174 protein-coding genes, 3 pseudogenes and 1 riboswitch are annotated in these 191,567 nt (G+C 39.9%); of the genes and pseudogenes, 160 read left to right on the top strand and 17 right to left on the bottom strand.

Features of this window, described 5'->3' with window-relative positions; all coding sequences use genetic code 11:
- The 17 genes and pseudogenes from M3234_RS14970 to M3234_RS14895 form a co-directional block, all read left to right on the top strand.
- The coding region (locus M3234_RS14970; protein WP_262305499.1) for an IS3 family transposase at positions 1 to 96 on the top strand (96 nt) is incomplete at its 5' end.
- A gap of 741 nt (positions 97 to 837) precedes the next feature.
- The gene (locus M3234_RS14965; protein ID WP_262305492.1) at positions 838 to 1,659 is read left to right on the top strand and encodes a transporter substrate-binding domain-containing protein; all 822 of its coding nucleotides are present in this window, start codon (positions 838 to 840) and stop codon (positions 1,657 to 1,659) included.
- 44 nt (positions 1,660 to 1,703) lie between these two features.
- Positions 1,704 to 2,360 carry an amino acid ABC transporter permease gene (locus M3234_RS14960; RefSeq protein ID WP_262305491.1) on the top strand — a complete coding sequence of 219 codons (657 nt, stop codon included), beginning with the start codon at positions 1,704 to 1,706 and terminating at the stop codon, positions 2,358 to 2,360.
- A gap of 36 nt (positions 2,361 to 2,396) precedes the next feature.
- Positions 2,397 to 3,125 carry an amino acid ABC transporter ATP-binding protein gene (locus M3234_RS14955; RefSeq protein WP_262305490.1) on the top strand — a complete coding sequence of 243 codons (729 nt, stop codon included), beginning with the start codon at positions 2,397 to 2,399 and terminating at the stop codon, positions 3,123 to 3,125.
- A gap of 111 nt (positions 3,126 to 3,236) precedes the next feature.
- Positions 3,237 to 4,664: an amidohydrolase family protein gene (locus tag M3234_RS14950; protein WP_262305489.1), complete on the top strand. Its 1,428-nt coding sequence runs from the start codon at positions 3,237 to 3,239 to the stop codon at positions 4,662 to 4,664.
- Positions 4,661 to 6,277, top strand: coding sequence for an amidohydrolase (locus M3234_RS14945; protein WP_262305488.1), 1,617 nt, complete (start codon positions 4,661 to 4,663; stop codon positions 6,275 to 6,277). Before M3234_RS14950 ends, M3234_RS14945 begins: the two co-directional genes overlap by 4 nt.
- Positions 6,278 to 6,376: 99 nt before the next feature.
- On the top strand, positions 6,377 to 6,544 hold the full coding sequence (locus M3234_RS14940) for a hypothetical protein (protein WP_262305487.1): 168 nt from the start codon (positions 6,377 to 6,379) through the stop codon (positions 6,542 to 6,544).
- A gap of 610 nt (positions 6,545 to 7,154) precedes the next feature.
- Positions 7,155 to 8,480, top strand: coding sequence for a glycoside hydrolase family 18 protein (locus tag M3234_RS14935; RefSeq protein ID WP_262305486.1), 1,326 nt, complete (start codon positions 7,155 to 7,157; stop codon positions 8,478 to 8,480).
- 245 nt (positions 8,481 to 8,725) lie between these two features.
- Positions 8,726 to 9,280 (top strand): PadR family transcriptional regulator, encoded by a 555-nt coding sequence (locus tag M3234_RS14930; RefSeq protein WP_262305485.1) that lies wholly within the window; start codon positions 8,726 to 8,728, stop codon positions 9,278 to 9,280.
- A 54-nt stretch (positions 9,281 to 9,334) separates the two neighbouring features.
- The gene (locus M3234_RS14925; RefSeq protein ID WP_262305484.1) at positions 9,335 to 9,814 is read left to right on the top strand and encodes a hypothetical protein; all 480 of its coding nucleotides are present in this window, start codon (positions 9,335 to 9,337) and stop codon (positions 9,812 to 9,814) included.
- A 102-nt stretch (positions 9,815 to 9,916) separates the two neighbouring features.
- Complete coding sequence (locus M3234_RS14920) at positions 9,917 to 10,585, top strand: 4Fe-4S binding protein (RefSeq protein ID WP_262305483.1); 669 nt, start codon at positions 9,917 to 9,919, stop codon at positions 10,583 to 10,585.
- Positions 10,586 to 10,642, top strand: a pseudogene (locus M3234_RS29680) (4Fe-4S binding protein); the annotation flags it as partial.
- A 324-nt stretch (positions 10,643 to 10,966) separates the two neighbouring features.
- Positions 10,967 to 12,223: a M20/M25/M40 family metallo-hydrolase gene (locus M3234_RS14915; RefSeq protein ID WP_262305482.1), complete on the top strand. Its 1,257-nt coding sequence runs from the start codon at positions 10,967 to 10,969 to the stop codon at positions 12,221 to 12,223.
- Between the two features lie 13 nt (positions 12,224 to 12,236).
- Positions 12,237 to 13,043, top strand: a complete 807-nt coding sequence (locus M3234_RS14910) for a DUF3100 domain-containing protein (RefSeq protein ID WP_262305481.1) — start codon at positions 12,237 to 12,239, stop codon at positions 13,041 to 13,043.
- Entirely contained in the window at positions 13,025 to 13,513 is a 489-nt protein-coding gene (locus tag M3234_RS14905; protein ID WP_262305480.1) for a hypothetical protein, read from the top strand. The genes M3234_RS14910 and M3234_RS14905 overlap by 19 nt, the downstream gene beginning before the upstream one ends.
- Before the next feature lie 429 nt (positions 13,514 to 13,942).
- The gene (locus M3234_RS14900; RefSeq protein WP_262305479.1) at positions 13,943 to 14,434 is read left to right on the top strand and encodes a GNAT family N-acetyltransferase; all 492 of its coding nucleotides are present in this window, start codon (positions 13,943 to 13,945) and stop codon (positions 14,432 to 14,434) included.
- Positions 14,435 to 14,505: 71 nt separating this feature from the next.
- Positions 14,506 to 15,291 carry a CBS domain-containing protein gene (locus M3234_RS14895; protein WP_262305478.1) on the top strand — a complete coding sequence of 262 codons (786 nt, stop codon included), beginning with the start codon at positions 14,506 to 14,508 and terminating at the stop codon, positions 15,289 to 15,291.
- 817 nt (positions 15,292 to 16,108) lie between these two features.
- Here the strand turns inward: M3234_RS14895 and M3234_RS14890 are convergent.
- A complete protein-coding gene (locus tag M3234_RS14890) occupies positions 16,109 to 17,746 on the bottom strand; it encodes a flavin-containing monooxygenase (RefSeq protein WP_262305477.1) in 1,638 nt (545 codons plus the stop codon).
- Positions 17,747 to 18,284: 538 nt separating this feature from the next.
- On the opposite strand from M3234_RS14890, the gene M3234_RS14885 reads away from it, so the two are divergent.
- From M3234_RS14885 to M3234_RS14855, 7 genes are all read left to right on the top strand, one after another.
- Positions 18,285 to 20,225 (top strand): hydantoinase/oxoprolinase family protein, encoded by a 1,941-nt coding sequence (locus M3234_RS14885; RefSeq protein WP_262305476.1) that lies wholly within the window; start codon positions 18,285 to 18,287, stop codon positions 20,223 to 20,225.
- Positions 20,225 to 20,578: an acetone carboxylase subunit gamma gene (locus M3234_RS14880; protein WP_262305475.1), complete on the top strand. Its 354-nt coding sequence runs from the start codon at positions 20,225 to 20,227 to the stop codon at positions 20,576 to 20,578. Before M3234_RS14885 ends, M3234_RS14880 begins: the two co-directional genes overlap by 1 nt.
- Entirely contained in the window at positions 20,575 to 22,767 is a 2,193-nt protein-coding gene (locus M3234_RS14875; RefSeq protein WP_262305474.1) for a hydantoinase/oxoprolinase family protein, read from the top strand. Before M3234_RS14880 ends, M3234_RS14875 begins: the two co-directional genes overlap by 4 nt.
- On the top strand, positions 22,764 to 24,980 hold the full coding sequence (locus M3234_RS14870; RefSeq protein WP_262305473.1) for a hydantoinase B/oxoprolinase family protein: 2,217 nt from the start codon (positions 22,764 to 22,766) through the stop codon (positions 24,978 to 24,980). The genes M3234_RS14875 and M3234_RS14870 overlap by 4 nt, the downstream gene beginning before the upstream one ends.
- 34 nt (positions 24,981 to 25,014) lie before the next feature.
- Positions 25,015 to 25,917 carry a hypothetical protein gene (locus tag M3234_RS14865; protein ID WP_262305472.1) on the top strand — a complete coding sequence of 301 codons (903 nt, stop codon included), beginning with the start codon at positions 25,015 to 25,017 and terminating at the stop codon, positions 25,915 to 25,917.
- Between the two features lie 126 nt (positions 25,918 to 26,043).
- Positions 26,044 to 26,979, top strand: a complete 936-nt coding sequence (locus tag M3234_RS14860; protein WP_262305471.1) for an alpha/beta hydrolase — start codon at positions 26,044 to 26,046, stop codon at positions 26,977 to 26,979.
- A gap of 42 nt (positions 26,980 to 27,021) precedes the next feature.
- A complete protein-coding gene (locus tag M3234_RS14855; RefSeq protein ID WP_262305470.1) occupies positions 27,022 to 27,771 on the top strand; it encodes an SDR family NAD(P)-dependent oxidoreductase in 750 nt (249 codons plus the stop codon).
- Between the two features lie 86 nt (positions 27,772 to 27,857).
- On the opposite strand, the gene M3234_RS14850 is transcribed toward M3234_RS14855, so the two are convergent.
- The gene (locus tag M3234_RS14850) at positions 27,858 to 28,775 is read right to left on the bottom strand and encodes a LysR family transcriptional regulator (RefSeq protein ID WP_262305469.1); all 918 of its coding nucleotides are present in this window, start codon (positions 28,773 to 28,775) and stop codon (positions 27,858 to 27,860) included.
- A gap of 230 nt (positions 28,776 to 29,005) precedes the next feature.
- Here M3234_RS14850 and M3234_RS14845 point away from each other — a divergent pair, with 230 nt between their 5' ends.
- From M3234_RS14845 to M3234_RS29320, 25 genes are all read left to right on the top strand, one after another.
- Positions 29,006 to 29,773, top strand: a complete 768-nt coding sequence (locus M3234_RS14845) for an SDR family NAD(P)-dependent oxidoreductase (RefSeq protein ID WP_262305468.1) — start codon at positions 29,006 to 29,008, stop codon at positions 29,771 to 29,773.
- A gap of 721 nt (positions 29,774 to 30,494) precedes the next feature.
- On the top strand, positions 30,495 to 31,214 hold the full coding sequence (locus tag M3234_RS14840) for an IclR family transcriptional regulator (protein WP_262305467.1): 720 nt from the start codon (positions 30,495 to 30,497) through the stop codon (positions 31,212 to 31,214).
- Between the two features lie 63 nt (positions 31,215 to 31,277).
- Complete coding sequence (locus tag M3234_RS14835; RefSeq protein WP_262305466.1) at positions 31,278 to 33,311, top strand: hydantoinase/oxoprolinase family protein; 2,034 nt, start codon at positions 31,278 to 31,280, stop codon at positions 33,309 to 33,311.
- On the top strand, positions 33,308 to 35,026 hold the full coding sequence (locus M3234_RS14830; protein WP_262305465.1) for a hydantoinase B/oxoprolinase family protein: 1,719 nt from the start codon (positions 33,308 to 33,310) through the stop codon (positions 35,024 to 35,026). The genes M3234_RS14835 and M3234_RS14830 overlap by 4 nt, the downstream gene beginning before the upstream one ends.
- 51 nt (positions 35,027 to 35,077) lie before the next feature.
- Positions 35,078 to 36,235, top strand: a complete 1,158-nt coding sequence (locus tag M3234_RS14825) for an acyl-CoA dehydrogenase family protein (RefSeq protein ID WP_262305464.1) — start codon at positions 35,078 to 35,080, stop codon at positions 36,233 to 36,235.
- A 7-nt stretch (positions 36,236 to 36,242) separates the two neighbouring features.
- Positions 36,243 to 37,016, top strand: a complete 774-nt coding sequence (locus tag M3234_RS14820; protein WP_262305463.1) for an enoyl-CoA hydratase/isomerase family protein — start codon at positions 36,243 to 36,245, stop codon at positions 37,014 to 37,016.
- Positions 37,017 to 37,035: 19 nt separating this feature from the next.
- Positions 37,036 to 38,220, top strand: a complete 1,185-nt coding sequence (locus M3234_RS14815) for a CaiB/BaiF CoA transferase family protein (RefSeq protein WP_262305462.1) — start codon at positions 37,036 to 37,038, stop codon at positions 38,218 to 38,220.
- 55 nt (positions 38,221 to 38,275) lie between these two features.
- Positions 38,276 to 39,466: a CaiB/BaiF CoA transferase family protein gene (locus M3234_RS14810; RefSeq protein WP_262305461.1), complete on the top strand. Its 1,191-nt coding sequence runs from the start codon at positions 38,276 to 38,278 to the stop codon at positions 39,464 to 39,466.
- A 15-nt stretch (positions 39,467 to 39,481) separates the two neighbouring features.
- A complete protein-coding gene (locus M3234_RS14805) occupies positions 39,482 to 40,621 on the top strand; it encodes a thiolase family protein (protein WP_262305460.1) in 1,140 nt (379 codons plus the stop codon).
- A gap of 6 nt (positions 40,622 to 40,627) precedes the next feature.
- Positions 40,628 to 41,059 (top strand): Zn-ribbon domain-containing OB-fold protein, encoded by a 432-nt coding sequence (locus M3234_RS14800; RefSeq protein WP_262305459.1) that lies wholly within the window; start codon positions 40,628 to 40,630, stop codon positions 41,057 to 41,059.
- A 2-nt stretch (positions 41,060 to 41,061) separates the two neighbouring features.
- On the top strand, positions 41,062 to 42,312 hold the full coding sequence (locus M3234_RS14795) for an ABC transporter substrate-binding protein (RefSeq protein WP_262305458.1): 1,251 nt from the start codon (positions 41,062 to 41,064) through the stop codon (positions 42,310 to 42,312).
- A gap of 33 nt (positions 42,313 to 42,345) precedes the next feature.
- Complete coding sequence (locus M3234_RS14790) at positions 42,346 to 43,593, top strand: ABC transporter substrate-binding protein (RefSeq protein ID WP_262305457.1); 1,248 nt, start codon at positions 42,346 to 42,348, stop codon at positions 43,591 to 43,593.
- 77 nt (positions 43,594 to 43,670) lie between these two features.
- Positions 43,671 to 44,537, top strand: coding sequence for a branched-chain amino acid ABC transporter permease (locus M3234_RS14785; protein ID WP_262305456.1), 867 nt, complete (start codon positions 43,671 to 43,673; stop codon positions 44,535 to 44,537).
- Complete coding sequence (locus tag M3234_RS14780) at positions 44,534 to 45,604, top strand: branched-chain amino acid ABC transporter permease (RefSeq protein WP_262305455.1); 1,071 nt, start codon at positions 44,534 to 44,536, stop codon at positions 45,602 to 45,604. The genes M3234_RS14785 and M3234_RS14780 overlap by 4 nt, the downstream gene beginning before the upstream one ends.
- Complete coding sequence (locus tag M3234_RS14775; protein WP_262305454.1) at positions 45,588 to 46,295, top strand: ABC transporter ATP-binding protein; 708 nt, start codon at positions 45,588 to 45,590, stop codon at positions 46,293 to 46,295. The genes M3234_RS14780 and M3234_RS14775 overlap by 17 nt, the downstream gene beginning before the upstream one ends.
- On the top strand, positions 46,296 to 47,012 hold the full coding sequence (locus M3234_RS14770) for an ABC transporter ATP-binding protein (RefSeq protein ID WP_262305453.1): 717 nt from the start codon (positions 46,296 to 46,298) through the stop codon (positions 47,010 to 47,012).
- 31 nt (positions 47,013 to 47,043) lie between these two features.
- Positions 47,044 to 48,393: a phenylacetate--CoA ligase family protein gene (locus M3234_RS14765; RefSeq protein ID WP_262305452.1), complete on the top strand. Its 1,350-nt coding sequence runs from the start codon at positions 47,044 to 47,046 to the stop codon at positions 48,391 to 48,393.
- A gap of 16 nt (positions 48,394 to 48,409) precedes the next feature.
- On the top strand, positions 48,410 to 49,258 hold the full coding sequence (locus tag M3234_RS14760) for a 3-hydroxyacyl-CoA dehydrogenase family protein (protein ID WP_262305451.1): 849 nt from the start codon (positions 48,410 to 48,412) through the stop codon (positions 49,256 to 49,258).
- 95 nt (positions 49,259 to 49,353) lie between these two features.
- Complete coding sequence (locus tag M3234_RS14755) at positions 49,354 to 49,761, top strand: MaoC family dehydratase N-terminal domain-containing protein (protein ID WP_262305450.1); 408 nt, start codon at positions 49,354 to 49,356, stop codon at positions 49,759 to 49,761.
- 47 nt (positions 49,762 to 49,808) lie between these two features.
- Positions 49,809 to 50,192: a MaoC/PaaZ C-terminal domain-containing protein gene (locus tag M3234_RS14750; protein ID WP_262305449.1), complete on the top strand. Its 384-nt coding sequence runs from the start codon at positions 49,809 to 49,811 to the stop codon at positions 50,190 to 50,192.
- A gap of 98 nt (positions 50,193 to 50,290) precedes the next feature.
- Positions 50,291 to 51,091 carry an enoyl-CoA hydratase/isomerase family protein gene (locus M3234_RS14745; RefSeq protein ID WP_262305448.1) on the top strand — a complete coding sequence of 267 codons (801 nt, stop codon included), beginning with the start codon at positions 50,291 to 50,293 and terminating at the stop codon, positions 51,089 to 51,091.
- A gap of 83 nt (positions 51,092 to 51,174) precedes the next feature.
- The gene (locus M3234_RS14740; protein WP_262305498.1) at positions 51,175 to 52,380 is read left to right on the top strand and encodes an acyl-CoA dehydrogenase family protein; all 1,206 of its coding nucleotides are present in this window, start codon (positions 51,175 to 51,177) and stop codon (positions 52,378 to 52,380) included.
- Positions 52,381 to 52,399: 19 nt separating this feature from the next.
- Complete coding sequence (locus M3234_RS14735; RefSeq protein WP_262305447.1) at positions 52,400 to 53,401, top strand: NADPH:quinone oxidoreductase family protein; 1,002 nt, start codon at positions 52,400 to 52,402, stop codon at positions 53,399 to 53,401.
- Between the two features lie 269 nt (positions 53,402 to 53,670).
- Complete coding sequence (locus M3234_RS14730) at positions 53,671 to 54,726, top strand: phosphotransferase family protein (protein WP_262305446.1); 1,056 nt, start codon at positions 53,671 to 53,673, stop codon at positions 54,724 to 54,726.
- A 30-nt stretch (positions 54,727 to 54,756) separates the two neighbouring features.
- The gene (locus tag M3234_RS29320) at positions 54,757 to 54,879 is read left to right on the top strand and encodes a hypothetical protein (RefSeq protein ID WP_285858464.1); all 123 of its coding nucleotides are present in this window, start codon (positions 54,757 to 54,759) and stop codon (positions 54,877 to 54,879) included.
- Positions 54,880 to 55,017: 138 nt separating this feature from the next.
- Here the strand turns inward: M3234_RS29320 and M3234_RS14725 are convergent, their stop codons facing one another.
- The gene (locus M3234_RS14725; RefSeq protein WP_262305445.1) at positions 55,018 to 55,452 is read right to left on the bottom strand and encodes a DMT family transporter; all 435 of its coding nucleotides are present in this window, start codon (positions 55,450 to 55,452) and stop codon (positions 55,018 to 55,020) included.
- 411 nt (positions 55,453 to 55,863) lie between these two features.
- Here M3234_RS14725 and M3234_RS14720 point away from each other — a divergent pair, with 411 nt between their 5' ends.
- Together M3234_RS14720 and M3234_RS14715 are read left to right on the top strand one after the other, a co-directional pair.
- Positions 55,864 to 56,184 carry a hypothetical protein gene (locus M3234_RS14720; protein WP_262305444.1) on the top strand — a complete coding sequence of 107 codons (321 nt, stop codon included), beginning with the start codon at positions 55,864 to 55,866 and terminating at the stop codon, positions 56,182 to 56,184.
- Between the two features lie 608 nt (positions 56,185 to 56,792).
- A riboswitch (TPP riboswitch) is annotated at positions 56,793 to 56,903 on the top strand.
- 96 nt (positions 56,904 to 56,999) lie between these two features.
- The gene (locus M3234_RS14715) at positions 57,000 to 57,761 is read left to right on the top strand and encodes a 3-oxoacyl-ACP reductase (RefSeq protein WP_262305443.1); all 762 of its coding nucleotides are present in this window, start codon (positions 57,000 to 57,002) and stop codon (positions 57,759 to 57,761) included.
- Between the two features lie 512 nt (positions 57,762 to 58,273).
- Here the strand turns inward: M3234_RS14715 and M3234_RS14705 are convergent.
- A complete protein-coding gene (locus M3234_RS14705) occupies positions 58,274 to 59,230 on the bottom strand; it encodes an LCP family protein (protein ID WP_262305442.1) in 957 nt (318 codons plus the stop codon).
- A 431-nt stretch (positions 59,231 to 59,661) separates the two neighbouring features.
- Between M3234_RS14705 and M3234_RS14700 the strand changes: the two genes are divergently transcribed.
- From M3234_RS14700 to M3234_RS14525, 36 genes are all read left to right on the top strand, one after another.
- Complete coding sequence (locus tag M3234_RS14700) at positions 59,662 to 60,936, top strand: MFS transporter (RefSeq protein WP_262305441.1); 1,275 nt, start codon at positions 59,662 to 59,664, stop codon at positions 60,934 to 60,936.
- Between the two features lie 361 nt (positions 60,937 to 61,297).
- A complete protein-coding gene (locus M3234_RS14695) occupies positions 61,298 to 62,806 on the top strand; it encodes a class I adenylate-forming enzyme family protein (RefSeq protein WP_262305440.1) in 1,509 nt (502 codons plus the stop codon).
- 812 nt (positions 62,807 to 63,618) lie between these two features.
- On the top strand, positions 63,619 to 64,764 hold the full coding sequence (gene dctP / locus M3234_RS14690) for a TRAP transporter substrate-binding protein DctP (RefSeq protein ID WP_262305439.1): 1,146 nt from the start codon (positions 63,619 to 63,621) through the stop codon (positions 64,762 to 64,764).
- Between the two features lie 99 nt (positions 64,765 to 64,863).
- Positions 64,864 to 65,418, top strand: a complete 555-nt coding sequence (locus tag M3234_RS14685; RefSeq protein ID WP_262305438.1) for a TRAP transporter small permease — start codon at positions 64,864 to 64,866, stop codon at positions 65,416 to 65,418.
- Positions 65,415 to 66,716, top strand: a complete 1,302-nt coding sequence (locus M3234_RS14680) for a TRAP transporter large permease (RefSeq protein ID WP_262305437.1) — start codon at positions 65,415 to 65,417, stop codon at positions 66,714 to 66,716. Before M3234_RS14685 ends, M3234_RS14680 begins: the two co-directional genes overlap by 4 nt.
- A 30-nt stretch (positions 66,717 to 66,746) precedes the next feature.
- Entirely contained in the window at positions 66,747 to 68,138 is a 1,392-nt protein-coding gene (locus M3234_RS14675; RefSeq protein WP_262305436.1) for a DUF1254 domain-containing protein, read from the top strand.
- 91 nt (positions 68,139 to 68,229) lie between these two features.
- The gene (locus M3234_RS14670) at positions 68,230 to 69,489 is read left to right on the top strand and encodes a DUF1254 domain-containing protein (protein ID WP_262305435.1); all 1,260 of its coding nucleotides are present in this window, start codon (positions 68,230 to 68,232) and stop codon (positions 69,487 to 69,489) included.
- A 319-nt stretch (positions 69,490 to 69,808) separates the two neighbouring features.
- Positions 69,809 to 71,743, top strand: coding sequence for an oxidoreductase (locus M3234_RS14665; RefSeq protein ID WP_262305434.1), 1,935 nt, complete (start codon positions 69,809 to 69,811; stop codon positions 71,741 to 71,743).
- An 89-nt stretch (positions 71,744 to 71,832) separates the two neighbouring features.
- Positions 71,833 to 72,636: an SDR family oxidoreductase gene (locus tag M3234_RS14660; protein WP_262305433.1), complete on the top strand. Its 804-nt coding sequence runs from the start codon at positions 71,833 to 71,835 to the stop codon at positions 72,634 to 72,636.
- Positions 72,637 to 72,699: 63 nt separating this feature from the next.
- On the top strand, positions 72,700 to 74,286 hold the full coding sequence (locus tag M3234_RS14655) for an AMP-binding protein (RefSeq protein WP_262305432.1): 1,587 nt from the start codon (positions 72,700 to 72,702) through the stop codon (positions 74,284 to 74,286).
- A gap of 66 nt (positions 74,287 to 74,352) precedes the next feature.
- The gene (locus M3234_RS14650; protein ID WP_262305431.1) at positions 74,353 to 75,123 is read left to right on the top strand and encodes an SDR family NAD(P)-dependent oxidoreductase; all 771 of its coding nucleotides are present in this window, start codon (positions 74,353 to 74,355) and stop codon (positions 75,121 to 75,123) included.
- A gap of 107 nt (positions 75,124 to 75,230) precedes the next feature.
- Positions 75,231 to 76,007: an SDR family NAD(P)-dependent oxidoreductase gene (locus M3234_RS14645; protein WP_262305430.1), complete on the top strand. Its 777-nt coding sequence runs from the start codon at positions 75,231 to 75,233 to the stop codon at positions 76,005 to 76,007.
- Between the two features lie 379 nt (positions 76,008 to 76,386).
- Positions 76,387 to 77,946, top strand: coding sequence for a class I adenylate-forming enzyme family protein (locus M3234_RS14640; RefSeq protein ID WP_262305429.1), 1,560 nt, complete (start codon positions 76,387 to 76,389; stop codon positions 77,944 to 77,946).
- 127 nt (positions 77,947 to 78,073) lie between these two features.
- Positions 78,074 to 78,835 carry an SDR family NAD(P)-dependent oxidoreductase gene (locus M3234_RS14635; protein ID WP_262305428.1) on the top strand — a complete coding sequence of 254 codons (762 nt, stop codon included), beginning with the start codon at positions 78,074 to 78,076 and terminating at the stop codon, positions 78,833 to 78,835.
- A gap of 25 nt (positions 78,836 to 78,860) precedes the next feature.
- Positions 78,861 to 80,375: a class I adenylate-forming enzyme family protein gene (locus tag M3234_RS14630; protein ID WP_262305427.1), complete on the top strand. Its 1,515-nt coding sequence runs from the start codon at positions 78,861 to 78,863 to the stop codon at positions 80,373 to 80,375.
- A gap of 186 nt (positions 80,376 to 80,561) precedes the next feature.
- On the top strand, positions 80,562 to 81,158 hold the full coding sequence (locus M3234_RS14625) for a TetR/AcrR family transcriptional regulator (RefSeq protein WP_066304189.1): 597 nt from the start codon (positions 80,562 to 80,564) through the stop codon (positions 81,156 to 81,158).
- A gap of 159 nt (positions 81,159 to 81,317) precedes the next feature.
- Complete coding sequence (locus M3234_RS14620) at positions 81,318 to 82,439, top strand: TRAP transporter substrate-binding protein (protein ID WP_262305426.1); 1,122 nt, start codon at positions 81,318 to 81,320, stop codon at positions 82,437 to 82,439.
- 361 nt (positions 82,440 to 82,800) lie between these two features.
- Positions 82,801 to 83,208: a Zn-ribbon domain-containing OB-fold protein gene (locus M3234_RS14615; RefSeq protein WP_262305425.1), complete on the top strand. Its 408-nt coding sequence runs from the start codon at positions 82,801 to 82,803 to the stop codon at positions 83,206 to 83,208.
- Positions 83,209 to 83,223: 15 nt separating this feature from the next.
- A complete protein-coding gene (locus M3234_RS14610; protein WP_262305424.1) occupies positions 83,224 to 84,363 on the top strand; it encodes a thiolase family protein in 1,140 nt (379 codons plus the stop codon).
- 51 nt (positions 84,364 to 84,414) lie between these two features.
- On the top strand, positions 84,415 to 85,560 hold the full coding sequence (locus M3234_RS14605) for an acyl-CoA dehydrogenase family protein (RefSeq protein ID WP_262305423.1): 1,146 nt from the start codon (positions 84,415 to 84,417) through the stop codon (positions 85,558 to 85,560).
- Positions 85,561 to 85,871: 311 nt separating this feature from the next.
- Positions 85,872 to 87,023 (top strand): thiolase family protein, encoded by a 1,152-nt coding sequence (locus M3234_RS14600; RefSeq protein WP_262305422.1) that lies wholly within the window; start codon positions 85,872 to 85,874, stop codon positions 87,021 to 87,023.
- A gap of 131 nt (positions 87,024 to 87,154) precedes the next feature.
- Positions 87,155 to 88,225: a phosphotransferase family protein gene (locus M3234_RS14595; RefSeq protein ID WP_262305421.1), complete on the top strand. Its 1,071-nt coding sequence runs from the start codon at positions 87,155 to 87,157 to the stop codon at positions 88,223 to 88,225.
- Between the two features lie 59 nt (positions 88,226 to 88,284).
- Positions 88,285 to 88,881, top strand: coding sequence for a TetR/AcrR family transcriptional regulator (locus M3234_RS14590; protein ID WP_262305420.1), 597 nt, complete (start codon positions 88,285 to 88,287; stop codon positions 88,879 to 88,881).
- A 343-nt stretch (positions 88,882 to 89,224) separates the two neighbouring features.
- The gene (locus tag M3234_RS14585; protein ID WP_262305419.1) at positions 89,225 to 89,992 is read left to right on the top strand and encodes an SDR family oxidoreductase; all 768 of its coding nucleotides are present in this window, start codon (positions 89,225 to 89,227) and stop codon (positions 89,990 to 89,992) included.
- A gap of 96 nt (positions 89,993 to 90,088) precedes the next feature.
- Positions 90,089 to 90,625 (top strand): TRAP transporter small permease subunit, encoded by a 537-nt coding sequence (locus M3234_RS14580; protein WP_262305418.1) that lies wholly within the window; start codon positions 90,089 to 90,091, stop codon positions 90,623 to 90,625.
- Entirely contained in the window at positions 90,615 to 91,916 is a 1,302-nt protein-coding gene (locus M3234_RS14575) for a TRAP transporter large permease (protein WP_262305417.1), read from the top strand. Before M3234_RS14580 ends, M3234_RS14575 begins: the two co-directional genes overlap by 11 nt.
- Positions 91,917 to 92,065: 149 nt before the next feature.
- Positions 92,066 to 93,049, top strand: a complete 984-nt coding sequence (locus M3234_RS14570) for an MBL fold metallo-hydrolase (RefSeq protein ID WP_262305416.1) — start codon at positions 92,066 to 92,068, stop codon at positions 93,047 to 93,049.
- A 14-nt stretch (positions 93,050 to 93,063) separates the two neighbouring features.
- Positions 93,064 to 94,281 (top strand): acyl-CoA dehydrogenase family protein, encoded by a 1,218-nt coding sequence (locus M3234_RS14565; protein ID WP_262305415.1) that lies wholly within the window; start codon positions 93,064 to 93,066, stop codon positions 94,279 to 94,281.
- 107 nt (positions 94,282 to 94,388) lie between these two features.
- Positions 94,389 to 95,558, top strand: a complete 1,170-nt coding sequence (locus M3234_RS14560) for a thiolase C-terminal domain-containing protein (protein ID WP_262305414.1) — start codon at positions 94,389 to 94,391, stop codon at positions 95,556 to 95,558.
- Positions 95,559 to 95,560: 2 nt separating this feature from the next.
- Positions 95,561 to 95,974 carry a Zn-ribbon domain-containing OB-fold protein gene (locus M3234_RS14555; protein ID WP_262305413.1) on the top strand — a complete coding sequence of 138 codons (414 nt, stop codon included), beginning with the start codon at positions 95,561 to 95,563 and terminating at the stop codon, positions 95,972 to 95,974.
- Between the two features lie 133 nt (positions 95,975 to 96,107).
- Positions 96,108 to 96,455, top strand: a complete 348-nt coding sequence (locus M3234_RS14550) for a Rieske (2Fe-2S) protein (protein WP_262305412.1) — start codon at positions 96,108 to 96,110, stop codon at positions 96,453 to 96,455.
- An 81-nt stretch (positions 96,456 to 96,536) separates the two neighbouring features.
- On the top strand, positions 96,537 to 97,679 hold the full coding sequence (locus M3234_RS14545; protein ID WP_262305411.1) for an amidohydrolase family protein: 1,143 nt from the start codon (positions 96,537 to 96,539) through the stop codon (positions 97,677 to 97,679).
- A 78-nt stretch (positions 97,680 to 97,757) separates the two neighbouring features.
- Positions 97,758 to 98,888, top strand: a complete 1,131-nt coding sequence (locus M3234_RS14540; RefSeq protein WP_262305410.1) for a TRAP transporter substrate-binding protein — start codon at positions 97,758 to 97,760, stop codon at positions 98,886 to 98,888.
- Between the two features lie 99 nt (positions 98,889 to 98,987).
- Positions 98,988 to 99,719: an SDR family NAD(P)-dependent oxidoreductase gene (locus M3234_RS14535; protein ID WP_262305409.1), complete on the top strand. Its 732-nt coding sequence runs from the start codon at positions 98,988 to 98,990 to the stop codon at positions 99,717 to 99,719.
- Positions 99,720 to 99,776: 57 nt separating this feature from the next.
- Positions 99,777 to 101,366: an AMP-binding protein gene (locus tag M3234_RS14530; RefSeq protein ID WP_262305408.1), complete on the top strand. Its 1,590-nt coding sequence runs from the start codon at positions 99,777 to 99,779 to the stop codon at positions 101,364 to 101,366.
- A 56-nt stretch (positions 101,367 to 101,422) separates the two neighbouring features.
- A complete protein-coding gene (locus M3234_RS14525; RefSeq protein WP_262305407.1) occupies positions 101,423 to 102,190 on the top strand; it encodes an SDR family NAD(P)-dependent oxidoreductase in 768 nt (255 codons plus the stop codon).
- A gap of 543 nt (positions 102,191 to 102,733) precedes the next feature.
- On the opposite strand, the gene M3234_RS14520 is transcribed toward M3234_RS14525, so the two are convergent.
- Positions 102,734 to 103,030 carry a DUF3243 domain-containing protein gene (locus M3234_RS14520; protein ID WP_262305406.1) on the bottom strand — a complete coding sequence of 99 codons (297 nt, stop codon included), beginning with the start codon at positions 103,028 to 103,030 and terminating at the stop codon, positions 102,734 to 102,736.
- Positions 103,031 to 103,226: 196 nt separating this feature from the next.
- On the opposite strand from M3234_RS14520, the gene M3234_RS14515 reads away from it, so the two are divergent.
- From M3234_RS14515 to M3234_RS14490, 6 genes and pseudogenes are all read left to right on the top strand, one after another.
- Positions 103,227 to 104,261 (top strand): alpha/beta hydrolase, encoded by a 1,035-nt coding sequence (locus M3234_RS14515; protein ID WP_262305405.1) that lies wholly within the window; start codon positions 103,227 to 103,229, stop codon positions 104,259 to 104,261.
- A gap of 246 nt (positions 104,262 to 104,507) precedes the next feature.
- Positions 104,508 to 104,915 (top strand): annotated as a pseudogene (locus M3234_RS14510) (PspA/IM30 family protein); the annotation flags it as partial.
- Positions 104,916 to 104,972: 57 nt separating this feature from the next.
- Positions 104,973 to 105,998, top strand: coding sequence for a TFIIB-type zinc ribbon-containing protein (locus M3234_RS14505; protein WP_262305404.1), 1,026 nt, complete (start codon positions 104,973 to 104,975; stop codon positions 105,996 to 105,998).
- Positions 105,998 to 106,870, top strand: coding sequence for a TPM domain-containing protein (locus M3234_RS14500; RefSeq protein WP_262305403.1), 873 nt, complete (start codon positions 105,998 to 106,000; stop codon positions 106,868 to 106,870). The genes M3234_RS14505 and M3234_RS14500 overlap by 1 nt, the downstream gene beginning before the upstream one ends.
- 24 nt (positions 106,871 to 106,894) lie before the next feature.
- Positions 106,895 to 107,884, top strand: coding sequence for an SPFH domain-containing protein (locus tag M3234_RS14495; protein ID WP_262305402.1), 990 nt, complete (start codon positions 106,895 to 106,897; stop codon positions 107,882 to 107,884).
- A 159-nt stretch (positions 107,885 to 108,043) separates the two neighbouring features.
- Positions 108,044 to 108,502 (top strand): glycine zipper domain-containing protein, encoded by a 459-nt coding sequence (locus tag M3234_RS14490; RefSeq protein ID WP_262305401.1) that lies wholly within the window; start codon positions 108,044 to 108,046, stop codon positions 108,500 to 108,502.
- Positions 108,503 to 108,637: 135 nt separating this feature from the next.
- Here the strand turns inward: M3234_RS14490 and M3234_RS14485 are convergent, their stop codons facing one another.
- Both M3234_RS14485 and M3234_RS14480 read right to left on the bottom strand, forming a co-directional pair.
- Entirely contained in the window at positions 108,638 to 109,285 is a 648-nt protein-coding gene (locus M3234_RS14485; protein ID WP_262305497.1) for a DedA family protein, read from the bottom strand.
- A 211-nt stretch (positions 109,286 to 109,496) separates the two neighbouring features.
- Complete coding sequence (locus tag M3234_RS14480) at positions 109,497 to 110,150, bottom strand: GntR family transcriptional regulator (protein WP_262305400.1); 654 nt, start codon at positions 110,148 to 110,150, stop codon at positions 109,497 to 109,499.
- Between the two features lie 130 nt (positions 110,151 to 110,280).
- On the opposite strand from M3234_RS14480, the gene M3234_RS14475 reads away from it, so the two are divergent.
- From M3234_RS14475 to M3234_RS14390, 18 genes are all read left to right on the top strand, one after another.
- Positions 110,281 to 111,957 carry a 2-oxoacid:acceptor oxidoreductase family protein gene (locus tag M3234_RS14475; RefSeq protein WP_262305399.1) on the top strand — a complete coding sequence of 559 codons (1,677 nt, stop codon included), beginning with the start codon at positions 110,281 to 110,283 and terminating at the stop codon, positions 111,955 to 111,957.
- Between the two features lie 10 nt (positions 111,958 to 111,967).
- Positions 111,968 to 112,792, top strand: coding sequence for a thiamine pyrophosphate-dependent enzyme (locus tag M3234_RS14470; protein ID WP_262305398.1), 825 nt, complete (start codon positions 111,968 to 111,970; stop codon positions 112,790 to 112,792).
- 39 nt (positions 112,793 to 112,831) lie between these two features.
- Positions 112,832 to 113,929, top strand: a complete 1,098-nt coding sequence (locus tag M3234_RS14465) for a Glu/Leu/Phe/Val family dehydrogenase (protein WP_262305397.1) — start codon at positions 112,832 to 112,834, stop codon at positions 113,927 to 113,929.
- 25 nt (positions 113,930 to 113,954) lie between these two features.
- A complete protein-coding gene (locus M3234_RS14460; protein WP_262305396.1) occupies positions 113,955 to 114,713 on the top strand; it encodes an SDR family NAD(P)-dependent oxidoreductase in 759 nt (252 codons plus the stop codon).
- Positions 114,714 to 114,728: 15 nt separating this feature from the next.
- Positions 114,729 to 115,076 carry a cupin domain-containing protein gene (locus M3234_RS14455; RefSeq protein ID WP_262305395.1) on the top strand — a complete coding sequence of 116 codons (348 nt, stop codon included), beginning with the start codon at positions 114,729 to 114,731 and terminating at the stop codon, positions 115,074 to 115,076.
- A gap of 322 nt (positions 115,077 to 115,398) precedes the next feature.
- Entirely contained in the window at positions 115,399 to 116,868 is a 1,470-nt protein-coding gene (locus M3234_RS14450) for a sodium/proline symporter (protein WP_262305394.1), read from the top strand.
- Positions 116,869 to 116,974: 106 nt separating this feature from the next.
- Entirely contained in the window at positions 116,975 to 117,682 is a 708-nt protein-coding gene (locus tag M3234_RS14445) for an NAD(P)/FAD-dependent oxidoreductase (RefSeq protein WP_262305393.1), read from the top strand.
- Positions 117,683 to 117,731: 49 nt separating this feature from the next.
- Positions 117,732 to 118,451, top strand: a complete 720-nt coding sequence (locus M3234_RS14440) for an NAD(P)/FAD-dependent oxidoreductase (RefSeq protein ID WP_285858461.1) — start codon at positions 117,732 to 117,734, stop codon at positions 118,449 to 118,451.
- A gap of 30 nt (positions 118,452 to 118,481) precedes the next feature.
- The gene (locus M3234_RS14435) at positions 118,482 to 118,706 is read left to right on the top strand and encodes a hypothetical protein (RefSeq protein WP_262305391.1); all 225 of its coding nucleotides are present in this window, start codon (positions 118,482 to 118,484) and stop codon (positions 118,704 to 118,706) included.
- 151 nt (positions 118,707 to 118,857) lie between these two features.
- Complete coding sequence (locus tag M3234_RS14430) at positions 118,858 to 119,232, top strand: nuclear transport factor 2 family protein (protein WP_262305390.1); 375 nt, start codon at positions 118,858 to 118,860, stop codon at positions 119,230 to 119,232.
- 239 nt (positions 119,233 to 119,471) lie between these two features.
- Positions 119,472 to 120,839, top strand: a complete 1,368-nt coding sequence (locus M3234_RS14425; RefSeq protein WP_262305389.1) for an FAD-binding oxidoreductase — start codon at positions 119,472 to 119,474, stop codon at positions 120,837 to 120,839.
- A gap of 1,253 nt (positions 120,840 to 122,092) precedes the next feature.
- Positions 122,093 to 123,577, top strand: a complete 1,485-nt coding sequence (locus tag M3234_RS14420; protein WP_262305388.1) for a CE1 family esterase — start codon at positions 122,093 to 122,095, stop codon at positions 123,575 to 123,577.
- Positions 123,578 to 124,438: 861 nt separating this feature from the next.
- Complete coding sequence (locus tag M3234_RS14415; RefSeq protein WP_262305387.1) at positions 124,439 to 125,659, top strand: ABC transporter substrate-binding protein; 1,221 nt, start codon at positions 124,439 to 124,441, stop codon at positions 125,657 to 125,659.
- Positions 125,660 to 125,767: 108 nt separating this feature from the next.
- Positions 125,768 to 126,655, top strand: coding sequence for a branched-chain amino acid ABC transporter permease (locus M3234_RS14410; protein WP_262305386.1), 888 nt, complete (start codon positions 125,768 to 125,770; stop codon positions 126,653 to 126,655).
- Positions 126,609 to 128,417 carry a branched-chain amino acid ABC transporter ATP-binding protein/permease gene (locus M3234_RS14405; RefSeq protein ID WP_262305385.1) on the top strand — a complete coding sequence of 603 codons (1,809 nt, stop codon included), beginning with the start codon at positions 126,609 to 126,611 and terminating at the stop codon, positions 128,415 to 128,417. Before M3234_RS14410 ends, M3234_RS14405 begins: the two co-directional genes overlap by 47 nt.
- A gap of 3 nt (positions 128,418 to 128,420) precedes the next feature.
- Positions 128,421 to 129,128 (top strand): ABC transporter ATP-binding protein, encoded by a 708-nt coding sequence (locus M3234_RS14400; RefSeq protein WP_262305384.1) that lies wholly within the window; start codon positions 128,421 to 128,423, stop codon positions 129,126 to 129,128.
- Between the two features lie 87 nt (positions 129,129 to 129,215).
- Positions 129,216 to 130,076, top strand: coding sequence for an AraC family transcriptional regulator (locus M3234_RS14395; RefSeq protein WP_262305383.1), 861 nt, complete (start codon positions 129,216 to 129,218; stop codon positions 130,074 to 130,076).
- A 23-nt stretch (positions 130,077 to 130,099) separates the two neighbouring features.
- The gene (locus tag M3234_RS14390; RefSeq protein ID WP_311315658.1) at positions 130,100 to 131,338 is read left to right on the top strand and encodes a CaiB/BaiF CoA transferase family protein; all 1,239 of its coding nucleotides are present in this window, start codon (positions 130,100 to 130,102) and stop codon (positions 131,336 to 131,338) included.
- 680 nt (positions 131,339 to 132,018) lie between these two features.
- Here the strand turns inward: M3234_RS14390 and M3234_RS14385 are convergent.
- Positions 132,019 to 133,287 carry an MFS transporter gene (locus M3234_RS14385; RefSeq protein ID WP_262305381.1) on the bottom strand — a complete coding sequence of 423 codons (1,269 nt, stop codon included), beginning with the start codon at positions 133,285 to 133,287 and terminating at the stop codon, positions 132,019 to 132,021.
- Positions 133,288 to 133,432: 145 nt separating this feature from the next.
- On the bottom strand, positions 133,433 to 133,681 hold the full coding sequence (locus M3234_RS14380) for a type 2 periplasmic-binding domain-containing protein (protein ID WP_262305380.1): 249 nt from the start codon (positions 133,679 to 133,681) through the stop codon (positions 133,433 to 133,435).
- Between the two features lie 547 nt (positions 133,682 to 134,228).
- Between M3234_RS14380 and M3234_RS14375 the strand changes: the two genes are divergently transcribed.
- The 4 genes from M3234_RS14375 to M3234_RS14360 all read left to right on the top strand — a co-directional run bounded on the left by M3234_RS14375 (position 134,229) and on the right by M3234_RS14360 (position 139,361).
- Complete coding sequence (locus M3234_RS14375) at positions 134,229 to 135,764, top strand: NADH dehydrogenase subunit 5 (protein WP_262305379.1); 1,536 nt, start codon at positions 134,229 to 134,231, stop codon at positions 135,762 to 135,764.
- Positions 135,761 to 138,373 carry a DUF2309 domain-containing protein gene (locus M3234_RS14370; protein ID WP_262305378.1) on the top strand — a complete coding sequence of 871 codons (2,613 nt, stop codon included), beginning with the start codon at positions 135,761 to 135,763 and terminating at the stop codon, positions 138,371 to 138,373. Before M3234_RS14375 ends, M3234_RS14370 begins: the two co-directional genes overlap by 4 nt.
- A gap of 83 nt (positions 138,374 to 138,456) precedes the next feature.
- Positions 138,457 to 138,828, top strand: a complete 372-nt coding sequence (locus M3234_RS14365; RefSeq protein ID WP_262305377.1) for a Na-translocating system protein MpsC family protein — start codon at positions 138,457 to 138,459, stop codon at positions 138,826 to 138,828.
- A gap of 38 nt (positions 138,829 to 138,866) precedes the next feature.
- Positions 138,867 to 139,361 carry a carbonic anhydrase gene (locus M3234_RS14360; RefSeq protein WP_262305376.1) on the top strand — a complete coding sequence of 165 codons (495 nt, stop codon included), beginning with the start codon at positions 138,867 to 138,869 and terminating at the stop codon, positions 139,359 to 139,361.
- Positions 139,362 to 139,469: 108 nt separating this feature from the next.
- Here the strand turns inward: M3234_RS14360 and M3234_RS14355 are convergent.
- Positions 139,470 to 140,203: pseudogene (locus tag M3234_RS14355) on the bottom strand (ABC transporter transmembrane domain-containing protein).
- Between the two features lie 813 nt (positions 140,204 to 141,016).
- Between M3234_RS14355 and M3234_RS14350 the strand changes: the two are divergent.
- Complete coding sequence (locus M3234_RS14350) at positions 141,017 to 141,205, top strand: hypothetical protein (RefSeq protein ID WP_262305375.1); 189 nt, start codon at positions 141,017 to 141,019, stop codon at positions 141,203 to 141,205.
- 397 nt (positions 141,206 to 141,602) lie between these two features.
- Entirely contained in the window at positions 141,603 to 141,842 is a 240-nt protein-coding gene (locus tag M3234_RS14345) for a hypothetical protein (RefSeq protein WP_262305374.1), read from the top strand.
- Between the two features lie 106 nt (positions 141,843 to 141,948).
- Here M3234_RS14345 and M3234_RS14340 read toward each other — a convergent pair whose 3' ends face one another.
- The gene (locus M3234_RS14340) at positions 141,949 to 142,380 is read right to left on the bottom strand and encodes a MarR family winged helix-turn-helix transcriptional regulator (RefSeq protein ID WP_262305373.1); all 432 of its coding nucleotides are present in this window, start codon (positions 142,378 to 142,380) and stop codon (positions 141,949 to 141,951) included.
- 349 nt (positions 142,381 to 142,729) lie between these two features.
- Between M3234_RS14340 and M3234_RS14335 the strand changes: the two genes are divergently transcribed.
- From M3234_RS14335 to M3234_RS14315, 5 genes are all read left to right on the top strand, one after another.
- Positions 142,730 to 143,656 (top strand): VOC family protein, encoded by a 927-nt coding sequence (locus tag M3234_RS14335; RefSeq protein WP_262305372.1) that lies wholly within the window; start codon positions 142,730 to 142,732, stop codon positions 143,654 to 143,656.
- Positions 143,657 to 143,716: 60 nt separating this feature from the next.
- Positions 143,717 to 144,856, top strand: coding sequence for an alpha/beta hydrolase family protein (locus M3234_RS14330; RefSeq protein WP_262305371.1), 1,140 nt, complete (start codon positions 143,717 to 143,719; stop codon positions 144,854 to 144,856).
- 76 nt (positions 144,857 to 144,932) lie between these two features.
- Positions 144,933 to 146,072 (top strand): FAD-dependent monooxygenase, encoded by a 1,140-nt coding sequence (locus tag M3234_RS14325; protein ID WP_262305496.1) that lies wholly within the window; start codon positions 144,933 to 144,935, stop codon positions 146,070 to 146,072.
- 115 nt (positions 146,073 to 146,187) lie between these two features.
- On the top strand, positions 146,188 to 146,955 hold the full coding sequence (locus tag M3234_RS14320) for a cyclase family protein (RefSeq protein WP_262305370.1): 768 nt from the start codon (positions 146,188 to 146,190) through the stop codon (positions 146,953 to 146,955).
- A gap of 19 nt (positions 146,956 to 146,974) precedes the next feature.
- Complete coding sequence (locus tag M3234_RS14315) at positions 146,975 to 147,829, top strand: beta-keto acid cleavage family enzyme (protein ID WP_262305369.1); 855 nt, start codon at positions 146,975 to 146,977, stop codon at positions 147,827 to 147,829.
- Positions 147,830 to 147,943: 114 nt separating this feature from the next.
- On the opposite strand, the gene M3234_RS14310 is transcribed toward M3234_RS14315, so the two are convergent.
- Positions 147,944 to 148,864, bottom strand: coding sequence for a LysR substrate-binding domain-containing protein (locus M3234_RS14310; protein WP_262305368.1), 921 nt, complete (start codon positions 148,862 to 148,864; stop codon positions 147,944 to 147,946).
- 166 nt (positions 148,865 to 149,030) lie between these two features.
- Between M3234_RS14310 and M3234_RS14305 the strand changes: the two genes are divergently transcribed.
- The 7 genes from M3234_RS14305 to M3234_RS14275 all read left to right on the top strand — a co-directional run bounded on the left by M3234_RS14305 (position 149,031) and on the right by M3234_RS14275 (position 156,665).
- Positions 149,031 to 150,596, top strand: a complete 1,566-nt coding sequence (locus M3234_RS14305; protein WP_262305367.1) for a long-chain-fatty-acid--CoA ligase — start codon at positions 149,031 to 149,033, stop codon at positions 150,594 to 150,596.
- Between the two features lie 18 nt (positions 150,597 to 150,614).
- Complete coding sequence (locus M3234_RS14300; RefSeq protein ID WP_262305366.1) at positions 150,615 to 151,397, top strand: enoyl-CoA hydratase/isomerase family protein; 783 nt, start codon at positions 150,615 to 150,617, stop codon at positions 151,395 to 151,397.
- A gap of 35 nt (positions 151,398 to 151,432) precedes the next feature.
- Positions 151,433 to 152,089 (top strand): carboxymuconolactone decarboxylase family protein, encoded by a 657-nt coding sequence (locus M3234_RS14295; RefSeq protein WP_262305365.1) that lies wholly within the window; start codon positions 151,433 to 151,435, stop codon positions 152,087 to 152,089.
- 93 nt (positions 152,090 to 152,182) lie between these two features.
- Positions 152,183 to 153,265: a TRAP transporter substrate-binding protein DctP gene (gene dctP, locus M3234_RS14290; RefSeq protein ID WP_262305364.1), complete on the top strand. Its 1,083-nt coding sequence runs from the start codon at positions 152,183 to 152,185 to the stop codon at positions 153,263 to 153,265.
- A gap of 126 nt (positions 153,266 to 153,391) precedes the next feature.
- Positions 153,392 to 153,859, top strand: coding sequence for a TRAP transporter small permease (locus tag M3234_RS14285; protein WP_262305363.1), 468 nt, complete (start codon positions 153,392 to 153,394; stop codon positions 153,857 to 153,859).
- Between the two features lie 11 nt (positions 153,860 to 153,870).
- Positions 153,871 to 155,181 (top strand): TRAP transporter large permease, encoded by a 1,311-nt coding sequence (locus M3234_RS14280; protein WP_262305362.1) that lies wholly within the window; start codon positions 153,871 to 153,873, stop codon positions 155,179 to 155,181.
- 668 nt (positions 155,182 to 155,849) lie between these two features.
- Positions 155,850 to 156,665 carry a ZIP family metal transporter gene (locus M3234_RS14275; RefSeq protein ID WP_262305361.1) on the top strand — a complete coding sequence of 272 codons (816 nt, stop codon included), beginning with the start codon at positions 155,850 to 155,852 and terminating at the stop codon, positions 156,663 to 156,665.
- A 76-nt stretch (positions 156,666 to 156,741) separates the two neighbouring features.
- Here M3234_RS14275 and M3234_RS14270 read toward each other — a convergent pair whose 3' ends face one another.
- Positions 156,742 to 157,047, bottom strand: a complete 306-nt coding sequence (locus M3234_RS14270) for a monooxygenase (RefSeq protein ID WP_262305360.1) — start codon at positions 157,045 to 157,047, stop codon at positions 156,742 to 156,744.
- A gap of 520 nt (positions 157,048 to 157,567) precedes the next feature.
- Between M3234_RS14270 and M3234_RS14265 the strand changes: the two genes are divergently transcribed.
- Together M3234_RS14265 and M3234_RS14260 are read left to right on the top strand one after the other, a co-directional pair.
- Positions 157,568 to 158,803 (top strand): MDR family MFS transporter, encoded by a 1,236-nt coding sequence (locus M3234_RS14265; protein ID WP_262305359.1) that lies wholly within the window; start codon positions 157,568 to 157,570, stop codon positions 158,801 to 158,803.
- A gap of 137 nt (positions 158,804 to 158,940) precedes the next feature.
- On the top strand, positions 158,941 to 159,129 hold the full coding sequence (locus M3234_RS14260) for a hypothetical protein (protein ID WP_262305358.1): 189 nt from the start codon (positions 158,941 to 158,943) through the stop codon (positions 159,127 to 159,129).
- A gap of 153 nt (positions 159,130 to 159,282) precedes the next feature.
- Here the strand turns inward: M3234_RS14260 and M3234_RS29560 are convergent, their stop codons facing one another.
- Positions 159,283 to 159,933, bottom strand: coding sequence for a LysM peptidoglycan-binding domain-containing protein (locus M3234_RS29560; RefSeq protein WP_262305357.1), 651 nt, complete (start codon positions 159,931 to 159,933; stop codon positions 159,283 to 159,285).
- A 209-nt stretch (positions 159,934 to 160,142) separates the two neighbouring features.
- Between M3234_RS29560 and M3234_RS14250 the strand changes: the two genes are divergently transcribed.
- Positions 160,143 to 161,735 carry a C40 family peptidase gene (locus M3234_RS14250; protein ID WP_262305356.1) on the top strand — a complete coding sequence of 531 codons (1,593 nt, stop codon included), beginning with the start codon at positions 160,143 to 160,145 and terminating at the stop codon, positions 161,733 to 161,735.
- A 127-nt stretch (positions 161,736 to 161,862) separates the two neighbouring features.
- Here M3234_RS14250 and brnQ read toward each other — a convergent pair whose 3' ends face one another.
- Both brnQ and trmL read right to left on the bottom strand, forming a co-directional pair.
- Entirely contained in the window at positions 161,863 to 163,197 is a 1,335-nt protein-coding gene (gene brnQ / locus M3234_RS14245) for a branched-chain amino acid transport system II carrier protein (RefSeq protein WP_262305355.1), read from the bottom strand.
- A gap of 184 nt (positions 163,198 to 163,381) precedes the next feature.
- Positions 163,382 to 163,852 carry a tRNA (uridine(34)/cytosine(34)/5-carboxymethylaminomethyluridine(34)-2'-O)-methyltransferase TrmL gene (gene trmL, locus M3234_RS14240; protein ID WP_262305354.1) on the bottom strand — a complete coding sequence of 157 codons (471 nt, stop codon included), beginning with the start codon at positions 163,850 to 163,852 and terminating at the stop codon, positions 163,382 to 163,384.
- Positions 163,853 to 164,025: 173 nt separating this feature from the next.
- Between trmL and M3234_RS29310 the strand changes: the two genes are divergently transcribed.
- Positions 164,026 to 164,148 (top strand): hypothetical protein, encoded by a 123-nt coding sequence (locus M3234_RS29310; RefSeq protein ID WP_285858458.1) that lies wholly within the window; start codon positions 164,026 to 164,028, stop codon positions 164,146 to 164,148.
- Between the two features lie 79 nt (positions 164,149 to 164,227).
- Here M3234_RS29310 and M3234_RS14235 read toward each other — a convergent pair whose 3' ends face one another.
- Positions 164,228 to 164,395, bottom strand: a complete 168-nt coding sequence (locus M3234_RS14235) for a hypothetical protein (RefSeq protein ID WP_396953953.1) — start codon at positions 164,393 to 164,395, stop codon at positions 164,228 to 164,230.
- Between the two features lie 1,070 nt (positions 164,396 to 165,465).
- Here M3234_RS14235 and M3234_RS14230 point away from each other — a divergent pair.
- The 27 genes from M3234_RS14230 to M3234_RS14100 all read left to right on the top strand — a co-directional run bounded on the left by M3234_RS14230 (position 165,466) and on the right by M3234_RS14100 (position 191,204).
- The gene (locus M3234_RS14230) at positions 165,466 to 165,888 is read left to right on the top strand and encodes a carboxylesterase family protein (protein WP_262305353.1); all 423 of its coding nucleotides are present in this window, start codon (positions 165,466 to 165,468) and stop codon (positions 165,886 to 165,888) included.
- Positions 165,842 to 166,483, top strand: a complete 642-nt coding sequence (locus tag M3234_RS14225) for an ABC transporter ATP-binding protein (protein WP_311315657.1) — start codon at positions 165,842 to 165,844, stop codon at positions 166,481 to 166,483. The genes M3234_RS14230 and M3234_RS14225 overlap by 47 nt, the downstream gene beginning before the upstream one ends.
- Before the next feature lie 92 nt (positions 166,484 to 166,575).
- Positions 166,576 to 167,706, top strand: a complete 1,131-nt coding sequence (locus tag M3234_RS14220; RefSeq protein ID WP_262305352.1) for a serine hydrolase domain-containing protein — start codon at positions 166,576 to 166,578, stop codon at positions 167,704 to 167,706.
- A gap of 47 nt (positions 167,707 to 167,753) precedes the next feature.
- Positions 167,754 to 168,497, top strand: coding sequence for an SDR family oxidoreductase (locus tag M3234_RS14215; RefSeq protein ID WP_262305351.1), 744 nt, complete (start codon positions 167,754 to 167,756; stop codon positions 168,495 to 168,497).
- A gap of 77 nt (positions 168,498 to 168,574) precedes the next feature.
- Entirely contained in the window at positions 168,575 to 169,435 is an 861-nt protein-coding gene (locus M3234_RS14210; protein ID WP_262305350.1) for an AraC family transcriptional regulator, read from the top strand.
- Positions 169,436 to 169,465: 30 nt separating this feature from the next.
- Positions 169,466 to 170,686 carry a CaiB/BaiF CoA transferase family protein gene (locus tag M3234_RS14205; protein ID WP_285858457.1) on the top strand — a complete coding sequence of 407 codons (1,221 nt, stop codon included), beginning with the start codon at positions 169,466 to 169,468 and terminating at the stop codon, positions 170,684 to 170,686.
- A 205-nt stretch (positions 170,687 to 170,891) separates the two neighbouring features.
- Positions 170,892 to 172,208, top strand: a complete 1,317-nt coding sequence (locus tag M3234_RS14200) for an extracellular solute-binding protein (RefSeq protein WP_262305349.1) — start codon at positions 170,892 to 170,894, stop codon at positions 172,206 to 172,208.
- A 64-nt stretch (positions 172,209 to 172,272) separates the two neighbouring features.
- Entirely contained in the window at positions 172,273 to 173,148 is an 876-nt protein-coding gene (locus M3234_RS14195) for a carbohydrate ABC transporter permease (protein WP_262305348.1), read from the top strand.
- Positions 173,149 to 173,172: 24 nt separating this feature from the next.
- Positions 173,173 to 174,057 (top strand): carbohydrate ABC transporter permease, encoded by an 885-nt coding sequence (locus tag M3234_RS14190; protein WP_262305347.1) that lies wholly within the window; start codon positions 173,173 to 173,175, stop codon positions 174,055 to 174,057.
- 36 nt (positions 174,058 to 174,093) lie between these two features.
- Entirely contained in the window at positions 174,094 to 175,896 is a 1,803-nt protein-coding gene (locus M3234_RS14185) for a sensor histidine kinase (protein WP_262305346.1), read from the top strand.
- Entirely contained in the window at positions 175,808 to 177,421 is a 1,614-nt protein-coding gene (locus M3234_RS14180; protein WP_262305345.1) for a response regulator transcription factor, read from the top strand. Before M3234_RS14185 ends, M3234_RS14180 begins: the two co-directional genes overlap by 89 nt.
- Positions 177,422 to 177,502: 81 nt before the next feature.
- A complete protein-coding gene (locus M3234_RS14175; RefSeq protein ID WP_262305344.1) occupies positions 177,503 to 178,411 on the top strand; it encodes an ROK family protein in 909 nt (302 codons plus the stop codon).
- Between the two features lie 39 nt (positions 178,412 to 178,450).
- Positions 178,451 to 179,857 (top strand): glycoside hydrolase family 1 protein, encoded by a 1,407-nt coding sequence (locus tag M3234_RS14170; RefSeq protein ID WP_262305343.1) that lies wholly within the window; start codon positions 178,451 to 178,453, stop codon positions 179,855 to 179,857.
- A gap of 307 nt (positions 179,858 to 180,164) precedes the next feature.
- Positions 180,165 to 181,067, top strand: coding sequence for a selenium metabolism-associated LysR family transcriptional regulator (locus M3234_RS14165; RefSeq protein WP_262305342.1), 903 nt, complete (start codon positions 180,165 to 180,167; stop codon positions 181,065 to 181,067).
- A gap of 4 nt (positions 181,068 to 181,071) precedes the next feature.
- On the top strand, positions 181,072 to 181,647 hold the full coding sequence (locus M3234_RS14160; protein ID WP_262305341.1) for a CD3073 family putative ECF transporter S component: 576 nt from the start codon (positions 181,072 to 181,074) through the stop codon (positions 181,645 to 181,647).
- Entirely contained in the window at positions 181,637 to 182,101 is a 465-nt protein-coding gene (locus tag M3234_RS14155; RefSeq protein WP_262305340.1) for a CD3072 family TudS-related putative desulfidase, read from the top strand. Before M3234_RS14160 ends, M3234_RS14155 begins: the two co-directional genes overlap by 11 nt.
- 611 nt (positions 182,102 to 182,712) lie before the next feature.
- Positions 182,713 to 183,195 carry a DUF2975 domain-containing protein gene (locus M3234_RS14150; RefSeq protein WP_262305339.1) on the top strand — a complete coding sequence of 161 codons (483 nt, stop codon included), beginning with the start codon at positions 182,713 to 182,715 and terminating at the stop codon, positions 183,193 to 183,195.
- Between the two features lie 10 nt (positions 183,196 to 183,205).
- Positions 183,206 to 183,415 carry a helix-turn-helix domain-containing protein gene (locus tag M3234_RS14145; protein WP_066304352.1) on the top strand — a complete coding sequence of 70 codons (210 nt, stop codon included), beginning with the start codon at positions 183,206 to 183,208 and terminating at the stop codon, positions 183,413 to 183,415.
- Positions 183,416 to 183,429: 14 nt separating this feature from the next.
- Positions 183,430 to 183,861: a hypothetical protein gene (locus M3234_RS14140; protein ID WP_262305338.1), complete on the top strand. Its 432-nt coding sequence runs from the start codon at positions 183,430 to 183,432 to the stop codon at positions 183,859 to 183,861.
- 38 nt (positions 183,862 to 183,899) lie between these two features.
- Positions 183,900 to 184,274 carry a hypothetical protein gene (locus M3234_RS14135; RefSeq protein ID WP_262305337.1) on the top strand — a complete coding sequence of 125 codons (375 nt, stop codon included), beginning with the start codon at positions 183,900 to 183,902 and terminating at the stop codon, positions 184,272 to 184,274.
- Positions 184,275 to 184,554: 280 nt separating this feature from the next.
- Positions 184,555 to 184,914, top strand: a complete 360-nt coding sequence (locus M3234_RS14130; RefSeq protein WP_262305336.1) for a hypothetical protein — start codon at positions 184,555 to 184,557, stop codon at positions 184,912 to 184,914.
- A 144-nt stretch (positions 184,915 to 185,058) separates the two neighbouring features.
- Positions 185,059 to 185,211 (top strand): hypothetical protein, encoded by a 153-nt coding sequence (locus M3234_RS14125; protein ID WP_262305335.1) that lies wholly within the window; start codon positions 185,059 to 185,061, stop codon positions 185,209 to 185,211.
- A 375-nt stretch (positions 185,212 to 185,586) separates the two neighbouring features.
- Positions 185,587 to 187,248: a sensor domain-containing protein gene (locus tag M3234_RS14120; protein ID WP_262305334.1), complete on the top strand. Its 1,662-nt coding sequence runs from the start codon at positions 185,587 to 185,589 to the stop codon at positions 187,246 to 187,248.
- A 56-nt stretch (positions 187,249 to 187,304) separates the two neighbouring features.
- The gene (locus M3234_RS14115; RefSeq protein WP_262305333.1) at positions 187,305 to 188,201 is read left to right on the top strand and encodes an HD-GYP domain-containing protein; all 897 of its coding nucleotides are present in this window, start codon (positions 187,305 to 187,307) and stop codon (positions 188,199 to 188,201) included.
- A gap of 15 nt (positions 188,202 to 188,216) precedes the next feature.
- Complete coding sequence (locus tag M3234_RS14110; protein WP_262305332.1) at positions 188,217 to 188,513, top strand: 8-amino-7-oxononanoate synthase; 297 nt, start codon at positions 188,217 to 188,219, stop codon at positions 188,511 to 188,513.
- Between the two features lie 202 nt (positions 188,514 to 188,715).
- Complete coding sequence (locus tag M3234_RS14105; protein ID WP_262305331.1) at positions 188,716 to 189,156, top strand: cell wall hydrolase; 441 nt, start codon at positions 188,716 to 188,718, stop codon at positions 189,154 to 189,156.
- Between the two features lie 113 nt (positions 189,157 to 189,269).
- Positions 189,270 to 191,204 carry a DUF4910 domain-containing protein gene (locus M3234_RS14100; protein ID WP_262305330.1) on the top strand — a complete coding sequence of 645 codons (1,935 nt, stop codon included), beginning with the start codon at positions 189,270 to 189,272 and terminating at the stop codon, positions 191,202 to 191,204.
- The last annotated feature ends 363 nt before the right edge of the window (positions 191,205 to 191,567 follow it).

Genomic DNA, 191,567 nt, shown 5'->3' with positions numbered 1-191,567 from the left:
AAATATATTTACTATTATAATAACAAGCGAATTAAGGCAAAATTAAAAGGCATGAGTCCAGTTCAATACCGAATTCATGCCCAGGTAGCTGCCTAATTTTTGTGTCTAACTTTTTGGGTTCAGATCATAGAGGCTCGGGTGGATCATCCGCTTGGAAGCCGATCCCCTTTGAGGGAACCGTCTATTGCTGGACCGAACATGTGGCTGCATGTTTGGTCTTTTTTTAGAATATGATTTTCTTACTCCTATTATAACCCAAGATTATGAAAAAGAAATAATTAAACTCAAGATAAGGTAGATAAATGTTCAGTAAAAATGATAAAAACGATCATAAATTCCTTCAAAAATTGAATCCTCGCTAAAGAATAATCCTTTTTTAAAAGGAAGGATTATCTATCATTCTCATTCTCAATGGAATAAAGCTAGACGTATCGCCGCACCTTTCTGCTCGGATAGCGAAGGGTGCTTTTTCATTCAACTTTATGGCTGTATATCATCGACACTTTCAATTCATTAAGTTGTTCCCTCTCTTTGAATAATAATAAAAAAATACAAATTTATTTATTTTTATCAAAATACGCATATAATTATGAATATTCATAGTTTATAATAATTTATAAAATCTCTTTTTGCTTTTTTGATATAATCCAGTCTTCTGGTTTATATAATGCAAAACTACCGAAAAAAGTTATTCCAAGCTTTGTGGTGTACATAGGAGGTGGAAGGTGTTCGCGTTAGACAATACTCTTAGATGTTGAGGGAAAAATTGGAAATTAAGCAAGGAGTTTTTCTAAAGGGGTATATTTGCCCGATTTTAAAAATTGAGGGGGAAAATGGATGAAGAAAGTATGGGTCTTATTACTGGCGTTACTATTAGCTTTGATGGCAGGTTGTACGGAGGAAACGAGTGGAGGGGGAAGTGGTCCTTCTACCATTCAAAAAGTTTTGGATAAGAAAAAATTAGTTATTGGTACATCTTCTGGGTATACGCCTTTTGAGATGAAGGATAAAAAAGGGGAGTTTATTGGTTATGACATGGATCTGGGGCGTGCGATTGGCAAGGCATTGAACGTCAAAGTGGAATTCAGAGATTTCGAGTTTACCGGACTTATTCCTGCTCTGCAGACAGGAGAAATTGATATGGTCATCTCGGCTATGACGATTCGCGGTGATCGCGCACTTGCTGTTAGCTTTTCTGATCCGTATTACACTTCCGGACAAGTCATTTTAGTGCCCAAAAGTGATACCACTACGAAGAGCTGGAAGGATTTAGATCAAAAAGGGAAAAAGATTACTGTCTCCCAAGGGTCAACCAGTGCACTCCTAGCGAAAGAGTTGTTTAAAAATGCAGAAGTCCTTGATTTTGAGGGTTATACCAATGCTGCCTTAGCAGTGAAACAAGGGCAAGCAGATGCTGTCGTAGGTGACGAACCAGCCGTTCGTATATATGAAACCCGAAATAGCGACTCCGTTCGCGGGATTTATGAGCTGCTTTCTGATGAAAATCTAGGTGTAGCGGTTCAATTAAATGATTATGCCACTATTAACTGGCTTAACTCATTTTTGAATTCGTACCGAAATGGGCCGGAAGACCAGAAAGCAGTCAATAAATGGTTTAAATCTAATGACTGGATCAATGAAATTCAGGATGAAGAATAAAAATGTTTTGCTGCATGGATTGCGGGATAGGGGGTTAAATCAACATGGGTAGCTCAGGATGGTCTGTGATCACTGATAATTGGGGTTTATTAATGAAAGGACTGCTAACAACGTTGGAACTCTCGGCATTCGCGCTTCTGTTAAGCATTCCGGTGGGAATCTTAATTGGACTTTGCCGGGTTTCGAAAAATCGAATACTTTCTTCCGCAGCGGTTAGTTATGTGGAATTTATTCGAGGTGTTCCATTGCTCGTCCTGTTAATGTGGATGTACTTTGTGTTGGGGAGATTTTTAAAATTGGGGCCATTTTGGTCTGGTGTTGTCGCATTAGGAATCTTTTCTGCAGCGTTTATCGCAGAAATCGTCAGGGCTGGTATTCAGGCGGTGCCGCGTGGACAGATGGAAGCGGCGCGCTCTTCGGGAATGACGCATATACAAGCCATGCGTTTTATCATCCTGCCACAGGCATTTCGGAAGGTGCTGCCTCCTATGGCATCTCAATTTATCACCTTAATTAAGGATTCTTCTCTCGTTTCTGTCATCTCTGTGATTGATCTAACACAGGTTGCCAAAAACCTTGTGGCAACATCTTTTAAAGCGTTGGAAGTGTGGACCTCGATTGCAATCATCTATTTTTGCATCACGTTTCTCCTTTCTCAGCTCATCAATCTGCTGGAGCGGCGCTATCGAGTAACGGAATAACGCATTTTTTCACCAAAATGTAAGGAGAGACTACCTATGATTCAGATCAAACAGGTAAACAAAAGTTACGGAAGCATGCATGTGTTACAAAATATCAATTTGGAAGTGCCGGAATCTCATGTATATGCGCTTATCGGACCTAGCGGCGCCGGAAAAAGCACACTGATCCGCAGCATCAATGGACTCGAGACTATCCATTCTGGGGAAATTATTGTAGATGGTATATCTGTACACGAAAAGAGCACGGATATAAATAAACTGCGTACCGAAATTGGCTTTGTGTTTCAATCGTTTAATTTATATCCTCATCTCACCGCTATGGAGAATGTGGCAATTGCCCCGATTCAAGTTAAAAAGACACCGAAAAAACAAGCAGTGGAGAAGGCAAAGGATTTGCTGACATCCCTCGGCTTGGGAGAAAAATGTCATTCCTATCCCAGCCAGCTCTCGGGTGGGCAGCAACAGCGGGTGGCCATTGCCAGAGCCTTGGCCATGGATCCTGCCGTCATGCTATTTGATGAACCTACTTCAGCGCTGGACCCCGAGATGATCAAAGAAGTGCTAGATGCCATACGAAAATTGGCGTCTAGTGGAATGACGATGGTGGTCGTCACCCATGAGATGGGGTTTGCACGGGAAATATGCGACCAAATCGTCTTCATGGCAGAAGGCAAGATTGTAGAAATTGCTTCACCTGAACAGTTTTTTACCAACCCTAAAACAGAAAGGGCAAAAGATTTCCTTTCTAAAGTTCTGAATCATTAACAGTGCAAGGGAAAATGTTTTCCCTTGCTGTTTTTCCGTTTTGACCAAGGTTAATGATTGGGAATGCTAGTTGGCGGTTCGTGGGGGTGGAGGGAAACGGAGGTTATTTCATTGAAAGCGGATATTATCATTACCCATGCCTTTGTTTTAACCATGGAAGGTAAAGGTGTCGGAATGGTTGAAAACGGTGCTGTTGCGATTATGGGAAATACCATTCTCGATGTAGGCAGAACGGATGAAATTCTTGCATCATACAAGACAGACCGGATCGTGGACGGCAATGGCAAACTGGTCATGCCTGGCTTGATTGATGCCCATATACATACAGGCATGTCCATCTTCAGGGGGATGGCGCAGGACATGTCCAACTGGATGCAAAAAGGCCTATGGCCACTCATGAAAAACGCCAAGGCAGACGAAGTTTTTCACGGATCGTTAGTTAATATTATAGAAGGAATCAAAGCAGGGACGACTACCTTTTGCGACTATGATCTGTCAATGAACCATATTGTAGAGAATTATGTTCAGGTCGGTGCCCGTGCCAGAGTAACGGAAATGGTCAACGAATTGCCAGATGACATTGGGAATTTGCCGATAGGGGAGCTGTACCCGTTTGACCCCTCTATCGGCGAAAGAAAATTGAAAGAAAATATTCAATTGTTCGAACAATGGCACGGCAGGGAAAATGGGCGAATCACCTGTCTTTTTGGACCCCAGGGAGCAGATATGATGGGAAGGGAGCTTCTGCTTGAGATAAAAGCTTTGGCAGAAAAGTATGATACCAAGATTCATATGCATATGGCTCAAGGAGAGCGGGAGATGGATCAGATGCTCAAAAGGTACGGAAAGCGTTCCATTCCGTTTCTTGACGAGATCGGATACTTGGATTCCCGATTGCTGGCCGTGCACTTGACAGAAGCAAGCAAGGCCGAAACGGAACTCGTGGCGAAACGAGGGGCATCGTTAATTTACTGTGCAGGCAGTATTAGCATTATTGACGGCTTGGTGCCGCCTATCCTGGATTTTTTAGAAGCAGGCGGGCAAGCGGGACTTGGATCGGATCAGGCTCCTGGCAACAATTGCAGTAACATGTTCAACGAGATGAAGCTCGCGGCTCTTTTTAACAAGGTTAAAAGAGCTGATCCCCGTGTGTTCCCTGCATGGCTCTCTCTAAGGCTGGCTACGATTGAATCAGCAAAGGCCATCGGACTGGATCACGAAATTGGAAGTTTGAAGAAAGGAAAAAAAGCTGACATCCTTATCATTAATTTACAAGAACCTGGATTAAGCCCCATTTTCACTCATCCCATTCGCAACCTTGTTCCTAACCTTGTCTATTCGGCCAGAGGCCATGAAGTGGAAACGGTTATCATTGATGGACGGGTTATTATGGAGGATCGTAAGCTTTTAACGGTGGATGAGAAACAAGCAATTATAAATGCTCAAGAAGCAGCTAATCGAATCAGTCAGCGGTCCCAGAAGGATATTACCGCATCTGATAGCGATGTATATAAGATGATGGAGGAAGGCTTTCTATGACAACAATTTTTACAAATGGACAGTTTTATACGTTTGATCAGGCTCAGCCCTTAGTCGAATCAGTCGTAGTCAACGATGGGAAGATTATCGATATGGGGTCACATGAAGATATGCTGCTGCACTGGGGACGTCATCATGCCATCATTAAGGATCTCGATGGGAAAATGGTGACGCCTGGTTTAATTGACAGTCACTTGCATCTTTCTTCGATTGCGACTAAATTGATGACGCTTGATTTGGAACATGTTAAATCAAAGGATGGACTGCTGCAAACGATTCAACAGCAAGTTGCTCAAACGCCGATGGGGGAGTGGGTTCTTGGGAGAGGCTGGGACGAAAACCGTTTTGAGGGAGGCATTTTACCTAGCATCGAAGAACTCGACCGAGTAGCACCGCACACCCCCGTGTTCCTTACACGAATTTGCGGCCATGTCAATCTGGCCAATACGAAGGCATTTGAAGTGGCCGGTTACTCTCCAGATATGACGATTCCGGATGGCGGAACGGTCGTGCTGGATCCGGTAACAAATAAACCTTCAGGGTTACTATTAGAAACGGCTTCAAAAATTATAGAAAGACACATTCCCAAGCCAAGTTACGAGCAGTTTAAACAAGGGCTGAAACAGGCGATCCATCTAGCGATGCAGTGTGGTCTTACAAGTGTCCATACAGAGGATCTGCGAACCTTTGGCGGGCTGGATCAGACATGGCAATTGTATGACGAGCTATTGAACCAAGAGAAACTAGGCCTGCGGTGCAACCTATTAATCTATTATCCTCATATTGAGGAACTTGTCCAGCGCAATATGTATGCCGGTTATGGGAATGATAACCTGCAGATTGGCGCTGCAAAATACTTTGCCGATGGCAGCTTTGGCGGCCGGACCGCCTTACTTTCCTCTCCCTATAAGGATGATCCAGGAAACGTCGGAAGTGAGATCCATAATAAGGAGGAATTGTACCAGCTGTTCAAACAAGCACGTGATGCCAATATGCCAATAGCAGTGCATACCATTGGCGATCAGGCGCTGGAAAATGTGCTAAACACGTTGCAGCAATTTCCGGCGGTCGCTTATCGGGACCGGATCATCCATACGTCGTTACTTCGAAAAGATTTGTTAGCACGCCTGAAAAGCCCAAATATTGTCGCTGATATTCAGCCACGATTTCTCGTGGGAGATTTCCCATGGCTTGCAGAGCGAATCGGATGGGAGCGGGCCAATAATGCCTACATTTGGAAATCCATGCTGGATGCAGGAATCATGTGTGCTGGTGGCTCCGATGCTCCAGTAGAACCAGTCGAGCCGTTGTTGGGGATTCACGCAGCCATTACGCGCCGGGCACCCACAGATACACATGAAGGGTACAATCCAAGTGAAAAATTATCAATGGAGGAAGCCCTGCGGATTTTCACCTATGGTGGTGCTTTGGCTACGAATGAAGAAGCAGTCAAGGGAACCCTAACCAGAGGGAAATATGCAGATATGACCGTTTATTCGAAGAATCTCTTTGCCTTAGAACCGGATGAGATCCTGACAGTCAAGATTGAGCAGACGATTATTAACAGCGAGGTTTGCTACGAACGCACAGGTGCTGAACATAGAAGCTTGTAAAATGTTTAGGCGGGTCTCTTTAGTAAAGATTTAGCAGGATAATAGAAAGTTTTGGCTTTCCAAAAGTCAGGTAACTGGCCTTTGGGAAGCCTTTTTGAATTGACTGAGTCTATTGCATTTTTAGTCGGCATTGTCGATAAAATGCGGCAGCAGGGGAGCGATATCGCGATTATCGGCTATGGTGTGGCAGATCTTGAACAAGCCCTGTTGGAAAAACTGAATGTTGATTTTACTGTGGTTGAAAACAAACGGAAAAATTCCGTTTAAATCGGGAAATACCTATATTTCCCTAAAAATAAAGGAATTTTTTCCGTTTATCTTATAAAAATCTTTGGATTTTGTCTTATTTAGAGCTGTTAACCGGAATATTTCCGCTTATATCTCCTTCTTAAGCCTCGACTATATATATTAACCGGAAATTCTCCACCTATTAAGGAAGATGGGTATTTCTATATTTTGCCGATAGGCATCAAAGTCTATTTGGGCAACGGTTTGGATGCCTTGAAGGATTTCAATTTGTCCAAGCTTAAATTGACGATTAATCTGTTAGCACGATTCAGAAAAATGGGAGTGCCTGGCACTACTTTTTGATCTATTTCTAGACTGGACATGTGACAGCAGGTTCAGTCATTTTTAGTTTAAGACTTGCATAATCCTATTATAAGGAATGAAAGAAACTAATTTATCAGGTAAAAATACCTGGCTCAATATGACTTTGAATATAGTGAATTCATAATCATTTTTTTCATTTTTCAACATGTGATTTGACATAAGTATTGCTTATAGCCCTATTAAATAATCTTTATTCACAGTACTCTATTATCCAATTATAATTCAATTATACAGAATTTTTTGATAAAGGGGAGGAAATATAACGATGACTAATATGAAGCAAAGTGGTTTTGATCTTTCTCAGGAGGACATAAATGAAGAATTACTAAAAGAATTATCAGAATTCCCACTTCTTGAAGCACTTTTTGGCCGGCGTTCCCGCCGATTTTTTCTTGGCGCCGAAATTCCTGATGGACCTCTTGCTTATAAATCTAGACACGAACCCGTTCCACTAAGCAAATTAGAAAAGCTGCTACTATTATTAGGGGTCAGTGGTGTAACGGGTTGGCACCATTCTGTTACTAGACATGATCGTTATAAGCCTCATCTTTCCAATTATTCAGGATCGGCATCGGGGAGAACCCATCCTTCTGCGGCTGGTTTTCATACTTCTGAAGTATTTTTTACGGATGATACAGGGACCTACATTTTCCGTACCCGTGATTTTGCACCAGAAGTGGAACGCTCAGACAATGGACAGCTTTCTACAAAAGAACTTCTGCTATCACATCAAAAAAGAATTGAGAAATTATCCGACGAGCGCCTGCATATTCCCAATTATGAGCCCTATATGGAGGGGCATAATTCTTGGGTGGCCAATAAACCAGGTACTTTCTTGGTGTTTCCGGTTGGGGATTTAGCCCAGCATACGCTATTAAATTTATGCTTCTACGTTCAGAATGGGCTCGCTATCTATGATGATATAAATAAACGAAAAATCCCAGGGTTAGAGAAATACAGACATATTGTCGATGTCGATAATCCGGTCCCCCTTAGCTTTCTTGATCAATATTCACTTGCTGAACTATCTGCTGAGTTGGCCACAGCGACATATTCAGGCATGTTGTTGCAGCAAGCAATTGGACTCGGAGGCTGGATGTTCGATGGAATTGACCGTTTAACCGTTTTAGGAGCCAGTGGTGATCCAGATGTTCCCGGTCTTGGCTTCCGCTATGATACAGATGAACGTTGGGCCATACCTAATCCAACAGGACTTGAAGGGGTATTTACTTCGTATACACCTCCACATTATCCGACGATGAGAGATGCAGTTGAAGCATTAGTGGAACGTAAATTTGGGAAGGGCGGACCATTTCATCCGGAAACAAAGGGGATTTGGAAGAATCCGTCATTCGTGCGCAGCAGTGCACAAGTACATGATGAAGAATTTAAAGAAATCATTGCCCTCCAGGCTCAATACATGTATGATACCTTCGGGAAATTTCCGGCAACCATCCCTTCGGTTTATTCATTAATGTACTTACAGGTGCACCATCTAGATTTAGAGTATTATGACAAACTATTTGATCCGCATTCTTATTTATCCACCCATGCGGAGCATTTGAAAAAGTGGCATGGCATAAAGTTGTAACGATTAAAAATTAAAGGCAGGAATTTTCAACTCTTAGAATATAGAATTTAAAAATAAATTAGTATACCCCCAACCCTGACCGAAGATCATGAATGACTTCGGTCTTTTTGTGGTGAAATGAGGTTTCGATAAACATGCTAAAACCAACCATTATCCATTTCTTGACAGATATATCAGATTGATATATATTGTATGTATCAAGGTGATATATGTACAGTTTATGAGGCAGATAAAGGAGGATGGAAATGGCAAATGAAAAAAAGATGAATTTTGTGATCCTTGGATTGTTAAGTCATGAATCTTTGACTGGATATGAAATAAAAAAAAGAATGGATACAACCTTCAAATTTTTCTGGAGTGCAAGCTATGGAAGCATTTACCCAACGCTCAATTCCCTAGTCCAGGATGGCTTGGTAACCAAGCTTGATATAACAGAAAATGGCAGAGATAAAATGCTTTATACGATAACAGCTGCCGGCAAAGAACTTCTAAAACAGTGGCTTGTTCTTCCAGTGACCAAAGATGAATTACGATACGAGACCCTAATGAAAGTGTTCTTTGGCGGTAAAATAGGGCCTAGCCTTACTTTGGAGCATATACATAATTTCGAATCAAAAATAAAAAATGATTTACCTTCTCTTGAAGGTGCTGTACAAAAACTCACGGAAATTCAGGATGAAGAGGATGACCATAAATACTTTTTGCTGACAGCCACTTTTGGGAAACAGATCTATGAGGCATATCTGGAATGGTGTGAATATGCAAAAAAAATATTGGGGGGAACTAGCTCGAATCAATAAAGTGAAAAAATGTTAAATTGTTAGGAAAGTACTAATTTTTCAGAAGGTATTTTTATGGTAGGTCATTTAGGGTTTTCTTATGTTGGCCTGATCTATTTATTGATGCTATGGATTCCAATTATCATCTGGAGCAGGAATAAGCCAATCGACTACGACACCACTATTGAAAATAAAATATTATTATTGTTTGAACGTGCTGGCCAAGTATGCTGCACCGTGAGTATCCTGATTTTTAGTGATTTCAAAATTGCGCCGTTTTCAGCATGGAGTTGGTGGCTGATTGCCTCATTTTTTCTGATGATTTTCTATGAAATGAGTTGGATTCGATATTTTAAAAATGAGCATACTGAAAGAAATTTTTACCTGAGTTTTTACGGAATTCCCGTCCCTGGTGCCAGTTTACCAGTTTTGGCTTTTCTCCTATTAGGTATTTATGGGAAAGTGGTTTGGCTGATCGCATCTGCTGTCATCATAGGTGTAGGGCATATTGGCATACACATTCAGCATTTAAAGGCCGCACAACTTACGCATTAAGTACTTTTTATATATAGCTTGGTACTCACTTTAAAGACATGAAAGTTTTTGCTTATATTTGTGATTCCGTGAGCATAACCTTATATCGTGTTGGGGGAACAAATGATGAAAAGACAAAATGTTAGAAAATTGGTCTTAATAAGTTCCATGTTGTTATTTCCAATCACCATATGGTATTTTTCACCAGAGCTGATCATTTTAGGTGCGATCGATGGAGTAGTGACTGGTAGTTTTATTGTATTTATCGCCATGTTAATAAGTTCTATTTTCTTAGGAAGACTATTTTGTGGATATTTGTGTCCAGCGGGTGGAATTCAAGAATGCGGTAGTCTTATTAATGATAAACCACCCTCGCAGGGTTGGAAAAATAATATCAAGTATGTCATTTGGATTTTGTGGATTATTGGTATTGTGTTTTGTTTTCTATTTAGAAAGCACGAATTGACAGTCGATTTTTTCTATATGACTGACCATGGAATATCAATAGCCAATATATACGACTATGTCGTTTATTATGGAGTGGTCTTCCTAATTTTTATTCCTTCTATTATTTTTGGAAAAAGAATCTTTTGCCATTATTTTTGTTGGATGGCACCATTCCTAGTAATTGGGATGAAAATTGGAAATCTCCTCCATATTAAAAGACTGAGGTTACAATCCAATAAAGAGTTATGTATAAACTGTCACATTTGTGATAAGAGTTGCCCTATGAGTCTAAAAGTCTCAGAGAAAGTAAAAAAAGTTCAAATGGATGATCATGAGTGTATCTGATGCGGGACATGTGTTGATAACTGTCCTAAAAACGCTATTTCTTTTAAATTACAATAAACAAACAGGGGTAAAAGTTTAGAAGGCTGCTAATTTGGTGGCTTTTTTCTTTTTTGTACGAGAATACTAGAGCTGTTTATTCTTATAAATCATAGTTGATTAGGTACGTTGGCGGATGAGATAGAACATATAACAGATATTTTATAGTGAATTCCATATTTTTGCGTACAAAAGTTATAAATTAGAAATAATTATTTCCTTTATAGAGTGAAATACGAATAATTATACCTATATTAATAAAAATGTTCGCATTTTGGGTTGACTAGATCGCTTCGTCGCTTTAATATAAGGAAGTGGAAATTGTCGAAAAATAGGAGTGGAATTATGGTATTCAAAGAGCAATACGCAGAAATCCAAGCGATTGCCAGAACGATTTTTGCGAATCCGGAGCTTGGATATAAGGAATATAAAACCAAACAAACGGTCGTTGACTTTTTAAAAAAGGTGAATCCGCAGATTGAATTGGAGGAATTCAGCAAAACGGGCTTGAAGACAAAGTTAACATCAGACAAACCTTTTACGATTGCTTTCATTGCAGAGCTTGACGCTGTTTATGCGCCTTCACATAGGTGGGCGGACAAACAGACTGGTGCGGCCCATAACTGCGGCCATTATACACAGGTAGCCATCGCTCTGGCATTATATAACTATTTCATTCAAACAGAAGCCTATCAACAGTACGATTTTAATCTGGCGTTTATTTTTGTCCCGGCTGAAGAGTATTTGGATTTGGCTTTTCGGGATGAATTGCTGGCGAGGGGCGAAATCTCCTATTATGGTGGCAAGCCGGAAGCAATGAAACTGGGTGTCTTTGATGATATTGACGCTGGCATTTGTGTTCACTCTATGGGCGGCGAATTCCCAGAGCGGACCATAGAAGTCAATTGTGACTTGGCGGGATTCCTATATAAAAAATATACCTTTCATGGGAAAGCGGCTCATGCCGGATTTGATCCATTCTCGGCGAAAAATGCCTATAGCATGTCCACCTTGTTTAATGTGGCGTTGGGACTAAGCCGCCAGCAGCTCAAGGACTCGGAAATGGTTCGCATCAACCCAATCGTGATGGAATCGGATATGACCACCAACGTCATTCCCAATCAAATAACGGTCGGAAGTGATTTGCGTACCCAGTCAGTTGACTATATGAAGGAAGCGGCCATCAAAATGGATGACGCCGCAAAAGGGAGCGCAATAGCTCTGCAAGGGGAGGTATCCATCAAAACGCAGATGGGCTACCTGCCATTTATCCAGGACCGTTACTTGACGGAATTTGTCGTTCAAGCATTTGAGAACAACCAGGAGATCAAGGCAATCAAAAAAGATACCCCAATCAGCGCAGCCGGTGATATTGGTGACCTGTCCTATCTGTTCCCATGCATCCAAATTGGCTATAGCGGATTTACGGGGACCATTCATGGGGACGATTTCATTGACATTGATCCGGAATATATTTTTGAAATATTCCCAAGATTTTTAGTTCGGGTTTTCGATGAAATGAATGGAAACATCAATCAAAATAAGCTGTACAAACGAACTTACGAAGACTATGAAACATTAATACAATCTATCAACGAATAGGGGCATCATAGAAATGAAAAAGAATTTTATTTTATTCCTTATTTTTGCACTTGCCGTTATTACGATTGCTGAATTTATCGGCTTTCAACGGATTCCGCTTGGCCCGATCGCGATTAATTTATTGCCGCTTGTGTTTGCCATTCTGATTACGATGGTACTCGGCATGGCCATTTTTCGAAAAGGGATATTTAAAAAGATTTATAGTGAAAAAAACGTGTCTTTTGCCGGCAAGTACCTTATTTTTATCATGCTGCCGTTGATGGCGAGATATGGGGCTGATGTGGCCCCTAAGCTGCAGGAAATTTTGCAGATTGGCTGGATTTTTTTAATTCAGGAAATAGGTAACTTGGGTACAGTACTTTTGGGACTGCCTGTAGCGATATTCTTGGGTCTAAGGCGTGAAGCAATCGGTGCCACATTAGGATTGGGACGGGAAGGAGAGCTTGCGTACATTTCTGAAAAATATACGCTTGATTCGGACGAAGGCCGCGGTGTTTTATCCTTATACATTATCGGAACGTTATTCGGTGCTGTGTTCTTTAGCATCTTTGCCCCAATCATGCTGCATTTGGGCTTTAGAGTCGAGGCGTTGGCAATGGCTTCAGGAATGGGCTCCGGCAGTATGATGACAGCAGCGTCTTCGTCATTGGCGGCATCGATGCCGGGAATGGAAAGCACGATTATTGCTTATGCATCCGCCAGTCAATTGTTAACGAGCTTCTTAGGAACGTTTACAATGGTATTCCTTGCGGTCCCATTGCAGCAATTGATGTATAAATTAATGGTAAGAGGTGAAAAACCATGGAAAAAAGCAGCTTAAATAAATATGTGAAATTTGGTTTAGTTGTATTCATGAGTGTTGGACTGATTTTGTTTACCCAAGAGATCAAATTGCTAAAAAATCCCGAATCAACGCCAGTTTCATCGATGACCATTTGGGGGCTGCTTGTTCTCTGGCTCTTTTCGATGGTGGGAATCGTGATTTCCGATTTGGCTAAAAAAGTGCCAATCGGATTCATCCAGAATTTCCCTGTATTAGGCTGGGTTTCGATCACCTCTTTGGTAAGTTGCATGCTTTCTGATACGTTCATAAAAGCTATTTCGGCGGTTGATTTCCTATCGATCACCACCCCGATATTGACGTTTGCGGGAATCTCTGTCGTGGACCGGCTGGCTGATTTGCGAAAAACCTCCTGGAAGGTCGCAATCGTCGCCGTATTTGTTTTCATTGGCACCTATGTAGGAAGTGCCTTATTATCACAGATTGGACTAATGGTGACTGGGCATTAATAGTTTACTAAGTTAATATCAATTATAAGAGCAAAGTGACAAAATAAAAGGCAGAAATCCGACTTAGGATTCTGCCTTTTATTCTTTATTAAGTAGATAATATTAGCAGGTTATATACAGAGGATTTACATTATAAAATAGAGTTGTCATTTGAGTATACTGATGGTTAGACTAAATAATTCCTCGCTTAATAAGTTCAGCAATAGCTTGATTCCTATTTGTCGCACCCAATTTTTTAATCACAGATTTTATGTGTTGCTTTATCATGTTTTGCTGCACTTGTTGTAACGTACAAACCAATAATATAGTAGAATATAGTCATAACCAATGACGAAGTAGATTGATATTTCTTATTTGAAGTTTTTACCTATCGAAGGCAAGTACATTTGAGCAGGGAGAAACTATTTAAATTCTGGAGGCAAAGTAGAAATGCTGAATATCCGTAATGTAAAAATCGAAGATCTGCATGAGATTACCATCATAGAGAGTTTATGTTTCCCAGCAGAAGAGGCTGCTACAACAGAAGCGTTTGAAAAACGCATTGCGTTAATACCCGATAGTTTCTTTGTGGCTGAAGTGAATGGTGTAATTGTGGGGTTTGTTAATGGACCTGTTATTGAAACACCTTTTATTACGGATGACTTGTTTCGGGAAATCAAGGATAATCCACTGACCGGCGGACATCAAAGTGTTCTTGGAATAGCAGTTACGCCGCATTTTCAAACACGAGGTGTGGCAGCTGCCTTACTTGCTCATCTGGAAGACTCCGCAAAATCAAAAAACCGTAAGACTATTACACTTACCTGCAAGGAAGACCTAATTGGCTTCTATGAAAAATTTGGATATATCAACATGGGAGTATCAAACTCGGAGCATGGCGGTGTTACTTGGTACAATTTGGTTAAAATGTTATCCCAATAAAAAATATAGCAAATTGAAGGTGTAGAGATTCTTCAACCAGGACAGGAAATCGTGAATGGGAAGTGGTAAAAATGAAATTAGTTGCCATGAGTGGTTACGAGAAACTTAGATATATATATGAGAATAATTTAACTGTAGAATTGCTTGCAGAAAATTTAATTACATGTAGTGTAGATGATCATGCAAGCGATGTAAAAAATACAATGATAAGAAAAGATTATGATATCTTTGGAGTAAGAGAAAAAGACAGGGTAATCGGATTTGTAAAAAGAGATGATTTAAATAGTGATGATCAAAAAATTGAAAACTTTGTTAGAAAATTTAGTGCGGATAATCTGATCTCGGATTCCACTTCTTTGATTGAATTACTTGATATATTTCAAGACAAGGAATTCATTTTTATTCTTGAAAGAAATAGCGTATCTAAAATAGTAACCGTAGCCGATTTACAAAAACAGCCCATCAGAATGCTGGCATTCAGCTTAATTTCATTATTGGAAATGTATTTGATAGCTTTGATTAAACAATATTATCCAAATGAAAGCTGGATCCCTTTGCTTTCAGAATCCAGATTAGATATGGCCAAGAAATTAATGGATACAAGAATGGAAAATAATGAGGCTCTAACATTATTGGATAATACTCAGCTTGGCGATAAAGGTACCATTGTACAAAAAACACTAGAGATGGTTGATAAATTAGGATTTGAATCCAAAAGTCAATGTAGAGATTTTTTTAAAAAGATTGAAAAACTGAGAAATAATACAGCACATTCACAACAAAAAATTTACCATGATAATAATGAGTTTATTGCTCTTATTTTGCAAATTGAAAGAGTCATTAAAAATAGTATTTAAGTGATTTGAAAAACTATAGGAATTTGTAGTTGCAGAAACACATCCCAAACTGCCTTTATGTGTTGAGGAGGCTAAGACAAAAGTAAATGATCTGTAACCTTTTTTAAGCGATGCTACCATAATAGTTTTCCGTTACGATAAGAACTAACAGATTACCACTTAACTTTTGATTTCGAAGAGCTTTATCTACCATTTAAAGTGTCTTTAATTGGAAAAAAACTCACAAACAATTTTTTAACAAAGTTTGTGAGTTTTTGCTTTTAAGAGAACGCTATTAGATAATGTTGTGTAACCGATATCCTATTTGCGATCGCAGATAACTTTGGAATAATCGGATACAACAATCGTGATGAATGTGCAGCATCACGATAGATTTTGTGTGTTGTATCGCGTCCACTTGGCAGGTGATAGCTGTCGGGCGGGAGCAGCATTGTTGAGCGACTCGTTACAAGCAAGCTCGGGTTCAAGTCTAAGCACAGCTTTGAACATGATTGGAAACGGGTAGACCTAAATCGTGTACTCGGCAATATCACCTGGAGGGTCTGGGACTGATGTGAATGTAGATCCTACGGCTTCCCAGGTTTCGATTTGGAGCCGTCTAGTTCGCGATGTAATGCTTTCAGATAGTCTGAAGTGACAAATTTACGTTTTCCATTTGGATTGACGTCTTTTTCCCATCTACGAAATTACACGAGGTCATTATACTCGTCTAATTTCGGACAGGTAGTACCGTCAACTTCCGGAAAACTTAGGATGTTAAAAACAATGAGGGTATCATGACAAGCGAGTTATTTTAAGTTATTTTATATGAAAGGTTCTAATTCTGTTCAAGTGGCACTCCGACAAAAATAAAGCCTTCATAATTTTTTATGGCTATTTCATCACATATTTCCCGATATGTTCCATATCCACCTGCATAAATTGGAAATCGTTTCGGTTTCCCTTCAATGTTAGCGCCCGTATACCAGGAGTCTGTTTTCACATAAAGAGTGTTTTGAGCTACCTCTTGGCAATGCCTGCTCCATTTTTCTTCAGCTTCCTTTGATGCTTCAATGGTTTCGATCCTATTTGCTTTAAGATATTCTAAGCAATTTGCAATCCAATCTACATGCTGTTCAATTGCAACGGGGACATTTCCTAACACAGAAGGGCTTTCTGGTCCAGTGATCATGAAGAAATTTGGGAATCCTGCATTTGCTATTCCTAGATATGTTCTCGTCTGCGAACCATTTTCCCATTTTTCCTTCAATGAAACACCATCTTTCCCTCGGATATCCATTCTCAACAAAGGACCAGTCATGCCATCAAATCCAGTTGCGAAAATGAGGATGTCAAGATCGTATTCTTCATCTGTTGTTCTTAACCCCTTTGGTGTCACTTCTATGATTGGAGCCTTTTTTACATCTACTAATGTCACATTATCTCGATTGTAAGTTTCATAGTAATCTGTATCCAGTACAATTCTTTTTGCTGCAATAGGATAAGTAGGGCTTAATTTTTCTGCAATAACAGGGTCTTTCACTATTTCCTGAATTTTTTTTTTGACAAAATTTGCGCAAGTTTCATTTGCAGCTTCATTAGTGAGTATGTTGTTAAAGGCTAACTGTACAACACCCACACCACCCATTTGCCATAATTCCTCGTATTTTTTTTCCCTTTCTTCATGTGTAACTTCTTGGGTTGATAGCGTTGTTGCGTTCAGAGAGTAACCATTTCTAGACGCACGTGCATCTTTCCTAATTTCCTGGAAGCGTTCTTTAATGTTTTGAACATATTCTGGGTCAAGTGGCTGGTTTCTAGCTGGTAAACTGTATTGTGGTGTGCGTTGAAAAACGGTAAGATGCGCAGCTTTTTTCGCTATTACAGGAATCGCCTGGATCCCGCTTGATCCGGTTCCAATAATACCTACTTTCTTATTCTTGAAATTTACATCTTTATGTGGCCAGTGAGCAGTGTGATACCATTCTCCTTTAAATGAATCTAGTCCCGTAAATTTCGGGATATGAGAGGCAGAAATGCAACCAACCCCTGTAATGAAGTATTTCGCTGTTAAGCTGTTTCCTTTGTCTGTTTTAATGTTCCATTGCTTGTTTGCTTCATCATAATGTGCAGAAGTAATTTTTGTTTCGAATTGAATATCCCTGCGTAAATCTAGGGTATCTGCTACGTAATTTAAGTAGTTTAATATTTCTGTTTGATCAGGATATTTATGTGTCCATGTCCATCCTTTATAAAGTTCTTCTGAGAACATATAATTATAGTAAATACTTTCAACATCACAACGTGCTCCGGGATACCGGTTCCAATACCAAACGCCGCCTACGCCGGCACCCGATTCAAAAACCCGAGTTGAAAATCCAGCCTCCCGTAGTCGATGAAGCATATACATGCCCGCAAATCCTGCTCCAACAACGACTGCGTCAAAATTAGAAAGTTTCACATGCGTTTCATTCATTTACATTACCTCCCTAGAATTAATTTTATAGACTAAATACTTTAGGTACTTTAGATATTAGGATCCAATTCGTTGTCCTGTTCATGGTGTATAAATAATCAGGAAATTCTTACAATTTAATGTTATTATTGATTATCACGATTGTAAAATAAGTATATGTTTATCTAATCTTTTAGAAAAATTGATAGATAATCGATTTTAAATCCAAAGAAACTAAAAGATGATTTCTTTTAAAAAAGCCTTAATATATTAACTTTATGCAAATGCACCACAAATTTTAATTAATGGAATTAATGGAATAAATGAAGTTATATTAATTTTACTAGCTGTATTTTATGAAATATAATGAATATTGAAAAAAAGAATGTGAATATATGTAAGGGCTTACATATTCCTCCTTGGATTTAATGATAGGTAAAATCACTACATATTCACATTTTAATGAGGTGATGCTTAATTTCTGCTTAATAGTGGCTATTTTTGGCATTGAGTCTAAAAAAGATCAAATTGAGAAATATTTTACGAGGTGATTATAAAAATGAGCCAGTTAATTACGATTGATAATGGAGGCACGTTTACTGATATTTGTTTAATCAAAAACGAACGTATCATTGGATCTAAAGTTTTTACAACGCCTTATGATTTGACTAAGTGTTTTATTGATGTATTAAAGCAAGGTTCAAAAGAATTGTACGGAGAGGAAAATCTGCAAAAGCTATTTTCGGAAACAGAATATATTCGTTATTCTACAACAGCTGGAACGAATGCCATTGTTCAGAAAAAAGGTCCTCGCCTTGGCTTAATCGTAAGTGAAGAAATAGACATAATCAGCATCGCTGAAAATAGGGAAGAGCAAGATATGTTCGCTGCGATGGTAAATAACCGCTATGTCCATGTAAATCCAATACAAGAGGAAAGCATATTGGAAAAGAGTGTAGTGCAAGCAGTAAATGAACTCCTATCCCTCGGTGCAAATCGGTTAGTGGTTAGTATGAGCGGACAGGATCTAATTGCAGCCGAACGCAAAATTCGAAAGATCATTTTACAAAAGTACCCTCGACATCTGTTAGGAGCAATTCCTGTTTTATTTTCCCACGAAATGACAGAAGATCAAAATGATAAAAGAAGAACTTGGAGTGCCTTAACCAACTCATTTCTACATCCGTCCATGGAACAATTCCTCTATAACGCAGAAAATGTCTTGCGAAATGCAAGAGCAAAAAATCCTTTGTTAATTTTTCATAATGATGGAAATTCAACTAGAGTGGCAAAGACCACAGCGATTAAAACATATGGTTCTGGCCCACGTGGAGGGATGGAGGGTGCGAAGGTAATGGCCCAGCAATACCAAATCCCAGCAGTGTTAGCACTTGATATCGGTGGAACGACATCTGACGTGTCCTTAATACAAGCTGAAAAAGTCAAAGAGGAAATTTATGGGAAAATTGAAGGAATTAAAACATCCTATCGCCTTGGGGATTTATTAAGTATTGGTGCAGGAGGAAGCTCCATTTTTAAGGTTCAAGAAAAGCAAGTGGTTGTTGGCCCAGAAAGTGTAGGTGCATTTCCAGGACCGGCTTGTTTTGGTCGAGGAGGAAAAGAAGCCACGATTACGGATGCAAATCTTTTAATGGGTATATTTAACCCCAACTCCTATTTTGGAGGGAAAATGATGCTTGACGAAGCGAGAGCGAGTGCAGCAATAGATGAAAAGATCGCGAATCGACTTGGAGTTAGTTTAGAGCAAGCTTTGCTAGAGATGGAAAAAGCATATAACCAAAAAATCGCTAGTGGTCTTCAAATTTATCAAAAGGAAACAAAACAAGTTACACTTTTGGCGTTTGGAGGCGCCGGTCCGATGAGTGCTTGTGGAATTGCTGAGGAAGCAGGAATTGAAGAAGTCATTGTGCCTCAGAAGGCTGCTGTTTTCAGTGCTTTCGGTATTAGTTTTAGTGATATTGCACATGAATATCAAATTCCTTTTCTTCATTTTACCGAGGGTGAAGTAAAAGAAATAATCGAAGATTTAATGACAAAAGCGAAACGTGATATGTTTGCAGAGGGATTTGAACTCTCTCAATGTCAAATTGAAACGAGTATAGGCATTATTAAAAACGAGTCCTTACAATTACATCCTCTTTCATTGATAAAGGAAGATATTGATATAATCAATAATGCCGATGAAGCTCATATCCATTTAAAAGTGGTTAAGCCAATCGACCATTATGCATTCGTAAATGAAAACAAAAATGCGGACATTAAGCTCGTTCCAATACGCGAGCAGCGTATCCTGCAATCAAACAATGATTGGAGAAATGTCCCTGTTTACCAATTTGAGGATATCAGCCCAGGATCAAGCGGTGTAGGGCCTGCGCTAATCGAGGATTCATTATTTACTTGTCGAGTTCTAGAAGGTTGGTCATTCTTAGTAAATGAAAATAAGGATATTTTCTTACGGAATGAAAGGAGAAAGAAATAATGAAGGTAAAAATGACAGAATATTTAGAAATTGAACTAAATAAAGATATATGGTGTTGCAGGAAATGTAACTACGAGATTGGTTCAGCACACAAGAGTTATAAGGAAGGATTACTAGTGTATGTACGTGATCCTCGCGAAATTCATCGGCCCATTTTAGATCCTAAACTTTATGAATTTACATTTTCCCCAGACCATACTTGGGTTCAAATTGTTGAATATTATTGCCCGGGATGCGCGACCATGATGGAAGTGGAATATTTGCCGCCGGGACATCCACCTACTTATGATATGGAGTTTGATATTCATTCTTTAAAAGAACGGTATATGGTTAAGGAAAGGGGTCGAATATGATGAAGAGAATAAGTGTAGATATTGGAGGAACCTTCACAGATTGTTTTCTTGCTTGGGAAGACCAATATTTGGAAACTAAAGCGTTGACTACCCACCATAACCTTTCACTTGGATTCATGGATGCCCTTAAACAAGGGTGTGATAAATTAGGTTTGGGGGTACGAACTGTACTTTCACAAGTGAGCTCAGTACGCTATGCTACTACTCTTGGAACCAATACACTGATTGAACGAAATGGTCCCAGTGTTGGACTCTTAACGACAGCAGGATATGAATCATCCGTTCCACTTAGTCGTGGCCGCGGCTATGGAGAAGGACTAACACCAACAGAACAGGCAAACCTGCCTTCTGCAAAACGTCCTGAACCCATTGTACCGATGCGTATGATTGCAGGTGTACGAGAGAGGATTGATTATAAAGGAGAGGTCTTACTGCCACTCGATGAGGAGGATGTTCGAAAACAAGTTCGACTTCTAATTAATCGAGGGGCACAAGTTCTTGTGGTTTCCTTGATGAATTCTGTTGCGAATCCTATTCATGAGAAACGGATCGAAGAGATTATCATTGAGGAATATCCTTCAAATATGCTTGGTGCAATCCCAGTGATTTTGTCTCATCTTGTAGTGAATCGTAAAGGTGAGTATGTTCGTACAACCGCAACCATTTTGGATGCTTACTTGCATGGACAAATGTTTCATGCGCTAAGTACATTGGAATTGGCATTAAAGGAAAATGGCTACACCAAACCTATGCAGGTAGTGCATAACAGCGGCGGGATGGCCCAATTAAATTCAACCCATTCACTTCAAACCATTAATTCTGGTCCTATTGCCGGAATCGATGCAGCTGAAGTGATAGCTGAACAATTTAAATTAAACAAATTAATTTGTATGGACATTGGTGGAACGAGCTGTGATATCGGATTGGTTGTAAAAGATGGTACCCGTTTTTACGATTTTAACCCTGTTATTGATCGTTGGTTAGTAAATATTCCGATGGTTAATTTGAAAATTATTGGTGCAGGGGGCGGCTCGATTGCACGATTAGATAAAATCTTTAATACGATTGAAGTTGGGCCTAATAGTGCTGGCTCTGATCCGGGTCCTGCTTGTTACGACAGAGGAGGATTGGAGCCAACTGTAACGGATGCAGATCTTCTATTGGGATACCTTGATCCAGATCATTACGCAGGTGGTACTATCAAACTGAATAAAAAAAGGTCAGAACTCGTTGTTTCAGACAATATTAGTGAAGAAATGGATATTTCCATAATTGATGCCGCAAAACAAATTAAAGAAAAAGTTGATAGCAATATGGCTGATGCCATTTCGACCGAATTACGTGTAAAAGGATATGATCCAAAAAGCTTTACTCTTTTAGCTTATGGTGGAAACGGTACACTTCATTGCTGTGGAATTGCCGACCAACTGGACATTAATCAAATTTTAGTCCCTCCCTTCAGCCCCATTTTCTCCGCATTGGGGGCGGGAATGATGAGTCAGCTCCATATTCACGAAAAAAATGTCTACATTAATATTTATGATGTCAACAAACGGAGCTTATTCCAAGACTATGAATCTATCAATGCGATTGTTGAAGAATTAGAAAGTAAAGGGAGAGAGGATTTGCTTCGTCAGGGTGTTGAAGAACGGGATATTCAATTTCGTTTGGAACTTGATATGCGGTATGGGAATCAGGTCATTGAAAGCTCTGTTATATGTCCAATCTCGCGGTTAAAGAATATCGATGATGTCTTCCAAATCATTTCTACATTCAGAGAAAACTTTAGAGCCCGTTTTGGTGAAGGAAGTGAAATGCCTGAGGCTGGGATTCGGGTAAGTGTCATTCGCGTCATATCTTACGTACAACATGAACCGATTTATTTTAACAAAGAAATTACAGAAAAAAGAGAACAACCTGTCCCTGTAAGGGAGCAATTCTGCTATTTTATCGATGTTGAAAAGCCTATTTTGACGCCGGTCTATGATATTAACAGGATTTCCGAGGGAACTATAATCCAGGGTCCAGCATTGATTGATTCATCGAATACTACCTACCTTATTGAACCAGGCTGGGTGCTCAAAATGGGTATACAGGGATCTGCGCTGATTACTAGATCAAACCGTAAAGGTCAAGATAAGCTTCTGTATAGAGAAAAATACTTTTCTAAAGGAGTGACTCAGGGATGACACAAACGAATCGTGAACAAGAATTAGTGGAAAAGTTCTTACAGGATAATGCATACTTTCGGGGGCCGGATAGGGAAATTATTGAGAATCATGGACTAGAACCTATTACTGATCGGGAGAAAAAGGCTATTGCTAACACTTCTGACGAAAAGATGAGCATCATCCGTAGTCGTATTCAAGCGGTTGCCACTGAGGCAACAGAAATGATTATGCAGCTTGGATCTGCACCAGGAGCAAAATGGGGTGATCTAACGGCAAGCTTCTATACAGCAAGTGGAGATATGACCTTAGGAAGTACGAAAGGGATTACCGCATTTGCAACATCGAGTCAGTATGCATTAAAGTACACGATCAAGTATTGGGGAAAGGACCCTAATGTAGGTATCAGACCTGGCGATGCCTTCATGCATAATGATGCCAGATATGGCGGTGTCCATAACGCCGATCAAAGTGTTTTTATCCCGATTTTTCATAAGGGCGAATTGGTTGCATGGGGATGTTGTATCATTCATGAAGGAGAAAATGGGGCTGTGGAACCGGGTGGAATGCCTGTAATAGCTGAATCTAAATTTATGGAAGGGTTAGCTATTTCCCCAATTAAAATCGCTGAGAAATATAATTTAAGAAATGATATTGTTACATTTTTGCAAAATTCTACCCGAGAACCGAAGCTGATGCTTCAAGATATTAAAACAAAACTATCAGCATGTATACGTATGCAAAAAAGAATGGAAGAAATTATTGAAGAGTTCGGAGTCGATGCAGTCATTGCCACGTTGCGAAAAACATTAGATGATACAGATCAGGAGGTTCGCAGGAGGATATCGGAATGGCAGGATGGAACCGTAAGAACTTTCTTCGTTCTAGACAACACAGGCCGGGAAAATATCATGATCAAAGTGAATCTTGAGGTTGAAAAAAAGGGAGATACGCTCTCCATTGACTTTAGCGGTTCAAGCCCTGAATTCCTGAACCGAGCAGTGAACGTTAATCTGTCTGTCATGCACGGTATGATTGCAGTCGGCTTCTTATATTATGTTTGGCCAGATTTACCACGCAACCAGGCTGTTATTAATTCATTTAAAATAAAAGCGCATTCGAAGTCAGTGGTCAATGGTTCAGATGATGTACCTGTTGCACTCGCTATTTCAATTGCCGAATCCATGGTCTCAGTATTACAGCAAATTTTTGGGAAATTCTTATATAGTGCAGAGCGGCGCTATACGAGGATTATATCACCAGTTTATAGTTCTGTTGACGGTTTCGGCTATGGAGGGGTTACACAACATGGGGAAATAGTCGGCAATATTTCGGCAGATATTAATGGTATGCCAAGCGGAGCAAGGGAAGATATGGATGGTGAACACTCCATTTATTTAACCTCAGCCGCAATGGCAGATCAGGGAGAACAAGAATTGTTTGAAGAAGAATTACCGTGGATTCATTTATCTCGCAGAATTTTCAAGGATAATCAAGGATTTGGTAAATATCGCGGCGGAAGCGGGTTTCAACAAATAGTTTCAGTTAAGGGAAGTCCGTTCTGGGGATTGCAGTCAGTGACCCCTGCTTCAAGAGTTCCAATGGTTAGTGGTCTATTTGGGGGGTATGGCTGCCCGGTGTATCCACTAGCCAGGGTAAAGGGAGTGAATGTGTTTAAGATCATGCAAGAGCATCCTGAGTTGTTTGAATATTCAATCGATGAAATAATGAATACTAAGCCTTTTGAAGGAGGAACTTATAATACTCGTCAAAAGGGGATGGCATTTGAACAAATGCAAGAAGGAGAACTCTACATGCAGACACAGGGAGCAGGAGGGGGATACGGAGATGTTCTTGATCGGGATCCTAATATGGTCATTAAGGATTTAGAAGATCAAATTATCTCCGATTATGTTTCCCAAAATATTTATCATGTAGTCTACGATCCTGAAACACTAGTCATAGATGTAGAAGCCACGATAAAGAAAAGGCAGCAAGAAAGAGAAGCGCGGAAAAAACGAGGGGTTCCATATCAAGAATTTATTGAGAGATGGGTGACAGAAAGACCTCCTGGACATCTCCCTTGGTATGGAAGCTGGGGAAACAACAAAAACGTTTATGCTGGTTCCCCTGACAATGTCATGCAAGTTGATCATCTTCAGCCAGTCACTCTTCCTGATCCAAAGGACGTTCGAATTGCTGAACTAGAAAGACTGCTTGCTGAGCGGAATTAAAAAGTTTTATGCATAAGTGAAAGGGGAGTTACGATTGCATTCATCATCAAAGTTATGTCTTACTCCCCCTGTTAAGGGGGAGAGTAAGGTTTGGTTAAACTATATTGCTTATGCACAACGAATATTAGGAGAGACTGATGATGATATTTGGAGTCATCCCTCACAGTTTCTTGCTTTGTATAGCAAAGCACAGCAATTATTGAATTCGGATGTATTAAGTATCCCTATTATTGACTTTTATAAGATTTATCTCAAGAACAACCCAGAGATTATCTATCAATGGGAAGGGAAGAAAACGACTTTCGCTTTAAGAAAGATTCTTAATTTAGAAGCCCCACGTATAAATCTGATAGAAGTATTGGAAGGGATCAAAAATCTATATGGAGATCATTATCCAATTACAATAGCCGTTCCGTCCCCACATCACTGGCTATACTGGTTAAAGGAAGTGCAAAATTTTGATGGGGACCTACAAGTAAGAGAAAGTGAACTCGATGGCGCTTCGATGTATGTAGCCGATTATTTACGTAATTTTTCAAAATCGGGAATAGCAGGAATTGTTCTTGATGAATCTGTTCCTTTTACCAATCAAGAAATAAAAATAAGTGAATTATATCAATCAATCTTTAACAGTGCCTCCCATTACCAATGGGCATTAGGGATTCTGTTAAAAGATGACACTACAAGAGAAAAATTTGAAGAAGAAATTCTATTGATTAAAGAAAAAATAGACTTTTTCCTGTTTGATGGAAAATCGAACTACACTTCTAAAGTAATCAAAGAAGGTGAAGTTGTTCATTTCAGCGGAATAGATCAAGAGGCTGGGCTGGAGAAATCGAACTTACTTACTCCAGTAAGAGGCTGGGTTTATGGGACAGTTCAAGAAAATGCAAATCCCGAATTAGTATTACAGTGGTTAGGAGAATTTCGATCCTAATAGATTTAGAATTACTCATAATACAAGAATAAATATTAGAGAAATTTGAGTGAATCCTATTTGAAAGAAGGGGCTCTGTACATTGCAGGCCCTGTTTTTAATAAGAACGAAGGGAGGTTGGTAGGGGTGAACCACTTAAATCCACAGGTAAAGAAATATTTAGATGCATTTTATCAAATGCCAAGCATTCATAGGATGGATCCCAATAAAGCAAGAACTATGTTAGCGCAATTTCCTCGCTCGAATGAAAATTTGGATCAGCTTACAAAAGTGGAGGATTGCTTAGTTTCGGTAGGTGAAAATGAAGAAATCAAATTAAGGATATATACCCCTAAGGGTAAAGGTGTATTTCCGATTTTTGTTTATTACCATGGAGGTGGTTGGGTCCTCGGAGATTTAGAATCGGCAGATCCTGTTTGTCGAATGATTGCTTCCAGAATAGGAGTTCTTGTTGTTTCAGTCGATTATCGGCTTGCTCCTCAGTATCCATTCCCTATTCCTGCAGAGGATTCCTACAAGGCATTGCAATGGGTTAAGGAGAATGGAACCGCTATAAATGGTGATATTAATAGAATAGTAGTTGGAGGAGATAGCGCAGGAGGAAACCTAGCTGCAGCAGTTTCAATGATGGCAAGTGATCGAAATGGTCCCCACATAGCTGCACAAGTCCTTGTCTATCCGGTAACAAGCTTTTGTTTTAATACTAAATCTTATCACGAATTTGCAAATGGTTTTGGTCTTGAGCGTGATTTGATGATTTGGTTTAGCAAGCACTATCTTAGGAATGAGGAGGACAAGAAGAACAGCTATGCAAATCTTTTAGCTGCCAATGATTTAAGTATGCTACCTTCGTCTTTAATTATTACCGCAGAAAAGGATGTCCTCCGGGATGAGGGAAAAGAATTTTCAGAAAGGCTCGATAAAGTTGGAGTTCGAGTTGATTATATATGTGTACCAGAAATGATCCACGGATATTTTACAAATTTTGCGTTTTTCTCTGAGCAAATTGAAAATTCATTAAGTTATATTGGAAGTTTTTTAGAGGATCTTGAACTCATATAAAAATTTTTCATTAACATTTATTTTAGTGAGGAGGTAGTTACATTGCCTGCACCAATAAGTGGTAAAACAAATTTAACTAACCAAGTTGCTATCGTTACAGGGGCTGGTAGGGGAATTGGCAGGTCAGTAGCAGTAGCTTTAGCGCGTGAGGGAGCAAATGTTGTTGTGTGTGATGTGCTTTCTCTTGTGGAAACAATACAAACTATTAATGCACAAACTAACAGTAAAGTAGTTGGTATAAAGTGTGATGTAACAAAAAAAGAAGAAATTGAAAATATGGTGCAAATAACCGAAAAAACATTTGGTCAAATAGATATCTTAGTGACATGTGCTGGGATCCTTAAAGCGACAAAAGCTGAAGACCTTTCATCTGAGGAGTGGGATCAAGTGTTAAATGTTGATTTAAAAGGTACATTTCTATGCTGCCAAGCGGTTTATACAAAAATGAAAGAGAAATCTTATGGGAAGATCGTAATGATAGGTTCAATTGCTGCAAAAATAGGAGGGATTTCTTTATCGGGTCCGCATTACATTGCCGCTAAAGGTGGAATTCATTCCATGATTAAGTGGTTTGCTAAAGATGGGGCACCATTTAACGTATATACGAATGCAGTGGCCCCAGGACCTGTTCGAACAGAGATGATTAAAGAAGGAAGTTATCCAGAGCTCCCATTACAGCGAATGGGTGAACCGGAAGATATTGCAGAAGCCGTTGTTTTTCTATCTTCACAAGCATCCAACTGGATTACCGGTACGGTACTTGATGTAAACGGCGGGATGTATATGGGATAAGTTGTTAATATTAACATTAATAATGCAGTCACACAATTCGTGGGGTGACTGCATTTCATGTCTCAAAATTATCATTCAACTAGTACTCATGAGTAAGAAGGTGCTTTATTTATAATGAATGGATTTAAATATTCGATTAATTCTGATGCATAGTCCGTTAGTCCTCTTTTTTTACTATAAATCCATCCATAATCAATATTAGCTTTGCTAAAGTTTAATAACGTAAGAGGAATTATATCTCCTCTTCTTACATCGGGATCATTTTTTGCAAACACATCAGTAAATAGGCTGAAGGCATCTCCATCCATCACTGTTTTTTTAATTACTTCATAATTATTCGTACGAAATAAAATATTTAATGGGCCGTACTTTTGTTCAAAAACTTTTGCAAATCTATTAAACGCGTCGCTATTATATAACACAATAGACTGATTCTTTAAATCTTCGTGTGTGATTGTTTTTCTAGATGCAAATGGCGAGTGCTTCCCTACGCAGACCTTAACCATTGTTTTGAATAATTGCTGAAATGCTAATTCCTTATCGATTTGCCACTTGTTTCTATAGAAACCAATTAACCCGAGATCAATCTCGTTATCCATCACTTCTTGAATAATTTGTTTTGAAATATTCTCGTAAACGACAATATTGACATGCGGATAATCACTTTTAAAAGAAGCAATCGCTTCCTGAATATTAACAATAAAACCAGGAGTTAACGAAATTTTTATTTCGACCGGAGTGTTAGCGTGTTTGGACTGACTGAAACTTTTTAGATCTTCAATTTGATTTAATATTTCTTGTGCTTTTTGAATAATTATTTTTCCATCTTCAGTTGGGAAAACACCGGAACGTGATCGATCAAAAATCTTAACACCGAGTTCTTCTTCAAGACTTGTTAACGACTGACTAATTCCTGATTGTGAAACATGTAAAATATTTGATGCTTTTGAAATGTTGTTGACTTTTGCTATTTCGACTATAAATTCTAATTGAACAAGATTCATTTTTCCCCTCCAATCAAGATTTACTATAAGTTTATTTAATGAAATTGTTGAATATATATTTATTTTACTAAAAATTGATTTAAGAATACAATTAAAATACAGAATATTATAATAATTATGATATTTAACTATCTAAATCTCTAATCAACTTTCGGGAGAGTATTAGATAGTAGAATAAAATGTTGTTCTGGAAGATTCATAAATGCCTATTAATTTTGGGAGGAGAATATATGCGGTTAAAAGGAAAGGTCGCAGTTATTACTGCTGCAGCGTCTGGAATGGGAAAAGCAGGAGCATTACTTTTCGCAAAAGAGGGTGCCGTAGTCAATATTTTAGACTTTGATAAGGAAAATGGGGAAAAAGTTGTTCAACAAATTCGAGAAACTGGCGGAGAAGCAAATTTTTTTGATACAAATTTATTAGATATGACTGAAATAAAAAAGGTGATAGAAGACATCTATGACAACAATGGGAAAATAAATGTACTATGGAATCACGCAGGTACTCCGGGTCCTTCAGATTTAGAAGAAGTTGAAGAATCTGAATATAACTTTGCCATGGATCTTAATTTAAAAAGTGGCTTTTTTACGACACAATATGTAGTTCCGATTATGAAACAAATAGGTGGAGGTTCGATCATTTATACTGCTTCCATTGCTGGTTTAAAGGCTTCACCATTTAGTCCAGTTTATGCAGCAGGAAAAGGTGCGGTAGTGAATATCGTCCGTTCATTGGCTGTTCGCTTTGGAAGTGACAACATTCGTTTTAATTGTATTTGTCCTGGGCTGGTAGAAACACCAATGATGGAAAAATTTTTAAAAAGATCTGAGAATGATAACCTTGAGAAGAACAAACAAACGCTATTAGATAATATTCCATTAGGCAGGTTAGCAAAACCTAAAGATATTGCCAATGCTGCTCTCTTTCTTGCTTCAGATGAATCTGAATACATCAGTGGAATCAATCTTCCAGTAGATGGTGCTTATTTGGTGAAATAAGACAAATATTTAAAGAGATATCAAATAAGATAATACATTAAATCAGGTTGGATGCCGGATAATTGTGAAAACCGGTATCCAAAAAAAAGTGAGAGTATTTAAACAATATTGAAACCAAGTGGAGACAGCTTAACTAGACTGTTTGTGTTGGTTATGCCGTCTAAGAAAAAAGAGCCGTCTTTTGTGGATGGCTCTTACTTATTTATTAAGAGATTCATGTAGAAAGGAGGAGCTACATCTACATCAGTTTTATCGATTATAAAATTTTCGATGATTTTCTCTTTATTTCGCAACGATTTGCTGACTTTCCTCGACAATAAATATGAAATAAGTCCTTATGATTAACTATTTTACTATAAATTATAAACATTATAAGATAAAAGTGGTTGAAATTCCTCGTAACTATCAAATTGGAGTACTTAATAGGAATCCATTTGACTTTATCTTTGGTTAACTCTTTCTAAACGATCAAAACTTTATTTTAAAATTATATAATGAGTAAACTTTTGATTGTTTCAATTGAAACTATGACATAGTGAGGAATTAGTAAATTGTAGAATTGTTCCGAATATTTAAAATTGACAAAAAAGTGAACAAAAATTAAACTTAAAAGAAAAAAGGGTACGGTGTTCCCTTTTTTGGGGGAGTTGTTCAAAAATTCAAAACCAGTGCAAATTTGCAGCCCGTAAACATTTCATTTTCAGTAAAGGTTGTGGATGATATGACAGAATTAAATAAATCCCTGGAGAGGGCAATAAGTATAATAAATCAAATTGCTGTAGAAAATGCAGTCGGTGTAAGAGAATTGTCTAGAATTACAGGGTGCTCTTTAACACAAACTGAAAAGATCGTTAAAACATTAGAAGAGCATAAATACGTAGATAAGGATGAATCAGGAAAAATCGTCCTTGGCAGGGAATTATACTACTTAGGAAAATTAGTTGAATCCAGAGTTGATGCGATTCAGATCATGCTTCAAGAAATTCAAGACTTGGTTAAAGATATAGACGAAACTGTTTATATCTGTCAAAGACGCAACAAACATACTGTTTTCATCGAAGGAATTCAATCCAGTCATGCCATTCAGTATGTACCAGTAATGGGTACGCCATATGACTTACCTTATGGAGCTACTGGAAAGGCATTTATGGCATTCATGAAGGAAGAAGAAGTACTGGATATGTTAAATTTCTATCAAATAGAGCCCGATAAAATTTTAGCACAATTGCCTGATATAAGGAAAAATGGATATTCAACGAGTATCCAAGAAAGGTTCGAAGGATTAGCAGGTATTGCGTTTCCTCTCGTAGGCAAAGATGGCTCAGCTTCTTTTGTTCTCGATATTGCTATCCCAACTTATCGATATTCAGATGAAAAGGGGGAATATATTATTCAGCGGACCAAAAAAACAGTTGATAAGTTGTTAACCATTGCCAACTAGTTGGTATTAATCTTATCACATAGATGAAAGCACTTACAATCAGATTTTGTAGGAGGGATTGAATTGTCAAAGTTAGCCGGTGTGGATGTAGGGGGAACATTTACAGATTTGTTTTATATCGATATCGAAACAGGGGAAGTAAGAATAACAAAAGTTTCATCGACACCTAAAGATCCCAGCGAGGGATTAATCCAAGCATTAAAAGCAGGAGATATCCCGATTAGTGATTTGGAAATGTTTTTGCACGGTACGACCATTGCGACAAATGCCATTATCCAGCGAAAAGGCTGCAAAGCAGCGTTAGTAACGACATCTGGTTTTAGGGATATTTTAGAATTAGGACGCAGAGATAGGCCGCATATTTACGGTTTGTCAGGAGTTCAAAATCCATTAATCCCTAGAAATCTTCGATTTGAGGTTGCTGAGAGATTAAATCATCGTGGAGAGGTTATCACTCCCTTAAATGTAGAAGAAGTGAAAAAAATTGGCGGTTACTTATTAGATTTAAATGTAGACGTTGTCGTTGTTGCATTTCTTCATTCCTATGTGAATCCGAAACATGAACTAGAAGCAGGGCAATTCCTGAATGAAATAAATCCCAACTGGCATATTGTTCCTTCTTCTGAAATTCTTAATGAATATTACGAGTTTGAAAGAACCAGTACTGCGGTAGTAGAAGGATATTTACGTCCCCTAATTTCTAAATATTCTGAAAACCTTAAAGAGAAGCTATCCAAATCACAATATAATAAATCTATTTCCATTATTCAATCCAATGGCGGGGTATTAAATATCGACTTACTCGGTAAAAATTCTTCCAATATTATTCGCTCAGGTCCGGCAGCAGGTGTGATTGCGGCATCATTTATTGCCGAACAAATCGGATATAAAAATATTATTACCGGTGACATGGGAGGAACTAGTTTTGATGTTTCACTTGTGTTAGAAGGTGTTCCAAAAGTATCTGAACAAGTTGATCTTGATTTTAGGATTCCATTAAGAAAAACAATGATTGACATCCATACCATTGGGGCGGGCGGCGGAAGTATTGCTTGGATTGACCGCGGCGGAATTTTGCAGGTTGGTCCACAAAGTGCCGGAGCGTTTCCAGGTCCTGTTTGCTATAACAATGGCGGATTGGAGCCAACGGTAACTGACGCAAATCTTGTCCTGGGAAGAATTGACGCTGAAAACCCGATCGGTATTGATGGTACATTGAACAAGGAATTAGCAGAGGAAATCATTACCAAAAAAATTGCAGAACCACTTGGACTATCTTTGCATGAAGCAGCAGAAGCCATTCTACGGGTCGTAAATAATACGATGTCTGGAAGAATGAGAATTCTATCGATTGAAAAAGGACATGACCCTCGAGATTTTGTTTTTGTGGGCTTTGGTGGAGCAGGACCATTACATACCGCTTCACTTATTAAAGAAGTTGGAATGAAGAAGGCATTGATTCCATGTTATCCCGGTGTTATTTGCGCATTAGGCTGCGTCATTGCAGATGTAAAACACGATTTTACCCAGACAATCAATCTACCTCAAAGTGATTGGGATTTAAACCTAATCAATAGAGTTGTAGATGAAAAGATTTCAGAGGGACATTCAAGATTGGAAGCAGAAGAAATTAAACTAGAAGGCATTGAGAATGAAATTTTTGCTGATATGTCATATGAAGGTCAAATTCACACCATTCGAGTACCACTACTACCGCCATTAAGTAAAGAATCGATTATTCAAGCGTTTGAAAAAACGTACGAAAAGCTCTATAAGCATACACTCCCAAATATCCCACTTACTTTAATTAATTTACGAGTCTCTGTTACGGGAAGAAGAAAGCCAATCCAGTTAACGACATTCATGAAAAACCATCACGCAACAACGATTGAAGAAGCGAAGAAATCTTCAAGAGAAGTGTACTTTAATGGAAGATTCTATAACACACCAATTTATGATAAAAATCGATTCCCTCTTAATCAAGTCATTGAAGGACCTGCGATTTTTGGTCAAGAGGATACAACCATCATTTTAGAGCCAGATATGTCTGCCTATGTGGATGATCTTGGGAACCTTATTATGGAGGTAATCAAATGATAGATAATATTTCATTAGCTGTAATTAAAGGATCATTAGAACAGGTTACCAATGAGATGGATACCATTCTTATTAAATCATCTCTTTCTCCGATCATCGCTGAAACAAATGATATGGCAAATGGTATTTATCATCCGAAGACAGGTGAAACCATTGCTCAAGGGAGTTTAGGTCTCCCGGTATTCCTATCAAATATGCAATTCGCCGTTCAATCCGTGATTAATTCTGTACAAGATGTGTCTGACTTTAAGCCTGGTGATGTGTATATGTTGAATGATCCTTATCTAGGCGGTACGCATTTACAAGACACTCAGTTTGTTCGGCCAATCTTTTACGATGGAGAATTATTTTGTTTCTTAGCAAATACGGGGCATTTTATGGATATTGGCGGTGGAACACCAGGCGGATGGGCACCAAGTGCAACTGAAATCTATCAAGAAGGCATTCTAATCCCACCTGTGAAACTTTATAACGAAGGCAAATTAAATAAGGATCTCTTAAAAGTTTTCTTGAAAAATATCAGATTACCTGAGCAAGTGCTTGGTGATATTGAAGCAATGAAAAACGCTCTAGAAACAGGAGAATCTAGATTATTAGAAGTTATTGATCGTTATGAGAAGGCCAATGTTCTTGCTTGCTTAGATGAAATGATTATCCGCTCTGAAAGACAAATGGCGTCTTATATTTCAGAGATTCCAGATGGAGTTTATACATTTGAAGATTACTTGGATAATGATGGTGTAGTTGATAAGCCATTGAAAATATGCATTTCGGTAAAAGTTACTGGTCCCAATATGGAGATTGATTTTACAGGAACCGATCCAAATACTGTTGGACCCATGAATTTATCCTATTCTACCACTGTTTGTGCTTGTCACATCGCAATTAAACATATATTTCCAGACGTTCCGGTCAATGGAGGGACTTTTAAGCCAATCAAATTCAACATTCCAGAGGGAACATTAGTCTATGCTAAACCGCCGCACTCTGTCAGTGGGTACACAGAAGTTCTTGGACGTGTTATTGATGTATGTTTCGGAGCCTTGCAAAAAGCAGTCCCAGATAAAGTGCCAGCTGCAACATTTGGAACGACAGGAGTGATGACAATTGGTGGTGTTCATCCAGAAACAGAAAAATATTTCGTCGGAGTTTTTCCTTACCCAGGTGGATATGGAGGGTCAAAGGAAACGGATGGACTCATTCATGGAAATACACCTCAAAGTATGGCGAACTTTATGTCGATTGAATCCTCAGAGCATCGTTACCCAGTAATGTTTGAATGTTTCAAAGTACGCGAAGGTTCTGCTGGAGCAGGTTATCATCGCGGTGGCACTGGTTCAAGTTACACCATCCGCTCTTTGTCAGATCAAATGGTTGTTTCTATCATGGGGGACCGCGCAAAATACCGGCCATTTGGAATTGCAGGAGGAAAAGATTCCGTTCCCAATAAGGTAGTGTTTCACCTGGAGACGGGTGAGATGGTTCCAGTTATGCAAACAAAGATTGACAAACAGCCATTGAAAAAGAATGAAACAATCGAAGTCAACTCCCCTGGCGGCGGTGGATATGGTGACCCAACTGCCAGATTACCAGAGTTAGTGTTAGCCGATTTAAATGGTGGTTTCATTACCGAAGAGCAAGCAAAAAATGACTATGGGATTAAGTTCCATTCAAAAGTAACGGAGCATGGATATACATTTTATGAATTAGATTAGAAGAGGTTTGAATGAAATAAATACTACTCAGATAACTAGGAGGAGAAATTGATGAGTGAAGGCTTTGTTTTATCAGATGAGATGGAAATGCTGCGTGATAATGTTAGAAAGTTTATTAAAAAAGAAATTCTCCCAAGAGAACAATTAATAGATTTAGATGCACCATTTTTTCCGGAAGATATACAAAAAGAAGTTCAACAGTTAGGCAGAGAGCTGGGAATTTGGTATGTGGATGCTCCTGAAAAATACGGTGGTGCAGATTTAAGTATTTTCGCTCAAACGATTATTGCTGAGGAGGCTTCTCAGCATCGGATGGGTGCATATAACGCTGCAGGAGGAGCATTTGGCTTTGAGTTACCAAATGTAATCTTTAAAGGAACCCCAGACCAAATTGAAAGATTTGCTGTTCCAACGATTCAAAAAGGCGGATCTGGGTTTGTGGGGATTACAGAACCAAGCGGCGGGTCGGATCCTGCTCGTGCAATTGAAACAAAAGCAGTTAGAGATGGAAATAAGTGGATTTTGAATGGAAGTAAAATTTTTATTTCTGCAGTGGAATTTGCTGATTGGGGTGTCGTTTATGCTCGAACATCCGAAGGTAGAAATGGGATCACAGCCTTTCTCGTAGAAATTGATGCTCCGGGCTTCTCTTATAAACCAATTCCCGTTATCCGCTCTTGGTACCCAAAAGAATTGGTGTTTGATAATTGTGAGATTCCACTTGAAAACCAATTAGGTGAAGAAGGCCAGGGTTTTAAATTAGCAGAGCATTGGCTGACAAAAGGGAGAATTCCATATGCTGCCGGATGTATCGGTATTGCTGTAGCGGCATTGAAAATGGCAGTTGAGTATACGAAGCAAAGAGTAACCTTTAAAACACCTCTAGCTGACAAACAAGCTATACAATGGATGATTGCTGATTCTGAGGTTGAGATAAAAGCAGCCAGATGGTTGACTTGGGAAGCGGCTTGGAAGGCAGATCGTGGTGAGCCATTCAAAAATGAAGCTTCGATTGCCAAATTATATGCAACAGAAGTTGCTAACCGTGTCGTAGACCGCTGTGTGCAAATTTTTGGTGGAATGGGTGTTAGTAAAGAATTCCCATTCGAGCGTTGGTTCAGAGAATTAAGGATTAAGAGAATTGGAGAGGGTCCTTCTGAGGTTCACCGAATGGTTATTGCCAGAAATCTTTTAGGAGAAAGAAGGTAACTAGTAAATGGCGTTACTTTTTGAAGTTCAAAATCGAATTGCAACCATAACCATCAACCGGCCTGAGGTTATGAATGCAATGGATCCTGAAACCTATAAAGAATTGTCTGATGCCTGGATTGAAGTCAGAAATAATCCAGAGATTTGGGCTGCAGTCATTACGGGTGCTGGAACAAGATCGTTTACTGCTGGGGCTGATTTAAAGAAAACCGTGACAAAAAGACCTGAAAAATGGGAATTGTTTCTTACCCAAAAAGATCAGCTTTTAAATAGAGGTTTAGAGGTGTGGAAACCGATTATTGCTGCCGTTAATGGGTATTGTCTCGGCGGTGGTGTCACATTGTTATTAGCGACAGATATACGTGTAGCAACACCTAATGCCACATTTGGGCTTTCTGAAGTAAAACGTGGACTCATTCCCGCAAATGGTGGAACACAAAGGGCTTTACGCCAATTACCATATCCGGTTGCAATGGACTTATTAATGACAGGACGTACAATCTCTGCTGAAGAAGCATTACGATATGGTCTGATAAATGAAATTGTTCCTCAAGAGAATTTGATGGAGCGCGCATTGGATTATGCAAAGCAAATTGTAGAAAATGCGCCGCTAGCTGTGAGAGCAGTTAAAGAATTGGCTGTTAAATCACAATATTTATCGCTTCAAGATGGATTGCGGATGGAGCAGTTATTTGAGAGCTATTTGAGAGGAACAGAAGATGCCATAGAAGGTCCTAAAGCATTTGCGGAAAAAAGGAAACCTAATTTTACAGGTAACTAGATGACAAGGAGGGAGTTTTATGCCTGGTCCTTTAACAGGAGTGAGAGTTCTCGATTTAACACAAGCTGTTTCGGGTCCTTATGCAACCCTTTTAATGGCTGACCTGGGTGCAGAGGTGATTAAAATAGAGCCGTTTAAAGGGGATCAGGCACGTGAAATCCCCTCACCAATGGTTGGTGATCAAGGTTCCTATTTTGTTGCCATGAATCGACAAAAACGGAGTATCCGCCTGAACTTAAAATCAGAAACAGGTAGAGAGATCTTTTATGATTGCGTGCGTAAATCTGATGTAGTGTTTGATAATTTCCGGCCAGGTGTAAGAGAGCGCTTACAAATTGACTATCAAACACTCGCTGGCATTAATCCTCGGATCATTTCATGCTCCCTTTCTGCGTATGGAGCTACAGGACCATATAAGAATAAACCAGGATATGATTTAATTATTCAAGCATTAGGCGGCGGGATGAGTTTAACCGGAAATCCAGGTGAGCCCCCTGTCAGAATGGGGCTTCCAATCGGGGATTTGGGCGGTGGAATGTGTAGCATTACTGGTATTCTTGCCGCGCTATATGAAAGAGAAAAGAGTGGGATTGGGCAGCATATCGATACGTCCTTATTAGATGGACAGATTTCATTATTAGCCTATCAACTAACTGATTATCATACTTCGTTGGAGATTCCAAAGCCACATGGTACTGGACATCCATCTGCGTCTGTTTATAGGATGTTTGAAACGAAGGAGGGGTATATCGTAGTTGTCGCACATCGAGAACACTTTTTTCTCGGATTAGTAGAAGCAATGGAACTCCCTGAACTTGCCATAGATGAGCGTTTTAATCATCCTATTGGGCGAAGAGATCATCGAAAGGAGTTAGAGAGTATTCTAGAAAAAGTGTTTTTAGAAAAAACAGCAGTTGAATGGAGAAAAATATTGGATAAAATGGATGTCCCATGTGCAACTGTTTCAACACTTGATCAAGTAATGGAAGATGAACAAGTCCTTGCCCGCAAAATGATTGTAGATGTTGATGCAACATATGGGTCTTACAAAGCACCGGGAAATCCAATCAAAATGTCACGGACTAATGAAGAGCGGGTGTTCCCAGCACCTTTTTTGGGGGAATATTCAGAAGAATTCTTAAAAAATGTTCTAGGCTACAGCCAAGAACAGATTGATAATTTGATAGACAAAGAAATTATTTAAAAAATGTATGTGATTTCCAGCATCAAAGAGTGAAATATTTTTAGGTGGTGTTTTTATGGGAAAACCTTTAGAGGGTGTTACAGTTCTAGACCTTGGGCAGATTTATAATGCGCCTTACTGTACGCTTTTATTGGCATACTTAGGGGCTGAAGTCATTAAGCTGGAACCGGTAAATGGAGGAGAGCACCTTCGAAAACGGTTAGGAAAAGAAGGTGCACAGTTTCCATTCCTCATGCTAAATAACAATAAAAAATGCATCACGTTAAATTTAAAAGATGAAAAGGGAAAAAAACTTTTTTTTGAGCTAGTGAAGAAAGTTGATGTGGTCATCGAGAATTTTGCTTATGGTGTCATGGACCGTCTAGGATTTAGTTATGAAAAATTAAAAGAGGCTAATCCATCGATCATCTATGCATCTAGCACCGGTTTTGGCGGCAGTGGACCTTATAAAGATTTACCTGCGATGGATTTAACCATTCAAGCATTATCTGGAATCATGAGTATTACTGGTTTTGCAGATCGGCCGCCAGTAAAATCCGGCCCGGCAATCGCAGACTTTACAGGTGGAATCCATTTGTTTGGCGGTGTTATGACTGCTCTCTATAAAAAGGCGAAAACTGGCGAGGGTGACCGTGTCGAAGTCTCGATGTTTGATGCCGTATATCCGTCACTTGCATCTAGTTTAGGCTATTATTTTGGACATAAACAGCCACCTCCACGAACAGGAAACCGTCACAGCGGTCTTGCCGAGGCTCCCTATAATGTATACCCAACAATAGATGGTCATATCGCTATATTTTGTGTGAATGATAAGCACTGGGCAAATTTAATGAATGTAATGAATTTACCAGAATTTATAGATGATCCACGATATTCTACCATTCCTGAACGAATCAAAAACATTGATGAAGTTGATGAACTGATTACGGAGTGGACGAAAGGATTTAACAAAAGGGACTTGTTCCAGCTGTTATCTAGACACCATGTTCCATGTGCTGCTGTTCAAGATTTGGAGGATATTCATAATGATGAACATTACCGAATTAGTAAAATGATTAATGATATTGAACACCCAGTTCATGGGAAAATATCTGTCCCTGGTAATCCGATACGTCTTCAAAGTCAAAATGATTTGGATATTGTCCCAGCAGCACAGCTTGGTGAACATAACATGGAGGTTTACCATGGCTTGTTAGGAATAACAATGGAAACACTTGAGGAGTTAATAGAAAAGAAAGTGATATAACGTACTGGAGGAATAATGATGGGCTCTATTTCGGAAAAGTATTGCATCATCGGGGTTGGTCATACAAAGTTTGGAAAACATCCTGGCCGTACTACCCTCGAAATGAATGTAGAAGCAATCAAAAATGCAATCGAAGATTGTGGAATAAATAAATCTGAAATTGATGCAGTCTTATGTAAATATCCAACCTCAAATCACTCGATGATGTACAGTACACAAGTGGCTCAAGCGGTGGGTATTGTACCAAAAGTATCAGGTGTTATTGATATGGGAGGAGCAACCAATATCAATTTAATCCAATATGCAATCACTTCAATGGAATTAGGTCAGTGTACAACAGCAGTTATTTCCTTCGCAGATAATCCGTTAACTGGATCAAGAAATGCTTACACACATCCTTGGGGAAATGATGGGTTATATGGTTGGTTTGGCACACCACCAGCATACGGAATGATTGCACAACGGCACATGGATTTATATGGTACAAAAAGTGAGCAGCTAGGTGCGATCGCAGTCGCGGCACATAAACATGCTTCACTAAATCCTAATGCTCAAAGCAGGAAGGTCATCTCCATTGAAGACCATCAAAATAGTAAGTTTATTGCAAAACCCTTGCATTTATACGATTGCTGCCTGGTGTCTGATGGCGGTGCAGCTGTAATTGTTACAAGCTTAGAAAATGCTAGAAATTTAGGAATCAAAAATCCTGTTACCATCCTAGGTCTTGGACAGTCTCATCCTTCATGGGATATTGAGTTAAGGGAAGAAATCACCGTTAGTGGGGCTAAAGAATCAGGTCGAATGGCGTTTGAAATGGCTGGATTAAGACCACAAGATATGGATTTTGCCCAAATCTATGATTGCTTTTCCATTGTAAATTTAATTACTTTAGAAGACTATGGTTTTTGCGAAAAGGGAGAGGGCGGTTCATTTGTTGAAAATGGCCGTATTGAATTAGGGGGCTCCTTGCCTGTGAATACCTCAGGTGGACTTTTATCCGAAACGGGTATGCCTGGGTTGCAGTTAATAATAGAAGGTGTCAGGCAGCTCCGAGGTGAATGCGGAGAACGACAGGTTCCTAATGCTCGGTTAGGCGTAGTGAGTAACCAAGGCGGCGTTATGACAACACATTCGACAATGATTCTTGGGAGGTGATGGTAGATGAGTTTAGACAATATTTTAAATGAACTATTCCCTGTTATTACAGAAAGCAATAAACCATTTTATGATGCGTTAGGTGAAGGACGTTTAACTGCAAACAAATGTAATGAATGTGCACATACTTTTTTACCACCTGCGAACCATTGCCCCAATTGCTTATCCGATCAAGTTGACTGGACTGCTTTATCTGGTGAGGGGACTGTATATAGCTGGGTGGAGTACCACCGAGCCTATCATGTAGCTTTCAAAGATAAAATTCCCTATGTAGTTGCCATTGTTCAATTAAAAGAAGGCCCTAGAATGATCTCAAACATCATCAATTATGATTCTGATTTTTTAAAAGTAGGAATGCCAATTCAAGCTGTCTTTACCTCAGGGTTAGGTGATGTTCCAATTGTGCAATTTAAACCGATAATCGGAAAAGAGGGATGAGTATGCGGCAAATTTCAAAGATTACACTAATCTTATTTTTAATGCTTACTATTTTCATTGTAGGATGCAGCAACTCTGTATCAAATGGGTCAGATTCGGAAGGTGAAATTAAGATCGGTGTGATTCAGCCATTCTCTGGTCCTAACGCTCAAGCGGGTGAGGAAACGTTTAAAGGAAATGAATTAGCAGTAGATGAAATCAATGCAAATGGCGGCTTATTAGGTAAAAAAGTCAAACTTATAAAGGCCGATGCAACGAATGCCCAAGAAGCAATTTCTGAGGCTGAAAGATTAATATCAAAAGAAAAAGTAGACATTATTACCGGAACGTATTTAAGTGGAGTAGCTTTTCCAGCAACTCAAATCGCAAATAAACACAATGTTCTTTATTGGGAAACCAATGCATTAGCTCCTAATATTACCCAGCAAGGATTTAAAAATGTAATCAGGATCGGGCAAAATTCCGACACATTTGCCTCGGTTGCCGTTGATTCCATTAAAAATGTAGTTGCTCCAGCACTTGGAAAATCAGTTAAAGACTTAAAAATAGTAATTATTCACGAACAAAGTATCTATGGTACCTCAATTGGAGAAATGGAAGAAGAAAGATTGAAAGATTTGGGTGCACAAGTTTTGAAACGAATCCCTTACGACCCTGCAGCAGCGGATTTATCAAGTGTTGTAAACTTATCTAAAAATGAAAACCCTGATATTTGGCTGCGAACTGGATATGTAAATGATGGATCATTGTTATTGAAACAAGCAAGAGACATTGGTTGGAAACCTCCTGTGATTATTGGTGTAGCAGATGATAGCACCTACTTACTTGATGCGCTAGGTAAAGACGGGATGGAAGGAATTTTAAGTATTAGTTACCCTCCATACGATGTAAGTGAAGATTATGCACCGGGTATTGAGGCGATGATGAAAAGCTACAAAGAAAAGTACGGAAGTGATCCGAAAATCCCTCAAACTTTGGTTTCTTTTGGTGGAACAAAAATTTTATTTGATTTAATCAAAAATGCTGAATCAACCAATGCCGATAAAATTAGAGAATCAGCTTTAAAAATGGATGTTGAAATTGGGGGTACTTACCCTACAGGCTATGGGGTTAAGTTAGATCCGGGAACTCTTGATAACACAAGAGCATACCCAGTTTTAACACAGTGGCAGGATGGGAAAATCAGAACAATCTATCCTTCTGAAGCAGTTGGAACAGATGCGAAAATTAAACTCCCGCTTCAGGGCTGGTAATAGAAGTAGATAAACTCCAGAAGGGAGATTACTATGGGGAAAATTCAAAGAAACGTATTGATCCTATTGTTGATAGCTACAATTTTTATAGTAGGTTGTAGTAACTCAGCATCCAGTGACTCAGATTCCCAAGAAATTATTAAGATTGGAGTTATTCAACCATTCTCTGGTCCGAATGCTCAAGCAGGAGAAGAAACCTATAAAGGAAACGAATTGGCTGTTGAAAATATAAACACAAACGGAGGTTTGCTTGGTAAGAAGGTTAAGCTGATTAAAGCAGACGCTACTAATGCACAAGAGGCCATTTCAGAAGCTGAGAGATTAATAACAAAAGAAAAAGTAGATATTATTACAGGTACTTATGTAAGTGGTGTAGCATATCCTGCAACCCAAATTGCAAATAAATATGGGGTTTTATATTGGGAAACCAATGCATCAGCTCCTAATATCACACAACAAGGATTTAATAATGTCATTAGAATTGGTCAGTATGGTGTACCAATGGCAACTGTTGCTGTAAATTCCATAAAAGATGTAGTTGCACCAGCACTTGGAAAGTCACTTACAGAATTAAAAGTAGTAATTGTTCATGAACAAAGTATCTATGGTACGTCAATTGGTGAGATAGAGGAGGAAGAACTAAAAAAGTTAGGTGCTAAAGTAAAAAGAATACCATATGATGCAGCTTCTGCAGATTTATCCAGTGTTGTAAATTTATCTAAAAATGAAAACCCTGACATTTGGCTGCGAACAGGATATGTAAATGATGGTGCATTGTTATTCAAACAAGCAAGAGATATTGGGTGGAAACCACCTGTAATAATGGGTCAAGCAGATGATAATGCGTACTTACTAGAAGCATTAGGCGATAAAGGAATGGAAGGTATCCTAAGTATTAGTTATCCTTCCTATGACATGAATGAGAAATATGCTCCTGGTATTAAAGATTATTTAGATAGTTATAGGAATAAGTATGGTTCTGAACCAAAAATCCCTCAAACTTTGGTTTCTTATGGTGGTACAGAAATATTATTTGATTTAATTAAGGAAGCTAAATCCACCGATGCTAATAAGATCAGAGAAGCAGCATTAAAAATGGATGTTAAAATTGGTGGAACATATCCAACAGGATACGGTGTAAAGCTAGACCCGAAAACACTTGATAATACAAGAGCCTTTCCTGTTTTAACACAATGGAAAAACGGGGAAATCAAAACAATTTATCCTCCTGAAGCTGTTGGTACTGACGCTAAGATTGAACTTCCATTAAGAGGCTGGTAATTGTAGTTGGAAACAAACCCGTATATTTATTATTTTCAGAATATACGGGTTTTTCTGGAAATGAAGAGGGGGATAGTATGGGGCAAATTATTATTTCGGGTATTTTATTAGGAGGCATATATGCCATTGTTAGTTATGGTCTAACACTTATATTTGGTGTTATTCGTGTAATCAATTTCGCCCATGGTTCATTATTAATGGTTGGCATGTTTATGGCTTATTATTTATCCAAGGGAATGAACCTTAATATTTATTTAATGATGCTCATAGTGGTCCCATTAATGTTTATATTAGGGGTTTTGATCCAAAAATATTTACTTTCGAAGGTTATCAATGAACCGGATATGCAATTGTTTGTAACATTTGGTTTGCTATTGCTATTTGAAAATGTCATGTTAGCGGTCACTAAGGGAGAATTTTTTAGTCTTGATATGAATATGGGAACTATACCTATAGGTTCGCTAGTTCTTGATTGGGGAAGATTGATTAATTTAGTTGCTGCTATTGTTTTAGCGATATTGCTGCTATTATTTCTCAATCATACCAAGATTGGATGGGCAATTCGGGCTGTCAGTCAAAATCGATATGCCGCAGGTATCATTGGCCTAAGAGTTGAACGTCTCTATATCTTGGCTTTTGGTTTAGGCAGTGCTTGTATTGGTATTGCGGCTGTCCTCTTAACTCCAATTTATACCATTTTCCCCCATGTAGGTTTCAACTTTGTTATCGTTTCCTTTGCCGTTGTTATTTTAGGCGGGCTAGGAAGTATTCCAGGCGCATTAGCAGGCGGCATGATTATCGGACTGCTTGAAAGTTTAAGTGGTTATTTAATTGCACCGGAATTAAACCAAATTGTTTGGTATCTGCTTTTCCTATTAGTACTATTTTTCAGGCCTGCCGGTCTATTTGGAATTGCTGGTTCTGAGGAGGGTGGTGTGAAATGAGTCAGTCTAATAGTATTCAGACGGCAAACAGCAAATTAAGTAAGAATAAAATCTATGCAGTGGCTGGCTTGTTCATCCTTTGTATTGTTCCATTACTGCTTTCACAGGAGCAATACTACTTAGACATTGTATTTCAAGCTTTTCTTTTCGCTGCACTAGCTTCTAGCTGGAATATCATTGGCGGTTTTGGCGGTCAGCATTCCTTCGGTCATGCCATCTTTTTTGGTATTGGTGCCTATACAACCGCCATTTTATTTATGAATTACCAAATTAGTCCATGGATTTCCATTTGGATTGGAATGCTGATCTCCCTCTTTGTAGCGTTTATTATTGCATTACCCACCTTTAGACTTAGGGGAGCATTCTTCTCGATCGCTACTTTAATTATCAATCAGCTTGTTTTAGTTCTCGTCCTATATTACAAGGAAATAACGAATGGATCTCAGGGTATTCTATTGCCCTATGAGCCGTCGTTTAAAAATATGATTTTTGAAAATAGAATGGCATTTGTCTATATTGCCTTTAGCTTTATGTTGATTACCATCTTCGTTTCATATATAGTGCTTAAAAATAAATTGGGTTATCAATTGCAAGCCGTAAGGGAAAATCAAGATGCATCGAGAATCCTTGGAGTCAATCCGTTTTGGGTTAAGATGAATGGACTTTTTATTAGTGTAGCGCTCACATCTATGGGTGGCTCAATTTATGCCATGTATATTAGATTTGTCGATCCATATTTAATATTGTCAGTTGCAGAAATAGGAGCTATGTTCGTGTTAATTACCATGATTGGCGGTATGGGTACACTATCTGGTCCAATAATTGGTGCCATTTTAATGATGCCAATTGACATTCTACTAAGGGGAAGTTTAGGCGGAGTAAGACCTGGTTTAAATATTGTTGTATTTAGTTTGCTATTAATCATCGTAGCACTATTTTTTAAAGAAGGAATTGTTGGTACCGTCAAGAATAAATTGGAACAGCGAAAAACAAAATTACTTGGTGAATATTCGGTAGAAACAGACAAAACGAGAAACGAGGTGAACCCGAATGCTGAAAGTTCATGATGTATCCAAGTCATTTGGCGGGTTATTGGTAATTGATTCCTTCAGTATGGAGGTTCAGCCAAATCAAATTGTTGGGATAATCGGGCCCAATGGAGCTGGAAAAACAACACTATTTAATATTATTACCGGCTACCTATCTCCTGATCGAGGGACAGTCACCCTTGATAACCATAACATTACCAAAAAGAAGCCAGAAAAAATTAACCGTTACGGCATCGCCCGAACCTTTCAGCTAGTTAAGCCGTTTGCCAATATGACTGTTTTAGAGAATGTAATGATTGGTGCATTTTCACATACTTCAAAAACAGCAGAAGCTAGAAGAATTGCCCAAGAGTATGTCGAATTGGTTGGTTTACAAAATAAAGCAAATGAAAAGGCAGGAAAATTAAGTCTTCCTGAAAGAAAACAGATTGAGCTGGCAAGGGCTCTTGCTACTGAACCAAAATATCTGTTCTTAGATGAAGTGTTTTCAGGTCTCAACCCAACAGAAATAGAGGAAATAATTAAGTTGATTCATAGTATCAAAGAATTAAAAAAGATTTCCTTTGTGGTTATCGAGCATAACGTAAGGGTGATTTCTGGTATATCCGATAAAGTATACGTCCTTCACCACGGGGTCGTGATTGCTGAGGGGACTCCAGAAGAAGTCCTAACAAATCAAGAGGTTGTAGCTGCCTACTTGGGAGGGTGAGTGAACTTGGTGATTTTGGAAATTAAAAATATAGATGTCTATTATGGTGATTTACAAGTCATCAATAATCTTTCCTTATCGATTGAAGAGGGAGGAATTACCTCCATTGTCGGCGCTAACGGAGCAGGGAAAAGCACGTTAATGAATTGTATTTTGGGTGCAATTAAACCGAAAAGAGGCAAAATTAATTTTAATGGCCAGGATATTACAAGTCAAAAAACCTTTGAAATTGTTGAAAGAGGAATCTCTTTAGTTCCTGAGGGAAGAGGATTATTTCCTTTTTTAACCGTAGAAGAAAATCTTATTTTAGGTGCGATTTCGAAACACGCAAAATCTAAGACACGTGAAAATTTGGACCGAGTTTATTCCCTATTTCCTAGATTAAAAGAACGGTCTAAGCAAAGAGCAGGTTCTCTTAGCGGAGGGGAACAACAGATGTGTTCCATTGGCAGGGCTCTAATAGCCGAGCCAAAGGTTATTTTACTCGATGAGCCTTCATTGGGATTAGCGCCGATTATGGTGAAAACAGTTATGGATACGATTGAACAGCTGGCAATGAATGGATATACGATCATTTTGGTCGAACAAAACGTCATGACTTCCCTTGGAATCTCCAAGAAAGGTTATGTTTTACAAGAAGGAAGGGTTGTCATGGAAGGCAGTGGTGCAGCGTTACTAGCGAATGATGAATTAAGGAAATCATATCTTGGTGTTTAAATCAGTGCCCTTAGGAGGTTTATCAAATCGAATGGATCATACTCAGTTAATCCAAAGCGAAATCGGGAAAATGAATGCAAAAGAGGTTATAGAATTTCAAAACCAAAAGTTTCTGAACCAAATAGCTTATGTGTTAAAAAACTCTGCTTTTTATCAAAAGAAATTTACAGATCAAAATTTGTCCGTTAATGATATAAAAAGCATCGATGATCTTACAAAAATACCTTTTACCGAAAAACAAGAGTTGAGGGATGCATTATTACAGCAGCCGCCAAGACTAGGAGCAAATCAAGCAGCTAGTGATGTTAGTCTTGTTCGTATTCATTCATCAAGTGGGACAACAGGAAGGCCTACCTATGTTGGGTTAACGAAGCAAGATGCAGAGCTTTGGGATCAAACAATTGGAAGAGCTCTATCTATTGCAGGGATTGGTCCGACAGACGTAGTCGCTCATTGCTGGAATTATAGTATGTTTGTCGGGGGCTTAGCAAACCACTTGGGTGGTGAGACTACAGGTGCGACAATGATTCCGATTGGAATTGGACAATCCAATCGACTAGTCAGGATGATTAAGGAACTTGGAATAACTGCCATTACTGGTACACCTTCTTATATCTTGTACTTAGCTAATGTTGTTCGTAAGGAATTGGGCGTTGAACCTGCTGCATTGGGAATCAAGACGATTATTACGGGGGGAGAGCCTGGCGGTGGTGTTCCCGCTACAAGGGAGTTAATCGAATCTACCTGGAATGCCGAATGCCATGAAGTAATGGGGATGGTGGATATTCACCCCATGATCGGCGCTGAGTGTCAACATAAACAAGGAATGCATTTTACCGTTCCTGATTTAGTGTTAACAGAATTAATTGATGTTGATACAGGTGAAATGCTTCCAATTGCTACAGGGGTAATTGGTGAAGCAGTATATACGCATCTCGAGCGCTATGCAAATCCGATCTTGCGTTTTCGTTCACATGATATGATTGAAATTTTGGGAACTGAATGTGAATGTGGACATAACGGATATCGTTATCGAGTAGTAGGCAGAACGGATGATATGTTAATTGTCAAAGGCGTTAACGTATACCCAAGTGCAGTAGAAGATGTATTACGCAGTATAGACCAACTAACCGGTGAATTTGCTATCTTACTAGAAAAAGAAGGCGTTCAACAGGATTACCTTAACATTGTCGCGGAATATGCCAATTCAGTAGATTCTTCAGAAATAGAAACACTGAAAAAAGAGGTTGAAAAGAAAATTGCAGAAATTTTATTGTTTAAAGCAAATATTGACTTGGTAGAACCAAATACCTTACCGAGGTTTGAGCATAAAGCAAAACGTGTTTACAAAACATTTCTTGGTGAAAATATTACAAAATAATGGAGGGTTCTGGCTGATGGGTGAAATTCGAAAAATCATGGTAGTAGGTGCCGGACAAATGGGTACTGGAATCACGCAAGTTTTTGCACAAGCAGGACATGAAATGGTTTTGGTAGATTTGAATGAACAAATTCTGGAAAAAAGCATTGGGAATATTAGCAGTATGCTTGAAAGAAGTGTGAAAAAAGAGCGAATTACGGCAGAGCAAAAAGCTGCAACCTTAGCACGGATTACTCCAACCTTAAGCTTAGAGGATGGGCAAGAAGTTGATTTTGTGCTCGAGGCAGTTACAGAAGATACAGAAATTAAGAAAGATGTATTCAGAAGGTTGGATAGTATTTGTCAACCAAATGCGATTTTGGCCTCCAATACATCTACCATTTCAATTACCTTATTAGGCGGCGTCACGGAAAGGCCGGATAAAGTAATTGGCATGCATTTTTTTATTCCAGCACCTGTTATGAAGTTAGTAGAAATCATTAAGGGACTAAATACTTCCAATGAGACATTTGAACAAACCCAAAAGTTATCCGGAATTTGTGGAAAAGAGAGCGTTGAGGCAAAGGATTATGCAGCTTTTACGGTCAACCGTTTGCTTGTGCCAATGTGGAATGAAGCGATGTTTTTGGTTATGGAAGGTAATAAACCAGAAGAAGTCGATAAGGCAATGCGATTAGGCGCGAACTTCCCGATGGGTCCGCTTGAACTTGCAGACTTTGCTGGCTTGGATACTGTTTTATCCGTAATAGAAACGATGCATGAAAGTTTCGGAGAGTCAAAGTATCGTCCGTGTCCGTTGTTGAAGAAAATGGTGGAGGCTGGACAATATGGTAGGAAATCCGGTCAAGGATTTTATAAATATTAAATATATGGTTATGGACTAGAATGCTCTAAAAAGATGGATAAAGGTCGGAAATGTACTATGAATTTTCGGCCTTTTTAAGTGTAGGAGGGGTGAACATGAGTTTACGGGATAAGGTTGGAATCCATTTTGAACCGTTCACATTTGAAATTGAAAAGGGGAAAATTAAAGAATTTGCCATGGCTATAGGAGATGCCAATCCCTGTTATCAAGCGGGTGAAGCCCTCCCTCCGACATTTGCAACGGTAATTGAAATGTGGGGAGGGACTGATTTTATCGAGCTTGCAGAAAAATTGGAGCTTGAATTACCAAAAGTGCTTCACGGGGAACAAGAATACGAGTATTTAGGGAAGATCAAGGTTGGGGAAAGAGTAACAGGTGTAACGAGCGTTACAAATGCCATAAGTAAAGAAAACATGGATTTGATAAAACTAGAAACCCATTACAAAAATGAAGCTGGGGAGCTTGTTTTAATTAGTCGTAATACGGTTATTGAACGACATTAAGCTAAAGATTTTTGCATTACAGAGCCAATCAGTAAGGAGGAACCAATTTGGAGGTAGGTCAAGAATTCATACCATTAACAAAGGAGGAAATTACCCATACCCAACTTGTTCGTTATGCAGGTGCTTCTGGTGATTTCAACCCCATTCACACAGTTGTTCCTTTTGCTGAAAAGGCTGGGCTAGGGGGAGTAATTGCACACGGAATGCTAATTATGGGATTTGTCGGGAAAGCAATCGGAACTTGGTTTGATGTGAATCGATTGCAAAAATTTTCTGTCCGATTCAACTCCATCACGAGACCGGGCGAAAAGATTATAGTTATTGGGAGTATTATTGGGGATACAAATGAAACTTGGTTATGCCAAACAAAAGCATTAAACGAAAAAGGAGAGGTAAAAATAACTGGTTCATTTGAGGTTAGGAAGAACTAGAAGCAAACATATGATGAAAAGTCATTGTGAGAAAAAGTAACTTTCATAGTGAAATGATGGCAGGGAATATTTTTGAAAATGCAATGAGGAGGATAAAAATGAGCCAATCGAAAACAGTCAAACAGGGGAAATTTATTAATTTAGAAATAAATCAGGGAATAGCAGAAATAATTATTAACAATCCACCAGTAAACGCATTGTCAACAGAGGTTATGATTGAGTTATCCACAATGTTTGACTCAATTGAACAAAATAAAGATGTACGTGTAGTAATTATAACCGGTGAAGGTGATAAGTTTTTTGTTGCTGGTGCTGATATTAAACAATTTCCACATTTAAACAGCGTTACTGGTGAGGAAATGGTAAGGGTAGGTCAAGATATCTTTAATAAAATTAATAAACTGAATATTCCTTTTATTAGCGCAGTAAATGGTTATGCTCTTGGTGCTGGGTGTGAACTTGCACTAGCTTGTGATATCCGAATAGCAAGTAGTCATGCAAAATTTGGATTGCCAGAATCTGGTCTAGGAATTATTCCTGGATATGGTGGTACGCAACGACTTCCACGGCTTGTAGGCATTGGTAAAGCGAAAGAAATGATTTTTACAGGTGAACCAATCTCAGCAGATGAGGCCCATCGAATTGGACTAGTGGAACGCTTAGTTACAGAGGAAGACCTCATGCAGCATGCACGGGAATTTGCAAATAAAATTATCAGTAAAGGACCAATCGCAATCGCAAAAGCCAAATATGCCATTAACCAAGGAATGCAAGTGACTCTTCAAGAAGGTCAGGATATTGAGGCGCTGTGCTCTAGAGATTTATTTGGGACAGAAGATAAAAATGAGGGAGCAAAAGCTTTTTTCGAAAAGAGGAAACCAGTGTTTAAAGGAATATAGAAATTTACCATTTGATGAATAAATCAACCAAAACTCCTCTTAAAAAATTCTGAAAAACACCCTGATAGAAAGAAGGGAAAATGATGCTAAAAGAGTTATCGAGTCGAGCGAAGCAACTACGAACACAAATTATAGATTTCATGGAGGAGAATGTATATCCGAACGAAAAAGTATTCGAAGAAGAGTTGAACCGCCAAGAAAATAGGTGGGAAGTTCCGGCCTTAATTGAAGAATTGAAGGAGAAAGCGAAAGCAAAAGGTCTATGGAACTTATTTATTCCAGATGAAAAGTATGGAAAAGGATTATCAAACTATGAATATGCGCATCTGTGCGAAATTATGGGACGCTCTCTATTGGCCCCGGAAATATTTAACTGCAATGCCCCTGATACTGGGAATATGGAGGTTCTCATCAAGTACGGAACTGATGAGCAGAAGAAGCAGTGGCTTATACCACTTCTAGAAGGGAAAATCCGTTCGGTTTTCTCGATGACAGAACCGGAAGTGGCATCGTCAGACGCAACCAATATTCAAAGCAGCATTGTTCGTGACGGTGATGAGTATGTAATTAACGCTAGAAAGTGGTGGTCAACAGGGGCATTAGACCCACGCTGCAAAGTAGCGATTGTGATGGGGAAAACGGACCCAAATGAGGAACCGCACAAACAGCAGTCTATGATTCTAGTGCCATTTGATGTTCCGGGGGTAAAAGTGAAAAGGCATTTGCCGGTGTTTGGCTATGATCATGCACCCAATGGACATGCAGAAGTCCACTACGAAAATGTACACGTTCCAACATCTAATATGTTACTTGGTGAGGGAAGAGGTTTTGAAATTGCTCAAGGCCGCTTAGGGCCAGGACGAATTCATCATTGTATGCGTGCAATAGGAGCAGCAGAACGGGCTCTTGATTTAATGATTAAGCGTGCCAATAGCCGTGAAGCGTTTCATTCAAAACTGATTGATAAAGAAACGATCAGAGAACAAATTGCTGAGAGTCGGATTGAGATCGAGCAGGCAAGACTTCTTACCTTACATGCAGCAAACAAGATTGATCAAGAAGGGGCAAAGAGTGCAAGAAAAGAAATTGCGATGATTAAAGTCGCCGTGCCACGTGTATCCATTCGAGTCATTGACCGAGCAATCGAGGTATTTGGAGGAGCAGGTGTATCCGATGATTTTCCACTTGCTGCACATTACGCTAATGCTAGGACGCTAAGGATTGTGGATGGACCGGATAAAGTCCATTTAAGAGATATTGCGAGGTTGGAAATAAAGGAACAATTATAGGGAGGTGTGTAAATACTATATGAGGTCGTGGTTTGTTACAAAAATAGGAGATCCGGAAGAAGCTCTTGAAATACGGGAAATGAAGAGATTAGTACCTACAAAAGGGGAAGTAGTTATTCAAGTGAAAGCTTTCGGCCTCAATTTCTTTGATATTTTGCAATGCCAAGGAAAATACCAGGAGAAACCAGCGCTACCGTTTACACCAGGTGCAGAAGTGGCTGGTGTGATTGAAGAAATTGGAGAGGGTGTGTCACTTTCCGTTGGCCAACGTGTACTTGCTCTTCCCCTGCTGCCAAATGGAGGATTTACTGATGTAGTGGTTGTTAAGGAAGAAGATGTATTCCCGATTGCAGATGAGCTATCATACGAGGAAGCGGCCGCAATGTTTATTACCTATCATACAGCATATTATGCTCTACACGCCAAAGCCTGTCTCAAACCCGATGAGACACTTCTTGTTCACGCTGGGTCCGGCGGCGTAGGTTCGGCCGCGATTCAAATCGGAAAAGCACTAGGTGCTAAGGTCATTGCAACTGCTGGCTCATCTGAAAAACTCGAAATCTGCAAGGCGCAGGGTGCAGATGTGGTCATTAACTACCGAGAAGAAGACTTTAGTCAAAGAGTAAAGAAAGAAACCCATGGGCATGGGGCAGATGTAATCTTTGACCCTGTCGGAGGAAATGTATTCCATTTATCACGAAAATGCATTGCCTTTGATGGAAGGCTTCTGATTATTGGCTTTGCGGGTGGGATTATCCCTGAGGCACCCACAAACCATGCTTTAATTAAGAATTACTCACTCGTTGGCGTACACTTCGGCTATTTCCGTAAGCTTTTTCCGGAAAAAGTAAAAGCTGCCCATGACCAGTTAATGGAATTATACAAAGCTAAAAAAATTAAGCCGCTTGTTTATCACAAATATTCATTCGAGGAAGTCCCAATTGCCCTAAACCAATTGGGAAGCCGGGAAACATGGGGAAAATTAGTTATTGTGACACAAAAGGAGGAAACCAATGTTTGATTACGTTGAAAAAAAGAGGACATAGGGAATCGGTCATATTGTTTTTAATCCACTTGCACTTGCTGAACAAATTGCTACCAAAGGCCATTAGCTGTTACAAAAGCAAAACAAGTGATTACCAAAGCTCAGACAGTACATTTGAGGGATGGTCAAGTGGGCGGAACAAAATGCTTTGCTGGACCTTTGTCAGACTAAGGACATGCAAAAAGGGGAAAAGGCATTTAAAGTGAAGCAAGTTCTAACCTATTACAGCAGGTAAGAAGGGGTGAATGATGATGAAAACTGTCAACCAATATATTGATCACGAACATATTAACTGGGGTTTATTGGAGAACTTGATCCGTAATAACATTTCAAGCGTTCCGAATGAATCTATGAAGGTTAGGAAATTTTCTGAAGGCTATTCCAATCATACCTACCTATTGTCATTTGGGAATTGGGAATCAGTGTTAAGAAGGCCTCCGTTTGGTGAAATTCCAGCGAAAGCCCATGATATAAAACGCGAATACACAATTCTATCCAAACTTCATGGAGTCTATCGACTTGCCCCCACACCATATTTATACAGCGATGACCCTGGCATAATGGGGAGACATTTTTACCTCATGGAAAAAAAGCAAGGGGTGGTCATTAACGATGTTCTTCCTGACACGTATGGAACTTCTGAATTGGCAGGCCCCGCCATTTCAAAAGGTATCATTAATAGCTTAGTTGATCTTCAAAAAGTAGATTACAAGAAAGCGAACTTAATGGACATAGGGAAACCAGAAGGTTTTTTAGAAAGGCAGGTTCATAGCTGGGTCAAACGGTACAGTGCTTCCAAGACGCATGATGCTGCTGGAGTCACAGAACTGGAGGCATGGCTGTTAAAGCAAATACCCTTAACCGTTGATACAACGATTGTTCATAATGACTTTAAACTAAACAACCTCGTTTTAGAACCACATGACCCTGGCGTGGTAAATGGGGTACTTGACTGGGAAATGGCTACAATTGGCGACCCGATGTCAGATATCGGTTCAGTACTTGCATACTGGGGGGAAGTGGGTGATCCAGACATTGGAATATCGGTAGTGACAAACCAGAAAGGCTTCTACTCAAGAAGGGAAATGGCCGAACTGTATGCAAAGGTAAGTAATCGTGACATTTCACAAATTGAGTATTATGTGGCATTTGGCTTTTACAAGCTTGCCGTCATTTTGCAACAGCTTTATTATCGTTGGAAAAAAGGTGCAGCAGATGACGAGCGGTTCGCGAGACTTTCTATTCCGATTGCCAACTTGTTTGACTTAGCGAATTTAACACGGTTAAACAAAATCTTGTAAAAAGATTTGAATTAATTGGAGGGTAAGAAAATGACGGAAGTCTATTTGATTAACGGTGCCAGAACCGCGTTCACAAAGTTTGGAGGTTCCTTTGCACAAACTGGTGTGGCCGAACTTGGGAAGGGAAGTGCCGTAGAAGCGCTGCTATTGTGACCTCATAGGTCCATTGAAAACTAAAAAGAACCCATATTGGGGTCTTTTTATTATGTTTTGCAGAATAACGGTGACTGGAATATAGTAAAAGGCCTTGAAATAATTAAGGAGCAATGCCTTTTTTCAAATAATAGAAAATCACTTATGGTTAAACAAGTAAAGTGAAGTAAGTAATAACATAATTGCAACCATTTTTTTTAAGTCAATGGGAAGGCGTGTTCCACCAAATAACCCAAAGTGATCAATAATTGCACCCATTATGATTTGTCCGGCAATGACCGCAACTAAAGTAGCCGCAACACCAATTTTTGGTACGGTATAAACACCAATTATAAGATATACAACTCCTAAAAATCCTCCAATTAGCTGCCATTTCGGAACCGTTGCCATTGCTAACAGATTGCCTTTTCCAAAAAATAGAACGAAAAAAAACAATGCAAGTGTCCCAACCAAAAACGAAATAAACGTGGCTTCAAGCACCCCTACTTTTTTACCTAACCCTCCATTAATTTGAACTTGAATCGAGACAGCTATACCGCCAATGATTGCTAGTAACGGAAATAGTATTTTCATTAACGTAAACCCCCTTTAAAATTATAATTATACGATGGCTTAAGCACGACTGTAGCTTTGGGTCAAAGACTGTATTTTTCTCTAAGAAAACCCCACTTTTAGTAAAAACACACCGTCGAAACCTACAATATAATTATCCTAGCAGATGAAGGGTACACTCTACCAGTAACATTTAAAATTTTGATGGAAGATAACACTTCTATATTTCCTTACAATTGCAATAAAAGTACAGAGAATAGGTTACAGTCTATTTTTAGGTGCCACGGAGACGGGGGTGGTGGCCCCAGGTTGCCATAGAAACCGTCGAAATAAAAATGCCAGGCAACACCTCATTCAGAGTGGTCCTGGCACTTAGCTTAATTTCATTATTGGAAATGTTTTTAATATCTTTGATAAAAGAATATCATTCAAATGAAAAGTTGGATTCCTTTGCTTTTAGAATCCAGATTAGATATGGCCAAGAAATTAATAGATGCAAGGATGGAAAATAATGAGGCTCTCACATTATTGGATAATACTCAGCTGGGCGATAAAGGTACAATTGTCCAAAAAACATTAGAGTTGGTTGAAAAATTAGGATTTGAATCCAAAAGTCAATGTAGAGATTTCTTTAAAAAGATTGAAAAACTTAGAAATAATACGGCACATTCACAACAAAAAATTTACCATGATAATAATGAGTTTATTGCTCTCATTTTACAAATTGAAAGAGTCATTAAAAATAGTATTTAAGTGCTTTGATAAACTTTATAATTATGTAGTTGAAGAAAAACATAAGGATGCGTGTATCTAGATATCTTAAAGTGGACCACCGTCGTAGAAATAACAACCAAGATAGCAAAGGTTTTAGTGGAATTAGAATGAAACGTGTGTTCTTGTTTGCGCGGTAATGGTATACTTTAATTGCAATAGAATAGGATTTCTCAAGGGTGGTCGGCACACTCCCCAACAGAAAGGGGGTGATGCTGGATGACAGTTTATGAATCTCTAATGTTTGCGATTGGTTTTGCTGGCTTAATCGTAACCATTCTGTCAATTAACCGAAAAAAATAATCCACCCTTGAGTTAGGCGCTCAGGTGGATTATTTCGCCTCTCGGCCAATCCCCTCTGAGGGAACCGTCTATTGCTGGACCGGATATGTTTATGCATGTTCGGTCTTTTTTAAGTTATTCAATATTTATTACTATTATAACCGAAATTTTTATTAATTAAAATACATTGTCACCAACACTCTCAAAATTTGACTCAGGGCTGTTTTTCTCTTGGTTTCATAATACTAATTTATTGCGTATTTTATCATTCCGGTTTAGAATGAACTCTAAAAGATTTAAGTGAATATTCGTTCTACTAGGGGAGCCTGTGATTCAGGCTGAGAAAAAAGATGATGACTTTTTGACCCTCAGTACCTGATCTGGATCATGCCAGCGTAGGGAAGTAGTTTAGCTCACTATTAAACTAGGCCCTTTTGGCTTAGTTTTTTTGTTTATTGGCTGAAATTTTATTTTTCACATACATAAATTCAGCAATGAAAATGGAGGGGAATATTATGGAATTGAGTAAACAAACCGTTTTAATCACAGGAGCAAGCAGGGGGTTAGGAGCTGCATTGGCAACCGCTTTTGCAAAGGAGGGGGCAAATGTCATTGTTAACTATTATAAAAGCAAAGAAAAGGCAGAAGACCTAGCAAAAAGCTTAGGTGAAAATGCCATTGCCATTCAAGCGGATGTTAGAGACAAGGATCAAGTAAATGAAATGGTGGCTAAAGCAAAAGGGTACTTTCATACTCCCATCACCACCATTATTAATAATGCTTTAATAGATTTTCAGTTCAATCCAGTTACTCAAAAAAATGTGTTCGAACTAGAGTGGGAGAAGTTTAATACACAATTTGAGGGAAGTATTAAAGGGGCTCTAAATACCGTTCAAGCATGTGTAGTAGATATGAAGGAACAGGGGTATGGCCGTATTATCAACATTGGAACGAATTTGGTTCAAAATCCGGTCGTTGCCTATCACGAGTATACCACTGCCAAAGCGGCGTTACTTGGATTTACACGAAATCTGGCTAAAGAATTGGGACAGTATGGTATTACGGTGAATATGATTTCTGGCGGATTGTTAAAGCAAACGGATGCAAGTAGTGTCACTACTAAAGAGGTATTTGGCATCATTGAATCCACCACCCCTTTGCAAAAAGCAACGACTCCAGAAGAATTCGCTGACACAGCATTGTTCTTTGCATCACCATGGGCAAGAGCTGTTACAGGCCAGAACCTTGTTGTAGATGGCGGCTTGGTAATGGATTAAGTAAAAGGTAATAATCTTGCATATTAATAGGACTTTTTGATTAAAAATAGTGAATGATGTAGATTTTAATTACTTGCAAATAAATGGTTACATAGCAAATATTAATTTTAAAAATAAAACAGGCAGATGAAGACTGTGTTAAGCTTATACTTTATCATCAGCTCGGCTATTATCTGGATTTTAAGAAAAACAAACATGATTTAAGGACATTGCTGTATGGCGGGGATGAGGAAAAAGCTCAGCTTTTATCTCAAATAGAAGAGAATGCCTGGGAATATGGCAGAACCTTGGTACCAGAGAAACTATTACATTCATATGATAAAGTTCGTGGAATAGATAAAATGCTGATAAAAAACTATTAGAACCCGAAGGCCTGTTCTGGGGACCTACGTATACGATGAGAATCGCCCCTGTTCTCCAATACTTGTGACGGACCTATTGCAGTAAGCCAACACAAATTCACGCCCACCAAGAGCAATCTCTTGGCGGGCATTTTTCCGGGATCGGAGGAACTATTCTTCTCTTTGTACAGTGCCATGTCCTTCTAAAAAAGTAGAAAGTGCTTCTTTATTTTGATCGAAGTCCACTTCTAAGACTTCACCAAGCCCTTTGTAACGTTTTATTTCAAAACTGCTATCCTTTGGGATGCGTAATGTTTCTACATTGCTGCTATTATTGGTGAGAAGATCTTTTCCAATCGCCATAAGTGTGGAACTATCGATATTGGTATCTAAGTATTTATTTAAAAGACCTACTAGTTCAGGTAGTTTGATAATGCTTTGCGTATCTAGTGCTTCTTCTTTTAATTTGGAAATGACTTCTTGCTGTCTTTGAATTCGTCCGAAATCACTTAAACGATCGTGACGGAACCGGACATATCCTAACAATTCTTTCCCATTAAGCCGTTGCTTGCCCTCATTTATCGTCATTCCAATGCCATAAGACATCTCATAGGGTACGTCCACTTCAATCCCGTTTGGAACGAGGAGATCGACCGCTTTTTCGAACCCTTCAAAATCAACTATGGTATAGTAATGAATATCCAGATTGAAATTCTCTTTAATGGTTTGCCTTAGTAATTCAGGACCACCAAAAGAAAAAGCAGCATTTAGTTTTTGCTGGCCATGTTCTGGGAAATTGACACGCATATCGCGCATGAACGAAATCAGTTTAAATGCATTATTTTGCGGATTATAATGGGCAATCATTATCGTGTCTGTTCGGGCTTGTTTTTCGCCCCGCGAGTCACTTCCTAATAAAAGAACATTTACGGCATCTAGGTTATTTTTTGTTTTTGCTCCGTTAAAAGTATGTTTTCCTTCTACTTTTTTAAGCGGTTCGTTAAGTACGTTAATTTTTCCTTCTATGTACTGATAGATTGTATAAAGACCAACCATAAATATACTTGATAGAATAAGAGCCCCAAACACTCTACCCCACCTAATTCTTTTCTTTTTCTTCCGTGACAAATTTAGCACCACCTACGCTGTGAAACTTTTCAAACTATTACCTTGTTAATAACGGGTCAATAATAGCGGATTTAATCTCTTTTTACAATCCCCGAATAGTCATTATTGCATAATTAGGTTTCATGTTTTTAACTATCAGGTTACATTTAGTTGATTTTTGATTGGGAACTTGGGTACAGTTCTTTTGGCCTGTCAGTCGCCATTTTTTTGGAGCCTAAGGCGCAATGCAATTGCTGCTTCATTAGGGTCTGGGAAGGAGGGAGCTTACGTACATTTCTTCTGCTAAAAGTTTTACTCGTGACCAATTAAACTTCCATAACAATTTCTATGCAAAAGTAAATATATGTATTATATTCATAGTATTACGAAAACTTTCGACCTCCGGAGGTTATATGGAATGTATGAAATTAGAATCGTAGGTGAGGTATACCATGAATTATAACAAACGACTCTACTTTGGCTGGTATATTGTCATCTTCGCCGGCATCATTGTCTTGCTTACAACAGGGATGCGGATGGGGATTGGACCTTTTGTCAATCCGATGATGGATGATTTAGGGTTGTCGCGGACTGAATTCTCCCTTATTGTTTCAGTTGGAATGATTGCTTATGGAATCGGGATGCCCATCGCGGGAATCCTGATCAAAGCCTATAATACCCGTATTTTGCTGCTGTCTGGGCTGACCATTGTCTGTATTTCGATTATTTGGACGGTATTATCAAAAGGACTGATTTCCTTTCTGCTTTCTTATGGCGTGTTTCTGTCGATCGGGCTTGCCTTTTTAAGCAGTATCAGCTTGTCGCCCATTATTAGCAAATGGTTCGTCCGCCAAAGGGGGAAGGCGCTTTTTTATTTGACGACAGGGGGGATGGCCGGGATTGCGGTAATGACACCTGTCGAAACTTGGCTAATCGGCATGATTGGCTGGCACAATACGCTTCTTTTATTTGGAGCAGTATTTATTTGTCTTGTTCTTCCTTCAGCCGTTTTTATCATGAAGGAGGATGTTCCGGAAGGCGCAGATGGGCCTGGGAATGCCCGAGGAAAAATTAGACAAGAAGCCCCGACGGATCTCACCTTAAAAGATGCTCTTAAGACACTAACCTATTGGAAAATTGTTTTTGCCTTATTTGCTTGCGGCTTTGGAATGAATTTATTAGGCTCCCACGGGGTCCCGATGCTGATGGATCATCATTTTGCGCCGATGACCGCTTCCTTTGGAGTGGGAATGATCGGGATTGTCGCCATCTTCGGCACCATCTTTTTAGGGCAGCTTGCAGACCGTTTTCCGCGAAAAAACATTTTGTTTCTCGTGTTTTTTGTCCGCGGCCTGGGATTTTTCGGGTTGGTGTTGTCGATGGCCACTTGGCAGCTCTTTCTTGTTTCCGCGATTGGGGGTTTGGTATGGGCGGGTTCTGTAGCCATGTCCACCGCTATCTTAAGTGATTTGTATGGAGTTAGGCTATTGGGCATTTTAAATGGATTGGCTTATTTCGTTGGACACCAGATTGGGGCAGCCATCGGGTCATTCCTCGGAGGCTGGGGCTATGAGGTGTTTGGCACACATTTATTTTCGTTCAGCGCTGCAGGTATCCTTGCGCTGCTAGCTAGTTTTGCCTCCATCACACTGCCACAAAGCCTGTCATTCCCTAATAAATTAGGAATTGGAGAAGAGAAAAACATGACGGCGGGGCATGGAGGGTGAAAAATAATATTCGCCACGTCATTCTTAATTCATAACCATAAAACATAATCCACCCTTGAGTTGGTGATCCGGGTGGATTATGTTTATATTCTTATCAATTACCCCTTAAGGACGAAAGATAATAGAGTGATTTTTGAGTCTAGTAGAAAATACTAACAGATATTATTGATTAGAAAATAGGCCGTATTAGATTTTATGTTAGATTTATGTGGTCCTTTGACGAAATATGGACCGCTTTATCACACTTGAATTTTTAAAGAAACCACAGCGTTAAATAAAAGAGAGTATTAAATATACATATTGTTATCAGAATATTATATCTAGTATAATTATTCTGACTGCATTTAAAGGAGTGTATACTATGTTTATATTTGAACAGTTGGCACAACATGCGCAAACTCAACCTGATAAAGTTATTACATCTTTTCAAAACAGGGAAACTACCTACGGAGAATTTTTCCAAAAAGCAGTAAACCTAGCAGGCTATTTTCAGAGTAAAGGTTATAAAAAAGAGGACATTATCGCACTTTACCTGCAGAATTCCGATGATTTTCTTATCGTTTATTATGCATGTCAACTGGGAGGATTCGCCGTACTTCCTGTTAATACGAAACTAGCTGCCCCTGAAGTAGAGTACATTTTCAATCATTCTGAAGCAAAAGCCCTTATCTATGATGTACGGTTAAAAGACGTATTAAATCAAATGGAAACGCCACTAGAACGGTTCCAAGATCTTCTTGAAGTGGGCGGTAACGAATCTTTCAGGTCGGTTATTGCCGATGATTCCCTTTCTTATACTAAACCTGCTATTTGTGAAGAGGACACAGCTGTTATTTTTTACACATCCGGCACAACGGGAAAGCCAAAAGGTGTTATGCTTTCCGCTGGCAACGTCCGGGCAATTGCTACTATTTGGGCCGAGTCTCTGGAAGTTACTTCATCCGACCGAATGCACATCGTCACACCACTATTCCATTGTGCAGCAAGCCATTGTTTTTCTATTCCGACAATCCTACGGGGTGGAACGGTCGTCATTGAGGAGGCATTTTCACCTGAAAAAACATTGGAAACAATGGAAAGGGAACAAGTAACGATTTTCTTTGGCGTACCGGCGATTTACAGCATTCTGCTCAATACATCAAAACTGTCCCAAACCGACCTGTCCCAATTACGACTATTTACGTATGGTGCAGCGCCAATGCCTTATGAATTGGTGAAAAAAGTGAAAACGCTCTATCCAAATGTAAAGGTTCAAAACTTATATGGTCAAACAGAAAATTCTCCTGGGGCTACTACTCTAAAGGATCATTACGCTCTTGACAAAATCGGTTCTGTTGGAGAGCCGCTGCCTCATACACAAGTAAGGGTTGTAGATGTATACGGGATGGATGTTCCTGTTGGAGAAGTGGGCGAAATTATCGTAAAAGGTCCTCAGGTCATGAAGGGATACTTAAAAAATGAGGAAGCAACGCGGGAAACCCTGAAGGATGGCTGGATGTATAGCGGCGACCTGGGCCGTTTGGATGAGGACGGATTGTTATACATTGTTGACCGAAAAAAAGACATGATGATCCGCGGCGGAGAGAATGTATACCCAGTTGAAATCGAGGAAGTATTATATGCGATGGATGAAATCCTCGAGGCGGCTGTGGTCGGCGTTCCTCATGAAGTTTACGGCGAAGTGCCCAAAGCATATGTCGTGTTAAAAGAAGGAAAATCCTTGTCCGAGGAAGACGTCATATCCTATTGCAAAAACAAACTGGCCAAATATAAACTGCCTGCGGAAGTAGAATTCTTTGATACATTACCACGAAATGCAAGTGGAAAGGTGTTAAAGCACACACTCAAACCGAAGGCCACTATTCAATAGCAGATTCTATGCATAACATCCCCTGTACTTTTTACAGGGGGTGGCTGATTATTTCCTAGTTGTGTTGAAAACTATTTTGCTTGAGCAGATTAAATAGTTTATGTTTATCATCATAAAAAACTGAAAATTCATAATTGACAAATTTATCATAAGTTAATATGATATTTGTAGTATGAAAAAGAAGGACACTTCCTAAAGTCAAAAGGGAGGGATTTAATCCTTAATGTTCTAACCTTTAGAAGTTGAGTGGAAAATTTAGAGTAAAGTGTTCTATCGTAGTAGTCCAAGAGTATAGTTGTAATACCATACTATTTTAGGTAGGTGGTGCTTAACAAATTTTTTATATCAATTTATGAAAACGCTATCAAAAAATCGTTGATTAAATTGGCTGTTTATAGGTTATTACTGAAAAAAAAGGATGTCCAACAAATTTTTTTACTCTAAAATTGAAAACTGATTCATGTATTACTTTGATTTATTGCGAAATATAACACGATTTAAATTGCCTTAACCTATTGGTCTAGCAAAATATAACCAGTATTTTTTAATTACTAAAACTGAAAGCTGATTCATGTATTAAATTTGGTTCATTGTGATTTGATCAAGATTAAATTGCCTAAACCTCATTGAGCAAGCGAGATATAACCAGTATTTTTTTTACATTTAATCTGAAAGGTGATTCACTTCTTAATAAGGAAAATAATCATTTTTTCAATACACTACCTAAAAAGGATTAGTCTAGCAAGACAAACAAATAATCCTATCAATCATGTAAAATTTCGCTTAACTATTTAAAAAAGGGGGATTTATTAATGAAAAAATTGACCATCAGTTTTATGTTACTTTTGCTCCTTATATTAGTTGCAGTTGGGTGTTCAACCGAATCTAGTGGTAGTCAGCAATCTTCTAAAGGTGGAAATAAAAATAGCGAAAAAACGATAAAGCTTACAGTTTCCACAGCGCTTTTAGAAGGTGCAGCACAGTCAAAAGGACTCAGAGCATGGGCGGAAGAGCTAGAAAAAAGAACGAACGGAAAAGTCAAAATTGAGCAAATTTCCTATGGTGGTGTAGCCATGGATGCAGCCAGCACACTTGAAGGGTTAAAGGATGGAATTGTTGATGTTGCTTTTATTTCAAATGCTTATAATCCAAGTAAAACACCGCTGACGAATGCTCTCCAACCGGTATTCCTAGAGGATTTAGCTACAAGCGCAGCAGATATTCAAAAACAACTATGGGAAGAAATGCCTGAATTACAAGAGGAGTGGAGAAAATATAACGTCGAGCCTGTAGCATGGTTTAACGGCAGTAATAATGTATTTATGAGTAATTTTGAATTTGATAAGCTTGAAGATCTTAAAGGCAAAAGGATAAGAGGACTTGGTGAAGCAGATTCCTTAGCAGCGAAAAATCTTGGTGGGGTCCCAGTGCAAATTTCTTCTGCGGATGCTTATGGGGCACTTGAAAAGGGAACGGTTGACGTGGTTCCATTTCCTCCCTATGCTCTATTATCAAATAAAATGGCTGAAGTTTCAAAACAGGTTACTGACTTCCGTCATAATGGTGCATTTATGTGGTTTGGAATTGCGTTTAATGGAGATGTCTATAGCAGCCTGCCTGATGACGTCAAAAAGGTAATTGCCGAAATTAGCTCACTCCCTTCTGAAGTTGAACATGAGGCGTACTTTAACGATGCAATCGAGGGCCTTAAGTTAGCTAGGGAAAATGATGTTCGTATTGTTCAGCTTTCACCTGAAGAAGCCTCCCGCTGGCAAAAAGCGATTAACCCGCCTGCTGTATGGGAACCGGCAATAAAAGCTGCAGAAGCAGCTGGATATAAGGATGTTAGAAAAAAAGTGGAAGAAGCCAGGAAACTGTTGGAGGAATACCACAAGAAGAACCCAAGTAAGACAATTATTGAAGAATTCTTGGAGATGGAAGAAAAAGGGGAGCTTTAACCTCACCTTTTTATAGACTGCTAGCTGCCAACAAGGTAGTTGTGTGGCTAGCAGATTCTATGTTTAATAACAAACGAGTTTTTTCAGGGGGGGAAATGGATGAAAGGTTTTGGACTTGCCCAAAAAATATTTGAACGGATTTCCTTTTGTTGCAGTGTCCTATCGACAGTTATCATCATTGTCATGATGTTTGCGGTAGTACTTGATGTCATTATGAGATGGCTAAAAACACCCATATATGGAGTATTCGAATTACAAGGGGTCCTAGTAGGAATGACTATTTATCTTGGTCTAAGTAAGGCCCAAAAAGACAAACAACATATCGCTGTCAACATTCTTGGTCAATATTTACCAAACCCTATCGTCCATTTTATCTCTATGCTTGTTTACGCCGCATCTTTGGTGTTTTTTGGTTGGATAACTTACCTCTATGGTGGAAAAGCCTATGAATCGTATGTCAATGGTGAAGTCATAGCAGGTATTACCAAGATTCCCATTTTTCCATTGAAACTGGTGATGACATTGGGTTTAGGTTTACTGACCATTCAGCTATTTTTTGATTTAGTAAAGGAGATTAAAGCAATATTCTCAAAACCGGATAACGGGTCCACTAATCCTATGAAGAATGAGAAACCGGAGGTGCCAGAGGTATGATGCTCTCAATACTTGCTATAATCCTACTCCTTGTACTGATCTTCCTGCAAGTGCCTATATCGTTTTCATTATTTATTGTTGGGTTTGGCGGAATCTGGTTTCTGAAGGGTTTTGATGTGGCAAACTCTGTGATCCACCTTTCTCCATTAAGTGGCGTCTTATCAAATGATGTTGCAGCATTGCCATTGTTCATCCTTATCGGAGCGTTTGCGTTATCCGCAGGGATTGCCAAGGATGGCTATGATGTAGCGCGCCGGTGGCTAGGAAAGTTACCAGGAGGGTTAGGTGTTACAACCATAGCGGCTGGATCTGTATTTGCTGCTTGTTCCGGCTCTAGTACAGCAGGAGCTATTACCATGGGAAAACTGGCTATTCCAGAAATGAGGAAGAACGGGTATAGTGATACATTAAGTTTTGGTGCTTGTGGAGCAGGAGGTCTGCTAGCTTCCATGATTCCTCCAAGTGGAATGATGGTGTTATATGGGCTTGCTACTGGGGAGTCGATTTCAAAGCTCCTGATTGGTGGGATTGTCCCAGGTATTATTCTCGTAGTAGCCTTTTCGTTAGGTATTATTGTGATTGCAAAAGTTAAACCAAGTGTAGCACCGCTTGTCAATGAAACTTATACATGGAAAGAAAAATTTAGTGTATTGCCGAAGACATGGGGAGTCATCGCGATATTTGGAACCATCTTTTTCGGCATGTTTACAGGATTTTTTACCGCGACAGAAGCAGCTGCCTGGGGTGCTTTTATATCTTTGATTTTATTAGTAATAAGAACGGGAAAAGGGTTCTTCAAGAAATTTGTCAGCGCTTGCGTGGATTCCGCCTCGATTACCGTTTCACTCCTCTTTCTAGTTCTTGGTGCCTATGTATTTTCCAAACTACTTATTTTCTCAGGCCTCCCATTAACGATTTCAAGTACGGTTTCAAATTTAGATCTTCCACCTTTTCTCATTTTGTTGGGAATATTAGCAACTTATTATGTATTGGGGATGTTTTTGGATGGTGTAACGATGCTGCTCATAACCATTCCAATCTACTATCCTATCATTAATCAGTTAGGGTACGATGGGATCTGGTTTGGTGTTATCGTTGTTGCGATGATCGAGGTTGGAATGGTCAGTCCGCCATTTGGTCTTGTTGTTTATTCGTTAAAAAGTATTGCACCAGAGGTTAACCTTTTTAGAATCTTTAAAGGTTGCATGATCTTTATGGCCATACAGTTGGTAGTCATTATTTTATTATTGATATTCCCAGAAATGGTCATGTGGCTGCCGGACTTTATGTCGCATTGACAAAATTGATTACATGGAGGGATAAAGTGAATGGAAAAGATAAAGGGTTTTTATACTTCCGGCTATGATGTTTCAAAAGTGGAGCAATATGCGCCTGTACTTCACCCGGATATCGTGCCTAGTGATAGCTCTGCCCGAGTTGCATATACACGTATGCTAAGCATGGATGCAACGATTTATGGATTGGTGAGTGTGTATCAGTATCGGGAGATGTACCGGCAAGCCATCAACCATGAAAGCTCTGATTATGTTGGTTTTAATAAATTTGTCCATGATCGAGAGTTGGCAAAACCCGGTTACAAGGCTTTTAAGTCACCGAACGTGGATACGATTTACTCAAATGCATGGTTGAATTTGACCAAAGGGCCTCTTCTAATCGAAGTACCTGCTTTTGGGGAAAGATATTACACTCTTCAATTATTAGATATGTACGGAAACACAGCAAACATAAGCCAAAGAACGCATGGATCCAATGCTGGAAGGTTTCTCGTTACAGCAACAGATTGGCAAGGGGAACTCTCTCCAGGAGTCACGCCGTTTAAGGTCTCTACACCCTATCTATGGATTCTTATGCGGATTTTCCCGCTTCACGAGTTTGACCTGCCTGAGGTCCACGCCCTTCAAGATGCGGTGAAGATTACTCCCTTCACGTCTGATGTGAAGGCGAGCGAGGAATTCTCTCTGTTTGGTGGTACCTATCCACAAGCAGAATTGGATGGACCCGCTGGTTTTTTTAAGATTCTAGATTTCGTCCTTCGTTCAAACGGGAAGCCGGCTCAAGAGGATGGGCTAACTTATCGTTATCGCACAATCGGTATTGGAGGACAGATACCGTTCGATTTCGATAACTTGTACCCGGAAAGTCAAGAGGGTATGATTGCCGGCTATGCGGATGCCATGAATGTGATCACTAATTCTCAGTCCCAGCTAGGTATTCCTCTTTGTACGCATTGGGTAAAAACAAATAGTAAAGGTGCATATGGCTTCAATTACCTTAGCAGGGCAGCAGTGAATTATGTTGGCTTAGGTGCTAATGTGGTGGAAGAAAATCAATCATTTGTAACATTTTATGATGAAAATGGCAACCAGCTTGACGGATCCAAGGGACGATATGTCTTGCATATGGATTCTCCACCACCCGCAGATGCTTTCTGGTCACTTACCTTATATGATGCAAAGACGAAAGAACTTTCCCCAAACAGCATTAACCGTTATTGCATCAATAACAGAACTACGGGTCTTCAATACGGACGAAATGGCTCTGTGACTATTACAGTTCAGCACACTTCTCCGACAGAAAATACGAATTGGCTTCCAGCTCCCAATGGGCCCTTCTATTTGTCCATTCGTTCCTACATGCCAAGACCCGAGCTGCTTGAAGGAAAGTGGGAGCCTGAAGGTGTCCGATATATTGGCATATAATGTTCGATTTACTTGTGAATGAAGGGAGTAGGAAAGGTAAGTTTAGTTAAAACAAGACTTTGTCTCATCAACCTATTTAAATTTGGGGGTAATGAGTTGTTTAGGAGGAGAAAGTTTTGATGATAACAAAAAACATATTTACTGGGGAAAAAAAGACGTGTATACGCTTGCTCTAAGGGCCTATATTTGGGGTTATCCATTAATCTCTTCCGCAGTAATGCGTCTGAATTTAACGCAGCAGGTTCAATCCATGGCAGTATGTGATGTCAATGCGGGAGCACCGTTAAATCATGTGGGACACGGGCGTTCCCTTTTTAATCCTAACAGCAAGGGAATTGGTCCGAACAACGACACGCTATATAGCTTGGCATGGCTTGATTTAAGCCAAGAGCCTATGGTGCTGGAAACACCAAAATTTGGTAATCGCTATTATACCTTCCAACTGGCCCTGGCTGATACTTCTACATCCATGTCGGCGGGTCAACGTACAAACGGAGGTCAGTTACCACCATTGTTCATTTATGGTCCAGCCTATCATGGTACTGTACCAACCGGCATGCTTGGTGTTCCTAGCTATACTCGATATTGTCTGATTGCTGGTCGTTTTCTAGTTAACGGTCCTGAGGATCTTGAAGCTGTACATAAACTCCAAGACCAAATAAGATTACGTTCATGGTCCGATTACCTTTCAGGGACTATTGGGGAAAGGGAAGTGCCAAAACAGCGCCCTCTCTCCGATCCGGAACGACCGGTCCATCCCAATTTTGAATTTTTAGAAATGCTAGGCAATGTTTTACGTGATTGGGTAATCACAAATGATGATGAACGCAAGCTGATAGAATCATTTCAGAGTATAGGTTTAACACAGGAACGTGGTTTTGACCCAGATTCTCTGTCTCAAGAGACCAAGGCTGAAATGATTAGAGGGTTAGCTGATGGTAAGAAGACTGTTGAGGAAAAGTCCCTCAATCTCGGTACAAACGTAAACGGTTGGACAATTAACTATGCTGGCCCACGGTTTGGCAAAGATTATCTGTTACGAGCGGCAGTCTGCAAGGATCAAAGGCACGTTACCTTACCTGAAGAGGCACTCTATCCATTAGCACGTGTTGATGCAAGTGGAATACCTCTTGATGGCAGCCAACAATACCGTATTAGAATGGCTGTTAACGAACTGCCGCCTGTTGATGCCTTTTGGTCCATTACCTTGTATAACGATAGTGGTGCAATGGTGGAGAACCCGATTAATCGGTATTCTATTGGAGATAGAACACCGGGGTTAATTGTGGAAAGTGATGGATGTGTTGATATAAGGCTGCAGCATCAGCCTCCAAAATCCGACGTCAATTAGCTGCCTACACCTGCCCAGGGCCCATTTTATCTTATGTTACGACTATACATTCCTCGAAAAGAGGTACTTACTAAATCATGGGTTCCTCCTAAGATTATCCGCTTAACTAGCGTTTAGGAAGAATAGTTTGTAGTTTTCAAATTTAAATTGAAAAGTGAATCATATATTAGAAAATAAATTCTGTATCAAATAAACACGTTCTTATTAGAAAAAGAAATCAGCTATTGCAATGGTATAGCTTCAAAAAAGGAAAACGTTTCCTTGTAACAATTTGGAATTATTTCCATTTAGTATTAAACAGAAAGGAATGACATGTCTAGTGGTAAATTACCCGCATTTATTTTCTCCGTTTAAACTTGGTTCACTATCACTTAAAAACAGAGTTGTCGCAACAGCTCATGCGACTGCAAAGATGATAGATGGGATTCCGACTGATGAAGATCTTGCTTACTGGGAAAAGCTTGCTCGTGGTGGAGCAGGGCTCCTTATTACTGGGGGAACGGTCGTTCACCCGAGTTCCATTCTTCGGCGACGGATGCTGAGTGAAGCATACCTGGAAGAAACTGTCCCTAAATACCGCCAAAGGGCAGAGGTCATTCATGCTCATGGTGCAAAGGTAATTGGTCAAATATTGCACTTAGGGCGTGAAATGATCGGGGGAGAATCGGACCATCCTTTAAGAGCACCATCCTCCATCAAATCCCCACGAGCTCAATACCGACCGGTTGAATTGACTCATGAAGATATAGCTGAAATTATTGATGCCTTTGCGATATCTGCTTCAAACCTGAATAAGGCAGGGTATGATGGTGTCGAAATCCATGCTGCCCATGGCTATTTAGTGGCTCAATTTCTCTCACCAGCAACAAATTATCGAACAGATAAATATGGCGGTTCTTTAAAGGGGCGAATGAAATTCTTGTTGGAGATCATTGAAGCTATTCGTCAATCTACAAATCCTGAATTTGTGCTGGGAATCCGTTTAAGTGCTGATGAAGAGATTAGTGATGGACTGCATCTGTCAGATACCCTTGAGATTGTTAACAAGCTTGGAGAGCTTAGTCATGTAGATTATCTGAATATTACCTTAGGGATTCGTGGAGCATACGTTAAAGATTTGACTACACCTCAAGGAATTGCTGTTGAAGCAGCAGGAGCTATTAGAATATCTACTAATATTCCGGTACTCGTCAGTCAACGGATTAAAAGTCCAATGATGGCTGAAGAAATAGTAGCAGGCGGTTACGCTGACTTGGTCGGCTCTGCTCGTGCATTTATTGCCGATCCCGAATGGCCAAACAAAGCCAAAATAGGCCGAAGTGCTGAAATCATCCCATGTATCGGATGCAATCAAGAATGTCGTACCTTTGATCCCTACCTATATTGTACGGTGAATCCTGTAACGGGACGTGAAGGTGAATTAGGTAAGGATATACAACTTAGTCATCCATCCAAAAGAATTGCTATAGTCGGAGGAGGACCGGCTGGACTAGAAGCAGCAAGAGTTGCGGCTTTAAGAGGACATTCTGTGGTCCTTTTTGAAAAAGAAACCTCTTTAGGAGGCCAGGTTCGCATTGCTTCCAAAGAACCACATCGTGGTGAATTATTAGAAATAATCAATTACTTGGAAGCTGAAGTCAGAAGATTGGGTGTAACAATCCATCTCAGTCAACTAGCGAATGCAAAAGATTTAACGGGCTTTGATTCAATCATTATCGCTACTGGTGCAGTGCCAGCATCCCCTCGAGTATCTGGAAATACAACAACGAAAGTTATATCAGTATTTGAAGCACTTAAAGGAAATGACTTTTCAGATTTTGCAGGTGAGAATGCGATAGTTTTTGATGATGGGTCAGGATTTTGGCCTGCATTAAATGTGGCAGAACGCCTTGCAACGAATGGACTTCACGTTACCTATGTGACCCAATCGAGTGGAATTGGGGCATCGATTCCTCATGAGAGCATCCAGCCACTTCTCAAAAGACTTGGTGCTGCAGGAGTGAACTTTATGATCTTCCACCAATTGGCAGGAGTTGACGACCAAGTTATCAAGGTCCGTAATATCCTAACCAGGCAAGAGTCTGACTTCAAAGCTGATTTAGTCGTAATCGAGACAGGAAGAGTGCAAGAAAATACCCTTGCCAAGGAACTTAATGGTTTAGGAATTCCGATGTATTCTGTGGGTGATTCTGTTTCACCTCGACGAATCAACAATGCCATCCTCGAGGCACATAGGATTGCAAGGACTATCTGAAAATGTTGTCAGCCATGCTTCACCGGACTATTAAAATATTAAAATAATGGAATTGCTATGCAATTGAAACCAGCAGGGGGCTGATCATTATGTTTAAACGGTTTACCGATAAAGTTGTGTTAATAACGGGTGCAGGTTCAGGCTTGGGCCGTGCGACAGCGATTCAATGTGCTGCTGAGGGAGCAAAGCTTTCTCTTGTGGACAAAAACATGGAGACACTTCATGAGACAAAAGGTCTGATTTTGGAGGATTCACCTGATACCCAAATCATCGTTTTGACAGCGGATGTTTCCAATGAGGAAAATGTAAAAAGATATGTTGACAATACCATTCGTGAGTACGGTAAAATTGATGGCTTTTTCAACAATGCCGGTATTGCCGGTGGAAATGCCCCAACTGCTGAATATGACAGTGGGCTGTTCTCAAAATTAATAGATGTTAACTTGAATGGTGTCTTTTATGGGTTGAAATATGTACTTGAAATCATGAAGAAACAGGGTGAGGGGTACATTGTTAACACTGCTTCTGTTGCAGGGATACGCGGAATCTTAGATAAGCCTGGTTATGTAGCGGCAAAACACGGAGTAGTCGGATTAACAAAAGCAGCGGCAATCGAATACGCGGAGTTTGGTATAAGCGTAAACGGGATTGCACCTGGTCCAATTGCAACAAATATGCTGATTGGAAATTTTAAATCTATGAATTCCGAAGACTGGGAGGCTTTGGCAAAGAAACATGCTGATGGAATCCCTGCTAAACGGCTCGGCAAGCCAGAAGAAGTGGCCCGTTTAGTCGCCTTTCTTTTATCAGGAGAAGCAGCGTTTATTAATGGTGTAGTGATTCCAATCGATGGAGGTCAAGGCGCAAGCCAATATACTAGAAAGGTTGAATAGGGTTATAAAAATATAATAATCGACGGTAAATGGATAGAGAAGAATTTTAAAAGGAGAGAAACTATGTACAGTGGAATTGAAACATTTGGAAAATTAGTTGAATACCGTGCATCCGCCAAATCTCACATAAGATTTGTCCGCTTTGAACAGGAGGATGTGACCTATCATCAGTTCAATTCTAATGGGAATAAAGTGGCCCATTATATAACTGATTTGGGACTCACAAAAGGTCAAACCTGTGCTTCGATGCTTCCAAATTGTCCGGAAGCTTTATATACATGGCTAGGCTTGGCTAAGATTGGTGTCATTGAAGTTCCTATCAATGTTGCTTTCCGTGGGCACCTGCTGACGTATATTTTAAATAAAGCTGAGTGTCAAGCCATCATCATTTCTTCACAATGGGTCGATCGATTAATCGATATACTAGACGATCTGACCCATCTCCGTCATGTCATTGTGGTAGGAGATAATGAAAAACCAGTCCCAGGTCTCATTACTACTCATTCCATTGCTAGTATTCTTGATAAATCAAGTGATGCACCGATAGAGGTAGAGATTAAACCAACCGACCCTTCTATTATCCTTTTTACTTCGGGAACCACAGGGCCATCCAAAGGAGTTGTACTCACCCATCGCTCCAATTTCAAGAATGCTTCAAACTGTTGTGAGGTAATGAAGTATGGTCCCAATGACCGATTGTTTACCGTATTCCCGCTATTTCATGCAAATGCTCGTTATACGACCGTTCTCGCTGCGCTTTTAGCTGATTGTGATGTGGTTTTACATGATAAGTTTTCAGCATCAAGATTCTGGGATATTTGCCGGATCGAGAAAATAACCGCCTTTAATTTCATGGGATCATTAATCACCATCCTTATGAAACAGCCTGAACGCCCTGAAGATAGAGAACATTTGGTTCGAAAGGCTTTTGGAGGACCAACTCCACTTGACCTATATGATGACTTTCAAGACCGATACGGTGTTCAAATCAGTGAAATATATGGTTTAACTGAGGGTGGAACAGTAACCAACAACCCATCCGAATCCTTCCGCAAGGGCTCTTGTGGAATAGCCGCTCCTTATTATGATGTTGAGATTCATGATGAAGAGGATTATCCATGCCCGCCAGGTGTAGCTGGAGAAATCGTTATCAGACCAAAAGAACCAGGCATCATGTTTACGGAATATTATAAAATGCCGGAAGCCACGTTAAAAACCTGGCAAAATTTATGGTTACATACTGGGGACCGGGGCCGAATGGACAAAGATGGATATATATATTTTATCGATCGGCAAAAAGATGCTATCAGAAGACGCGGTGAAAACATTTCCTCCTTTGAAGTGGAAGTAGTTCTTAACGATCATCCAAAGGTCCTTGATTCAGCCGCAATTGGCGTTCCATCAGAGCTGGGTGAAGAAGAAGTTATGGCTGTTGTCATTGTAAAAGAAGGGGAAGCGCTAACACCAGAGGAACTGCTGGATTTTTGTCAGCCACGAATGGCTTACTTTGCCCTCCCTCGCTTTGTAAGATTTGTAACAGAATTCCCTCGGACTCCTTCTCAAAGAGTTCAAAAATACAAGCTACGCGAAGAAGGCATTACGAACGACACATGGGATCGTGAACGTGTCGGTTATCAAGTGTTACGTTAATTTTGTACTGTTTTAGATAGTTTTAAATTCTTTTCCATTATAAATCTATTAAGAGGTGAAGTAATTATGGAAAATAGTAAAAAACAAAAACGAATTGTCATTTTTGGAGGAAGCGGTGCACAAGGGGGTGCGATTTCATCGAAGCTTGCTGAAAATGCAGCGATTACGATTGCCTATAGAACTAATAAGGAAAAAGCAGAAGCAACAGCTAAAGCAATCCGTGAGGCAGGCGGTAAAGCTGAAATAGGTAAAGTTGAGATCACTAATCCCGAATCTGTCAGCTCCTTTTACAACTTAGTAAAAGAGCAATGGGGCGGGATTGATTCTATCGTTTCCGCAACTGGTACACCCTTTAAAATTAAGAAAATTACAGATTATGATGATGATTTATTTCGCTCCATCATCGAGACAGATGTGATCGGCACCTATAATATCTTAAAGCACGGAATTCCACTGCTCCAGCAAGAGGGGGGAGGCTCGATTGTCCTTTTCCTAACCAATGTGACTAGCCGGACCATTGAATATGATGGAATGTCTACGATACCAAAAATGGCTGTCGAAGGACTGCTGCGGATGGCTGCACGTGAATATGGCCCAGATGGGATTCGCGTGAATGGTGTCGCTCCGGGAGTAACTGAAACGAACAGTATTCATAAAAAATTCGATTCTGGAGATGAGGTTACTCGAAATCTAGTAAATAGTGTTCTTGCTCAAACCCCATTATCACGTAGAGGGCAGCTAAGAGAAATAGCCGATGTCGTGGACTTCCTTATTTCTGATGCTTCCAGCTATGTAAATGGTCAAATTATTAACGTTGATGGTGGTTATAGTGCGTAAAAGGAAACAAGCAACTTATAAATTTGAAAGGCACCTGTACCCTTTATTTCTTAGCTATTATTACGATGGTCGCAGGTGACCTTTTAATAAATAGAGGGGTGGACAAAGTGAAGATTGATTATACTGGCAAGGTGGCATTAGTGACAGGAGGAGCATCAGGGATTGGCAGATCGATATGCATAGAGTTTGCCAAAGCAGGTGCAGATGTAGTGTGTGTTGATATTGACCAAAAGATGGGGGAGGAGACGGTATCTCTCATTAAAAAAGAAGGAAGGGAAGGCATCTTCATCCATGCAGATGTTTCCAATCCATCGGATGTGAAAAATTATGTGAATCAAACCATCGCACGCTTCAATCGAATAGATGTTTTCTCTAACAACGCGGGTTGGGAGGGGGTTATCAAGCCCACAACGGAGTATCCAGAAGAAATCTTTAACAAAGTGATGGATATTAATGTCAGAGGCGTATTTTTAGGGATGAAATATGTATTGCCTGAAATGATTCGTCAAAGAAGCGGAGCTATCATTAACACCGCTTCCGCTGCAGGACTAGTTGGGGCTCCTGGGTTTGTTGCCTATACCGCGAGTAAGCATGCCGTGATAGGAATGACAAAGACAGTTGCACTAGAAGTGGCACGGGAAGGGATTCGTGTAAATGCAATTTGTCCTGGTGCTGTTCATACCCGCATGATGCGTTCCATCGAGAATGGGGTTTCTCCATCCGATCCGGAAGCTTTCTTATCCTCACGAGAAAAAGCGATTCCAGATGGCAGGTATGCCGAGGCTATCGAGATTGCACATAAAGTGCTTTTTCTAGGATCCGAATTTGCATCTCATATGACGGGACACTATTTGGCGATTGATGGGGGTGCTTTAGCAACTTAATAAAAGGGGATAAAACGTTTGCTGTAAATGTCCATGGATTTTTTTGTTGCCCAAAAGGTAATGACATATACGGTAGGGTAGCGCGACGGACTTATTAGTATCGTTCTATTTGGAGTTTAAGTACTCATGTCATTACCTTAAATCTAAATAAATGAATAACCTTCTGTCGTAAAAAAGCAATTGATACAAAGTACCTATAAAAAATTGGAGGAGGAGTTTTAATGCCATACATGATAAGAAAAAACTCTGATGCAAGGATGTAGCTTGATGTATACTGAATATTCAGATATAATTATCCCCATAAAAAGGTGGGATTGGGAAAATATGATTATTTATTTCCTTTAAACGAAGGTTATGACCAAAATGGAGGAGTGGATAAATGATGGAATATCAAAGAGCAAAGCAATTATTAGCTGATGAAATGTTAAATAGATCAGCACGTCGATTTCCTCAAAAAACTGCTTTAGTACATGGTAATACCCGGATGACTTATGGGATGCTTCAAAGCAGGGTTGACAACATAGCCGGATGGTTCCAATCAAGGGGAATATTCAAGGGTGATAAAGTAGGCGTACTGCTCTATAATTCTATTGAATTTATTGAGGTATTTTTTGCTCTAGCCCGAATCGGGGCCGTCATTGTTCCTGTGAACTTTAGATTGCAAAAAAGTGAAGTAGAGTACATATTGGGTAATTCCGATGTTAAAATACTCGTTGCTCATGATGATTTTACCTATGTAATACAAGAAATTCGCAGTAAACTTCCAAAATTATCTGGCGTGGTAATTGTTGATCCGTATGATGCATTAAAAGAGGATGGCTTCCTATTTTATGATAGCATGTTTAAAAGCACGTTACAGCCGAAACTGGAATATCTGGAAGATGACGATGACTTGCTTATCGTGTATACCTCCGGAACAACAGGAAGGCCTAAAGGGGCTGTGCTTACTCACAAAAATGCATTTATGAATGCTGTTAATATGACACTAGAATGTGGTCTTACCAAGGATGAAGTGCAGCTCATAACGACCCCGCTGTTTCATGTTGGCGGAATTTCTGCTATGACCATGATTGTTTTAGTTGGCGGGACGTCCATTATTCACAGTAAATTTGACCCGAATGCTGTACTGGAAACATTTGATGCAGAGAAGGTATCCTATGCCTTTATGGTTCCGTCTATGTGGAATTTATTACTACAGGTCCCTAATTTTCAAGATTATCATGTTGGGAGATTACGAGTTATTTGCACAGCTGCTGCAACTACACCACTTGAGCTTAAGAAAAAATTGATGGAACACTTTCCAAATGCAAACGTTTACGATACTTTTGGGCATACGGAGACTTTTAGTACTTCCACATTGAAGGCTGGTGATTCTCTCATTAAATCCGGGTCCGTTGGGCTTCCATTTTCAAATATTGAAATAAGGGTAGTAGATGAAGATATGAATGATTGCCGTCCGGGGGAAGTAGGAGAAATCATTTATCGAGGACCCACTGTTATGAAGGAATACTATAATAACCCGGCTGCTACTGAAGAAGCCTTTAAAGGTGGTTGGTTTCATAGTGGCGACCTCGTTACCTATGACGAAGATGGGTATCTCACAGTGGTAGATCGTAAAAAGGACATGATTATTAGCGGTGGGGAGAATATTTATCCGAAGGAAATTGAGGAAGTATTATATACACACCCAGATATCTTTGATGCAGCTGTAGTTGGAGTCCCAGATGAAAAGTGGGGTGAAACGGTCAAAGCATACATTGTTCCAAAACCAGGAAAGAAACTCTCTGAACAGGAAATTATTCACTATTGTTCCGAAAGAAGTGCCAGCTATAAAAAACCGCGCTATGTTGAATTTTTAGAAGAGTTACCAAGGAATGCTTCAGGAAAAATTCTAAAGACAAAACTAAGAACCTATGCAGATAATTTTGAAAAGTTATAATATTCAATATTTAAATTGACAAGATTGATAGTTGGGACTTAAAATTAATTATGAAAGTTGATTCACTTTTCGTTTATGTCCAAAGTAATATCAAAAATCATAATTAATTAGTAGGAGGTTTACTTAATTGGATGCAATTTTCGATTTAACGGGAAAAGTCGCCTTAGTTACGGGCGGGAGCCGTGGCATAGGTAAAGAAATTGTAAACACATATGCTGCCCAGGGAGCCACAGTTGTCATTGCAAGCAGAAATATAGATGACTGTAACAACGCTGCAGAAGAGGTTATTCAAAAGAGCGGGAAGGCATTAGGTGTAAGATGCGACATAGCTAATTTAGAAGATATTACAAACATGTATAAAACGGTTGTCGAGGAATTTGGGCAATTGGATATTGTCGTAAACAATGCCGGTGTAAGTATTACGAAGCCATCTGTTGAAGTTACCAGTGATGATTGGGATTTTATGTTTAACATTAATATTAAGGGATTATTCTTTTCCTGTCAGGAAGCAGCAAAAATCATGATGGAACAAGGAAATGGTAAGATTATTAACGTTTCATCAATAGGTGGCTTGAAGACGTTTAAACGTATTGCCCCATATGGTGCAAGTAAGGCGGCTGTCATACATTTAACAAAATCACTAGCCTCGGAATGGGCCAGATATGGAATCTTTGTTAATGGTATTGCTCCTGGACTAATTAGTACCGATATCAATACGGAAGAAATTGGAGATGAACGTCTCCTGCAGAAAATGCTGAAAATGATCCCTCTACGAAAATTAGGAGCGCCAAGTGATATTGCCTGTATGGCACTTTACTTAGCTTCCGATGCCTCTAATTTCATGACGGGCCAAACCATTAGTATTGATGGTGGTGTTACAGCTGAATAGATTGGTGATGTAAAGGAGGAATGGGATGAATATTGTTGATTTATTAATTTCCACAGCCAATCGGTTACCTCATCAGCCTGCCATTAAATTTCAAAACCAACTCATCACATACGAAGAGTTAATAAAAGATGTTTTACGTTTGGCTGATGGGCTGAACCGAAAAGGATTTAGGAGAAATACAAATATTGGTTTAATGATGCAAAACTCCCCTGAATATATCATTTCTTACTATGCTATATTGTCAATCGGAGCAACTGTAGTACCCATTAATCCATTATTTACAGCAAATGAAGTAACCTTTATACTAAATAATTCTGATTCAGTTGGTATTTTAACAGATGGTCTTGGAATTTCTACGGTCATGGAAATAGCAAATGAAGTTAAGACACTAGAAAAAATAGTTTGTTTCGAAAAGAATATCAATCTGACAAATGTTATAAAAGGGCATGACCTGCTACAATCGAGAGCTGACTTTCTACCGGTCCGGTGCAATCCAGATGATACAGCACACATTATATATACTTCAGGTACAACGGGCCGTCCCAAAGGGGTGATGATTACACACGCAAACTTGAATTGGCTATCTATTACTGAAGCGGCTATTTTGCAAGTATCTTCCAATGATCGTGTCCTTTGTACCTTGCCGTTATTTCATGTCTATGGAAATCTTCAATGCATGCTGACTCCGTTTGTACAAGGCGCAACCGTTCATATACAAGAGCGGTTTCATGCTGATGATGTCCTTGAAACCATTGTTAATGAAAAAATCACCATGTACTTTGGTGTACCAACAATGTACACCATGTTAGTCCTATCTCCCATTATCAGTGATTTGAATTTTTCTACGTTAAGAATTTGCGCGTCGGGAGGAGCCAGTATCTCAACCGAAGTAATCAAAAAGGTAAAGGAACTGATGAAGGTTGATATTTTGGAAGGCTATGGTCAGACAGAAAGTACAGCTCAAATCACAACAAATCCCTACAAGGGTAAACAAAAAATAGGCTCGGTTGGTTTACCCATTCCAGGGGTAGAGGTCAAAATAGTGAGCGATGATAGAGTAGAGGTTATTCAGGGTGAAATCGGTGAATTGGTGTTCAAAGGACCCAATGCAATGAAAGGTTACTATAATAACACAACAGAGACAAATGAAGTGATTCAAGACAGCTGGGTCTATACTGGTGATTTTGCCTATCAAGATGAAGAAGGCTATCTCTATATCGTTGACAGGAAAAAGGATTTAATTATTCGTGGAGGTTATAATGTTTATCCCAGAGAAATAGAGGAGGTACTGTACAAGCATCATGGCATTGTCGAATGTGCAGTCATCGGATTAGAGGATAATCGGTTAGGAGAAGAGGTAGCTGCTTTTATCGTTTGCAAATATCCCCTCAACGAAAATGATATAAAAGACCATTGTCAAAAATTTCTGGTGCATTATAAGATCCCTCGAATCATAAGATTTATAGATTCCCTGCCGAAATCCTCCATCGGAAAAATCTTAAAAAGAGATCTTATCGGAATAAATATACTTGAAATGTAAGCATTCGGAAAATAAAATTGACAGCGCTTACCTGTTTATATACAATGAATTTGAAACCCGATTCAAGTGTTGTTAATGGTTAGAAAGCAGCAACCACTGTAGGATTGTTTGTCAAAACAAACTCTTTTTTTATCATAATAATTGAAAGTTGATTCATATTATAATTTTTTGGAGGTGGCACCTTAAGTGTCAATTGATCATCTCAAACCAAAAACCAATCGAGGAATACAGACTAGAAATAAGCTATTACGGTCTGCAGAATATATATTCGGAAAAAATGGATATCATCAAAGCAGTATTACCGAAATAACACAAAATGCTGGGGTTTCACTTGGAAATTTTTATACTTATTTTGAGTCCAAATATCAAATATTTGAAGCACTTATTTGGGAGATGCAACGGGAATTATTATTGTTTATCAAAGAAAGAACAGAAGGAATTGACAATCGGATTGAGATTGAAAGAGCAGGCTTTAAAGCCTTATTTGAATTTGTAAAAAAACGCCCTTATTGGTACAGTCTATTTCCTCAAGCAGAATTTGTAGATAAAGAACTGCATCGGAAGACGATGGAAAAATTTGCAAAGTCCTATATTAACCGGATTGAAGAATCAATGGAAAAAGGGGAAATTAGAAGCCTTAATTCTGAAATGCTCGTTTACAGCTTCATGGGAATTACAAATTACCTAGGTATGAAATGGATACTATGGGATGGAAAAGAAATTGACGATAAATTAATTGATGACATAATGGATTTTGTCAAATTTGGCATTTCAGCGCCATAGTGTAGTAAATTTTTAAGTTACAAGTATCTTAAGATTCATAACTTGAGAGGAAAAGTGGATTCTCTGCAGTTTCACTTTTCCTTCAGGCGTACAAGATACTAAAAATTTTTGTCTGTATAATTCAGAATATTTAAAATATAAAAAAGAGGGGTGCGTTGGATGAATAGGACCATTAAATTAACATTTACAGTTTTTACACTTGTGGTGATGATTTTTGCTTTAGCAGCTTGTGGAGGGAATCCTTCCTCAGGAAATGAAACCAAAGGTGAAGAAAAGGGAAATAGTGAACAGAAATCGATTTCTTTAAAATTTGGATCCTGGACTCCTGAAACCCATCATACACAAACAAACGCTTTTGAACCTTGGGCAAAATTAGTTGGGGACGAAACAGATGGTGTGGTAAATATCGATGTGCAAGGGGGATCGGTGCTTGGCGGTTCTCAACAATCACTTCAGGATGTAAGTGGCGGGGTTTATGATATTGGTTACACTGTAGCCCAGTACTATCCTGATACACCACTATTTAAAATGACCGTTTTAGATTTGCCATTTGCTTTCATTAATGCGAAAGATCACTATCAGAAAAAAGTAAAAGTGGCAGAGCGATTTGTCAATGAATATGTAAAAGAAGAATTTGAAAAAATGGGTGTAAAGTTACTCGGGGTTTATTCTAGTGATCCATTAACCATATTTAGCACAACACCTATTAAATCAGTCAAGGACCTTAAGGGGAAACGGATTCTACTGCAAGGAGCTAACTGGGATCCAATTATTAAAGGCTGGGGCGGCACGCCAGTATCGGTGGCCATCGAAGATTTATATTCTGCTCTTGATAGGAAAACATTGGATGTCAGCCTTTATGCTCCTGCGGGTGCCTATTCCACTAAGATTTATGAGCCAGCACCATATATAACCAATTTGCCGATATCAGGGGTTTCTGCAGTTGCCATCATGAATTTGGATAAATACAATGATTTATCTCCAGATATGCAGAAGCGCTTTGACGAGGAATTCAGTCCTAAATTAATGGAGCTATGGCAAGGAAGCTTTTTGAAAACAATGGACCAGGCCATAAACCAGCTATCAAAAGAAGTGGAAGGGAAAGGTGAAATTATCCAACCAAATAATGAAGATATAGAAGGGTTTATGGAACCGGCAAAGGGAGTTTGGAAGCAATGGATCAACGAAGCAAACAAAAAAGGCTATGATGGACAAAAGTTAATGGATGGATTCCTGCGTATTATGAAAGAAGAAGGAGTAGAACCGCCGTTTACGCTGTAGTCTGGCGGAACTAAAACAAAGAAATGAAAATATAGTAGATCTTACCCTGTATAGGTGAAGATCTACTATATTTTGTCTCGATAATTCTAAATTATCAGAAAAAATATTGACAATAATTAACTCGGTTATTAAAATTAAGTTATAACTTGAAAGTTGATTCATATATCAGGTGAAAGAAAGCGCTTCAATCATGATATCTTTGAAAATGCAATAATCACGGAGGGCACCCCCTCATTTTGGTTTTAATTTGGAAGGATGTGACTAATATTGAAAGTTGATTCACTTTTTAAATTACTGGAGTGAGTTGCAGATAAAACCACTTTAGAATGGATGATCCTTAATAAAGGAGGAATGAACATTAATGGAAGGTTTAGTAAAAGTACCTGTGAAAGACGGCTTATTTCAATTTACATCCCCATCACCTATGCTGATTGTTTCTTGTTGTTCAGCATGTGGAGAATTAGTTTTCCCCAAGCAAGATTATTGTCCTGAATGCTGTACAGATACCATGGAAGAGAAAACAATCAGTTCATTAGGTAAACTAGTATGTTTTACGGGAATCACATCACCTCCGCCGGGTTTCAAAGGGGAGGTTCCATATACTGTTGGGATTGTAGAATTTCCTGAGGGCATTCGAATTTTAGGAGTTATGACGGAAAAGAACATTGACCGTTTAATTCCGGGCATGGATATCGAAATCGTCATGGATACCGCTTTTATAGAAGATGAAAAAGAATATTTGACATATAAATTTAAACCCGTTCAATAACAGGGAGGGATTAGCTTGACAGAGGTCGTCATCGCAGGCGTGGGTATGCACGAGTTTGGCAGATACAATGACAAGGATTACCGCACTTTAGGATCTGTTGCGGCACAGCGTGCATTGAAGGATGCAAATATGAATATGAAGGATGTTCAGGCGGCATTTTGTGCCAATGTTTATGAAGTATCAGCATCTGGTCACAATGTCTTGGAAAGGTTAGGATTACCAGGCATTCCAATCGTGAACGTTGAAAATGCCTGTGCCAGCGGGGCTTCCGCGGTGCGCTTGGCATACCAAGCCATTAAATCCGGTCAGTACGATATCGTCCTGGCGGTTGGTTTTGAGAAAAGCCCGAGAGGCTTCTTGCATGGGGCAGGTTATGACCATTGGCAGGAATCTACAGGGTTAGGGGCGAATCCGCTTTATTTTGCCCTAAATATTCATGAGCACATGGTGAAGTATGGTACAACCAAAGAACAACTCGCTCATATTGCTTATAAAAGTCATAAACATGCTGTTCATAATCGATATGCCATGTTTCGAAAAGAATTATCAGTTGAAGAAATCCTCCAAGCACGGATGGTCTGTGATCCATTGACACTGTATATGCTGTGTGCCCCGAATGATGGTGGAGCAGCAGCCGTTATTTGCAATAAGGAAACCGCAGAGCGATTTACCCAAAATTATGTGACAATAGCCGCTTCTGTTCTGGAAACAAGGAGAAGAAGGGATATGTTCGTACCCGCTGTATCAGCACCGGCACAGGCCTCCTATCCGTTCTTAGCTGAGAGGGCAGCACAATCTGCCTATAAAATGGCCGGGCTGGGACCTGAGGATATAGATGTAGCTGAAATCCAAGATGTAGATGCCGGTTCTGAAATTATCTATTCCGAGTCATTAGGCTTTTGCCCAATCGGAGAGGGAGGGCCAAGGGCGTTGGCCGGTGAGACTTCTCTTGGAGGCAGAATCCCCATCAATGTGAGCGGAGGAATCCTTTCCAGAGGGGAACCAGTGGGAGCATCCTCTCTTGGACAAATTGCGGAGATTACTTGGCAGCTTAGGGGAGAAGCCGGTCCTAATCAAGTGCAAGGAGCAAAGGTTGCTTTAAGCCACAGCGAAGGGGCTGGAGGAAACTCCTGTGTAACCATTTTAGTAAAGTAGAAGTTTAGTTGAAAGCGCTTAGAATTAAATTTTAATAAAAGGAGCAGAATGATGAGTCCAACCTATTTAAATGAAGAACATCAAATCTTTAGACGTGCCTTAAAGAAGTTTCTAGAAAAAGAAGCGATTCCTTATTTCGAGCTGTGGGAAGAAGAAAAAAGGATTCCTCGGTCATTTTGGAAGAAGATGGGAGAACAAGGTTTTCTTTGTCCGTGGGTGGATGAGAAATATGGCGGGGCCAATGCTGATTTCGGCTATTCTATTATTATCAACGAGGAATTGGAAAGAGTAGGCAGCGGTTTGGTTGGAATTAATAACCATAATGATATTGTCGTTCCATACATTAATACGTTTGGCAATGAAGAGCAGAAGGAGCGCTGGCTGCCAGGCTGCATAAGCGGTGATATTATTACAGGAATTGCTATGACAGAACCGGGTGGAGGCTCTGACGTTGCGGGCATCCGGACCACGGCTGTTAGAGATGGAGATTACTATATATTAAATGGTGAGAAAACATTTATTACAACCGGCATCACAGGTGACTTATTCGTAGTGGCATGCAAGACCGACACAAAAGCTGAACCCGGCTATAAGGGAATTAGTTTAATTGTAGTGGAACGTGATACTCCTGGTTTTTCAAAAGGCAGGCAGCTGAAAAAGGTAGGACAGTACTGTTCCGATACAGCTGAACTTATTTTCGAGGATGCTCGGGTCCCAGCAGAGAACCTACTGGGTGAGGAAGGAAAAGGCTTCTACTATTTAATGGAAAAACTACAGCAGGAACGGCTCCTAGTTGCGGTTGGAAGCGTAGCCCAAGCGGAAAAAATGCTCGAAATAACCATTGATTATGTTAAACAAAGAAAAGCATTCGGAAAATCAATCAGCCAATTTCAAAATACACAATTTAAACTCGCTGAAATGGCAACAGAGATTCAGATAGCGAGAACATTTGTAGATGACTTGATTGTCAATCATATTAATAAGAAGGAAGTCGTCACACAGGTATCAATGGCGAAATGGTGGATAACCGAAATGACCAAAAGGGTCGCGACTCAATGTATGCAGCTGCATGGGGGCTACGGTTATATGGAAGAATACGAGATTGCCAGAAGGTTTAGAGATGTTCAAGCCATATCGATCTATGCCGGCACAAATGAAATCATGAAAACCATAATTGCAAAGCGGATGGGGCTATAAAACATTTAAAAATGGTTAGAAGCAATATTTAGGCCTAGCCATGGGGTGAATGATTATACTCCTTGGAATTAGGTCATACATAAACTTCATTCCGAAAAGGGAGTGAATAAAGTGTTTGATTTCACCGAATCCTAGGAGAAGGAAATCATGCTCGAAAAAGCAAAGGATATTATGCATAAGCATATCTTCCCCAGAGAAAAGTTTATGGTGCCCAACCGTGGATTGCCAGTAGAGATTTTGCGCTTTTTATAGATTACTAGAAGAGTTGGATTGGATTGTAAAAAAATTAAACCATTTCGGAGGCGTGAAAAATGAGAGAAGTTGTTATTGTTGAGGGAGTCAGAACACCTGTTGGAAAACGAAAGGGCCTACTAAGCACTGTTCGCCCAGATGAATTAGCCGCTAAAGTGCTGAAGGAATTAGTAACCCGGGCTGGCATCAATCCGGGAATGGTCCAAGACGTCATTATGGGCTGTGTTTCGCAAATAGAAGAACAAACCTTTAATATTGCCCGGACTGCTGTATTGATGGCGGACTTCCCTATTCACGTGCCAGCCACCACCATCGACCGTCAGTGCGGCTCCGGTCAGCAGGCTATTCATTTCGCGGCCCAAGCTATTATGAGCGGGGACATGGATATTGTGATAGCGGGCGGTGTGGAAAGCATGACACGGGTGCCAATGGGATCAACACGCCAAAATTCCACCTGGAGTGATGAAATCACAACTAGGTATGAGATGATTAACCAAGGATTATCTGCCGAAAGGATTTCAGACAAATGGGGATTTACGAGAAGTCAATTAGATGAATTTTCTTTAGAAAGTCATCATCGTGCACTTAAGGCCCAAGAAGAAGGGCGTTTTGACCGGGAAATCATGCCAATAGAGGTAACATTAGAGGATGGGACCACAACGGTTGTTACACAGGATGAAGGGCCGCGCAAGGGTTCAACCATTGAAAAACTAGCAACACTTAAACCGGCATTTATGGAGAACGGAAAAATCCATGCCGGCAATTCTAGTCAAATGAGCGATGGAGCCGCTGCCGTCCTGTTGATGTCCAGGGAAAAAGCCGAGGAGTTAGGATTAAAGCCGCGTTTCCGAATTGTTGCCAGGGCAGTTGTGGGTTCTGATCCTACATTGATGTTGACTGGCCCGATTGAAGCAACCAGACAGGTTCTGCAAAAGGCAAACCTGACTATTGAGGACATGGATACGTATGAAGTAAATGAAGCTTTTGCTTCGGTCCCAATGTGCTGGTTAGAAGAGATAAAGGCTGATCCTCAGAAACTAAATCCAAATGGCGGCGCAATTGCATTGGGACATCCGCTTGGAGCTACGGGTGCCAAATTGATGATCTCCATGATGAATGAATTGGAGAGAACAGGAGGAAGGTTTGGTCTTCAAGCAATTTGTGAGGGCGGCGGAATGGCCAATGGCACTATTATTGAAAGAATCAATTAATAGTTTGTGAAAAAAGGATAAGCAGCAAATAACCAAGATTGTTTGCTGCTTACTCCTTGTCTAACAAATTGAGAATCTTTTTGATAAGGTAAATTATAAAACAATTTAAATAGATGAAAGGTGGTAATAAGATGGAAAATCAAAATGATGTGATTACTTCCATACGAAAAGGAGAGGATTTTAACGAGGAAAATTTTCATGCATTTATGTTAAAAAATTTCCCTGATTGGCCCAACCAACCGATTGAGGTAAATCAATTCTCTGCTGGATTTTCCAATTGGACTTACCTTATTCGCTGTGGAAGTGTGGAAGTTGTTATGCGCCGCCCTCCTGGTGGACCATTGCCGCCTAAAGCACATGATATGGAAAGAGAGTCATCACTATTAAACAAATTATATCCAGTATTTCCCTTTGTTCCAAAACCCTATCTGTTTTGTGATGATGAATCAGTAATTGGTGTGCCGTTCTATGTAATGGAACGAAAGAAAGGAATCGTTTTCGATACAAGTTTACCAGAGGGTATTGATTTAACAGAAGAGAGGGGCCGTCAGATTTCCTATGCATTTATTGATACTCTTGCTGAGTTACATAAACTAGATTATAAGGAAATCGGATTAGAGTCATTTGGAAGACCTCAGGGGTTTATTGAGAGACAGGTACATGGCTGGATAAAACGATATAAGAATAGTAAAACTCATGAAGTACCCCAGTTTGATAAGCTTGCCACGTGGTTTAGTAACAATATTCCCTTATCTTATGGAGAATCTGTTATACACAATGACTATAAAATGAACAATATGATGTTCTCAAGTCAAAACTTAGGGAAGGTAGAGGCTATTTTTGACTGGGAAATGTCTACCATCGCTGATCCGTTTTTTGATTTGGCTATCTCACTAAGCTATTGGAGAGAACCAGGTGACAGTGAAAAGTTGAAAACGAGCCTGCCTTCGGTTACATCCCAACCTGGCTTCCTTTCAAGAAACGACCTGATTGAGCGTTATGCCTTGAAGTCAGGTAGAGATATTCCAGCGTTACACTTTTACCTTGCTTTTGCCTATTTTAAAACAGCTGTGGTTATGCAGCAAATTTATTACAGATGGGTAAAGGGTTCAGCGACAGATCCACGGTTTAGTAGTCTAAATCAATCGATTGATAGCTTAATGGAATACTCCTACGAAATAATTAACACAAAAACCATTTAAGATCTAATGAATGTTACGACTTCCTAGTTAACATTAAAACATGATTCAGGAGGCCAAAAGTGCAAAAAAACAATCTATTGCCAAAGACCAACAGAGGACTTAAGACAAAAGAAAAATTGTTGCGGTCTGCTGAATACGTTTTTGGAAAAAATGGGTACCACCAAAGCAGTATAACGGAAATTACACAACATGCAGGAGTATCTCTTGGAAACTTTTACACCTATTTTGAGTCCAAGTATGAAATCTTTGAATCACTTCTGTGGGAAATGCAAAAAAAATTAATTGGGTTAATTAGGAAGAGAATATCAGGGCTGGAAAATAGAATTGAGATAGAAAGAGAGGGGATAAAAGCTTTATTTGAATTTGTCAAGGAACGACCGCATTGGTATAGCTTATTCCCACAGGCCGAATTTGTAAACAAGGAACTTCATCGCAATATGTTTGAAAAACTGGCTGATTCATATATAAGCTCCATAGAAATCGCTATTAGGAAGGGGGAGATTAAACCCCTAAATCCAGAAGTGATTGTATATAGTATCATGGGAATTACCAATTATATTGGATTGAACTGGATATTATGGAATGATGAGGATATAGATGATGCCCTTTTAGGTGGGGTTATGGATCTCTTGAAGCATGGTATTATCAAACAATAAAAAAGGGTTTTTCAGATTTAGGGAGCATTATAAAATAGTTATTGATAACAGGAGCTCCGTTTTGAGATTTCAAGGATAACAGATTACGAGAGTAATCTGTTCCGGTCTATTGTCGCAACAGTTAACAAAGAATGATATTTTTTGGAATAAACGTAATTTTTCAAATTAACAGAAAAAATGTTGACTATTGATATGGGCAGCTATAAAATATGAATATAAGTGAAACTTGAATCAGATATCAAATTGCGTTGCTGCCTTCATTAGTTTCCTTCTATTTTGAAAGCGCATACTGTATTAAAACAGCTAATAAAATATAGTTTTTTAGAAAGTGAGGGTTGCTGGAATGAAAAATAAAAATGTTTTAATAACGGGCAGTTCAAAAGGTTTAGGCAAAGAATTAGCCATCGCTTTTGCACGTAATGGGGCAAATGTTGTCATTAATTATTATCATAATGAAAGTAGTGCATTGGAAACATTTGAAGAAGTATCAAAGTTTGGAACAAAGGTAGAGATCATTAAAGCTGACGTTGGCAATGCTGAGGAAATGGCTAGTCTTTGTAAAACGGCTATCGCAAGAATGGGTGCTATCGACATTTTTATACATAATGCCGTTCACGCTTTTAAATCAAGTCTTTCAACCATTGATTCTGAACTATGGAGCCATGCATTTAATATTAATTTGAACCCATTGCTTATAGGGGCACAAGAATTAACTCCGTATATGAAAGAAAAGCAGTGGGGCAGAATCCTTGCCATTACAAGTCTAGGTTCAGAATTAGCTGTTAAGAACTATGCAGCTATCGGTGTACCTAAAGCTGCAATGGAAGCTCTTATCCGATATATGGCGGTAGAGTTCGGCCCATATGGAATAACCTCCAACACCATCTCTCCCGGTACATTAAATACTGAGTCTTTACGAAAACTCAACCCGAATTTTCACCAACGTATTGAGGCAGCCCAGTCGAACATTCCTTTTAAGCGGCCGATGGAAATTGAGGATGTTGCCAAGGTCATTCTTACACTTTGTTCTGACGAAATGGAAATGATTAACGGAGAGATCATTCGCGTAGATGGGGGGATGCGGATTATGGCCCAAGTTGAGGGGCTATAACAACTGTCTAAGCTGTGAAGCTTCCAGCAAACCTTGCAAATAGTGTATCAAAAATAACAGAGAGATGGAACTTACTAGTTGAAATGGGGTGCTGAAATGAATCTATTATTCAAGGTTATTAAGGGTTTAACAGCCATTATTCGTTGGGGAGCGATTATAACAATCTTTTTGATGATGACATTGATTGCTTGTTCGGTAATCTCTAGGGGGATTATTAACAAACCTATAATTGGAGATTATGAACTTGTGCAATTAATGATGGTCGTCTTGGTGGGATTAGGGATTGCCTATTCGGAAAGTGTTGATGCGCATATAAAGGTCGGTTTGTTAGTGGACCGGTTTAATAAACGAGTACAGGCGGCATTTAATGTTTTCGGTTACATTTTAGTAAGTGGCATTTGTTTTGTTGTCGGCACGATTCAGATTGGAGCAGGATTAAAGGCCCTTCACACCTTTTTAGTTTCTACCACGATTCTACATGTTCCGCATTACCCGTTTCAATTTTTACTAGGAATTGGCTTTTTCCTCTGGGGGCTGGAGTCCCTGGTAAAAATTATCAATAACCTCGTTGAACTGGTTACCGGTAAAGTTGTGGAACAAGAACAAGAAGGGAGTGAAGTTAGTGTCATTTGAGATGTTGGGACTATTAGCGATTCTTTTAATGTTTGTACTAATGTTTTTAAGGGTTCCGATTGCGATTTCTATGACGCTGCCTGGCATTTTGGGAATTCTATACCTTCGGGGGCCGGTTGCCCTGGAATCTGCTATTGAATCAATTACATGGACACAAAGCTTTAGTTATACATTCAGTACTGTTCCGATGTTTATGTTAATGGGAGAACTGTTATTTATCTCGGGAATCAGTACGGATTTGTTTGATACTTTTCGTAAATGGTTTGGCAATTTCAAAGGAGGTCTAGCTACCTCCACCATTGGTGCTTCCGCCTTATTTGCGGCAGCTTCCGGTTCGAGTGTGGCATCTACCGGAACCATGGGGGTAATTGCTCACAAGGAGATGCAAAGATCTGGTTACAGCGACAAATTCAGCAGCGGAACGATTGCTGCAGGCGGCACATTGGGCATTCTAATCCCTCCAAGCGGAGCGTTCATCATTTATGGAATTCTAACAGAACAATCCATCGGAAAGCTTTTGATTGCTGGCATTATCCCTGGTATTGTTTTAACTTTACTATTTATATTCACGATTTTAATTACAGTTAAATTTCAGCCTCAATTAGCTCCTGATATGAATATGAAGTACTCTTGGAAGGAAAAACTGGTAGCCTTAAAATCTACCCTTTGGATATTGGTGTTATTTGCCATTGTTATAGGCGGCATGTATGCGGGCTGGTTTAGTCCAACAGAGGCAGCCGGAGTTGGAGCAGCAGTTTCCGTCATCCTTGCCATGGCCAAAAGAAAATTGAATCTAAAATCCTTGATTACGGCTCTTGAAAGAACACTTCGATCCACGGGTTTTCTGTTTGCTATAATCATTGGTGCGTTCATCTTAAATTATTTCTTGGCTCTAACAGGTCTCCCTAAATATTTGGCCTCATTAATTACTTCATTGGATGTTCCATGGTGGGTCGTTATGCTATTGATTCTAGCGATGTATTTTGTGTTGGGCTGTGTAATGGATTCATTGGCGATGATTGTTATTACCATGCCAATTATCGTTCCTATCATCCAAGCTTTGGGATTTGATTTGATTTGGTTCGGCGTCTGGATTGTCGTGATAATCGAGCTTGCGTTGATTACACCACCAGTAGGAATGAATTGTTTCGTTTTAAAGGGGGCAGTGCCTGATTTGCGCCTTGAAGATATTTTTAAGGGAGCATTACGTTTTGTGGTCCCAATTATCGTTATGCTGGTACTGTTGGTGCTGTTTCCCAATATGGCGCTATGGCTGCCTAATCATATGTAGTTATCAAGTGAGCTCAAAAGTATGGAGAATCGTTTAGCCTAATAAGCTAAACATCCTCCATACAAGGTGCCTGTTGTTGAAAAATGATTCATCTTTTAAGTTGTATAAAACTCTTTGCGAAAATTTTTAAACTCTTGAGGTGGATGCCTATGTTCGAAATATCCAATAAAGGTATAGAGCTAATACAACTCGACACTGGCTCACCCGTGGGGTCAATCAATACGTACTTACTATTTGGCGAGAAATTAACACTTATCGATACAGGGGCCAATTTACCTAAAAATTGGGGGATGTTGACAAAGTCATTAGAGAAATTACAGTTATCGATACATGATATTGACCAAGTGTTGTTGACACATCATCATATCGATCACGTTGGGCTGTTAGACCGTATTTTAGAGTGCCATCCCATCCCTGTATTAGGACATCCGAATAATCGCCCTTGGCTGTTACCAGATAAACAGTTTGTGGAATGGCACCATGAATTTTTTCACCAGTTTCTTTCTGAATTTGGCTTGCCAGCACAACTGTGTGGAACAGGCAAACTGTTTTTCGAAAAATTACAGGAATTGTCCTGCAGCAATGTGGATCTTACCGTGGAACTAAATGAAGGAGATTCCATACCAGGATTACCCGAGTGGCAAATTATTGAGACAAAAGGGCATGCCCAAAGTCACATTTCCTTCTATCGGGAAAGTGATCAGTTGTTGATTGCAGGAGACCATATTATTAAACACATTTCATCCAATGCAGCGATTGAACCGCCTCTAACACCAAATGAAAATAGGGCAACACCGTTAATCCAATACATGAGTAATCTAAAAAAATGCGTCGAAATCCCCATTGATACGATATTTACAGGTCACGGCACTCCAGTGATGAACCTGCAAGAACTTGTGGAGGAACGATTGGACGATATTGAAAAACGTGCTGCCGTGATAAAAGGTATCATAAGCGAAAAATACAAAACTGGGTTTGAGATTGTTCAGGAATTATTTTCACCAAAGACGGTGAAGGAACAATTAATGTTAGTTGTTTATGAAGCAATAGGTCATCTCGACCTGCTGGTAGAGCGCGGTGAAGTGGAAGAACTCACGAAAAATGGGATCAAATATTTTCGTTCTATAAAATAGGAGATGATGAAACGATGAATTTTGAGTACACAGACAAAGTAAAGAAACTCCAGGCTGAAGTTACGGAATTTATGGAGCAATATGTGTATCCGGCTGAAAAAGTGTATGAGCAGCAATTAAATGAATTCCCTACTAGATGGCAAATACCGCCAATTGTTGATGAACTGAAGGAAAAAGCAAAAGAAAAGGGATTATGGAATCTCTTTTTACCGGATAGTAAGCATGGTTATGGACTTACGAATCTTGAATTTGCTCCGTTAATGGAAATAATGGGCCGTTCCCCTTACTTAGGACCAGAGGTGTTTAATTGTAGTGCCCCAGACACAGGGAATATGGAAGTAATCGACCGATATGGGACTGAGGAACAGAAGGCACAGTGGCTTGTTCCTCTTCTAGAAGGCAAAATCAGATCTGCTTTCGCCATGACGGAACCGCTTGTTGCTTCTTCTGATGCAAGAAATATCCAATCCAGTATTGTAAGAGATGGGGATGAGTATGTCATAAACGGGCGTAAATGGTGGACATCTGGAGCTCCAGATCCCCGATGTAAAGTTTTCATTTTTATGGGTAAAACAGATCCAACTGCACCGACATATGAACAACAATCTATGATTCTCGTACCTGCAGATACTCCAGGCATAACCATCGTTCGTAATCTTAGTGTTTTTGGATATGATGATGCTCCTCATGGACATGGCGAAGTCTTGTTTGAGGATGTCCGTGTTCCTGTAAGTAATATTCTTTGGGGTGAAGGTAAAGGGTTTGCGATTGCGCAAGGAAGATTGGGACCCGGCCGAATTCATCATTGTATGCGGATGATTGGTTTAGCTGAAAGAGCACTGGAACTAATGATTAAACGGGCACAAGATCGGGTTGCTTTTGGAAGTACACTTGTTGACAAAGGCGTTATTCGTCAATGGATTGCGGATTCACGTATTGAAATCGATCAAGCAAGGCTCTTAACTTTAAAAGCAGCTGATATGATGGACAAAGTAGGAAACAAAGAAGCAAAGAAAGAAATAGCCATGATTAAGGTGGTTGCGCCAGAAGTTGCTACAAAAGTAATTGATCGTGCCATTCAGGTTCACGGTGGCGGAGGTGTTAGTCAGGAGTTTCCTCTTGCCAGACATTGGACTTACGCTCGTATTGTTCGCTTAGCTGATGGACCAAATGAAGTTCACCGGGAGGCAATTGCCAAACAGGAAGTGAGACAGTTTTCCAGCAAACAATAAGGTGTAAATACAGTGGCTCCTTTTCCTCTAACTATATCACTTGACTAACCATTAAAATGAAGGAGCCATTTCGGTAAATTAAGGAGATTCATTTAGGAGGGATATTGTTGTCAAAAAAACGTCCATCATTTCTAGGGAATACCGCGATAGCAGGAGTAGGCTATACGGAATTTTCAAGACAATCTGGCAAGTCTGTTCTTCAACTTGCATCAGATGCTTGTGTCAATGCAGTCATTGAATCAGGGTTGGAATTGAAAGATATAGACGGAGTGGTTAGCTTTAGTGTGCTAGGGGACTCCGTCTCCAGTGAGTCAGTGGCGACCGCACTTGCCTTGCCGAAACAGAATTATATACTCAATTTGAATACAGGAGGTCAAGCTCCTGCCTATGCTGTCATGCTTGCAGCCATGGCCATAGAAGCGGGGCTCGCTGAAAATATCCTGGTGTTTCGAGCTCTGAATGGCAGGAGCGGCAAACGAATTGGCGGTATGACGGTGGCTGGAGAAGCAGCTCAATTTCGCGACCCGATTGGATATATGGGACAGCCTTCATTTGCAGCGATGTGGGCACGCCGTTATATGATTGAGACGGGTGCAACCATCGAGGATATTGCTGCAGTACCCATTGCTCAGCGAAAGTTTGCACTGCTGAATGAACGTGCGATTATCCAAAAGCCGCTAACCTTTGAGAATTACTTGGATAGCCCGATGATTGCAGACCCCTTCCGCAAAGCTGATTGCACCACTGAGGTTGATGGTGCAGTTGCGGTGTTAGTAACGTCAGTAAAAAATGCCCGCCAATTAAATTATCCTCCTGTCATCATTGAAGGGGCTGCTTATGTTTGCGGACCAAGATCAGGTTTAGATATGAATGATAAATTACTTTGGGATGACATTACAACGAACTATACCAATCTATTAGCTCAGCCCTTATGGGAAAGTGCAGGAATCACCCCAAAAGAAGTAGACTTTGCCGAGTTTTATGATTGTTTTTCAAGTGCCGTATTATTTGCCTTGGAAGGTCTGGGCTTTACTGGACGAGGGGAAGCAGGGGCCTTTGTTCGGGCGGGAGAGACAGGACTTGGCGGAAGGCTGCCAGTGAATACGCATGGTGGACTCCTTTGTGAAGGATATATTCATGGGATGAATTCAGTAGCTGAGGCGGTTATGCAGTTACAGGGAAGAAGTGGATCCCGACAGGTGGCGAATGCGAATATCGGCGTTGTTACCAGCGGAAATCAAGCCGACGGTTCAGCACTCATTTTAAGGAGGGATTAAGGATGACTCAAAAACAGAGTACGGGAATTACTCCGGAAATAACCCCAGAAAGTGAATTTTGGTGGGAGAAAATCAGCAAACATGAGCTTCATGTTCAGGCATGTCATGATTGTGTAAAGAAATGGTTTCCACCTGTATACCGCTGTCCTTACTGCGCAAGTAAGAACTGGGAATGGGTTAAGACTTCTGGGCAGGGAAAGGTGTTCTCCTGGACTGTTGTCCATCGTGCATTTGACCCGGCCTTTGCTGAAGACTTGCCCTACACGGTCCTTACTGTCGAATTAGAGGAAGGGGCCAAAATATTAGGAAGATTAATTCCTAGCGATGATCGGTTCTCGCTAAAAGCGGATATGCCGGTTAAAGCAACGTTTTACAAGGTTGGGGATCAAACTTTGCTTGGCTTTGCAAAGATTTAATCGTTTGTGTCCTTTCATAGAGTACACGGGATTCATCCCCTACATTACCATGTAAGGGCTTTCGGGAAATGTAGATATTGACTGTCCTAGAAAGAGGTTTAAATACAACTATACAAGAGGTGTAAATTGAAATATGAAACAGTTGCTTTGTAGGGTAGATGACCTCCTATCAGGAGAAAAGAAAACATTTAAAATTAAGAACCGTGAAATTGTCTTGGTTAGAAACGGAAATGATTTTTATGCAGTAAGTGGTATTTGTCCACACCAGGCAGCGTCGATGGGAGAAGGAGCACTGAAAGGAACAACATTAACATCGGACGTAGGGGTTTATTGCTTTGGTAAGGAGAATCTGGTACTAACTTGTCCTTGGCATCATTATGAATTTGATGTTACAACTGGCAAATCACTCTTCGATTGTAACTATAAGCTGAAAAGCTACTCGGTTGAAGTGTCAGAAGAAAATGTATTAATTGACATTTAAGGGTACCGTCAAAATTATTGGTGAAATCGTGGTTTACCTATAATTTATTGAATTTTCAAATTTATGTGGAGGGGATATACTATGGCAATGACCCAGGAAGAATTAACTAAAAAGGGAAACTCGCTTAAAGTGATTGATTGTGATGTTCATGTACATGAAAATTCGTTTGATGAATTAATAGAATACATGGATAATCATTGGAAAAATTTCGCAAAATCTGCCACGCAGTTTAGACAAGTGATGAGTATTAGCTATGCGATTGTGGCCAATGGAGGAGTCCGAAAAGATTCATGGACCCCGGATGGTGGTTATCCTGGAACATCTCCTGATTTCTTGAGAAAACAATTGATGGAAGAACACGGTGTAAATATGGCGGTATTGTACCCGAACGATACCTTCTGTTTGAATAGCTTGCCGCAGGATCATTGGGCTTCCGCCATAGGGGCTGCTTTAAACGATTGGTTAATCGACCGCTGGTTATCAAAGGATCCCCGTTTCAAAGGAACAGTTTCCATTGCTGCTGCCGATCCGATTGCTGCAGCGCGTGAAATCGACCGTGTTGGCGGACACCCGCAAATGGTTCAAGTCGGATTGGCGATTCATTCCCCGCACCGTGGCTATGGCGATTCTTTCTATGATCCGATTTGGGAAGCGGCCGTCCGCAATAATTTGGTTTGTACCTTCCATGTTTCCTTGCCAGGGGGGCAAAACAAGTATCACGCCACAGGTGCACAAAAATACTACGGTGAATACCAAACGCTTAATTGCTTAACCTTTCAGGCGCAAATGGCCAGTATGGTTTTTGGCGGAGTGTTCGAGAAATTCCCAGAACTAAAGGTAGGTTTTGTGGAAGGTGGCTTTGGCTGGGTGCCAAACATGATGTACACAATGGATACTCACTGGAAAGCTTTACGTCTGGAAACCCCATGGGTGAAGCGTTATCCGAGTGAATATGTAAAAGAGCATTTCTGGTTTGGAACACAACCATTTATCGAGTCTCATGAGGATCCGCAAAACATCGTAAAACTAATTGAAATGATTGGAACGGATCGTTTGATCTTTTCTAGTGATTATCCACACTGGGAGTTTGACGCACCGAAGGCCGCCTTTAATAAAATTCCGGCTGACCTGCGGAGAAAAATCTTATTTGATAACCCAGCAACCTATTTGGGGCTTTCTGCAAAGGATTTGAAAATCATTGAGGATGCAGCTAGCAAACAGTAACCACATTATGGCAACGCAGGGATCTTTCAAAGATGATAATAATTTTAAGAATCTACCCTTTAGGGAGGAATAACGTAAATGAAGAAGCGGGCCAAAGGATCTTTGTTTAGTTTTGCCACTATTATTCTAGCACTCACGATGATTTTAACAGCATGTGGTGGAAATCAAACATCAAGTACTTCCAATGAAAAAGATAATGGGAAAGAAACCGGTGGAAAATCAACGGAGTTAATATTTGGAATAGCGGTTCCAGCTTCCCATGTTATTAATGTAAAAGGTATTGAACCTTGGGCTGAGAAAGTAAAGCAAGAAACGAATGGATCAGCAACTATTAATATTCAGGCAGGAGGAGTATTAGGGGGCACAAAAACGGTTATTCAGGATGTCAGCGGCGGCGTATACGACATAGGCTTAGCTGTTGGTAAATTTTTCCCGGATTCACCTCTCTTTAAATCAACTGTGCTCGATTTACCGTTCTTATTTTCCAAGTCAGATGATCATCTTTTAAAGGCGAAAATCGCAAAGAAGTTTATGGAGCAGTATCTAGAAGAAGATTTAAAGAAATTAGGAGTGAAAATCGTAGGGATTTATCTCTCTGACCCTGCCGTTCTTGCGAGCACAAAACCGATTCGTACAGCAGAAGACCTGAAAGGCAAGAAAACCCAATTCGACTTGCCGAGCTATGAGCCGTTATTTAAATCATGGGATGCTGTACCAGTCTCTATGGCTATTGAGGATATTTATTCTGGACTTGAAAAAGGGACTATGGACGTGGCCATATATGCATTTGGGGGCATGTACTCACAAAAGTTTTATGAACCTGCACCATATATTACAAACCTACCAGTGTCCAACTCAGTTCAAGCCGTTATCATGAATCAAGCTAAATGGGATAGTTTGTCTCCTGAGACCCAGAAAAAGTTTGACGATTCTCTAGATGCAAATTTAGAAGAAGCCCTTAATGTTGCTTATGCTGATGGGGCCAAAGAAAGCAAAGAAAAGATTAAAGCTGAATTAAAAGGAAAAGGAGAAATTATTGAACTTTCTCCTAAGGAGTTAGCGAAGTTTACTGCACCTGCCGAAGCCGTTTGGAAAGAATGGATAAAGGAAGCAGATAAAAAGGGATATGACGGGAAAAAGCTGGTCAATGGTGTCCTGAAGATTATGGAAGAAGAAGGGCTTGAGCCTCCATTTGAGTTTAAAAACTGATTTAGTTCTGTTATCCGATTTTAAAGCAATAAAAAGCTGTTTCGGCAAATTTATTTTGCCAAACAGCATTTTATTTTTGTTTCGAGGAGGGAAACGTTTATGGCCATTGAAGAAAAGAGTCTATACAAAGCTGCTATTGTTACTGGAGCTGCCAGGGGAATCGGCCGTGAAATTGCACTGACACTGGCTAAAAGAGGTATTGCCGTAGGTTTATGTGATATCTCACCCGATGTCCGGAAAACACTTGAAGAAATTCAGTCCTTGGGAGTCGCTTGTGCTGCAGAAGTAGTTGATATTTCTAATGAAAATGATGTGGAGCGCGCATACGAAAGTATTTCCAATACGCTTGTTCCCATTGATGTTCTCGTCAATAATGCCGGTATTGGCCGATTGAACGCTTTAGTAGATTACAGTGTTTCTGAATGGGATCAAACCTTTGCTGTCAATGTCCGAGGCCCATTTTTACTCAGCCAAAAGGTCCTCCCAAAAATGATGGAACAGAAAAACGGACTGATTGTTAACATCGCTTCGATATGGGGATTAAGGGGGGCTAGCGGCCGTGCCGCTTACGCCGCATCGAAGCACGCATTGGTTGGGATGAGCAAATGTTTGTCCGAAGAGTGTCATCCCTATCGGGTTCGTGTCATTACATTATGTCCGGGGAATGTATTGACAGATTTAGCAAGCGGAACTGATGCTGATACAACCGATTGGATGCATCCAAAGGACGTAGCGGATGTGGTGGGATATTTGTGTGAACCAGGCAGCCGGGCCATTGTAAGAAATACCATTGAGGTTAACGGATGGGGTAGACCACCTGAATTTAAGTAAATTCTATATTAACGGCCTTCGTAGAATAACTTTATTTGGACTAATAGGAGGTATTATATGTATAAAGGGATATGGACATTTGGTAAAGTAGTAGAATTTCGTACGAAAACCTCTCCTTTTAAACGATTTGTCCGCTTTGAACATACTGATGTTACTTATAATGAGTTTCATAAAAATGGAAACAAAGTTGCCAATTTTATTAAGTCACTGGGATTGTCGAAGGGACAAACCTGTGCTGTTATGTTACCAAATTGCCCAGAGTTTCTCTTTACATGGCTGGGGCTGTCACGGATTGGCGTCATTGAGGTTCCAATCAATACTTCATTTCGTGGTGACCTATTGACCTACATGCTTAATAAAGCTGAGTGTCAGGCCATCGTGATTTCAGCCGATTTGGTAGACCGAGTAGAAGCAGTTTTAGGAGAGTTAGAGAATTTGCGTCATATTATCGTCGTTGGCGGATTTTCTAAGTCTAGTGTAGATTCAGTCTCTGTTCATTCCTTTGAGGAATTAATTTCTCAATCTAGTGATTCGGAGATCGATGTAGAAATCAATCCAGATGATCCTTCTGTTATCCTGTTTACATCTGGAACCACCGGTCCGTCAAAGGGAGTTGTATTGACACACATCCATAACTTTAAACTTGCTGAAAATTGTTGTGAAATCATGGATTATGGACCGGAGGAACGTTTATTCACTGGATATCCGCTATTTCATGGGAATGCCCGTTTTACGACGGTTTTGGCAGCTTTGCTGGCTGACAGTGATGTCGTCCTCCATGAGAAATTCTCCACTTCGAAATTCTGGGATATTTGCCGAGCTGAGAAAATAACCTCGTTTAACGCTCTTGGTTCGCTTTTCACGTTACTTATGAAGCTGCCAGAGAGGTCGGATGATGCAGATCATTTGGTTCGAAAAGCTTATGGTGGACCCACTCCTCCAGAACTTTATGATGCTTTCCGGGAAAGGTTCAATGTAAAAGTGACTGAAATTTATGGGTTAACAGAAGTGGGTACTGTGACGAACAATCTGGCAGATTCCTTCAGGAAAGGCTCTTGTGGCCGTACAGTTTCTTTCTATGAAATAGAGATTCACGATGAGGATGACCGCCCTTGTCCACCGGGTATAGCGGGTGAGATTGTCCTTCGTCCAAAGGAACCGGGAGTTATGTTTACGGGTTATTACAAGATGGAAAAAGAAACAGTGGAAGCATGGAAAAATCTCTGGTTCCATTCCGGGGACCGGGGAATGAAGGATGAGGATGGCTATATTTACTTTATTGACCGGAAAAAAGATGCCATTCGAAGAAGAGGGGAGAACATTTCCTCCTATGAGGTAGAGCGAGTCATCAATTCTCATCCTAGTGTATATGATTCTGCTGCGGTTGGGGTTCCTGCTGAAAATAATGGCGATGAAGAGGTACTTGCCGTAATTATGGTCAAAGATGGTGCAAAACTAGAACCGGAAGAGCTGCTTGAATTCTGTACACCTAGAATGGCCCATTTTGCTATTCCACGTTATATAAGGCTTGTAAAAGAGTTACCTAGAAATACGTCCCAAAGGGTAGAAAAATATAAACTTCGTCAGGAAGGTATTACTTTGGATACTTGGGACCGTGAGCGCGCCGGCTATGAAGTTCAAAGTTAAAAACCATTTTCATAGAAACGGATGGGTTTAGACAGTATTTTCAGGAGGTATGACGTTTGGGCAAATTAAAAGGTAAAGTGGCTGTTGTAACTGGAGCAGGTTCCGGTATAGGACGTGCGAGTGCAAAATTACTTGCAAAAGAAGGGGCTAAAGTTGTTTTAGCCGAGTTTAATGAAGCAACGATGTATGAAGTAATGGATGAAATTAATTCTGACGGTGGAATTGCTGTAGCAATTAAAACAGATGTATCCAAAGAAGCAGATTGTGAGGCCATGGTTAAGAAAGCGTTGGATGAATATGGCAAGCTGGATATTTTGGCAAATGTAGCAGGTATTACCGATAAGATGACATCTATCGAAAATTACTCCAATGAATTACTTGAACAAGTCATGGCCGTTAACGTGATGGGGCCATTCTTTGCTTCACGTGCGGCAGTTAGAGTATTCAAAGAGCAAGAAACAGGCGGGACGATTGTGAATATCGCTTCTGTTGCAGGTACTTTTGGAGCCCGTGGCGGTACAGGGTATACCATGGCAAAACATGCAGTTATTGGTCTCACTAAAAACATAGCGGCGTTTTATGGAAGGAATAACGGAAAAATTCGGGCAAATGCAATCGCCCCAGGGTCTATCTTAACCAATATTACTCCAAAGGATACTTCGAGCTTAGATGAGATAGGCATGGCGGCGTTCACGGACCTCGGTCCATTTAATAGAGGAGTTCCAGAAGATATAGCTGCTGCAGTGTTATTTCTCGCTTCTGACGATTCAAAATTTGTAAATGGTGAAGTTTTAACAGTGGATAGTGCTTGGACGGTTCGGTGACCATCTTATTTGTAGAGAGGGGATACAAAATATCCCCTTACATTTTTAGCATTCTACATGACAGGCTGAAATAAGCATTTGAATGTTCATCAAATGCTATTTTTTTGCGAATTCATATTGACCCCTGCTATTTACCAATAGAATCTTCCGTTTACAGTTAGGTTAGGGTTTTTCGTAGGGTGAGCATCAATCAGGTATGTCCCTATGTCATCACCTAGTGGTTTTGAAAAGCTTGATCCATCCATTACAAAGTCTTCACCATATTTTTCCTCGAGGCTTTTCTCAACTGCTATCTCAGCCTTAGAGCTAATGAGTGGGAAATAAATATAGTCAAACAAAATTAGGCCAATCATAGATAAAAAGAAAACCGGAATATTTAGTAAAAAGATGAGTATTTGCGCCGAAGAAAGATATAGTTATGTTGCTAAACTAATATGTGGCGTGATACATCCGGGGATCCCATTTGATCCTATTTAACAAACCAAACTAACCCATGCTTTAGGCAGGGGTTAGTTTCTTGTAATAGTTAAATCTAGTATTCCATCAGTTCTGCACTAACCGTACAAGCATGTGTGCCAGCTTGTGCTGTTCTTCCTCCGTACCCACGTTCCAAAGCTCCTGTAATAAGCGTTCCTCGGAATTCTTAGGCGGAACTTTATCTGCTAGGTACTCTGCTACTTTTTGAGCCGAATTCGCTAATTGCTCTTCGTCTATGCCTAGCTTTTTACCTAAATTAATTTTGCCTCTCAAATATTCCCTAAAATCATCAAAATTTGTTAAAGAATCTCCGTTTTTGTACATATGAGTTTCTATTTCTTGCTCATTTAACTGCTTGTCCATAAAAGTCACTCCTTTTTAGGTTGTACACTATGCATTCCCTCTGCTGGACAAAACAAAACCTATTTTACTAAGATACGACCATTTGATCGAGCTTCCTGAAAAGGATATTTCAATGATAGAAGTTCTACGCAATTGAAGGAAAAAAGTCCTATGAGGAGAATATATATAATAGAAAATATAGAAACGAGTGAATAAAATGATGAAGCTGTTTACAAGAAAACCCGATTTTAAAGTTTCTGAAAAAGGCATTAGCTCTATCGAGTCCGTCATGATTGATGGAGTGAGACAGTACCTCCTCATCCAGGCGGAAGATCCTTCGAAACCAATCCTGTTGATGATCCATGGCGGACCGAGTATGCCGGTTCCTGGGTTGTCAAACCGGGGGAAAGACTATGCCATGGTTACAGGCACGAAGGAGTTGGTCAAACATTTTACTCTTGTCTTTTGGGACCAGCGCGGAACAGGTAAATCCTATACAAAACAGACTCCGAAGGAATCGATGCGGCTTAAACAATATATCAGCGATGCCAATAGCATTACGGAATACCTGTTAAAACGTTTCAACCAGCCAAAATTGCATTTGGCAGGCCATTCCTGGGGATCCGTGATTGCACTCTCGCTTGCGAACCAGCATCCTGAAAAATTCCACTCCTATACGGCCTTTTCACAAATTACAAGTTGGGTCGAGAACGATAAACTTTGCTATCAATGGCTGCTGAAACGGGCGAAGGAAACCGAAAATCAAAAGGCGCTGAAGGAATTAACCGAGGTGGGAGAGCCGCCGTATCTTACAGGCTACAAACAATGGTCTTTGATGCGGAAATGGCTGCTCAAGTATAATTCCATGTTCTATAATGCCGGTGATAAAGGTTCGACAACTTTTGCAAAATGCACCGCCATCATGTTGACCTCTCCCGATTACTCATTGATGGATGTCTACCATTCACTTATTTCGGGCTTCAAGCTTGCTTACACTGACGAAATGATTGCTGACTTAAACCATTTTAATTTTTTCAGAGATGTTCCGAAGTTGGACATTCCCATTACCTTCATTCATGGCGAAAAAGAAACCCATGTCTTCGGGGAACTAGTTCAAAAATATTACGAGCAGCTGGAAGCACCGCAGAAAAAATTATTTTGGTCGAAAAAATCTTCGCATGCTTTTCACGTTGATGATGCCAAAGAAAACGAACAAATCTTAATTAACGAACTAGCTAAGCTGACAAATTAAGCTCCCTTTTATGAGTGAAAAGAGTACGGTGTGGTATTTTTTCAATAAAGAGGCGGAATACATCCAGTAACATTTTCAACCCAAGGAAGTTGGGGAGTTGCGTCTTTAAGAGAAAAAGAACTGTTGACCAAGGGATATGCTTCCTTGGTTATTTCATTTTGGTGTGATTGCGTGAGTAAAATGTGAAACTTTTTGAAGATAAAACAGTATATTGTATATGATGTTTTTTGGAAGGTGGGGGCAGGGATGAGTATTTTGACAAGATTTAAAGATATTATGGCCAGTAACATCCATGCGTTGTTGGATAAGGCGGAAGACCCAGAGAAAATGATTGATCAGTATTTGCGGAATTTGAACAAGGATTTAGGAAAAGTAAAAGCAGAAACGGCATCGGTATTGGCGGAAGAGCAGCGAGCAAAACGGCAGGTGGATGAGTGCCAGGATGAGATGGATAAAATGGAGCGCTACGCATCCAAGGCACTGGAGGCAGGCAATGAGGGCGACGCAAGGAAATTCCTAGAGAAAAAAGAGTTGCTGACAGCCAAATTGTCGGAACTTCAACATGCACACCTGTTGTCATCTCAAAACGCCCAGCAAATAATGCAAATGCATGATAAACTGATGAAAGAAATTGAAGAGTGGGAGCGCGCAAGAAGATCCTGAAAGCAACATGACAGATTCTTATTTGTTCTTATAGAGGGGTGAGGGGACATGATCCTTCATTATAAATGCCCCGGCTGCGGGAGTGATATGAGCTTTGATGCGGAGTCAGGAGCGTTATCCTGTCAAAGCTGCGGCCGGCACGAAAATATTGAAAATTATCCGGAAGAATTGAAGTCACTGCGATTTTCCGAGGATGAGGCAAATGAGTACCATTGCGAGAATTGCGGCGCCGTCCTTATAACTGATACGGAAACGGCGGCTACCCATTGCAGTTTCTGCGGTGCGGGTGTTGTGATTGCCGACCGATTATCAGGTAATTTGGCACCGTCAAAGGTCATTCCTTTTATGATTAGCAAGGAACAGGCCACAACGGCGTTTCAAAAGTGGTGCAGAAAGGGGTTGCTTACCCCGAAAGGCTTCATGAATGGTGATCGAATCAAAAGTATGACAGGATTGTACGTCCCTTTTTGGCTGTATGACCTAAATAGTAAGGTGCAAGTAAATGCGACTGGTACAAAAGTCAGGACTTACACGCAGGGTGATTATATTTATACGGAAACAAAATATTATGATGTTTTTCGCGATATTAACCTTGATTATGTCAAGATTCCTGTTGATGCATCGGAAAAAATGAATGATGGACTAATGGATAAATTGGAGCCGTACCCGTATGACCAATTAAAGGATTTTAAAACCCCATATTTGGCTGGCTATCTTGCCGAGAAATACAATTATTCACACGAAGAGCTGCTCCCACGGGCAAAAGACAAAATCAGCGATTATATCGAATCCTATATCCAGTCGACATTAACAGGCTATCATTCTATCAGGATAAGAGATAAGCAGATTGATACAAAAAACCAAAAAAGTGATTATGTTCTTTTGCCTGTATGGCTGGTCAGTTATGATTATAACCATTCAAATTATATATTTGCGATGAATGGGCAAACGGGAAAAGTTGTCGGCAAACCGCCGATTAGCAAGGGTAAAGTGGCTTCGTGGTTTAGCGGTATTGCGGTGGGGACCTTCTTTGCGTTGAAATGCGTCTCCTATTTTATGGGAGGTGGCTTCTGATGAGTGTGAGTCATTTTCGAAAACAAAGCCTGCTGTTCTTATTAACGGTTCTTCTGTTGTCGCTGCCATTTGGGTTCCCTCAGACGGCGAAAGCGCAAGAATTTGATCGGATGCATTATATTTATGATGATGCTCATTTGTTGACAAGTGAGGAAGCGGTGGAGCTGCAAACTTTGGCGGCGGATTTGGGAGGACAAAGGGAAACATCTTTTATCATCCTTACTTTGAATGGGACGGATGGGAAGGACATTGTCCAGTATGTGGAGGATTACTATGATGATAATGCTCCCGGCTATGACCAACCCCATGGAAATACTGCGATACTAGCGATTGATATGCAGGAGCGGGATATCTACTTGGCGGGGTTTAAAAAAGCCGAGCAGTATTTGAATGATGGAAGGCTTGATGTGATCCGCGAGGAAATTACACCTGCTTTATCAGATGGGCAATATTTTCAAGCATTTTCGCAGTTTTTAAATATCTCATATGAATACATGGGCCAAGAGCCAACTAGTGACTCCGGTGGATACACAGACTATGGGTCCAGCGGTGGTTATGTTGGGCAAAATAGCTATGAGACGGGCTCCGATGCGGAAAACATCTTTTTTCAATGGTGGTTTCAATTAATTTCCTCCCTTGTTGTGGCAGGTTTCGTGGTTACCATCATGGCCAATCGCTCCGGCGGCAGAGTCACGGTCAATGGCCAGACCTATATGGATCGTAATAAATCGAGAGTACTTAGCAAGTACGATAACTTTACCCATCAAACCGTGACACGGCAAAGAAAACCGCAAAATAATTCTAGCAGCGGCGGGGGTGGCGGTATCACTGGCGGCGGCCACTCGCATAGTGGCAGCAGAGGCAAGTTTTAAATAGTGGAAGGGAGTAGAGGATTGATGTCATTTTTTAAAAATCAATTTGCAAACGTAGTAGAATGGCAGGAATTTCGCGATGATATGATTTTCTATAAATGGAGCAACCGTGAAATCAAAAAGGGGAGCCGTTTGATCATTCGCCCCGGCCAGGATGCCATCTTTTTCAACAATGGGAGAATCGAAGGGGTGTTCCAAGACGAAGGCGAGTATGATATCGAATCGCAAATCATTCCCTTTTTATCGACGTTAAAAGGGTTCAAATTCGGCTTCAATAGCGGCATGCGGGTGGAAGTGCTGTTTGTAAACACGAAGGAATTTGTTGTGAAGTGGGGTACGCAAAACGCGATTAATATTCCGGCGCCAGGGCTACCGGGCGGGATGCCAATCCGAGCAAATGGAACGTTTCATTTTAAAGTGTCGGATTATATCGCGTTAATTGATCAAATTGCCGGCGTCCGCGAGCAATACTTGGTGGAGGATGTCAAAATCCGGATTACCGCTGTCCTTGACCAGCTGTTGATGAAGTGGATTACGAAAGAAGGAAAGGATATGTTCAATCTTCAAGCCAATTCCTTCGATATCTCCAGAGGGATTCAGGAAGATTTAGATATGCAAATGTTAAAAAGCGGCATCTCGGTGACCGGATTTAATGTGATGAGCTTCAGCTATCCAAAAGAGATTCAAGACCGAATTACCAAAAATGCTTCGCATGGCATGGTCAGCGATCTAGGCCGTTACCAGCAAATCGAGTTAACTGATGGCATGTCCTCGGGAAAAATGAGCGGCGGCGGGGCGGCATCGGATATGGCCGGGATGATGATGGGAATGAATATTGCGGGTAAAATGTTGAACCAAATGAACCAGCAGCCTCAGAACCAACCATTACCTCCATCGTCGTCGGCAGCACCAGCGTCGACAGAAGGGCAAAAGCGGCCGAACTTCTGCCCCAATTGTGGTACAAAAAACGAAGGGGCCAACTTCTGTCCAAACTGCGGACAAAAACTGGTTTAGTCAACCATTGAAGTCCAAAGGGTCAGCTCCCCAACTCACCAAATCTTTAGCGCGATGGGGGTCTGATCCTAAATTTACGTCCATTAGGAAACTTAGTGCATTACAAATACGTATGAAGGGTAAGGATGTTTATCAAATTTGACAAGGGGTGTCTGATCGATGAATAAAGAACAATATGATGTGTTAAAGGATAGGCTTAATCATTTGAAAGGAACCCCCACAGATTCAGCTGTTCTTAATTTCGATAAGCTAGGTCGGATCACCGATAAATTATACTCATTTTCACCGAATTGCGAAGAGTGTAGGCTCTATTTAAAAGAAGTAGATTCTCATTTGCGCTACTTGAATGAACACATGAATGAATGGAGCAAAGAGGATATTGAAAAAAGCAAAAACATAGAATCGGAGTCATTTCGCCACTTACAAAAAGTTCATAAAATAATCACCAATGGGACTTACTTAGCTACGTTCATGTCGATTGGCATGAGCCTTGGGATTGCGTTTGGAATCGCAATCTTCGACAATATCGCTCTGGGTCTGCCTATGGGTTTAAGTATTGGCCTTGCAATTGGAGCTGGTCTAGATGCGGATGCAAAGAAAAAAGGGTTAACGTTGTAGACATCGGGGAGGGTTAAAATCAAGAAAACTTTGGGGCAGCTGTGATCCATATCTTCCGCTTTCATAATGACCTACGCTATTTTTTAAAACTGCTTATATTAAGAAAACCAATTCCTGTGAACAGGGAAGGGTCCCCTAAAGGTTTTTTGCGGTGATTTTATTTTTAATAATTGTAAAAACAACAGGCAGCAGCGAAACGACTACGATACCTAGAACCACAATGCTAAAGTTATCTTTTACAACTGGTATATTCCCAAAGAAATAGCCAGCAAAAAGGGCAATACTAACCCAAAGGATCCCGCCAATGGCATTGAAAGATAAAAATTTTCTGTAAGGCATCGAACCTACTCCGGCCACAAACGGCGCAAAAGTCCTGATAATCGGAACGAACCTAGCAAGAATAATGGTAGCAGACCCGTGCTTTTTAAAGAATTCAGTTGTCCGGTCCAAGTATTCCTTCTTTATAAAACGAATTTTCTCCCGAGCAGCTACCTTGTCCCTTAAATAATGTCCAATGGCGTAATTCACTGTATCACCTGCAATAGCTGCAAGGCAAAAGATAAGGTAAATAGGCAGTAACTTGATTGAACCAGCTGCTGCTAAAGCCCCGGTCGCAAATAGGAGGGAGTCCCCTGGTAAAAATGGCATAATGACAAGACCTGTTTCACAAAATACAATGATAAACAGGATCAGATAAATAAACGGTCCATACTCATTCATATAAAGACTCAAATGCTGATCAAGATGCAAAAATATATCCAACAAACTGCTCACAATAAAAATCCCCTAACATTAATTTTCATGTTCCTAATTCTAATTTAGACCTTTCGGATAAATTTTATATTAATTAAATATGAATATTTGATTAATTTTTTCGAAGTTATAGGGCAAAGGGTCAGACCCCCAACTCGCTTAATCTTTAACGCGATGGGGGACTGACCCTTTTTTTAGAACCATGTCCACGGAAGTGAGGTGGATTCTTTTTTTCTCATTATTACTTAAAATCTTTTAACGTCATTTGTTTAATTCCCTCGATGTGTTTTTCCATCAGATTTTGTGCCAATAAGATGTCGGAGTTTAATAGTGCTTGTAAGATTTCTTTATGTTCCTCATTGGCCTTTCGTGGCCTTTCCTGGGAATGGGCAATGATGACGCCAATCCAATGCATTTGTGCCTCGATGGATTCCATTATTTTAATTAACCGGCTGTTCTGGGAATAGATGATTAATGTTTTGTGCAAATTTCGGTCAGATTGAAAAAAGGAGTGGAAGTTCCCTGCATTAATGTCCTTATCCACATCTAAGGCATTTTGATAAAGTTGTTCTATAGTTTGTTTTGGGAGGTTCGTCATAGCAAGTTGAATCGCTAGCCTTTCTAATGCTTTCCTCACTTCATAAATTTCTTCAATATCCTTTACTTTAGGTACACTAACAAATGTACCGGATCTGCTCTTCACCTCGATTAACCCATCCTGCTGAAGTAATTGTAATGCGTCCCGCACAGGTGTTTTGCTAACGCCTAACTCATTAGCAATTTCATTATAGTCAATTCTTGTTCCAGGTTTTAATTCAGTACTGACAATTTTATCTCTGAGGTAATAATAAATTTTTTCATTTAAATTGCGGTTATCAAAGGCAACGTTGCTCATTTTACTTCCTCCTAAAATTATTATTTATATTCAGAAATGATTGACAATTACGAATATTGATATTATTATCTAATATATCAGATATTTTATATCAGAGCCAGTAATAAATGTTACAGAAGGAGGGAATTTTTTGAAAAGCATTGCACTCTTTGGATTAACAGGGCAAGGGATTGAAACAGCCGGGGAAATCTTATCAAAGCTGATTGAATCACTTGGTTACACACATCGGAATTGGCGAGATTTTTCAACGATTATTCGGGGAGGAAATACTTCATTCGAAATTTACATTTCTGACCAGTATGAATCCGATTCGCCGCCAAGGCTCGAAACAATTGATATGGCTGTTGTTTGGACAGATGAAGGTGTCAATCGGTATTTACCAAGGTTAAAAGATCACTCCATGATCTTTGGACCTGAAAATGTGAAGGATATCCCAGTTGCTCATCAAGGGAAACCACCAAAGCTTGGCTTTAATGTTTGGGCATTAGGAATTATTACTGGATACCTCGGTATATCATTTGAAAAGGTAAAGGTTGAGATAGAACATAAATTTAAAAAAGGGAAAAATACTGAGTTATTCGAAGCTGGCTATCAATTAGGCTTAACCGTTGCATGTGAAAACCCGCTACAGGATTTATCCGTCGAGAATGCAACCATCTCGGGTAACGATGCTTTATGTCTAGGTGCAATTGCAGGAGATGTTCGCTATTACTATGGGTATCCGATCACTCCAGCTTCCGAAATACTGGAAAACTTCTCTAAGTGGCTGCCGCCATTAGGAGGTGCAGTATTCCAAGTGGAAGATGAAATAGCGGCGATCCATGCCGCATTAGGTTGCAGTTACGCAGGTAAACGAACCTTTGTTGCCACTAGTGGACCTGGATTGGCCCTAATGACTGAGGGACTGGGCTATGCAGCAGCAACAGAAATTCCTCTCGTTTTGGTAGATAATCAGCGTGGCGGTCCATCAACAGGGATGCCTACAAAAACAGAGCAAAGTGATTTGTTCCATCTAATGAATGCAGGACACGGGGAATTTGCCCGGATCCTTCTAACCCCAACCAGTGTTTTAGATTGTATTGTCACCATACAAGAAGCACTAAACCTCTCAGAGTATTATCAATGCCCCGTCATCATCGCTTTAGATTTAGATCTAGCACTCAGAAGAATATCCATTCCATGGGCAAAAATTGAAAACGCTATCAGATCCATTGAAATTGATCGTGGACCCACTATCTTAAATGAAACCATGACAGGAACCTATAAAAGGTACGAATCAGTTGGAGGCCTGCCGCCACAGCGAACCGTTCCGGGTGTAAAAGGCGGAGCCTACGTCGCCAGTGGGGATGAACATGATGAAAGGGGATTTATGGAGCCTGACTTTAAACAGGTTCGTGGTTCTCTGCATATCAGGAGGCTGAATAAGGCTAATTCAATCCATTATAAACGGCCTTTTTCCAGAGTTGGTAATCAGGAAGCTCCAATTACCATAATTGGTACAGGCGCAATGGGAGAACTAATAGAAAACTTTGTGATGGAGAACGGTGCCATTTACCAAGGATTGCTTGTTCGACAACTTGCCCCATTGCCAAAGCAAGAATTACAGGAAGCTTTAAAGCATTCAAAAAGAGTCGTTGTGGCAGAATATAATGCCAAAGCTCAGATTCGAACCATCCTCGAAGCTGCCTTAACGGATAAAGAGGTCCATTCCTTATTAAGGTTTGATGGTGAACATTTTACAGACCAAGAGTTTGAGCAAGAAATTGCTGCTATATTAGACGGATTTACTAGTAACCTAACAAATTAGGGGGGATAAAATGGTGGAAACTGTTAAGGCAAAGGACTTTTCCAATGGGAACTCCCCAACTTGGTGTCCAGGATGCGGAGACTATGGCGTGTTAAGCGCGATCCAAAGGGGATTGGCAAAATTAAATGTTCAACCAGAAAATGCTGTCCTTGTGTCAGGAATAGGCTGCAGCGGAAAAATTGGACATTATTTTGGCGGATATTCGATTCATACTACACATGGCAGAACCCTGCCAACCGCTTTAGGAATCAAATCATCAAGACCAGAATTGACCGTTATTGCCGCAGGCGGTGATGGGGATGGATATGGAATCGGAGTTGGTCATCTTGTCCATGCGGCAAGACGAAATCTGCCAGTTACCTATATCGTCATGGATAATTCTGTTTATGGAAATACAAAAGGGCAGACATCACCAACTAGTCCATTAGGATATGAATCATCCACTTCACCTACGGGAAATCTTGATCAGCCCATTAATCCTTTACTGTTAGCCTGGTCTTCCGGTGCCAGCTTTATCGGCCAAGGCTTTTCTGGAGATATTAAACATTTGGAAGAGTTGGTTATAAGAGGTATCCAGCATGACGGGTTTTCGTTAATAAATGTCTTTAGTCCATGTGTCGTTTTCAATAAAGCACAAGGGTATGATTTTTATAAACAGAATATCACCTATCAGGAACAGCCCGCAGCGTCAGCCCCGGAACTAGTATCGTTACTTTCTGAAAACCCTTTCAATGTCGGCGTGCTTTGGGAAAAGAAAACGAGCGGTTCTCGATATAAAGGGAAACAAGTTGTAGAAAGCGATGTCATATCCTACTTAAAATCAAATATCATTTAAATCTAAAATACTTAAAAGCTATAAACGGGAGTGAAGATAATGGAAGGCAAAATCTATGAATACTTAGAAAAGTACAATTATGAAAATCTCTTCTTTTTTAATGATAATGAAACGGGTTTGAAGGGTGTCGTCTGCATCCACGATACCACTTTGGGGCCAGCCACAGGCGGTTTAAGGATGTGGACCTATCAAAATGAATGGGATGCCATTGAGGATGCCCTTCGCCTTGGTAGAGGTATGACCTACAAATATGCTGCGGCCGGCGTGGACCTTGGGGGCGGAAAAGCTGTTATTATTGGTGATCCTAAGAAGCAAAAAAGCGAAGCCTTGTTTAGAGCCTTTGGGCGGTTTATTAATCGGTTAAATGGACTCTATATCACCGGTCAAGATGTGGGAACTACTTTACGCGATATGGAAACCATCCGGCTGGAAACGCCTTATGTTGTCACACTTCCGAGAGAGTTTGGCGGAGCGGGGGAAATTTCACCAAGTACAGCACTAGGTGTCTATCAAGCTATCAGGGCATGTGCGAAGGAGAAGTTAGGCACTGACAGTCTTGAAGGTGTAAGGGTTGCTGTTCAGGGGGTCGGGAGTGTAGGCTACAATCTTGTCAAGTACTTGGCCAAAGATGGGGCCATCCTTACCATTGCTGATATTGATGAAAAAAGGGTCAAAGAAGTAGCTGAAGAATTCGGCGCAAATATTGAAACACCTGATAGAATACATGCTCTGGATGTTGATATTTTTTCTCCATGTGCACTTGGGAAGGTTGTCAATGACCGGACAATAGAAGAATTTAAATGTTCGATAATCGCAGGTTCTGCTAATAACCAGCTTACCGAAGAAAAACATGGTGATTTCCTGCAGGAGCTAGGGATTCTTTATGCCCCTGATTATATTGCAAATGCTGGAGGGACTATTTTCGATACCGATCGCATTAAGCCCGGCGGTTTTAATGAGCAAAGAGGAATCAATTCCGTCAAACGCATCTATGAAACGATGACAAATTTAATTCATATCTCAAAAACCGAAAATATTCCAACTTATAAAGCGGCTGACATATTGGCAGAGCGAAGAATTGAGAGTGTAGGTAAGGCAAAACAGTTACGCAAACAGGTGTCCATTTTTAATTCATAAATTGATAGATTAGGAGTGATTAAAATTGCGTTTAAAAGATAAGGTGTGTATTGTAACAGGTTCCAGCATGGGAATTGGTGAGGCAATTTCTCAACGCTTTGCCGAGGAGGGCGCGAAGGTTGTTGTAAACTCCAGAAGTCAAGAACGGGCAGACAAGGTGGCGGCACCCCTAAAGGAAAAAGGGTATGATGTCATCGCCATTGGGGCAGATATGTCCAATAAGCAGTCTGTCGTGGAATTAATGAAGAAAACCGTGGAAGCGTTTGGAAAGATCGATGTTTTGGTCAACAATGCAGGTGTTAATCGGATTGGACCCTCTATTGAATTAAGTGAAGAAGACTGGCGGACTGTTCTAGACACAAATCTTACCGGTACCTTTTTTGGTGCACAAGAAGCGGCTAAGTATATGCAAGATGGTGGTGGTTCGATTATCAATATTACATCAGTTTACGGCCAGGTCTGTGTTCCGATGAGGGCTGCCTACAGTTCAACCAAATTCGCTCTAAACGGGTTGACGAAAGTGTTGGCGGTGGAATGGGCGGAAAAGAATATTCGCGTGAATGGGGTTGCTCCGGCTTATATTAAAACACCTCTGGATGAAACAGATCAGGAAGCAGGCGGATATGATGATGGAGATGTCATTAGGAGAACGCCATTAAAACGGTTCGGTACGACAAAAGAGGTGGCGGATGTTGTCTTATTTCTGGCATCCGATGAATCAAGTTATGTGACAGGGTCCATTTATAATGTGGATGGCGGCTGGGTCGCTTATGGCGGATGGTAATAAAGGAGGAGCTTCATGGGTGTAAAATTATTAGAAGAGACCGGATATCTCTTTGAACCGTTAGATGGAACAATCGGGACTGGTGAAGCAAAAATCGCCCGTTTTGTTACTGACGAACTATCCGCTACTCTTGGCGGAGGAATGGTCAAAATGGAAAACTGCAAATTTCCTTGGACGGTTCGATATGATGAGATCTTGTATGTAACGGAAGGTGAAATCATCATCGAATCAAATGGTGAAAGAATGGTTGGAAAAGAAGGGGATTCCTTTTTTATCGAGAAAGGGACTCCAATCATATATGAAGCCCTTTCTCGCGGTACCTTCCTATTTTCCTTATATCCAGCTAACTGGAAGAAACATTAGTTAATCGAGATGGAGCATCTAAACTCTTGTTTAAGGACTAGATGCTTCATCTTTAAAAATGCCCCAACATTTGAAAAACTTCTAGATTTTACTCATTTCTTTAGCAGGGAACTTCAAAATTCTACAGTCCATTAAAAATGTAAAACTACCAACGTGATTTTCCAAAATCCTTTCCTTGTTTTTAATAAATAGGTCGATGTAACTTCCTAAAGGCAAAACATGAAAACTGATAAAAGAACGTCTTGAGTATTTCAAAAATTACGAATTTTAAGAACAGGGATACCTTGTTTGGTTAAAAAATTGGAGAGGGAAGTGGATAGGTATGGATATGGTTGTACTTGTTGAACTTATCATTTATTTTGTGGCCATGATTGGAATCGGGGTTTATTTTAGCCGTAAAAAGCTGGGGTATGACGATTACCACCTTGGCGGCAATAAAATACCGGGCTGGGCCTTGGCATTTTCTGAGCGCTCAACGGAAGCATCTGCCTGGCTCTTACTCGGGGCTACCGGATTTGCTTTTTCCACCGGTCTATCCAGTGTTTGGCTGTTCGTGGGAATGTTACTGGGCATCATCTTTTCCTGGTTATTCTTGGCAAAAAAATTTATGGAAGAGCGAATCAAGTACAACGCCCTGACTCTTCCTGATTATCTATCAGCGAGATTTCCTAACCATGCAAATTGGATAAGAGGGATTGGGGCTATTATAATCGTTCCTTTCTTTACGCTATATGTTGGGACTCAATTTGGAGGAACTGGACAAACACTAGAACAAACGATGGGGATTAAGCCTTTAGTTGGAATCCTAATAGTAGCAGTTGTTGTTATCGTATATTCTTGTCTAGGGGGATTCTTATCTGTTGTTTGGACTGATGCAATTCAAGCCATTTTAATGATTATTACACTTGGTGTTCTTCCAATTGTTGCTTTGATTAAAATATCTTCGATGGATTTATCTATCACCGACGCTCTTGTACAAGCCGGAAATGGAGCCGATTCCTGGACTGGTGGCGTTACCGGATTTGCTGCGGGGCTTCTCATCTATGCAAACTTATCCTGGGCATTGGGGTATTTGGGCGGACAGCCGCATATTAGTGCCAGATTTATGGCGCTGAAAAATGAAAAGGACGCTAGAATTGGCAGAAATGCAGCGATCCTTTGGGGAGTCATTGCCTACGGCGGTGCCTTCATGATTGGTTTAACTGGTTTAACCTTATACGGGAAAGATGGCATTGATAATGTTGAAATGATCCTGCCGTTTATGCTTACTGAATTACTGCCAGGATGGTTAGTCGGCATTCTACTGGCTGGTATTCTCGCTGCCATCATGTCAACAGCCTCGTCTCAATTATTAGTTGTTTCGAGTTCCATTAGTGAAGATGTTTTAGTCAAGATCATGAAGATGAAATTTACGGATAAACAATTAGTCATGATCTCCCGTGTTATCGTTTCGCTTGTGGGAGTCTTTGGCCTGGTCATAGGACTTTTGTCTAAATCTCTGATTTATGTGGTCATTGGCTGGGCATGGGCCGGTGTAGGGAACAGCTTTGCTGCCGCCATTCTTCTCACCTTCTTCTGGAAACGAATGTCCGGCGCTGGGGTTCTTGCCGCATTACTTACAGGTTTTATTAGTACCATCATCTGGATTAATACACCTTTGGAGGCAATCGTTACATCTCGTGGTGCCACCTTGGTTCTTGCCCTGCTAGCAGGAGTGGTTGTCAGTTTGGCTGCTCCTGACAGCAAGCAAGCTATCTCTACTGAAAAATTGGAGGATATAAAGCTGACCTAAAATGTTTTCCTAAATAAAATATGATGGTTGCGGGCCTAGTTTTGATAAAAAAACTAGGCTCGCAATCTAACTGGGTGCTTAGAAAGGATACAGGAGGTGCTCAAGAATGACAGAAGGACAGACAAATTTACTCCATTACTATGCTTCAAGAAGTTATTGGCTTGAAAGCAGTATGGATAATTTAAGTCCAAGGTCACGGTTAACGGACGAAATAAATGTAGATGTAGCGATCTTAGGGGCTGGTTATACAGGACTTTGGACTGCCTATTATTTACTAAAGCAAAATTCATCCTTAAAAATCGTGATCATGGATAAACATATTGTTGGCTTTGGAGCCTCCGGGAGAAATGCAGGCTGGTGTTCTCCCAAATTTTCGATTACCCCTGAGAGGGCGATTGAGCGGTTTGGGTTAGAAACCGCGAAAGAATTACAATTAACGATGTATGATGCGGTAAATGAGGTTGAACGGGTTATTAACCACGAGAAAATGGATGCAGATTGGAATAAGGCCGGATTTTTAAAGGTGGCATTAAGAGAAAATATGCTTTCTCAATTGGAGACCGAGATGTCCACCTTCAGGAAGCTCGGTTTAGAAGAATTCTACCAATTATTGAACGAGAATCAGACAAAGGAACGAATGATGGCAAATAATTTGAAGGGTGGGATCTTGACCAAGGTTTCAGCAGTTCTTCACCCAGGGAAATTGGTTAGGAACCTGGCTAGAATTCTTGAGCAACGGGGAGTTACACTATATGAGCAGACGGAAGTAATCGACTTTATGGAAGGAACATCTAATGCTTTCCTCATCTCATAAATTTCTTCAATATCCTTTACTTTAGGCACACTAACAAACACCTCCCAAATTGGTCGCCAATGGCGGCAGTGTAACGGCAAATGTGGCGGTCGTCATAGCCGGGGAAGCATACCTAAGTCAAATGGCCAAATTCCGGCGTCGTATCATTCCAATGTATTCATCCATGATTTTAACGGAGCGCTTGTCCCCAGATCAATGGTCTGCCATAGGGTGGGAAAACCGGGAAGCAGTCGGATCCAATACATTGAGTCAGGATTATCTCCAGCAAACTGCTGACGGCCGAATCCTGTTTGGGCTTGGGAACGGAAGTCCCTATCGTTTTGCATCAAAAATAAGTGATTCCTTTGACACATATGAACCTGTTCTCAACTGGTTACAGCAAAGGTTTAAAGAATGGTTCCCGTTATTAAAAGAGGTTAAGTTTACCCATGCATGGGGTGGTCCCATAGGGGTGACAAGTGATTGGACGCCAAACTTTCAATTTAATAAGCAAACCCGGGCTGCCAAAGCTTTTGGTTATTTCGGCCAAGGTGTATCGACCGCTAACCTGGCAGGTCGAATTCTCAGTGATTTAATTTATGAAAAAAAATCAAGTCTTACCGAACTCCCAATGGTGCAACATTCCTCCACTAAATGGTTCCCCGAGCCGTTACGATGGATTGGAGCCAGATATGTCCAATCAGAAATTAGACGTTTAGATGATAGAGCTGAATCAATAGGAATACCGCCAAATGGAAATACTTTGGCTGAACGTATGATTCGTCATTGATGGAACAATTTGTTAAGGAGGTATAATGGCATGGAGTTTTATTTAAACTGCTATGATAGTGCATTGCCTTGTGAAGTCACGATTGATGAAGACAATGGCAGGTATATGCTTAGGAAATCAGATTCGAGCGGTGAATTTTTTAATAACCCAACCGAATTAATTGAATGGATCAAAAGGAATTGGACAGGTGACGAATTTATTCATCCAGATGAGTTTAGAAAGATGATTTCTTTTCTCGAGGAAAATTACTGTTAAATTTTTAAAAACTAATTGGCTTGATATGCTGTGTAAGAAGGGCATGGATTTCTCCATTCCCTATTCTTATACAAAATACTCCTATAAACAAAAAGTTGGCTTTTTGGTACGATGAAGATATATTATTTCATTAAAGAAAGGATGGTTTGTAATGAAAGATTCTCTAAAAGAAAAGGCTGTCTCCTTTTTGCAACTGGTTGTCTCAGGGGAGATTCGCGAAGCCTTCCAAAAGTACATTGCACCGGATTTCCGCAATCATAATCCCTTTTTCTGTGGGGATGCTGACTCTCTTATGCTCGCAATGGAAGAGAACCACACGATGAACCCTCACAAAGTCTTTGAGGTAAAACATGTGATTGCTGATGGTGAAATGGTTGCCGTTCACTCCCATATAAAGCAAAATCAAGAGGACCTTGGGGCGGCTGTGGTCCATCTAATCCGTTTTCATAATAACCTTATCGTCGAATTGTGGGATATAGGTCAGCCCATACCCGAGGATTCTCCTAATGAAAACGGCGTCTTTTGAGAAGAGATTTTATTATTAATCTTAATTATAAAAAATGGCTATCAAATTCATGTACGAATTGTTAGCCATTTTTTATTGCATTGCCACAGAAAGTTTAGTATTGGTCAAGATTACAATTAGATTACAGGATAACTAATTTGTAAGAAAATTGTTAAAAGTTAAAAAACGCAAAGCTCCTTATGGATAAAAATGGTATATTAGTACTGGGTCAATTTTTCTACTTTAAGGAGTGGGTGAATGTGTTTCAGTTGTTAGAAAATCAGGTTGGTAGTCGATTATTGCTTCCAGGTAATGAACGCTTTGATGAAAGAAGAAAAGTGTGGAATACGGCCGTTGATAAAAGGCCAGCAGCAATTGTCGTTTGCGAGTCAGAGGAGGATGTGCTTGCAGCTGTACAGTTCGCAAAGAAACGTCAGCTGTCCATTTCGATTCGTGGCGGTGGACACCATGTTGGCGGCTTTGCCGTTTGTGATGGGGGCTTGATGATTGATTTATCGCCGATGAGCAAAGTAACGGTGGATGAAACCAGACAGGTGGCCCTTGTAGAAGGTGGAGCGACACTTGGGGATATTGACCTAGAGACACAAAAATATGGATTCGCGGTGCCGACCGGGACTGTTTCTGAAACTGGTGTGGCAGGCCTTGCCTTGAGCGGCGGATTGGGCTATTTAAGAGGAAAGTATGGCTTAACATGCGATAACATCGTCGGTGCAAGGGTGGTTACAGCAGAAGGAATGGCCATCGATGTCAATGCTCAAAACCATCCCGATCTTTTTTGGGCAATCCGTGGAGGCGGGGGTAATTTTGGTGTGGTAACGAAGTTTGAATTTGCTTTGCATCAAGTTGGCCCAGAAGTGTTTGCACTAGATGTCATGTACGATTTTAACGATGCAAAAACCATTCTGCAAAAGGCGCAAACCTATCTGGCCAAAGCTCCTGATGAGGCTGTTTCTTTAAATATAACAGCTACCGTATTGCCACCGGCTCCATTTTTACCCGAATTCTTACACTTTAAGAAGGTCATTATGCTTATGGGCGTATACGCAGGAGATCCCAAAGAGGGGGAAGGCATTTTTCAGCCGCTTCGCGAATTAGCAGAACCAATCGTTGACCAAACCGGCATGATCCCATTTGCTTCGTATCAAAAGAAGTTAGATCCCATGGTTCCTGATCATGTTAACGTCTATGGAACTTCATTATATTTTGATCAATTAACCGATGAAACCATTGACAAGCTTCTTTATAAAATCGACAATGTCCCTGCTCCGAGTATCCTTGTTCAGCTTTGGGCTCTTGGTGGAGAGATGAATCGAGTCCCCGCAAATGCTACCCCATTTGCCATCAGGGATGCAAAATTTGTTCTGTTGGTTGATATAATGGCTATGGCAGGGGATGACGAGCTATGCAAACTATGGGTTGACTCTGTATATGGTGGATTGCTGCCACACTCTCATAAAAAGGCTTCCTATCTTAATGGAATAGGCGCAAATGAAGAGGCAACAACAAATGCATTCCAGGAAAACTATTCTAGACTAGTGGAGATTAAGAAAAAATACGATCCGGAAAATCTTTTTCGGTACAATCACAATATTAAGACATTAAAGTAAGATACGTAATTTTTTATCTATATAAGCTAAGGGATTTGTCTCTATGCTAGTTTTCTTCTGACGTGGGGTGCCGGTAAATTAATGTTATGATATTTCAAGGGTGTCCTAATAGCTTAGCTTTGGGACACTTTTTTTGTTTAAGGTAGTAATTTCATTTATTCCTTAAATTTCATTTGCCTAACTTTAAAGGAAATAATTAGATATATTGGGATAATATTTCACCCCTTTTCCTCTTAATTATTAATTTAGTGATTTTCTATACTATATAGATCTCTCTATATTCTACGAGAAGTCATTGTACAATTCATCTGAGATGTACATACCCTTGGCAACCTGCAGTAATATCCTTATCAGGTAACACATTTCATCATATTTTTCATTATAATGTAAAATTATATCCAATACTTTGATTGTATAACAGACTAATAGAAATACAAAAAGGTTGACATATTATATACCAGCATTATTAAGTGATATAAGTAAATTTTTATTACAATTTTGAATTTTGTAAATCTTTCGAAAACTAATTGACTACATATACTTTATATGCTAATTTATGGATAAATATCATAAAAATTGTTGCTAACTCGGTAAACTATGATGATTTCTTTGAGGATAATATAGTTAAGTTAGCTTTTTAAAAATTGATATATATTATTCGCATAGAAAATTAGGAGGTGATTGGTTTGAATGTTTTGTAAGGGGTTACATAAGAAGGTAGATTCAAAAACAAAAAAATATTGGATAAGACAATTGCATAGTGGTGGACCATTCAATTCACCAAAGAGGATTATGAAATCCCATAAATGAGTTTACCCTCCCTCCAAACCTTGGACCTTAACCTAAAGTAATATGTATCGGTGAACTGACATTAAGGATTCATCAGTGCTCGCCACAACGTGAAGTTTCTTGATCAATATATATTAATTTTGGAAGATATTTTAGCTGATGCAGGAGTTGGTGAAGGGAGAAGCAGAAACCCATTAAGGGGGTGATATTTTCCGTTTTTAGTGTCTATTGTTTCGGGGGAGGTTTAGTAGCCTCGCCACTTGTGGCGTATTGTACTTTGTTAATCGAGGCTATCATTACAGGCAAAATTTATTGACAAGCAGGGGTTATTGACTAAAAGGGAGGTTTTATACAATTTCACTGTAATTGTACTTGCTTTGCGAGAGTGTAATTCCAGCATGAGGGACAAGGACAAGGTCTTATGTTATTAAACAAATTGAAACGAAAAGAATTGGAGGTATATTATGAATAAGAAAAAACTTCTTTCCTTATTGCTATTACTGACAATGTGCCTTACGACGGTATTCGGTGGCTCTCTGAGCTCATTTGCTGCCGACTCGGCCAGTGGCATTAAATTCGCGGGCGATATGAAAATCGGTGAGCGTGCGAAGGGGTATATGGAATATCAAGGGATTCAGCGGATGTTCGAATACTATATTCCCTCATCGTATGATGGTAAAAGAATGCCGCTTATGTTCACGATACCTGGCAGCGGACATAACTCTACTATGCAACTGGACGAAATAAGCAATCTTGAAAGTTTAGCGGAAGAAAAAGGTTTTATACTCATTGCTAGCAATGTCGTCACGTGGCTTCCGAAAGATTATGAAGATTGGGTTGATAGTGCTGGTAAACCGATCTATGCGGATAGATTTATGCCGGTGCCTGATGGCTATACCGGCCCAATGGGGAATTATTATGAAGTCAATGGTCAATGGGGCGCCTATGTAAATGGAAGTGCAGGTTATACAAGCAACTCAACGCATCCGATTGTAAATACTGTTACTGGAGCAAAAAGTGTTTCAAATTGGATTCAAGCAGTCACCCTCGGCACGGAACGGTTAGCCGGAGTTGGGATTGACGACGAAGGATATTTCTGTGCGCTGATAGACCAGTTTATCGACCAGGGCCTGGTAGATAAAAACCGGGTTTTCGCCTCCGGTCTGTCCCAAGGCGCGTTTATGTCGCTCCGCTTGGCGGCTTTACACGCGGATATATTCGCGGGCGCCGGTATTGTCTCCGGAGAGCTGACTCAGTCGGTTATAAAGCAAGTTACGGAAGATACGCCGAAGGATCTCGTGAAACTCGTATTTTTCCATGGCAATAAAGATGCTGTCGTACCGTCGGGGAAATTACAAGGCGGATATTATAGCAGGACGGTTGGTCCGCACCCGTGGAGCGCAGTGAGCGACAATTTTTTGACGCTCAACGAAACCATAGAGTGGTTCCTGGACCGCGAAGGCCTTGTAATGGACAACCCGGAAGGGGTTCCACTGCCGCATAAAGACGTAATGGTGAAAGATTATAACAGTAATGTTGAATACCCGGATCCGACTAGTATCACTCGTTATGAATATATCGACGGGGCGGCAATCGTGTATTGGGTACATGAAGGCGGCCATACCTGGCCGGGCGGTACACAGTATGCGTCCCTTGCGACTGTTGGCCAATTGAGCATGCAGGCGAACGCTTCCGAGCTCATGTGGGAAGATTTGAAGGTTGAACTCCTCAGCGAGACCCCGTCAGCCTCCGTCAAAAAGCTAAGCGGCAACAAGAACGAGTTGACAGTCAACGTTACGAAGGTATACGACAACGGTAAACGGGATGTTGTCACCGAGACGTACACAATCAACAACAACGCTGCCGACATCTACAAGGTAGATGATTACAAGGTGTATGTCGACTCTAAGGGCAACACCCAGGTCCGTGATTGCTACATCGTCGAATAGTAATATCCGCAAAGAAAAAAGGGTTCTGGTGCAAAAACTTAAGAAAATTGCAAGTAATCTCTAAAACTTGGACATACTGATACTAGTACTCTAAAAAAGGACGTTGTCAGTATGGAAAAGGAAAATGTATTTAAGTGGAAACATTATCAACCTGATATTATTTTATTAACACAGTAGGCAAGAACCCAGCTTATCCCATCGCTATTATTGGAGCATTTCGGCTATCAGGATGCTGTCTCTGTATATGGACTGCTAGCTGGACTTTCGCTATTTGGAGTTCCCGTCCTTTATGCTGTAAAAGTTGAGATGGGAAGGAAGCAGGCAAGCCTTCAAAGGTAACTTAGGAGGAGACTCTTTACCCCTGATTAATCATTCCCATAGAAGAGGGGGTAGCTTTTGAGCTACTCCTTTTCTATTTGATTAAAGAGTAATTCAAAGCTGTCAATCTTTTATTATCAATTTATACAAAAACAAATAGGATTTAAATTGATATATTATATATCTGTTATTTCATGTGATATAAGTAAATTTTCATTAGTAATTACAATTATGAATTGTGTAAATTTTACAATAATTAATTGACTCCACGCACTTTATATGCTAATTTATGGATAAATATCATAAAAATTGTTGCTAACTTGGTAAACTATGATGATTTCTTTGCGGATAATATAGGGTAAGTTGGTTTTTGAAAGTTGATATATATTATTCGCATTGAAAATTAGGAGGTGATTGGTTTGAATGTTTTGTAAGGGGTTACATAACCTTTATTTAGTATAAACAAAGCATTAGATAATAATAGGCGATTTAGGGGAATAAATAGTTCAATCGGATAAGAATATGAATAATAGGGGGAAAAAGATGAGAAGAAAAAGTGCAGTTTCATTGAGTTCAATCATTCTGAGTATGACATTACTTTTTACTGGTTGTAGCAGTGCCAATAATGATAAGGCGAAAGAGGCCAGCAGTAAACCGAAAGAGATTGTCATCGGAAATATAGGAGCCATGACAGGCTCTAGTGCTGTCCTTGGGAGGGCACAATCTCAAGGGGTCGACTTAGCGGTGAAGGAGATAAACGAGAATGGCGGTATCTTGGGTGCTAAGGTAAAGGTGGTAAATCGTGATGATGGAGCCGACCCTACTAAATCGAAAACATTTATGGAAGAGTTGGTGGACAAGGAAAAGGTGGAATATGTGGTTGGTCCTACCAACTCAACACCTGCTGCTGCTTCCATGGCCTATCTTCAGCAAAACAAAATAATTTCAATCCTTCCAATTGCAACTAGTACCCAACTAATCAGTCCGAATAATCCATATGCATTTAGATTGCTGCCTTCAAATGAAATACAGGCAAAGGCTATCGTCAAAATTGCGGTGGAAGAAAAATTTAAAAGGATCGCGCTGGTTGCTGATACTTCTGCCCTAGGTACAGACGGCATGTCGGTAATGGAAGAAGCCATGAAAAGCCATGGTGTTACCCCTGCAGCCAAAGTTACCTATAAAGCGGATGATTCTGACATGACACCTGTTGCTCAGAAAATCAAGGATGCCAAAGCAGACGTAGCTTTATTTTGGACCCTGGGCGCTGATGGTGCAAAAATTGTTAGGGCGCTTGAGCGGGTAGACTACATTAAAGATTTAGAAATAATCGGCTATACAGGTTTAAATATGCCTAATTTCAATGAACTGGCTGGTCCTGGTGCGGAAAAAGTGAACACTGTTACTCCTGGAAGCTGGGCATTAGACCCAGGCAAGACAGAATTAACGGGAAAATATTGGGATATGTATCAAAAAGTCGTTTCTGAATATGGTGAAAAAGCCAAACGGGATACCAGCGCATCTATGATTGCCTCAGGATATGATGCAGTATATTTGCTGAAATGGGCTATTGAAAAAGCGGGTACAACTGATAGCGATAAAGTAAAAGCGGTTTTAGAAACGGATATAAAAGATTTTGATTCCGTATATGTAAAAAGTTATGCATTTTCAAAGGACTCTCACGAAGGATTTCCGGTAGATGAATTGTTTAAAGTAAAAATTGGTGAAATGGCCTACGATGAAATCTATAAAAAAGCGGATTAGTTTTTAAGATAAGTGTCGCGCATCATGTGGTGCCCGGCACTTATCAAGTGAATTGGGTTAATTCGGGAAAATTGACACACAAAAAATAAATTTGGAAGGAGTCTGTTAATGCAGGAAATAGTAACTGCCCTAGCCAACGGTAGCATTTATGCATTGATGGCGCTCGCGATTGGCATCATTTATTCTACCACTCAGATTATTAATTTTGCCCACGGCTCTGTCATTATGATCGGTGCCATGTCCAGCTACTGGTTACTGAGCTTTGCTCAAATGAACTTTATCACAGCCATGCTTCTGGCTGTCTTGATTAACATCGTTCTAAGTATCGTGATTTATAAAGTCTCTGTAGAAAAATTAGGGGATCTAACCAATAATTCAAGATGGATAGTAACCCTCTTTGGTGCAGGTATAATTATAGACAATACCGCCCGAATCTTGTTCGGTACAGAACCAAAGGCGTATCCTTACCTATTTGATGGAAAAGTTATTCCGATTTTTGGCTCGAAGATTATGGTACATGAGATTATGATGATTCTTGTAGCAGTAGTTATTGGAATTGTTTATCAGATTGTGATTCAAAAAACGAACTTTGGCCGGGCTGTTCGTGCCGTATCCTTTCGCCCGGATACCTCACGGCTCATGGGCATTAGGAGTAATCACATTGTGTTGATTTGTTTTGCGATATCAGGTGCTGTAGCAGCCATAAGCGGTGCTCTTATTGCCCCTATAACCTTTGCAAGCTATACGATGACATACTCAATAGGTATTAAAGCCTTTGCAGCGGCATTGATAGGTGGGCTAGGAAACACAAAGGGTGCTTTCATTGGCGGGATTTCACTGGGATTGATCGAAGAAATTGCCAATATGGTTGTTCCAGGCGGATTAAAAGACGCGATTAGCTTTTTAATTATGATTATCGTAATTATCGTTTTACCGGGAGGGATATTAAGTGCCAAACTCTTTAATAAAGGCGAACTCAATGCAGAAAAAGTATAGTCGTATTTTTATCCTGTTTTGGACAGCCTTACTATTGATCAGTTTAGTTCTCCCTCTATTTGCAGGTGACTATTACACTCGGTTTATTTCATTAATCTTTATCTATATTATTCTTGCAATAGGATATAACATATCAGCGGGGTTTAGCGGAATTACCTCGTTCGCATTTGCCGCCCATTATGGTGTAGGTGCATATGTTTCAGCAGTCGCGATTACCCGCTATAATATGCCCTTTCTTGTAGGATTGCTGGCTGGCGCAATCGCATCAGGTATAGTCGGCTTGGCAGTTTCTCTTCCATCTTCTAAGGTCAAGCACCATTACTTAGCCCTAATAAGCATAGGTTTATTAGGAATCGTCCAACAAGTCCTGAATGAATGGCAATGGTTTACTGGCGGGTCCGGGGGAATGTACATCCCTTCTTGGAATTTTTTTAACATTGTTTTAGATACCTTTCAAAAATACTATTTCATTTTTGTTATTATGTTATTCTGTGTTGTCTTACAGAGGAACTTATTGAAAAGCCGGTGGGGCAGAGACTTGATTGCCATTAAAAATAATGAGATTGCAGCTGCGGGAGTGGGGATCAATTTTAGCAAATATAGGATAGCTGGTTATTTTCTATGTTCTATGCTTGCTGGCTTGGCAGGAAGTGTTTATGCCAGTTTCAGCGGTTATTTGAGCCCTGATACCTTCAATTTTGAATTTACCGTATTCATCCTGCTGATGGCGGTTGTTGGTGGTGAGGGTACCCTAACTGGTCCGATTATCGGGGCAGTATTTGTCACCGTTATACCGATGCTATTTAATGCTACCCCTGATTTAAAGCAAATTGTATTCGGTGCGTTACTGGTCATCTTGCCGCAGATAATGCCCGCTGGTATTGCAGGAAATATTAAGAAGTATTTTAAGGAAATCGATAATAACAAATATATACTGGAAAAGGCAGAGCAAAATGAGTTTGACATTGCCCGGAATGTTACAGAGAATAATACGGGCACGGTAGACATTCTGGTTGTGAAGGGACTTACTAAAAGGTTTGGAGGAGTAACGGCTGTAGACGGCTTAGACATGACCATAAAAAGAGGAACGATTCACTCTCTTATAGGTCCTAATGGTGCCGGTAAGAGTACTACTGTCAATATGATTACCGGGATAGATAAACCCACAGAAGGGTCGATCATTTTCAATGGGGAGGAAATTACCGGTAACAAAATGTTTAATCTAACGAGGAAGGGTCTTTCACGAACATATCAACATGTAAGACTCTTTAACAATCTTTCAGTAGTTGAGAATGTTGCAATAGGGGGACGTTTGTCTTATACCTATTCGATTATTGACTCAATACTCCGAACTCGCAAAATGAAGAAGGAAGAACGAAAATCCTTTCATGAGGCGATGGAATATTTGAAGATCATTGATCTGGAAGACAAAGCAAATTACGATCCAGAAAGCCTCTCTGCAGGCCAACAAAAGTTATTGGAACTTGCACGTGCCCTTTATATGAAGCCAGAACTTTTAGTACTGGATGAACCATGCGCCGGCCTTTCTGAAACAGAAACGAAGGAATTTTCAAAGATTATTAAAAAAATCCGTAATGCTGGAATTTCCATTTTGTTGATTGAGCACCATATGGATCTTGTTATGGAAATATCCGATTACATTACAGTTATCGATTACGGTAAAAAAATTGCTGAGGGCGACCCTGTTAGCGTAAATTCGAATCCGGTTGTAAGAACAGCCTATCTGGGCGAGGGGGCGTAATCAATGTTACAAGTAGAAAACCTAACGATAGGTTATGGAAAAACTGAAGTCGTACACAATATCTCTTTTCATGTACAAAAAGGGGAGATTATTACCATTTTGGGTGCGAACGGTGCAGGAAAAAGTACGATTCTCAACACCATTGTTGGCCTTCATCAAGCAAAGGATGGGAGCATTCGTTTTCAGGGTAAAGAAATTTCTAAAGCCCGGCCTGATCAACTAGTTAAGCAAGGAATTCGGTTAGTGCCTGAGGGGAGGCAGATCTTCCCTCAGCATACTGTTTTGGAAAATATTCTTTTAGGGGCGTATATTGAAAAGAACGCCAATAAAATTGATTCTCGACTACAATCTATTTTTGAAAGGTTTCCACGGCTTGAGGAGAGGAAAAATCAGATGGGAGGAACTCTTTCAGGTGGCGAGCAGCAAATGCTGGCTATTGCTCGGGCGCTCATGACGGACCCTACATTGTTAATTCTTGACGAGCCTTCACTTGGACTTGCTCCAATTATTGTAGGAGAAGTATTTGACCTTTTAAAGCAAATTAGTTCTTCAGGTGTGACAGTACTTTTAGTGGAACAGATGGCGAATAGTGCATTAAAAATATCTGATCGAGCCTATGTTCTTGAGACTGGCCGTATTGTTCTGGAGGGTAAGGGAGAGGAAATTCGGAATAACTCAGATATTGCAAAAGCATATTTGGGAAGTATTTGATACGTATTTCGAGTATTTCTATACATACCTGAATAAACATAATAACTATGAAATAAATAATAAATTCCTACAAAGGTGATAGCTTAAATGTCTCGTAAAATATTAAATCTACTTTGGCTTGCTAAAAGTGAATATCCAGCAGGTAGCAGTCTTATCCCACATAAACATGATTACTATCAGATTTATTATGTCGTTTCAGGAGAAGGAGATTTTATCGTAGGAAATGAATCCGTGAAAATGGGTAAGGGGATGTATCTTTTTACAAGACCAAATGATATCCATGGAATTTCCAACACTCGAGATGTAGACGGAAAGCCGTTACGAATGTTGGAAGTTAAGTATGTTGTTTTTGATACCAAGTTAGAAGAAGGTTTAAACCAGATACCAATTGTATGCAAGGGGACAGATAATATAGAAGAAATGCTTGAGTTGGTTTTTAAAGAAGGAATCGATACACTTCCTTGGTATCTAGAAATAGCAACACATACATTTATTGCTACACTTTATTACATGATTCGATTTCAAAGTATTGAGGTATCGTCAAATCCCCAAAAGTCAAAAGTGGTGGAACAGATTAAAGAGAATATACAAGAAAATTATAAGAATGAGATTTCTTTGGACCACCTTGCAAAGTTTGTTGGTCATAGCAAAAATTATATTTGTAAAACATTTAAAGAAAATACTGGAATGACTATCAATTTATATCTCAATAAAGTACGAATTGATAAAGCCGCTGAATTACTGGTTAACACTGATTTTGATATAGCGGAGATTAGTAGTGATGTCGGATATAATAACATTTATCATTTCATCAAGACGTTTAAAAAAATAGTCGGTACTTCACCTGGGAACTTTCGCAAAAGTGAACTGAGTGGTAAGGCACTTGTGAGTTCCAAAGTAAGTGCGATTGCTACTATTCCAACCCAACAGGCTAGGAATGATGTATAACATAGATAAAATTATAAAACGAGGTGAAATTTTTGACTGTTCTATCAGGAGTAAGAGTTTTGGATTTAACCCATTATATTGCAGGCCCTTTCTGCAGCCAAATACTTGCTGATTATGGTGCAGATGTCATAAAGATTGAACGATTGGAAGGGGAAGTAGGAAGAACATCTGCTCCCATGGATGATGATGTGAGTTTGTATTTTACCTCAGAAAATCGGAATAAAAGAGGGCTTTCATTAGACTTGAAAAGTTTAAAGGGGAAAGAGATTCTTCACCGCTTAGTAGAATCTGCAGATGTTTTAGTCACCAATTATGGTTCCAATGTACCCGAAAAATTAGGTTTTGATTATGAAACCATTTCCGCTATTAATCCAAAAATTAGTATGATCCATATTACTGGCTTTGGAACAACTGGCCCGTATCGGGATTACGGAGCCTATGATGGTGTCATTCAGTCCATGAGTGGGTTAGCTGAATTAACTGGACATCCAGATGGCCCGCCGACCTATGTTGGATTTTTTATTGCCGATCATATTGCTGGATTGCAAGCAACTTTAGGGACTATGCTAGCCTTATTTCATAAAGAAAGAACTGGAAAAGGCCGCTTGGTGGATATAAGTATGCTTGATGGATTGGTTTCATTATTAGGGTTTAGTATCGCTGAAGCGAAGCTCCATGGGATTAAAAAACAAAGATGGGGAATGAGTGATCGTTTTCAATATTCGAAAGCATTTCAGACAAAAGATGGGTATGTATTTATGTCCTATATGAATGTACCTGAAAAAAAGTGGATTGAATTGGCTGAACTAATTGGCAAAAGTGAATGGGGCCAAATTGATTCACCATTCTTTAGGGAAGAAGGAAGATTCAAAAACAAAGAAATATTGGATACAGCAATTACGGAATGGACGATGGAGCATACAAAAGAGGAAGCTTTTCAACTTTTACAACAAGCAGGTATTGCTAGTAGTCCAGTAAATAATTTAATGGAAGTCATAAATAATCCTCAAATTCAACATAGAGAAATGATCCAAACTATAAAAATTGAAGAAACTGATGTGCCTGTTCCTGGTGTTGCTATTAAGATTCAAGGAAATCCAGTAAGGGAGTTTACCCACCCTCCAGCCCTAGGTGAACATTCAGAGGAAATCCTAGGACAATTGGGCTTTACCGACAAGGAAATAGAGGATTTTATTACAAACAATATTATTAGAGTTGAAACAAATAATTGTCGTTATAGTCAAATGAATTTGGAAACATAATTTATGTGTTTAAAAGTTGATTATTTCTTGGAAAATGGTGTAACCAATTTTTTAAAAAAAGCGGGGGTGTATGAACACAAAGATTTTAACTCTTCACCGAATGCTATGATTTATCGGTGGCTAATGAAAAATTAAATATAAAATCCCCCGATTCAAACAAAATAATTATCCACCTTTGAGTATAGTTGAACTCAGGTGGATTTTTTTGTATATGCTAAAATCTAAACTCTAAATATCCTGCTAATTTCAAACGCCAAGTCCTTTAAACAGGAAGGATTGAGCAACTTCATTATTCTTATACGTGGCACTTTTGCTGTTGTTATTATCTTCAAAAAGATAAACCGTCACTTTCTTGTTGTCGGGACAAAAGAGGCAGGCATAGATGGAGTAGAGATCGCCTGTTCCCATGGATATTTACCAGCATAAAATATGAAAATATTTAACACGTAATAGACTATTTTTTTTCCATTCTTAATCCTACATACCAAATAACCAATTTGCTACATAAGGGTAGTTCCCATATCGCATGGCTATTTCCCGTTGAAATAGGGTAAGTCTTTCAATTATCCTGTTGTTTTCCAGCTTTCCTCCATCCATTACTCTAAAAGGAAGGGGGGTTAATAATTCCATGACCATTTGTTTCGCACTTTCATGATCAGAGGTTACATAAACATCACTTTTTAGACCTTGATGAATCGGTTCTTTCTTGAACTATGATCATACCGTGCTGCTTCTTTCGAAGCTTTTATTCCCATTATCGTATACAGAAGCGGGAAAATTAATAGGAATGAAATGGTTAGATAGGAGAATAATATACTTTTGTCTGCCAAATAAGATACTAACAAAGATATGATGATAGCTTGTGCCAAGCTGAGCAGTGAAACAGTCGTCATGACCCTGCCAATAAATTTCTCCTCCACAAAATCAAAAACAAGGGTTCTCGATAACACTTTCACATTTCCTATAAAAAAACCAATTATGATATACGTAAAAAAAGCAAGTAACACTGATTTGGTTAAGCTGAAAAAAACTGTTGAAACACCTAATAAAAGGATGGAAAATAATAGGTTTTTTTGCGAGTTCATTTTTGCTGCAAGAAAAGTACATATCATTGCCGATAGTAAGCTTCCAATCCCAGCTCCGCTGTCGATGAGACCTAATGTAGTTCCAGTCCCATTTAGGACGTGATGATTAAAAGGGGCAATGAGTGCATTAATTCCGTAAAAATATGGCAAAGTGACGCTTGTCGTTAATACAAAAAATTTCGCTTTTTTATTTTGAAGGAAATAGGTCCACCCCTCCCAGAAATCAGTGGTGTATTTCTTAAGGGAAAATGGATGGCTTTCCTGTTCCCCAGTGAGTGGATTCGGCCGTTTGATTAGCAGAAAAAAGATGGCGGCTGGCAAATAGGACATTCCTGATAATAGAATGGAAAACTCCATTCCAATCCAGTCGATTACGATTCCTGCAATGACTGCCGATGCCAAGAGGCCTACCTGCCAAGCACCTTGAACTAAGGCAATCCCTTGGCGGTAATGATCTTTATCCAGGATGGATTTTAATATGCTTTCTTTCGTAGGTTCTAAAATATACCAGGCAATATAGCTAAAGAAAATCGATATTGAAAAAAAAGAAATAGAAAAAACCCCAGCGTAGAAACTTATGGGAATGATGAGGATTGCCATAAGCCGCACCAAGTTGCAAAGTACTGCTATCTTTCGCTTGTCGTATCGGTCAATCAACACGCCGGCAAAGGGCGCTAAAATTACGGATGGAAACAGGGTGAGTACGAACATCTTGCCAACTTCAAAGGCGGAACCGGTTTTGCTCAAAATTAATACGATGGAGGTAAGTCCAAAAATTCCCTCACCTAGAACACCGATTAGAGTGGCAATAAAAAAATACAGAAAGTTTTTTTCCTTTACCAACAAATAATAATTTTTAGTCATCTTTACACATCCTGTCGAAGCAGATTTATTTAGTTAAAGAATACAGTCTGTTGGCAAAGGATGGTAATACATAAAAATTACAAGTTTATAAGAAAAAGTTATAATACAAATTTAAAACCGGTATAGAGTAAACTCTTTACCGGTTTTATAAAGCTTCGTCCAAATGTTTTAAAATCTCACTTGCTTTTTTTCTGTATGCATCCTTATAAAGTAAATCGATGCTTCTTTGGAAGTATGGGTCATCAATGGATTTAATAATAGCAGCAGGAGTAGCGTGTTTTAGCTGTGTCGATACCATACGTGGGATAATAGAGGAACCAATCCCCTTTGTTACAAAAGTAACGATGGAATCATTAAATTCTAATTCTATTAATGGTTTGAACGATAAACCCATCTTTTTATAATACCTATCTACAAAAGCTGCCGGATAAAACAGCCTCAACAAAGTATTCCATTTGTTTGAGTGTAATCAAATGTTTCAACTCCTTAGAATATTGGAGATTTTTCCCTATACATTATTTTCAATCAATAGTTAAAAATTGTAAAGTTTTACAGGAGTAACACGGTATGTTATACCTTCCCTAGAAACATTCGATAAAAAGGAACTTGACAGAATGTTTATTCAATAGTAATATTTTAAATGCAAATAATACTTGATGATTTTTTTAAAAATAAAACCCTTTAGCATAACGTTAATGTAACCCATGGGCCTTATGAAAAAGGGATAGTCTAGAAAAATCATATAAGCATCCGTTTATTCATGAATTACATACAATAAAGGTAGACTATTTAAAAGCCTGATAGGCAGTTAAAGGTAAACCGGCAATCTTCAATGTTTAATGGTATTAACATGACCATTAGCTTGAGAGTTTGCCGGTTTTTTTGTTCTAAAAAACTAAAATAGATTCCTATTCTTAAAATCTATGGGGGAGAGAGAGAGTGTGTCCCATTATCTTGAGTTAATCACATTACCAGCTGTATTTTTCATCATTCTTGCCTTATCCATGGTAAGCGCCATTTTCCTGCAATGGGAAAAGGTTCCCTTATACTATATTCGTTATCACATCGGTATCGTATCATTATCTCCAATCGTCGCCTTGTGGGGGCTTCTCTCTAACAAAGGATCGGTGTTGTATGGACCTTGGCGTTTTGACTCCCTTTCTTGGCTTCTGGCCTTTTTTGTCTTGACCCTTGGGTTGATTGTGCAGCGCTTTTCTGTTCGGTACTTATTTGGCGATCGTTTTTACCGAAGCTATTTTACTTTACTCACACTCACTACAATTGCTGACACCCTTGCCTGGCTCAGCAATGACCTTCGACTAATGTTGACCAGCTGGGGAGTCACCCTTTTGGCACTGACGTTGCTGATCCGATTAAATAAACAGTGGCATGTGGCCAGAAAGGCAGCCGCCTTTGCTGGTCGGCTATTCTTACTCAGCTGGATTATCCTGCTTCTGGCTGTCATTTGGATGACACAATCGACAGGACAATGGCAGCTATCACTTGTACTTGAAAAAAATAATCTTGCGCAACTTGCACCATGGGAAGTAACCTGTATCAACCTCCTATTAATAGTGGCGATGATGATTCCCGCAGCACAGTTTCCTTTCCAACGCTGGCTGCTCGACACGGTCGTGGCGCCAACGCCTGTTTCTGCTGTCATGCATGCCGGTATTGTCAATGCCGCTGGTCTTATGTTTACTCGATTCGCTCCGCTTTTTAGTGGTGATTCGGCACAGCTGATTTTACTCGTTTTGTCTGGTTTTTCAGTATTGTTGGGGACCGGAATGATGCTTGTCCATGTCGACTATAAACGGCAGCTGGTCGGCTCCACTATCGCTCAAATGGGATTCATGCTGATCCAGTGTGCATTGGGAGCTTATTTGGCCGCCATTATTCATGCGATTTTACACGGCCTGTTTAAAGCGAGCCTCTTTCTGCAGGCTGGTTCCGCCATCCAGCACAGCAAAACTCATTCCTTCAAGCACCATACGTTTCCCTATTTGTGGGGGATCACTGGGGGGATTTTAGGTTTCATGACGGGTATTGGCTATTGGCTGACTTCTGGCGGTGGGGGTTATCAAATCATCAGCGCCCTCATTTTAGGCTGGTCCGTGATAATAGGTTGGTCCGGACTGGTTGCTTTTGGAAACGGCCGGATTGGCCGGTTGGCAGGATTTATCACCCTTGCCGCAGCCATTTTGATGTTCAAATTCATCCACATGGCCTTAGAGAAGCTGCTGCATGAAACAATCATGTCTGGGATGCAGCCTCCCGCACCTGCCACCATCTTGGTATTGTTTATTTTGCTGGGAGGCAGTGCTTTTGGTTTATGGTTAGCAAACAATCGCTCCTCAAAGGCATTTACCATCATTTATCTTTGGCTGGTGCATTTGGGTGAGCCGCACAAAGAGGTAGTGGAAAGCCACCCAACCTATTTGGCAAAATCCTTTTCTGACAGGGGGTATTTTAGATGACAACGTCATTGGCTGAAACATTAAATTGGGAAAAACGAGTTGTCGAGTTTTCGATTCAGGATGTAGTAAAAGCTGCTAGCGAAGTCATTGTACCGCTTGGGCCGATCAGCAGGTTTGCCGCACGCAGCCCCTGGGCCGGTTTGGAACAGCAATCATTTGAACAAATCGCGCGCCGGCTCAAGAATATATCTGATCTCGAGCTATTTCCTGATGATTCTATCCTGCAAATGGCACGGAATCAAGGGGAAATTGATGTAAATTTTTTAGAAGAAGGGCTGCAGCAATGGCTGGAGCGGCACTCTTTCGGTCTACCGCGTACAGCAACGGAGGCATTTTGCCGCGCGGCGCTTACACAGGAACTGCCGGCTCATGATCTGACGGCACTTCCTGAAGTGAAACGATTGGCAAAGAAACTGAAAGGGTTTAAGTTTCATCTGAAGGCAAGACCATCCGTCAAAACGCTCAGTCAGCGGTTTGGACCGATAGATGGCGAGTGGGCGTTAGTCGAACTGAATCGCCATATGATTAAATGGTGTAAATTGTTCCTGGATGAGTCCCAGGCTGTCTGGCCGATGCCAATCCGCGAGGAAGGTTTTTATTCCGCATGGCAGCAAATGGCCACCTTAGACCCTGCCTTAACGAAAAAGAAACGCAGCCAGATAAAGAATCTGCCCAAAGAAGCGGACAGGGCCTTAACAGAGGCATTATCCCAATTAGGTATTGCTTATTCAGAGAGGCAAGAATATCTTGAAGCCCATTTGCTTGCCCTGCCAGGATGGGCGGGAATGATGCAATGGCGTTCGCAGCAAAATATACAAGAACGTTCCTTGCTTACTGATTATTTAGCTGTACGAATTTCAATGGAGCTGGTATTCTTGAAGCCTTATCTTCCTTTGCCCGAGCAGGGGACGGAAGGAGAAGTGCAACTGGAAACGCTCATTTCTGCCTGGCTCCATTGGGGGAACTTATCCATCAATCAGTGGTACCGATTACCCGCTGCGGAACAGGGGGCACGTTTGAACCTTGCTTGGCAGTTCGATAAAATTACTCGAAATAGACTTTGGCTGGAAGCTTGGGAAAAGACGTATGAAAACCAGTTAAAAGAAAAATTCGTTTCGACGAAGCAGAGGACCTCTGTGCAAAAGAAAGCTTTAATGGCCCAATTCGTTTTTTGTATCGATGTGCGGTCAGAGCCTTTCCGCCGCAAACTGGAACAGATAGATGGTTTTGAAACCTTTGGTACAGCTGGATTTTTCAATTTGGACATTGAAACCTGCAAACTGGATCACCCTCATAGCCATCCATCCTTGCCAATCATCTCAAAACCGCAATTTAAGGTAAGAGAATATTTGCCTGAATCGCAATACCAAGCGTTTCATGAGCGTACAGAGGCAGTCCAATCACTTTCAGGTACATTCAAACAGATGAAACACAACCTGCCTGCCAGCTTATTACTGCCAGAGGTGAGCGGACCGTGGCTCAGTATACAGACTTTGGCGCGAACCTTTTTACCAAGGAGTACTGGCAGCACTTTTAGGAAAATACTTGAGTCATGGATCAAGAAACCCGATGTGAAATTAACGCTTGACCGAATGGAACACACAAGCACGGAGTTACCGGTCGGTTTTACAGAGGGAGAGAAAGTGCAATATGCGGAGCAGGCTTTAAAAATGATGGGGCTCACCGATCATTTCGCTCCATTCGTGGTGATATGCGGACATGGGAGCCGCAGCGTGAATAATCCATATGCCGCTTCGCTCGATTGCGGGGCATGTGGCGGGGCTTCGAGCGCTTTTAATGCGCGGGTGCTGGCGGAATTGTGCAATCTTTCCCATGTACGCCAGGCCCTGGATGAAAGAGGGATCTCGATTCCAAAAGATACTGTTTTTGCAGCCGCAGAACATATTACATCACTGGATGAATTAAATTGGATTTATCTGCCACAGCTTTCGGAGCAGGCTGAACAAGCCTATAAACAAATCCAAGCCGTGCTGCCAAAGGTGAGTGAGGAGGTAAATGCCGAGCGAATCTCGAAATTGCCGAATTTCAAAAATACCTTCAAACATCCTAAAGCGGAAGCCGAGCGGCTTTCAGAGGACTGGAGTGAAGTGCGTCCGGAATGGGGGTTGGCACGTAATGCGGCGTTTGTCATCGGGGAACGAAGCTTGACCAAGGACTGCAATCTGGAGGGAAGAGTGTTTCTCCATAACTATAACTGGAAAAAGGATAAAAACGGTTCACTGCTTGCCGGTATCATTGCTGGTCCGGGAACGGTTTGTCAATGGATCAACCTGCAATATTACGCATCCACCGTGGCTCCCCATTATTATGGCAGCGGCAATAAAGTCACCCAGACCGTAACCGCTGGAATTGGAGTAATGCAGGGAAATGCCAGTGATTTGTTATCTGGGCTGCCATGGCAGTCGGTCATGCAATCGGACCAACAAGCCTATCATGCTCCATTAAGGCTGCTGGTGGTCATCCAGGCACCAACGGAATATGTGGAAAGATTGTTGAATCACGATCGGGCCTTTCGGCAAAAAGTCCAAAACGGTTGGCTTCGTCTTGCGTCGATTGATCCGGAAGGAAACTGGAAAAGCTGGTCTTAGTGCGCCTCGGTTTATATGAAAAGTACTAACTTTGGATTAAAATAATATAGCCATATATATAGTAGAAAAGGGTTGAAATCAAGATGGAGAAGTCAAAAGGATCGATTGAAGCCGAAATTAGTAAAGCCTTAACGCAATGGGAGAAAAGTTATCTTGGCCGCGGTTCCATTGCTGTGAAAACGAATATTTTACGGGATATGGTGATTGTGACACTGAATGGAATACTAACCCCTGCTGAATATGCCTTATGTAAGGACAAAGAGGGATTATTATCAATAAAAATGACACGAAACAGCCTAGTGGAGTCAGGTCAAGAAGATTTAAAGCAGATTATTTTTTCGATAACTGACCAAGAGGTAACCAGTTTTTATACCGACATCAGCACCCAAACCGGTGAACGGGTCATGGTCTTTAAACTTTCAGGGGACTTAGAGAAAAAACTATCCAATGGATGAGGATTTGAACGGATTTAATTGATAATGGGGTGAAAGTAATGAATACCGACGAAAAGAAAAAAGTGCTGTTTGTGATGGGATTGGAGCAAGGACCGGAACGGATTCTAAACCAAATGAGCGGCCTTACACCGGATCATATCTTAGTCATGCAAACCTATGGAGCAGTGATTGAACCCTTTGGTGATCTCATGCGGGACATCATCCTTGCTGTTAATCGGGACAATGTCGAAGAAATTTTTGTTGCCGCTCCAGAAGTTGATCAAAAGAATGTAAAAGAGACGCTAAAAAAAATGTATGCTAATCAAGAATTACAAGAGAAAATTCAAACATTGGATTATCTGTTTAAAAATTGCAAGCCCGAATATCAAAATACCAGCATACGAGAATGGCTGGAGGGTGGCAAAACTTCAGCCAATAGTAAGCAAACGAATGCGGAAGTGATTCGAAACCATCCATTGCTGCCCTCTAATGTCAAAGTGACGGAAGTAATGATGGAGAGCGAAGATCAATCAAAAATGGCAAAACTGATTTAAACATGGACGTCCTAAAATCGGCAAAAAAGGGGCGTCTGCCCATGGAAAAAAAGAACAATCTATTTTAAGTATTTATGAGTTTTAACCTGAGCCGTTTATATGTCAAATTCAAGGATCAGTCCACAGGAACAGATTGTCAATGCCCTTATTTCCTTTACTTCTTTCTAGGCTCTCGGAATGATAAGCCTTCACTAGACGAATGTCTGCCAAAACTCTTCCTAAATTGGCTGAAAATCTCGCCATTTCATCCTGGGTTAATTTTGAGATTTTATACATTTTTTGTCCTAGCGGCATAATGACCGCTATCGCAAGCGGCACGGCGATTAGCATAATCAAGGTCATTTTCCAATCAATGAACAGGAGAATCACGATAGAGCCGATGATGGAGATCAACCCTGTGATAAATGTGATTAAATGCTGTTTTTTTAACGTTTTGATTGTGTTGTATCCTGGGTTATCCGGCTCATCGTATCTCCGGACTGATGCTGGTCAAAATAAGGGAGAGACAGATGGAGAATTTGTCCCCAAAGTCTTTTTCTAATCGAAGCGATGACATATTCACCGAGATAAGTCATTAAATAATAGGAAAATCCCGAAGATACCGTTTGCACGATAAAAGCAGCCGCTAATAAAAGGATGACAGATATTTCTAACGCAGATTCTGAGAGTTGGTTGACTAATGATTTTGTAAAAAGCGGGACAATTAAACCGGCACCTGTTTCAAGGAGGCTCAGAATAACCGCCACGACAAAAATTGTGACGGGTGGCTTTGATTGTCTAAGTAAGTGCCAGAACGTACGAATGTGGTCTGCTTTAGGAAGGTTCTGTTGTTTCGTTTCCATTATTTAATTTCACTCCTTTTTTCTCCAAGTAAAAACCTAATGCACGAGCAAGCCATTCTTCCTCTTCGGATGAGAAGGGGGAGTGAAATAGCCATGCATCCTCATTAACTTCTTTACCAGAAATTTCTCGGACAAAACCTAACGTAACATGAGAAGCAAGTGAAAAATAAAAATACGGATATTTTTTATAAGGTGTGACGAAAGAAACCTCGATAAATATGAAAAAGGTTGAGACATAAATGTGTGGATCCCAACCGTAACAGGTAATTATCTATAAATCATTCACTCTATAACAACTCTTTTACATGAAAAGTGTCGATTATAAATGTGACTTTTTTTAAACGTTATTCACTATATTATGTGACTTTTGGTTGGTAGAATTACTTTGAAAATAAGGAGCATAATTTTTCAGAAAAACATTATTTTTAAAAAGGGGTAGATCATTATGACTTTTCTTAAAGGATTATTACACAGTTTATTTAATCTTGGCGCTTTTTACCCGTTAATTATAGCAGTTTTAATATTTGGAATAATGTGGTTAATTAGAAAACGCAGGACACAATAGACCACGTAGTCTTTTTAAAAGGTTTGATGTATGAAGGAAAATATGAAAGATTAGAATAAGATAAAAGAAAATCCATTAAAATTGGCGCAACTGTGGAAGTATTCAATCTGAAGCTCAGAGGTTATGTTCTGAGATTATCTTTTGGCAACCCATCAGAAAAAAGCCAGGCACCGCCTTATTGGAGTGGTGCCTGGCTTTTTGTGGTATAGTTTAAATATTTACTATATTTATTCACAAGAGGGTATGGAATGAAGGTATATAAACTTAAACGTCAATTTAATGGCTATAAAAAAGGGACTCAGTTTTTCTTAATTAGTGAATCTGAATTTATTGGGGTTAAAGAGTTTGTTTTTAGGACCGATGATTTAGCGAATCGGATATCAATCGGTGAAAAGGAACTGATGAAGTATTTTATTTTTATAAAAGAAATCTATTGAATGAAGAACCCTGCAAAAATAAAAAGGGTGTTTGAGCATTGGTTTAATAATACTTGAAATGGTATAGGATGAAATTTATCGTGTTGTGATAAGAAGGATAGAAATGGAGAGAGCCTTTATGACTAAATTTATCATTAAAGATGAAGTTTGGACCTTATTCCCGCATGCAAAAATAGGCGTTGTTATTTGCCACGGGATAGACAATTCTAAAAGGGACGTTGAATTGTTTGAGAAGCTGCTAGATTGTGGGTCATTTTTTTTGAATAAAAATAACATAACAGGCAGCTGCCTAATTAGACGATTGTATGAAAAATTCATATCAAATAGGGCATATACCCAAGAACTTTTACCCAAAAATACATAAACTTTACTGTAAAAAGAAAAGAGGAGGAAGAACATGATCCCTAATTATTATACCCCTTATATAATGGAAGACAGGATTGGTTTAGGTGGACCAGGCTCAGGTTTTGGTTTCTCTCCGGGTCTTGGTTTAGGTGGACCAGGTTCAGGTTTTGGTTTTGGGCCAGGTCTCGGATTCGGAGGTCCAGGGTTTGGTTATGGCTATCCGCATTACCATCACTACTATCCGTATTACCATCATTACTACCCATACCACCACCACTACTACCCATACTAAGATTTGCTGATTAAAACGTACAACTAATATGAAAAGACGTATCTGCGAAACAGGCATTTCTACAATGGTAGAAACGCCTGTTTCTTTGAGTTAGCCATGCATTTCCTTATTCTAATCCACCAATGTTTCCTTTTATTTGTGTCAACATTATCTTAAGAGAATGGATTTGTTCTTCAGTCAGCCCTTGAACAATATCTTTCATTGTTTGCTGTTCAATTTTTTCAAGATCGTAATAAATCGTCCTAGCTTTTTCAGTTAGAAAAATGGAAAGTGAACGTCTGTCATTATGCTCCTTTGTTATTAAACCTTTGGCCAGCATGTTGTCTAACATTCTGGTAATACCAGGAGGATCTTTCTCGGATCTTATGGCAAGCTCCCTCTGACTTATGCCTTCCTCCTCCATTAATCGTGATATTAACACAAATTGTTCAGGCGTAATATTGTAGTCTTTTATTCTTCGTGCTAACAAATTATTTAAATTTAATGCGGTTCTATTTATTAAATAACCGATGGATGAGTCCAGTAAACTTTGTTTCATTTTTTATTTCTCCTATAGAAAAATTTCGCACTATTAATACTATTTTATAAAAATGTAACGTCTTTATAAAGGTACCATAAGCCAAAAAGTAAAACTATTAAATTATCCATAAAAACACAAATAACATTCATAAGATTCAAATAATTAATTCAATTTAGATTATTATTATTGACACCACTATTTACCAGTTGTTACAATGATTTCAAATAGTTGTTATGTTAACTATTAACGAAACAACTATTTTTTAACGCGTAGTTTGTAAACGTTTACAACGGAAGGGAGGGAGATCATTAACCGTTATTTCTATGAATTTATCAAAAACGAAAAATACCTTTAGGAGTGACGAATAATGGTAAATCCACATTTTTTATCCCAGTTGGCACATGTTGAACTGCTTTCCCCTAAACCAGAGGAAACAGTCCAGTATTTAAAGGAAGTATGGGGGCTGGAAGAGACAACAAGATCCGGACAGTCTGTCTATTTAAGAGCGTGGGGAGACTTCTTTCATCATTCATTAAAAATCACCGAAGCTGCTGGACCTGGCTTAGGCCATATTAGTTGGCGAGCCGACAGTGAATGCGCCTTACAAAATGTTGTTAAGCATTTAGAAAAAACGGAACTAGGCAAAGGATGGATCGAAGGAGATTTGGGGCATGGGAAAGCGTATAAATTTATGACTCCTGGAGGTCACCTTTCCGAGGTGTTTTGGGATGTGGAATGGTATGAGGCACCTGAAGGAAAAGCAAGCGTTTGGAAAAATCGCCCCCAAAAGCAGGTGCGCCGGGGAATTGGGGTCCGCCGCTTAGACCATGTTACGGTATTAACGGATAATACAACTGTGGATCGCTTATTCTATCAGGATTTAGGGATTAAATACAATGAAGGGATTTATTCCGATTTTGGTGATGAGATTGGCGCTTGGATGTCTGTGACGAACCTTTCACACGACATTGCGTTTATTAATGCGGGATTTAAGGGCGGCTTCCATCATGTATGCTTTGCGGTAGAGAGCCGGGAGGAATTGCTGACTGCTGCTGATACGATCCGCGAGCATGGTTACGAAATTGAATCCGGCCCAGGTAAACATGCCGTTGCTGAAGGGCTAAACTTATATGCAATTGAGCCTGGAGGAAATAGAATCGAACTGTATGCTGGGGCACATTTAATCTTTGCGCCTGATTGGGGTCCGAAAAAATGGATTATTTCTGAAAATCCTAATGATGCCTGGTCCAGCTATAATCTATTTAATCCAGATGGAAGTTTAAAATACAGCTAAAATGAAACAGTAATCTAAGAATCTACAACCATAGAAAATAGGAAGGGTGCGTTATCGATTATGTGGCATTTTTGGCCAGAAAGCTATATGTGGTCGTATCAATTAGTGCGAATTATTGGGCATTCTAATTTTGGCGGTAGTAACTTTAGTGAATGTTTACAAGCGGCAGAACGAATTAAGATGGGAGATTATGATAGCTGGTTCACAGAGTGGACGAGATTAGGTGACAGGGTTTTAGCTCAAGGGCACGAGGCATTTGATCAAGGAAATCTCGTTACAGCGAGGGCTCATTTCTTGAGGGCATCGAATTATATCCGCCTGGGTGAATTTTTCCTGCAGCCTAATGATCCTAGGAAAATGGACACGTATTTAAAGGGAATTGAAGTGTTTCGAAAAGGGGCAAAATTGATGGAAAATCCCCCAGAAATCATCGAAATTCCTTATGAAGATTCTTATCTTCCTGGTTATTTCTGTCGTGGCCCTCAAGCAGAAAAATCCCCAGTAGTGGTGATGTTCGGAGGACTTGATTCCACAGCAGAAGAGATCTATTTTGCTTTATCCCAAAGTCTTTACGATCGTGGGTTGGGACTGATCGCAGTAGATGGTCCAGGTCAAGGTGCTGCCTTAAGATTAAACAAGATTGCTTCCCGCTTTGATTTTGAAGTGGCAGGTTCTGCCGTGGCAGATTGGGCGGAGAATCATCCTAACATTGATTCTGAACGGATGGCGATCATGGCTTGGTCGATGGGCGGATATATGGCCGCCAGGATTGCTGCATTCGAACCAAGGTATAAGGCTTGCGGTATCTATAGTGCAGTTTATGATTATAACGATATGTGGAAAAATAGGCCAGATCATCATCCGCTAGCCGCAATACTGCAGCATGTAATAGGTGTAGAAAGTATGCCTGAAGCACGGGAAAAATTGAAAAACTACCATTTACGCGGCGTAGCAGAAAAGATAACATGTCCTACTTATGTACTTCATGGTGAGGAGGATCAACAAGCGAATGTTGATCAGGCCTACCGTGTCTATAATGCCTTAACCTGCCAAAAGGTATTAAACATTGTTACACCTGATAAAACAGGTGCCGCTCACTGTCAATCGGATAACCTAACACAAGCCTTTCCATTATTTGATTGGATTCAACAACAACTTAATGCAAGGCTTCCAAAGAATGAGTTAGTGAGCAGTAAATGATTCCTTCATTAAAAAGGTGTATGACTACCGATTGAATTTAGAATATTCAGTAAAAGGAGATGTCTTAGTGGCAAAGATGAATAAGGTTCTAATTATCGGTGGTGGCATTGGTGGATTATCTACGGCCATTGCACTACAAAAAAAGGGTGTCCAAACAGAAGTATGGGAAAAAAATAGTGAGTGGAATGTATATGGGGTTGGAATCATTCAAGCGTCCAACCAATTACGGGAATTAGGCGTATTGGGAGTAGTGGATGAATGTTTGGCAAAAGGCTGCGAATTTCCCGGCTGGCGGTTTTATAATGCAAAGGGTGATGTGTTAACAGAAGTTCCAACTCCTCGAGCTGACAACTATCCAGCGAATAATGGAATTTCCCGCAGAGAGTTGCATCAAATTTTGCTGGACAATGCCATTAAATATGGTGCCACTATTAAAATGGGCCTCACTTTTTCAAAGATAGAAAATCGGGAAGATTGCGTGTATGTAGAATCTACTGAGGGTATTTCCGGAGAATACGATTTATTGGTTGGAGCTGATGGAATTAGATCACAGGTTAGAAGCAAGGTTTTTGGGGAGGAATACCAGCCTAATTTTGTTGGGCAGGGCGGCTGGCGATACCCAATGGAGAAACCAGAAGGCCTTGTATGGGGCGGTCTTGTTTACGGTGAAAAAAATAAAGCGGTCATCGTCCCAATGGGCCCTGATTCTATCTATCTTACAGCTGTTTCTCCTGAGGCACGTGATGCCCATATGCCGGAGAATCAACTCCACTTGTTAATGCGTGATCGATTAAAAGAGTTTGGCGGTATTGTGGCAGAATTGCGGGAAAAAATTGTGAATCCAAAGGATGTCGTATACCGGCCATACGAGGAAATATTAATGCCGGCTCCTTGGTATAGGGGGCGTGTCCTGCTTATTGGCGATGCTGTCCATGCGTCTCCGCCACAATTGGGCCAAGGTGCAGCACTTGCCATTGAAGACGCCGTCGTCTTAGCTGAATTAGTGGCCCGTGAGGAGGATCTTGATCGTTTGCTTGCTGAATTTATGAATCAAAGGATAGAACGGTCAAAGTTGGTCGTTGAAACCTCTGTAAATTTGGTTGAATGGGAGAAACTCGAATGGGAAGGCAAGCTCGACCCTAGCATTAATCCATCGGCTACATTCGGCCAAGCCTTGAAAAAGATGACAGAACCCATTCTCCAAAAGAAACACTAGAAAACTAGTAACCTAACAAGAGGAATTCTAAGAAAGGTTCCGTAGACATAGCATAGAAAGGATTCCTCTTTTAATAAAGCAGTGTTACATATTTTGGAGCAGGAGGTTGTTCACTATGAAATTTATTGATTTAAGCGTTGCCATTGAAAGTAAGCTTCCGTCTGACCCGCCTCAAATGATTCCTGAAATTGATTATCAAAACCACGAAAATCAAATCAACGACATGTTAAGTTTTTTCCCAGGGGCAACGAAGGAAGACCTTCCTGGCGGGTTGGCTTGGGCACTGGAAAATGTAAAGCTTACGACACATTCAGGAACACATGTTGATGCACCTTGGCATTATCACCCGACGATGAATAATGGTGAGAAGTCATGGACCATCGATCAGGTCCCATTGGAGTGGTTTTATGGAGATGGAGTCGTCGTGGATTTTACGGACAAACCGGATGGTTATGCGACCACGATAGATGATTTTAAACAGTATTTCGAGAAAATAAATTATACCTTTAAAAAAGGTGATATCCTTTTAGTCCACACCGGTGCCTCTAAAAAGTGGGGCACAAAAGAATACTTGACAGCAGGTTGCGGGATGGGGCGCGATGTCACCTTGTGGCTGATTAATCAAGGCATACGCACGATGGGAACGGATGGGTGGAGTTGGGACCGGCCACTTGGGTTCATTGCGAAGGACTTTGCCAGAACTCATGATAAAAGTCTCATTTGGGAAGGTCATTTTGCCGGAATTGAAAAGGCCTATTGCCAAATTGAAAAACTAACCAACCTGGATAAATTGCCGCCTTATGGATTCAAAGTCTCTTGTTTTCCGGTAAAAATTAAGAGTGCTAGTGCCGGTTGGGTTCGAGCCGTTGCGATTTTAGATTAATGATAGGGAAGTGAATAAAATGTCTAAAGACCATTTGAAAAATAAAGTCATCTTAACGGTTGCCACAACAGGTGCTGTCACAAGAAGAGAAGATACCCCCTATTTACCTCAATCCCCGCAAGAAATAGCAGATGAAGTGTCCAAATGTTATCAGGCAGGCGCAGCGATTGCCCATATTCATGTTCGTGAGGATGATGGAACACCTTCAATGAATATTGACAAATTCAGAGAAACGGTTGCGTTAATCAGAGAACGATGCGATATTGTGATTAATCTTACTTCATCGGGTGGTATTGGATTAGACGAAGATGATCGAATTCGCCCGATTGTTGAATTAGTCCCCGAACTAGCTACTTTTGATGCAGGCACGATGAATTGGAGACATGAGACTGTTTTTGACAACAATCCTAAATTTCTGGAACGCTTAGGGAGCGAGATGGTGAATTTCGGTGTTAAGCCGGAAATCGAAGTATTTGATGCCGGGATGCTGTATAACGCCCTGCACTATATTAAAAAGGGAATGATTAAGGAACCGATGCACGTTCAATTCGTACTCGGTGCGCCTGGTGGAATAGCAGCAACGATTGAGAATCTAGTTTTTCTAAAGGGATTACTTCCCGAAAATACAACCTGGAGTGCATTTGGGATAGGAAGAATGAGCGTCCCGATTATGATGACAACGATTGCGATGGGCGGTCATATCAGAGTAGGGATGGAGGATAATATCTTTATTAAAAAAGGAGTCCTTGCGAAATCCAATGTTGAATTCGTTGAACAGGCAAAAAGGTTAGTAGCTGAAATCGGAAAAGAGCTTGCTACCCCTGACGAAGCAAGGGAAATCTTATCACTTACATCGGTTATTAAAAGTAAATAGCGACGTTTAAGGATATAAGACCCTCACAAGCTGTGGGGGTCTTTTTATAGCATGATAAAAAGCAACCGTTGCAACTCTTCAGGGTAATCAAGTTTGATTTTAGCTAGATTACATTTATATTTTTTGGTCATAATCTACATTTAGATTAATATTATCCTTAAATAATTCGTTAAATACCTCCAGAAAAGATTCTACTAACGGTGATTCCTCATTTTTCCTCCAGACCAGCGAAAGGTCCATTGCTGCATTATCATTTAAAATGGGTCTAAATACAATTCCAGAATTTCCATATTCAAGGGTTAGATTGGTGACGAGTGAGATACCCATACCCGTTGAGATGAGGGTTAGAATCGTAAATATCCCTTCTGCTTCTTGGACAACCTTTGGGCTAAAACCGGCACGATTACAAATCGAAATGATGGTATCAAAATAACCTGGTTCACTTTTTCGATGCGCCATAATGAAAGGTTCGCTTTCTAGTTCCTTTAAATTTATTGGGGATGTCTCGTTAGCTAAATGGTGGGTTGAAGGTAGTGCCACTACAAACGGCGCAAAGCCCACTAATCGTGAGTTCAATTGGCTGCTTTCAATTGGCGGACATACAAAGCCTAGTTTGATCTTATTTTCGTATAAATAACGAATCTGATTAGATGTTGACAAATGTTGTAAAACAATTTCAACTTTTGGATACCGTGAACGATAGGTCCGAATCAATTGTAAAATTAGTTTACTCAAAATCCCAGTATATCCTATATGTAATTGACCTTTTTCGCCTTGATGAATTTTTTGGACATCGATACGGGTTTTTTCGATTTTATTTAAAATTTCATAGGCTTGTTCCAATAAATATTTTCCCGCTGGTGTCAACTCTGTATGACGTTTTGTCCTTTTAAATAATTCAACCCCTAAATTTTTCTCCAACTGTGCTATTTGATGACTAAGAGGCGGTTGGCTTATATTTAAGCGTTGAGCTGCTCTGCCAAAATGGAGTTCTTCGGCAACTGCTATAAAATAGTGTAAATGTCTAAACTCCATAATTTCCTCCAATTTTACAAGAATAATATTTTTTAAATATTAAAACAACTATAACATGTATTAGACCAGCAATTACAATAAGTGATACCATTTTACCAGGAATAATTATTATTTTAATTTTATGAAAAATCAAAAACGAAGAAAAAAGACAAGGGGGAGGAGTAATTTGGATTCTTCTATACTTACTGTTAACGATTTATTAAACAGTTTGTTTTTCAATCATGCTAATAGGATCGCGGTACATTTTCCATCTAGATCATTCACTTACCGAGAATTACATAAACATGCTAATCGAGTAGCCCATGGATTGATTAAGCGTGGGGTGAAAAATAATACAAGGGTGGCTTTGCTTTTATCCAACACTCCCGAATATCTAGTAAGTGAATTAGCAATCTTCTTTGCGGGGGGAACCAAGGTCCCCTTAAACAATATGCTCAGAGAGAGTGATATTCTGTACATTTTAAATGATTCGGATGCAGAAGTCCTAATCGTGGAAGAACAATTCTTTCCCATAATCAAAAACATACAAATGGAATTACCCAAGCTTAAAACGATTATTGGTGTGGGCAGCGAGGGAAAATTACCGGATCAATTTATTTCATGGGAAACTTTTCAAGCAACTGAACCCGAATCTTTGATAGAGGTTCAAACAAAACCTACCGATCTCTCATTAATTCTATATACCGGTGGGACCACGGGAAAACCAAAGGGAGTTGTGCACACACACCAGGGAACCGTTTTGACTTTTCTTTCTATTGTGCTAGAGACAAACATGAAAGAGGATGAAAAAATTCTATTAACAACACCACTTCCACATGCAGCAGGGCTTTATTTGTACGCAGGTTTAGTAAAAGGAGCCCAAATATATATTGAAAGTAAATTTGATCCAGAGAACGTGCTGAAACATATAGAACAAAATAAGATTACGTTCCTTAGTGCAGTACCAACAACACTTTATCGTCTGTTCGATTTTATGGAAGGAAAGGAATTTGATGTTACCTCCATTCGAACCATTCAATATGGAACGGCACCAATTACAGCCACTCGATTGAGGCAAGGGCTCGAGATTTTTGGTCAAGTATTTCTACAAATCTATGGATTAACTGAAACTCAAAGTGCTGCGACATGGCTAAAGAAATACGATCATCGTTTGGATGGCGACAATTTGAAAGTATTGCAAAGCTGTGGCAAATCCACCATTATGAGCAGAATTAAAATTGTCGATGAAAGTGGGAATCAAGTAGGTCCTGGTGTTGAAGGTGAAATTGCTGTGAAAGCGCTGACAAATATGGTGGGATATCACAAATTATCTGATAAAACAAGTGAAACAATAAGGGATGGCTGGCTGCACACTGGCGACGTTGGGGTTATGGATGAAAAAGGATATCTTTATTTATTGGATAGAAAAAAGGATATGATCATCAGTGGTGGAATGAATGTATATTCATCAGAGGTAGAAAATGTAATTCAAAAGCACCCGGATGTCCGACAAGTAGCTGTAATTGGTATTCCTGATCAAGATTGGGGAGAGGCAGTTACCGCCTTCATTATCCCTAAAAACAACCAATTAAATGTTGAAGGCATTATGAAATACTGTAAAAACAATCTATCAAAATATAAAGTGCCCAAGTCGATTAACATTGTAGAGGAATTACCTCTTACCAATTACGGAAAAATAGATAAAAAAGCGTTACGGACACCTTACTGGGAAATGGTTGACAGAAAAATCTAATGATAAGGGGAGGATGAAATGAAAGACTATCAAACGATATCAGTAGAATGGAGTAAACCGGTTCTAAAGGTTGCTTTCAATCGACCTGAAAAAGCGAATGCCATGAATAAACAAATGAACGAAGAACTCGATTCCATAATAACTGAAGTTCGTAAAGATACAGATTATAAATTTATTGTATTCACTGGAAACGGCAAAGCCTTTTCGGCTGGTGCCGATATGAATGAGGTTTTGCAAGGAATAGAGAATAACTCTTTTAGCCGTTCTTTTATAAGGGAAGATCAACTATCAAGACAGGAGTTTTTAAGAAAGTTTGATTCTCTTGATCAAATCACTATCGCAGCGATAAATGGCCCCATGTACGGAGCGGGTTTGGCCCTAGCAATGGTATGTGATTTCCGTATTATGGCGGACCATGCCACGGCCTGTCTCCCTGAGGTTGAACGGGGGTTATTCTTCTCGGGAGGGGGGACACCTCGATTAGTCAATTTGATCGGCCCCGCTAAGGCTAAGGAGTTTATTATGTTGTGTGATGCAATTGATGCAACAGAAGCTTTAAAAATTGGGTTGGTCAACAAAGTAGTTCCATTACAAGATTTAGCTGCAGCAACGGAAGAATTAATAGGCAAGTTGAACCGAAGTCCATTTTCACCGATTAGACTAACCAAAAAGATTGTTAATGCAGCAACCCCGAGATTTGAAAATCTTCTCTTTTATGAGCCGGAACTACAGGAACAGATGATGCTTTATGGGGAAGCAAGGGAAGAAATAAATAAATTTGTTTCAAGCAAGAAAAAATAAATCATTTATTAAGATGAATAGGGAGGAAATAAAAAATGAGTCATGACTGTTTATACAAAAAATCATATTTTTCACGCCTAGGGGAATTTAGCGATTTAGTTCCTGATACGTTTAAGGCATTTGTCAGATTTGATTACCTGGCATTAAAGGGCGGGGTGATAAATTCAAAATTAAAAGAGTTAATCGCAATAGCTGTTGCTCATACAACGGGATGTCCCTATTGCATTGATGTACACGTGAAAAAAGCGAAATCTCTGGGAGCAAGCAAAGAGGAAATGGCTGAAGCGATTATGGTTGCAACTGCACTAAAAGCAGGATCGGCGCTCGCACATGGAGTAAATGCCCTAAATAGCTACGACAACATAGATGAAGAGGAGTTGTATAAGAAATCCTATTTTAGTAGGTTGAAAGAGTTCTCAGATCTTAATGGGGACGTATTTGCTTCATTTGTAGATTTTGATAAAAAAGCATTGAAATCCGGATTGCTCAGTGTAAAGGATAAGGAACTCATTGCAGTTAGCGTTGCCCATACAACAGGCTGTCCATATTGTATCGATATCCATACTAAAGGAGCAAAAAGATCGAAAGCCAGTAAGGAAGAAGTGGCGGAGGCTATATTGGTAGCAACTGCATTAAAAGCTGGTTCTGCCTTGGCACATGGTGTAAATGCTTTAAATGCGTTTGATGAATAAATTTGTTTCAAGACTTGGAAGAAATTATACACTTTGCTTTACAATTTTACGAGTGAAAATAAAATCCTTATTTTTATGGGGAGGAAGCCTACAATGGCAAAAAAACTTAGTATTTTGATTACCCTAATACTCACTATTTCAATTGGTTTACTAGGGTGTGGAAAGTCAGCAAATGAAACAAGTTCAAAGGATAATTCCGGAGAGAAAGATGTATACAAACTAAGCTTTAATATACAAATCCCAGCTACCCATAAATTTCATACAGATGTTGTAAAGCCATGGGCTGATCTTGTAGAAAAAGAAACAAATGGCAAAGTAAAGATAGAAATTTATAATAGTGGCGCTCTTGGAACCCTGGCTACCGCTTATGACGATATAAAGGGAGCTGTATATGATATTGGTTATGTAAGCCCGGGCCTTCATCTTGACAGTAATCTTTACCCATTAACAATAGGTGATTTGCCATTTGGGATTACAGATCCCATCGTTAAGGCAAAGGTTTTGGGAAAACTATCTGACAAATATATGAAAGATGCCTTTAAAGAAGCAACGCTTTTGACGATATCTTCTACGGACTCTTATCAGTTGTATAGTAAGGAGCCAGTAAAATCTATAAAGGACGTTAAGGAACAGAAAATTATTGCTCAAGGGGCAGAGAGAATCGAAACTGTAAAAGGCTGGGGGGCAGTGCCTGTATCCCTGGGTCTTGAACAAATTTATGAGTCTTTAGAAAAGAAAACAGTTAACCAAACAACCTACACATCAGTTGGTGCAGTTGGCCTTAAATTATATGAGGTTGCCCCCTATTTAACAAAAATTGACTTAGGTGCAACGACGCTCGTGTTTTTAATAAACACAGAATCTCTTAACCAGCTGCCTGCCGACCTTAAAAAACAATTTGTCGAAGAATTAGGCCCTAAGTTAGGGGAGATGACTGGCGAAATGTACAAAAGCCAAGCGGATTCAGCCATTAAAGAGTATGGTGAAAAAGTAAAAAGCAAGGGTGGCCAGGTGACTACATTAAGCGGTGAGGAATTAAAGGCATTTAAAAAACCTAGCGAGAAAATATGGAATCACTGGGCGGAGGAAGCAAACAGAAAGGGTTATTCGGGTAACGAGATATTAAAGGAATTTGAGAAATTAATTGAAAAAGAAGGCGTTGAGCTACCTTTTTGAGCTGTAAATAGAGTAGGTGCTATTTTTAACTAAAACATTTGGAATAGGATCTTTTGAATAAGTCAGCCATCTATTCAAAAGATCCTTCTTCCGTTCTGAACTTTTTTAAAGAAAGAAGGTAGAGGCATGCAGCTTTTAATAAAAGTTATACACCTCATCACTAACATCAATAAATGGGTATCTTATATTACCCTTATTATTATGATGATAGCAGTTACTTATTTTTCCATCTCAAGAACCACAGGACATCCTGTGATTGGGGATATTGAGTTGGTACAGTTTACGATGGTATTACTCATTATGGGTTCACTTGCACTAACGGAACAATCTGATTCGCATATTTCCATCGGGCTAATTGTAGATAAACTTCCCCCGCGTATCCAAGTTGCAATAAGTTGTTTTTCGCAGTTACTAATGACCTCGTTTTGTTTCCTAATTTGTTGGATTTTTATTACCAGAATAAATTTTTTGCAGGCTTCTGATTTATTAAAAATTCCCTTTTATCCTTTTAAGATTTTTATCATCATTGGTTTTTGTGGTTGGGGATTAGAGTCCCTCTTAAGGTTCATTAAATCAGTTCGAAGCTTTTCATAGGGAGTGAGAAAATGTCAGTTGAGATGGTTGGCGTTATCGTAATTATTTCAGTTTTTATACTAATGTTCCTTCGAATCCCCATTGCTATTTCGATGGCAATTCCTGCAGCTTTAGCCATCATCTACCTAAAGGGATTTAATACCCTGATGACATCTATTGATAGTATAGTATGGTACCAGAGTTATAGCTACACGCTTTCAACCATACCTTTATTTGTTTTGATGGGTAATTTTTTATATACAGCAGGTATAAGTGAGGAATTGTTTGATACATTTCGCAAATGGTTTGGAAAATTTAAGGGAGGATTAGGGCTTGCGACGATTGGATCATCGGCGATGTTTGCAGCTGCCTCTGGTTCGAGTGTAGCCAATACAGGGACAATGGGGGTCATTGCCTCAAAGGAAATGTTAAAAGCAGGGTACAGTAAAAGTTTAACTGGCGGTTCCATCGTGGCTGGTGGTGCATTAGGCATTTTAATTCCCCCAAGTACCACCTTTATCATTTATGGAATGATTACGGAACAGTCCATTGGTGCACTTTTAACAGCCGGCATCATTCCTGGAATATTATTGACCACTATGTTTATGCTTACGATTATCATTACTGTAATTGTAAAGCCAAATTTGGTTTCAAACAAAGTAGATGCGAGTGTAAGCTGGACAGAACGATTTATTTCTCTAAGGTCCAATTTAAGTATTATTATCATGTTTTTCATTGTATTGGGCGGCCTGTATCTCGGATTATTCACAGCTACTGAAGCAGCAGGTGTTGGTGCTTTCGGTGCATTTATTATTGGTTTGATGAGAAGGAAACTAACACTTGGTAAATTTTCTGAAGCAATTATAAGCACAATTAAAACAACAGGTTTTATGTTTGCCATTTTATTGGGCGCTTTCATATTAAATTATGTTTTGGTTATTACTCGGCTGCCTTTTTTACTTGCAGATTTTCTATTTGAGAAGGATCTTAGCCCAACAATGATATTTATATTAATCGTTATCATGTATATCATATTAGGTGCACTTATGGATTCTTTAGCGATGATGGTAGTTACCATACCTATTCTTATGCCAGTACTCGAAATGGCAGGATTTGATTTAGTTTGGTTTGGAGTCGTCATTGTTCTCGTCGTAGAAATGGCCTTAATTTCTCCTCCTGTCGGAATGAATTGCTTTGTCCTAAAAGGTGTTTCCGATGATTTGGAATTAGTGGATATTTTTAAGGGAGCATTAATTTTCATAATACCTATTGTAATTCTTATTATATTGATCTATATTTTCCCTGAAATTGCACTTTTCTTGCCTAATACCATGAAATCCTAAGGGCAATGCTGGGCACAGCAAGCCATATGGCTTCAAGGTTAAAAGGTTACACCATTTGTGCCATTTGTCTCCTTAATCGGTATTGGTTTTTTAGTTTATCTGATATCAGCCTGCCTTCGATTACCTAGATCCGCTTTATGATTTGGATGGCGGTTGGGGTGAAAAGAGATTAGGAAGAGAGTTGGCAGACGCCAACTCTCTTTTTTCCCACCACATAATATAGTAGCCTTCGCAAATGGGGCAGCATTTCCCAATATTTCATACGGATCCATTCCCGTATTCACAAGCGACATGCCAATATATAGACAGAGAGCACAGCCCGAAGTAAGTCGCGCTGCAACCAGGTAGCAATGTATCCAAAGCCATCTGGTCTCTCATTTGTTTCTTCATAAACGTGCCCCTTTACCTTACAACTAATTTTCACTAGATACCCATCGAAAAATCCTCCTTTTAAAAAAAGGTTTTACTTTTTCCATACTTATGCGTCAATGCTTGTCCTCTTTGAATTACTATTTCACTACAATCATTACAAAGAGATGATGAACAAGGATATAGTTGAATGGTCGATGTAAAGGGAAGGATCTTTTTAGTTTGGAAAAATGGCTAAATGGAACAAGTATTGGTTAAAATACGGGTTAAAACAAAGGAGTTGGAGGACATTCGTTTTCATGGTTCATTTTTTTCAACATTTTAGTCCTATAGGACAAGCATTTATCGCTACTTTATTTACGTGGGGAATGACGGCGATCGGGGCTGCGCTTGTTTTTGCAACAAAAACAATAAACCAGCGATTACTAGACAGCATGTTAGGATTTGCCGGAGGTGTCATGATTGCAGCCAGTTATTGGTCCTTATTGGGACCGGCAATCGAAATGTCAGCGGACCATGCCGTTGGAGCCTGGTTTCCAGCAGCATTTGGATTTATATTGGGTGGGGTTTTTTTATGGGGAATTGATAAGATTCTGCCTCATCTTCATCCGAATTCTCCACTTAGCCATGCGGAGGGATTTTATCCTAAAGCGAGAAAAAGAAGTACATTGCTAGTCCTTGCCATCACCCTCCATAATATCCCAGAGGGGTTGGCGGTCGGAATTTCTTTCGGCGCCGTTGCCAATGTGGGAACAGAAGCTTCGTTAGCGGGTGCTTTGGCACTTGCCTTAGGAATCGGCATTCAAAACTTACCTGAAGGAGTAGCGGTGGCCATGCCCTTAAGAGGGGAGGGAATGACACGTAGGAGGAGCTTTATGTACGGACAATTTTCAGGGATGGTTGAGCCGATTGCCGCTGTTATTGGTGCATTTGCTGTATCATTTATTGAGCCATTATTGCCTTATGCATTAAGTTTTGCCGCGGGAGCCATGATTTTTGTTGTTGCTGAAGAAGTCATTCCCAGCTCACAAGAAAAAGGCAATAAGGATCTGGCTTCTATGAGTTTAATGGTTGGTTTTGTATTAATGATGATTCTCGATGTGGCATTAGGATGATTTGGCTGTATGAAAAAGGGAGTAGCACTCTACTCCCTTTTTCATTTGATATCATGTGATATCAAATCTTTAAAGTTTATTTTACTGGACCATTCGTGATTTCAGTAAGTCTCGCATTGATAGCAAAGATTTTTGCGTTTACTTCTGTTATTCCGAATCCAGTCAATCGTTTTGAGTGCATGTCTAAATATTTTTCGGCCATTTCTTTTGTTTCAAACATATAAATTCCACCGGCCTCATTTGTGTCAGGACTCTCTGTCCAGATTTTCCACATGAATCCTTTTTCTTCATTAATACTTCTTGCTAAGTCCGAAAATGCCTCGGCCATCTCATCACCGAAAGGTCCACTCATTTTAAAATCCACTTGTAATACGTAAGACATTGTTTTTTCTCCCTGTAAAGTATGATTCCCCAAATGACCCTGGAGGAATCTAAATACTAGTTTAGTGGATCCTATCATCTAAAAACACCAATACTTTCTTGGATGTGTTGGATATCCAACACATATCTAAAAATGTTGAAAAAGTAGGCAAGATAACGTGTAAAAACTGGCCAGTAAATCAATTCTCACGTCATGTGGTTCTACATGAATCGGGCGGCTTATGCCAAGATTAGACGAACTTGTAGTTGGTAAGGTTAAGGCGAATATATTATGTGAACGACAATAATATTATGTGGTAACATAATATAATTAAGATGCAGGGCCGGACATGTTACTGCATGTTCGGTCTTTTTTATGATATGATTTGCATAATTCTATTTTTTTACCGAAATTATTGAAAAATAGATGTTAGAGAGGAATTGGAGCAAAGGAATATTATCCTTTTACGAATGTTTCTGTGGACTGATAATTATCAAAGAAATAACAGTAGTTTTGAATTTTTATAGAGGAGAAGTGTATTTTGATAAAGAATCTGCGAAATCTGCATCCGCTTACCATTAATGTTTTGGTCGGCACCATGTTCGGACGGATGGCCACTTCAATGAGCATTCCTTTCCTGGCGATCTACTTAACTCAAGTCAAGCACGTTTCCCCGTCTCAAACAGGGATAATTATTGCAGTAAGTTCCCTTGTCGGGATTTGTACTAGTTTTGCCGGCGGTTATTTATCCGATTGGATTGGCAGGAAAATCATTCTGTTTTTATCCGTTTTTTTGTGGGCAGCTGTTTTTGCCCTCTTCGGGGTGGCTGATTCTGTTGCTGGCTTCTTTCTTGCCAATGCTCTGAACGGGTTTTGTAAATCCGTGTTTGAACCGGCATCGAGAGCTCTTCTTGCTGACCTTACTGAGCCAAAGAACAGGCTGGCCATCTTTAACCTGCGCTATACCGCTATCAATATTGGAGTTATTTTTGGACCCATGCTTGGCTTTTATTTCGGCTCATCGGAAACGACTTTCCTATTCTTTATTGCAGCTGGTGTATATATCATCTATGGGCTATCGCTTGTGCTCACTTTTAGCAAGACCGGGTACAAGGAGAATACTGTGCAGATGCCTTCGCAAAAGAAAGCTACATTTTCCGAAGCAGTTATGGCAGTGAGGAAAGATAAGGTACTCCTTATGTCGTTGCTTGGCATCATTCTTGCCACAACAGGTTATGCACAGTTTAACTCGACGTTGCCTCAGTTCCTTTCTGGAGCATTTGGCCAGAATAAAGGGGCAGGCATGTTTTCGGGTTTCTTGATCCTGAATGCGATAACGGTGATCTCTTTGCAGTACCCGCTGCTAAAAATAGGGAAAAAGTATTCGCCGATTGTTTCCATTATGATAGGAAATATGCTTTGTGCGCTAGGGGTGTTTGCTTTTTCACTTGCGGAGTCGATTCCGTCTTGGGGAGCAGTCATCATTCTTTTTACCATTGGTGAAATTCTCATGTTTGCCATGACCGATGCCTTTATTGATTCCATCGCAAAATCAGATTTGCGAGGCACTTACTTTGGGGCGATGGGATTCACGCAAATTGGAAGTATCATCGGCCCGTCACTGGGCGGCCTTTTATTGGATCATTTCGGCTATGGGGATGCTGTCTCTGTATTTGGACTGCTAGCTGGATTGTCACTTCTTGGGGTTCCTGTCCTTTATGCGGTAAAAGTTGCGATGGGGAGGATGGCCAGTCAACGCTCCAAGGAGGTAGGTTAAACTTGGATTTCGAAAAACTCACATTCAATGCAGGCAGAAACTATTCATCTATGAAACTAGAGTAGAGTTGAATATGCCGACATAAAACAAATGATTTCATCATATTATCACCAATGAGAGGGTAAAGAGGTGAAAATATGATGCGTTCTGTTGGCAGAAAGTTCATCTGGTTTCTAATCGGCAGCACGATTTTTACTACCTTTGTCGGATATGTTCTATATAAGGCTGGACTCATTTCGTTTCCAAGAATTCCAGATTCTCAAAGAGCTCAGGATAATAAGGACCGTCATCGTAATAGAAGAGTTGGTAGAATTCGAGTTATTTAGAGTTTCCTTACTCATCACGTTTTAGTTTCTCAATTCATTATCTTAAATAGAGTCATATTTAGCAAAGGGCCAACAGTCGGGAATAAACTGCTTGCTCTTTTTATTTTGGTCCGGAAAAAAGCTGTCTGATTTTTTAAAACGGATTGAAATTCATTAATAAAAGGCCTGGATCAATGTGAGCCAGGCCTTAATAACTGCCGGCGGCGTTACAGTTGTTGTTGGCTCCACGATTCTTGGAATTTTCATTTTTTGCCCGATCGAAAGGAAGTCACTCGAAAGCTGATTGTAGGAGCGAGTGCTATCCACGGTCGTGTTAAACTTCCTGGCAATCTGGGTCAGCGTGTCTCCGACAACGACTGTATATGTATAATAGGGCAGATTTAATGCCTGTCCTACATAAATTGTGTCCGACGTTAACTTGTTTACCGTTTTAATATCCTTCACTGTTACATTAAACTTTTTTGCAATAACGAATAAACTATCACCGGCCTGCACTTTATATACATCATATTGTCCTGTCATCTCCACTTGGCCTGCAGCAGTCGTTTCCGCGCCTGCTTTTAAAGCGTCTGCACCGAAATAAATGGTTGTGATTAAAAAGGATCCAACCATCACCTTGGCGGCTGTAATATGTATATATGGGAATTTGTCCTTAATTAATTCATGGATTTGTACCTGGAGAGTTGCTTTACTGGAAGAGGAGGGCCTTAGCTCATTAGCAAACTCCTCCAAATGTGGATCAAGGTAAACCACCAATGTAAATCCGCTACGATCCGGGATTAATTCATATTGTCTTATGTCCACTAAACCACCTCAAATTTGTAAATTCCTTTGCTATTATTTCTTGAAAAATTCTATTCATTCAGAAGAGGAAATAAAGTGGCTATATTGAGCCTTTAGACCTATGTGAACCGATTGGTAATATGCGGTAAAAACCTCTTTAAGGTTGTAATCAAAATTTTTTCGAGAAGAATATACAGACACTTTTAATGAGGCAAAGGAGAAGGCTATACATGGAAAACATTCAAAGCTATGAGATAAAGAAGATCGCTCCCGATCGGGATGAGTTTGAATTTATCCTCCACCTTGATGGCCAATTTACGGAGTTTGCGACTGAATTAGGGACCGTTCCGAGCGAAAAAAAGGATATTACCGCTTTGGCAAAGCAGATTATAAAGGATAAGTACCCGTATTTAAAGGTAGCCGCTATTAAAGTGATCCTCGGAGGGGTAGCCATCACTACAATTCCATTAACTACCCATTCATCCACTGCCCATGCGGAGGATTCAAATGGTAGCGCTCCTGCGCAGACGGCGCAGGCAGACTCGATCTATTACCATGTTTCAACTGGAGACACATTATGGGGAATCTCCAAGAAATTCGGGATAACGGTTGATGATATCAAAAGAGCAAACCTACTAACAACGGATATGTTGAAAGTAAATCAGCTTTTGATTATCCCTATGGCTTTTCATACGGTAGGCACAGGGGATTATTTAACGGTGCTGGCAAAAAAATACGGAACGAGTGTGGCGGGAATTAAGCAGGCTAATAACCTAAAGAGTGATGCAACATTTATTGGTCAAACCCTGATTATTCCCATAATAATCGGGGGAGGGACGGCCAATGGACAGGCCCAGGCCGCAATTCAGACACCTCCCCAAGACAAGACAGTTTCAACCCATACGGTTGCTGCAGGAGATACTTTGTGGGGGATATCTTCAAGGTATAAAATAGATGTCGATACCTTGAGGAAGGCTAATCAATTACAAAGCGAGATGCTGCCTATCGGTCAAACCTTAATCATTCCAACGACCCAAACAGGCGTACCGACTCCGGCCGTTCCATCCGAGCCCGCCAAAACAACAGGAACGGAGTATACCGTTGTTGCGGGAGATACTTTGTGGGGACTATCTTCAAGATATAAAATAGATGTCGATACCTTGAGAACGGCAAATCAATTACAAAGCGATTTCATTAAAGTGGGACAGGTATTAAAAATCCCAACAGCTCCGGCGGTCTCCGCACCAACACCTGTGCCAACCACAGCACCTGATCAGGTATTGGCAGCGGTTCAAAGGAATTTGCAAATTCTCGGGTATTATTCCGTTCCCGCGGTGACAGGAAGATATGACGACCCAACAACGGAATCCATAAAGAACTTCCAAGCGGCATATGGTCTTCCGATAACAGGCAAACTTAATGAAGCTACGAATACAGCAATTAACCATGCAGTCGTTAAAAAGAAGTTGATTCAAGACACAAATAACTATCTCGGCGTTCCTTATTTGTGGGGAGGAGTGACACCAAGAGGGTTTGATTGTTCAGGTTTTGTCTATTACATGTTTAATCAGCATGGTGTCAACATGGCACGTAATACCTCAGCAGGGTTGTATCAAACCGGGACAGCCATCGACCGTGCTCGGCTGCAGCCTGGAGACTTGGTTTTCTTTGCCGTAAATACATCTGGAACCATTTCTCATGTAGGATTTTACATAGGAAACAACCAATTTATATCAGCAACTAACTCAAAGGGGATTGACGTTCAACCATTAAATGTCGGGTATTGGGCTAAATATTACGTCGGGGCGAAAAGAGTCTATTAGCTAAGCCTAAAAACCGTGGATTTTGGTAACTTTCTGTATAAAAAATAGAGCAGCCCATCTCATGGCTACTCTATTTTTCATATTTTCTTCTCAAAAATATAACAGGCAATGCGGTCGGGCTCCAAGGTTATGCGGCATTCTTTTCAGCCATTACTTCCTTGCGTTGGACCGTTTGGAGAATGCTTCCTATGGCTAATCCAATTAATCCGGGAATCACCCAGCCGAAGCCCTGAGTTTGCAGGGGGACAAGTGCCAATAATTTTGAATACGAACCATGGAAAAATGTCGAGTTAAAGATATCCAATATGCTGAATAATCCAACCATGGCAATAGTCATCACATAGACCGGCCGACCGCGATATGGTAGCACATCATGGGAAAGTCCCAGCATGATTAGGGTAATGGCGATTGGATACAAGAATCCAAGCACCGGGACAGACACTTTTAAGATTTGCGACAGCCCCATGTTGGCAGCAAAACCGCTCGCCAAACAAAGGATGATGGCCCATCTGATATACGATAATTTTGGAAATACACTTGAAAAATATTGGGCACAGGATGTGATTAATCCGATGGAAACACTCAGACAAGCCAAGGTAAAAATAATTCCTAAAACAATCGTTCCGCCTTCTCCAAACAACTGTACCAAAACCGTACTTAATACATTCGCTCCATTATCCACTTTATCCGGCAACGAGGCAGATGCTCCAAGGTAGGCAATAATCACATAACAGAACGCTAACAGCAGGCCACTCACAAGTCCAAATCTGACCAAATAGTTTACTTGTAATGACTGCTTTGTTATGTTTTTGCTTTTAAAAATATTGGCAAACATAATGCCATAGAGTAATGGACAAAGAGCATCCATGGTTTGATATCCATCTAAAAATCCCTGTGAAATGGGATGGTCTTTATAGGAGAAAGACGCTTCTTTAAATCCAGGTAAATCTGTAAATAACGCTTTGATCAGCATAATGATAACTAAAAGTAATAAAGACGGTGTCAGAATTCTGCCAAACCGGTCGATTAATTTAGATGGTGATTTGACAAACCAAAAGACCAAAAAGAAAAAGACAACGGTATATACCAACAGACCAATCGGTGATGAGGTTATTGATTCTGGTAAAAAGGGTTTTGCACCCATTTCATATGACAGACTTCCTGCCCGCGGGATGGCAAGTCCCGGTCCGATTGCTATATAAATCACCATTGGAAACAGAAAAGAAAAAGCCGGATGAACTCTATTCACCAAAGCCTCAAACGTTCCTGCTTTGGCAATCGCGATAAAGCCTAATAACGCAAGGCCAGCATCGGAAAAGATAAAACCTGCCACAGCAAGCCAAACATTTTCGCCGGCAACATGCCCCAAATAAGCCGGGAAGATCAAATTTCCAGCTCCGAATAACATGGAAAACAACATAAAGCCAATAAACAGGATTTCCTTATTCGTTAACCGATTCAAGCCTTAAACCTCCATTGTAAATATTATATTAAAATAACATCTTATTCTATCAAATATTTATCCAAAATAAAATAAGAAAAAGTCGGGTGGGACAATAAAAAATAAACTAGAGCTCGGAACTGGAAAAAAGGGCACCCCGGTAGATGTGCCCTAAATTTTTGCTTAGAAGAGTGTTTAGATTATGCTATTTTAAATTGGGAAATGCTTGCTGGCGCATAGCCTCATACACCAATATTGCCGCTGTATTTGAAAGGTTCAGCGAACGAACATGATCATTCATAGGGATTCTCATAAAGTGATCTTTATTATTATTGAGCAAATCTTTTGGCAGGCCTGTCGATTCTTTTCCGAACATGAAATAATGTTCCTTTGATGCATCACTAAAATCAAAGGATGAATGTGGTTTTTCACCAAACGTTTCAATATAGTAAAACTCACCTTGATTTTTTGAGAAAAAATCATCCAATGAATCATAATACGTCAGGTTTACAGAATGCCAGAAATCTAAACCTGCTTGTTGGATCATTTTTTCATCCGTGGAAAAGCCAAGCGGCCGGATTAAATGGAGGGCTGTATCGGTCGCGGCACAGGTGCGTGCAATATTTGCCGTATTAGCGGGAATTTCTGGTTGGTATAGTACAACATGTATTGCCAAGACTGGTCACCTCTATCTTTATTTTACCCTCCAAATTATAGCATAAGGCAGCCAATATTAAGGAAATCAAGAAAGCTTTTTCTTTATTGTGTCAACATGATAAATGTATAGTATGAAAAAAACAAGCTAAACTAATTTTGCGAATGTAACAAGCTTCCTGGGGTGGTGAAGACATGTCAAAGAGGAAGAATGACGAGTTGAAGAAAAATCCTGCGATGCCAAAAACAGATGTGGAATTTGCGAATAGTGGACTTGAAAGAGTAGCATTACAAGCACAAGAGAGAAAAAAGAAATAGCCAGAAGAAAAGGGCACACCAGCAAAAGTGCGAGTGTGCCCTTAGTTACAACTGCTTTTACTGCAACCACTGATTTATCCTAGTTTGCAACACGTTTCTTTTCCTCTTGGTCCTTTGATTGATAACCATTAGCCCAAAATTCAGCATTCTTGATTCCTAAATTTGTTGAATTAAATTCTGGGTCTTTACCTTGCTTCAATTGCTCTTCATAATCCTTTAAAAAAATATTCGCTTGTTTCAACAGCATATTGTGTGTAAGCAGGCCCAGTCTCTACTCCTTTTAGCCAAAACTCCAGTTTTTTCATTAACAGTATGGAATCCTTGCTCAACGGAATATTGCTCATTCCATTTTTCCAGGATACTGATGTAATAGTCCCCAAAAATATTCCCTTAATTCCAATAGCGACCCTCCGATAAATAGGAAGCCAACATTCCAAATAGATCCCCAGCAGAAAGTCTTCATCATCCAAGAAATGCTTCAATTGAATGTTTCTCTATAAATTTATAAATCAACAAAATCAAAAGTTACAATACATCAAAAATAAAGTGAATAACTAGTAAAATCTAAATGATAAATCCATATTCTAGCTAAAATAAAGAGGTGTGGGCAGGCATTGGTATATAAATGAACAAGTAATATTTTACGTAAATCTTATTCGGAATTATTGATTAATATATATCAATTTTATTGTTGACTTAAAAATATAACACATGTTATATTGTTGTTAAATTAGTCAGATTATTTAAAAAAAGTGGAAAAATTAAAAAAATAAAACTGGTTAATATAGGATAACTGATGATAAAAATTGTCATATATTATCCAGGTGTTTTAACGCTTTAAAGGTGGTGATTTATTTGTAAGGTTTACATTTTGATAAAAATTATTATCTCTAATTGAAAAAAATAAAACCGCTTTAAGATATGACAACTTCCGTTTGCTCTATTAGTTACGCTAAACAACAATGAAACGAAGTTGTAAGAAATAGATATACATACACATCTAGCCGGCCCCCTTATTGGTAAATGGGCATGGAGATACAATCAGAAAAAAGAAAGCGATTACTTGTATTCTAGCAAGATTGAAAAATGGAAGATAAATGTTCCACTTTTGTTATTTTTAATGTAATAGAGGGAGTAAGATGTCTGTCATTTTGGCAAAAACCCGCTTCGGTTTGGTAGAAGGAATAAGAGAAGAAGAAGTTACTGTTTGGAAAGGTATACCTTATGCAGCACCCCAATTAACACGCTCGGATTTCGTCCGCCACAAGAACCAGAATCATGGGCAGGGGTGAGAGCAGCCAAGGAGTTTAGTTCGCCATGCCGATTGCAAAAGGGCTTTACCATAAAGCCATCCTGCAAAGCGGTACGGCCAGATGTAAGGTATCAGCTGAAAAAGCTAAAAAAATGACGGAACAGCTGCTCGCTCAACTTCAGGTGAATCTAGAAGACTTGTCAGCATTAGAGACGATTCCTGCAGAAACGATCCTACAGGCCATTACCATTTTTCCACGAACAGCATTCGGCCCTGTTGGAGATGACGTCATCATTCCCGAGCAGCCAGAAAAAGTGCTGGAGGAAGGCTATGCAAACGATATTCCGGTATTAGTCGGTACAAATAAGGATGAATCACTCCTTTTTACTCATTTTGATCCGATCTGGGAACAAATGGATCAAAGTAAGTTAAAACAGATCTTTGAACTTTCCTTCCAGCCTTCTAAACCCGGTACACCCGATTGGTAGACAAATAGCGGAATCGATTGTTCTTCATAAAAAAGTTAGCTATAAAGAGGCGAAAAAAACAGGGGGACAAAGACAAAGAATCGGGATCGCTCGCGCCCTTGCCTTACAGCCAAAATTGATTGTCTGTGATGAGCCCGTTTCCGCATTAGACGTATCCATTCAAGCCCAAATCTTAAATCTATTAAAAGAGATTCAAAAAGATATGGGTCTTTCCTATCTATTTATCGCTCACGGGATTCAAGCGGTCAAGCATATTAGTGATAAAATTGCCGTCATGTATTTAGGTAGAATAGCAGAATTGGCCGAAAAAGAGGCGCTATTTGAAAACCCGCATCACCCTTATACCAAGGCGTTATTATCAGCCGTTCCCTTACCTAATCCAAAGCTGCGGGATCGAGAGCGGATTATTTTAAAAGGAGACTTGCCAAGCCCTGCAAACCCTCCAACAGGCTGTCGTTTTCATACACGCTGCCCTGTTGCAATGGAAAAATGTAAGAGCCTTGATCCAAGTTTAATCCAAACCTCAAAGAATACTATAACAGCTTGCTTACTATTTGAAGATGAAGGTTCTACTGAAAATAAGATGATTATGTAGCTTGTATTAAAAAGTAACGAAGGTGAAGTCGGCGGGAGCGAGATCCCATCTTCCCACCTTCAAATATTCCTAATAATTTTCGGGAGGAAAACATGGCAAATTTTGATGTGCTTCGAAACTTTATGGACACGGTACCCGAGCTTGGTGTTTCAGGCATTGATTGTATTGTTTATAAGGATCATCAGTTGATTTTCCGCTATGCGGCGGGGTATTCCGATATTGAAAATCGTATTCCGATGAGGCAAAAGGCTCTCTATAACATATATTCAGCCACAAAAATGATCACCTGCATTGCCGCCTTGCAACTTGTCGAGAGAGGAAAGATTCTCCTCACCGACCCTCTTTATATATACTTGCCGGAATTCAAGGATATGAAGGTCAAAAGTGGAACCTTCGTCATCAAACCGGCAACCCGGCATATTCGCATCGTTGACCTGTTTACCATGTGCGCAGGTCTCAGCTACGAACTGGATACTCCGGAAATGCGGAAACTGATGGCCGATACCGGACGAGATTTCAATACTCGGGATTTCGTACAGGCACTGGCAAAGGAACCTCTTCTATTTGAACCGGGTGAAGGCTGGAATTATAGCTATTGCCATGATGTACTTGGGGCTGTGATTGAAGTCGTTTCCGGAATGTCGTTTGGAGAATATTTAAAGAAGAACATTTTTGACCCTCTTGGAATGGAGGATAGCGGTTTTTCCGTACCGGAGGAAAAACGTGAAAGAATTGCTCCTCAGTACCAGTATAGCTATGAAACAGGCTCGGTTGTACGGGTAAGCAGTGATTGTATTGGTGCTGCCGGATTAAGGCACGAAAGCGGTGGCGGAGGACTGATAACGACTGCAGAGGATTACATTTTATTCGCTGATGCCCTCGCCTGCGGGGGCATTGGGAAAAATGGCGCCAGGATTATCAGTGAAAATACCATCAATCTCATGCGCAGAAACCAACTTAAAGGCAAATGTCTTAGCGATTATCGGGAAATGGTCGTGTCCGAAGGGATCGGATATGGACTGGGTGTGTCCGTGGCAATGGACTCTGCGGCAGCACTAAGGCTTGTTCCTGAGAACTCTTTCTCTTGGGGTGGTCTCGGCGGGGTGCAGGCGTTGATCGATCCGACCAACAGGCTTTCCTATTTTGTGGCGCAGCATACCTTATATTGCCCTAAGCAACTGTTTGAGCATAAAATGCTGAACATTCTCTATTCCAGTATATAAAAAATACCTAGCTTCATTGAACTATTTCGTCTACGGGAGGAATTATTATGGGGAAATTGTCAGGAAAATACGCGATTGTAACTGGTGGTGGAAAGGGGATCGGTGAAACAATCGTCAACCGCTTTTTGGTGGACGGTATTGAAGGAGTTGCAGTACTTGAATATGATGGAAAGCTCCTGGAACAATTGATTTCGGACCTTGGTGAAGTCGGAGATAAAGTTCTGCCTATTCAATGTGATGTATCAAATGAAGCACAAGTAAAAACTGCTGTTGCTCAAGCTGTGGAACGTTTTGGCTCGGTTGACATCCTTGTCAATAATGCTGGTATCACAAGAGATAGCATGTTTCACAAGATGGCTGATGATGCATGGGATGCTGTTGTAAATGTGAATCTCAAGGGACCCTACCACCTTTGTAAATACGTCATACCGATCATGAGAAATCAGGCTTATGGAAGAATCGTCAACATCTCATCGGTATCTGCATTTGGTAATGCAGGACAAGCTAATTACGCCGCCTCAAAAGCAGGGTTAATAGGATTTACAAAAACGCTTGCGAAGGAAGGCGGGCCCAAAAATATTATAGTGAACTGTGTTGCTCCTGGATATATTGAAACGGACATGTACAACAATGTTCCTCAAGAAATCATCACGGAACATATGAAGCTAATCCCTTTAAGAAGACTTGGACAACCGAATGAAGTTGCCAGCGCTGTATCGTTTCTTGCCAGTGATGATGCAAGCTTCATATCGGGTCAGTGTCTCATTATAAGCGGAGGGGCTACAACTTGATGAACTTGTTTAGAGGAATTTGAGAGGAGAGTAAAGAAATAGTATAATACTAAAATATTTTTAAGGTGATTAGATAAATGAATAAACAAATGATCAATATACTTTGGCTTGCTAAGAGTGAATATCCGTTAGGCAGCAGTCTTCAGCCTCATAAACATGAATACTATCAGATTTACTATTGTATAAGTGGAGAAGGCGATTTTATCGTAGGAAATGATACCGTAAAAATGGGGCGGGGGATGTATCTTTTTACAAGACCAAATGATATTCACGGCATATCCAACACCCGAGATGTAGATGGTAAACCTTTACGAATGTTGGAAGTAAAGTATGTTGTTTTCGATAATGAGTTTCAAGAAAGTCTAAACAGGATTCCAATTGTGTGCCAGGGGTCCAATCAGATTGAAGAAATGCTTGAGGTCGTTTTTAAAGAAGGAATTGACACACTTCCTTGGTACCTAGAAATAGCAACGCATACATTTATAGCTGCGCTCTACTATATGATTCGTTGTCAAAAAATTGAAATATCGGCAAATCCTCATAAGTCAAAAGTGGTGGAACAAATTAAAGAAAATATCCTAGAAAATTATAAGAATGAGATTTCTTTGGACTACCTTGCACAGTTTGTTGGTCATAGCAAAAATTATATTTGCAAAACATTTAAAGAAAATACTGGTATGACAATTAATCTCTTTCACAATAAAGTACGAATTGATAAAGCCGCGGAGTTACTGGTTAACTCTAATTTGGATATAGCCGAAATTGGCAGTAATGTGGGATACAATAACATCTATCATTTTATTAAGACGTTCAAAAAAATTGTCGGTACGTCTCCTGGGAACTTCCGCAAAAACGAACTCAGTGGCAAAGCGCTTGTGAGTTCTAAAGTTAGGGCGATTGCAACGATTCCTGCTCAGCAAACGAGGAATGATGTATAGAAATGAATTTATTAAAATGAGGTGGCATTTATGACTGTTCTATCTGGAGTAAGAGTGTTGGATTTAACCCATTATATTGCTGGTCCCTATTGCAGCCAAATGCTTGCTGATTATGGTGCAGATGTCATAAAGATTGAACGAATAGAAGGGGAAGTGGGAAGAACCTCGTCCCCGATGGAAGATGACGTCAGTTTGTATTTTGCCTCGGAAAATCGGAATAAGAGAAGTATTTCATTAGACTTGAAAAGTTCAAAGGGGAAAGAAATTCTTCACCGTCTAGTAGAAACGGCAGATGTTTTAGTTACGAATTATGGTTCCAATGTACCTGAAAAATTAGGATTTGGTTATGATACTATTTCTGCTATTAATCCTAAAATTAGTATGGTGCATATTACTGGATTTGGAACGACTGGCCCTTATCGGGATTATGGAGCATATGATGGAGTCATTCAGTCCATGAGCGGATTAGCGGAATTAACAGGACATCCTGATGGTCCGCCGACCTATGTTGGATTTTTTATTGCCGATCATATTGCAGGTTTGCAAGCGACATTAGGGACGATGTTAGCTTTGTTTCATAAAGAAAGAACAGGAAAAGGCCGCATGGTGGATATAAGTATGCTTGATGGAGTAGTTTCATTATTAGGCTTTAGCATCGCTGAAGCGAAACTACATGGCATCAAACAACAACGGTGGGGAATGAGTGACCGTTTTCAATATTCGAAAGCATTCCCGACAAAGGATGGGTATGTATTTTTGGGAGCCTATATTAATGCCCCAGAGAAAAAGTGGATTGAGTTGGCTAAGCTAATTGGTAAAAGTGAATGGGGTCAAAGTGATTCGCCATTCTTCCACGAAAATGGAAGGTTCAAAAACAGAGAAATTATGGATCAGACGATTTCGGAATGGACGATTAAACATACAAAAGAGGAAGCCTTTCAACTTTTACAACAAAAGGGAATCGCCAGTAGCCCGGTCAATAATTTAGAGGAGGTCATAAATAATCTTCAAATCCAACATAGAGAAATGATTCAAACTCTAACGACTGATGGTATTGATGTGCCGGTTCCCGGTGTTGCGATTAAAATACAAGGAAATCCAGTAAAAGAGTTTACCCTCCCTCCAAGTCTAGGTGAACATTCAGAGGAAATTTTAGCGCAAATGGGCTTTTCCGATAAAGAAATAGAGCATTTCATAAGAAACAATATAGTAAAAGGTGGAACTAGTAAAAGTCATTTGAATGTAAATTAAAAATATAAGACTTATTAAATGATAAGCGCAAAGGTAAAGATCTTCAATTACCCCTAATTTTTATCTTTTAAATTTTATTTACTGAATATTGAATAATGTGTGGAAATTTAGGATATTTTCTTAGATTTTTCGGATTATCAATATTTTTGAAAGCGGGTACAATTACCAATGTAAGCGTTTAACAATTGGTAATAGGGGGATAAAAATGTTGAAAAAGATGAAATCTCGCAGCTTTTTAGTCATGATGGCCTTTCTTTTGGCTTTGATGACTGCATGTTCTGGAAAAGGAAGTGACCAAGCTTCTGGTGATAATAATGCTTCGGCGAAAGATGGGAATAAAATAGAATTGACATTTTGGAATATTTGGACCGATCCTTCTCCGCAAATTGAAGCAAGCAAAAAACAGGTTGAAGCGTTTATGAAAGAGCATCCCAATATTGTGATAAAGCAGCAAAATATTCCACATGATCAATACAAAGTAAAGGTGAAAACTCAGGCTGCCGGCAAACAGCTTCCTGATTTAATTCAAGTTTGGCCAGGAGCTGAACTTAAACCACTAGTAGATGGAAAATTGATACAGCCAATCGATGATATGCTAAGCCATTGGAGTGATTTGCTTCCTGAAGAAAAACTTGGTGACTATCGTATGAACGGAAAACAATATGCACTTCCTGGAAGCATTACACCAACAAGTCTTGTTTATTATGACAAAGATATTCTGAAAAACGTCGGTTATGATGAATTTCCTAACACATATGAAGAGTTTAAGAAACTAATTGCAAAGTTAAACGACAAGAAAATTATCCCAATCGCTCTTGGAAACAAAGCACAATGGATATTACAATCTTCTTATATTAGTACGATTGGGGATCGGTTAACAGGTGATCAATTCTTGTCATCTGTTTTGGATAGCGGCGACAAGAAATTTACCGATGAGAAGTTTATACAAGCTGTTAAGGTTATAAAAGAACTAGCTGATTTGAAGGCTTTTAATGAAGATTTCAACTCCATTGATAATGTACAACATAGGGATCTGTTTGTATTGGGCGAAGCTGCCATGATGATTGACGGTGCCTGGTCTCTTGGACCACTATTAAAAGATGCTCCTGATAAAAATGTAGGTATTGCTGTATTCCCTAAAGTAGAAGGCGGCGAGGGTGACCCAGCGGCTGTATCTGCTGTAAGCGGTACAGGAATTGCACTCAATAGTGAGCTAAAGGGTGAAAAATTAAAGGCCGCACAAGAATTCTTTGAGTATTTCTATTCTAAAGAGTATTTTACTGAATTATTGAAGGCGAATGTATTGGTGCCAGCCAATATTGAGCCTCCAGCTGGTATAAGCCCATTATTAAAAGAAGTATCTAAGCTAGTTAGTCATAAATTAGTCCCTGTTTACGATGCAACGTTACCGACAAATGTAACAGATATTCTAAACACCGGGCTACAGGAAGTAACCTTAGGAACGATGTCTCCGGAAGAATTGGCTGAAAAACTCCAAAAGGCAGTAGATAAACAAAAATAATCCATGGGGTGGAAATCGAGGAATGGTGATCCTTGATTTCCTCCTTATTTAAGGAGGGAAGAGCATGCACATCTTAAGTCGAAATAAATGGCCAATATTTATTGGGCTGGCTCCTGCCCTGGTCATATATTTGCTTTTTGCCATCGTACCGATTATTATTTCCTTCTATTATTCTGTAATGGACTGGGATGGATTTACGGATATGAAATTTGTCGGTTTAGAAAATTTCCGGGAAGCCCTAACAGATCCTATTTTTTGGTCATCCTTAAAAAATAACTTATTGGTTGTGGCCGCGTCTGTCTTTGGACAGATACCGATTGCTTTATTTTTTGCATTGTTGTTAAATAGAAAATTAAAAGGCGGAAAAATTTTCAGAACATTGGGTTTTATGCCTGTTGTCATTTCAACTGTCATTATTTCACTTGTCTGGGGGATGATGTATAACTCAAGACGAGGTTTATTCAATAAGCTGCTGGAAGCAGTCGGTTTAGAGAACTTGGCGCAAAATTGGCTTGGAGACCCAAAATGGGCGATGATTTCTGTTTGTATTACGATGGTTTGGCAATTTGTAGGCCTTTATTTAATTATTTTCCTGGCGGCATTGCAAAATATTCCACAAGAAATTTACGAAGCAGCTGAAATCGATGGTGCCTCAGAAATGAAAAAAACTCGCTATATTACCCTCCCAATGATGAGGAACTCCATTATTGTGGCAGTTATTCTTTGTATTAGCGGCAGTCTTCGTACGTTTGACCTCATCTATGTTATGACATCAGGTGGACCGGGACATTCAACAGAAGTTCTGGCTATGTACATGTTTGATCAAACGTTCTCTTCAACTCGATATGGATATGGAAGTGCCTTATCTTTATTTATCTTTTTCTTTAGCTTGCTTTTGGTGTATGTATCTACCTTAGTATTAAAAAGGAAAGAGACGTAAAGGGATGGAAAGGAGGAGTTTTAGTTGGAGCAAACCGTCTATGAAAAACAGTCAACTATATCTTTGCATGAAAAACAGTTAAAGGTTCGAAAATACTCAAAGAAGTCGATCATTTATCTATTGTTGGTAATCTATGCATTGGTTAATGCCTACCCTATTTTTTGGATGTTCTTAAACTCGTTTAAGGGAAATGTTGAAATTTCCCAAAATCCTTTTGGTTTTCCGATTCAATGGGTATTTGAGAACTATAAGATTGCTTGGGAAACAGCAAAATTAAATACCTATTTTTTTAATAGTCTAATAGTTTCGTTTGTATCCGTTGCGATTACAGTATTTTTGGGTGCTCTTGCGTCGTATTTCTTGGCAAGATTTACGTTTAGGTCAGGAAAAATCATGTATTCTTTTTTTATTTTCGGACTACTGATTCCGATCCATGCAACATTAGTCCCCTTGTTTTTACTAATGAAAAATCTGGGATTATTAAATACACATGTTGGTTTAATTCTTCCCTACATTGCATTTAATCTGCCAATTACAATCTTTATATTAGTTAGCTTTATGAAGAGTTTTCCTACTGAAATAGAGGAATCGGCAGTGATGGATGGCTGCGGTGTTTTTAGAATTTTTTGGTCGATCATTTTGCCAATGACGAAACCTGCTTTGGCAACCGTTGTCATTTTAAATTTTATTCATTGCTGGAATGAGTTTTCGTTTGCTCTAGTCCTGCTCAATGATGAATCATTAAAAACATTGCCATTGGGATTGGCTAATTTTGCGGGACAGTATACGACAAATTATGGAGCGCAGATGGCTGGATTATCACTAGCCATTATCCCAACCATTATTATTTATTTGCTTATGGAAGAACATCTTGTAAAAGGGATGACGGCAGGAGCAGTAAAAGGTTAATCGTTTTATTAGGATGATGAGAGAGAGGATCTAAGTATGCTGTTCGTGTTTTCTGAATGGAAACTTCATTGGAAATTTCTATTTATATTTATCATTCTCATCATATTGCCAATGCTCTGTTTTAGCCTTTATATCTATTCGCAGGCTAATAAGGCAGTACAGTTACAGGCCGTCCATAATATGAAAAGCCATCTTGAAAAAATCGACCAGAATATTTCTGCCGTGGCGTTTGATATAGAGGACATCTCTTCCTATATGATTTACAGTAAAGATATAAGGGATTTTTTGAATACCCCCAATATTCCTGAAAATCGCACGCGATTAAATGAGCTAGAAAATCATTTTAAGGGATTTGCTACATTTCATCTCACCTCAAAGATGTACCTAAACTCCATTTCCCTTGAGAGCAATGATGGAAATCAAATAGATATTGGAATCCCTCTGGGAAAAAACAATGAGGAAACATGGAATCGGAATGCCATTCAATTGAGAGGTAAAATCTATTGGAGTGGAGTCTATCGAATACAGGATTACTGGGGACGAGAATATAAAGTGCTTAGTTTATATCGTGTCATTAACGATATCAATGATTTTACCACTCCTTTGGGTACGGTAACGATCCGATTGGATGCGGATAAACTCTACCAATTAATTGATATCGACTTTCGTAAATATGGAGAAATATTTGTATTAAACCAAAACGGAACCGTTTTGCTTCATCCTGATTCCAATTATATGGGATCTTCCTATCCTGATCCTATGATTAAGACAGAAGTCCAGAAAAATCATGTGCAGCCTGAAATTTTTGATTACTCAAAAAATGGTGTGGAATATAAAGTGATTACAGAACCTGTCGAAGGGACAGATTTTGTTGTTGTTGGAATGGTAAATGAATCAACTGTTGCGGAGGGAATTATCCCAATCCAAGACTCCATCCGAATCATGACAATCGTCCTAACAATGTTAGGGGTTATAGCGTTACTAGGGTTCTATCACTTTCATATTAAGCGTATACAGGATTTAGCTAAGCAAACTCAACAAGTAGAAAACGGGAATTTTTTAGCCCGTGTCGATGTGAAGTCGAAGGATGAAATCGGTTTATTGGGATTACAATTCAATAAAATGGTAGAAAGAGTAAGGAACTTGATTGAAAATGAATATCAGATGGTGATTCGGAACCGAGAATCAGAACTAAAATTGTTACAGAGTCAAATTAATCCACACTTCCTTTATAACACACTGGATATGATTCGATGGACAGCAAGATTTGAAAAAGCGATTGAAACAAGCAAATTAATAGAATTACTGTCCAAAATGTTTCGGATTAGTTTAAACCAGGGGAAACCATGGGTCTCTCTTAGAGATGAATTAACCTACAGCCAAAGTTATCTAGAATTGCAGAAAAGGCGGTTGGGGGGTAAATTACATTGTATTGTTTATTATGATTATGAAGTGTTAGAGGCTGTTGTTTTAAAGCAAATCATTCAGCCGTTAATAGAAAATAGTATTACGCATGGCTTTGAAATTAGGCGTTCAAATTGTGAAATCTATATTCGCTGCTATCGTGAGAATCAACACTTGGTAATAGATGTTATGGATAACGGAAAAGGTTTCCCCACAAATGATTTCAGCAGTTTCATTCAGAAAGGATATGCACTGCAAAACATTCAGGAAAGACTAAATTTGGCGTTTGGTGACAACGGGAGTATTACCATAAAAGAAAAGGATTCTCCGGGAGCTTGGTTGAGAATTGTGCATCCGTACATTGAGAGTACGGTGGAAGGGGAAGTTTCAAAAAAAGAAGGTGATCCTCATAAAACTAAAGTTGTTAATCGTTGATGATGAGCCAATCATATGTCAAGGTCTGATGCAGACGGTACCTTGGAATCAAATCGGTGTAGAAGTTGTGGGATCAGCATTTGACGGTGAGGAAGCTTTGAAAATGATTAAAGAAAATAGGGTAGATTTGGTTCTCTCAGATGTAAAAATGCCTGTAATGGACGGATTGTCATTGTCAGAGCATCTCCATAACCACTTTCCGCATATAAAGATCCTCATTATCAGTGGTTATGGAGAGTTTGAGTATGCGAAACGGGCGATCCAATATGGTGTAAAGGATTATCTGCTAAAACCGGTTGATATTGACGAATTGATGAAAATTATTTCAGACATTCAAGCAGAAATGATCCTTGAAAAGAAAAATGAATTTCGATCTATCTTAAGGCAAGTTGAATATTGGTCGATAACGGGAAAAGACACGCAGCTTACTCATATACCCGTTAAAGATCATTTGTCTAGCAGGTATTGCTTAATAGGAAGCGAAATAAGGGACTTTTCGGAAACAGTGATGCCCTTACATGAAACTGAACAGCAAATACTTAAAAATAAGTGGGTTAGCTTGTTTGAGGAAAATCTTATTGAAGAAGGGATTCTCGCCGCTTCTGTATTTATAAGTGAAAACCGTTTGGTGACGTGTTGTAAATTTTCTGAAGAAGAACAGCCTGATTTTCATATTTTGGGTAAGATTGTAAAAAATGTTGAAAGACAGCTGGAGAAACCGATCTATCTATGTCTATCATCTTGTTTTCAATCGCTTAATGAAATAAACAACTATTTTCTGGAATTACTTACTGCCCTGAAGGCACATCCCTATATGAATAGAACCGTATATACGGCTAAAGAGATCCTGCCAACTTTAGGACCAAAAATCCTGGATTCGGACATGTTTGAAAAAGGATTAAAGAAGGTATGGGAAAATGATGAAGTGCAACTTCAACAATTTGCTGAAGATTTATTCACCCATTTTAAAGAAAATAAATGGTCCTTAGAAGATGTCGTGACAGCATTAAAGCAGCTTGAAAAAAAGCTGTTAAGCGAATTCCAGGTAATCAGGAAATCCAGCAGGGTCAATCAAATAAATGTAACGGTTTATAATTCCTACAATCAAATTAAAAAGGTGTTTCTTGAAGATTTAAAGGAATATGTTTCATACCGGCAATCGATTGTTAATGATGGTCAGAGATGGCTAGTAAAGAAAGCAATCGCCTATATCAATGAACATTATTCAAGTGACCTAAAAGCGACTGAAATCGCTGATGTGATTAACGTGTCTCCGAATTATTTCAGCCAATTAATTAAACAAGAAACAGGAAAGCATTTTAATGACTATTTGCATGATGTGCGGGTCACTAAAGCAAAAAGCTTATTAAAAGAAACACCTTATAGAATTTTCGAAGTTTCAGAAATGGTAGGTTACAAAGATTATAAATACTTTGTTCAAATTTTTAAAAGAGTTACTAAGCTAACACCTACACAGTATAGAAATATTGCAGCAGACGCCATTTCAACTACGCTGCATGTGTAAACGCTACATTATTCCTTTAATAGGGAGAATGATGTACAGTAGTACAGTTTCGGTCCTTTATAAAAATCAGGGAGGAAAGAGATGGATACATACCTTGCTATTGATATTGGCGGGACATTTATTAAGTATGGAATCGTTTCGGAAAACGCTGAAATTCTAGAAAGTGGGAAAGTGAAAACACCAAAAACTTTAGAAGAACTGCTAATGATTATTGAGAAACTTGCCCAATCCCACGGTGATGTTAAAGGAGTTGCCGTAAGTTCCCCTGGTGCTGTTTCAGATGAAGGAGTCATTTATGGTTCCAGTGCACTGCCCTATTTGCATGGACCGAATATAAAAGATCTGCTAAAAGCACGTACATTGCTTCCTGTTTATATGGAAAACGATGCAAATTGTGCTGGATACGCAGAGGTATGGAATGGTTCAGCAAAAGGAAAAAAAGATGTGATTGTAATGGTAATTGGAACAGGAATTGGCGGCTCTGTTTTCAAAAACGGGGAATTACATAAGGGAGCGAATCTCCATGGTGGTGAAATTGGATACATGATATTGAATGGCGAAGTCCAAGGCAACTATGATGTATGGAGCAGATTGGCTTCTACTAAAGCCCTTGTGAAAAATGTGGCTAAAGCGAAACGAATAGATAGTGACTCCCTCAGCGGTGAGCAGATTTTTCAACTGGCAGAAGCTGGAGATGTAGATTGTTTGGCGGCTGTCGAAAAATTTTATCATTTATTAGCAGTAGGGATCTATAACTTGCAATACATTTATGATCCTGAAGTGATCGTCATAGGCGGAGGAATCAGTGCAAGAGATGATTTAGTTACTAACGTTAACCAGAAATTGGATGAGATATTGGAAGCTATCAGTCTTGCAAAAATCAAGCCAAAGATTGCCGCGTGTCAGTTTCGCCAAAATGCAAATATTTTAGGAGCGGTTTATGGTTTCATACAGTCTTTTGAGAGAGGAAATAATCGATTAGAGGTATGAAGGAAAAAAGTACAGTCCAAAAAGAGAGGAGAAATAAAGATGAAGAAGAATAATGATAACATCATTCCAGAAGGTTTTTTTTGGGGAGGTGCTGTTACGTCCTTCCAAACGGAAGGGGCATGGAATAAAGACGGAAAAGGACCTTCCATTGTAGATGCTCGGCCAGTTAAGGAAGGATATTCGAACTGGGAAACGGCAGTAGATTTCTATCACCGTTATAAAGAAGATATTGCCCTATTTAGAGAAATGGGCTTCAATGCTTATCGAACAAGCATATCCTGGTCAAGAATTTTTCCGGATGGGGAAGGAGAAGTAAATGAAAAAGGCTTGCAGTTCTACGATGATCTATTTGATGAACTGATTTCAAATGGCATCCAGCCTGTAATTACACTTTATCACTTTGACCTGCCGCTTGCATTAGCTCAGAAATACAACGGTTTTGCTTCTAGAAAAGTGGTTGACTTATTTGATCGTTATGCAAGAACTGTCTTTAAGCGATATGGTCATAAAGTAAAATACTGGCTAACATTTAATGAACAGAACCTAGTTTTAACAAAACCTCAATATTGGGGAGTCAGTTTAGATGGAGTAGATCATAAAGAAGCGATGCTTTATCAAGTGGCACATAATGTATTTGTTGCCCATGCAAAAGCTGTTAAATCGCTTCATGAACTTGTGCCAGGAGGGCAAATGGCAGGAATGGTCACCTATCTGGCTACTTATCCGAATACCTGCAAGCCTGAAGATGTCATTGCAAACATGAAAACGAAAGAACTATTGGTAGATTTCTTTTTTGATGTCTTTTCGAACGGAGAATACCCAACTTATGTAATCAAGGATTTGGAGAGAAAGGGAATTATTCCAATTGGTGAGGAGGGCGATGCTGAATTGCTCAAAGAAAATACAGTAGATTATTTAAGCATCAGCTATTACCAAAGCCAGACAGTAAGTGCAGAAAAGGCGGCAACTGCAGATGAAAAAGGGATTCTTTCCGGGGTGACACCAAATCCAAATTTAAAGACGAATGAGTGGGGCTGGGCAATCGATCCTATTGGGTTGAGAGTTTGTTTAAAAGATATGTATGCTCGATACCGTTTACCCATTTTCATAACGGAAAATGGAATCGGTGTGCGTGAAGAACTAAATGATCAAAATACGGTGGAAGATGATTACCGAATTGAGTATTTATCGGAACATATCAAGCAAATGAAAGTGGCCATGGAAGAGGGAGTAGATGTTATAGGATACCTTACATGGGGTTCTACCGATCTTATTAGCTCGGGCGGTCAATTTGAAAAGCGATATGGCTTTATCTACGTTAATAGAGGGGAATCTGATTTAAGAGATTTAAAGAGATATAAGAAAAAGAGCTTTGATTGGTATAAGAGAGTGATTGCCTCGAATGGGGAAGAATTGGATGCACTAATGAGCAAATCGGTAAGATAAATTATCTATGAAAAAAATCGCATAGTTTTTAGGGGTCATCTCAAAAAAACACTGCTTTATTAGCGGGTCTGATTCCGTTGTCATATGTTAACCCTTGGACCGGACATGTTGCTGCATGTTCGGTCTTTTTTAGCCTTATGAATTGTCTATATATATTAGAACTGTTCGCGCTAGAAATTCCAGTCATGGTAAGGTAAAATTTAGATAAAACATTATTGCTTCCAGCTTACTTTATTATTTTTTTGACCTCCCCATAAAATTTCTTTATACCTTAAATAAAAATTACTAATACGAAAGGAGCAGGCATATGAATTTAAATAAGTTCGATGCATTTAGATTAGTTGTTGAGAAGGGCAGCTTTTCCGAAGCCGCAGTAGCTCTTAACAGTTCCCAGCCAGCCGTTAGCCTAAAGATTAAGAGTTTAGAAGAAGACCTTGGATTGACACTGCTCGACCGAGGGGTGTCTGGCATTCAACCAACTGCGGCCGGCACTCTGGTCTACCAGGCAGCAAAGGAGATGATACAAAGATGGCGGAGATTGGCGGATGATCTGCTTGGATTTCAAGACACCTTAACTGGAAGCTTGAAAATAGGGGCCAGCACGATTCCTGGTACTTACCTGGTTCCCAGCCTAGTGAGGGAATTTCGCAACCATTTTCCTAAGGTAGAGGTTTCAATTGAGATCCATGATTCCGAAGACACGGTAAAGCGGCTTCTTGATCAACAGGTTGATGTTGCCATTGTGGGGGTGAAGCCTGCCTCTGCTAAATTAAGCTCTCTTCCACTTACATATGATTCGCTTGTATTGATCACGCCAAATCATCACCCGCTCCTCGAAAAGGAAGAGCCAGATTTCAGCCAACTGCATCATTATGAATTTGTCGTACGAGAAAGCAGTTCGGGCACGAGAAGGAGAATGGAAGAATTTCTCGCTGGGTATGGGCAAGAAGTAACCGATTTAAAAATAGGGCTGTCGATTGGAAGTACAGAGGGGGTGATTGCCGCAGTCGAAGCGGGTCTTGGAATCAGCTTTGTCTCTAAATTAGCTGCACTTCCTGCAGTAAAGGCAAATCGCGTGCAAATGATGGAGAATATCGACCCCATACCGCGCAGCATTTATTTTACCACCCTGAAAGACGACGAACATCGTCCAATCATTAAAGAGTTTACGAATTTACTTTTTAAAAATAATGACCCAAAGGGAGAGTGAACACATGAAAACAAGTAAAACCATGATTTTAACCTATTCCGCGATGGGAATTGCCCTAAACGTCATCTTAGGGACTGTGGTTTCAGCTTTAAAAATTCCGCTATTATTCCTCGATACGATTGGAACAGTGTTAGTAGCGGTTTTATTCGGTCCATGGTGGGGCGCGTTGGCGGGGGCTTTAACCAATGTCGTGCTCGGTGTTACAACTGGACCTACTGCCATTTTCTTTGGCCTTGTGAATGTGGCGATTGCATTAGTGGTGGGATATATGGCGAAGAAATTCGATTTTACCAAATGGTATATAGCCTTGATTACGGGACTTATTTTATCGGTCGTTGCCCCTTTAATCGGGACGCCGATTGCCGTTGCTGTATTTGGTGGTTTGAATGGAAGCGGGATGGATTTGGTGGTGCTTTGGGCCCGGGCTGCTGGTGAAAGCGTGTTTGCTTCCACATTTATTTCCCGAATTACCGGGAACTTTGTCGATAAGATCGTCACTTGTCTGCTCGTTATGTACATCATTACCCGGCTGCCGGCTTTTTTAAAACTCGTAAAGAAGGAAAACCGGCATGCAGCGTAGCAAGAAGATTCTCATTGTCTCTCATTGTATCCTAAACCAGAATACGGTCATTCCGGAGGAGGCACGAGCGGAGGGAGCGATTTTTTCAGCTGTCGAATGGGCAATGAAGCAGGGCTACGGGTTTCTTCAGCTCCCCTGTCCAGAATTTACTTTTCTGGGATTGGACCGGCCGCCGATGACATATGAGCAATATAACACGCCGGAATACCGAAAGCATTGCCGTGAGATTCTGAAGACTGTCCTGTGGCAAGCGGAGGACTACTTGAAAAACGGTTATGAGCTTGCAGGAATACTCGGTATCCAAAGCAGCCCCTCCTGTGACCCTACACGCGGCATCTTCATGGAAGAATTGACGGCCATGTTTGCTGAGAAGGGCATAGAACTCAAGACACTATGGTACCTGCCTAATACCAGCGATCCGGTTTTTGATGGCGAGAAACATTTTGTACAGTAACAACTGAAGGGAGTGCGGGTAAATTAGAAAAAGTGCCGGTAAAATGGGGATAGAAGCCGGTAAACTAAGATGAAGATAATTTTCATCGGAAACGTTTGTTCTCATTGTTGGATATGTTATACTTTAATTGCAATAGAATAGGAATTCTCAAGGGTGGTCGGCGCCACTCCCAACCGAAAGGGGGTTATGCCGGATGACAGTTTTTGAATCATTAATGTTTGCGATTGGATTTGCTAGTTTAATCGTGACCATTCTGTCATTTAACCGAAAAAAATAATCCACCCTTGAGTTAGCGGCTCAGGTGGATTATTCCCCTTATTTTAGCCGACCCCCTAGAGGGACCGTCTATTGCTGGACCGAACATGTTACTGCATGTTCGGTCTTTTTTTAATTTATGAATTATCTATTTATATTATAACCGATTTAAAGGAAAAGAGCCAAAATAATTTCAATTTAAGATTTCACTTATGACTAATGGATTTGGAAGGATTTTATTAAATAAAAGATTTAAAAAAACAATAAATAAAATATAAAATTCAATAAATATTTATTGAAAAACGATAAATAATGTTTTAAAATCAATTTGACAATAAATAAGTGAGGTGCTTTCTATGAAAAGAGGTTCAACACTCTTTTTAAAGTTAACGGTCATTTTTATGGGAATTCCGGTTCTTGCTTTGTGCATTTTTTTGGTGCCTGAGTTAGCGGAGCTTGCAGCAAAATTGCTTCCGGAGTTTTCTTTTATCAAATATCTCGTTTCCATCATATTTTGGACATCAGCGATCCCTTATTACTTCGCTTTGTATCAGGCTTTCAAGCTTTTGCGCTATATTGACAAAAATGAAGCTTTCTCGGACATTTCTGTAGAAGCGTTAAGGAAGATTAAACACTGTGCCATCTCAATCAGTGCGTTGCATATCCTAGTCTTGCCGCTCTTTTATCTTTTTGCAGAGGCAGACGACGCACCAGGTGTCATTTTTGTCGGATGCGTTGTTCCGTTTGCTTCCATGGTGATTGCTGTCTTTGCCGCTGTTCTTCAAAGGCTTTTAAAAGAGGCGATTGATATTAAATCGGAAAATGATTTAACGGTCTGAGGTGAGAATAATGGCGATTATAATCAATATTGATGTGATGCTGGCTAAAAGGAAAATGAGCGTGACAGAACTTTCCGAACGGGTTGGCATCACCATGGCGAACCTTTCGATCTTGAAAAATGGAAAGGCGAAGGCGATTCGATTTTCTACTTTAGAGGCGATTTGTAAGGCTTTAGATTGTCAGCCAGGTGATATATTAGAATACCGAAGTGACGAATAAAAGGGGATGTTGATTTGAATAAATTATTTTTACTTCCAATGACTATTTTTCTCATTATTTTATCTGCCTGTACAAATCATCCTGGTACTCCTGTTGAACCAAATGAAAACAATATGATTATCACTATAAAAAACAATGCTAATTTTGATTTTTATGGGCTAGAAACAGCAATCTTGAATCATTCACCAAGTATGATAAACGCGGATGGCTCGAAAATCTCAAAAGGAGAAGAACTAAGGTTTGAATTCCTTAAAGATGATTTTGAATTAGATGGTGAAGCTGACATGGAAGTTCGTATTATTACAGACATACACAAAGATGATGGCAGTGATAGAATACCCATCAACAAAAAAATGCCCTTACAATTAGTCAATAACCAGGAATTATTCTTTGAACTTACCGGTGATTCGATTCAAAAGGCTGAATTAAGAAGAGTAAATAATTAACTTAATAATACTGAAGTTATAATGTGGAGTGATTCAAATTGATAAAAAATGTAAGTCTTATCACGGATAAACTAAAAGATTTTTCATTACAAAATATAGAGTCCATAGTTGGGTTCGTTTTGAACTTTCAAGCTCAATCTCTTGATGATCATTGTGTCCTCGACATTGATTTTACGGTCAAGGATAAAGAAAAACAATATATTGCTTGTTTTCGCTTCCACAACCCCAATAGTATCAAATTTGAAAGTGCTGGACTATATCATCAAATGTCAATCGAGATTTTTGATATTAGCGACAGAGGTTGGGAGAATAAGCAATATGAAGTAATCGACTACGAGGAAGATACCTTACACTTTTATTGTACAGATATTGAAGTTATTTCATTAAGAGAAACAAAAGGGGCTAGAGTTTAACAAAGGTTGCATAGGCAGCCTTTTTTTATGCTCCACGAACGAGCAGAATATTTAAAAACAATAAAGATCATTACATCCTTGTATTCATTCACATGCTGGGGAAAATAAAACAAAGCTGCCATCTTTTTTGCCAAACTGTGGGCTGATAAACTTTTTTACGGTAAAGGAACGGCGATCGCTCTGGCCATCATTAGTCTGATTTTGGTTCGAGTCTATTTATCATATTGGTATTGTAAATACCCGATCAGTTATAAAGTACACAAGGTGTAAGGGGATAACGATGAAAAAAATGAGACAGAAAGCCAATCGTAGCCAGTATACCGATGCTACCCAGCCAGATGCCAATTATGACAGGGAACGGAATCAACCAGAGATTGTCCCGCATCAGCCCTTAATCCGTAAATCCCTTGGGTGGGCTTCGTTGTTCGTCTTAGGGCTTGCCTTACTTGGCAGCGTGTTTACGACCAGTTTTAGTGACGAAGGTATCGCGGAAGAAGTGGTGGCCAACCGCATCAGTACCATCAGCGGGGTGAAGGACCACGGAGGCGGAATCTCCTATGCGGTCATGAAACGACCTATTTTAATGTTGTATCAAAAGGACAATCCAATACGTATACCGTCTTGCCGAGACCCTAGTTGATTATTCCATTGAAGAAATTCACCAACATGCCGACATAGTAATGTAGAAGGATAAATTCCAGTATTAATCACATTGCGAAGGGACTGTTCGTCAATGAATATCCCCTGATTTTTATTGAAATGATAGGTAGTGGAGGTGGAATGAATGAAAAATAAACATGCAAATTCCCCAAAGGATATTAAGTACAGTATTTGGGAAACGAAAACAAACCAATTCCCTGAATTTCCTGTCCAAAATGGGGAAAAGTCTATTGAAGGTGCTGACCTGGAATTCGATCTCAAAGACAAAAACGAGTAAGGTACTTATGGGGCACCCTTTTCAGTACAGACATTGAAGGTATTTCATTAAGGGAAACTAAATCAAGAAAACTACGTTTTGAATAAAGCAAATTAATTGGCACTAGATAAAAAGCATTTCTCCATGGGAATGCTTTTTATGTTATTGTGGTCTGGGAACCAACTCGCAAAATAAGCGAACAGAACCGTCCCCGTGGGTTTTCTTGTTTTTTAATCAATTCGTAAAAAAATTTATGAATTATTATAAAAATATAGTAAAATTATTTAGTGTTTTATTCAGTTTAAGGGAGTTTTTTGAAGTTTATCCCTTTTAATAATGATATTTTAAAAGGAAATCCGGGGTGTGAACCATGGTGAGTGATTTGGGGATTTATTTATGTTAAATTATACAGCTTTATTTCACCAATCTTTTTCGTATTCTCCTAATGGAATGGCTTTCGTTTCCTTAGATGGTATGTGGATGAAGGTAAACGAAGCCTTTACGAAGATATCAGGGTATACGGAAGCAGAGCTCCTCTCTACAAGCATTCAAGGAATTACATACCGAGGAGATTTAGTAAAAGAGTTCAATCACATACAAGACTTGGTGGAAGGAAAAAAAGAGTTTTATCAACTAGAAAAAAGATTGATTCACAAGAACGGATCGCTGATTTGGGTGTTATTTTCCGTATTCATCGTGCGGGAAGGAAATAAATCTTTATATTTTATGGCTCAAATTCAAGATTTGACCAGAGTAAAACAACTGGAACAGAAGCTGAAAGAAAGCGAAGATCAGTTCCGGAATCTCGTCACCTTTTCGCCGAATCCGATTATGGTACATAATGGTGAAACCATCTTATTTGCTAACAAATCAGCTGCTACCCTACTCTGCGGACCGGTAGATGAGATAGTTGGGAGTTATATACAGGAATTTATTGATCCTTCAGATTTAGATTATGCCAATACCATTACGAATGAAGTACTAAATGAAAATCACCCCTTTTATGATTTTGATTTAAAAATCCGAAATAGAAACGGTCAAACGTTAGAATCTGTCCTAACGGCCGTTCCCATTTCCTTTAGGGGTAGGAAAGCCATTCATGTTACCTATCGTGATGTGACCGAACAAAAAAGAATAGAGCAGGCTTTACAGGAAAGCGAAGTCAAATCACGTGCGTTATTTGAACATGCAAACGATGCAATCTTTCTTTTTTCCCTAACAGAACAGAGGCTTCCGGGCCAATTTATCGATGTCAATCAGAATGCATGCAAATTATTAGGGTACACGAAGGAAGAATTTTTAAATCTGTCTCCACTTAGGATCACTCCTGAAGCACGCTGGGAGAAAACACCTGAGCTAATGGATAAACTACTGGATTCCGGGCACATAACCTTTGAAGGCTCGTATGTTTCAAAAGGTGGACGAGAAATTGCCTTTGAATATAGCGCTTCGGTACTGTGTATTGAACAGGAAACGATGATTTTATCCATTGCTCGTGATATGACCGAACGGAAAAAGGCAGAGAAGCTGTTGGCGCAAATGGCATACTTCGATTATTTAACCCAGCTGCCAAATAGAAGACTATTTGAAAAACGTCTGGAACACGCCATCAAAAAAGCGCATTTAATGAAAGGTTTCATTACTGTTATGTTCCTCGATTTGGACGGGTTTAAGCAAATCAACGACACCTATGGCCATCAAAAAGGAGATACTCTATTAAAAGAGGTGGCAGAACGGCTAACCGGCTGTGTTCGAAAAGAGGATACGGTAGCTAGACACGCCGGGGATGAATTTACTATTTTGCTCCCGGACATAACCAGGAGTGAGGCCATCACTTCGGCTCAGCGGATTCTTGATGAATTTAACGCACCTATTGTCCTGGGAGAGCAGCCATTCTATATTACACCAAGTATAGGCATCTCTTTTTATTCAGAGCATAGTATGGATGCAAAAATGGTACTCAATCATGCGGACCAGGCGATGTATGAAGTAAAAGAGCAGGGGAAAAATAACTATCAAATTTATGATGGAAGTAACCAGATTAAAATTAGAAATTAGCGTTTTTTCTGGAATTTCCATGTAAGATTAGGCCAAACTTTTAAGAGGGATTAAATATGAGCGATCAATATAATGATAATTTAAAAGATACTGTAAGATTAAAAGGATTGGTTGTATCACTTTTGGGCTCAAAAGACGGTACAGAGGTAATAAAGCATCAATTAAAAAAAGGCCGAAGCTGGGGTTTAGGTCCGGAAGAAGGATGGGATGCTTTAGAATTTGTCTATATTACAAAAGGAAAAATGACGTCCAAGAAGGACGATGGTGACATCGTTTTACAAACAGGAGATCATTTAAGCTGTTCCCCGGTGAAAGAGGTTTTATTTTTTACCGCAGATGAAGATACAGAATTTATCTATGTTACTTCACAACCAGTTTTTTTACGGTACAGTCAAATTATTAGAAAATATATGGGGCTGGCAGTTGAGGTGGAGGCTAGGGACGGCTATACGGCAGACCATTGTGAGAGAATTAAAACGTTTGCTATGAAAGTAGGGACAAAAATGAATTTGTCCAATCCTGATTTGTATATATTAAATTGGGCTTCTTTCTTTCATGATATTGGGAAGATAAAGGTCCCAATCGAGGTTCTAAATAAACCTGGCAAATTAACTGATTCAGAATGGGACATTTTGAAACAGCATACGACATTTGGAAGAGAAATTTTACATGAGACAGATAACCCTTTTCTAATTGAAGCTGGAAAAATTGTTGAACAACATCACGAGAGATGGGATGGAAAAGGATATCCTAAGGGGCTAAAGGGAGAGGAGATAGACATTAGAGCAGCCATTATATCTGTAGTAGACTCATACGATGCGATGACAACGGATCGGGTGTATCGTGAGAGACTAACAGAAGAAATAGCAATAGAAGAAATTAAGCAGAATTCAGGAACCATGTATAACCCAAAAGTTGTTGAAATTTTCCTTGAAATCATCGAAAATAGGTAGAAAGGAGGTGAAAATATGAGAAAAATGTTGTCGGTTTTTGCTATTTTATTAGTTTCTATGACTTTATGGGCTGGGGTAGGCAGTGCAGCATATTTACCTGAATATGATACATATATCCGGATTGAGACGAATGGGAATATGAAAAATTTCCCATTAGATGAAAGTACGGCTCAGGCCATGTTTGAACGTCAAGAAAAAATCCATGAGAAAATTACAAAGGTCACTGGTAAAGAAATTGACCATTCCTACATTTGGATTGTCATTAACGGCAAAACGGTTTTAGCTGTCGATCCTCCACTACCTGGAGTTTAGTGATGGAAGAGATCATACCACTCGGATTAACCTGTATAATGGCAGGGAAATACCCGGACGGTATGATTTTTTTGTTGTCCAAATGAATAAATTTATCTAAAGATGCTTAACCCTTATTTCTTGCCGTTTTCCATATCAGGAAGCAGAAAAAAGTCTACAACATTGTAGGCTTTTTTTCATACTGTATGTTGGGGGTGTAATTATGCCAAGAACAAATTACCGAAGTTCGGACGTTGACTTAATGGCTAGGATGATGCGGGCAGAAGCCGAAGGTGAAGGGAAATTGGGGATGTTGATGGTTGGCAATGTCATTGTGAATCGTGTAATTGCAGATTGTTTAGACTTTAAACAAGTAAGAACCATTCCCCAGGTCATTTTTCAAGTCCAAGGAGGAAATTATTCCTTTGAAGCTGTTCAAAAAGGAAATGTATTTTATCAAAAAGCGCGAGAGTCTGAAAGAAGGTTAGCCAGAAAAACATTGGAACATTGGAGAGAACATCCATCCAAATTTGCCCTTTGGTATTTTAATCCGTATGCTCCATGTCCTCCAACATGGTACGGGCAACCACATTCTGGTCAATTTAAACAGCATTGTTACTATGAACCAAAAGCTAATACATGTGAGAGTGTTTATACAGGTTAGACTTGGTTTTTTAGTCGGCTTTTTCAAAAAGGGACGGTATTGTTTGTTTGCAGAAAGACCCGTCCCCCTGTTTTTTTGATAAAATAATAGAAAAGCAGGTTGGAGGTTTTCCTATGTTCACCAGTTGGAAAAAGGTTTTGGAGGAAGAAATGTCCGGCAGGCAAGCCTTTCGCTATGCGGAACGCATCGCCCAGTATCACCGCATCCAGGCATCACCCGGTTATCGGCAGGCTGCGCAGGAAGTGGTTTCGTTATTAAAGCGAGATGGGGTCGAGGCAGAACTAGTTTCGTATCCTGCCCAATTTGGCGAAAGATTTCTATCCCATCGTTCTTTTCAAGAATGGTCCTGCGAACAGGCTGAACTATGGATTGAGTCGCCGGTAAGGAAGAGGCTTGCCAGATTCACAGAGGAAGAGATTTCCGTTGTACAGAGGAGTATTTCTACACCTGATGGTGGGTTAGTGGCTGAATTAATTGTCATTGAAAATGCCGAGGAAGAAAGCAGTTATGAAGGACTCGACCTTGAGGGGAAACTCGCTCTTGTCCGAGGCAACCAGTTCATTATACATATGTTAGCTGTAGAAAAATACAAGTGTGCCGGACTTATATTTGATAATCTCAGTGAATTTCCACCTATCCGCACCCGGATGGACATGCCGGATACTAGGCAATACACCTCCTACTGGTGGCATACAGAAGAGGAAGTTAAATCATTTGGGTTTGTTGTCTCTCCGAGGATTGGGGAAGAACTGCGCCAGCTAGCCAAACAACAAAAGGTCCAGTTGAAAGCCTTCGTTAGGGCGCATTTGGAGGATGGCCACTTTGAAAATATTGAATATTTTATCCCCGGAAAAATCGACAAAGAAATCCTGCTCGTTAGCCACCTCTGTCATCCTTATCCGGGTGGGAAGGACAATGCCTCTGGCCCGGGGACATTAATGGAAGTGATGCGGACGTTAACGCGTCTCATCAAGGAAGGGAATCTCCCTCAGCCAGAACTGGGCATCCGATTTTTGCTGATGCCGGAAATGACGGGAACCGCTGCTTATTTCCATCAGCATCCCGATAGGATTCCGAACACGATTGCGGCATTGAACCTGGATATGGTCGGCGCCGACCAAAAGATAGGCGGAGGCCCGTTGTGTGTGGAGCAGCCCCCGATGGCCATACCTACATTTGTCGACCAGTTTGCTTATAAGCTGGTGGAAGAGCTGGCAAACAACATAGAGACTTTCTCGGGAACAACAAATTATAGCACCGTGAATTATGTTTCTACTCGTTTCTCCGGCGGGAGCGATCATTATATTATTTCCGACCCTACAATTGGAATTCCATGCCCGATGCTTATTCAGTGGCCTGACAAGTATTATCATACATCCTCCGACTCTACGAACCATTTGGATGAAAACATGATGAAGCTAGTGGGTGGAGCCGCAGCGTTGTACAGTTATGGGTTGGCGAATGGGGAAGAGGGGGATTGGCTAGACTATGCTACTAACCATATTGGGCAAATAGGCGCAAACCTTCATAAGGCTAGAGAATTTGTTTTAAAAAGTAAACTTTCAACGGAGGCATTGTCTTTTTATGTTAGTTATGAGGATGAAGCCTTGGGCCAGCTGGTGTCTTATGCGAAGCTGCGTCAGTTTAAGAGTCTGGTAGAGTATATTGGCCAAAAGAAAGAGCTAATTTCAAAACATGCGGATTTGATCTTTGAATTGGTAGAAAAAGAGGGAGCTATTATTGAATCCGGTGATGTGCTTGGTGAAAAATGGTTAAATGCGGTTTATCGGAGAACGTATCAAGCACCGGTCCGTATGGGTGATGAAATCAAGGATCTTCCGTTTGAAGACCGATACCATTGGTTGAAAGAAGTCGAGGGAAATGTGCCAATGGGGTATGCTGACTTCCTTTTTTACTGGATGGACGGCAAGAGAACGGTACGGGAAATTCTCACGCTGACCCAATACGAAACAGGTCTATATTATCCTGAATATACGCAAGAACTCTTAAAGTTTTGTTCTTCTTTACGATTAATAATGAGTGTTTAAAAGAAGCTTGGTCCATAGAACGGCTCTAAACGACCGAGACGGTGAAAAAAACAAGGTACCGGTCGATAAGAACGGCTCTAAACAACCGAGCAGGTGAAAAAAACAAGGTACCGGTCGATAAGAACGGCTCTAAACGACCGAACAGGTGAAAAAAACCAGGACACGGTCGATAAGAACTTCTCTAAACGACCGAGAAGGCGAAAAAAACAAGGCCACAGTCGATAAGAACGTCTCTAAACGACCGAGACGATGAAAAAAACCAGGACACGGTCGATAAGAACGGCTCTAAACGACCGAGAAGGCGAAAAAAACCAGGACACGGTCGATAAGAACGGCTCTAAACGACCGAGACGATGAAAAAAA

It is taken from the genome of Neobacillus niacini (genome assembly GCF_023715785.1).
GTDB lineage: Bacteria > Bacillota > Bacilli > Bacillales > Cytobacillaceae > Neobacillus > Neobacillus niacini_E.
The sequence above is the reverse complement of the archived record's forward strand: the minus strand, read 5'-3'. Positions and strand labels throughout refer to the sequence as shown.

Bases quoted from the DNA above. Each gene is read 5' to 3' on its own strand.
- M3234_RS14965 (WP_262305492.1), top strand. From the start codon at position 838: ATGAAGAAAGTATGGGTCTTATTACTGGCGTTACTATTAGCTTTGATG.
- M3234_RS14960 (WP_262305491.1), top strand. From the start codon at position 1,704: ATGGGTAGCTCAGGATGGTCTGTGATCACTGATAATTGGGGTTTATTA.
- M3234_RS14955 (WP_262305490.1), top strand. From the start codon at position 2,397: ATGATTCAGATCAAACAGGTAAACAAAAGTTACGGAAGCATGCATGTG.
- M3234_RS14945 (WP_262305488.1), top strand. From the start codon at position 4,661: ATGACAACAATTTTTACAAATGGACAGTTTTATACGTTTGATCAGGCT.
- M3234_RS14935 (WP_262305486.1), top strand. From the start codon at position 7,155: ATGACTAATATGAAGCAAAGTGGTTTTGATCTTTCTCAGGAGGACATA.
- M3234_RS14930 (WP_262305485.1), top strand. From the start codon at position 8,726: ATGGCAAATGAAAAAAAGATGAATTTTGTGATCCTTGGATTGTTAAGT.
- M3234_RS14925 (WP_262305484.1), top strand. From the start codon at position 9,335: ATGGTAGGTCATTTAGGGTTTTCTTATGTTGGCCTGATCTATTTATTG.
- M3234_RS14920 (WP_262305483.1), top strand. From the start codon at position 9,917: ATGATGAAAAGACAAAATGTTAGAAAATTGGTCTTAATAAGTTCCATG.
- M3234_RS14915 (WP_262305482.1), top strand. From the start codon at position 10,967: ATGGTATTCAAAGAGCAATACGCAGAAATCCAAGCGATTGCCAGAACG.
- M3234_RS14910 (WP_262305481.1), top strand. From the start codon at position 12,237: ATGAAAAAGAATTTTATTTTATTCCTTATTTTTGCACTTGCCGTTATT.
- M3234_RS14905 (WP_262305480.1), top strand. From the start codon at position 13,025: ATGGAAAAAAGCAGCTTAAATAAATATGTGAAATTTGGTTTAGTTGTA.
- M3234_RS14900 (WP_262305479.1), top strand. From the start codon at position 13,943: ATGCTGAATATCCGTAATGTAAAAATCGAAGATCTGCATGAGATTACC.
- M3234_RS14895 (WP_262305478.1), top strand. From the start codon at position 14,506: ATGAAATTAGTTGCCATGAGTGGTTACGAGAAACTTAGATATATATAT.
- M3234_RS14890 (WP_262305477.1), bottom strand. From the start codon at position 17,746: ATGAATGAAACGCATGTGAAACTTTCTAATTTTGACGCAGTCGTTGTT.
- M3234_RS14885 (WP_262305476.1), top strand. From the start codon at position 18,285: ATGAGCCAGTTAATTACGATTGATAATGGAGGCACGTTTACTGATATT.
- M3234_RS14880 (WP_262305475.1), top strand. From the start codon at position 20,225: ATGAAGGTAAAAATGACAGAATATTTAGAAATTGAACTAAATAAAGAT.
- M3234_RS14875 (WP_262305474.1), top strand. From the start codon at position 20,575: ATGATGAAGAGAATAAGTGTAGATATTGGAGGAACCTTCACAGATTGT.
- M3234_RS14870 (WP_262305473.1), top strand. From the start codon at position 22,764: ATGACACAAACGAATCGTGAACAAGAATTAGTGGAAAAGTTCTTACAG.
- M3234_RS14850 (WP_262305469.1), bottom strand. From the start codon at position 28,775: ATGAATCTTGTTCAATTAGAATTTATAGTCGAAATAGCAAAAGTCAAC.
- M3234_RS14845 (WP_262305468.1), top strand. From the start codon at position 29,006: ATGCGGTTAAAAGGAAAGGTCGCAGTTATTACTGCTGCAGCGTCTGGA.
- M3234_RS14840 (WP_262305467.1), top strand. From the start codon at position 30,495: ATGACAGAATTAAATAAATCCCTGGAGAGGGCAATAAGTATAATAAAT.
- M3234_RS14830 (WP_262305465.1), top strand. From the start codon at position 33,308: ATGATAGATAATATTTCATTAGCTGTAATTAAAGGATCATTAGAACAG.
- M3234_RS14825 (WP_262305464.1), top strand. From the start codon at position 35,078: ATGAGTGAAGGCTTTGTTTTATCAGATGAGATGGAAATGCTGCGTGAT.
- M3234_RS14820 (WP_262305463.1), top strand. From the start codon at position 36,243: ATGGCGTTACTTTTTGAAGTTCAAAATCGAATTGCAACCATAACCATC.
- M3234_RS14815 (WP_262305462.1), top strand. From the start codon at position 37,036: ATGCCTGGTCCTTTAACAGGAGTGAGAGTTCTCGATTTAACACAAGCT.
- M3234_RS14810 (WP_262305461.1), top strand. From the start codon at position 38,276: ATGGGAAAACCTTTAGAGGGTGTTACAGTTCTAGACCTTGGGCAGATT.
- M3234_RS14805 (WP_262305460.1), top strand. From the start codon at position 39,482: ATGATGGGCTCTATTTCGGAAAAGTATTGCATCATCGGGGTTGGTCAT.
- M3234_RS14800 (WP_262305459.1), top strand. From the start codon at position 40,628: ATGAGTTTAGACAATATTTTAAATGAACTATTCCCTGTTATTACAGAA.
- M3234_RS14795 (WP_262305458.1), top strand. From the start codon at position 41,062: ATGCGGCAAATTTCAAAGATTACACTAATCTTATTTTTAATGCTTACT.
- M3234_RS14790 (WP_262305457.1), top strand. From the start codon at position 42,346: ATGGGGAAAATTCAAAGAAACGTATTGATCCTATTGTTGATAGCTACA.
- M3234_RS14785 (WP_262305456.1), top strand. From the start codon at position 43,671: ATGGGGCAAATTATTATTTCGGGTATTTTATTAGGAGGCATATATGCC.
- M3234_RS14780 (WP_262305455.1), top strand. From the start codon at position 44,534: ATGAGTCAGTCTAATAGTATTCAGACGGCAAACAGCAAATTAAGTAAG.
- M3234_RS14775 (WP_262305454.1), top strand. From the start codon at position 45,588: ATGCTGAAAGTTCATGATGTATCCAAGTCATTTGGCGGGTTATTGGTA.
- M3234_RS14765 (WP_262305452.1), top strand. From the start codon at position 47,044: ATGGATCATACTCAGTTAATCCAAAGCGAAATCGGGAAAATGAATGCA.
- M3234_RS14760 (WP_262305451.1), top strand. From the start codon at position 48,410: ATGGGTGAAATTCGAAAAATCATGGTAGTAGGTGCCGGACAAATGGGT.
- M3234_RS14755 (WP_262305450.1), top strand. From the start codon at position 49,354: ATGAGTTTACGGGATAAGGTTGGAATCCATTTTGAACCGTTCACATTT.
- M3234_RS14745 (WP_262305448.1), top strand. From the start codon at position 50,291: ATGAGCCAATCGAAAACAGTCAAACAGGGGAAATTTATTAATTTAGAA.
- M3234_RS14740 (WP_262305498.1), top strand. From the start codon at position 51,175: ATGCTAAAAGAGTTATCGAGTCGAGCGAAGCAACTACGAACACAAATT.
- M3234_RS14735 (WP_262305447.1), top strand. From the start codon at position 52,400: ATGAGGTCGTGGTTTGTTACAAAAATAGGAGATCCGGAAGAAGCTCTT.
- M3234_RS14730 (WP_262305446.1), top strand. From the start codon at position 53,671: ATGATGATGAAAACTGTCAACCAATATATTGATCACGAACATATTAAC.
- M3234_RS29320 (WP_285858464.1), top strand. From the start codon at position 54,757: ATGACGGAAGTCTATTTGATTAACGGTGCCAGAACCGCGTTCACAAAG.
- M3234_RS14725 (WP_262305445.1), bottom strand. From the start codon at position 55,452: ATGAAAATACTATTTCCGTTACTAGCAATCATTGGCGGTATAGCTGTC.
- M3234_RS14720 (WP_262305444.1), top strand. From the start codon at position 55,864: ATGAAAAGTTGGATTCCTTTGCTTTTAGAATCCAGATTAGATATGGCC.
- M3234_RS14715 (WP_262305443.1), top strand. From the start codon at position 57,000: ATGGAATTGAGTAAACAAACCGTTTTAATCACAGGAGCAAGCAGGGGG.
- M3234_RS14700 (WP_262305441.1), top strand. From the start codon at position 59,662: ATGAATTATAACAAACGACTCTACTTTGGCTGGTATATTGTCATCTTC.
- M3234_RS14695 (WP_262305440.1), top strand. From the start codon at position 61,298: ATGTTTATATTTGAACAGTTGGCACAACATGCGCAAACTCAACCTGAT.
- dctP (WP_262305439.1), top strand. From the start codon at position 63,619: ATGAAAAAATTGACCATCAGTTTTATGTTACTTTTGCTCCTTATATTA.
- M3234_RS14685 (WP_262305438.1), top strand. From the start codon at position 64,864: ATGAAAGGTTTTGGACTTGCCCAAAAAATATTTGAACGGATTTCCTTT.
- M3234_RS14680 (WP_262305437.1), top strand. From the start codon at position 65,415: ATGATGCTCTCAATACTTGCTATAATCCTACTCCTTGTACTGATCTTC.
- M3234_RS14675 (WP_262305436.1), top strand. From the start codon at position 66,747: ATGGAAAAGATAAAGGGTTTTTATACTTCCGGCTATGATGTTTCAAAA.
- M3234_RS14670 (WP_262305435.1), top strand. From the start codon at position 68,230: ATGAGTTGTTTAGGAGGAGAAAGTTTTGATGATAACAAAAAACATATT.
- M3234_RS14660 (WP_262305433.1), top strand. From the start codon at position 71,833: ATGTTTAAACGGTTTACCGATAAAGTTGTGTTAATAACGGGTGCAGGT.
- M3234_RS14655 (WP_262305432.1), top strand. From the start codon at position 72,700: ATGTACAGTGGAATTGAAACATTTGGAAAATTAGTTGAATACCGTGCA.
- M3234_RS14650 (WP_262305431.1), top strand. From the start codon at position 74,353: ATGGAAAATAGTAAAAAACAAAAACGAATTGTCATTTTTGGAGGAAGC.
- M3234_RS14640 (WP_262305429.1), top strand. From the start codon at position 76,387: ATGATGGAATATCAAAGAGCAAAGCAATTATTAGCTGATGAAATGTTA.
- M3234_RS14630 (WP_262305427.1), top strand. From the start codon at position 78,861: ATGAATATTGTTGATTTATTAATTTCCACAGCCAATCGGTTACCTCAT.
- M3234_RS14620 (WP_262305426.1), top strand. From the start codon at position 81,318: ATGAATAGGACCATTAAATTAACATTTACAGTTTTTACACTTGTGGTG.
- M3234_RS14615 (WP_262305425.1), top strand. From the start codon at position 82,801: ATGGAAGGTTTAGTAAAAGTACCTGTGAAAGACGGCTTATTTCAATTT.
- M3234_RS14605 (WP_262305423.1), top strand. From the start codon at position 84,415: ATGAGTCCAACCTATTTAAATGAAGAACATCAAATCTTTAGACGTGCC.
- M3234_RS14600 (WP_262305422.1), top strand. From the start codon at position 85,872: ATGAGAGAAGTTGTTATTGTTGAGGGAGTCAGAACACCTGTTGGAAAA.
- M3234_RS14595 (WP_262305421.1), top strand. From the start codon at position 87,155: ATGGAAAATCAAAATGATGTGATTACTTCCATACGAAAAGGAGAGGAT.
- M3234_RS14585 (WP_262305419.1), top strand. From the start codon at position 89,225: ATGAAAAATAAAAATGTTTTAATAACGGGCAGTTCAAAAGGTTTAGGC.
- M3234_RS14580 (WP_262305418.1), top strand. From the start codon at position 90,089: ATGAATCTATTATTCAAGGTTATTAAGGGTTTAACAGCCATTATTCGT.
- M3234_RS14570 (WP_262305416.1), top strand. From the start codon at position 92,066: ATGTTCGAAATATCCAATAAAGGTATAGAGCTAATACAACTCGACACT.
- M3234_RS14565 (WP_262305415.1), top strand. From the start codon at position 93,064: ATGAATTTTGAGTACACAGACAAAGTAAAGAAACTCCAGGCTGAAGTT.
- M3234_RS14555 (WP_262305413.1), top strand. From the start codon at position 95,561: ATGACTCAAAAACAGAGTACGGGAATTACTCCGGAAATAACCCCAGAA.
- M3234_RS14550 (WP_262305412.1), top strand. From the start codon at position 96,108: ATGAAACAGTTGCTTTGTAGGGTAGATGACCTCCTATCAGGAGAAAAG.
- M3234_RS14545 (WP_262305411.1), top strand. From the start codon at position 96,537: ATGGCAATGACCCAGGAAGAATTAACTAAAAAGGGAAACTCGCTTAAA.
- M3234_RS14540 (WP_262305410.1), top strand. From the start codon at position 97,758: ATGAAGAAGCGGGCCAAAGGATCTTTGTTTAGTTTTGCCACTATTATT.
- M3234_RS14535 (WP_262305409.1), top strand. From the start codon at position 98,988: ATGGCCATTGAAGAAAAGAGTCTATACAAAGCTGCTATTGTTACTGGA.
- M3234_RS14530 (WP_262305408.1), top strand. From the start codon at position 99,777: ATGTATAAAGGGATATGGACATTTGGTAAAGTAGTAGAATTTCGTACG.
- M3234_RS14520 (WP_262305406.1), bottom strand. From the start codon at position 103,030: ATGGACAAGCAGTTAAATGAGCAAGAAATAGAAACTCATATGTACAAA.
- M3234_RS14515 (WP_262305405.1), top strand. From the start codon at position 103,227: ATGATGAAGCTGTTTACAAGAAAACCCGATTTTAAAGTTTCTGAAAAA.
- M3234_RS14505 (WP_262305404.1), top strand. From the start codon at position 104,973: ATGATCCTTCATTATAAATGCCCCGGCTGCGGGAGTGATATGAGCTTT.
- M3234_RS14500 (WP_262305403.1), top strand. From the start codon at position 105,998: ATGAGTGTGAGTCATTTTCGAAAACAAAGCCTGCTGTTCTTATTAACG.
- M3234_RS14495 (WP_262305402.1), top strand. From the start codon at position 106,895: ATGTCATTTTTTAAAAATCAATTTGCAAACGTAGTAGAATGGCAGGAA.
- M3234_RS14490 (WP_262305401.1), top strand. From the start codon at position 108,044: ATGAATAAAGAACAATATGATGTGTTAAAGGATAGGCTTAATCATTTG.
- M3234_RS14480 (WP_262305400.1), bottom strand. From the start codon at position 110,150: ATGAGCAACGTTGCCTTTGATAACCGCAATTTAAATGAAAAAATTTAT.
- M3234_RS14470 (WP_262305398.1), top strand. From the start codon at position 111,968: ATGGTGGAAACTGTTAAGGCAAAGGACTTTTCCAATGGGAACTCCCCA.
- M3234_RS14465 (WP_262305397.1), top strand. From the start codon at position 112,832: ATGGAAGGCAAAATCTATGAATACTTAGAAAAGTACAATTATGAAAAT.
- M3234_RS14455 (WP_262305395.1), top strand. From the start codon at position 114,729: ATGGGTGTAAAATTATTAGAAGAGACCGGATATCTCTTTGAACCGTTA.
- M3234_RS14450 (WP_262305394.1), top strand. From the start codon at position 115,399: ATGGATATGGTTGTACTTGTTGAACTTATCATTTATTTTGTGGCCATG.
- M3234_RS14445 (WP_262305393.1), top strand. From the start codon at position 116,975: ATGACAGAAGGACAGACAAATTTACTCCATTACTATGCTTCAAGAAGT.
- M3234_RS14435 (WP_262305391.1), top strand. From the start codon at position 118,482: ATGGAGTTTTATTTAAACTGCTATGATAGTGCATTGCCTTGTGAAGTC.
- M3234_RS14430 (WP_262305390.1), top strand. From the start codon at position 118,858: ATGAAAGATTCTCTAAAAGAAAAGGCTGTCTCCTTTTTGCAACTGGTT.
- M3234_RS14420 (WP_262305388.1), top strand. From the start codon at position 122,093: ATGAATAAGAAAAAACTTCTTTCCTTATTGCTATTACTGACAATGTGC.
- M3234_RS14415 (WP_262305387.1), top strand. From the start codon at position 124,439: ATGAGAAGAAAAAGTGCAGTTTCATTGAGTTCAATCATTCTGAGTATG.
- M3234_RS14410 (WP_262305386.1), top strand. From the start codon at position 125,768: ATGCAGGAAATAGTAACTGCCCTAGCCAACGGTAGCATTTATGCATTG.
- M3234_RS14400 (WP_262305384.1), top strand. From the start codon at position 128,421: ATGTTACAAGTAGAAAACCTAACGATAGGTTATGGAAAAACTGAAGTC.
- M3234_RS14395 (WP_262305383.1), top strand. From the start codon at position 129,216: ATGTCTCGTAAAATATTAAATCTACTTTGGCTTGCTAAAAGTGAATAT.
- M3234_RS14385 (WP_262305381.1), bottom strand. From the start codon at position 133,287: ATGACTAAAAATTATTATTTGTTGGTAAAGGAAAAAAACTTTCTGTAT.
- M3234_RS14380 (WP_262305380.1), bottom strand. From the start codon at position 133,681: ATGGGTTTATCGTTCAAACCATTAATAGAATTAGAATTTAATGATTCC.
- M3234_RS14370 (WP_262305378.1), top strand. From the start codon at position 135,761: ATGACAACGTCATTGGCTGAAACATTAAATTGGGAAAAACGAGTTGTC.
- M3234_RS14365 (WP_262305377.1), top strand. From the start codon at position 138,457: ATGGAGAAGTCAAAAGGATCGATTGAAGCCGAAATTAGTAAAGCCTTA.
- M3234_RS14360 (WP_262305376.1), top strand. From the start codon at position 138,867: ATGAATACCGACGAAAAGAAAAAAGTGCTGTTTGTGATGGGATTGGAG.
- M3234_RS14350 (WP_262305375.1), top strand. From the start codon at position 141,017: ATGAAGGTATATAAACTTAAACGTCAATTTAATGGCTATAAAAAAGGG.
- M3234_RS14345 (WP_262305374.1), top strand. From the start codon at position 141,603: ATGATCCCTAATTATTATACCCCTTATATAATGGAAGACAGGATTGGT.
- M3234_RS14340 (WP_262305373.1), bottom strand. From the start codon at position 142,380: ATGAAACAAAGTTTACTGGACTCATCCATCGGTTATTTAATAAATAGA.
- M3234_RS14335 (WP_262305372.1), top strand. From the start codon at position 142,730: ATGGTAAATCCACATTTTTTATCCCAGTTGGCACATGTTGAACTGCTT.
- M3234_RS14330 (WP_262305371.1), top strand. From the start codon at position 143,717: ATGTGGCATTTTTGGCCAGAAAGCTATATGTGGTCGTATCAATTAGTG.
- M3234_RS14325 (WP_262305496.1), top strand. From the start codon at position 144,933: ATGAATAAGGTTCTAATTATCGGTGGTGGCATTGGTGGATTATCTACG.
- M3234_RS14320 (WP_262305370.1), top strand. From the start codon at position 146,188: ATGAAATTTATTGATTTAAGCGTTGCCATTGAAAGTAAGCTTCCGTCT.
- M3234_RS14315 (WP_262305369.1), top strand. From the start codon at position 146,975: ATGTCTAAAGACCATTTGAAAAATAAAGTCATCTTAACGGTTGCCACA.
- M3234_RS14310 (WP_262305368.1), bottom strand. From the start codon at position 148,864: ATGGAGTTTAGACATTTACACTATTTTATAGCAGTTGCCGAAGAACTC.
- M3234_RS14300 (WP_262305366.1), top strand. From the start codon at position 150,615: ATGAAAGACTATCAAACGATATCAGTAGAATGGAGTAAACCGGTTCTA.
- M3234_RS14295 (WP_262305365.1), top strand. From the start codon at position 151,433: ATGAGTCATGACTGTTTATACAAAAAATCATATTTTTCACGCCTAGGG.
- dctP (WP_262305364.1), top strand. From the start codon at position 152,183: ATGGCAAAAAAACTTAGTATTTTGATTACCCTAATACTCACTATTTCA.
- M3234_RS14285 (WP_262305363.1), top strand. From the start codon at position 153,392: ATGCAGCTTTTAATAAAAGTTATACACCTCATCACTAACATCAATAAA.
- M3234_RS14280 (WP_262305362.1), top strand. From the start codon at position 153,871: ATGTCAGTTGAGATGGTTGGCGTTATCGTAATTATTTCAGTTTTTATA.
- M3234_RS14275 (WP_262305361.1), top strand. From the start codon at position 155,850: ATGGTTCATTTTTTTCAACATTTTAGTCCTATAGGACAAGCATTTATC.
- M3234_RS14270 (WP_262305360.1), bottom strand. From the start codon at position 157,047: ATGTCTTACGTATTACAAGTGGATTTTAAAATGAGTGGACCTTTCGGT.
- M3234_RS14260 (WP_262305358.1), top strand. From the start codon at position 158,941: ATGATGCGTTCTGTTGGCAGAAAGTTCATCTGGTTTCTAATCGGCAGC.
- M3234_RS14250 (WP_262305356.1), top strand. From the start codon at position 160,143: ATGGAAAACATTCAAAGCTATGAGATAAAGAAGATCGCTCCCGATCGG.
- M3234_RS29310 (WP_285858458.1), top strand. From the start codon at position 164,026: ATGTCAAAGAGGAAGAATGACGAGTTGAAGAAAAATCCTGCGATGCCA.
- M3234_RS14235 (WP_396953953.1), bottom strand. From the start codon at position 164,395: ATGCTGTTGAAACAAGCGAATATTTTTTTAAAGGATTATGAAGAGCAA.
- M3234_RS14230 (WP_262305353.1), top strand. From the start codon at position 165,466: ATGCCGATTGCAAAAGGGCTTTACCATAAAGCCATCCTGCAAAGCGGT.
- M3234_RS14220 (WP_262305352.1), top strand. From the start codon at position 166,576: ATGGCAAATTTTGATGTGCTTCGAAACTTTATGGACACGGTACCCGAG.
- M3234_RS14215 (WP_262305351.1), top strand. From the start codon at position 167,754: ATGGGGAAATTGTCAGGAAAATACGCGATTGTAACTGGTGGTGGAAAG.
- M3234_RS14210 (WP_262305350.1), top strand. From the start codon at position 168,575: ATGAATAAACAAATGATCAATATACTTTGGCTTGCTAAGAGTGAATAT.
- M3234_RS14205 (WP_285858457.1), top strand. From the start codon at position 169,466: ATGACTGTTCTATCTGGAGTAAGAGTGTTGGATTTAACCCATTATATT.
- M3234_RS14200 (WP_262305349.1), top strand. From the start codon at position 170,892: ATGTTGAAAAAGATGAAATCTCGCAGCTTTTTAGTCATGATGGCCTTT.
- M3234_RS14195 (WP_262305348.1), top strand. From the start codon at position 172,273: ATGCACATCTTAAGTCGAAATAAATGGCCAATATTTATTGGGCTGGCT.
- M3234_RS14185 (WP_262305346.1), top strand. From the start codon at position 174,094: ATGCTGTTCGTGTTTTCTGAATGGAAACTTCATTGGAAATTTCTATTT.
- M3234_RS14175 (WP_262305344.1), top strand. From the start codon at position 177,503: ATGGATACATACCTTGCTATTGATATTGGCGGGACATTTATTAAGTAT.
- M3234_RS14170 (WP_262305343.1), top strand. From the start codon at position 178,451: ATGAAGAAGAATAATGATAACATCATTCCAGAAGGTTTTTTTTGGGGA.
- M3234_RS14165 (WP_262305342.1), top strand. From the start codon at position 180,165: ATGAATTTAAATAAGTTCGATGCATTTAGATTAGTTGTTGAGAAGGGC.
- M3234_RS14160 (WP_262305341.1), top strand. From the start codon at position 181,072: ATGAAAACAAGTAAAACCATGATTTTAACCTATTCCGCGATGGGAATT.
- M3234_RS14155 (WP_262305340.1), top strand. From the start codon at position 181,637: ATGCAGCGTAGCAAGAAGATTCTCATTGTCTCTCATTGTATCCTAAAC.
- M3234_RS14150 (WP_262305339.1), top strand. From the start codon at position 182,713: ATGAAAAGAGGTTCAACACTCTTTTTAAAGTTAACGGTCATTTTTATG.
- M3234_RS14145 (WP_066304352.1), top strand. From the start codon at position 183,206: ATGGCGATTATAATCAATATTGATGTGATGCTGGCTAAAAGGAAAATG.
- M3234_RS14130 (WP_262305336.1), top strand. From the start codon at position 184,555: ATGAAAAAAATGAGACAGAAAGCCAATCGTAGCCAGTATACCGATGCT.
- M3234_RS14125 (WP_262305335.1), top strand. From the start codon at position 185,059: ATGAAAAATAAACATGCAAATTCCCCAAAGGATATTAAGTACAGTATT.
- M3234_RS14120 (WP_262305334.1), top strand. From the start codon at position 185,587: ATGTTAAATTATACAGCTTTATTTCACCAATCTTTTTCGTATTCTCCT.
- M3234_RS14115 (WP_262305333.1), top strand. From the start codon at position 187,305: ATGAGCGATCAATATAATGATAATTTAAAAGATACTGTAAGATTAAAA.
- M3234_RS14110 (WP_262305332.1), top strand. From the start codon at position 188,217: ATGAGAAAAATGTTGTCGGTTTTTGCTATTTTATTAGTTTCTATGACT.
- M3234_RS14105 (WP_262305331.1), top strand. From the start codon at position 188,716: ATGCCAAGAACAAATTACCGAAGTTCGGACGTTGACTTAATGGCTAGG.
- M3234_RS14100 (WP_262305330.1), top strand. From the start codon at position 189,270: ATGTTCACCAGTTGGAAAAAGGTTTTGGAGGAAGAAATGTCCGGCAGG.